General features: G+C 54.2%; 213 protein-coding genes, 3 tRNA genes, 1 other RNA gene and 1 riboswitch (1 of these 218 cut by a window edge). Of the genes, 110 read left to right on the forward strand and 107 right to left on the reverse strand.

Annotation, left to right across the window (positions count from 1 at the left end; all coding sequences use genetic code 11):
- Window positions 1-122: 122 nt before the first annotated feature.
- Genes parE through nudF form a run of 5 tightly spaced genes read right to left on the reverse strand, consistent with a single transcriptional unit; the run spans window position 123 to window position 4531 of the window.
- Window positions 123-2015 carry a DNA topoisomerase IV subunit B gene (parE, locus tag ACOTX3_RS02185; RefSeq protein WP_013098740.1) on the reverse strand — a complete coding sequence of 631 codons (1893 nt, stop codon included), beginning with the start codon at window positions 2013-2015 and terminating at the stop codon, window positions 123-125.
- A 28-nt stretch (window positions 2016-2043) separates the two neighbouring features.
- Window positions 2044-2625: an esterase YqiA gene (gene yqiA, locus ACOTX3_RS02190; protein ID WP_014833291.1), complete on the reverse strand. Its 582-nt coding sequence runs from the start codon at window positions 2623-2625 to the stop codon at window positions 2044-2046.
- Window positions 2625-3452 carry a 3',5'-cyclic-AMP phosphodiesterase gene (cpdA, locus tag ACOTX3_RS02195; RefSeq protein ID WP_013098742.1) on the reverse strand — a complete coding sequence of 276 codons (828 nt, stop codon included), beginning with the start codon at window positions 3450-3452 and terminating at the stop codon, window positions 2625-2627. The genes yqiA and cpdA overlap by 1 nt, the downstream gene beginning before the upstream one ends.
- Before the next feature lie 27 nt (window positions 3453-3479).
- Complete coding sequence (locus tag ACOTX3_RS02200; RefSeq protein ID WP_003862516.1) at window positions 3480-3902, reverse strand: DUF1249 family protein; 423 nt, start codon at window positions 3900-3902, stop codon at window positions 3480-3482.
- Window positions 3899-4531 (reverse strand): ADP-ribose diphosphatase, encoded by a 633-nt coding sequence (nudF, locus tag ACOTX3_RS02205; RefSeq protein WP_058678710.1) that lies wholly within the window; start codon window positions 4529-4531, stop codon window positions 3899-3901. The genes ACOTX3_RS02200 and nudF overlap by 4 nt, the downstream gene beginning before the upstream one ends.
- Before the next feature lie 203 nt (window positions 4532-4734).
- Here nudF and tolC point away from each other — a divergent pair, with 203 nt between their 5' ends.
- From tolC to ACOTX3_RS02220, 3 genes are all read left to right on the forward strand, one after another.
- The gene (tolC, locus tag ACOTX3_RS02210; protein WP_020689478.1) at window positions 4735-6201 is read left to right on the forward strand and encodes an outer membrane channel protein TolC; all 1467 of its coding nucleotides are present in this window, start codon (window positions 4735-4737) and stop codon (window positions 6199-6201) included.
- Between the two features lie 190 nt (window positions 6202-6391).
- On the forward strand, window positions 6392-7057 hold the full coding sequence (locus tag ACOTX3_RS02215) for a DUF1190 family protein (protein ID WP_013098745.1): 666 nt from the start codon (window positions 6392-6394) through the stop codon (window positions 7055-7057).
- A gap of 2 nt (window positions 7058-7059) precedes the next feature.
- Window positions 7060-8220, forward strand: coding sequence for a glutathionylspermidine synthase family protein (locus tag ACOTX3_RS02220; protein ID WP_020689476.1), 1161 nt, complete (start codon window positions 7060-7062; stop codon window positions 8218-8220).
- Between the two features lie 79 nt (window positions 8221-8299).
- Here ACOTX3_RS02220 and ygiD read toward each other — a convergent pair whose 3' ends face one another.
- Complete coding sequence (gene ygiD / locus ACOTX3_RS02225; RefSeq protein WP_023620513.1) at window positions 8300-9088, reverse strand: 4,5-DOPA dioxygenase extradiol; 789 nt, start codon at window positions 9086-9088, stop codon at window positions 8300-8302.
- A 196-nt stretch (window positions 9089-9284) separates the two neighbouring features.
- On the opposite strand from ygiD, the gene zupT reads away from it, so the two are divergent.
- The 9 genes from zupT to ACOTX3_RS02270 all read left to right on the forward strand — a co-directional run bounded on the left by zupT (window position 9285) and on the right by ACOTX3_RS02270 (window position 20564).
- Window positions 9285-10058, forward strand: a complete 774-nt coding sequence (zupT, locus tag ACOTX3_RS02230; RefSeq protein WP_013098748.1) for a zinc transporter ZupT — start codon at window positions 9285-9287, stop codon at window positions 10056-10058.
- Window positions 10059-10482: 424 nt separating this feature from the next.
- Window positions 10483-11058, forward strand: a complete 576-nt coding sequence (locus ACOTX3_RS02235; protein ID WP_013098749.1) for a fimbrial-like protein — start codon at window positions 10483-10485, stop codon at window positions 11056-11058.
- A gap of 78 nt (window positions 11059-11136) precedes the next feature.
- Window positions 11137-13659: a fimbria/pilus outer membrane usher protein gene (locus ACOTX3_RS02240; RefSeq protein WP_127869053.1), complete on the forward strand. Its 2523-nt coding sequence runs from the start codon at window positions 11137-11139 to the stop codon at window positions 13657-13659.
- A gap of 15 nt (window positions 13660-13674) precedes the next feature.
- The gene (locus ACOTX3_RS02245) at window positions 13675-14409 is read left to right on the forward strand and encodes a fimbrial biogenesis chaperone (RefSeq protein WP_020689471.1); all 735 of its coding nucleotides are present in this window, start codon (window positions 13675-13677) and stop codon (window positions 14407-14409) included.
- A 2-nt stretch (window positions 14410-14411) separates the two neighbouring features.
- Window positions 14412-15473: a fimbrial protein gene (locus ACOTX3_RS02250; RefSeq protein WP_127869054.1), complete on the forward strand. Its 1062-nt coding sequence runs from the start codon at window positions 14412-14414 to the stop codon at window positions 15471-15473.
- 214 nt (window positions 15474-15687) lie between these two features.
- Window positions 15688-16245 (forward strand): fimbrial protein, encoded by a 558-nt coding sequence (locus tag ACOTX3_RS02255; protein WP_038983453.1) that lies wholly within the window; start codon window positions 15688-15690, stop codon window positions 16243-16245.
- Between the two features lie 76 nt (window positions 16246-16321).
- Entirely contained in the window at window positions 16322-18757 is a 2436-nt protein-coding gene (locus ACOTX3_RS02260; protein WP_176601163.1) for a fimbria/pilus outer membrane usher protein, read from the forward strand.
- Between the two features lie 9 nt (window positions 18758-18766).
- A complete protein-coding gene (locus ACOTX3_RS02265; protein WP_058678706.1) occupies window positions 18767-19522 on the forward strand; it encodes a fimbrial biogenesis chaperone in 756 nt (251 codons plus the stop codon).
- On the forward strand, window positions 19506-20564 hold the full coding sequence (locus ACOTX3_RS02270; RefSeq protein ID WP_040021803.1) for a type 1 fimbrial protein: 1059 nt from the start codon (window positions 19506-19508) through the stop codon (window positions 20562-20564). The genes ACOTX3_RS02265 and ACOTX3_RS02270 overlap by 17 nt, the downstream gene beginning before the upstream one ends.
- A gap of 45 nt (window positions 20565-20609) precedes the next feature.
- Here the strand turns inward: ACOTX3_RS02270 and ribB are convergent, their stop codons facing one another.
- Complete coding sequence (ribB, locus tag ACOTX3_RS02275; protein WP_008502964.1) at window positions 20610-21263, reverse strand: 3,4-dihydroxy-2-butanone-4-phosphate synthase; 654 nt, start codon at window positions 21261-21263, stop codon at window positions 20610-20612.
- 106 nt (window positions 21264-21369) lie between these two features.
- A riboswitch (FMN riboswitch) is annotated at window positions 21370-21520 on the reverse strand.
- Window positions 21521-21641: 121 nt separating this feature from the next.
- On the opposite strand from ribB, the gene ubiK reads away from it, so the two are divergent.
- Window positions 21642-21938, forward strand: coding sequence for a ubiquinone biosynthesis accessory factor UbiK (gene ubiK, locus ACOTX3_RS02280; protein ID WP_058678705.1), 297 nt, complete (start codon window positions 21642-21644; stop codon window positions 21936-21938).
- A 74-nt stretch (window positions 21939-22012) separates the two neighbouring features.
- On the opposite strand, the gene hldE is transcribed toward ubiK, so the two are convergent.
- Genes hldE through ACOTX3_RS02295 form a run of 3 tightly spaced genes read right to left on the reverse strand, consistent with a single transcriptional unit; the run spans window position 22013 to window position 27662 of the window.
- Complete coding sequence (gene hldE / locus ACOTX3_RS02285; protein ID WP_013098758.1) at window positions 22013-23443, reverse strand: bifunctional D-glycero-beta-D-manno-heptose-7-phosphate kinase/D-glycero-beta-D-manno-heptose 1-phosphate adenylyltransferase HldE; 1431 nt, start codon at window positions 23441-23443, stop codon at window positions 22013-22015.
- 40 nt (window positions 23444-23483) lie between these two features.
- On the reverse strand, window positions 23484-26342 hold the full coding sequence (gene glnE, locus ACOTX3_RS02290) for a bifunctional [glutamate--ammonia ligase]-adenylyl-L-tyrosine phosphorylase/[glutamate--ammonia-ligase] adenylyltransferase (protein WP_029883050.1): 2859 nt from the start codon (window positions 26340-26342) through the stop codon (window positions 23484-23486).
- Between the two features lie 18 nt (window positions 26343-26360).
- Window positions 26361-27662, reverse strand: coding sequence for an inorganic triphosphatase (locus tag ACOTX3_RS02295; RefSeq protein ID WP_029883051.1), 1302 nt, complete (start codon window positions 27660-27662; stop codon window positions 26361-26363).
- A 238-nt stretch (window positions 27663-27900) separates the two neighbouring features.
- On the opposite strand from ACOTX3_RS02295, the gene ACOTX3_RS02300 reads away from it, so the two are divergent.
- Together ACOTX3_RS02300 and ACOTX3_RS02305 are read left to right on the forward strand one after the other, a co-directional pair.
- Window positions 27901-28521: a TIGR04211 family SH3 domain-containing protein gene (locus tag ACOTX3_RS02300; protein ID WP_013098761.1), complete on the forward strand. Its 621-nt coding sequence runs from the start codon at window positions 27901-27903 to the stop codon at window positions 28519-28521.
- Window positions 28522-28582: 61 nt separating this feature from the next.
- Window positions 28583-29824, forward strand: a complete 1242-nt coding sequence (locus ACOTX3_RS02305) for a multifunctional CCA addition/repair protein (RefSeq protein ID WP_023620520.1) — start codon at window positions 28583-28585, stop codon at window positions 29822-29824.
- Window positions 29825-29834: 10 nt separating this feature from the next.
- Here the strand turns inward: ACOTX3_RS02305 and bacA are convergent, their stop codons facing one another.
- On the reverse strand, window positions 29835-30656 hold the full coding sequence (bacA, locus tag ACOTX3_RS02310) for an undecaprenyl-diphosphate phosphatase (RefSeq protein WP_014833310.1): 822 nt from the start codon (window positions 30654-30656) through the stop codon (window positions 29835-29837).
- 106 nt (window positions 30657-30762) lie between these two features.
- Window positions 30763-31131: a bifunctional dihydroneopterin aldolase/7,8-dihydroneopterin epimerase gene (gene folB / locus ACOTX3_RS02315; RefSeq protein ID WP_013098764.1), complete on the reverse strand. Its 369-nt coding sequence runs from the start codon at window positions 31129-31131 to the stop codon at window positions 30763-30765.
- A gap of 107 nt (window positions 31132-31238) precedes the next feature.
- On the opposite strand from folB, the gene plsY reads away from it, so the two are divergent.
- The 9 genes from plsY (at window position 31239) to ureG (ending at window position 37487) form a co-directional block, all read left to right on the forward strand.
- Window positions 31239-31853, forward strand: a complete 615-nt coding sequence (gene plsY / locus ACOTX3_RS02320) for a glycerol-3-phosphate 1-O-acyltransferase PlsY (RefSeq protein ID WP_045293693.1) — start codon at window positions 31239-31241, stop codon at window positions 31851-31853.
- A 148-nt stretch (window positions 31854-32001) separates the two neighbouring features.
- Window positions 32002-32829, forward strand: coding sequence for an urease accessory protein UreD (locus tag ACOTX3_RS02325; protein ID WP_058678704.1), 828 nt, complete (start codon window positions 32002-32004; stop codon window positions 32827-32829).
- Between the two features lie 10 nt (window positions 32830-32839).
- Window positions 32840-33142, forward strand: coding sequence for an urease subunit gamma (locus ACOTX3_RS02330; protein WP_003862556.1), 303 nt, complete (start codon window positions 32840-32842; stop codon window positions 33140-33142).
- A gap of 10 nt (window positions 33143-33152) precedes the next feature.
- Window positions 33153-33467: an urease subunit beta gene (locus tag ACOTX3_RS02335; protein WP_013098767.1), complete on the forward strand. Its 315-nt coding sequence runs from the start codon at window positions 33153-33155 to the stop codon at window positions 33465-33467.
- Window positions 33460-35163, forward strand: a complete 1704-nt coding sequence (ureC, locus tag ACOTX3_RS02340; RefSeq protein ID WP_013098768.1) for an urease subunit alpha — start codon at window positions 33460-33462, stop codon at window positions 35161-35163. Before ACOTX3_RS02335 ends, ureC begins: the two co-directional genes overlap by 8 nt.
- Window positions 35164-35172: 9 nt before the next feature.
- Window positions 35173-35637, forward strand: a complete 465-nt coding sequence (gene ureE / locus ACOTX3_RS02345) for an urease accessory protein UreE (protein WP_020689459.1) — start codon at window positions 35173-35175, stop codon at window positions 35635-35637.
- A 9-nt stretch (window positions 35638-35646) separates the two neighbouring features.
- A complete protein-coding gene (locus ACOTX3_RS02350) occupies window positions 35647-36186 on the forward strand; it encodes a HupE/UreJ family protein (protein ID WP_020689458.1) in 540 nt (179 codons plus the stop codon).
- Window positions 36186-36860, forward strand: coding sequence for an urease accessory protein UreF (locus ACOTX3_RS02355; protein ID WP_058678703.1), 675 nt, complete (start codon window positions 36186-36188; stop codon window positions 36858-36860). The genes ACOTX3_RS02350 and ACOTX3_RS02355 overlap by 1 nt, the downstream gene beginning before the upstream one ends.
- 9 nt (window positions 36861-36869) lie before the next feature.
- Entirely contained in the window at window positions 36870-37487 is a 618-nt protein-coding gene (ureG, locus tag ACOTX3_RS02360; RefSeq protein WP_013098772.1) for an urease accessory protein UreG, read from the forward strand.
- 33 nt (window positions 37488-37520) lie between these two features.
- Here the strand turns inward: ureG and ACOTX3_RS02365 are convergent, their stop codons facing one another.
- Window positions 37521-39518, reverse strand: coding sequence for a S8 family peptidase (locus tag ACOTX3_RS02365; RefSeq protein ID WP_234355636.1), 1998 nt, complete (start codon window positions 39516-39518; stop codon window positions 37521-37523).
- Window positions 39519-39863: 345 nt separating this feature from the next.
- Between ACOTX3_RS02365 and ACOTX3_RS02370 the strand changes: the two genes are divergently transcribed.
- Entirely contained in the window at window positions 39864-40544 is a 681-nt protein-coding gene (locus ACOTX3_RS02370) for a LuxR C-terminal-related transcriptional regulator (protein ID WP_029883055.1), read from the forward strand.
- A 31-nt stretch (window positions 40545-40575) separates the two neighbouring features.
- On the opposite strand, the gene tsaD is transcribed toward ACOTX3_RS02370, so the two are convergent.
- Window positions 40576-41589: a tRNA (adenosine(37)-N6)-threonylcarbamoyltransferase complex transferase subunit TsaD gene (tsaD, locus tag ACOTX3_RS02375; protein WP_040021821.1), complete on the reverse strand. Its 1014-nt coding sequence runs from the start codon at window positions 41587-41589 to the stop codon at window positions 40576-40578.
- Window positions 41590-41825: 236 nt separating this feature from the next.
- Here tsaD and rpsU point away from each other — a divergent pair, with 236 nt between their 5' ends.
- From rpsU to rpoD, 3 genes are all read left to right on the forward strand, one after another.
- Complete coding sequence (rpsU, locus tag ACOTX3_RS02380) at window positions 41826-42041, forward strand: 30S ribosomal protein S21 (protein WP_001144069.1); 216 nt, start codon at window positions 41826-41828, stop codon at window positions 42039-42041.
- A gap of 116 nt (window positions 42042-42157) precedes the next feature.
- Window positions 42158-43903 carry a DNA primase gene (gene dnaG / locus ACOTX3_RS02385; protein ID WP_014833324.1) on the forward strand — a complete coding sequence of 582 codons (1746 nt, stop codon included), beginning with the start codon at window positions 42158-42160 and terminating at the stop codon, window positions 43901-43903.
- A gap of 165 nt (window positions 43904-44068) precedes the next feature.
- On the forward strand, window positions 44069-45916 hold the full coding sequence (rpoD, locus tag ACOTX3_RS02390) for an RNA polymerase sigma factor RpoD (RefSeq protein ID WP_013098777.1): 1848 nt from the start codon (window positions 44069-44071) through the stop codon (window positions 45914-45916).
- 103 nt (window positions 45917-46019) lie between these two features.
- On the opposite strand, the gene mug is transcribed toward rpoD, so the two are convergent.
- Window positions 46020-46526: a G/U mismatch-specific DNA glycosylase gene (gene mug / locus ACOTX3_RS02395; RefSeq protein WP_020689452.1), complete on the reverse strand. Its 507-nt coding sequence runs from the start codon at window positions 46524-46526 to the stop codon at window positions 46020-46022.
- Between the two features lie 125 nt (window positions 46527-46651).
- On the opposite strand from mug, the gene ACOTX3_RS02400 reads away from it, so the two are divergent.
- Window positions 46652-46727 (forward strand) — tRNA-Ile (locus ACOTX3_RS02400).
- Window positions 46728-46829: 102 nt separating this feature from the next.
- Here the strand turns inward: ACOTX3_RS02400 and ACOTX3_RS02405 are convergent.
- The 8 genes from ACOTX3_RS02405 to ACOTX3_RS02440 form a co-directional block, all read right to left on the reverse strand.
- Window positions 46830-47672: a DUF4942 domain-containing protein gene (locus ACOTX3_RS02405; RefSeq protein ID WP_127869056.1), complete on the reverse strand. Its 843-nt coding sequence runs from the start codon at window positions 47670-47672 to the stop codon at window positions 46830-46832.
- A 71-nt stretch (window positions 47673-47743) separates the two neighbouring features.
- On the reverse strand, window positions 47744-48388 hold the full coding sequence (locus tag ACOTX3_RS02410) for an antitoxin of toxin-antitoxin stability system (RefSeq protein ID WP_127869057.1): 645 nt from the start codon (window positions 48386-48388) through the stop codon (window positions 47744-47746).
- A gap of 14 nt (window positions 48389-48402) precedes the next feature.
- A complete protein-coding gene (gene radC, locus ACOTX3_RS02415) occupies window positions 48403-48924 on the reverse strand; it encodes a RadC family protein (RefSeq protein ID WP_127869058.1) in 522 nt (173 codons plus the stop codon).
- Between the two features lie 78 nt (window positions 48925-49002).
- On the reverse strand, window positions 49003-49392 hold the full coding sequence (locus ACOTX3_RS02420; protein ID WP_127869059.1) for a TA system toxin CbtA family protein: 390 nt from the start codon (window positions 49390-49392) through the stop codon (window positions 49003-49005).
- A gap of 88 nt (window positions 49393-49480) precedes the next feature.
- Window positions 49481-52771, reverse strand: a complete 3291-nt coding sequence (locus ACOTX3_RS02425; protein ID WP_127869060.1) for an AIDA repeat-containing protein — start codon at window positions 52769-52771, stop codon at window positions 49481-49483.
- Window positions 52772-52798: 27 nt separating this feature from the next.
- Window positions 52799-53482, reverse strand: a complete 684-nt coding sequence (locus tag ACOTX3_RS02430) for a WYL domain-containing protein (protein ID WP_105590290.1) — start codon at window positions 53480-53482, stop codon at window positions 52799-52801.
- A gap of 211 nt (window positions 53483-53693) precedes the next feature.
- Complete coding sequence (locus ACOTX3_RS02435) at window positions 53694-54530, reverse strand: DUF932 domain-containing protein (RefSeq protein WP_127869061.1); 837 nt, start codon at window positions 54528-54530, stop codon at window positions 53694-53696.
- 79 nt (window positions 54531-54609) lie between these two features.
- Entirely contained in the window at window positions 54610-55476 is an 867-nt protein-coding gene (locus ACOTX3_RS02440) for a YfjP family GTPase (protein WP_127869062.1), read from the reverse strand.
- Between the two features lie 166 nt (window positions 55477-55642).
- Between ACOTX3_RS02440 and ACOTX3_RS02445 the strand changes: the two genes are divergently transcribed.
- The 7 genes from ACOTX3_RS02445 (at window position 55643) to ACOTX3_RS02475 (ending at window position 67114) form a co-directional block, all read left to right on the forward strand.
- Window positions 55643-55861 carry a hypothetical protein gene (locus tag ACOTX3_RS02445; RefSeq protein ID WP_157902704.1) on the forward strand — a complete coding sequence of 73 codons (219 nt, stop codon included), beginning with the start codon at window positions 55643-55645 and terminating at the stop codon, window positions 55859-55861.
- A 90-nt stretch (window positions 55862-55951) separates the two neighbouring features.
- On the forward strand, window positions 55952-58924 hold the full coding sequence (locus tag ACOTX3_RS02450; RefSeq protein WP_127869063.1) for a type I restriction endonuclease subunit R: 2973 nt from the start codon (window positions 55952-55954) through the stop codon (window positions 58922-58924).
- Between the two features lie 181 nt (window positions 58925-59105).
- Window positions 59106-60392, forward strand: a complete 1287-nt coding sequence (locus ACOTX3_RS02455) for a restriction endonuclease subunit S (protein WP_127869064.1) — start codon at window positions 59106-59108, stop codon at window positions 60390-60392.
- Window positions 60389-61174, forward strand: coding sequence for a hypothetical protein (locus tag ACOTX3_RS02460; RefSeq protein WP_127869065.1), 786 nt, complete (start codon window positions 60389-60391; stop codon window positions 61172-61174). Before ACOTX3_RS02455 ends, ACOTX3_RS02460 begins: the two co-directional genes overlap by 4 nt.
- Window positions 61171-64332: a DEAD/DEAH box helicase gene (locus tag ACOTX3_RS02465; protein ID WP_127869066.1), complete on the forward strand. Its 3162-nt coding sequence runs from the start codon at window positions 61171-61173 to the stop codon at window positions 64330-64332. Before ACOTX3_RS02460 ends, ACOTX3_RS02465 begins: the two co-directional genes overlap by 4 nt.
- Window positions 64332-65510 (forward strand): AAA family ATPase, encoded by a 1179-nt coding sequence (locus ACOTX3_RS02470; RefSeq protein ID WP_127869067.1) that lies wholly within the window; start codon window positions 64332-64334, stop codon window positions 65508-65510. Before ACOTX3_RS02465 ends, ACOTX3_RS02470 begins: the two co-directional genes overlap by 1 nt.
- The gene (locus ACOTX3_RS02475; RefSeq protein ID WP_127869068.1) at window positions 65507-67114 is read left to right on the forward strand and encodes a type I restriction-modification system subunit M; all 1608 of its coding nucleotides are present in this window, start codon (window positions 65507-65509) and stop codon (window positions 67112-67114) included. The genes ACOTX3_RS02470 and ACOTX3_RS02475 overlap by 4 nt, the downstream gene beginning before the upstream one ends.
- Before the next feature lie 72 nt (window positions 67115-67186).
- Here ACOTX3_RS02475 and ACOTX3_RS02480 read toward each other — a convergent pair whose 3' ends face one another.
- The 3 genes from ACOTX3_RS02480 to ACOTX3_RS02490 form a co-directional block, all read right to left on the reverse strand.
- The gene (locus ACOTX3_RS02480) at window positions 67187-67810 is read right to left on the reverse strand and encodes an inovirus Gp2 family protein (protein ID WP_127869069.1); all 624 of its coding nucleotides are present in this window, start codon (window positions 67808-67810) and stop codon (window positions 67187-67189) included.
- 224 nt (window positions 67811-68034) lie between these two features.
- Complete coding sequence (locus ACOTX3_RS02485; RefSeq protein ID WP_127869070.1) at window positions 68035-69447, reverse strand: YfjI family protein; 1413 nt, start codon at window positions 69445-69447, stop codon at window positions 68035-68037.
- A gap of 133 nt (window positions 69448-69580) precedes the next feature.
- Complete coding sequence (locus ACOTX3_RS02490) at window positions 69581-69817, reverse strand: helix-turn-helix transcriptional regulator (RefSeq protein ID WP_089591850.1); 237 nt, start codon at window positions 69815-69817, stop codon at window positions 69581-69583.
- 230 nt (window positions 69818-70047) lie between these two features.
- Here ACOTX3_RS02490 and ACOTX3_RS02495 point away from each other — a divergent pair, with 230 nt between their 5' ends.
- Entirely contained in the window at window positions 70048-70326 is a 279-nt protein-coding gene (locus tag ACOTX3_RS02495; protein ID WP_127869071.1) for a CopG family ribbon-helix-helix protein, read from the forward strand.
- A complete protein-coding gene (locus ACOTX3_RS02500; RefSeq protein ID WP_127869072.1) occupies window positions 70314-70604 on the forward strand; it encodes a type II toxin-antitoxin system RelE/ParE family toxin in 291 nt (96 codons plus the stop codon). The genes ACOTX3_RS02495 and ACOTX3_RS02500 overlap by 13 nt, the downstream gene beginning before the upstream one ends.
- Here ACOTX3_RS02500 and ACOTX3_RS02505 read toward each other — a convergent pair.
- From ACOTX3_RS02505 to ACOTX3_RS02575, 15 genes are all read right to left on the reverse strand, one after another.
- Window positions 70601-71392: a hypothetical protein gene (locus ACOTX3_RS02505; protein ID WP_127869073.1), complete on the reverse strand. Its 792-nt coding sequence runs from the start codon at window positions 71390-71392 to the stop codon at window positions 70601-70603. The two genes, ACOTX3_RS02500 and ACOTX3_RS02505, sit on opposite strands and share 4 nt — an antisense overlap.
- Before the next feature lie 47 nt (window positions 71393-71439).
- The gene (locus ACOTX3_RS02510) at window positions 71440-71754 is read right to left on the reverse strand and encodes a type II toxin-antitoxin system RelE/ParE family toxin (protein WP_267498773.1); all 315 of its coding nucleotides are present in this window, start codon (window positions 71752-71754) and stop codon (window positions 71440-71442) included.
- On the reverse strand, window positions 71751-72005 hold the full coding sequence (locus ACOTX3_RS02515; protein WP_127869075.1) for an antitoxin: 255 nt from the start codon (window positions 72003-72005) through the stop codon (window positions 71751-71753). The genes ACOTX3_RS02510 and ACOTX3_RS02515 overlap by 4 nt, the downstream gene beginning before the upstream one ends.
- A 275-nt stretch (window positions 72006-72280) precedes the next feature.
- Window positions 72281-73597 carry a tyrosine-type recombinase/integrase gene (locus tag ACOTX3_RS02520; RefSeq protein WP_127869076.1) on the reverse strand — a complete coding sequence of 439 codons (1317 nt, stop codon included), beginning with the start codon at window positions 73595-73597 and terminating at the stop codon, window positions 72281-72283.
- Window positions 73598-74272: 675 nt separating this feature from the next.
- Window positions 74273-74806 carry a serine O-acetyltransferase gene (locus ACOTX3_RS02525; RefSeq protein ID WP_127869077.1) on the reverse strand — a complete coding sequence of 178 codons (534 nt, stop codon included), beginning with the start codon at window positions 74804-74806 and terminating at the stop codon, window positions 74273-74275.
- Window positions 74807-75066: 260 nt separating this feature from the next.
- A complete protein-coding gene (locus tag ACOTX3_RS02530; protein ID WP_058678739.1) occupies window positions 75067-75750 on the reverse strand; it encodes an outer membrane protein in 684 nt (227 codons plus the stop codon).
- A gap of 137 nt (window positions 75751-75887) precedes the next feature.
- A complete protein-coding gene (locus ACOTX3_RS02535; protein WP_234355648.1) occupies window positions 75888-77960 on the reverse strand; it encodes a fimbria/pilus outer membrane usher protein in 2073 nt (690 codons plus the stop codon).
- A 105-nt stretch (window positions 77961-78065) separates the two neighbouring features.
- A complete protein-coding gene (locus ACOTX3_RS02540) occupies window positions 78066-78494 on the reverse strand; it encodes a DUF1090 domain-containing protein (protein WP_058678737.1) in 429 nt (142 codons plus the stop codon).
- Between the two features lie 62 nt (window positions 78495-78556).
- Window positions 78557-81745, reverse strand: a complete 3189-nt coding sequence (locus ACOTX3_RS02545) for an ATP-binding protein (RefSeq protein WP_058678736.1) — start codon at window positions 81743-81745, stop codon at window positions 78557-78559.
- A complete protein-coding gene (locus ACOTX3_RS02550) occupies window positions 81742-82371 on the reverse strand; it encodes a response regulator transcription factor (RefSeq protein ID WP_058678735.1) in 630 nt (209 codons plus the stop codon). The genes ACOTX3_RS02545 and ACOTX3_RS02550 overlap by 4 nt, the downstream gene beginning before the upstream one ends.
- Before the next feature lie 223 nt (window positions 82372-82594).
- The gene (locus ACOTX3_RS02555; protein ID WP_230794078.1) at window positions 82595-82954 is read right to left on the reverse strand and encodes a DUF6911 family protein; all 360 of its coding nucleotides are present in this window, start codon (window positions 82952-82954) and stop codon (window positions 82595-82597) included.
- Window positions 82955-83310: 356 nt separating this feature from the next.
- Window positions 83311-83988: a hypothetical protein gene (locus ACOTX3_RS02560; RefSeq protein WP_058678734.1), complete on the reverse strand. Its 678-nt coding sequence runs from the start codon at window positions 83986-83988 to the stop codon at window positions 83311-83313.
- Window positions 83989-84203: 215 nt separating this feature from the next.
- Window positions 84204-84641, reverse strand: a complete 438-nt coding sequence (gene cdiI, locus ACOTX3_RS02565) for a toxin-immunity protein system imunity protein CdiI (protein WP_048971909.1) — start codon at window positions 84639-84641, stop codon at window positions 84204-84206.
- A gap of 4 nt (window positions 84642-84645) precedes the next feature.
- On the reverse strand, window positions 84646-94611 hold the full coding sequence (cdiA, locus tag ACOTX3_RS02570) for a contact-dependent inhibition effector 16S rRNA endonuclease (RefSeq protein WP_127869078.1): 9966 nt from the start codon (window positions 94609-94611) through the stop codon (window positions 84646-84648).
- Window positions 94612-94620: 9 nt separating this feature from the next.
- On the reverse strand, window positions 94621-96294 hold the full coding sequence (locus ACOTX3_RS02575; protein WP_058678732.1) for a ShlB/FhaC/HecB family hemolysin secretion/activation protein: 1674 nt from the start codon (window positions 96292-96294) through the stop codon (window positions 94621-94623).
- Between the two features lie 260 nt (window positions 96295-96554).
- Here ACOTX3_RS02575 and ACOTX3_RS02580 point away from each other — a divergent pair, with 260 nt between their 5' ends.
- The gene (locus ACOTX3_RS02580; RefSeq protein ID WP_013098822.1) at window positions 96555-97724 is read left to right on the forward strand and encodes a DNA repair ATPase; all 1170 of its coding nucleotides are present in this window, start codon (window positions 96555-96557) and stop codon (window positions 97722-97724) included.
- Here ACOTX3_RS02580 and ACOTX3_RS02585 read toward each other — a convergent pair whose 3' ends face one another.
- Window positions 97725-98489, reverse strand: a complete 765-nt coding sequence (locus ACOTX3_RS02585) for a siderophore-interacting protein (protein WP_045293636.1) — start codon at window positions 98487-98489, stop codon at window positions 97725-97727.
- Window positions 98490-98635: 146 nt separating this feature from the next.
- Between ACOTX3_RS02585 and ACOTX3_RS02590 the strand changes: the two genes are divergently transcribed.
- Window positions 98636-99130, forward strand: coding sequence for a PadR family transcriptional regulator (locus tag ACOTX3_RS02590; RefSeq protein ID WP_058678731.1), 495 nt, complete (start codon window positions 98636-98638; stop codon window positions 99128-99130).
- On the opposite strand, the gene ACOTX3_RS02595 is transcribed toward ACOTX3_RS02590, so the two are convergent.
- Both ACOTX3_RS02595 and ACOTX3_RS02600 read right to left on the reverse strand, forming a co-directional pair.
- A complete protein-coding gene (locus tag ACOTX3_RS02595) occupies window positions 99127-100686 on the reverse strand; it encodes a methyl-accepting chemotaxis protein (protein WP_058678730.1) in 1560 nt (519 codons plus the stop codon). The two genes, ACOTX3_RS02590 and ACOTX3_RS02595, sit on opposite strands and share 4 nt — an antisense overlap.
- A 336-nt stretch (window positions 100687-101022) precedes the next feature.
- Window positions 101023-102543: a methyl-accepting chemotaxis protein gene (locus ACOTX3_RS02600; RefSeq protein WP_058678729.1), complete on the reverse strand. Its 1521-nt coding sequence runs from the start codon at window positions 102541-102543 to the stop codon at window positions 101023-101025.
- A gap of 434 nt (window positions 102544-102977) precedes the next feature.
- Between ACOTX3_RS02600 and ygjG the strand changes: the two genes are divergently transcribed.
- Window positions 102978-104357, forward strand: coding sequence for a putrescine aminotransferase (ygjG, locus tag ACOTX3_RS02605; protein WP_058678728.1), 1380 nt, complete (start codon window positions 102978-102980; stop codon window positions 104355-104357).
- Window positions 104358-104432: 75 nt separating this feature from the next.
- On the opposite strand, the gene ACOTX3_RS02610 is transcribed toward ygjG, so the two are convergent.
- On the reverse strand, window positions 104433-105035 hold the full coding sequence (locus ACOTX3_RS02610; protein ID WP_058678727.1) for a helix-turn-helix domain-containing protein: 603 nt from the start codon (window positions 105033-105035) through the stop codon (window positions 104433-104435).
- Window positions 105036-105077: 42 nt separating this feature from the next.
- On the opposite strand from ACOTX3_RS02610, the gene ACOTX3_RS02615 reads away from it, so the two are divergent.
- The 10 genes from ACOTX3_RS02615 to pagP all read left to right on the forward strand — a co-directional run bounded on the left by ACOTX3_RS02615 (window position 105078) and on the right by pagP (window position 113788).
- On the forward strand, window positions 105078-105764 hold the full coding sequence (locus tag ACOTX3_RS02615; protein ID WP_013098829.1) for a B3/4 domain-containing protein: 687 nt from the start codon (window positions 105078-105080) through the stop codon (window positions 105762-105764).
- 11 nt (window positions 105765-105775) lie between these two features.
- Window positions 105776-106624: a dihydrodipicolinate synthase family protein gene (locus ACOTX3_RS02620; RefSeq protein ID WP_058678726.1), complete on the forward strand. Its 849-nt coding sequence runs from the start codon at window positions 105776-105778 to the stop codon at window positions 106622-106624.
- 232 nt (window positions 106625-106856) lie between these two features.
- Window positions 106857-107582: a winged helix-turn-helix domain-containing protein gene (locus ACOTX3_RS02625; RefSeq protein WP_040022010.1), complete on the forward strand. Its 726-nt coding sequence runs from the start codon at window positions 106857-106859 to the stop codon at window positions 107580-107582.
- The gene (locus ACOTX3_RS02630; protein ID WP_058678725.1) at window positions 107545-108045 is read left to right on the forward strand and encodes a hypothetical protein; all 501 of its coding nucleotides are present in this window, start codon (window positions 107545-107547) and stop codon (window positions 108043-108045) included. Before ACOTX3_RS02625 ends, ACOTX3_RS02630 begins: the two co-directional genes overlap by 38 nt.
- Before the next feature lie 440 nt (window positions 108046-108485).
- Window positions 108486-109163, forward strand: coding sequence for a winged helix-turn-helix domain-containing protein (locus ACOTX3_RS02635; protein WP_013098832.1), 678 nt, complete (start codon window positions 108486-108488; stop codon window positions 109161-109163).
- Window positions 109164-109283: 120 nt separating this feature from the next.
- Complete coding sequence (locus ACOTX3_RS02640; protein WP_058661856.1) at window positions 109284-110723, forward strand: basic amino acid/polyamine antiporter; 1440 nt, start codon at window positions 109284-109286, stop codon at window positions 110721-110723.
- A gap of 21 nt (window positions 110724-110744) precedes the next feature.
- Complete coding sequence (locus ACOTX3_RS02645) at window positions 110745-112007, forward strand: arginine deiminase (protein ID WP_127869079.1); 1263 nt, start codon at window positions 110745-110747, stop codon at window positions 112005-112007.
- A 9-nt stretch (window positions 112008-112016) separates the two neighbouring features.
- Complete coding sequence (locus ACOTX3_RS02650) at window positions 112017-112487, forward strand: glycine zipper 2TM domain-containing protein (RefSeq protein WP_038420668.1); 471 nt, start codon at window positions 112017-112019, stop codon at window positions 112485-112487.
- 126 nt (window positions 112488-112613) lie between these two features.
- On the forward strand, window positions 112614-112991 hold the full coding sequence (locus ACOTX3_RS02655) for a zinc metalloprotease HtpX family protein (RefSeq protein WP_029883828.1): 378 nt from the start codon (window positions 112614-112616) through the stop codon (window positions 112989-112991).
- Window positions 112992-113146: 155 nt separating this feature from the next.
- Window positions 113147-113788 (forward strand): lipid IV(A) palmitoyltransferase PagP, encoded by a 642-nt coding sequence (gene pagP, locus ACOTX3_RS02660; RefSeq protein WP_072205120.1) that lies wholly within the window; start codon window positions 113147-113149, stop codon window positions 113786-113788.
- Between the two features lie 171 nt (window positions 113789-113959).
- Here the strand turns inward: pagP and ACOTX3_RS02665 are convergent, their stop codons facing one another.
- A complete protein-coding gene (locus ACOTX3_RS02665; protein ID WP_013098838.1) occupies window positions 113960-114505 on the reverse strand; it encodes a YfaZ family outer membrane protein in 546 nt (181 codons plus the stop codon).
- A gap of 247 nt (window positions 114506-114752) precedes the next feature.
- On the opposite strand from ACOTX3_RS02665, the gene ACOTX3_RS02670 reads away from it, so the two are divergent.
- From ACOTX3_RS02670 to ACOTX3_RS02680, 3 genes are all read left to right on the forward strand, one after another.
- Window positions 114753-115010: a hypothetical protein gene (locus ACOTX3_RS02670; protein ID WP_045902634.1), complete on the forward strand. Its 258-nt coding sequence runs from the start codon at window positions 114753-114755 to the stop codon at window positions 115008-115010.
- Window positions 115011-115022: 12 nt separating this feature from the next.
- Window positions 115023-115316: a hypothetical protein gene (locus tag ACOTX3_RS02675; protein WP_020689402.1), complete on the forward strand. Its 294-nt coding sequence runs from the start codon at window positions 115023-115025 to the stop codon at window positions 115314-115316.
- A gap of 108 nt (window positions 115317-115424) precedes the next feature.
- Window positions 115425-116873, forward strand: a complete 1449-nt coding sequence (locus ACOTX3_RS02680) for an alpha/beta hydrolase (protein WP_038985790.1) — start codon at window positions 115425-115427, stop codon at window positions 116871-116873.
- 139 nt (window positions 116874-117012) lie between these two features.
- Here ACOTX3_RS02680 and lsrG read toward each other — a convergent pair whose 3' ends face one another.
- From lsrG to lsrA, 6 genes are read right to left on the reverse strand one after another with little or no spacing between them, the layout of a single operon-like run.
- Window positions 117013-117306, reverse strand: a complete 294-nt coding sequence (gene lsrG, locus ACOTX3_RS02685) for a (4S)-4-hydroxy-5-phosphonooxypentane-2,3-dione isomerase (RefSeq protein ID WP_058678724.1) — start codon at window positions 117304-117306, stop codon at window positions 117013-117015.
- Window positions 117303-118190 (reverse strand): 3-hydroxy-5-phosphonooxypentane-2,4-dione thiolase, encoded by an 888-nt coding sequence (gene lsrF / locus ACOTX3_RS02690; protein ID WP_029883832.1) that lies wholly within the window; start codon window positions 118188-118190, stop codon window positions 117303-117305. The genes lsrG and lsrF overlap by 4 nt, the downstream gene beginning before the upstream one ends.
- Before the next feature lie 11 nt (window positions 118191-118201).
- Entirely contained in the window at window positions 118202-119203 is a 1002-nt protein-coding gene (gene lsrB / locus ACOTX3_RS02695; RefSeq protein ID WP_020689399.1) for an autoinducer 2 ABC transporter substrate-binding protein LsrB, read from the reverse strand.
- A gap of 1 nt (window position 119204) precedes the next feature.
- A complete protein-coding gene (lsrD, locus tag ACOTX3_RS02700) occupies window positions 119205-120182 on the reverse strand; it encodes an autoinducer 2 ABC transporter permease LsrD (protein WP_014833377.1) in 978 nt (325 codons plus the stop codon).
- Window positions 120183-121214 (reverse strand): autoinducer 2 ABC transporter permease LsrC, encoded by a 1032-nt coding sequence (lsrC, locus tag ACOTX3_RS02705; RefSeq protein WP_013098849.1) that lies wholly within the window; start codon window positions 121212-121214, stop codon window positions 120183-120185.
- On the reverse strand, window positions 121211-122698 hold the full coding sequence (gene lsrA, locus ACOTX3_RS02710) for an autoinducer 2 ABC transporter ATP-binding protein LsrA (protein WP_013098850.1): 1488 nt from the start codon (window positions 122696-122698) through the stop codon (window positions 121211-121213). Before lsrA ends, lsrC begins: the two co-directional genes overlap by 4 nt.
- A gap of 215 nt (window positions 122699-122913) precedes the next feature.
- Here lsrA and lsrR point away from each other — a divergent pair, with 215 nt between their 5' ends.
- From lsrR to ACOTX3_RS02725, 3 genes are all read left to right on the forward strand, one after another.
- Entirely contained in the window at window positions 122914-123882 is a 969-nt protein-coding gene (lsrR, locus tag ACOTX3_RS02715) for a transcriptional regulator LsrR (protein ID WP_058661860.1), read from the forward strand.
- A gap of 35 nt (window positions 123883-123917) precedes the next feature.
- The gene (gene lsrK / locus ACOTX3_RS02720) at window positions 123918-125513 is read left to right on the forward strand and encodes an autoinducer-2 kinase (RefSeq protein WP_058651399.1); all 1596 of its coding nucleotides are present in this window, start codon (window positions 123918-123920) and stop codon (window positions 125511-125513) included.
- A 178-nt stretch (window positions 125514-125691) separates the two neighbouring features.
- Window positions 125692-127713, forward strand: coding sequence for an FAD-dependent oxidoreductase (locus ACOTX3_RS02725; protein ID WP_421631599.1), 2022 nt, complete (start codon window positions 125692-125694; stop codon window positions 127711-127713).
- On the opposite strand, the gene rlmG is transcribed toward ACOTX3_RS02725, so the two are convergent.
- Window positions 127710-128846, reverse strand: a complete 1137-nt coding sequence (gene rlmG, locus ACOTX3_RS02730) for a 23S rRNA (guanine(1835)-N(2))-methyltransferase RlmG (RefSeq protein WP_013098854.1) — start codon at window positions 128844-128846, stop codon at window positions 127710-127712. The two genes, ACOTX3_RS02725 and rlmG, sit on opposite strands and share 4 nt — an antisense overlap.
- 84 nt (window positions 128847-128930) lie before the next feature.
- On the opposite strand from rlmG, the gene ACOTX3_RS02735 reads away from it, so the two are divergent.
- The 4 genes from ACOTX3_RS02735 (at window position 128931) to sstT (ending at window position 133186) form a co-directional block, all read left to right on the forward strand.
- Complete coding sequence (locus ACOTX3_RS02735; RefSeq protein ID WP_038985775.1) at window positions 128931-129434, forward strand: YgjP-like metallopeptidase domain-containing protein; 504 nt, start codon at window positions 128931-128933, stop codon at window positions 129432-129434.
- Window positions 129435-129504: 70 nt separating this feature from the next.
- On the forward strand, window positions 129505-130503 hold the full coding sequence (locus ACOTX3_RS02740; protein WP_013098856.1) for a Gfo/Idh/MocA family protein: 999 nt from the start codon (window positions 129505-129507) through the stop codon (window positions 130501-130503).
- Between the two features lie 251 nt (window positions 130504-130754).
- A complete protein-coding gene (locus ACOTX3_RS02745; protein ID WP_038985777.1) occupies window positions 130755-131723 on the forward strand; it encodes a TerC family protein in 969 nt (322 codons plus the stop codon).
- 221 nt (window positions 131724-131944) lie between these two features.
- Window positions 131945-133186 (forward strand): serine/threonine transporter SstT, encoded by a 1242-nt coding sequence (gene sstT / locus ACOTX3_RS02750; protein ID WP_013098858.1) that lies wholly within the window; start codon window positions 131945-131947, stop codon window positions 133184-133186.
- 91 nt (window positions 133187-133277) lie between these two features.
- Here sstT and ACOTX3_RS02755 read toward each other — a convergent pair whose 3' ends face one another.
- Both ACOTX3_RS02755 and uxaC read right to left on the reverse strand, forming a co-directional pair.
- A complete protein-coding gene (locus ACOTX3_RS02755; RefSeq protein WP_058678722.1) occupies window positions 133278-134765 on the reverse strand; it encodes a UxaA family hydrolase in 1488 nt (495 codons plus the stop codon).
- Between the two features lie 17 nt (window positions 134766-134782).
- Complete coding sequence (uxaC, locus tag ACOTX3_RS02760; protein ID WP_038420676.1) at window positions 134783-136195, reverse strand: glucuronate isomerase; 1413 nt, start codon at window positions 136193-136195, stop codon at window positions 134783-134785.
- Between the two features lie 473 nt (window positions 136196-136668).
- On the opposite strand from uxaC, the gene ACOTX3_RS02765 reads away from it, so the two are divergent.
- The 11 genes from ACOTX3_RS02765 to ACOTX3_RS02815 all read left to right on the forward strand — a co-directional run bounded on the left by ACOTX3_RS02765 (window position 136669) and on the right by ACOTX3_RS02815 (window position 144427).
- Entirely contained in the window at window positions 136669-137967 is a 1299-nt protein-coding gene (locus ACOTX3_RS02765; protein WP_013098861.1) for an MFS transporter, read from the forward strand.
- Window positions 137968-138108: 141 nt separating this feature from the next.
- Window positions 138109-138885, forward strand: coding sequence for a transcriptional regulator ExuR (gene exuR, locus ACOTX3_RS02770; RefSeq protein ID WP_013098862.1), 777 nt, complete (start codon window positions 138109-138111; stop codon window positions 138883-138885).
- A 343-nt stretch (window positions 138886-139228) separates the two neighbouring features.
- The gene (yqjA, locus tag ACOTX3_RS02775; RefSeq protein ID WP_013098863.1) at window positions 139229-139891 is read left to right on the forward strand and encodes a DedA family general envelope maintenance protein YqjA; all 663 of its coding nucleotides are present in this window, start codon (window positions 139229-139231) and stop codon (window positions 139889-139891) included.
- Window positions 139892-139893: 2 nt separating this feature from the next.
- Entirely contained in the window at window positions 139894-140277 is a 384-nt protein-coding gene (gene mzrA, locus ACOTX3_RS02780; protein WP_020689389.1) for an EnvZ/OmpR regulon moderator MzrA, read from the forward strand.
- A gap of 142 nt (window positions 140278-140419) precedes the next feature.
- Window positions 140420-140788 (forward strand): DUF1090 domain-containing protein, encoded by a 369-nt coding sequence (locus tag ACOTX3_RS02785; protein ID WP_013098865.1) that lies wholly within the window; start codon window positions 140420-140422, stop codon window positions 140786-140788.
- Window positions 140789-140817: 29 nt separating this feature from the next.
- Entirely contained in the window at window positions 140818-141123 is a 306-nt protein-coding gene (locus ACOTX3_RS02790) for a DUF883 family protein (RefSeq protein WP_013098866.1), read from the forward strand.
- 1 nt (window position 141124) lies between these two features.
- The gene (locus ACOTX3_RS02795) at window positions 141125-141523 is read left to right on the forward strand and encodes a phage holin family protein (RefSeq protein WP_013098867.1); all 399 of its coding nucleotides are present in this window, start codon (window positions 141125-141127) and stop codon (window positions 141521-141523) included.
- Entirely contained in the window at window positions 141520-141816 is a 297-nt protein-coding gene (locus ACOTX3_RS02800; protein WP_013098868.1) for a YqjK-like family protein, read from the forward strand. Before ACOTX3_RS02795 ends, ACOTX3_RS02800 begins: the two co-directional genes overlap by 4 nt.
- Window positions 141817-142504: 688 nt before the next feature.
- Window positions 142505-142897, forward strand: coding sequence for a DoxX family protein (locus ACOTX3_RS02805; protein WP_013098869.1), 393 nt, complete (start codon window positions 142505-142507; stop codon window positions 142895-142897).
- 72 nt (window positions 142898-142969) lie between these two features.
- A complete protein-coding gene (locus tag ACOTX3_RS02810) occupies window positions 142970-143956 on the forward strand; it encodes a glutathione S-transferase family protein (protein WP_013098870.1) in 987 nt (328 codons plus the stop codon).
- A gap of 105 nt (window positions 143957-144061) precedes the next feature.
- Window positions 144062-144427 carry a DUF805 domain-containing protein gene (locus ACOTX3_RS02815; protein ID WP_013098871.1) on the forward strand — a complete coding sequence of 122 codons (366 nt, stop codon included), beginning with the start codon at window positions 144062-144064 and terminating at the stop codon, window positions 144425-144427.
- Window positions 144428-144468: 41 nt separating this feature from the next.
- Here the strand turns inward: ACOTX3_RS02815 and ACOTX3_RS02820 are convergent, their stop codons facing one another.
- The gene (locus ACOTX3_RS02820; protein ID WP_127869080.1) at window positions 144469-145371 is read right to left on the reverse strand and encodes a LysR family transcriptional regulator; all 903 of its coding nucleotides are present in this window, start codon (window positions 145369-145371) and stop codon (window positions 144469-144471) included.
- Between the two features lie 104 nt (window positions 145372-145475).
- Here ACOTX3_RS02820 and ACOTX3_RS02825 point away from each other — a divergent pair, with 104 nt between their 5' ends.
- Window positions 145476-146177 (forward strand): pirin family protein, encoded by a 702-nt coding sequence (locus ACOTX3_RS02825; protein ID WP_013098873.1) that lies wholly within the window; start codon window positions 145476-145478, stop codon window positions 146175-146177.
- 62 nt (window positions 146178-146239) lie between these two features.
- Here the strand turns inward: ACOTX3_RS02825 and ACOTX3_RS02830 are convergent, their stop codons facing one another.
- The 10 genes from ACOTX3_RS02830 to garL all read right to left on the reverse strand — a co-directional run bounded on the left by ACOTX3_RS02830 (window position 146240) and on the right by garL (window position 158880).
- A complete protein-coding gene (locus ACOTX3_RS02830) occupies window positions 146240-147541 on the reverse strand; it encodes a serine dehydratase subunit alpha family protein (RefSeq protein WP_058678720.1) in 1302 nt (433 codons plus the stop codon).
- A gap of 21 nt (window positions 147542-147562) precedes the next feature.
- On the reverse strand, window positions 147563-148894 hold the full coding sequence (locus ACOTX3_RS02835; protein WP_058678719.1) for an amino acid permease: 1332 nt from the start codon (window positions 148892-148894) through the stop codon (window positions 147563-147565).
- Window positions 148895-149164: 270 nt separating this feature from the next.
- Window positions 149165-151459, reverse strand: a complete 2295-nt coding sequence (pflB, locus tag ACOTX3_RS02840) for a formate C-acetyltransferase (protein WP_013098876.1) — start codon at window positions 151457-151459, stop codon at window positions 149165-149167.
- A gap of 15 nt (window positions 151460-151474) precedes the next feature.
- Complete coding sequence (gene tdcD, locus ACOTX3_RS02845; protein ID WP_058678718.1) at window positions 151475-152683, reverse strand: propionate kinase; 1209 nt, start codon at window positions 152681-152683, stop codon at window positions 151475-151477.
- 30 nt (window positions 152684-152713) lie between these two features.
- Window positions 152714-154045, reverse strand: coding sequence for a threonine/serine transporter TdcC (tdcC, locus tag ACOTX3_RS02850; RefSeq protein WP_013098878.1), 1332 nt, complete (start codon window positions 154043-154045; stop codon window positions 152714-152716).
- Between the two features lie 9 nt (window positions 154046-154054).
- The gene (gene tdcB, locus ACOTX3_RS02855; RefSeq protein WP_038983796.1) at window positions 154055-155044 is read right to left on the reverse strand and encodes a bifunctional threonine ammonia-lyase/L-serine ammonia-lyase TdcB; all 990 of its coding nucleotides are present in this window, start codon (window positions 155042-155044) and stop codon (window positions 154055-154057) included.
- A gap of 119 nt (window positions 155045-155163) precedes the next feature.
- Window positions 155164-156084, reverse strand: a complete 921-nt coding sequence (gene tdcA, locus ACOTX3_RS02860) for a transcriptional regulator TdcA (RefSeq protein ID WP_038420683.1) — start codon at window positions 156082-156084, stop codon at window positions 155164-155166.
- 675 nt (window positions 156085-156759) lie between these two features.
- Window positions 156760-157138: RNase P RNA component class A (gene rnpB / locus ACOTX3_RS02865), an RNA gene on the reverse strand.
- Window positions 157139-157197: 59 nt separating this feature from the next.
- Window positions 157198-158088, reverse strand: a complete 891-nt coding sequence (gene garR, locus ACOTX3_RS02870; RefSeq protein WP_013098882.1) for a 2-hydroxy-3-oxopropionate reductase — start codon at window positions 158086-158088, stop codon at window positions 157198-157200.
- 21 nt (window positions 158089-158109) lie between these two features.
- Complete coding sequence (gene garL / locus ACOTX3_RS02875; RefSeq protein ID WP_013098883.1) at window positions 158110-158880, reverse strand: 2-dehydro-3-deoxyglucarate aldolase; 771 nt, start codon at window positions 158878-158880, stop codon at window positions 158110-158112.
- 352 nt (window positions 158881-159232) lie between these two features.
- Here garL and garD point away from each other — a divergent pair, with 352 nt between their 5' ends.
- A complete protein-coding gene (gene garD / locus ACOTX3_RS02880; protein WP_013098885.1) occupies window positions 159233-160804 on the forward strand; it encodes a galactarate dehydratase in 1572 nt (523 codons plus the stop codon).
- Between the two features lie 60 nt (window positions 160805-160864).
- Here garD and ACOTX3_RS02885 read toward each other — a convergent pair whose 3' ends face one another.
- A complete protein-coding gene (locus tag ACOTX3_RS02885; protein WP_013098886.1) occupies window positions 160865-161674 on the reverse strand; it encodes a DeoR family transcriptional regulator in 810 nt (269 codons plus the stop codon).
- A 239-nt stretch (window positions 161675-161913) separates the two neighbouring features.
- On the opposite strand from ACOTX3_RS02885, the gene kbaZ reads away from it, so the two are divergent.
- The 9 genes from kbaZ to ACOTX3_RS02930 all read left to right on the forward strand — a co-directional run bounded on the left by kbaZ (window position 161914) and on the right by ACOTX3_RS02930 (window position 171143).
- Window positions 161914-163221 carry a tagatose-bisphosphate aldolase subunit KbaZ gene (gene kbaZ, locus ACOTX3_RS02890; RefSeq protein WP_013098887.1) on the forward strand — a complete coding sequence of 436 codons (1308 nt, stop codon included), beginning with the start codon at window positions 161914-161916 and terminating at the stop codon, window positions 163219-163221.
- A gap of 19 nt (window positions 163222-163240) precedes the next feature.
- The gene (gene agaV / locus ACOTX3_RS02895; protein WP_013098888.1) at window positions 163241-163714 is read left to right on the forward strand and encodes a PTS N-acetylgalactosamine transporter subunit IIB; all 474 of its coding nucleotides are present in this window, start codon (window positions 163241-163243) and stop codon (window positions 163712-163714) included.
- 10 nt (window positions 163715-163724) lie between these two features.
- On the forward strand, window positions 163725-164504 hold the full coding sequence (gene agaW / locus ACOTX3_RS02900) for a PTS N-acetylgalactosamine transporter subunit IIC (protein WP_013098889.1): 780 nt from the start codon (window positions 163725-163727) through the stop codon (window positions 164502-164504).
- Window positions 164494-165372: a PTS N-acetylgalactosamine transporter subunit IID gene (gene agaE / locus ACOTX3_RS02905; protein WP_013098890.1), complete on the forward strand. Its 879-nt coding sequence runs from the start codon at window positions 164494-164496 to the stop codon at window positions 165370-165372. The genes agaW and agaE overlap by 11 nt, the downstream gene beginning before the upstream one ends.
- A 16-nt stretch (window positions 165373-165388) precedes the next feature.
- Window positions 165389-165823 carry a PTS galactosamine/N-acetylgalactosamine transporter subunit IIA gene (agaF, locus tag ACOTX3_RS02910; RefSeq protein WP_029883376.1) on the forward strand — a complete coding sequence of 145 codons (435 nt, stop codon included), beginning with the start codon at window positions 165389-165391 and terminating at the stop codon, window positions 165821-165823.
- The gene (gene nagA, locus ACOTX3_RS02915; RefSeq protein WP_127869081.1) at window positions 165820-166953 is read left to right on the forward strand and encodes an N-acetylglucosamine-6-phosphate deacetylase; all 1134 of its coding nucleotides are present in this window, start codon (window positions 165820-165822) and stop codon (window positions 166951-166953) included. The genes agaF and nagA overlap by 4 nt, the downstream gene beginning before the upstream one ends.
- A gap of 246 nt (window positions 166954-167199) precedes the next feature.
- Window positions 167200-168348: an SIS domain-containing protein gene (locus ACOTX3_RS02920; RefSeq protein ID WP_045293584.1), complete on the forward strand. Its 1149-nt coding sequence runs from the start codon at window positions 167200-167202 to the stop codon at window positions 168346-168348.
- 12 nt (window positions 168349-168360) lie between these two features.
- Window positions 168361-169233 carry a tagatose-bisphosphate aldolase subunit KbaY gene (gene kbaY / locus ACOTX3_RS02925; protein ID WP_013098894.1) on the forward strand — a complete coding sequence of 291 codons (873 nt, stop codon included), beginning with the start codon at window positions 168361-168363 and terminating at the stop codon, window positions 169231-169233.
- Between the two features lie 20 nt (window positions 169234-169253).
- On the forward strand, window positions 169254-171143 hold the full coding sequence (locus ACOTX3_RS02930) for a hypothetical protein (protein ID WP_058679453.1): 1890 nt from the start codon (window positions 169254-169256) through the stop codon (window positions 171141-171143).
- Between the two features lie 53 nt (window positions 171144-171196).
- Here the strand turns inward: ACOTX3_RS02930 and rsmI are convergent, their stop codons facing one another.
- Complete coding sequence (gene rsmI, locus ACOTX3_RS02935; RefSeq protein ID WP_127869082.1) at window positions 171197-172060, reverse strand: 16S rRNA (cytidine(1402)-2'-O)-methyltransferase; 864 nt, start codon at window positions 172058-172060, stop codon at window positions 171197-171199.
- Window positions 172061-172122: 62 nt separating this feature from the next.
- Here rsmI and ACOTX3_RS02940 point away from each other — a divergent pair, with 62 nt between their 5' ends.
- From ACOTX3_RS02940 to dolP, 4 genes are read left to right on the forward strand one after another with little or no spacing between them, the layout of a single operon-like run.
- Window positions 172123-174282, forward strand: a complete 2160-nt coding sequence (locus ACOTX3_RS02940; protein WP_058679440.1) for a penicillin-binding protein activator — start codon at window positions 172123-172125, stop codon at window positions 174280-174282.
- Window positions 174240-174635 (forward strand): YraN family protein, encoded by a 396-nt coding sequence (locus ACOTX3_RS02945; protein WP_058679441.1) that lies wholly within the window; start codon window positions 174240-174242, stop codon window positions 174633-174635. The genes ACOTX3_RS02940 and ACOTX3_RS02945 overlap by 43 nt, the downstream gene beginning before the upstream one ends.
- A gap of 21 nt (window positions 174636-174656) precedes the next feature.
- Complete coding sequence (gene diaA / locus ACOTX3_RS02950) at window positions 174657-175247, forward strand: DnaA initiator-associating protein DiaA (protein ID WP_003861754.1); 591 nt, start codon at window positions 174657-174659, stop codon at window positions 175245-175247.
- Between the two features lie 9 nt (window positions 175248-175256).
- Window positions 175257-175832 (forward strand): division/outer membrane stress-associated lipid-binding lipoprotein, encoded by a 576-nt coding sequence (gene dolP, locus ACOTX3_RS02955; RefSeq protein ID WP_013098899.1) that lies wholly within the window; start codon window positions 175257-175259, stop codon window positions 175830-175832.
- A 49-nt stretch (window positions 175833-175881) separates the two neighbouring features.
- Here the strand turns inward: dolP and ACOTX3_RS02960 are convergent, their stop codons facing one another.
- Both ACOTX3_RS02960 and ACOTX3_RS02965 read right to left on the reverse strand, forming a co-directional pair.
- Window positions 175882-176919, reverse strand: a complete 1038-nt coding sequence (locus ACOTX3_RS02960; RefSeq protein WP_058679442.1) for a permease — start codon at window positions 176917-176919, stop codon at window positions 175882-175884.
- Between the two features lie 40 nt (window positions 176920-176959).
- A complete protein-coding gene (locus ACOTX3_RS02965; RefSeq protein WP_013098901.1) occupies window positions 176960-177604 on the reverse strand; it encodes an NAD(P)H-binding protein in 645 nt (214 codons plus the stop codon).
- 128 nt (window positions 177605-177732) lie between these two features.
- Here ACOTX3_RS02965 and ACOTX3_RS02970 point away from each other — a divergent pair, with 128 nt between their 5' ends.
- Window positions 177733-178251: a type 1 glutamine amidotransferase domain-containing protein gene (locus tag ACOTX3_RS02970; RefSeq protein WP_013098902.1), complete on the forward strand. Its 519-nt coding sequence runs from the start codon at window positions 177733-177735 to the stop codon at window positions 178249-178251.
- On the opposite strand, the gene ACOTX3_RS02975 is transcribed toward ACOTX3_RS02970, so the two are convergent.
- Window positions 178231-178665, reverse strand: a complete 435-nt coding sequence (locus tag ACOTX3_RS02975; protein ID WP_038420693.1) for a YhbP family protein — start codon at window positions 178663-178665, stop codon at window positions 178231-178233. The genes ACOTX3_RS02970 and ACOTX3_RS02975 overlap by 21 nt on opposite strands.
- Window positions 178666-178679: 14 nt before the next feature.
- On the opposite strand from ACOTX3_RS02975, the gene ACOTX3_RS02980 reads away from it, so the two are divergent.
- The gene (locus tag ACOTX3_RS02980; protein WP_020687335.1) at window positions 178680-179009 is read left to right on the forward strand and encodes a GIY-YIG nuclease family protein; all 330 of its coding nucleotides are present in this window, start codon (window positions 178680-178682) and stop codon (window positions 179007-179009) included.
- Here the strand turns inward: ACOTX3_RS02980 and ACOTX3_RS02985 are convergent.
- Window positions 178996-179499, reverse strand: a complete 504-nt coding sequence (locus tag ACOTX3_RS02985) for a GNAT family N-acetyltransferase (protein WP_020687336.1) — start codon at window positions 179497-179499, stop codon at window positions 178996-178998. The genes ACOTX3_RS02980 and ACOTX3_RS02985 overlap by 14 nt on opposite strands.
- Entirely contained in the window at window positions 179493-180017 is a 525-nt protein-coding gene (gene ubiT, locus ACOTX3_RS02990; RefSeq protein ID WP_045293762.1) for a ubiquinone anaerobic biosynthesis accessory factor UbiT, read from the reverse strand. Before ubiT ends, ACOTX3_RS02985 begins: the two co-directional genes overlap by 7 nt.
- Window positions 180018-180228: 211 nt before the next feature.
- Here ubiT and ubiU point away from each other — a divergent pair, with 211 nt between their 5' ends.
- The 3 genes from ubiU (at window position 180229) to ACOTX3_RS03005 (ending at window position 183196) form a co-directional block, all read left to right on the forward strand.
- Window positions 180229-181224, forward strand: a complete 996-nt coding sequence (gene ubiU, locus ACOTX3_RS02995; RefSeq protein WP_058679443.1) for a ubiquinone anaerobic biosynthesis protein UbiU — start codon at window positions 180229-180231, stop codon at window positions 181222-181224.
- A gap of 7 nt (window positions 181225-181231) precedes the next feature.
- On the forward strand, window positions 181232-182110 hold the full coding sequence (locus tag ACOTX3_RS03000; protein WP_038420694.1) for a U32 family peptidase: 879 nt from the start codon (window positions 181232-181234) through the stop codon (window positions 182108-182110).
- Window positions 182111-182188: 78 nt separating this feature from the next.
- Complete coding sequence (locus ACOTX3_RS03005; RefSeq protein WP_058679444.1) at window positions 182189-183196, forward strand: luciferase-like monooxygenase; 1008 nt, start codon at window positions 182189-182191, stop codon at window positions 183194-183196.
- An 85-nt stretch (window positions 183197-183281) separates the two neighbouring features.
- On the opposite strand, the gene mtr is transcribed toward ACOTX3_RS03005, so the two are convergent.
- The 12 genes from mtr to ACOTX3_RS03065 form a co-directional block, all read right to left on the reverse strand.
- Entirely contained in the window at window positions 183282-184526 is a 1245-nt protein-coding gene (gene mtr, locus ACOTX3_RS03010) for a tryptophan permease (protein WP_058679445.1), read from the reverse strand.
- Between the two features lie 141 nt (window positions 184527-184667).
- On the reverse strand, window positions 184668-186563 hold the full coding sequence (locus ACOTX3_RS03015; RefSeq protein ID WP_013098911.1) for a DEAD/DEAH family ATP-dependent RNA helicase: 1896 nt from the start codon (window positions 186561-186563) through the stop codon (window positions 184668-184670).
- On the reverse strand, window positions 186556-186636 hold the full coding sequence (yrbN, locus tag ACOTX3_RS03020; protein WP_097533792.1) for a protein YrbN: 81 nt from the start codon (window positions 186634-186636) through the stop codon (window positions 186556-186558). The genes ACOTX3_RS03015 and yrbN overlap by 8 nt, the downstream gene beginning before the upstream one ends.
- A gap of 108 nt (window positions 186637-186744) precedes the next feature.
- Window positions 186745-187629, reverse strand: a complete 885-nt coding sequence (gene nlpI / locus ACOTX3_RS03025) for a lipoprotein NlpI (RefSeq protein ID WP_013098912.1) — start codon at window positions 187627-187629, stop codon at window positions 186745-186747.
- A gap of 108 nt (window positions 187630-187737) precedes the next feature.
- On the reverse strand, window positions 187738-189876 hold the full coding sequence (pnp, locus tag ACOTX3_RS03030) for a polyribonucleotide nucleotidyltransferase (RefSeq protein ID WP_058679446.1): 2139 nt from the start codon (window positions 189874-189876) through the stop codon (window positions 187738-187740).
- 242 nt (window positions 189877-190118) lie between these two features.
- Entirely contained in the window at window positions 190119-190388 is a 270-nt protein-coding gene (rpsO, locus tag ACOTX3_RS03035) for a 30S ribosomal protein S15 (protein ID WP_013098914.1), read from the reverse strand.
- A gap of 156 nt (window positions 190389-190544) precedes the next feature.
- On the reverse strand, window positions 190545-191495 hold the full coding sequence (gene truB, locus ACOTX3_RS03040; protein ID WP_013098915.1) for a tRNA pseudouridine(55) synthase TruB: 951 nt from the start codon (window positions 191493-191495) through the stop codon (window positions 190545-190547).
- Window positions 191495-191899 (reverse strand): 30S ribosome-binding factor RbfA, encoded by a 405-nt coding sequence (gene rbfA / locus ACOTX3_RS03045; RefSeq protein ID WP_003024988.1) that lies wholly within the window; start codon window positions 191897-191899, stop codon window positions 191495-191497. The genes truB and rbfA overlap by 1 nt, the downstream gene beginning before the upstream one ends.
- 102 nt (window positions 191900-192001) lie before the next feature.
- Window positions 192002-194692 (reverse strand): translation initiation factor IF-2, encoded by a 2691-nt coding sequence (infB, locus tag ACOTX3_RS03050; protein WP_013098916.1) that lies wholly within the window; start codon window positions 194690-194692, stop codon window positions 192002-192004.
- Window positions 194693-194716: 24 nt separating this feature from the next.
- Window positions 194717-196219, reverse strand: a complete 1503-nt coding sequence (gene nusA / locus ACOTX3_RS03055) for a transcription termination factor NusA (RefSeq protein WP_013098917.1) — start codon at window positions 196217-196219, stop codon at window positions 194717-194719.
- A gap of 28 nt (window positions 196220-196247) precedes the next feature.
- Window positions 196248-196700, reverse strand: coding sequence for a ribosome maturation factor RimP (gene rimP, locus ACOTX3_RS03060; RefSeq protein ID WP_014833432.1), 453 nt, complete (start codon window positions 196698-196700; stop codon window positions 196248-196250).
- 207 nt (window positions 196701-196907) lie between these two features.
- Window positions 196908-196984: transfer RNA gene (locus ACOTX3_RS03065), tRNA-Met, on the reverse strand.
- 286 nt (window positions 196985-197270) lie between these two features.
- On the opposite strand from ACOTX3_RS03065, the gene argG reads away from it, so the two are divergent.
- Entirely contained in the window at window positions 197271-198617 is a 1347-nt protein-coding gene (gene argG / locus ACOTX3_RS03070) for an argininosuccinate synthase (RefSeq protein WP_029883387.1), read from the forward strand.
- 182 nt (window positions 198618-198799) lie between these two features.
- Here the strand turns inward: argG and ACOTX3_RS03075 are convergent.
- From ACOTX3_RS03075 to rlmE, 6 genes are all read right to left on the reverse strand, one after another.
- A tRNA-Leu gene (locus ACOTX3_RS03075) sits at window positions 198800-198886 on the reverse strand.
- 9 nt (window positions 198887-198895) lie between these two features.
- Window positions 198896-199228 carry a preprotein translocase subunit SecG gene (gene secG, locus ACOTX3_RS03080; protein WP_003861803.1) on the reverse strand — a complete coding sequence of 111 codons (333 nt, stop codon included), beginning with the start codon at window positions 199226-199228 and terminating at the stop codon, window positions 198896-198898.
- Between the two features lie 223 nt (window positions 199229-199451).
- Window positions 199452-200789 (reverse strand): phosphoglucosamine mutase, encoded by a 1338-nt coding sequence (gene glmM, locus ACOTX3_RS03085; RefSeq protein WP_013098919.1) that lies wholly within the window; start codon window positions 200787-200789, stop codon window positions 199452-199454.
- Window positions 200782-201630 (reverse strand): dihydropteroate synthase, encoded by an 849-nt coding sequence (gene folP, locus ACOTX3_RS03090; protein ID WP_020687345.1) that lies wholly within the window; start codon window positions 201628-201630, stop codon window positions 200782-200784. The genes glmM and folP overlap by 8 nt, the downstream gene beginning before the upstream one ends.
- Window positions 201631-201728: 98 nt before the next feature.
- A complete protein-coding gene (gene ftsH / locus ACOTX3_RS03095) occupies window positions 201729-203663 on the reverse strand; it encodes an ATP-dependent zinc metalloprotease FtsH (protein WP_013098921.1) in 1935 nt (644 codons plus the stop codon).
- Between the two features lie 102 nt (window positions 203664-203765).
- Complete coding sequence (gene rlmE / locus ACOTX3_RS03100) at window positions 203766-204392, reverse strand: 23S rRNA (uridine(2552)-2'-O)-methyltransferase RlmE (RefSeq protein ID WP_003861812.1); 627 nt, start codon at window positions 204390-204392, stop codon at window positions 203766-203768.
- Between the two features lie 127 nt (window positions 204393-204519).
- On the opposite strand from rlmE, the gene yhbY reads away from it, so the two are divergent.
- Complete coding sequence (gene yhbY, locus ACOTX3_RS03105) at window positions 204520-204813, forward strand: ribosome assembly RNA-binding protein YhbY (RefSeq protein ID WP_014833438.1); 294 nt, start codon at window positions 204520-204522, stop codon at window positions 204811-204813.
- A gap of 151 nt (window positions 204814-204964) precedes the next feature.
- Here the strand turns inward: yhbY and greA are convergent, their stop codons facing one another.
- Window positions 204965-205441 carry a transcription elongation factor GreA gene (greA, locus tag ACOTX3_RS03110; RefSeq protein WP_013098923.1) on the reverse strand — a complete coding sequence of 159 codons (477 nt, stop codon included), beginning with the start codon at window positions 205439-205441 and terminating at the stop codon, window positions 204965-204967.
- 227 nt (window positions 205442-205668) lie between these two features.
- Between greA and dacB the strand changes: the two genes are divergently transcribed.
- Genes dacB through pmrB form a run of 3 tightly spaced genes read left to right on the forward strand, consistent with a single transcriptional unit; the run spans window position 205669 to window position 208807 of the window.
- Window positions 205669-207102 (forward strand): serine-type D-Ala-D-Ala carboxypeptidase, encoded by a 1434-nt coding sequence (gene dacB / locus ACOTX3_RS03115; protein WP_047351805.1) that lies wholly within the window; start codon window positions 205669-205671, stop codon window positions 207100-207102.
- Between the two features lie 2 nt (window positions 207103-207104).
- Entirely contained in the window at window positions 207105-207767 is a 663-nt protein-coding gene (gene pmrA / locus ACOTX3_RS03120) for a two-component system response regulator PmrA (RefSeq protein ID WP_013098925.1), read from the forward strand.
- On the forward strand, window positions 207764-208807 hold the full coding sequence (pmrB, locus tag ACOTX3_RS03125) for a two-component system sensor histidine kinase PmrB (RefSeq protein ID WP_023622309.1): 1044 nt from the start codon (window positions 207764-207766) through the stop codon (window positions 208805-208807). Before pmrA ends, pmrB begins: the two co-directional genes overlap by 4 nt.
- A 38-nt stretch (window positions 208808-208845) precedes the next feature.
- Here the strand turns inward: pmrB and cgtA are convergent, their stop codons facing one another.
- The 4 genes from cgtA to rplU form a co-directional block, all read right to left on the reverse strand.
- Window positions 208846-210018: an Obg family GTPase CgtA gene (gene cgtA, locus ACOTX3_RS03130; protein WP_014833442.1), complete on the reverse strand. Its 1173-nt coding sequence runs from the start codon at window positions 210016-210018 to the stop codon at window positions 208846-208848.
- Window positions 210015-210989 carry a DMT family transporter gene (locus tag ACOTX3_RS03135; protein WP_013098928.1) on the reverse strand — a complete coding sequence of 325 codons (975 nt, stop codon included), beginning with the start codon at window positions 210987-210989 and terminating at the stop codon, window positions 210015-210017. The genes cgtA and ACOTX3_RS03135 overlap by 4 nt, the downstream gene beginning before the upstream one ends.
- Before the next feature lie 96 nt (window positions 210990-211085).
- Window positions 211086-211343 carry a 50S ribosomal protein L27 gene (gene rpmA / locus ACOTX3_RS03140; RefSeq protein WP_004385076.1) on the reverse strand — a complete coding sequence of 86 codons (258 nt, stop codon included), beginning with the start codon at window positions 211341-211343 and terminating at the stop codon, window positions 211086-211088.
- A gap of 19 nt (window positions 211344-211362) precedes the next feature.
- The gene (rplU, locus tag ACOTX3_RS03145) at window positions 211363-211674 is read right to left on the reverse strand and encodes a 50S ribosomal protein L21 (protein WP_003025032.1); all 312 of its coding nucleotides are present in this window, start codon (window positions 211672-211674) and stop codon (window positions 211363-211365) included.
- Window positions 211675-211931: 257 nt separating this feature from the next.
- Between rplU and ispB the strand changes: the two genes are divergently transcribed.
- Both ispB and sfsB read left to right on the forward strand, forming a co-directional pair.
- Window positions 211932-212903: an octaprenyl diphosphate synthase gene (gene ispB / locus ACOTX3_RS03150; RefSeq protein WP_013098929.1), complete on the forward strand. Its 972-nt coding sequence runs from the start codon at window positions 211932-211934 to the stop codon at window positions 212901-212903.
- Between the two features lie 228 nt (window positions 212904-213131).
- On the forward strand, window positions 213132-213419 hold the full coding sequence (gene sfsB, locus ACOTX3_RS03155; RefSeq protein ID WP_013098930.1) for a DNA-binding transcriptional regulator SfsB: 288 nt from the start codon (window positions 213132-213134) through the stop codon (window positions 213417-213419).
- 63 nt (window positions 213420-213482) lie between these two features.
- On the opposite strand, the gene murA is transcribed toward sfsB, so the two are convergent.
- From murA to mlaF, 7 genes are all read right to left on the reverse strand, one after another.
- Window positions 213483-214742, reverse strand: coding sequence for a UDP-N-acetylglucosamine 1-carboxyvinyltransferase (gene murA / locus ACOTX3_RS03160; RefSeq protein ID WP_013098931.1), 1260 nt, complete (start codon window positions 214740-214742; stop codon window positions 213483-213485).
- Between the two features lie 50 nt (window positions 214743-214792).
- On the reverse strand, window positions 214793-215047 hold the full coding sequence (ibaG, locus tag ACOTX3_RS03165) for a BolA family iron metabolism protein IbaG (RefSeq protein ID WP_008501458.1): 255 nt from the start codon (window positions 215045-215047) through the stop codon (window positions 214793-214795).
- 126 nt (window positions 215048-215173) lie between these two features.
- A complete protein-coding gene (gene mlaB, locus ACOTX3_RS03170; protein WP_023622313.1) occupies window positions 215174-215467 on the reverse strand; it encodes a lipid asymmetry maintenance protein MlaB in 294 nt (97 codons plus the stop codon).
- Window positions 215467-216102 carry a phospholipid-binding protein MlaC gene (mlaC, locus tag ACOTX3_RS03175; RefSeq protein ID WP_013098933.1) on the reverse strand — a complete coding sequence of 212 codons (636 nt, stop codon included), beginning with the start codon at window positions 216100-216102 and terminating at the stop codon, window positions 215467-215469. The genes mlaB and mlaC overlap by 1 nt, the downstream gene beginning before the upstream one ends.
- Window positions 216103-216120: 18 nt before the next feature.
- The gene (gene mlaD / locus ACOTX3_RS03180) at window positions 216121-216669 is read right to left on the reverse strand and encodes an outer membrane lipid asymmetry maintenance protein MlaD (protein WP_013098934.1); all 549 of its coding nucleotides are present in this window, start codon (window positions 216667-216669) and stop codon (window positions 216121-216123) included.
- Between the two features lie 4 nt (window positions 216670-216673).
- The gene (gene mlaE, locus ACOTX3_RS03185; protein ID WP_010436044.1) at window positions 216674-217456 is read right to left on the reverse strand and encodes a lipid asymmetry maintenance ABC transporter permease subunit MlaE; all 783 of its coding nucleotides are present in this window, start codon (window positions 217454-217456) and stop codon (window positions 216674-216676) included.
- 7 nt (window positions 217457-217463) lie between these two features.
- A complete protein-coding gene (gene mlaF / locus ACOTX3_RS03190; RefSeq protein ID WP_020687352.1) occupies window positions 217464-218276 on the reverse strand; it encodes a phospholipid ABC transporter ATP-binding protein MlaF in 813 nt (270 codons plus the stop codon).
- A 228-nt stretch (window positions 218277-218504) separates the two neighbouring features.
- Here mlaF and ACOTX3_RS03195 point away from each other — a divergent pair, with 228 nt between their 5' ends.
- The 11 genes from ACOTX3_RS03195 (at window position 218505) to npr (ending at window position 226424) form a co-directional block, all read left to right on the forward strand.
- Window positions 218505-219482 carry a calcium/sodium antiporter gene (locus tag ACOTX3_RS03195; RefSeq protein ID WP_058679447.1) on the forward strand — a complete coding sequence of 326 codons (978 nt, stop codon included), beginning with the start codon at window positions 218505-218507 and terminating at the stop codon, window positions 219480-219482.
- 13 nt (window positions 219483-219495) lie between these two features.
- Window positions 219496-220482: an arabinose-5-phosphate isomerase KdsD gene (gene kdsD, locus ACOTX3_RS03200; RefSeq protein WP_014833452.1), complete on the forward strand. Its 987-nt coding sequence runs from the start codon at window positions 219496-219498 to the stop codon at window positions 220480-220482.
- A 14-nt stretch (window positions 220483-220496) separates the two neighbouring features.
- Window positions 220497-221063: a 3-deoxy-manno-octulosonate-8-phosphatase KdsC gene (gene kdsC, locus ACOTX3_RS03205; protein WP_029883391.1), complete on the forward strand. Its 567-nt coding sequence runs from the start codon at window positions 220497-220499 to the stop codon at window positions 221061-221063.
- Window positions 221060-221635: an LPS export ABC transporter periplasmic protein LptC gene (lptC, locus tag ACOTX3_RS03210; RefSeq protein WP_013098939.1), complete on the forward strand. Its 576-nt coding sequence runs from the start codon at window positions 221060-221062 to the stop codon at window positions 221633-221635. Before kdsC ends, lptC begins: the two co-directional genes overlap by 4 nt.
- Window positions 221604-222158: a lipopolysaccharide ABC transporter substrate-binding protein LptA gene (lptA, locus tag ACOTX3_RS03215; protein ID WP_013098940.1), complete on the forward strand. Its 555-nt coding sequence runs from the start codon at window positions 221604-221606 to the stop codon at window positions 222156-222158. Before lptC ends, lptA begins: the two co-directional genes overlap by 32 nt.
- A gap of 6 nt (window positions 222159-222164) precedes the next feature.
- Window positions 222165-222890 (forward strand): LPS export ABC transporter ATP-binding protein, encoded by a 726-nt coding sequence (lptB, locus tag ACOTX3_RS03220; RefSeq protein WP_013098941.1) that lies wholly within the window; start codon window positions 222165-222167, stop codon window positions 222888-222890.
- 47 nt (window positions 222891-222937) lie between these two features.
- Window positions 222938-224371 carry an RNA polymerase factor sigma-54 gene (gene rpoN, locus ACOTX3_RS03225; protein WP_013098942.1) on the forward strand — a complete coding sequence of 478 codons (1434 nt, stop codon included), beginning with the start codon at window positions 222938-222940 and terminating at the stop codon, window positions 224369-224371.
- A gap of 22 nt (window positions 224372-224393) precedes the next feature.
- Entirely contained in the window at window positions 224394-224681 is a 288-nt protein-coding gene (gene hpf, locus ACOTX3_RS03230) for a ribosome hibernation promoting factor (RefSeq protein ID WP_013098943.1), read from the forward strand.
- An 82-nt stretch (window positions 224682-224763) separates the two neighbouring features.
- Window positions 224764-225255, forward strand: a complete 492-nt coding sequence (gene ptsN / locus ACOTX3_RS03235; RefSeq protein WP_013098944.1) for a PTS IIA-like nitrogen regulatory protein PtsN — start codon at window positions 224764-224766, stop codon at window positions 225253-225255.
- Between the two features lie 45 nt (window positions 225256-225300).
- The gene (gene rapZ, locus ACOTX3_RS03240) at window positions 225301-226155 is read left to right on the forward strand and encodes an RNase adapter RapZ (protein WP_013098945.1); all 855 of its coding nucleotides are present in this window, start codon (window positions 225301-225303) and stop codon (window positions 226153-226155) included.
- The gene (gene npr / locus ACOTX3_RS03245) at window positions 226152-226424 is read left to right on the forward strand and encodes a PTS phosphocarrier protein NPr (RefSeq protein WP_003861872.1); all 273 of its coding nucleotides are present in this window, start codon (window positions 226152-226154) and stop codon (window positions 226422-226424) included. The genes rapZ and npr overlap by 4 nt, the downstream gene beginning before the upstream one ends.
- Window positions 226425-226461: 37 nt before the next feature.
- Here the strand turns inward: npr and mtgA are convergent, their stop codons facing one another.
- The 4 genes from mtgA to lptG form a co-directional block, all read right to left on the reverse strand.
- Window positions 226462-227187 (reverse strand): monofunctional biosynthetic peptidoglycan transglycosylase, encoded by a 726-nt coding sequence (mtgA, locus tag ACOTX3_RS03250; protein ID WP_020687356.1) that lies wholly within the window; start codon window positions 227185-227187, stop codon window positions 226462-226464.
- The gene (gene elbB, locus ACOTX3_RS03255; RefSeq protein ID WP_013098947.1) at window positions 227184-227837 is read right to left on the reverse strand and encodes an isoprenoid biosynthesis glyoxalase ElbB; all 654 of its coding nucleotides are present in this window, start codon (window positions 227835-227837) and stop codon (window positions 227184-227186) included. Before elbB ends, mtgA begins: the two co-directional genes overlap by 4 nt.
- A 231-nt stretch (window positions 227838-228068) precedes the next feature.
- Window positions 228069-230402, reverse strand: a complete 2334-nt coding sequence (gene arcB / locus ACOTX3_RS03260; RefSeq protein WP_013098948.1) for an aerobic respiration two-component sensor histidine kinase ArcB — start codon at window positions 230400-230402, stop codon at window positions 228069-228071.
- Between the two features lie 135 nt (window positions 230403-230537).
- A protein-coding gene (gene lptG / locus ACOTX3_RS03265; RefSeq protein WP_013098949.1) for an LPS export ABC transporter permease LptG crosses the window boundary here: on the reverse strand, window positions 230538-230686 show its end. Its footprint extends 934 nt past the window's final position; 149 of the gene's 1083 nt are visible here — the last part of the coding sequence; its start codon lies beyond the right edge, outside the window; it ends in the stop codon at window positions 230538-230540.

The raw sequence follows: 230686 nt of genomic DNA on the forward strand, positions 1-230686 counted from the left end.
GGGCATAAGCGACTCCATAAACGGGTTCTTATGCCTTAGTTGTAAGTGTCTACCATGTCCCCGAACAAGTGTTCACTATGTCCCCGGACCGTACATGGGGAGAGGGCTGGGGTGAGGGGACATCAGGCCTCAATATCCGCCATATCGCCTTTCTCCTGCAGCCAGTTGCGTCGGTCTTCCGAGCGTTTTTTGGCCAGCAGCATATCCATCATGGCGTTGGTTTGCTGTTCATCTTCATCGCTGATGGTCAGTTGAACCAGACGACGGGTGTTAGGATCCAGCGTGGTTTCGCGCAGCTGCATTGGGTTCATCTCGCCCAGCCCTTTAAAGCGCTGAACGTTTGGTTTGCCCTTCTTGCGCTTGAGCTGCTCCAGCACGCCCGCTTTCTCTTCTTCCGTCAGCGCGTAGTACACCTCTTTGCCGAGATCGATACGGTAGAGCGGCGGCAGCGCGACGTAGACGTGACCGTTTTTCACCAGCGTGCGGAAGTGCTTCACGAAGAGTGCGCACAACAGCGTGGCGATGTGCAGACCATCGGAGTCCGCATCCGCGAGGATACAGATCTTGCCGTAGCGCAGCTGGCTAAGATCTTCGCTGTCCGGATCGATACCGATCGCAACAGAGATATCATGCACTTCCTGCGAGGCCAGCACTTCATCGGACGAGACTTCCCAGGTATTCAGGATCTTACCTTTAAGCGGCATGATCGCCTGGTATTCACGGTCGCGCGCCTGCTTGGCCGATCCCCCTGCCGAGTCCCCTTCCACCAGGAACAGCTCGGTACGGTTAAGATCCTGCGCGGTACAGTCCGCCAGCTTGCCCGGCAACGCAGGACCGCTGGTGAGCTTTTTACGCACCACTTTCTTCGCCGCACGCAGACGACGCTGCGCGCTGGAGATCGCCATTTCCGCCAGCATCTCTGCGGCCTGAACGTTCTGGTTCAGCCACAGGGTGAAGGCATCTTTGACCACGCCGGAAACAAAGGCCGCGCACTGACGCGAGGAGAGACGCTCTTTGGTTTGCCCGGCAAACTGCGGATCCTGCATCTTCACGGAAAGCACGTAGGCGCAGCGATCCCAGATATCTTCCGCCGACAGCTTCACGCCGCGCGGCAGAATGTTGCGGTATTCGCAGAATTCACGCATCGCATCCAGCAGACCCTGACGCAGCCCGTTAACGTGCGTACCGCCGAGCATAGTTGGGATCAGGTTGACGTAACTTTCGGTCAGCAGCTCACCGCCTTCCGGCAGCCACAGCAGCGCCCAGTCCACTGCTTCGGTGTCACCGGTGAAATTACCGACGAACGGTTTTTCCGGCAGCGTCGGCAGGCCGTTTACCGCTTCGCACAGGTAGTCGTTCAGACCGTCGGCATAGCACCAGCTCTGCTCGGTATTGTTGACGTTATCTTTAAACGTGATTTCCACGCCAGGGCACAGCACCGCTTTAGCTTTCAGCAGGTGCGTCAGGCGAGAAACGGAGAAACGTGGGCTGTCGAAGAAGCTTTCGTCAGGCCAGAAGTGGACGCTGGTGCCGGTGTTGCGTTTACCGCACGTGCCGACAACCTGCAGATCCTGCACTTTCTCGCCGTTTTCAAACGCGATGTTATACACCTGGCCGTCGCGGCGAACGTTTACTTCCACGCGCTTAGACAGGGCGTTAACCACGGAGATCCCCACGCCGTGCAAACCACCGGAGAACTGGTAGTTCTTGTTGGAGAACTTACCGCCCGCATGCAGTCGGCAGAGGATCAGCTCAACGGCCGGTACGCCCTCTTCCGGGTGGATATCCACCGGCATGCCGCGACCGTCGTCGATAACTTCCAGCGACTGATCGGCATGCAGGATAACGTCGACGCGTTTGGCATGGCCTGCCAGCGCTTCGTCGACACTGTTATCAATAACTTCCTGGCCCAGATGGTTTGGGCGCGTCGTATCGGTGTACATCCCCGGGCGGCGGCGAACCGGCTCAAGCCCGGTGAGTACCTCAATGGCATCAGCGTTATAGGTTTGCGTCATGATTTAAACTAGCAATTCGCATTGATTGTCAGAGGCTGTGCAGTCCAAGAAAATCGACAATCTGGGTGAAATGATCTTCAAAGCCCGTGAAAGCATGGTTTCCGCCCTCTTCTATAGTCTGGCGGCAGGAGGCGTAATACGCCACTGCCTGGCGGTAATCCAGCACTTCATCACCCGTTTGTTGCAGCAGCCAGATCAGGTCCGGTGCTTCAAGCGGGTCGACCTGCATAACTTTGAGATCGTAAATATGGCGTGACTCTAGCACATATTGTTGGCCGGTGTAGGGGTTCTCGTTTTCGCCAAGAAAGTCCCGCAGCAGCTCAAACGGTCGAACCGCCGGGTTAACCACAACGGCGGGCAGCATAAAGCATTGCGAGAGCCATGTGGCGTAATACCCTCCCAGCGAGGAACCCACCACGCCGAAAGATTCGCCGCCGTGTTCCAGAACAATGGATTCCAGCATCTCCGCCGCCTCTGCCGGATAAGGCGGCAGCTGCGGGATAATCATCTCAACGTGCGGATGATGCTCGCTCAGCCACTGGCGTAACTGTGTCGCTTTGGCAGATCGCGGCGAGCTGTTGAACCCATGCAGGTAGAGGAGCGTAGACATCAATAGCCTTCTGAAGCAGTATCGGGGCGGAATTGCGCGCCTGCCAGACGGCAGACTTCCGTGGTCAGTGAACCATCCGCATGCAGTTCCAGCCAACGCCAGCCCGGCGCGATGGTATCCAGGGTAAAGTTCGCGCAGTGCGGCTTAAACTGAACGCAGGTCGACGGCGTCGCCAGCAGACGACGGCCATTCCAGTCGAGATCCTGTTCCTGATGAATGTGTCCGCACAGCAGATTCTTCACGCGCGGGAATTTCGCCAGCACGCTATCCAGGGCGGCAGAATTGCGCAGACTGTGTTGATCGAGCCAGCTACAGCCCGCCGGAAGCGGATGATGATGAAGCAAAAGCAGCGTATGTCGCGCCGGTTCGGCGGCCAGCTTGGTCTCCAGCCAGTCGAGCTGAAACTCGCTTAACTCACCGTGCGGGACGCCAAACACCTGGCTGTCGAGCAGCAGGATCTGCCACTGCTCACCGGCAAACACACACTTCGCCGGAGAGATCCCCGCCTCCTGAAGAGAGCTGTACATCGCAGGCTGAAAGTCGTGGTTACCCGGAAGCCAGACGCACGGCACGCTAAAGCTCGCTATGCCTTCAGCAAAATGCTGGTAGGCCGCGGAGGATTGATCCTGCGCCAGATCGCCCGTTGCAACGATCAGATCGCAGGCACGATTTTCAGCGTGAATAGCGCTAAGTACAGCCTGATAACTCTCCCAGGTGTTCACCCCCAGCAGCGTTTCATGCTTTTCGGCAAAAAGGTGAGTATCGGTGATTTGTAATATCCTGACTGGTGCCCCACCAGCAACAGTCAGGTTCAACAGGCTTTCCAAATGGTGTCCTTAGGTAGGTTTATGACGCTAACAAACCGGAATCGCCATTGCTCCATGTGCTAAACAATATCTTAGCCAGTCGGCTAAAAACTGGTTAATTTGATGCTTTTCGTCGCGTTGATGCAACTTTTTATTCGGGTAATCATACCGCGCTTTAAAACGAAAGATCTGCTGACTTGAACACACTTCAGCGACCATCGCGTCGTGGTAGAGCCGCACCGTCATTGACGGCAGGCTCCAGTAGCTAATGCTGGGTGCCGTTTGTTCGATTTCCACCAGCGTAGTGTAGCGCGTTGATTCTGTTATCGTTAATCGATACTGCGCGTTGCTCACCTGATAGCTTACCGTTTCGCCGGGTGCGTCGTTTCTCGGCAGCAGGCGGCGCAATTGTGCGAAATTGGTTTCGCACAGGCGCATCATTTCTGGGAAGTCAGGTGTATAACGCTTCATTTTTTCCACTCGTTTTGTAATGTCTGATAATGCAGTTGCAGCCATTGCAGGGCGATGACAGACGCTGCGTTGTCGATTTTCCCCTCTTCTACCCACTGGTAAGCCTGCTCCCGACTCACCACATGAACCCGAATATCTTCGTTTTCATCTGCCAGACCGTGGATCCCATCCGCGGTCGTGGCGTCCACTTCGCCCACCATGATGGACAAGCGCTCGCTGGTGCCTCCCGGACTGGCCAGATAGCTGAGCACCGGTTTTGTGCGGCCAACGATCAGCCCCGCCTCTTCCAGCGCCTCGCGGCGGGCAACGTCTTCAACCGACTCGCCCTCTTCGATCATGCCGGCGACCATCTCCAGCAACCACGGGCTTTCACTGACGTCATACGCCGCGATGCGAATCTGCTCAACCAGTACGACTTCATCACGCACTGGGTCAAAGGGTAGCAAGACTGCTGCATGCCCGCGCTCAAAAATTTCGCGCCTGATTTCGCCGCTCATCTCACCGTTAAACAGGCGATGCCTGAAACGGTAAAGTTCCATTGAAAAAAAACCGCTATAAAGCGTTTCTCGTGCAATAATTTCTACATCGTTTTTGGCGAATGTCACGGGCAACTTATCTGGTTTTTGCATGAGTCGAGTCCTGGTAGCAATGGTGATGAAATTATGAATTTCAAGGCTGTTTGGCTGCCGTTTGTAAGGCTATATGGTAGATTGGTGCAAATTAACGCCACATGGCACATTACGCCAACCTTTTGGTGTGGATGATTCTGTTAGAATCGGCAATTATTTTTAATTAGATCAGCGCTAATACTGCTTCACAACAAGGAATGCAAATGAAGAAATTGCTCCCCATCCTTATCGGCCTGAGCCTGACGGGCTTCAGTGCAATGAGCCAGGCGGAAAACCTGTTACAGGTCTACCAGCAGGCACGTCTGGGCAACCCTGATTTACGTAAATCAGCGGCCGATCGTGATGCTGCGTTTGAAAAGATTAACGAAGCGCGTAGCCCACTGCTGCCGCAGTTAGGTTTAGGTGCAGATTATACCTACAGCAACGGTTTCCGCGACGCTAACGGCGTTAACTCCAATGCTACCAGCGCCTCACTGCAATTAACACAGACGCTGTTTGATATGTCCAAATGGCGCGCACTGACCCTGCAGGAAAAGAGCGCGGGTATCCAGGATGTGACCTATCAGACTGACCAGCAAACGCTGATCCTGAACACGGCGACTGCGTACTTCAACGTGCTGAGCGCGATTGACTCGCTCTCCTATACTGAAGCGCAGAAACAGGCAATTTACCGTCAGTTAGATCAAACCACCCAGCGTTTCAACGTGGGCCTGGTCGCCATCACTGACGTGCAGAACGCCCGTTCACAGTACGACAGCGTACTGGCCAACGAAGTGACCGCGCGTAACAACCTCGACAACGCGCTGGAATCTCTGCGTCAGGTCACCGGTAATTACTATCCAGAACTGGCCTCCCTGAACGTAGATAACTTCAAGACCGATAAGCCGCAGGCGGTGAATGCCCTGCTGAAAGAAGCGGAAAACCGCAACCTGACCTTACTGCAGGCGCGTCTGAGCCAGGACCTGGCCCGCGAGCAGATTCGACAGGCGCAGGATGGCCACCTGCCAACCCTGAGCCTGAGCGCCTCCACCGGCGTGTCTGATACCAGCTACAGCGGTTCTAAAACCAACACCGCCCAGTATGACGACAGCAACCAGGGCCAGAACAAAGTCGGCCTGAGCTTCTCACTGCCGCTGTATCAGGGCGGTTTGGTGAATTCTCAGGTGAAACAGGCGCAGTACAACTTTGTTGGCGCAAGCGAGCAGCTGGAAAGCGCCCACCGCAACGTGGTGCAGACCGTGCGTTCGTCGTTCAACAACGTGAACGCTTCTATCAGCAGCATCAACGCGTATAAACAAGCCGTTGTGTCTGCCCAAAGCTCCCTGGATGCAATGGAAGCCGGTTACTCCGTCGGTACCCGTACGATTGTTGACGTGCTGGACGCGACCACCACGCTGTATAACGCGAAACAGCAACTCTCCAGCGCACGTTACCAGTACCTGATTAACCAGCTGAACATCAAGCAGGCGCTGGGTACGCTGAACGAGCAGGACCTGCTGGCGCTGAACAATGCGCTGGGTAAACCGGTCTCAACCTCGCCGGACAGCGTGGCACCGGAGAACCCGGAGCAGGTTGCTGCGGTTGATAACTTCAACGCTAACAGCAGCGCGCCTGCTGCACAGCCAGCGGCTGCGCGTACCAACACCGGCAGCAATCCGTTCCGTCACTAAGAGTGTCATCAGGCCCACTGCGGCCTGATGCTCTCACCCCAGCCCTCTCCCCGTGGGAGAGGGAGCATCTGAATCACATCCGAACGTAAGCCAACGTAAAGATCCCCCTGATTCCGACCCTCTTCGCTTCATTTTCAACCACTCATCCTCTATCCTGAGCGTTATAACCACTGGGTCCTGGAAGACAAATATGAAACGGACAAAATCCATAAATCACGCTTCGTTCCGCAAAAGCTGGAACGCGCGTCACCTTACCCCTGTTGCGCTGGCGGTCACCGCTGTCTTTATGCTGGCAGGCTGTGAGAAAAGCGATGAAACGGTCTCTCTGTATCAAAATGCGGAAGACTGTTCAGCCGCAACCGGTAACGCGGCAGAATGTAAGACCGCCTATAACAACGCCCTGAAAGAAGCGGAACGTACCGCACCGAAATATGCCACACGCGAAGACTGCGTGGCAGAGTTCGGTGAAGGCCAGTGTCAACAGACACCGGCTCAGGCGGGAACGGCGCCAGAAAATCAGGCGCAGGCTCAGTCCAGCGGTAGCTTCTGGATGCCACTGATGGCCGGCTATATGATGGGCCGCCTGATGGGCGGCGGGGCGGGTTACCAGCAGCAGCCGCTGTTTAGCTCGAAAAACCCGGCCAGCCCGGCCTACGGCCAATACACCGATGCCAGCGGCAAAGGCTATGGCGCAGCAACGCCTGGCCGCACCGTGACCGTACCGAAAACGGCGATGGCTCCGAAACCGGCTACCACCAGCACCATCACCCGCGGCGGGTTCGGTGAATCTGTGGCGAAACAGACCAGCATGCAGCGCAGCGCGACGGGTACGTCAACTCGCTCAATGGGCGGCTGATCATGGAACGAGTCAGTATCACCGAGCGCCCGGACTGGCGCGAAAAAGCGACCGAATACGGTTTTAACTTCCACACCATGTATGGCGAGCCGTACTGGTGTGAAGACGCTTACTACAAACTGACGCTCGCCCAGGTGGAAAAACTGGAGGCGGTGACGGCAGAGCTCCATCAGATGTGCCTGAAGGTTGTCGAGAAAGTGATCGACAGCGACGAGCTGATGGCTAAATTCCGCATTCCGAAGCACACCTGGGGCTTTGTGCGCCAGTCGTGGAAAACCAGCCAGCCCTCGCTCTATTCTCGCCTTGATCTGGCGTGGGATGGCGTGGGTGAACCTAAGCTTCTTGAAAATAACGCCGATACACCAACCTCTCTGTATGAAGCGGCCTTCTTCCAGTGGATCTGGCTGGAAGACCAGATGAACGCCGGAAACCTGCCGGAAGAGAGCGACCAGTTCAATAGCCTGCAGGAAAAGTTGATTGAGCGTTTCGCCGAGCTGCGTGAACAGCACGGTTTCAACCTGCTGCATCTCGCCTGCTGCCGTGACACGGAAGAAGATCGTGGAACGGTTCAGTATCTGCAGGATTGTGCTGCCGAAGCGGAAGTCGCCACCGAGTTTCTCTATATAGAAGATATCGGTCTGGGCGAGAAAGGTCAGTTTACTGACCTGCAGGATCAAGTGATCAGCAACCTGTTCAAGCTCTACCCGTGGGAATATATGTTGCGTGAGATGTTCTCCACCAAGCTGGAAGACGCTGGCGTGCGCTGGCTGGAACCGGCGTGGAAGAGCATCATCTCCAACAAAGCCCTGCTGCCGTTGCTGTGGGAAATGTTCCCGAACCACCCGAACCTGCTGCCAGCATACTTTGCGGAAGATGATTATCCGCAGATGGAAAAATATGTCGTGAAGCCAATTTTCTCCCGCGAGGGGGCAAACGTCTCCATTATCGAAAACGGTAAAACGCTGGAAGCGGTTGAAGGGCCTTACGGCGAAGAAGGGATGATCGTCCAGGCGTTTTATCAGCTGCCAAAATTTGGCGACAGCTATACGCTGATTGGCAGCTGGCTCATCAACGATCAGCCTGCCGGGATTGGCATCCGCGAAGATCGCGCGCTGATCACGCAGGATCTGTCACGGTTCTATCCGCATATTTTTGTTGAGTAGAGTGCGGCCTGATGCCCTCTCCCACGGGAGAGGGTGTAAACACTAAAAACGGCAACCGCAGGTTGCCGCTTTGCTTTTATTACCCCACCTGCACCGACAGCATACTCAAACTCCCCATCTCAATACCGTCGACCGGGATTGTCACCGGTTCCTGACCATCCCACGCGCCAAGAACGTACAGCAGCGGCAGGAAGTGTTCCGGCGTTGGGTTAGAGAGCGAACCGCCTTCGTGATCCAGATAGTTCACCAGCGGATGCTGCTCAACCGGGCCTTGCCAGGTCAGATTGTCTTTAACGTAATCGTTAAAGGACGTTGCCCATGGGTAAGGTGTATTTTCACCGTGCCAGCGCGCCGTGCGCAGGTTGTGTACCACGTTACCGCTTGCCACCAGCATAATGCCTTCATCACGAAGCGTAGCCAGCTTGCGGCCCATCTCCATGTGCCAGGCTGCCGGTTTAGTGCTGTCGATACTCAACTGCACCATCGGGATGTCGGCGTCCGGGTACATTTTTATCAGCACGCCCCATGAGCCGTGGTCAAAGCCCCAGGCCTCTTTATCCAGCGCGACCGGGACAGGGGCCAGCAAATCCACCAGCTTCTGTGCCAGCTCGGGCGAGCCGGGGGCTGGATAGTGCGTGTCGTACAACGCCTGCGGGAAACCGCCAAAATCATGGATTGTTTTTGGCGCCTCCATGGCGGTTACGCCAGTGCCACGGGTGAACCAGTGTGCAGATACCACCACAATCGCCTTCGGACGCGGCAACGTCTCGCCCAGATGACGCCACGTGCGGGTGTAGACGTTGTCTTCCAGAACGTTCATTGGGCTACCGTGGCCTAAAAACAGTGCTGGCATACGTGAAGAAGTCATGGTGATATCCTTACAGAAGGTGTCAATTTGATGGTGCTACATTACGCTTAACACGACAAAGATGAACGCAGATAAGCGTGAAGATCATCATCAGGAAATTTGAATGTAAGTAATATGTAAAACAGAGGTTCCCCTCTCGCTTTGGCCAACGTGAATTATTAGTATTAATGAGAATCATTATCAAAAGGAGCATTGCATGTCCGTCCCCTTGATCCTGACCATCCTGGCGGGTGCCGCCACCTTTATCGGTGCGATCCTCGGCGTGCTTGGTCAAAAGCCGTCTAACCGCGTGCTGGCCTTTTCACTGGGATTTGCTGCCGGCATTATGCTGCTCATCTCTCTGATGGAGATGCTGCCTGCCGCACTGGGCACAGAAGGCATGTCTCCGGTACTGGGTTACGGCATGTTTGTTTTTGGTCTGCTGGGCTATTTTGCCCTTGATCGCATGCTGCCCCATGCACATCCGCAGGATTTGATGCAAAAAAGCGTCGCGCCGGTGCCGCAAAAGATTAAACGTACTGCCATCCTCCTGACGCTCGGCATCAGCCTGCACAACTTCCCGGAGGGTGTCGCGACCTATGTCACCGCCAGCAGCAACCTGGAGATGGGTCTGGGTATCGCCCTGGCGGTGGCCTTACACAATATTCCTGAAGGGCTGGCCGTTGCCGGGCCGGTTTATGCCGCCACGGGGTCAAAACGCACCGCCGTGTTCTGGGCCGGGATATCGGGAATGGCAGAAATTCTCGGGGGCGTACTGGCGTGGCTGATACTGGGAAGCCTGGTTTCACCGGTGGTGATGGCCGCCATTATGGCCGCAGTTGCGGGGATTATGGTGGCGCTGTCGGTTGATGAACTGATGCCGTTGGCGAAAGAGATCGATCCTAACAATAATCCGAGTTATGGGGTGTTGTGCGGAATGTCTGTAATGGGATTAAGCTTGGTGTTGTTACAAACGGCAGGTATTGGCTGAACGGTTGCGCTTCCTTATTTGAGGGAGCGCAATTTCTTTTAATGTCAGTGAATGCCAACTATCAGTATTAATGATATAAAGTCCGGCACCATACTTTCTAATCGCCATAGAATTCACTTAAGAAATATTATTTATAACTATTCCCCGTAAAATAATTACCGCTTCGTGTATTTAAAAAAACTCAAAAGATTGATGTCAATCACTATTTAAACCGAGCATTCTGGCTGTTGAGCAACAGCATTTTTCCCATTTATAATTTCAAATGATTTATTAATAGCCTCTAAATTCCCCATTTAGAAATACTCACGAGATGAACCATATTGCGACTGGTATATTTCGACCGCTTTAATGAAATAAAAGTGTTGCAATATTAATTCATTAAAATTATTGCGCCATCCACTCTTAGATAAAGGATTATATCTTCATGTTTAACAAGACTATTCTGGCAGTTGCGACAACTGCATTGCTTTCTGGTCTGTCATTTACTGCTATGGCAGCAGATAACCAGGGCTCGGGGAAGATCACGTTCACCGGTGAAGTTATCAGTGCGCCTTGCTCTATCACCCCGGGAGATGAAAATCAGACGATTGAATTAGGAGAAGTCGCGGATAGCGTGCTGAACAGCGGTAAAAACTCGCTGCCGGTTGACGTGAATATCCACCTGCAGGATTGCATCCTCTCTTCTACCACCGGACAAACCACCACCACGATCGACAAAGTGAAGGTCACCTTTGCCTCCGCCAGTACCGATTCGACCGACACCAGCCTGATGAAAAACACGCTTGACGGCAACATCGGCGGTGCAACAGGTGTGGGCGTTCGCTTGCTGGATAGCGGCAGCAATAAAGTCACGCTGGGTACGCCGATTGAAGTGTCATTCCCTACCACAAATGCCTATCAGGAACTGAACTTCAAAGCCCGCATGGAACCGGTAGCTGGCAGCCAGGCTACCCCGGGTAACGTTCAGGCCCAGGCGAACTATATCCTTGAATATAAGTAATTTGATTGCCGTCTGAAAACGTAGCCGATGAAGGACTCATCGGCTTTTATGCCTTCTTTTTAAAAGCGAAACGGATTTATGCTAAAACACTCAGCGCATCAACTCTCCCGCCTCTCTGCTTTTATAAAGTATTCGCTGAGTGTCACACTTTACTCAGCTTTATTCGTGTTGCCTGTCTCCGCGGTTGAATTCAACACAGATATGATTGACGTTGAAGACCGAAGTAATATTGATATTTCCCAGTTTGAGAAAAAAGGCCACATCGCGCCGGGTAGCTATCTCGTCCGCATTCAGGTCAATAAAAACACGTTGCCTCAATCCGCAACAATGGAGTGGATCGCAACGGAAAACGAAAGCGGTTCGCAAATTTGTGTGAATGCCGGGCAGTTATCCGCTTTCGGACTGAGCACCGATTTTATTTCGCGGCTCCATTATTCTCAGGGCGGACGTTGCCATGATCTTTCGGCTGTTCCTGAGCTGGGCTTTTCCCTTAATAAAGGGACGATGGTGCTTTCCGTCACCGTTCCCCAGGCATGGATGAAATATCAGGCGAAGAACTGGACGCCGCCGGAATATTGGGATGAAGGCATTGCGGGTGTTTTACTTGATTATAATCTCTATGCCAGCCAGTACGATCCGCACGGGGGCGACGACAGCCAGAATTTCAGCGCCTACGGCACGCTCGGGTTTAACCTCGGCGCGTGGCGTCTGCGTTCAGATTATCAATATAACCAAAACTTTCGTCACGGTGAGTCTACAGGCAGCGACAGCAGTCTGGCACGAACCTATCTCTACCGCCCTCTCCCTTCGCTGTCATCAAAAGTGACGCTGGGGCAATATGATTTAAGCTCAGATATTTTTGATACCTTCCACTTTACCGGTGCCTCACTGGAAAGTGATGAAAGTATGCTGCCGCCTGATTTACAAGGTTATGCACCACAAATTAACGGCATCGCGCAGACCAATGCCAAAGTGACCGTCTCCCAGTCTGGCCGCGTTCTTTATCAAACAACCGTCGCGCCGGGCCCGTTCACCATTTCAGACCTGGGTGAAACCTACCAGGGACAGCTGGATGTGGTGGTCGAAGAGGAAGATGGGCGCAAAACCACCTTCCAGGTGGGTTCATCCTCAATCCCCTTCCTGACCCGAAAAGGCCAGGTGCGCTATAAAACATCCATCGGTAAGCCCACCGCTACGGGCCATAACGACATCAATAACCCGCTTTTCTGGACAGGTGAACTCTCGTGGGGCTGGCTGAGTAATGTGTCACTGTATGGCGGCACCCTGCTGACGGCGGATGATTATCAGGCCATGACCACCGGTATCGGCTTCAACCTGGATTCGTTCGGCTCGATCTCTTTTGATGTGACGGGCGCCGAGGCCACGCTCCATCAGGGAAAAAATGAGACACAGCGTGGGTACAGCTATCGCGCCAACTACGCAAAACGTTTTGAGGCGACCGGCAGCCAAATCACCTTCGCAGGTTATCGATTCTCGGATAAAGAATATGTCTCAATGAGTGAATATCTCGCCTCCCGGGACGGAGATACCTCAACGACAAACGAAAAAGAGAGTTACGTTATCTCCTTCAACCAGTACCTTGATTCGCTGGCATTAAATACCTATCTCAACGTCACCCGTAACACCTACTGGGACAACAGCAGCAACACAAACTACTCCTTTTCGCTGAGCCGCAATTTTGATATCGGCAACTTAAGAGGTTTATCCGCATCGCTGGCGCTAAGCCGCGTGAGCTGGGATGACAGCGACGAAAACCAGGTCTATTTCGCCTTCACCCTCCCGCTGGAGCAAAATCGTAGCATTATGTACAGCTACCAGCGTTCAGGCGGCGACAGCGCGTCTCATATGGCTTCTTACTATGACGCCTCCGATCGCAACAATACGTGGAATCTCTCGGCCTCTACGACGGAAGACGATTTGCGCGAAGGCGAACCGTCATTGCGCGGCGGATACCAGCACTATTCTCCTTATGGACGCCTGAATCTTTCAGGAAGCGTTCAGCCCAATCAATACCGTTCGATCAGCGCGGGCTGGAACGGCTCGATCACCGCCACGCGGTATGGCGTAGCCCTGCATGATTACAGCCCGGCCAATAACGCCCGCATGATGATCGATGCCGATGGCGTTGACGGAATTGAGGTCAACAGTTCGCGCACGCGCACTAACGCATTCGGTATTGCTGTCGTCCCCTCACTCAGCAACTACACCACCTCCACGGTGCGCGTTAACAGCAACACGCTGCCTGATGGCGTGGATATAGCAACCTCCGTTATTCGCACCACGCTGACGGAAGGTGCCATTGGTTACAGCAAGCTGAACGCCACCACGGGCTACCAGATTGTCGGCATTATTCGACAAGAAAACGGTCAGTTCCCTCCTTTGGGCGTCAGTATCGTCGACAGCGCTACGGGTAAAGAGGTCGGTCTGGTTGCCGAAGAAGGGTTCGTTTATCTCAGCGGGATTCAGGAAAACAGTACGTTACGTCTCACCTGGTCTGACAAAGCGTGTGAAATCACGCCGCCGAACCAAAGTAACCTTAACGGTGACGCTATATTTTTACCTTGTAAAACAGTGCATTAATTCAGGATGAATAAAATGAACATCACGATGATTTCAAAAGGACTTATCTGTTTCCTTGGCACGTGCAGCTTTGCCTGGGCCACCGTATCGCCCGACAGAACACGCATCATTTTCAACGCCTCCGCAAAAAGCGTGTCGGTCAGACTGATAAACCAGAGTAAAACCGATCCTTATCTGGCTCAGTCGTGGATTGAGGATAAAGAGGGTAAAAAAACGCGCGAGTTTATCTCTCCTGTTCCGCCACTGTTGCGTATCGAGCCGGAGGAACAGGCGCAGGTTCGCCTGATGGCGCAGCAAAACCTCAGCCGGCTTCCAGCCGATCGAGAGTCGCTGTTTTATTACAACATGCGGGAGATCCCACCCAAAGCCGAGCAGAAGAACGTGATGCAAATTGCCATGCAAAGCCGCCTTAAGCTGTTCTGGCGGCCAAAAGCCATTGAGCTGAAGGAGGGCCAGTTTGTTCCGCTGGATAAGGTGGTTATATCCCGCGCCTCGGGTACGCTGCAGTTTAAAAACAGCAGCCCCTATTACATCACCGTGGGCTATATCGGCCTGAACGGTAAAACCTTATTGCCGGGCGCAGAGAGCGTAATGATTGAGCCGTTTGGTCAGGCCAGCCAGTCACTGGCTAAGTTGCCCGCTGAATTTCAAGTCGGCTATATCAGCGATTATGGCGGTCTGGAAATGTTTAAGGTGAGTTGTAACGCGGTGCAGCCTGCCTGCCAGAGCAAACCGGTGAATAAGGGATAATGATGAAAAAAATATATCTCGCGGTGATTGCCCTTTTATGTTTGTTCTCATCCTCCGCATGGGCGATGGACTGTTACAAAGATTCATTAGGCGGCCAAAGTCTGGTCACAACAACGCTCCCGACGTTCACGGTCCCAGCCAACGCCCCAGCCGGACAAAAAATTTGGGAAAGCGGCGATTTGCTGGTGACGGTATATTGCGATCACGCCACCCGCGACAGTACAAAACCTGTCTCGCAGGATCCCTGGAGTGAACACGTTTATGCCTATATCCTGGACAGTTTTCATAACACCGATAGCCTGATGACCAACAATCCCTATCTGGCGTTTGGCGTAACCTATAACGGTATTGACTATGACATCCCCGATATCAAAATTGATACGGGAGCCTGCCTTGATAAGCAGGATGATAAGTGGGGTGACTACAAGGAAGCAGCCTGCAATGGCGTCACAATTCAGAAAAACATCACGTTTAGCGTGCGCTTTCGTCTCTACGTGAAGCTAAAAGCGATACCAAAAGAGCAGTTTGACTATACCTTTCCCTCCGTCACCGTACTGACGTTTGACGGTTCAGGCGGAATCAACACGCTTTCGAATGCAAAAAACCTGCATTACGACATTACCGGACTTTCAAATATTCACTTCCTGGACTGCGGTGTGGATATCCGGATCTACCCTGAAAATCAGATTGTGAATTTTGGCCAGTTTACGGAGAGCGCAGTCAACGCCAACGCCGTCACCTCACCGTTTAGCATTTCGACAATCCGGGATGCCACTGCTGGCTGTTCAGAACAATTTGACGTAACGACCAGCTTTTACACCACCGATACGCTCTACGATAATACGCATCTGGACATGGGAAATGGTTTACTCATGCGTCTCATTGATAAAACCAATGGCGATGTGACGTACAACCAGTATCTTCCTTTTGCAACCTATCACCCTGATGATACGGAGACGACGCTGACGCATGACTATACGGCGGAGCTAACCCGTAAACCTGGTGAAGCCGTTATTCCTGGACCATTCAGTAAAGACATTATTGTCAAAATCAATTATCAATAATTGATCAAAAAGCAGACCAGCATCTCCTGTTGGTCTGCTTATTTAGCCCCTCGCCCTCTTTTTTCTATGTAAGCCATTCACTTCAATAATTAATAAACGCATACTTAAAGAGTCTTTAATTATTTTTTAATCACTCATTGTTACAATTAGTTTTAGAATACAACCGCCTCAAACATCAATATCTCTTAAATATTATTCATAACAAGGATATTTCATGCGAAATATTTCAAAAACACTTTTGGCGGTTGCTTTAGGCTCTTTTATCTCTGGCAATGCACTGGCAAGCGATCAGGGCTCCGGTAAAATCACCTTTAAGGGCGTTATTATTGACGCACCATGCAATATTGCACCAGACAGTATTGATAAAGAGATTGAACTTGGCCAGTTCACCACGGCGGTGATGAACGTGAATAAAAAATCCACGGCGGTACCGGTTGATATCAACCTGGAAAACTGCCAGCTTGACGCAGCGGATGAAACCGCAACGCCCGTCACCAAAGTGGACGTAACCTTCAGCAGCACCGCTACCGACGCAACCGATACCAGCCTGATGAGCAACACCTATGCGGGCGGCGCGCAGAACGTGGGCGTTCGTTTGCTGGATAATGCAGAGACCCCTATCACGCTTGGTACAGCTCAAACTGTCGATCTTTCTGCGGGTTCAGCGACCCAGACGCTGCACTTCAAAGCGCAGATGGAAGTGGTCGATGGTAAAACAGCAACGGCTGGCCAGGTCGAATCTACCGCGAATTACGTCCTGTTGTATAAATAAGTCCATACCGTTAATTATATTTCGGCTGGCAATATATTTGCCAGCCATTGCCGTAATTTTATTTGAGAGCTGAATGATGAAATACAGTGCATTCTCGATCATCATTGCTGGCTTTCTTACGCCTCTTCCACTGGCCGCCGTTGAATTTAATATTAACGCTATTGATAAAGATCAGCGCGGCAATGTTGATTTATCCCAGTTCAAAGATAAGAACCACGTTGCGCCGGGTCATTATTTCGTTACCGTTGCAATTAATAATACGCCACTCGCTAGCGGCTGGCAGTTAGCCTGGTATAAAAAAGACGATACAACGGAAGTCTGCATTCCGTCCGATCTGGCGGACACTTTTGGTCTGGACGATAAATACCGCAGCATGCTGACGGTTAACGCGGGCTGTGTCGACTTTTCCCCGCTGCCGCAGGTTCGTTTCGAGTTTATTCAGGCAACGCAAACGCTGGAAGTCACCCTACCTCAGGCCTGGCTACAGTACCGTTCCACCAACTGGATGCCGCCCGCGACCTGGGACAACGGTGTCTCAGGCGTGCTGCTGGATTACAATTTGTTTGCCAGCCGCTATCAGCCAGATGAGGGGGCAAGCAGCGATAACGTCAATACCTACGGGACCGCTGGCGCCAACCTGGGTGCCTGGCGACTGCGGGGAGATTATCAGTACGCCCTTAACCGTACGGAAGGGAGGTCGCAGAGCGACGGCCGCCTTTCTCGCGCCTACCTTTTTCGCCCTCTGCCTGCATTCGGCTCAAAGTTCACGCTGGGTGAGTCAGATTTTCAGTCGGATATTTTCGACGGATTTTCCTACACCGGAGCCTCACTTATCAGCGACGAGCGCATGCTCCCCTGGTCTCTGCGCGGCTACGCGCCACAAATTTCTGGTATTGCTCAGACGAATGCCACCGTGACCGTCAGCCAGGCGGACAGGATTATCTATCAAACCAAAGTCCCCCCGGGCCCTTTCGTCATACAGGATATCAACCAGTCCGTACAGGGAACGTTGGACGTCACCGTCGCCGAAGAAGACGGTCATACCAGCACCTTTCAGGTTTCTGCTGCCTCTGTGCCTTTCCTGACGCGACAAGGCCAGGTTCGCTATAAGCTGGCGGGCGGTAAACCCCGTCAGGACAGCTCGCATCAGGTCGAAAACGAGGCCTTTTTAAGCAGCGAATTCTCCTGGGGCGTACTCTCCCGGACCTCCCTGTACGGTGGGATCCTGAACAGCGGTAATGATTACCGCGCGCTGGCGGCAGGTATCGGGCAGAACATGGATATGCTGGGCGCGTTGTCATTTGATGTCACCCAGGCCAGCAGCCAGCACGAGGGGGAAGCAAAGCAGACGGGATACAGTTACCGCATCAACTACAGCAAGCGTTTCGACACCACCGGGAGTCAGCTCACGCTTGCCAGCTACCGCTACTCCGACAGCCGCTTTCTCAGCTATGCCCGCTTTCTTGAAAAAGACCGGGATCACGCGGAAACGGAAAAACAGACGCTAAGCATCACTGCCAGCCAGTACATCCCCGCCCTGTCGCTAAACCTTTACCTTGGTCTGCTGCGCCAGACCTGGTGGGACAGAGCCCCCTCCACCACTGGCACACTCACGGCAGGATACAACTTCGACCTTGGTCGCTGGAAAAACCTTGGCGTGACGGCCTCATGGAGCAAAACACATTATCAGGATCAAGGCGATGACACGCAGGTTTACTTCTCTTTAAGCATTCCCCTCGATCCGGATCATCGCCTCAATTACGATCTGAGAAACAGCGACACGACGCGTCAAACGCTCTCCTGGTATGACTCTTCAGACAGTAACAATACCTGGGGGATATCCGCTGGTACCGAGAGCGAAAAAACTGATGCCGGGGCGCAAGTCAGCGCCAATTATCAGCACTATGCCGGGACGGGAGATCTGAACCTGTCCGGAAGCTACAAGGCCCATGACTACCGTTCCGTCAGCGCGAGCTGGAACGGCTCGTTTACCGCAACCGCCCACGGGGCGTCGCTTCATCGCCGGAGCTACGGCAACGAACCGCGCGTGATGGTCAGCACGGAAGGGATCGACAATATACCGCTGAATATGTCCCGCGATACCACCAACATGTTTGGTATTGGCGTCCTGCCCGCCTTTTCGAGCTATATGCCCGCCAGCGTACAGGTCAATCTGAATAACCTGCCAGAGGGTGTCGATGTCGATAACCACGTCATTCGCTCCACCTGGACCGAGGGTGCAATCGGTTATCGGCTGATTGCGTCCCGTCAGGGTCAGGATGTTGCCGGGATCGTGCGTACCGCCAGCGGCACGCCGCCTCTCGGCGCCCAGGTGCGTGAGCAGGATTCAGGCAAAGAGGTGGGCATTATCGCCCAGGACGGACACATCTGGCTGGGGGCGGTAAAAGCTGAACAGCACTTTATCGTCACCTGGGGAGACGATCAGCAGTGTCATTTCTCCCTGCCAGCTTCTCTCGACAACACTACGCAGCTGATGCTGCCCTGCCAGTAACTTATCACTATGAAATCATACGTTTATTTAGCAGCACTCCTGTTTTGTGGCTCCGGTGTCTCGCAGGCGGCAATTAACCTGGACAGGACGCGCATCGTCTTTGCCGAAAGCGATAAAGCCAGCAGCCTGACCATTGAAAACCAGAGCAAATCGCTTCCCTACCTTGCCCTCGCCTGGGTGGAGGATCGGGACGGGCGCAAAGAGGACACCCATTTTATGGTCCTGCCGCCTATTCAGCGCATTGAACCCGGCGCCTCGTCACAGGTGCGGATCGTGAAACAGGCCGCGACGCAACAGCTGCCTGAGGATCGGGAAACGCTGTTTTATTTCAATCTGCGTGAAGTGCCGCCCAAAAGCGGGAGCCTGAAAGAGGAGCGCAGCGTCATGCAGGTGGCTATGCAGAGCCGCATAAAGTTGTTCTGGCGGCCGGACAGCATTCATAAAAAATCAGGTGAAGAGACGGAAATGCAGCTGTCGGTGACGCTGTCGGGCAAAACCATGCGCCTGAAAAACCCAACGCCCTATTTCATTACTCTGGCGTGGCTGAGCAATAACGGAAAAACCATGATGCCAGGCTTCGACAGTCTGATGATTAGCCCGTTTGCGACCAGTACGCTGACGCTGAGTGAAACAAAAGGAACGGGCTACAGCATAGGTTATATTGATGATTATGGTGCGCTACGCAAGGTCAATTTAACCTGTACCGGGTCAGCACCATGCACGCTAACGCCGCGCAAGGCAGGGCAAAATGCGACATCTCGCTAAGCTTTTCCTTTTAATGCTGGTGATATGTCCCCTTAAGCAGGCGCTGGCGCTGAACTGCTACCTTGGCACACAAAATGGCCCGGTGGAGCAAACCAAAACGGTGTCAGAATTCTCAATTCCCAGCACAGCCAGGGTTGGGCAAAAGATTTGGGAATCCAGCGATATCAAAATCCCCGTGTATTGCGACAGAAATACCGCGTCAAATCATGAGAACGAAGACGTCTTCGCCTGGGTGAACCCTTATCCGTCGGTGTCGGATCCTTACTACGAACTCGGTGTAACCTACGAGGGTGCAGATTACGATGCCATCGGGCAAACCTACGGCGTGGATACCCGTCAGTGTCTGGACAACAACAGCCTGAGCAAATACACGGCCGAACAGTTAAAAGCGATGGGCTGGGAGAAATACATCTGTTCGGGGAATGCGTGGGATGTACATACCTCACGAACCTTTGCGGCACGCTTCAGGCTGTACGTTAAGCTCAAAGCGATACCGCCTCAGGGTTACGTCAGCACGCTTGGTGATTACATCGTCGTGCAGTTTGACGGCAAAGGCGGCGTAAATGCGCTTCCTGATGCCAAAAACCTCAAATATCACATTAACGGGCTGGAAAACATCAGGGTACTGGACTGCGGAGCGACGTTCAGTATTTACCCTGAAAATCAGGAGATCGACTTTGGCACCTTCAGCGCACGTGACATCGTCAATCAGGGCACGCGTACGCGAACGTTCTCGGTTAAAACCAGTAAAGTACAGGATGCGCAGTGTTCAGACGGATTTAAGATTGACTCGTCGTTCTATACCGATAGCGAGCTGACGGCCAGTGATACGGCGTTGCTGATTGGAAATGGCCTGAAGCTGCGCATTCTTAACGGCACACAGCCCTACACCTTCAATCAGTATGATGAGTACGCTGATTTTACCGGTTCGGTGCTGCATTTCGAGACCACGTACACCGCTGAGCTTTCACGTGCAGAGGGAAAGGGTATCGATTCTGGTCCTTTTGAAACGGTCGTGCTGTTTAAAATTAACTACCACTAGAGACAAAAAAGCCGGGTTTCCCCGGCTTTTTCATTCATGCACCGTTCAGCTGGCTTTACGCTCGTGCGCCTGACGGTACTCGATCAGATCTTCAATTGTCACCACCGGCATGTTGTGCAGGCGTGCAAAGGTGATGCACTCTGGTGCACGCGCCATGGTGCCGTCATCGTTGGTCAGTTCACACAGTACGCCTGCAGGTTTGAAGCCTGCCAGCGTCACCAGATCGATGGTCGCTTCAGTGTGGCCACCACGGGTCAGCACACCGCCCGCCTGCGCACGCAGCGGGAAGACGTGGCCAGGACGGTGCAGGTCGGATGGCTTGGCGTCATCGGCAATTGCTGCACGGACGGTAGTCAGACGGTCAGCCGCGGAGACACCGGTAGTCACGCCATGCGCGGCTTCGATGGTCACGGTAAAGCCGGTACCAAAGGCGCTGGTGTTGTTTTCGACCATCATCGGCAGCTCGAGCTGCTTACGGCGGTCTTCGGTAATACACAGGCATACGATGCCGCTGCCGTGACGGATGGTCAGTGCCATCTGCTCAACGGTCATGTTTTCGGCGGCGAAAATCATGTCGCCTTCGTTTTCACGGTTTTCATCGTCAAGCACCATCACGCCGCGGCCTTCGCGCAGGGCATCCAGTGCATGTTCAACACGTTGAGTTGAAGTGCCAAAAGAGGAAAGTAGCGTCTGATTCATGGTAAAAAAACCTCATTAACATTATGGTTACCAGAATCAGGGCAGTCTTAGGAGCGCCGTATAAGCGGCAAAAAGATAACGTGAGCGGGCCCATGCCCGACTGGATCGTTACTCTCTCCCATCCGGACTTTAACCGTCGGCCCCGGAATTACACCGGATCTGCTGACCTTTGAGAGTTCACCCAAAGCGCTCGCGGGCTTTCAGCATGACGCTGATTTACCGCCGGTGGGGAATTTCGCCCCGCCCTGAGAATAAGCGAGATAACTATAACGCTATTGATTAACCTGGGCAATGCATAAGCTTCAAACAAATCTGCTTTATCCTGGAGCATGACGCGCTACAATGTTCATCAACACCGTCTTATCAAGGGAAGCCACTATGATTGACCCGAAGAAAATTGAGCAAATTGCGCGTCAGGTTCATGAGTCCATGCCAAAAGGTATTCGTGAATTTGGTGATGACGTTGAGAAGAAAATCCGCCAGACGCTGCAGGCGCAGTTGGTTCGCCTTGATTTAGTGAGCCGCGAAGAGTTTGACGTGCAGACACAGGTTCTGCTGCGCACCCGTGAAAAGCTGGCGCTGCTGGAACAGCGTCTTACCGAGCTGGAAAACCGCAATACCCCGGAAGAAGTGAAGCCGGCACCAGCGATACCGCCGATGGATGACCAGGCCTAAGTGCGGCCTGATGCCCTCACCCCAGCCCTCTCCCACGGGGAGAGGGTGAAATAACGGGCCAACTGGCCCGTTTTTTACTGACTGTCTTTCTGGATCTTTTTGATGATGTTGGTGGTTGAACACCCGTCCTCAAAGTTGAGCACCATCACTTCACCGCCGTTGGCCCAGACCTCTTCGCTGCCCGCAATTTGCTCCGGTTTGTAATCGCCGCCTTTTACCAGCAGGTCAGGCAGAATGCCTGCAATCAGACGCTGAGGCGTATCTTCTTCAAACGGCACAACCCAGTCCACCGCTTCCAGCGCGCCGAGCACAATCATACGCTGCTCCAGCGGATTCACCGGACGCGTTTCGCCCTTCAGACGTTTGGTCGAGGCATCGCTGTTCACCGCCACAATCAGACGATCGCCCAGCTTGCGCGCATTCGCCAGATAAGAGACATGGCCCGCGTGCAGAATGTCGAATACGCCGTTGGTCATCACCACTTTCTCACCGCGTTTACGCGCGGCAGCAACGGCCACTTTCAGCTCTTCTTCCGTCATGACGCCAAAACCGGTATCGGCGCGGCCGCGCACGGCGTTTTCCAGTTCGATTGGCGAAACGGTAGAGGTCCCGAGTTTACCGACAACCACGCCCGCCGCGGCGTTCGCAAAGTAGCACGCTTCTTCGAGGGAATTACCCGCTGCCAGCGTTGCCGCCAGTACGCCAATCACCGTATCACCGGCACCGGTTACGTCGTACACTTCCTGCGCCTGGGTTGGCATATGCAGCGGCGCCTTGCCCGGCTGCAGCAGCGTCATTCCCTGCTCGGAGCGGGTCACCAGCAGTGCAGACAGCTCGAAGTCAGCGATGATCTTCATGCCGCGCTCGACGATCTCCGCCTCCGACTTGCACTTGCCCGCCACCGCTTCAAACTCAGAGAGATTAGGCGTCAGCAGCGTTGCGCCGCGATAGCGCTCAAAGTCAGTACCTTTCGGATCGATCAGTACCGGCACATTGGCTTTACGCGCCAGCTGGATCATCTGTTGTACGCTTGCCAGTGCCCCTTTGGCGTAATCAGACAGTACCAGCGCGCCGATATTGCCCAGCGCCTGATTAATGCGCTCGTGCAGCGGCTCAGGATCCACACCCTCAAACCCTTCTTCAAAGTCGAGGCGGATCAGCTGCTGGTTACGCGACAACACGCGCAGCTTGGTAATGGTCGGGTGCGTCGGAACAGAAACGAAATCGCACTTCACGTTCACGTCCGCCAGCGACTTGCTCAGCGCGCGCGCCGCATCGTCGATACCGGTGAGGCCCACCAGACGCGAATGCGCGCCCAGAGAAGCAATGTTCATCGCCACGTTTGCCGCGCCGCCAGGACGCTCTTCAATGGTATCGACCTTAACGACCGGTACCGGTGCTTCCGGGGAGATACGGCTGGTCGGCCCATACCAGTAGCGATCCAGCATCACATCGCCGACAACCATAACTCCAGCACGTTCAAACTCTGGCAGTGTTACTTTCATTCCTGACTCCAGAAAGATTCACAATTTGCGCGCGATGATATCACACTTGTTTTGTTACGCACGGTTCCACCAGCCACTTCTGCCAGCTCGCTTTCACCTGGTCGCGTTCACGGGTAAAGCAGTCGAGCGCCACATGGCCCGGCTGTTCCTGCAAGGCGAGGTGGTGCAACTCATCGCGCAGCGTGGTGTAGGCGCGGGTTAAGGCCTGCGCCTCCTGCTCATCCATTATGTCGTTTTGCGCAAGCAGCTCCAGAATGCGCACATTATCCGACCAGCGGGTCAGCTTCGGCTTGTCATGCGCGTGCAGGAGCACCAGATACTGGGTGATAAACTCAATGTCGGTAATGCCACCCTCATCGGCTTTAATATCAAACCGATCGCGGTGTTTATTGCCCAGATGCGCACGCATCTTTTCACGCATTTCGCGCACTTCGGTCTGCAACTTACTGCCTTCACGCGGGGTGGTCATCACCGCTTTACGAATGGCATCAAACTGCGTTTTTAACTGCGGATCGCCATACACCACGCGGGCGCGCACCAGCGCCTGATGCTCCCACGTCCAGGCTTCGTTTTTCTGATAATCGGCGAAGGATTCCGTTGAGGTCACCAGCATACCAGCCGCGCCGGACGGGCGCAGACGGGCATCCACTTCGTACAGAATCCCCGATGACGTGCGGGTGCTGAACAGGTGCATAATGCGCTGGGCCAGACGCAGATAGAACTGGCGCCCGTCAATTTCACGCTCGCCGTCGGTCATCACGTCTGCCGGGCAGTCGTGCAGGAAGATTAAATCCAGATCGGAGCTGTATCCCAGCTCCCACCCGCCGAGCTTGCCGTAGCCCACCACGGCAAAACCGCGGCCTTCTCGTTCAGCAAGATGTTTTGGCTGGCCGTAACGCGCCACCATCTGGATCCACGCCTGATGCACCACCGCATCGATGATCGCTTCCGCCAGCCAGGTTAAGTGATCGCTCACTTTCATCACCGGCAGCGTTTCGGCAATATCTGCCGCCGCGACGCGCAGCATCTGGGCCTGTTTGAACTGGCGCAGCGCCTCCAGCTGCTGCTCTTCATCTTCTTCCGGCACGCGCAGCAGATACTGGCGCAGCTCATCGCGGTAGGCATCGGTCGCCGTCGGCTGATAGAGGGTATTGGGATCGAGCAGTTCATCCAGCAGCAGCGGATAACGCGCCAGCTTGTTGGCCACCATCGGTGACGCCGCGCAGAGCGTAATCAGGTGTTTCAGCGCCCCCGGGAATTCGCTCAGCAGTTCAAGATAGGTGGTACGCGTAATGATGCCGCTCAGCAGCGGCATCATGCGGGAAAGCGGCACCGGGGCGTCGGCACGGGAACAGACATCGCTCAGCAGGTGCGGCATCAGGTGATCCAGCACCTGGCGACCACGCGGACCAATGGCACGCTTGTTGAGTTCGAGGCGGAAATCGGCGATCAGCGCCACCACCCGATGGCGATCGTCGTCGCTCAGGTGCGCCAGCACGGGCGTAGTGTCATCTTCCTGCAGGGCATCCTGCCACAGTTCACGCCAGTGTTCAGAGAGCGTATCGTCCTGCGATTCGCTTTCATCATCGCCAATCAGCTCGTTAAAGATACGGCGCACGCCTGCCATATGCGCCTCCAGCCGTTCGGTCAATGCGGCCCAGTCGTCCACGCGCATGCCCCACGCCAGACGCGCCCGGTTCAGGTCATCCCCCGGCAGGGTCTGGGTTTGCTCGTCATTGATGCTTTGCAGCAGGTTTTCCAGACGACGCAGGAACAGGTATGCCTCACGCAGGGTTTGCGCGTCCCCCTCTGGCAGGAGATGGAGTTGCTCAATCGCCGACAGCGTCGGGAGCAACGAGCGGGATTGCAGCGACGGCTCGCGACCACCGCGGATAAGCTGGAAGACCTGGACAATAAATTCGATTTCACGAATGCCACCCGCGCCGAGCTTAATGTTATCTTTCAGCCCACGACGGCGTACCTCACGGGCGATCATCCCTTTCATGTTACGCAGGGACTGGATCACGCTGAAGTCGATATAGCGACGGAACACAAACGGGCGCAGCATGGCGCGTAGTTCGTTGGCGTAAGCGTCGTCGCTGTCACCCATGATCCGCGCTTTGACCATCGCGTAACGCTCCCAGTCGCGCCCCTGCTCCTGGTAGTAATCTTCCAGCGCCGCAAAGCTCAGCACCAGCGGGCCGCTGTCGCCAAACGGACGCAGACGCATATCCACGCGATAGACAAAACCGTCCTGCGTCGGCTGATCCAGCGCCTTGATCAGACGCTGGCCAAGACGGGTGAAGAACTGGGCATTGTCCAGTTCACGACGGCCTCCGCGCGTGGAGCCGTTCTCCGGCCAGGCAAAAATCAGGTCGATATCGGAGGAGAAGTTCAGCTCGCAGCCACCCAGCTTGCCCATCCCCAGAATCAACAGCGGCTGAGGAACCCCTTCCTCGCTGCACGGCGTGCCCCACTCTTTACAGCAGGCGGCGTAAAGCCAGTCTCGCGCAGCGACAATCAGCGTCTGCGCCAGCTCGCTCAACTGCTGCAGCGTGCTCTCTTCGCTGACCAGCTCAAGCGCCTGCGCCCAGGCAATGCGCACCATCACCCGGCGGCGAAACTGGCGCAAAACGCGCATCAGCGTGGCTTCATCCGCCACCTCAGCCAGCGCGCTTTGCAGCCAGCCTGCATAATGCCGCCACTCGTCAGCCTGCGGCGGGGCGTTTTCAAGCTCCACCAGCCAGTCCGGGTTAGCAGTAATACTTTCCTGCACAAAATCACTGAACGTGAGCACGCACTTTGCCTGCTCGCTGAACGATGACGCCGGTAATGACTCAGGCAGACGTTCGCAAACGGTCTGCCACTGCTGCTGTAACTGCGAAGAAAGCGGCATTATAGGGGTTCCTTGCCAGAGTTAACGTTTTCCGCTGTGCAGCCAGAATGGCTCCTGCGAAATGGCCTCGTTGCGGAAATGCTCAATCTCAATATGCTGACGGGTTTCGATGGCATGTTTCAGCCCCTGCCAGTTTTCCAGCCATGCCTGCGTTTTGACGTCATCATAGGCACCCGACAGCAGTAGCATGCAGTCGATGTTGCGCGTCAGACGGATCAGCTGGTCGCCGTACTGGTCACCCAGCGGATAAGCAAAGGTGGTTTTCAGCTCTGCGGCATGGCGGGAGAGGTGGATATCCGCGAAACGTTTGAAGTTTTCTGCGATTTTGGTCTGGGCTTTCGCGTCCAGGAAGGTGCGCCAGCCGCGCGTCACCAGAAACTCGGTCAACGCCAGTTTGGCGGCCGCGGTTTGCGGGCTGTAGATCGCCGTTTGCGCAGACACATCAGAGAGCATCAGCGCTTCAGTTTGCGTCAGCAGATCGCGTAAGTGAGCACTTGCTTTGCGAGGCACGATGCCGCCAAACAGCATCAGGGTATGACGAACCAGACCGATGGCGGCCAGGACGTGGGCTTTTGCGTTTTTCACATTACGCACCCAGAGCTCTTCGTGGTACTGCCACTGCGAAAGCGCCAGCTCCAGAGCCGCCTCCATGCCCTGCTCAACGCTGGCTTTTGGGGCTACGCGTAACACAGGGGTCTCTTTCAGCGCCCGTGGCGCATTCCCGGCGGCCAGATGATAGCCGCGGGCGGCTTTGCTGAGGCTGCCCTGACGCAAGCCTGACTGACTCACTAGCTTACGCGCCAGCTTCAGCACATCGTTCGTCTCGCCTTCCAGCAGTTCAAGCTCCAGTTCGCAAATTGGCTCCTGGTATTCCCCCGCTTTCACCTCGCCCAAATCAAGGGCGATTTCAATGCGGCTTTTGCCTTCCGTTACCAGCCATTTCTCGCGCCAGAAATCGGTGCTGAACAGCGGCTGCACCTCTGCTGCCAGGGTGGATGGCAGTTCGCCGTTTGGCCACACTTCTGCCGGAAAACGTTCCAGCTCAAGTTCTGGCTGATTGATGTCGATATTGTATTCGGGGCGCTGATGCAAACCGCCCACAACGCGACCGGCGATTTTCATCGTCATCTCGTAGCGCCCGTTCGCGCCGCGGATGCGCAAGCCCATATCATGACGACGCAGCCAGTTGTCCGGCGTTTCGTAATAGATATTGAGCAGCTGTACGGGTTCATGGTGTTCGCCGGACAGCGTTTGCAGATGCTGGCGGAGCGCGTCAACGCTGTCTTTTTCGACGATAAATTTTAATTCGATCTCTTGTGCCATAGCCTTGTACTTTTGCGTGCGTCACAGACGCGTCGATGAAGGCGAACTTCCTCGCCATTTGTTTGTCAGTACATAGTATTTTGCGCCAAATTGCCACGCAATGAGCAATTTGACGGGCGTAAAAAGTTTGCAGCGGCGGCGATCGGGACACAGATGATTCTGATTGATGACGAATCCTTTGCGTAGAGACACTGATGCCACTACTATCGTTCCACTATTTATGAAAATAACGACTGATATGCTTAAATTACGCCTGATTGGACTTACTTTACTCGCTTTTAGCGCCGCGACTGCGGTCCACGCTGAAGAAAAGCGTTACGTTTCTGACGAACTGAACACCTGGGTACGTAGCGGCCCCGGAGATAATTATCGCCTCGTGGGTACGGTAAATGCCGGCGAGGAAGTCACCCTGTTACAGACCAACACCGAGACCAATTATGGTCAGGTTCGCGACAGTTCCGGCCGTACCTCCTGGATCCCCCTGAAAGAGCTGAGTACCGTGCCAAGCCTGCGCACCCGCGTGCCGGATCTGGAAAACCAGGTGAAAACCCTCACCGACAAGCTGAACAACATTGACGGTACCTGGAACCAGCGCACCGCTGAAATGCAGCAGAAAGTCGCGCAGAGCGACAGCGTGATTAACGGTCTGAAAGAAGAGAACCAGAAACTGAAAAATGAGCTGATTGTGGCGCAGAAGAAGGTGAATGCCGCTAATCTGCAGCTCGATGACAAACAGCGCACCATCATCATGCAGTGGTTTATGTATGGCGGTGGCGTGTTGGGCGTCGGCCTGGTGCTGGGTCTTGTTCTGCCACACCTGATCCCAAGCCGTAAACGTAAAGACCGCTGGATGAACTAATTCGTCTTCTCTGCCAGACTTACGTATTATCTTGCCAAAAGAGAAAACGGGAGTGTAGGGCGTGAAGAGTTATCTGGTCGGTGGTGCGGTACGTGATGCGTTGTTAGGTCTGCCGGTCAAAGATAAAGACTGGGTGGTGGTAGGCGCCACCCCCGAAGAGATGCTTAACGCGGGCTACCAGCAGGTAGGCCGCGATTTTCCCGTGTTCCTCCATCCGCAAAGCCGGGAAGAGTACGCCCTGGCGCGTACGGAGCGTAAATCCGGTTCCGGCTATACTGGCTTCACTTGCTATGCCGCGCCCGACGTCACGCTGGAGCAGGATCTCCTGCGTCGCGATCTCACCATCAACGCGCTGGCGCAGGACGAGAACGGCCAGATCGTTGATGCTTATGGCGGCCAGGACGATCTGCGCAACCGTCTTTTACGTCACATCTCCCCGGCGTTTTCGGAAGATCCGCTCCGGGTGCTGCGCGTGGCGCGCTTTGCCGCACGTTACGCCCATCTCAGTTTCCGTATTGCCGATGAGACGATGGCGCTGATGACCGCCATGACCGAGGCGGGTGAGCTTGAACACCTGACGCCAGAACGCGTCTGGAAAGAGACGGAGAACGCCCTCACCACCCGCAATCCACAGGTCTTTTTCCAGGTGCTGCGCGACTGCGGCGCCCTGAAGGTGCTGTTCCCGGAGATAGACGCGTTGTTTGGTGTACCCGCCCCGGCGAAATGGCACCCGGAAATCGACACTGGTGTGCACACCCTGATGACGCTCAGTATGGCGGCCATGCTCAGCCCGGAGGTGGACGTGCGCTTCTCGACGCTGTGCCACGATCTCGGTAAAGGCTTAACGCCAAAAGAGTTCTGGCCTCGTCACCACGGGCACGGCCCGGCTGGGGTGAAGCTGGTCGAGGGGCTGTGCCAGCGCCTGCGGGTGCCGAACGAGATCCGCGATCTGGCGAAACTGGTGGCTGAATTCCACGACCTTATCCACACCTTCCCGATCCTGAAACCGGCCACCATCGTTAAGCTGTTCGATAACATCGACGCCTGGCGTAAACCCCAGCGCGTCGAGCAGATCGCGCTCACCAGCGAGGCTGACGTGCGCGGGCGCACCGGGTTCGAAGCGTGCGACTATCCGCAGGGGCGTTTGCTGCGCGCCGCGTGGGAGGTGGCCAAAGCCGTGCCAACCAAAGAGGTCGTCGAAGCAGGATTTAAAGGCCCGGAAATTCGCGAAGAGCTGACGAAACGGCGGATTCAGGCGGTATCAGAGTGGAAGGAAAAGCATTGCCCTCAGCCAAAAGACTGAGGGCAGTCGGTCAGAAGAAGACCACGTAAACCGCAGCCGCGACGATAAAGCGGTAGATCGCGAACGGGATAAACGAGATACGCTTAATCAGTTGCAGGAAGGTTTTAATGGCAATCAGCGCCACGATAAAGGCGGTGATAAAGCCCACGGCGAACATCGGAATATCGCCCGTGGTGAGAAAACCAATGCTTTTGTAGAGGTCCAGCGCGGTGGCGCCCATCATCATCGGCACCGCCAGCAGGAACGAGAACTCAGATGCCGCGTAACGGCTTACACCCATCAGCATCCCGCCGGAAATCGTTGCTCCTGAACGGGAGAAGCCCGGCCACAGCGCCAGACACTGGAAGCAGCCAATGATAAAGGCCTGGCGATACGTCATATCGTCCAGACCTTCTGCGCGCGGCGTTTTTGGCTTCAGCACTTCCGCCGCAATCAGCAGGAAACCACCGACCACCAGCGCGTACATCACGTTAATCGGGTTAAACAGCGATTTGATGGTGTCGTGGAAAACCAGCCCCAGCACCACAGCCGGGATCATCCCGAGCAGGATATGAATCAGCGTCAGGCGGCCCTTGCTCTCTCCTTCACGCTGTGGCAAACGCCCGAAGTGGATGCCGATCAGCCCAAACAGACGACGCCAGAACATCACGACCACAGCCAGAATGGACCCCAACTGAATGACCACCTCGAACGTCTTTGCGGTATCGCCTTCAAAACCCAGCAGGTGGCCAACAATAATCATATGGCCCGTACTGGAAACCGGCAAAAACTCCGTCAATCCTTCGACCACACCCAGAATTGCCGCCACCAGCAGCGAGTGCATATCGCTCATCTATAAACCCCTAAAAAAATATAAAAAAAACGGTCGCCCCAACAGCTACCGTGAAAGATACAGCTTTAAGACCGATATAACCTAAAATGGTTTAGCTATTATGACGTTAAATCTTTCCTTTCAGATTTGTGCCACGCTCAATGATGACCCCCACATTGGCGGCACGCGCCACCGCACCCGGCTTACTCAGCTTAATGCGCACCCACGGCGAGTTGAATTTGGTCAGCAGTAACTCTGCCACCTCTTCCGCCACGCGCTCCACCAGCGCAAAACGCTGCCCTTCAACGTGGGCGATGACCGTTTCACTGATGTCGGCATAGCTCAGACAGTCATTCACGTCATCACTTTTTGCCGACTTGCGGTTATCCCAGCCCATTTCGATATCGAACACCAGCTTCTGCTCGATGGTCTGTTCCCAGTCGTAAACACCAATAGTGGTGATTACCGAAAGTTGCTCTATAAATACAATATCCATCACGACCTGCCTGCTTTTTGGCTAAACCGGATACCACTTCCGGTGAATTATGCGTATTATCCACAGATGCTGAGAATACAGATACATTTTCAAAACGGAACAGCGTTATGAGTGCAATCGCGCCTGGAATGATTCTCCTCGCCTACCTTTGCGGCTCAATCTCCAGCGCCATTCTGGTCTGCCGCATTGCCGGGTTACCTGACCCGCGCGAAAGTGGCTCCGGGAATCCGGGAGCGACCAATGTACTACGAATTGGCGGCAAGGGAGCAGCCGTAGCGGTTTTGATTTTTGACGTTCTGAAAGGGATGTTACCCGTCTGGGGCGCGTATGCGCTGGGCGTGACCCCGTTCTGGCTGGGGCTTATTGCCATTGCCGCCTGTGTCGGTCACATCTGGCCCGTATTCTTCGGTTTTAAAGGTGGCAAAGGCGTCGCGACGGCCTTTGGTGCCATCGCGCCCATCGGCTGGGATCTCACCGGCGTAATGGCAGGCACCTGGCTGCTGACTATTCTTCTGAGCGGCTATTCGTCGCTGGGCGCCATCGTCAGCGCGCTGATCGCCCCATTCTATGTCTGGTGGTTTAAACCCCAGTTCACCTTCCCGGTGTCGATGCTCTCCTGCCTTATCCTGCTGCGTCATCACGATAATATTCAGCGTCTGTGGCGACGTCAGGAGACCAAAATCTGGGCGAAGCTCAAGCGAAAGAAAAAAGATCCTGAATAAAGCGCAGCGCCCCTCATTTATCCCGGCAGCGCCGCGCCTGCGCGCGCCGGGAACGACGAAGTCTTATTCATAAGCGACTCATATGACAGCCTTCATTTCCGCCAGGGCATACTGAAACGTATCTCCCGGGCGCGCGAATGGAAGCACCATGTTAGCAACTCAGGTCACTGATAGTTCGTACAAAGGCTGGCAGGCCTCGCTTGACCTGCGGTTTTGCCACACGCCTGAGAAAACCCTCCTCCATGCCGCGCACCACGTCGGGCCGCTCACGGTACAGCGTCCGTTCTACCCCGAAGGGGAAACCTGCCACCTTTATCTGCTGCACCCGCCGGGTGGCGTGGTGGGCGGTGACAGGCTGGATATTACCGTACGTCTGGACGCCAATAGCCACGCGCTTATCACCATGCCCGGCGCCAGTAAGTTCTATCGCAGCAGCGGCCCACAGGCCCGCCTTAACCAGCACTTTTATCTCGATGAGGCGTCCACGCTGGAGTGGCTGCCGCAGGACACCATTATCTTTCCCGGTGCCAGTGCCGCGCTGCGCTCCGTCTTCCACCTGAAGGCCTCCAGCACGCTGCTGGCGTGGGAGCTGTACTGTCTGGGTCGCCCGGTGATCGGCGAGACCTTCAGCCACGGCACGCTGGAGAGCCGCCTTGAGGTCTGGGTGGATGACGAGCCACGTCTGATTGAGCGTCAGCATCTCAGCGACGGCGATCTTACCCCTGTTGCCGGGCAGCCGTGGCTCGGCACGCTGCTGTTCTATCCGGCCGGAGACACGCACCTCGACACGGCGCGTGAGCTGCTCGCACCACTGAATACCTTTGCCGGGGCGACGCTCACTGACGATCTGCTGTCGGTGCGTTTTCTCTCCCACGACAACCTGATTTGCCAGCGGGTGATGCGCGATATCTGGCAGTCGCTTCGCCCGCTTCTCACTACCAAAACCGCCTGTTCGCCGCGTATCTGGCAGACATAAGAGAAACGTTATGGAACTGACCCCCAGAGAAAAAGACAAGCTGTTGCTGTTCACCGCCGCGCTGGTTGCCGAACGCCGCCTTGCGCGCGGGGTAAAGCTCAATTACCCGGAATCGGTCGCGCTGATCAGCGCCTTCATTATGGAAGGCGCGCGCGATGGCGAAACCGTCGCCTCGCTGATGGAAGCGGGCCGTCACGTCCTGACGCGTGACCAGGTGATGGAAGGCGTACCGGAGATGATCCCGGATATTCAGGTGGAAGCCACCTTCCCGGACGGGTCAAAACTCGTCACCGTGCATAACCCGATCGTGTAAGGAGCGCGTGATGATCCCAGGCGAATACCAGATCCAGTCCGGCAATATAGCCCTCAACGTCGGGCGAGAAACCCGGCTTATCATCGTCGAAAACCACGGCGACCGACCTATCCAGGTAGGGTCGCACTATCACTTTTACGAGGTGAACCCGGCGCTGAAATTTGACCGGGAAGCCACCCGGGGCTTTCGACTGAATATCCCGGCAGGCACCGCGGTGCGGTTCGAACCCGGCCAGAAGCGCGAAGTAACGCTGGTGAAGGTCACCGGGGCGCAACGCATTTTCGGTTTCCGGGGGGACGTGATGGGAGAAGTGAAAAATGGCTGAGATTTCGCGCCAGGCTTATGCCGATATGTTCGGCCCCACCACCGGCGATAAAGTGCGTTTAGCCGACAGCGAGCTGTGGATCGAAGTCGAAAACGATCTCACCGTCTACGGCGAAGAGGTCAAATTCGGCGGCGGGAAAGTGATCCGCGACGGTATGGGCCAGGGGCAGATGACCGCGGATGACTGCGTGGATCTGGTGCTGACTAACGCGTTGATTGTCGATCACTGGGGGATCGTGAAAGCGGATATCGGCGTGAAGAACGGGCGGATCTTTGCCGTTGGCAAAGCCGGTAACCCGGACATTCAGCCCGGGGTGACGATCCCGATTGGTGCCGCCACAGAAGCGATCGCCGCCGAAGGAAAGATCGTCACCGCTGGCGGGATCGACACTCACATCCACTGGATCTGCCCGCAGCAGGCCGAAGAGGCGCTGGTTTCCGGCGTCACGACGATGATCGGCGGCGGCACTGGTCCCGCGGCAGGGACCAACGCCACCACCTGCACGCCGGGGCCGTGGTATATCGCCCGCATGCTGCAGGCTGCCGATACCCTGCCAGTGAATATCGGCCTGCTGGGTAAAGGCAACGGTTCTAACCCGGATGCCCTGCGCGAGCAGATAGCCGCCGGGGCCATCGGGCTTAAGATCCACGAAGACTGGGGCGCGACGCCTGCGGCCATCAACTGCTCGCTGGAAGTGGCGGAAGAGATGGATATTCAGGTGGCGCTGCACAGCGACACACTGAACGAATCCGGTTTCGTCGAAGACACGCTGGCAGCCATCGGCGGGCGCACCATCCATACCTTCCACACGGAAGGGGCCGGTGGCGGCCACGCGCCGGATATTATTACCGCCTGTGCGCACCCGAATATTCTGCCCTCCTCCACCAACCCGACCCTGCCCTATACGGTTAATACCATCGATGAACATCTCGATATGCTGATGGTCTGCCACCACCTCGACCCGGATATCGCCGAGGATGTGGCTTTTGCCGAATCGCGTATTCGCCGGGAAACCATCGCTGCGGAAGATGTGCTGCACGATATCGGCGCATTCTCGCTGACCTCCTCTGATTCCCAGGCGATGGGCCGCGTGGGCGAAGTGATTCTCCGCACCTGGCAGGTGGCGCACCGCATGAAGGTGCAGCGCGGCGCACTGCCGGAAGAGACTGGCGATAACGACAACTTTCGCGTGAAGCGCTACATCGCCAAATACACCATTAACCCGGCGCTGACGCACGGTATCGCCCATGAAGTGGGCTCCATCGAAGCGGGTAAGCTGGCGGATTTAGTGGTCTGGTCCCCGGCATTCTTTGGCGTGAAACCCGCCACCATCGTTAAGGGTGGGATGATTGCCTGCGCTCCGATGGGGGATATCAACGCCTCGATTCCCACGCCGCAACCGGTCCATTATCGTCCGATGTTTGGCGCACTGGGTGCTGCGCGTCACGCCACCCGGCTGACGTTTGTCTCGCAGGCTGCGGACGCGCAGGGGATAACGCAACAGCTCAACCTGCAGAGCGCCACGGCGGTGGTCAAAGGCTGCCGCACGGTGAAAAAGGCCGACATGATCCACAACGGCCTGCAGCCAAATATCACCGTCGATTCGCAAACCTATGAAGTGCGCGTCGACGGCGAACTGATAACCAGCGAACCGGCTGACGTTCTGCCGATGGCGCAACGCTATTTCCTGTTTTGAGGAGTGATGATGATCTATTTAACCCAACGCCTGGACCATGCGCATCCGATTACCGCCAGCGTCACGCTGCCGATTGACGTGCGGGTGAAAAGCCGTGCCCGCGTGGCGCTGAATGACGGGCGCGAAGCCGGGCTCATGCTGCCGCGCGGTTTACTGTTGCGCGGCGGCGACCTGCTCTGTAACGAAGACGGCAGCGAAGTCATCGAAGTGATTGCCGCCCCGGAGTCCGTCTCCGTGGTGCGCTGCGACGATCCGTTCCTCCTCGCCCGCGCCTGCTATCACCTGGGCAACCGCCACGTGCCGCTGCAAATCATGCCCGGCGAGTTGCGCTATCACCACGATCACGTCCTCGACGACATGCTGCGCCAGTTTGGGCTGGCGGTCACCTTCGCCAGCCTGCCGTTTGAACCTGAAGCGGGGGCCTACACCAGCGAGGCCCACAGCCATAGCCACTCTCACGCTCATTCACATTAAGGATTAATCATGCGTAAGTATTTACCCCTGTTACTGCTGGCCTTTTCCCTGCCTGCGCTGGCACATCCGGGACACGGTGCCGACAGCTTCCATGCTGGTTTTTTCCACCCGCTGACCGGACTTGATCATCTGCTGATGCTTGCCGGTGCGGGCGTGCTCTCCGCGCTGAGCGGCCGCAAGCTGCTGCTGCCTTTTGCCACTCTCGGGATGATGCTTGTCGGTGCCATTGCGGGCAGCCTGCTCGGCGGCTTTAGCGGCATGGAGATGCTGATTATCGCCTCGCTGGGCGTCTGCGGCGTGATGATGTTTAAAACTGAAAATCGTCTGCTGCTGGCGGTGCCTGCCCTGGCGATGTTCCACGGCTGGGCGCACGGGGTGGAGATGTCCGGCCACAGCTTCTGGCTCTTCACCAGCGGCTTTATGCTGGCCAGCGCCACGGTGCTGTGCGCCAGCTTCGCCGCCGGATTACTGCTGCGCCGCCACGACGGACTGCGTAAAACCTTTGGCGGTGGGCTTATCGTCTCTGCCCTGCTGGCGCTGATGAGCTGATGGAACTCGCCCGCCAGCGGCTGCGTCTGATGCAGCTCTCCAGTAGCAGCCTGCCGGTCGGGTCGTTTACCTGGTCGCAGGGGCTGGAGTGGGCCGTCGAGACAGGCTGGGTTACCGACGCAGAGGCGTTCAAAAACTGGCAAACCCTGCAGATGGAGCAGAGCTTTTTCTGCGTCGACCTGCCGCTTTTTGCCCGGCTCTACCGGGCCTGTGAAGAGGGCGATCTGGCGGCAGCAAAACGCTGGACGTCATACCTGCTTGCCTGTCGGGAAACCCGTGAACTGTGGGAAGAAGAACGCAATCGCGGCGCCGCCTTTACGCGGCTCATCAAAAGCTGGGAGCCGGACTGCCCGCCCCTCTGGCAGCCGCTGTTTATGCAAAGCCAGCTCAGCGGCATGGCGTGGCTCGGCGTGCGTTGGGGTATTAGCGCGCACGAGCTGGCGCTGAGTCTGGGCTACAGCTGGATTGAGAGCGCGGTAATGGCCGGCGTCAAGCTGGTACCGTTTGGGCAACAGGCCGCACAACAGCTGATTATCGAACTCAGCGACCATTTTGCCGCCGGGTTTGAACAGGCATTTTTACGTGACGATGAGGCACTGGGCGCGGCGACGCCGCTTTCCGCCATCGCCTCTGCCCGCCACGAAACACAATATTCACGGTTATTCCGTTCCTGAGGATGCAACATGGCTGATTACAAACATCCACTGCGCGTTGGCGTGGGCGGCCCGGTCGGTTCGGGCAAAACCGCGCTGCTGGAAGCGCTCTGCAAGGCGATGCGCGACACGTATCATCTGGCGGTGGTGACGAACGATATCTACACCAAAGAGGATCAACGCATTCTGACCGAAGCGGGCGCGCTTGAGCCGGAGCGCATTGTGGGCGTAGAGACGGGCGGCTGCCCGCACACCGCCATTCGCGAAGATGCCTCGATGAACCTGGCCGCGGTGGAAGCGCTCAGCGAGAAGTTCGGCAATCTGGATCTGATCTTCGTCGAAAGCGGCGGCGATAACCTGAGCGCGACCTTCAGCCCGGAGCTGGCGGATCTGACGATCTACGTGATCGACGTCGCCGAAGGGGAGAAGATCCCGCGCAAGGGCGGGCCGGGGATCACCAAATCCGATTTTCTGGTGATCAACAAAACCGATCTCGCGCCGTACGTGGGTGCCTCTCTGGAGGTGATGGCGCGCGACACCAACCGCATGCGCGGCGAGCGTCCGTGGACCTTTACCAACCTGAAGGCGGGTGACGGTCTGGCAACGATTATTGCGTTTCTGGAAGAGAAAGGGATGCTGCGGATCTGAAAAAAGGCCTGGCGCAATGCCAGGCCGTGAGGGTTATTTACAGCTGTTACTGGAAGAACCCTGCTCGCGCCACGCGCCCCACTGGCCGCCGGTGCCCGGGGTTTCCTGACCCGGGTTGACATACCACTGGTTGAACCAAATTTTACCGTTGTAAGAGACTTTGGTGCATTTGGTCGGGTAAGCGATTTTGGCGTTATAGGCCGGTGCGGCAGGTTTTACCGGCGTATCGTCTTTTTCCGGGGTGTCGTCTTTCGCGGGTACCGCAGGCTTAGTGACCTTAATGGTCATGCTGTCCGTCGCGGTCCGGCCATCCGCGCCGGTTGTGGTCAGCGTGAAGACCGCTTCTCCCTCGCTGTTGGCAGGAATAACGGCATAAGCATGCGCGCTATCCACGCTCTTCACCAGCGTGCCGTTCAGGTTCGCCTCCAGCGAGAAGGTTTCCGCCCCTTTTGTCACGCTCCAGTTATAGGATTTGGCATTCAGGCTCTTGCTGCCATCCAGCGGGTAGGTGCTCACGCCCGTGGTCGGGGAGACCATGGTGTAATCCGCGCCTGCCGCAGCGGTTGGGGCCGGAGCGACAGGGGTGTTACCGTCTTTCAGCGCCATAATACGGGCTACCGCGCGCTCCATGTCAGGCTGTGTCCCCACTTTTGCCGAATCCCCGTTCGCCAGCGGCGTACCGGTCTCCGCCAGAATCTGACGCATCTGACGCGGTGTCACGGTAATACCGTTGGCTTTGGCGATGCCTGACAGGCTTGCTACCACACCCGCAATAATCGGGTTCGCGGAAGAGGTTCCGGCAAAAGTCGCGGTATAGGAATCGTTAACGCCAGCGTTTTTATACAGATCGCCATAACCGGTGGTCACCACATCCCAGCAGCCCCAGGCAGAACTGGTAATGCGCGAGCCATAGGAGCTGAACGACGCTTTTTTACCGTCTTTCGCACAAAACGCACCCGCCAGAATAGCCCCGGAGTCCCGGACATTCACGTCATACTCCCCCCGGAACCCTGGACTGTCCATGTTGATATTCCCGTTACCTGCTGCCTCAATAACGTGAACACCTTTGTCGGTCAGCGCCTTAATAATATCGTAATAGGCGGTCTGGGATTCCATTGCGACCCAGCAATCCTTCTGACAACCCGATGGATAACCACCCGCAACTTGTATCCCGATCTGCACCACATCACCCGCTTTTAGCTGGGGGATTAAATTATAGAGGTTATTACTCGCGGAGGCCGCATACCCCATCCGGCTTTTCCAGGCTAAACCGCGAATACCGGTGCCCATATCTTTCGCCGCCATAATCCCCACTGAAGCGGTGTCGTGATCATTGTTTGCAACATACGTCGTCTTGCCTGAGCTGAGGCTCATCGGCGGTAAGTTGGCATGGCTGGTATTCCAGGCATCAATCTCCGCCGAAATAATCGTTACCCCTTCACCTGCACTGCCTGCATAGCGATCAACACTGTCGCGGTTGACGCCCCCCATATAATAACCGGTGCGCTTAACATCCGGCGCTTTGAGATAATCCTGCTTATTGCGGAAATCCGGAACGGCAGCAGACGTTAAATTATCATTCAGTGAGGACTTTAACTGTGGCGTAAGGGCCGTGTCATCCAGCCATACCGGCTCGGCTTCCGGGTACACAAACTCTACGTTCTGATTTTGCTCAAGCTCGGTGATAATATGGTTAATATATGTTTTATCCTGACTTTTATCTTTCGGTAACTCGATGCGCAGATAACGGTCAAAACCATAGCGTTTATTAAGCTCCGTCAATTCAGAGGATTGAGTAGAACTACGCAAGTTGGTCGGACGGAACATATTTGTTGTTGTCAGGGAAGCGTCGCTCAAGGTAATTTTATTGTTTGTGGCTTTTAACAGACCTGTCGTCGGTTTTAGCTTGAGCACAATTGCGGTGTAGGTGGCATTATCCTGTGCAAATTCATTTTGCACCAGAGTTTCAGCCGCAGCAGAGAATGAAATTGCTGCACAAATAAAAAGAGATAAAGCGCTTTTTTTCATCATAATCACGGTTCCTGTGTGAATTGAAATTTTTCCTTTTTCAGTATCACTGACACACGGACCGCGAAGAATAAGAGTGGCCTACTCTAATGAACAGAGTTTTCTCTAAATAATTAAGAAAATTCCATACTGCGTTAATTTATATTTCGCAATGCAACGATACACTTAGATACAAAAAACGTAAAGCTTAATCATTATGAAATAATCAAGAGCCGTCGGCGTTAAAAATATTCTCGTTGCTGCTGCGACTTTACCGCAAAATGAATTTTAATAACATTATATCTTGCGAGGTGCTCCAACCGCCGTTGGCCCCGCCATTTCATGAAAGGGTTAATACGACGCATCATTATGGACATTAAAATCGTTATCGCTGAAGAATCCTCGTTAATTCGACGCGGCTTATCCTCCATGATGCAGTCCCTCTCGTTACCCGCCGTTGGCATGGATCAGAGGTGCGTTCTGATCGGTGAGGCAGCGGCCTCCGCTGAACTTCAGTCGCTTCTTGGCCAGCATAATCCGGATATCGCTATACTTGGCTATTCGCTGACAACCAGCCTCAGCCGCCCTCCGCTCGGGGGAATGGACGGGCTGAAGCTCTTGAGATGGCTTAAACAGACCTATCCTGCGCTTAATATTATCCTGCTCTCGCCCTATGCAAACGCCACGCTTATCCGTCAGGCGCTAAAGGAAGGAGTCAGAGCGTACTTATCACGTGATATCAACGAGAAAACCTTAAGCCAGGCGATTACCACGGTCCTGAAAGGCGAGATTTATATCGAAAACCAGCTGGTGAATATGCTTTTCCGTCATGAAAAGACGGACGTGGAGAAACTCTCTCCGCGGGAAATTGACGTGCTGCGCCTGATATGTAAGGGGTTAAATTTGAAGGAGATTGCACAGTTTATGCATTTAAGCATCAAAACGGTCAGCGCACATAAGGTCCGGGCGATGGAAAAGCTGGACGTACAAAACGATTGCCAGCTTTACTCTTTGATCATCAAGAACCAGATGTTTGAGATCGGAATGTAAACGTCTCCCGCCGCTAAGACGGGAGCGTCGGTCAAGCTTCCGGCAGCTCCGCCAGCGGCCAGCGTGGACGTACGGAGACGCTCAGATCCGCCGTTGCGCCAGCGTTCAGGCGCACCATCCCGGCGTAGGCGATCATCGCCCCGTTATCGGTACAGAATTCCGGGCGCGCATAAAACACTTCCCCGCGACGCTTTTGCATCATCTCCGCCAGCTTCGCACGCAGCGTACGGTTAGCGCTGACGCCACCCGCCATCACCAGGCGCTTAAAGCCGGTCTGATCCAGCGCGCGTTTACACTTGATCATCAGCGTATCGACCACCGCATCTTCAAATGCGCGAGCGATGTCCGCACGGGTCTGCTCGCTGTCATCGTTATTGCGGATGGTATTGGCGGCGAAGGTTTTCAGGCCGGAGAAGCTGAAATCCAGCCCCGGACGGTCGGTCATTGGACGCGGGAAGACAAAACGCCCCTCCGTGCCCTGCGACGCCATTTTCGAGAGCATCGGGCCGCCCGGGTAATCCAGACCCAGCAGCTTAGCGGTTTTGTCGAAGGCTTCTCCGGCAGCGTCATCAATCGACTCGCCCAGCAGCTCATACTTGCCAATACCCGTCACGCTAATCAGCTGGGTATGGCCGCCAGAGACCAGCAGCGCCACAAACGGGAATTCGGGCGGATTCTCTTCCAGCATCGGTGCCAGAAGATGCCCTTCCATATGGTGAACCGGAATGGCAGGAACATCCCACGCGAAGGCCAGGGAACGGCCCACCGTCGCACCGACCAGCAGCGCGCCGACCAGACCCGGGCCTGCCGTGTAGGCGACGGCATCAATATCAGTTGAGCTCAATCCGGCCTCTTTCAGCGCCGCCTGAATCAGGGGAACCGTTTTACGCACGTGGTCACGAGAGGCCAGTTCAGGCACGACGCCGCCGTAGTCAGCATGCAATTTCACCTGACTATACAGTTGGTTGGCCAGAAGCCCTTTTTCGTCGTCGTAAATGGCGATGCCGGTTTCATCGCAGGATGTTTCAATACCCAGTACACGCATGACTTGTTTTACCTCGTTTCAGTACCGCGCAGTGTAGAGCCTGGGCGGGTTGATGTAAAACTTTGTTCGCCCCAGGACATCCGCTCGTGTATACTCTTCCCCCTTATAAAAGTCCCTTTCAAAAACGCGTCGGTGCTTTACAAAGCAGCAGCATTTGCAGTAAAATTCCGCACCATTTTGAAATAAGCTGGCGTTGATGCCAGCGGCAAACCGAATTTATCAAAGGTGAGAGTTACATGCCGGTAATTAAAGTACGTGAAAACGAGCCGTTCGACGTAGCACTGCGTCGCTTCAAACGTTCATGCGAGAAAGCAGGTGTTCTGGCTGAAGTTCGTCGTCGTGAGTTCTATGAAAAACCAACGACTGAACGTAAGCGCGCTAAAGCTTCTGCAGTGAAACGTCACGCGAAGAAACTGGCTCGCGAAAACGCACGCCGTACTCGTCTGTACTAATCCGTTGAGGGCGACAGTCCTCAATTGACAGACAGAGTAATAGTCGTAAGGCCGTGCTTCCGGAAGGAATGCGCGGCTTGTTTTCGTTTATGAGTTGCTAAAAACTTTTGGGGCATATGGCCGGACGAATCCCACGCGTTTTCATCAATGACCTGCTGGCAAGAACCGACATCGTCGATCTTATCGACGCGCGGGTAAAGCTGAAAAAGCAGGGCAAGAACTACCATGCGTGCTGTCCTTTCCATAACGAAAAAACCCCCTCCTTCACCGTCAACGGTGAAAAGCAGTTTTACCATTGCTTCGGCTGTGGCGCACACGGTAATGCCGTCGATTTTTTAATGAACTATGACAAGCTCGAGTTCGTTGAAACCGTCGAAGAGCTGGCGGCGATGCACAACCTTGAAGTGCCGTATGAAGCGGGCAGTGGACCAAGCCAGATAGAGCGCCATCAGCGTCAAACGCTGTATCAATTGATGGATGGCCTGAATTCGTTTTACCAACAGTCTCTTAAGCACTCTGCGGCTGAGCCTGCGCGTCAGTATCTGAACAAGCGCGGACTGAGCGACGATGTCATTGCGCGTTTCGCTATTGGTTACGCCCCGCCCGGCTGGGACAACGTGTTAAAGCGTTTTGGCGGCAATAGCGAAGATCGTAAATCGTTGATCGACGCAGGTATGCTGGTCACCAACGACCAGGGACGAAGCTACGACCGCTTCCGCGAACGGGTGATGTTCCCGATCCGCGACAAGCGTGGCCGGGTGATTGGTTTTGGTGGTCGCGTGCTGGGTGATGCCCTGCCCAAGTACCTCAACTCCCCGGAAACTGACATTTTCCATAAGGGCCGTCAGCTTTACGGCCTTTATGAGGCGCAGCAGGCAAATGCGGAACCTCCGCGCCTTCTCGTCGTCGAAGGGTATATGGATGTCGTTGCGCTGGCGCAGTATGACATCAATTACGCAGTAGCCTCGTTGGGCACGTCCACCACGGCCGATCATATTCAGCTGCTGTTTCGGGTGACCAACAACGTCATCTGCTGCTACGACGGTGACCGCGCAGGGCGCGATGCCGCCTGGCGTGCGCTGGAAACTGCGCTACCTTATATGACCGACGGGCGGCAGTTACGCTTTATGTTCCTGCCCGACGGTGAAGACCCGGATACGCTGGTGCGTAAAGAGGGCAAAGCGGCGTTTGAAGCGCGGATGGAGCAGGCTCAGCCGCTCTCCACGTTCTTGTTTAACAGCCTGATGCCGCAGGTTGATTTAAGTACCCCTGACGGGCGCGCGCAGCTCAGCACGCTGGCGCTGCCGTTAATCAGCCAGGTGCCCGGCGAAACGCTGCGCATCTATCTGCGTCAGGAGTTAGGCAACAAGCTCGGCATTCTGGATGACAGCCAGCTTGAACGTTTAATGCCAAAACAGGCTGAAAACGGCACGGTTCGCCCCGCGCCTCAGCTAAAACGCACAACCATGCGTATACTGATAGGGTTACTGGTCCAAAACCCCGAACTTGCACCGCAAGTGCCATCGCTGGCGGGTTTGAACCACGAAAAATTGCCCGGGCTTGGCTTATTTTCAGAACTGGTCAACACATGTTTGTCTCAGCCAGGTCTGACCACCGGACAACTTTTAGAACATTATCGCGGCACAAAAGAGGCCGCTACCCTTGAAAAATTGTCGATGTGGGACGATATAGCAGATAAGGACATTGCAGAAAAAACGTTCACCGACTCACTCAACCATATGTTTGATTCGATGCTCGAGCTGCGCCAGGAAGAGTTGATTGCTCGCGAGCGCACACACGGTTTGAGCAGCGAAGAACGCCGGGAGCTCTGGATGATAAACCAGGAACTGGCGAAGAAATAAGCAAAAAGACTAAAGTATTTAACGGCTTAAGTGCCGAATATCGATCGGGAAGCCCCCGGCAGCCGCACTGAGAGGCAGCGGCAAAAATATAAGTACGCCCTCGCTTTAAAGGTTGGCAAACCATCGCCGACACCAATCAAACGAATTAAGTGTGGATACCGTCTTATGGAGCAAAACCCGCAGTCACAGCTGAAACTTCTTGTCCAACGTGGTAAGGAGCAAGGCTATCTGACCTATGCCGAGGTCAATGACCATCTGCCGGAAGATATCGTCGATTCAGATCAAATCGAAGACATCATCCAAATGATCAATGACATGGGCATTCAGGTGATGGAAGAAGCACCGGATGCCGATGATCTGTTGCTGGCTGAAACCTCCAACAACACTGACGAAGATGCGGAAGAAGCTGCTGCACAGGTACTGTCCAGCGTGGAATCTGAAATCGGGCGTACCACTGACCCGGTCCGCATGTACATGCGCGAAATGGGTACCGTTGAACTGTTGACCCGCGAAGGCGAAATTGACATCGCAAAACGCATCGAAGACGGGATCAACCAGGTTCAGTGCTCTGTTGCTGAGTACCCGGAAGCGATCACCTATCTGCTGGAGCAGTACGATCGTGTTGAAGCGGAAGAAGCGCGTCTGTCCGATCTGATCACCGGTTTTGTCGACCCGAACGCTGAAGAAGATATGGCGCCAACCGCCACTCACGTCGGTTCTGAACTGTCTCAGGAAGAGATGGATGACGACGAAGATGAAGATGAAGAAGAGAGCGACGACGACAGCGCCGATGATGACAACAGCATCGACCCGGAACTGGCACGTGAGAAGTTCGCCGAGCTGCGTACCCAGTACGAAGTGACGCGTGACACCATCAAAGCCAAAGGTCGCAGTCACGCTGCTGCCCAGGAAGAGATCCTGAAACTGTCTGAAGTCTTCAAACAGTTCCGCCTGGTGCCAAAACAGTTCGACTACCTGGTGAACAGCATGCGCGTGATGATGGATCGCGTACGTACCCAGGAACGCATCATCATGAAGCTGTGCGTTGAGCAGTGCAAAATGCCGAAGAAGAACTTCATCACCCTCTTCACCGGCAACGAAACCAGCGAAACCTGGTTCAACGCGGCTATCGCGATGAACAAACCGTGGTCTGAAAAACTGCACGACGTGAAAGAAGACGTGCATCGCGGTCTGCAGAAGCTGCAGCAAATTGAAGAAGAGACCGGCCTGACCATCGAGCAGGTGAAAGACATCAACCGTCGTATGTCCATCGGTGAAGCGAAAGCCCGTCGTGCGAAGAAAGAGATGGTTGAAGCAAACTTACGTCTGGTTATCTCTATCGCCAAGAAATACACCAACCGCGGTCTGCAGTTCCTGGATCTGATTCAGGAAGGCAACATCGGTCTGATGAAAGCGGTAGATAAGTTTGAATACCGTCGTGGTTACAAGTTCTCCACCTATGCGACCTGGTGGATCCGTCAGGCAATTACCCGCTCTATCGCGGATCAGGCGCGCACCATCCGTATTCCGGTGCATATGATTGAGACCATCAACAAGCTCAACCGTATTTCCCGCCAGATGCTGCAGGAGATGGGTCGCGAGCCGACGCCGGAAGAGCTGGCTGAACGCATGCTGATGCCAGAAGACAAAATCCGTAAAGTGCTGAAGATCGCCAAAGAGCCAATCTCCATGGAAACACCAATCGGTGATGATGAAGATTCGCATCTGGGTGATTTCATCGAGGATACCACCCTCGAGCTGCCGCTGGACTCTGCCACCACCGAGAGCCTGCGTGCTGCCACGCACGACGTTCTGGCTGGCCTGACCGCCCGTGAAGCGAAAGTACTGCGTATGCGTTTCGGTATCGATATGAACACCGACCACACGCTGGAAGAAGTGGGTAAACAGTTTGACGTTACCCGCGAACGTATCCGTCAGATCGAAGCGAAGGCGCTGCGTAAACTGCGCCATCCGAGCCGCTCTGAAGTACTGCGTAGCTTCCTGGACGATTAATCCAGGTAAACAGCAAAAAGCTCCCAATCGGGAGCTTTTTTTTTGTTTATGCCCTCTCCCTGTGGGAGAGGGCCAGGGTGAGGGAATCAGGCCGCAGAGCCCCCTAAAGCCCCCGCACCACCAGCGCCTCGTCGAGCTCCCTGTAAGCTTCCACCAGTTTATCCAGCGTTGCCCTGTTAAGTCCGCTCGGGTTTGGCAGCACCCATACCTGCGTCACGCCGATGGTGATGGCCTGTTTACCCCATTTCACCCCCCGCTGGCTGAACGCCTGCTCATAGGCCTGTTTCCCCAGAATCGCCAGCGCGGCAGGCTGGTAGTCTTCGATCTTCTTAATCAGTTCCCGCCCGCCAGTGCGCAGCTCATGCAGGTTGACTTCGCTCGCCTGCACGGTTGGTCGCTCCACCAGCATGGTGATCCCGCAGCGCGTATCCAGCAGATGCTGCTCCTCTTCAGGCTTGAGTAACCGGTCGGTAAATCCGGCCTGGTAGATCACTTTCCAGAAGCGGTTCCCCGGATGAGCAAAGTGAAAACCGGTATGCGCCGAGGATTTACCGGGGTTGATCCCGCAGAACACCACCCGTAATCCCGGGGCCAGAATATCGTTGATCATATTTACTCCCGATTGATACATCATCATGGAAGTATAAAGGATTGATTATGCGTTGTTTATAAAAACAGCAGGCGGGTGTGAATGGCTGGATTGCTGCGGGGAGTTACATTATAATCCACCGCCACGGCCCCTTAGCTCAGTGGTTAGAGCAGGCGACTCATAATCGCTTGGTCGTTGGTTCAAACCCAACAGGGGCCACCAAATAAAACAAGGAGTTAGATGAGAAATCGTCTGACTCCTTTTTCTTTGGATGCGATTTGGGTCAGGTAATGGGTCAGGTAAGGAATTGCCTCCCTGCCCTCTTCATCTCGCTGCCAGCATCCCCGGATAATGTCTTGCCACGATGACGTTCATCTTTTCCACCAGTTCCATGCACCTGAAAATGATATGGCAGGTGCCTTTCTGGAAGTAACGGATGGACATCATCTCATCATCAAACTGCCGGTCATGGGGATGTTGCCGGATATGCTCTGACAACCGTGAGGCAATATCGGTACGGTTATCGGGAATGGGTTTGCCGTTCAGCACATGCAGCATTCTTTCCAGATCCACCAGTTGATCCCGCTGTCTGCCCCAGTTCAGCCCAAAACCCCAGGGCTGATGTCTGACAAGACCGGTAACGATGATTTTCTTACCAAACTGACAAGGGCTGTTGGTTTTGTAATCCCACGATAGCCCCCGAAACACATTGATAACGCCACGCTCAAAAACGGCCTGTTTATCACAGTGCAGAAGTTCAAAGGTAGTAAGAATATTGTCGGTGCTGATGGTAGGAATATCCTCCTGTTCCAGGCTGTTGTACCACTGTTCGCGTGCCTGGGCATCCATCAGCGCCAGCATTCCCGATTTTTGCATCAGGTCACGCCAGATACTGCGGTCAAGATGCCGGGTAATGGCCTTCATCGCTTTCTCTGGCGTTTCCGTCAGCCAACAGTCATACGCATATCCCTGGCGCATCATCCAGTCACGGGCGATACCACCCCCGATGCTGTCAGTGAGTTGAGAAATCGCGTTCAGTTGCGCGATAAGCTGCCGGATTTGCTCCAGTGCCGCATCGCGGCCAGTCACTATTCGCTCGATGCTGGTTGAGGGGATCAGTTCGCTATGGCCGGTCAAGACCTGCGGGTCGGGTGAAGTGGTTTGCATAAGGTAAACTCCATAAATGCCAACGCCAGCCGGAAATGGCTGGCGCTGACGGTGAGGGGACAGATTGAAACTCAACCAAACCGGTCGCCCGATTCGGTGAAGGTGTATTCGTTGGCGGCGATGGCTTCGTCTACGGCGTCATCTGAAGTTAAGCAGGCGTACTCGTCTTCAAGCCGCCGGTAGAGCCAGCAGGCCAGCTCGCGCAGCGCTTCGCTGACCGATGTTTCTGCGTCAACGGTCATCGCCTGCCCGGTTGCGCAGTCGCGCCCGACGGCGATCACCATGCAATACTCATGATAATAGTTGCCACGATGGCGGATTTCGGCGTGCAACTGCCAGAAATTACGACGCTGGATAGCCTGCAATGCATCGGCAATGCGGTGAAGCCCGGCGTCCTGCGGCGCGTAGTCCCGGATCTGGCGTGATGCCTGCGGCTGGTAAGCATAATCGGCCTCGAAACAGGCACCGTCACCCTGACTCCAGAAACCACGGAACCAGATGCACGGCTCCTGACGGGTATGACCGCCATAGAGCCGGACAGCACGGGTTTTGAGGCGCACACCAAGGATGTCGCAAATATGCTGAAAATCCTCATATACCGTATCAAACCAGTCGTAGTCGAAACTGCCCTCACGATACCAGGCGCGGGCTTTTTCTCTGGCAGCATCGGACAGTTCATCAAGCTGATAGACGGTGGTTACTATCACTTTGCTCATCAGAACGCCCTCCGCTATATCCAGCCACGTTCGGCGAATGACACCACATCCGCGCCGCCCACCACCAGGTGATCCAGCAAACGAATATCCAGCAGCTCCAGCGCGGTTTTCAGCGTTTCCGTTATATGCCGATCAGCTACGCTGGGCTCGGCGTAGCCTGAAGGGTGATTGTGCGCAACAATCACTGCCGCCGCGTTATGACGCAACGCGCCCCTGACGACCTCGCGCGGATGCACCTCAACGCTGTTAATCGTGCCGAGGGCGATGACTTCTTTCCCCAGCAACCGGTGCTGATTGTCGAGGTAAATCACCATAAACACCTCTCGTTCCAGGTGGCTCATTTGCAGGCGCAACCAGTCGCTAACCGCATGGGAAGAGGTAAACGATATGCCCGGCTCCCTCAGGCATTTATCCAGCAGGGACAGCGCCTGACGGATAATCCGCTGTTCTCCGGGGGCGATGCCGCCGGACAGTTCAGTGCGGGATGAGCAAAGTCCGGTTAACACGTCGGGGTCGGTCAGTGCCAGTTCTGTCATTTCTGGTTTTCCTTTAATAAAAGCAAAGCGCCAGCCGGTGAGGGCTGGCGCGGATGCGAGTGTGAAGGTTTGATGGGATTATTGTTTCGGGCCACTTAATGCGCCACGCGTGATGTCGGTGACAGTTTTATAGCTGCGACGGGTCATCAGTCCGGTGGCTCGCCTGGCACGCAGCATGTCGATATGGCTGATGAACGGCGATGGAGTCTGCGCACTGAAACCCTGACGGTCAGTGCGCACCAGGTCGTATTTTTCCACCATAAAGTTCAGTGCGTCGATCAATGCAATTCCGGCGTCAATATGCGCCTGAATGACGGAATCGTTACTGAATGGTGTATCACTGAGCGTCAGGCCGTAATGCTGCGCCAGCAGCCGGGTTAGTAATGTTTTCCAGATGCCGACCGGTGATGCCGTCTGCGATACTGCCAATGGCAGGCCAGATGATGCCGCCAGTAAAGAATGTGACATGTTTATACTCCTTAAAATACAAAAAGCCCCTGCTGCCGGAGCAACAGGGGCTGAGTGGATAATCGCCCTGACTAGGGCGAAGGGATTATCAGAAGGCGACTTTCAGGCTGGCCTGACCGTTATAACCACCAGCGCTGTTACCGCTCACGCTGCGGGTATAACCGCCCTGCACGCCGAGCGTGACATTCTGGCGGATTTGCGCTTCCACGCCCGCCTGAACATCCAGCGCGGTGCCATTCTGTGACGGACTGAACGTGACGTTGCTGCCTGCGGTGGTAGTTCCCATGTTCAGGTCGCCATCATTGCCAAAGGTGCGGATAACCGATGGCGTGATCCACCAGTTAACCGGAAGCTCTGCCGCGCTGTGCTTCATGGTGGATTCATAACCTGCCAGTGTGGACGTTCCCTGATCAAACGCCATCTCCGACTGGTTGCCTAAACGCAGCCCGGCGCGGACATGCTGGGCACTGCCAATGCCGAAGTTCACGTACCCCCCATTATCATGACCATTATCCAGTGACGTGGACTGGTACACGTACTGCACCTGCGGTTCCAGCACCAGGCTGTGCCCGATATTCAGCGGCAGACCACTTTCCAGTGAACCCAGCCAACTCCAGCCACGGGTATCAAAACGGTTATCTGCGGATGTTGCTTCCAGGCTGTGACGGGAACCCTGTGCCACCATATCGGCCCATAAACCGGTGCCACGATCCACCGCCGTCAGGTAGCCGCCCAGGCTGTACGCATGGTCACGCACAGAACCCGCACGGGAACGATCATCGTTTTTCACTTCGTTGTTGGATTCACCCAGCGCACCGTAAACACCCGCCGTCAGGACATCGGTACGCAACAGATCGCCACCCAGTTGCATAAAACCGTAACTGCCGCTGCTTTCCGGCGTGGTTCCCTGCGCCAACCCTTTACGATCGCCATGCCCCAGATGACCGCCCTGAATACGGCCCCAGACCGCGTTATCGCTGCCACGCTGTGCATTATTACTGCGCTGGCTGTAGCTGCCTGCCAGTACACGGTCATAATCCAGCGTCTGCGCGAACAAAGAAGCATAAAGCGCGGTTTCCGCGCGGTAAGCCGCTTCGCTGGTCAGATACCAGTTTTCATCTGCCGTGCCGTGTTGCAGGGTATAGTTATACGCCCCGGCCTGGAGTTTTCTTCCCAGCGCAAACGCCCCCGCTTCGGTTGTGGCACCGTTGATGGCATCCACCACCTTGATACCGTTACCGGTCGTGGCAAGCCCCAGCCCGGCATTCCCCACATTCGTGAAGTTCAGCCAGGTTTTGCCGGTTGCGGTGCCACCATCAATAATCAGCATATCGGTGGGGAAAGTCGGATCGTCCAGGCGCACGGACATATTGATGCTGCCGCCATGCCCAATCAGGTTTTTCACGGTCAGCGTGTTGGGCGTAAAGCTGCCCGATACAGACGTGAAATTGATGGTGCCTGAGGCACTGAGGTCATCCAGTACCGATTTTACCGTAGCGTTATCGGGAATATTCCAGATCGCGCCGGAATCCAGCGTCACATCGGTCGGGTCAATGGCACCGTTCAGCACGGTGTTTCCGGTCAGCAACAGGCTGGTGCCGGACTGCGCAATCACATCACTGTTAACCACGCTGTTTTCCAGCGCCAGCGTGCCGCCATTCAGCGTTAACTGCGACTGAGTCACGGTACTGTCACTGACCGTCAGTGTGCCCTCACCTTCTTTCAGCAACGAACCTTCACCACTTAATGTCCCTGTGAAACGGGCTTCAGCACCTGAACCCGTACTGAACAGCAGGGTATCATTATTGGTGACATCCCCGGCCAGCACTGCATTATCTTTCAGGGTGGTGTTACCGAGGATGTTTGCGCCCGAGTCCGCAATCAGCGTGCCGCCATCGTTCATCACAATGTCTGAGGCAGTGCCTCCGGCGGCCACCGCCAGTACCCCGCCGTTGTTTACGGTGGTGGACTCTGCAATACCGTTGCTCAGAACCGACAGTTTCCCGCCATTTTCCAGCAGGACATTGGTGGCGGTATGCGTGGTGCCATCAATGGAGAAATCCCCCAGACTGTTCGTCCCGGTAACCGTGGAATCGGTGGTCGCCCATAATGCACCGCCCTGTTTGATGACCACATCCGTCGCGGAAGTGCCCGCATCCACCGACAACACGCCATCCGCTTCCACCGTGACGTTATTCGCCGACCCGGCCATCGCCGTTTTCCCGGCAACAGGTTCATCCTGCCAGATGGACACTTCCAGCCGACCACCACGATTCACGACCGAGCCGATAGCTGCACCACCAGCAAAAACCGACTGTACCCCGCCATTATTGATGGTGGTGTTTTCCGCACGTCCACCATTCACCATCTGATACGACAGGTCGGTCAGCAATTCGCCGGAGGGCGAATCATCACCGATGGTGGTGTTCAGGGCGGAGCCACCAGCCTGCACATTCTGCGAGGATGCACTGTTGCCGTTTGCCGCCTCGGTGCCAGTACCATTAAGGATAGTGGTATCCGTTGCTGTCGCCCCGTTCTTCACCACCTGCCAGCCGTTCTGGCTAATCACTGTACCTTCGGCGCTGGCACCTTCATGAACGTACTGGAAACCGCCTTCCAGCAGGGTATTTTTTGCCACTCCATGCACACTCTGGTCGCCCCCCATTTTCACGGTAGTGGTGTCAGCGGAACCGCCCTCGAAAATGACCTGACGACCATTGGCATTAATCAGGGTGTCGGTGACATCACCGGACACAAACTGACCATCACTGTTTTCGGCATCCGGCCCGCCCTGAGAGCCAGTGTTAACCACCGTACCGGAAGCTGTCGCGCCTGCTTTAACTAACTGATAACCCGATTCATTAATGACCGTGCCATTTGCCACACCGCCATCATGCACCCATTGCGAGCCACCATTCAGCACAGTGTCTGTCGCCTCGCCATGCACGCTTTGCCCACCACCGCTATTAACAATGGTATCGGTGGCGCTACCGCCTTTCAGTACCGCCTCAAGGCCACTGGCATTGACGACGGATGACGTTGCCACACCGCCGGACTGGATAAACTGCCCACCCTGATTGTTTTCATCATCATCGCCGTATTCCTGACCGGTGTTGATAATGGAGCCTGCTGCCTGACCGTACACCAGATGAGAGTCGTGATTACTGACCACCACACCAGTGACGGACTCCCCTTCAGACACGGTAATACTGCTGCCGTCCGCCAGTGCCGCCGCAGAGCCAGCCAGCCCGATGACCGTCACCGCCAGCACCGCACCGGTTCGTTTACCTTTCGCTTTCGCCAGCTCAGAAACGGCGACAAATGCGCCGAGGACATCATTCCAGACCAGCCTGTAACTGGTATTGAGGTTTCGTTTCATTAAACAATCCTTATTACTGTGTGCAGATTAAAGAGACAGCGCATCAAGAGAGCGCTGGATGAAATGAAAATGAGGTAATGCATTGAGAAAACGCTCGTTTTCCGGCAGGCGGAAAATGGCGTCATTACGGATAAAGGTTTCAGTGGAGGGAACGACCTGATGAATCTCATCCAGCGAGAACACCGCCATGCGTTGTCCATATTCCGCCAGCAGATACCAGGTGCCATCCCGCGCCACCAGCCGACAGGGAGCCAGCCTTTCGCAGCGTTGCCCCTCTGCCAGCAGCGTCACTCGCTGACGCGCCGTAATGGCCTGAATCAGCCGAAAGAAGGAAAGAGAGCCTGCCGCCGTGCTGGTACAGGGGGATGACCAGACCAGGCAGGGCGATTCATCACACGCCAGCAGCGTGTTGACCATCTTCCTGTCCAGCCCCGGAAATACATCTCCCATCCCGGAGCGCCAGGCAAAGGTCAGAATATCCAGCTCCCGTTGCGATACGCTGCCACCGGAGCGCAGGCGGCACATTCCCCGGTGATATTCCAGATCCAGATACATCAGTCGTTCACGAAAATCCCGCCGCAGGGTACGTACCGACACGCCAAATTCAGCCGCCAGTTTTCCCACATGCAGGGTTTCTCCGGCCAGCAGTCGGCTGATGATCAGCGAAAGCCTGACCGCCAGCCGGTCGTGTCGGCGTTCCGCCAGTGTCATAATGTTGTCTCCGTGGGTAATAACTCACTGAAAAATGGTGTAATTACTTTAAAGAGGGGGGCGGTAAGGGTATGGACACAGCAGAAACTATTTTTTATTTCTGCTTATCCCAGCGATGGCGGGGGCTGCGAAGACAAGTGTGCGATATTTGCACAGTTGAACAATGTTAAAACAAACAGGGAGCGTCCTTAATTAACATTAAATTAACCATTTAAATGACCGCTCTACCCTGCACATGACCCAGCATGGTTTCTGCCATGACCCACAGCGCACGGTTGAGTTTTACGTCGCCGTCGATGCCACTCACGGCACGGGTACGGGCGCGTTTGCCGGTGGCATTACGACCCGTCAGCCCGCCCTTCACCAGGTTTTCCTGAATCCGCTGGTACGTGGTCCACAGGTCATTGCTCTGATCCTGTGCGCGGCGCGGGGCCAGTAACTGAATTTCGCTGACAGGCTGAAATTCCTCGCCAAAACGGTACGTCAGTGCCGCTTTCGCCATCGCCTGCTGTGCCGGTGGAGGCAGCATCAGCGCCTGCATTTCCTCGCGCTTTTCATCAACACGGTCAAACACATCCAGCACCTCATACGCGCCTTCAATCACCCGCTCCACCACATCGCCCTTATGGGGAACTCGCACCTCGCCGAAGGACTCTCCGCAAATAAGCCCGTTCTGGCACACCATACGGAACAGCCCCGGCAGCATCTGGTATGAGCTGGAACCATCGTGTGAGTTAAGCAGAATGATTTCCGGCACCTGATGCCCCGTGATTTGCCCCCCACGGCGCAGGCGCAGCATGTGTTTGGTATGCTCACGTTTGCCCTGGTCGCGTACGCGCGTCTGGCAGGCAAAGAACGGCTGAAAACCTTCACGTTGCAGGTTTTCCAGCAAAGTGATAGTGGGAATGCAAGTGTAACGCTCACTGCGGGATGCGTGCTTGTCTTCGCTGAACACGCTGGGAACCACGCGCAACAGTTCATCACGGGTTAACGGACGGTCACGGCGGATAACATTCGCCCGACCGAAACGGGAAGCTAAACGGGTCATGGTTAATTCCTTAAGCAATAAATAAAGAAAAGCCCTCGTCGCACAGGGCGACGGGACGGGTTATTGGATGTGAAAATCTTTAGAAGAAAAAATCCCAGACAGAACGGGCGACCGATACAACAGCATTACGCACATAGCGAATAACGGTACGCGCTATCTGAGGAACAAAAGGCATGGAAGCGACGGAATCCAGCACGTCACCTACCGCCTCGCCGAAGTCAGTACGTGCGGTTTCCTTTACCCGTGTAGTACGCAAAGGTTGCTGTAACCGGGCGACGACCGGGCTGCTGGCCTCACGAGGCAGGCAACGGATCATCCGTTCCGCCATCTGGGCTATCCCCCATTGCATTCGTACCGACACGGCACAGATCGGATGTGCAGGCGTAAAAAGTGAGTTCAGTATCTGGATTTTACAGCTGATACTAAGTTGTTGTGGCATGGACAGACTTTCAGCATTGCCGCTGACCGGTTCAATTTTGTCGGCCTGGCTGATAACAAACATCACCTTATGCTGGTGATCCTCGCCAATCACCTGACGGTAAAACCGCTCGTCTACCGCCAACGCCCTGTCATCGGCCTTGACCATCCACAACACCAGATCGAGGCGCGGCAGTTGCTGGCGATACATCGCGGCATATTCCGCATCACGGCTTTCGCTTTCTCCGACACCGGGCAGATCCACGATGGTCATAAAGCGTTCGCCAGCCTGTAAACGAAAGCGCAGCGGTTCACGGGTACAGGCTGCAACATCACTGACTGGCGAGACTTCCCCTGCAAACAGGGCATTACACAGGCTGGATTTCCCGACTCCGGTTTTCCCCATAATGCCGATCACCGGCTCATAGTCGGTAAGCGAGTGAATGTGTTTTAGGATGGTGCCAGACAGTTGTGTGGGCAGCGCGGCCATTGCCTTGCTAATAGCGTTGATACCTTCTTGTTTACTCATTATTTTTCCCGAACAGAAAATAAAACGACAACGGCTAACTTGTCGGTTAGCCGTTATGGGTGGAGGTGTTCGGGAGGATGATATATATCTGAAATTATTTGGAATTATGTCAGTAGCAGTAGTTATTTTCAGTCAATAAGAACCCATTGAGTTTTGTAGAGTTGCAATGCAAAATGCATTACATTTACAGGCTCTGGGATTGAGGGCTCCGCCGATGACACGCCTTAAAGATGAAACACTTTCTATACGCACATCTGCCGACATTAAACAACTTCTTCGCCAGGCCGCTGATCGTGAGCGTCGCTCTGTCGCCTCAATGATTGAGGTTTTGGTTATAAATTATGCGAAGGCACACGGACTAACACCGGATCACTCTAAAAAATAACACTGCCGAGTAGCTCACTTTTAGTGCCTCATTCCACGAAAATAGAAGCATGGTCAAGTAAAGAGTGATACTGAGGCGAGGAATTCACCAATGAGTACGACCGAAAACCAAATTGAGCTGGATCTTATTGCCCGGCTGGCTGAACTAAAATACACACTGCGGCCCGACATTCGCGATCGGGCATCACTCGAAAAAAACTTCAGGGAGAAGTTTGAAGCTCTCAATAAGGTGCATCTGACCGATAGCGAGTTTCAGCGTCTGCTCGATACTATTATTACGCCTGATGTGTACAATGCAGCTCAGACGCTACGCAATATCAATAGCTTCGAGCGTGATGATGGAACACCACTGAACTACAGCTTGGTTAACATTCGCGACTGGTGCAAGAACGACTTTGAGGTAGTGAACCAATTACGCATCAACACCGATAACAGTCATCACCGCTATGATGTGATACTTCTCATAAACGGTGTACCGGTTGTGCAGATCGAGCTTAAAACACTGTCCGTTAGCCCACGCCGTGCTATGCAGCAAATCGTGGATTACAAAACCGAGCCTGGCAATGGCTACGGTAAGACGCTGCTGTGTTTCATCCAGCTCTTCATCGTCAGCAATCGTACTGATACCTGGTACTTCGCTAACAATAATGCGCGACATTTCAGTTTTAATGCCGATGAGCGCTTCCTGCCGGTCTACCAGTTCGCTAGTGAAGATAACAAAAAGATTACCCAGCTAGAGATCTTCGCCGACAAGTTCTTAGCCAAGTGTACTTTAGGGCAAATGATCAGTCGTTATATGGTCCTGGTTGCCAGCGAACAGAAACTATTGATGATGCGCCCATACCAAATTTATGCGGTCAAGGCTATCGTCGAGTGCATTCATCAGAATTGCGGAAACGGCTACATCTGGCATACCACTGGTTCGGGCAAGACGCTGACTTCGTTCAAAGCGTCCACTTTGCTCAAGGATAATCCTGACATCGAAAAATGCCTTTTTGTGGTGGATCGTAAAGATCTGGATCGCCAGACCCGCGAAGAATTTAACCGTTTTCAGGAAGGCTGTGTAGAAGAGAACACTAACACTGAAACACTGGTTCGCCGACTTTTGTCTGACGACTATGCCGATAAGGTTATTGTCACGACTATCCAGAAGCTGGGCCTTGCCTTAGACGGCACAAATAAACGTAAGTACAAAGAACGTCTGGAGCCGTTACGAGACGCCCGTATCGTTTTCATCTTCGATGAATGCCACCGCTCGCAATTTGGTGAGAACCATAAGGCTATAAAAGAATTTTTCCCCAATGCCCAGCTTTTTGGCTTCACGGGGACGCCTATCTTCGAGCAGAATGCCAGCTACCAGCAAATCGAAGGTCAGCAAGCCAGCCTGCGTACCACCGACGACTTATTCGAACGGTGTTTGCACCAGTACACCATCACTCATGCTATCGAAGATCGCAACGTCTTACGCTTTCACATAGACTATTTCAAACCCGAAGGAAAGAACCCACCTAAGCCCGGTGAAGGCATCGCTAAATCCAAGGTTATCGAAACCATTCTTTCCAAGCACGATTCTGCGACCAACGGACGCAAATTTAACGCTGTCCTGGCGACAGCCAGCATTAACGATGCCATCGAATATTTTGAGTTATTTGCCAGTATTCAGACAAAAAATGCAGAAAAAGACGCTGAATTCCGGCCATTAAACGTAGCATGTGTTTTTTCCCCACCTTCTGAAGGTAACAAAGACGTTCAGCAGATACAGGAAGATCTGCCTCAGGAGAAAGAAGATAACCAGCAGGACCCAGAGGGCAAGAAAGCGGCACTCACCCGTATCATTGCTGATTACAATGCCCGTTTCGGGACCAATCACCGCATAAGCGAATTTGACTCTTACTATCAGGACGTACAAAAGCGCATCAAGGATCAGCAGTACCCCAATACAGACTTATCTGCCGCGCAAAAAATTGACATCACCATCGTAGTGGACATGCTGCTTACGGGATTTGACTCCAAGTATCTCAATACGCTGTACGTGGACAAAAATCTCAAACACCATGGCTTAATTCAGGCATTCTCACGGACTAATCGTGTTCTCAACGATACGAAGCCCTACGGCAATATTCTCGATTTTCGTCAGCAACAAAAGTCGGTAGAAGGAGCCATCGCGCTATTTTCCGGTGAGAAAATCGATAACCCGCGTGAAATCTGGCTGGTAGACCCTGCACCTAAAGTCATTGAGAATCTGCAAACAGCCACGCAAAAACTGGCCGACTTTATGCAATCACAGGGACTGACTAATGCACCGGAAGAAGTCGTCAATCTTAAAGGCGATGTTGCAAGAGCACAATTCGTTAACCTGTTCAAAGATGTTCAGAGACTCAAAACTCAGCTCGATCAGTATACCGATCTGTCTAAAGCGCAGAAGCAACAGATCGAGAGGATCGTGCCGACAGATCAATTGCAGGGATTTAAGGGCGTGTATCTGGAAACGGCCAAGCGCCTGAAGGAACAACAGGACAAGGACCAGACACCACCAGAAGTACAACAACTTGATTTTGAATTTGTGCTTTTTGCCTCTGCAGTTATTGATTACGACTTTATCATGGGTCTTATTGCTAATCTGACTCAGCAGAAACCAGGCAAGCTCACCCTGAATCGCGAAGAACTCATTGGCCTGATCCAGTCCGATGCCAAGTTTATCGACGAGCGTGAAGATATTGCTGAGTACATCCGTGGCCTGCCGGTAAATGAAGCATTAAACGAAAAACAGATTCGAACGGGTTTTGAACACTTCAAGGCAGAGAAGAAGGCGAAAGAACTCAATGTTATCGCCGCCCGACACGAACTCGCACCTGATGCCCTACAAATTTTTGTGGATGAAATTCTGCGTCGCCGTATCTTCGACGGCGAACGCCTTTCCGAATTAATGGCTCCGCTGAATCTGGGCTGGAAAGCACGCACGCAGAAAGAGCTGGCGCTTATGGATGAGCTGACACCGTTGCTACACAAACTGGCACAAGGGCGTGAGATCACGGGACTATCAGCCTATGAGGAAGGGAAATAATGGCAGCCATTTTTACTAATAACATGCAGTGGAGTAGTGAAAATTTGAATTCGCATACCATCGCGAACAGCAAATTCATGTTCGTGGAAGTTAATACTCATGCGAGACCAAAATACCAGCAAGCACAGATATGGGCACCGATGCTCTCAACTAGTGACGTAATGCCTCAGGAGCAAGCGGTATGAGTGGAAGCAATAAACATATGCTGGTACCACAATTGCGTTTCCCAGAGTTTAGAAATGCAGAAGAATGGACCACCTATAATTTAGGCCAACTTTCAAAAATTGTAACAGAGAGAGTGGGAAATGATGATTGTATTCCATATACAATCACATCTGGGGTTGGCCTTATTAGCCAACAGGAAAAACTAGGTAGAACTATTGCAGGTAATTCTTTAAAAAATTACATACTCCTACAGCATAACGATTTTGCTTACAATAAGAGTGCCACAAAAGCATACCCGCAAGGATATATTGCATGTTACCAGGGACACGAACGAGCTGCTGTTCCCAACAGTATTTTCACTTGTTTTCGCCCCACCACAAACTTAGTCATACCAGCTTTTTTGGATAATCTTTTTATTGCCAACTTACATGGGAAATGGCTAAAGAATCGCGTTGCTGTGGGTGCACGTGCTAATGGTGCATTGCAAGTCAATAATGATGACTTAATGAAAGTCCCCGTACCATTACCAATTGGTTCGCAGTCGCTTTCCGAACAAAAAAAAATCGCCGACTGCCTGTCTTCGCTGGATGACCTGCTCACAGCAGAAGTCCAGAAACTGGATGCGTTAAAAAAATATAAAAAAGGCCTGTTGCAACAGCTTTTTCCTCGTGAAGGTGAGACGGTTCCCCGGCTGCGTTTCCGTGAATTCCAAAATGCAACAGAGTGGGAGAGGAAAACACTTGAACAGTTAGGAGAGCTTGTCTCTGGGTTGACATACAGCCCTAATGACGTCCGTGAAAACGGCCTGTTGGTTTTACGCTCATCGAATGTTCAGGATGGCAGAATTGTTTTGGGCGACAACGTTTATGTAAGAATAGACATAGATGGCGCTAAACCATCTCTACCAAACGACATTTTGATTTGCGTCCGAAATGGCTCAAAATCACTAATTGGGAAAAATGCACTTATACCTGAAGGAATGCCGCCATGTACGCATGGTGCATTTATGACCATATTTAGGTCAAATTCAGCAAAGTTCATGATACAACTATTTCAAACGACGGCGTACGAGAACCAGGTTGCTGCTGATTTGGGGGCAACCATTAACTCAATAAATGGGAATCAATTAAAGAAATATACATTCCTCATTCCGAAACAAGCGGAGCAAAAGGCAGTCGCCGATTTTCTTACATCTCTCGACGAACTCACCGCCGCTCAAGCTCAAAGAATCGAGGTGCTGAAAACCCACAAAAGGGGCCTGGTGCAGCAGTTATTCCCAGTACTGAATGAGGTTCCCGCATGACCTGGCGGATAACTTACCAGTCTGAGCAAGACTGCGTTTCTTGGCAGGGGCACTGTGCGCAGGAAGACAGTGCGTTTAATGATTTCCTGCAAGGGCCAGTGGCTGCTCGTCTGAATGATACGACAGGCCATGATGCGCTGACTGAGCATCTGCGTGGGCTTAGCTTGACCGGCATGGGACATGATTCACTGGAAGAAGTCCTGGCGGCTGAGGTGCCTGAAACTCGTGATTGGGCCGTCGGTGAAGCGTTGGCAGAAGCCGTGCTGGAGGCACAGCACGACGTGGTGCTTCCGTGGAATACCGAGCGCGACAAGCGCAATCCTTTTGCCTCATTGCCCGGCGCGGATATTGTGGGTTTCCAGCGTGATGGCGAATCCCACCGGCTGGCTCTGGGGGAAGTCAAATGTTCATCCGAAGCCCAGTCACCGCCACAGGTCATGAGCGGGCGCAGTGGCATGACACACCAGCTGGATACTCTCGCCAGCAACCTTGCCACTCTCTGCCAGTTACTCAAATGGCTGCTACCACGGGTCAAAGGCACTGAGCATGAGACAGCGTTCAATAACGCCTGCACGCGCTATTTCAATAGCGGGAATCGTGATCTGGTATTGTTCGGCGTACTGATTCGCGATCAGGCCGTAAATGAGACGGATTTACGGGCGCGAGGCCGTAGTCTGGCTGGTCGCCTGCAAGCGCCCAGTTGCTGCCGACTTCTGGCGTTTTATCTCCCCTGGCCGATTGCCCAACTGCCCGAATTTGTCAGGCGGGGAGGTGACGCATGAACCATTGGTTGCTGGATGCCATAGCAGATAAACGTAGCCTGGCATTACGCAAGGCTGATCGGGTGCAGTTCTATAGTGAAATGACACAAGCCGCCCCAACCTTTGATATTCAAACCATTCAAGAAGTGGCCGCTGCACTAGAATTGGCGGTGCTGGATATGGAGCTGGATCGTTTTGCCGATGATGAGGCTTCCCGAAAAGTGATGCGACGTACGGCTGAGGATGCCTTCCGACTGCTGCGTATCCAACCTTTGCCAGAAGCGCCGATGGAAGCAGCCACACAGCTTTTACGGGCTTCAGCCCTGGCTGTGATCGGTGATCGTGGTGCAGACGCTGCTCGCTGGCTGCGTGCGCTGGAGGATGATCAAACCTCACCCACCTTACCGCTGGATTCTGCGGATTGGGGCGAGCGTTGCTGGGCGGTACTAACTGACATCTGGCTGCGTCTGGTGCGTAAGAAAGGCTGGTCTGACCGCGATACCGTGCTGGAGAGAGTCGCGGCATTGCGTGATGCCCAACAGACATTCGAGCGTAACTATCTGGGAAGCTTCGCGCCACTTGCGGCCAAGCGCTCGGCGCTGGAACTGATTGCCATCTACCACCTGACCAAGGCAGCAGATGTGCTGGCCCACTACATCACCGATGGTGTGGTAGAAGACAGCTATCAGATTCAGCCTGTGCTGGATTCGCATTTCGACCGAGCCGTGGCCGCCTGTGATACAGGTCAGTTACTGGAGTTGGGGCCGTTGACGCGTCTGCTGGCACGAGCTGCTGCGCAGATGGTGGAGAACTCGCTGTGGACGGTGACCCGAGCCGTGAACTCGCGCGTAACCAGATTCGTGCGCGAACTGGTAAGCCGGGGTCGTGGTGACCGTGCGCTGTTTGACGTATTGCCCCCCCAGCGTCGTACATTGGCTGAGTGCGGACTGTTGGGGTCCAGTCGTCGTGCTGTGGTGGTCAGCTTGCCGACATCCAGCGGCAAGACGCTGATAGCCCAGTTCCGCATGTTGCAGGCACTGAATCAGTTTGATGACCAGAAGGGCTGGGTGGCCTATCTTGCGCCCAGCCGGGCACTGGTGAATCAAATAACAAGACAGTTACGGCGTGACTTTCAGCCTCTAGGGGTCGTTGTTGAGCGAGTCAGCCCGGCACTGGAAGTCAATGGTATCGAGGCTGGGTTGCTGGCAGATTCTCAGGACGATACTCAGTTCCGTGTTCTGGTAGCAACACCGGAAAAATTCGACCTGATGATGCGTCAGAGCTGGGAGGAAAAAATCGGTCGCCCCCTGACCCTGGTGGTGGTGGATGAGGCTCATACTATTCAGGACAAGGAACGTGGGTTGCGGTTAGAACTGTTGCTTGCCACCATCAACCGGGAATGCCGTGAAGCGCAGTTTTTGTTACTGACTCCCTTTATTGAAAATGCCCGAGAAGTTGCACGCTGGTTGGGCGGACAAAACTCGGATGACATCAGTCTAGGGGTGGATTGGCAGCCAAACGATAGAGCCATTGGTATTGTCAGCCCATTGGATGCCGGAGCCTTGAAGGGGAAAAGTAGGGATTACCACCTAAGCTTCCAGGCTGTGCATACCTCACGGCCGAGTATTCGCCTAGATGAGGATTTTTCTCTGGGAAAAGAAGAAGCATTGGCTGTTTCTCTATCAAAAGCCAAAGATATTGGCACCTTGGCTGCGATGACTGCACGCAAGCTGTCGCGGCGTGGCCCTGTGATCGTTATGCATAGCCGCCCGGATTATGTCTGGAAACTGGCCGAGAAGCTGAAAGGTAACTGTAGCGAGACTTTGCCAGATGATGTGCGCTTTGTTCAGAGCTACGTGGCTGCCGAGTTGGGTGCAGAGTTTCCGCTGGTCGCTCTACTTGCTCACCGGATTGGAGTGCATCACGGTGGCCTGCCTGAAGAGGTTCGAATGTTGATGGAGTGGCTGTTCGAGAAAGGACATCTTAATGCTTTGGCAGCAACGACTACTCTTGCTCAGGGCGTGAACTTTCCGGTCAGCGGTGTGGTGATGGCGGCTACCCAGTACCCCTTTGGTCAGGACATGCCTCCTGAGGATTTCTGGAATATTGCGGGTCGTGCTGGTCGAGTTTCTCAAGGCCAACTCGGTGTGGTTGCTCTCGTCGCCAAAGATGAAAGTGAAGTGGCACAAAAAAGGGAGTTTATTAACCGAAACACAGGCGACTTGAATTCTGCGTTGATTCAGATTGCGCAAGCTGCGGCTGATGGACTGGAAGACCTGGGTCTCATCGTATACCGCCACCCGGAATGGTCGAGCTTCTTACAATATCTGGCTCATACTTATCGCCAGATGGGGCAGCCATCGAATTTTGCGGATCAGATCGAGCAGGTACTGCGTGGCACTTTTGGCTTCGAGAAATTGCGTACATCGGATAGCCAGATAGCTCGTCGTTTACTGAATGGTATCCATCGCTATGTCGATTATCTTGCCAGTCCTTCCCAACCGCTGAAACTGGTTGATAGTACTGGATTTTCACTGCAAAGCATCAGGACGGTGTTGACGCATAAAGGTGATCTGGGACCGGACTCCTGGAATCGAGAACGGCTATTCAGCTCCGGTGACAATACCCTGAAGAACATGATGGGCGTGCTGCTGCGAGTACCCGAATTGCGCGACAATCTGAATTCGGTACTGGGTGGCAGATCACCTGATGGTGACAAGCTTGCATGCATTCTGAAGGATTGGGTGAACGGAGAAGATATTGCTCATATCGCGAAGCAATATTTCAGCGAGGATGGTGCAGATGCTGTTACTGCCTTGACTAAATGCGGACAGAACCTGTTTGGCAAGCTGACCCATACTACGTCATGGGGCCTGAATGCTTTGTTGGCAATTACCACGGCAGAACTGGATGATGATGAGCGTAGTCGGTTATCTAATCTTCCATCGCAGGTTTACTACGGAGTTGCCACGGATGAGGCGGTTTCACTGCGTCTTTTGGGAGTTCCTCGCCGTGCTGCGCCACGTTTGGCTGAAGCCTTACGATTAACGCGGGAGGATTCGCTTCCTGCCATTCGTCAACGTCTTGAGAATCTACCGGAGCAAGTTTGGAGCGAGGCTTTAGGTAAAGAAGGTACTGTCTACCGCAAGGCCTGGATGATTTTGGATGGGGAACAGTGATGAGGCAGAATACTCCACCTGTTTTTCCTGATCTTTCCATGCTGGCGGCTCATCTGCGCAGCGAACTGGAAAACAAAAAGGCCATCTTGCTCTATGCCTATAACGGTACAGGGAAGACACGACTGTCGATGGCGTTTAAAGATGCAGGTAAAAAAACAATTCACCGCCCTTTTTCGGTTGGTGATCATGTGGGCCAGCCGCTTACAATTACCGAAACGACCGGCGATACCTTATATTTCAACGCCTTCACCGAAGATCTGTTCCATTGGAACAACGATCTGGAAGGTGATGAGGATCGCCGCTTGCTGCTCAACAGGGATTCGCGATTTTTTCAGGGACTGTCTGAGCTGGAAATGGACAACCGCATACGCCCGTTGTTGCAGCGTTATACAGACTTTGACTTTCGAATTGATACAGAAGAATGGGCGATACGCTTCTCACGGACTGTGGATGGTCAAATCATTGATAACATCAAGGTTTCGCGAGGAGAGGAAAATATCTTCATTTGGTGCTTCTTCTTAGCTATCGTACAATTAGCGCTTGATGGTGCTGATGCTTACCAGTGGGTAAAATATGTCTACATCGATGACCCTATATCTTCACTGGATGAGCATAACGCCATCACAGTTGGTAGCCATCTGGCGCAACTATTGAACAAGGCTGATAACCCGTTGAAAGTGATGATCTCGTCTCATCATCCATTATTCTTCAATGTCATGCACAATGAACTTGATGTTCGTAAATCCAAAAAGGTCGCAGCCTACTTTTTATCAAGATCCAAGGTTGATGGTAGTTATTCTGTGGCTTATACAGGCGCGACACCATTCTTTCATCATGTTGCGATACTGACCGAGTTGTATAAGGCGGAGCAATCAGGCGAGTTATATACCTATCATTTCAATATGTTGCGTTCGGTTCTGGAAAAATCAGCCAGCTTCCATGGTTTCTCAAACTTCTCAGCCTGCATTGCGCAGGATGCTGATGACCCTGAAAGAATTTTGCATTCGAGGCTCATTAATATTCTGAGCCATGGAAACTATTCGCTTTTCGAGCCTCAGCCTATGCTCGACGAAAATAAAACTTATTTCAGAAAGATTTTGCATGATTTCCTGAAGCGCTATCCATTTAATCCTGATTTATTTCCTCAACAGATTGAGGAAGGTGAAGAAAAACTATGACTGAGTTTGAAAAACAAAAACTGGGCAAAACGCTCTGGAATATAGCCGATCAATTACGCGGCGCTATGAATGCGGATGATTTTCGCGATTATATGCTGGCATTTTTATTCCTGCGATATCTATCGGATAATTACGAAGCCGCAGCTCAAAAAGAGCTAGGGATAGACTACCCCAAACAGAAAGAGGGGGAACGTCAACCACCGCTGACTCTGTGGTATGAACAAAATGAGCAGGATGTTCCTGAGTTTGAAAAACTAATGCGCCGTAAAGTGCATTACGTAATCGAACCTCAGTATCTTTGGACGAGCATTGCTGAGATGGCACGAACCCAGCATGTGAAACTGCTTAATACATTACAGGCAGGTTTTAAGTACATTGAGGAAGAATCGTTCGCCAGTGTCTTCCGGGGTTTGTTCTCGGAAATCAATCTTGCCTCAGAAAAACTTGGCAAAACATATGGTGAGCGAAATGACCGTCTTTGTAAGATAATCAAAGAGATTGCTGATGGGTTGAAGCAGTTCTCCACCGACAGCGACACGTTGGGGGATGCTTACGAATATCTGATCGGCCAATTTGCAGCGGGCTCAGGTAAAAAAGCCGGGGAGTTCTACACACCTCAGCATATTTCAGACATCTTATCTGCCATCGTTACGTTGGATAGCCAGGAACCTGCCACTGGACAACGGTCACACCTAGACAGCGTGTTTGATTTTGCCTGCGGGTCAGGATCATTGCTCCTGAATATTCGCAAGCGCATGGGGCAGCACGGTATTGGGAAAATATACGGGCAAGAGAAAAATATCACTACCTACAACCTGGCACGTATGAACATGCTTCTGCATGGAGTGAAAGATTCAGAGTTTGATATTTTCCACGGTGATACCCTACTCAACGATTGGGATATGCTACGCGAGACCAATCCGTCCCGAATGCCTAAATTCGATGCGGTGGTTGCCAACCCTCCATTCAGCTATCGCTGGGAACCTACAGAAACATTAGCTGATGATGTGCGCTTTAAAAACCACGGTCTAGCACCTAAATCTGCTGCTGACTTCGCCTTCCTTTTGCATGGATTCCATTTTTTAAAAGAAGATGGCGTAATGGCAATTATCCTGCCTCATGGTGTACTTTTCCGAAGCGGTGCCGAAGCACGCATACGCACGAAGCTGCTGAAGGATGGTCATATTGATACGGTAATTGGACTGCCTGCAAATCTGTTCTTCTCTACTGGTATTCCGGTGTGTATTCTGGTGCTGAAAAAATGTAAAAAACCTGACGACGTATTATTCATCAATGCTGCCGAACACTTCGATAAGGGTAAAAGGCAGAATCAGATTTCGTCTGATCATATTAAAGAAATTATTGATACTTATAAGTTCCGTAAAGAAAAACCACGCTACGCGCGTCGCGTTAGCATGGAAGAGATCGAAAAAAATGATTTTAATTTAAACATCTCACGCTATGTAAGTACGGCTGAGGCTGAAGAAGAAATCAAACTTTCTTCAGTACATGCTGAGTTGGTTTCTCTGGATAACCAGATAAAATCAGCAACTCAAAAACATAACGAATTTCTAAAAGAGTTAGGCTTACCTCTTTTACCGTAATTCGCGCCGTTTTATTTTTATGTTAATAAAATGCCCTTTTCATTGCGACAAGGGCATTAAAACTCATTGGTATTAATTATTACTACACCCAAACGATCTGTTCCCGTCATCAAAGATCTTACTTTTCACTTTGGTGAGATAATCAATCCTGTTTAGTAAATCACCGGGATAAATGTCATTCAGAACATCATCACGGTTCAGGGTATATTTACCATTAGCAGGGTACTGCACCAAGTGCTGCCCCTCTTCGGGAGTCAGGTTTAATGCGCTACACCATGCCGAGCTAATCATGGTTCTTAGCGTATCTTCATCCAGATTGAAATCCCCTAAGTGGTAGTAAGCATCCTTGTTCAGAAACAGAAATACGTGAAAATGACGCTTACCATTCTGGGTAAATTCCCGCACCCACGCATAGCGGAGCGTATTCGGGTGTACCCGTTTACCTTCTTTACGCTTGCGCTGTTCATCTGCTGCCAGTTTGGCTTTCAGTGAATTGGTAAATCTTGATATAGACCCTGAATCAGTATTCGCAATACAGGAAATGGTATCACCATTATCCAGAATAACCGGGTCATGCAGATCCACTCGTATTGCCAGTGTACGTCCGTGTTCTTTAACGGCTTTATTAATAACTTCGATAATTCTTTCTTTGTATGATTTAACATGACTTCCATACTCGCTATCGTAGAGATTCATAATGATTTATTCCTTGATAGATAGCAGTCATCGCATTACTGGTATGGATATTAGTGTGGTGGATATACAGATATTGTTAGTGACAATATATTAACTATCCGACACTTAATTTCAGGCAAAGAATAGCCACAGCCTGCGATGACTGATTAAAAGTTACTCTGTAATTAGTTACAATGATGGCTCTTTAATAAAGAAATTATTCCAACTTGTCTTTGCTCTGTTCGTTATATAAAACCATCGACAGGTTGTATAAAAATGGTTTTCCCTCTTTTCTCTGCCCGTATTTTGTTTTGCGAATAAAGTGTACTGAGCAGTTCATTCACTTTACTCCGGTTCCTGAACCGGTTCGGACCATATTGCAGGATGGTTGTCTTCCTGATATACGGCACCACACACCTGTAGCAATAATCTTTTATCCACGAGTAAAGTTCGTCTGCATCTGAACTTACCAGCAGCAACGTCTGGGGTTTAGAGAAAATTCTCACATACTCATCCACATACCAGGCGATTATATCTACTGCGGCTTCCACGGCAGTAAGGGATATATCTCCTTCATCGCCGTTGAAGTAATGCAACAGTGCGGCGATCCTCGCCATATTCTCCGCCATTTTAGAAGCATAATCCTTAAAATCAGACAGGAAGCCAATCAGCCCCATTTCTGACTCGACTTTGTTATAAAATTCGAGCCAGCGTTTTTCTGCTTCGGGAGAGAAACGCAGACACTGACGCTCATTTTCCTCATTTCTGGCAATGCTCTCATTAACAATGTCTATCAGTCGTTGATGAAATACCGGCAGATGCTCACTTGAGACAACCGGACTGGTAATTTGCCTGTAGCCCTGTGTTGAACCTGGTTGACATATCAGACATCGGGCGAAGAATCCGATCCCTTTCGCGGCATCGCCTTTTCGTTCCAGATACCCTTTTTTAAACACATCAGGCTGAATCATCAGTCCCAGCGTCATTCTGGCATCTTTGATTAATTTATCTGGCTCGCTTTTTCTTTCCACGGGAAACATTGCGCCATCCCACATTTTATTGATGAAAGGCAGTTCATTCAGCGCGTAGCCGTTAAAAATAGTGCCAGCTTCATCAGACATAAGCCCGATGGATCGCCAGCGTCCACAGAGAGAGTCTTTCATCGCCGCAGGTGTGGCATCGTTGAGTATCTGCCTTAACCTGACCGGAGCTTTTGGAGACACCGCCAGTAGCGCTTTCAGCCGTTCATTCGTTGCGGAGTGATCTTTATTACGGCGAATATCGGTTTTCAATTTTGACATCAGGGCTTTCTTTTCAATATTAAAAACCGTTTCCGCATTCCTCCAGACAATCAGGTCCTGGGTATATTTTTCAAACCATTCTTCTTCCAGTTGATATAATGGCTTCATCAGTAGTTTGTCTACAGTGCTTTTGCGTTCACCAGATTCCGCCAGCGTTAGTAAGAAAAGCGATACCGGACTGCGCAGATTATTCAGTCGGCACACATCAATACGGTTCTGGCAGGCAAGCGAAATAGCCCCCAGTACCGATGCAGCAATCAAAGCCTGAGGAGCCTGCGTGTGCTGTTCCACTTCATATACCGCATTTCTGATGATCTGCGGGAACACATGCACAGGGAAAGGACGACCACACAGCATAGATACCTCTTATTCAGTTAACGTTTAAAACGATTCCCCTCACATTGCTATTCCGCTATTAATGGAAGAAATAGCAGGATGAACACGGGGCATTTAAGAAAAAAACAAAAAAATAAATAAAAAAAACCTAAGGTTAACGATCATTGATCCAACAAAGCAGGTCACTTAACAGCCATCCACAGGATTTCAGGCCGATAGACTTACGCTGTGGAAACTTTCCAACCTGTTCCAGTTTCCACGCGGTAGAGCGGGAAATGGACGTGATACGCTGGCGTTCCCGTTCACGCACCAGACGATCACCATGCTCGCCGTAATCACGCAGGATTTTCAGGCGTTCTTCCGGGGTGGGGGTGATAAATGTTGTACTCATACTGCCTCCTTTGTTTCAGTGGGGTCAGCATGTCGCAGATGGGTAACTGAATGACAGCAGCGGACACCTTATTAAGGTGTTAGCGCTTATTGCGGGGCTTAATGCTGTGTTTGGCGTGAAAATTTGGCGGGTTTGATATCGATATTGATTATTTTTTCATCTTTAGAGTGGACGCAAATGGGTATCTGGGGTAGTTTAAGGTAATACCTTGCACTACGGAGTAATGTGATATGGCAACACCAACTTCTATTAAACTGGACGATCAACTGAAAGGGCGAGTTCAGCATCTGGCAGATGCACGCCGTCGTAGCTCACACTGGATCATGCGGGAAGCCATTGAACAGTATGTTGAACGTGAAGAAAAACGTGAAGCCTTCCGGCAGGATGCGCTTCGGGCCTGGGCTGATTACCAGCAAACTGGCTTGCATCTAACCCATGCAGAAGCAGACAACTGGCTGGAGAGCCTTGAAGCAGGCAATGATACGGAGTTGCCTGAATGCCACAACTGATCTGGACACGTTCAGCACTGGCAGATGTGCAACGGCTTTACCGTTTTCTGGCGGCAAAAGATATTGATGCCGCAAAGAGAGCCGCCAGAGCGATCCGTTCCGACGTTAAAATCCTTGCTCATCAACCTTATTCCGGGCGACCAGCCGAAGAAATGGAATCTGAGTACCGGGAATGGCTGATCGAGTTCGGCGATAGTGGTTATGTTGCACTCTACAGGGCAGATACCGAAATTGTCGCCATTCTGGCGGTTCGCCACCAGCGGGAAGCCGGATATTAATTTTTTTTCTTATCCTCAAAACGTTTAATCCATTCAGCGATAGTGTCGTCGCTGAATTGCTGGCTGAATCCGTATTGGCTGGCATCTGCCGTGAGCATTTCCGCCATTTTTGAGTAATTAATATTACCATTACTGTCACGGTAATGTTCATTCAGCATGACATACAAAGCGACCCTTTCCGGTCTGGAAATTCGTTCCTGTTTTTCTTTTTTCTCTGCCATTATGGCCTCTTCGCTTTGGGATAACAATGTATTAGCATCAAAGAAAAAATCAGCTTTTTCTTTGCAAACCTCATTAGAAAAAACGAGATAATCCCAGTCACTTTTACCATATACAGCAATAGCACCTGCAATATTATTATATTCTTTCACTGTATCTATGTCTGAAAGGACATAATGACCATCAGAAAAACGCGTTACTGGCGTGGCTTTTATACGCCAGTAACCATGTGCATGTCCATTATAGGTATAACGGCACAATCCCAAGTCACCCTCCAGAAGTCGGGCCTCTATTTCTGCATCTTTCTCAGGGTAAAACTGCCTGATTTTAAACTCCGGCATTGCCTCGTGTTGATAATAATCTACTCCAGTTTTTATTTTCCGTTTCCAGTGTTCCAGAAGAAAATTGTCACCACCAATATATCTGACGATTCGGCACGGCAACGCATCCAGCTTAATATAAAGTGGAATTTTATGATCAAGCCAGTCATTAATCAGACCGTCAGGATCTTTTTGAAATTTTTCAGATGCCAGAGTCAGAGGATAAAAATCAGGCTCGTTTTCCATCATGCACATTCATCATTTTTTGTAAGACTTACTGCGAGAATAACCTATTTTCAGGTATTCAACCTTTCCGCCAGGCGGACCATCAGATCCATACGTTCGTGGAAAATCTCTACTACCAGCGCAAGCTCCCTTTCTCGCAGCAGACAGAAGACATAATGATGTTCACAATGCGCCATGCGCAGTTTCGGCCAGATTTCGCCCATATCCTTAAAGGCTCCATCACCAGCAGCAAGACCGGTAATGCCCGTTTCCAGTTTTTTGATGTAATTGCGTACCTGCGCATCGCCCCACTGTTTACGCGTATAACGGATAATACTGCGCATATCGGCTTCCGCCGCATCCGTCAGAACATAATTCCGGCTCAAGAACGGTTGCCCCCGGACAGCTCATCATCAAGGATTTCGCTGATGCTTTTGGCTGAAACCTTACCAGACAAGCCTTCACGGATACGTTCATTCAGCAGGTCTTTAAGCTCCTCCCATGCCTGGTCGGAATTTGTATCACTGGGAAACAGCCGTTCAATAGCGTATTGCTTGATGGTCTTACCCTGCAACGCCGCCAGGGCTTTCAGACTCTGGTGTTGATGCTCGGTTATATCAATAGTCAGACGGCTCATAATCTCATTCTCCGCAAAATCCCCACAAACCCACATTAGCACAAATGCGATTACCCAGCCACGATAAGGTTAAAATCTGCCCATGTCCAGGCGATCAAAACTGGCAACTCGCGTGGCGTGTCCACGCTGATATTGAACGACTGGTGACGAAGACAACCAGGATTATTGCCGCGTTTGCAGCGCTGTGACCTGATTCGGCCTTGAGGTGGCAGGAGCCTTGCGAGCATATCCGATACCGGTCTTCTGCTGAATTAAGCTCATATTTTGACAAGCCCTTACCTCCGCCCAAACAGGTTCACAACGTTGTTTTCCTGCTGCCGCTGATAGTTGTTAACCCGGTCTTCCCAGATCTCAAGCGCCCTACGCTTTTCAGGCAGGTAATCATAACGGTCATAATGTTTCGAGCTGACGTCATTCAAAGCATGGTTCTGAATACGGTCCCGGATCTCTTTGCTGATCCCCGCCTCCCCCATCAGCGTCTTACAGGTGCGGCGTAAATCTCGCGCGGTGAAAACTTTAAACTCAGGTTTAAAGGCCCGAAAATACATGATGGAACGCGCCAGGCTATCAGTACGCACCGGGCGCTCACCGTTGGTTGATAGCGGGAAAATATAGGGACTGTTACTTTCCTTAGTCAGCTCTTTCACTAAGGCTAATTCTTGTAGCGCCGATTCAGTTAGCGGGATCAGGTGTTCGCGCTTGTTTTTCGATACATCGGCTATGACCAGTAACGTCTTTTGCTGCCAGTCAATCGCGCTCCACTGGCTGGCAATCATTTCAAACGGTCGCTGCCCACCAGCATAAACACAGAAGCGGATAAGATGCTGCATCAACGGTCCTACGTTGGTGGCCTCTGCAAACCGCTCCATGACGAAACGAAGCTCTTCCAGCGTTAACCATGTATCACCCACTTTTTCCGCCGAAGACTGCTTCGGTATAGCCGAGACCGGGTTAACTTCAAGACCGAACGTGATACCCACACTGGTATTCATCGGATCGTTATCGGCTTTCAGACCGTAGTTAAATGCCGCCATCAGGTAGGAACGAATTCGGTTCGCATGGACCACAGCATCGCGCTGGATAATGCCAGACAAGATTGTTTTGATCTGTAACGGCGTGACATCCTTCGCTTTAGTTTCGCGAGGAATGACCGAATAACACTCTTTTTCAAGACGCTTCAGCACATCGGCCCAGGTCCGCTTGTTGTCGAGTTTCATCTTGTTAACGTAGCCATGCACCAGTTCTTCAAACGATCCCTGCGAACGATGTAGCTGCATTATGTGCTGTTCGGCCAGGCGCTGTTGTTCAAGCTCTTGCTGGGGATCTTTTCCTTCAATAAGCCAGGCACCATACTTTTTCGCCAGCTCATTGGCAGTCACCAGTTTCATCTCAGGCCAGATGCCCAACTGGATGAATTTCTCTTTCTTCCCTTTCTCAACGTAGTAACGGAAATAAAAAACCTTGCTGCCTGAAGGCTGAACTTTGACACCAAGCCTGCCGGTACCGCGCTGAGCGCTGTTGCTCCACACGTAGTACGACGTGCTTTTTGTCTTCAATCCGCGTATAGCAGTCTCGGTAAGATTAGCGGCCATGAGGTTACCTTTCAGAGGATAAGCGTTACCTGACCCAATGCCCATTTTGGGTCAGGTAATGGGTCAGGTAAGGATAGTACAATGGGGAAACGAGAGAACCAATCAGAAACAAAAATAACTTCATAACCGATTGATTATAGGCAATTAAAAATACAATAAGCGTCAATGACGAACGATTAGAAACATACTTATTTTATGACTCATAATCGCCTGGGCGCTGGTTCAAGTCCAGATGCGAATACCAAATTGAAATTATTGCCGTTTAATCCCTACTATTTGCTATCAACGTTAAGCAAAGTCATCGCATTTTGTGCAGGGTTTAGCCCCAAAGATGCATTTCGCGCTTTTTTGACTTTTAACTCCCCGAAAACTTAAAGAGAAAAAGAAGTTTTCTTATGTCAACAAGGATAAACCAGACAATGTTACTCACTACCATGAAAATACTTAAAATATGATTCCGAACAAGTTGCGCGCAGACTGACTTGAAAACATAGATATGCGTTCCAGTTTTGATTTTATATAATCCAGCATGCGCTTACGCGGGTTGGTGATAAAAATGAGATGGAGAAAGGAATGGGTTATAGGTCAACGAGACAAAAACCCGCTCCTGCGGGTTTAATGTAATTCAACCGAGCAAGCTAGTGAAACAATCATTCCTCCCACTCTGCTTTACTCTTATACCGACACGCTTACAATCTCTGTTACTTTTTTTGTATAAACACGGCAGTTATCCGGGAGATCTTTATTGATGAATGTCATTGCGCCAATAGTAACATTATCGCCAATTTTCAGATCGTCGCCGATTATGCAGCTATTCGATCCCAGATAAAAGTTATTCCCAATGACGATCTTACCCTGTGTACCTTTTCCACTGCTTCCAATAACAGAATTTTGGGTAAGTTTCATATTTTTTCCTGCATGCACTCGCTTTGTCACTACTATACCAATATGATGAGCGATAGTTAGCCCTTCACCGATAGTTGCACCGAGCATAATATCGCAAGCAAATTTACTTTTGATGCGTGAGTGGACACGATAAGCCATGCGGCGGTGGCCGTTCTCATACAAATAACTTGCCAGTCGCCACCAAAAAACATATTTCAAACCCGGTTTGTTCCTTAGGCGTGTCATTAGGCGCAGAAAAGAAAATTTTTTTTCAAGACCAATAACCTCTACATGCCAGAATCGTTTTAGCTGTGAAAATTTCATCAAATAAAAATCTCTTTTTTTAGACTTGCTAATCAAGTTCGCCGGACGTCAAGTCAAGCGATTATATCAATATTTACTGCAGGTCTGCAAAATGAGTGAGTTATACTGAAAAAAGCCAGGCGGTCTTCACCGACCTCATCATCCGCAACGGTTACTGATCTGGCTCGGGCAATCAGCATGCCACACCTGCGCAATAAAAAAGCCAACCCCGCACTCCCACGGTGTTGGCCCTGTTTTAAAGCAGTGACGGTCACAACAGGTTAAAACACGTAACGCATGCCCAGCGTAAATTCGTTAGAGACAATATGCGCTTTCATCTGCTCGTCTTTTAAGCCGCGCGCGTTAGTGAAATTGTTATATCCGCTTTCGATCTTGCCCATATCGATATAGCGATAGCCCAGATCGACATACAGACGTTCAACCGGCGTGTAGCTTACGCCCGCTCCTAACGCGTAGGTCAGGTTGCTTTGGGTGGTCGAGGCGTATTCACGTCTGGCGTTACCCTGCCAGCCGCCCGCTTTGATCTTGCTCACGCCAAGCCCTGCGGTTCCGTAAACAGAGACACCGTAGCCGAGTTCATAATCGCGGTAGACATTCAGCATCAGACGTTCAGTTTCGGTCTGCAGGTGGTTAAAGCTGTTCGCGAATGTGCTGGAGCCGCTGGTGTACTCCGTTTTTTGTTTAAAGGTGTATTCACCTTCGGTACGCCAGCCGTTGCCGAACTGGTAGCCTGCGGCAATCGCCGCGCCGCCAAAATGCTCTTTCTCTTTACCGCCCACAAACTGTCCGACACCCGGACGCGCGCTGGTATCCATCTCTTTCGCACGCTGTTCAATCTGCAGGTATTTTGCCGAACCGTAATACCCTTCTTCCGTATTTGCTGCCAGAACGGTAGCCGGGATCATCGCGACAGGCAGGGCGATTAAAATTGCTTTCATCTTCATCTACACTCCATTGAAAAACAGTCAGTGAGACGAATCATAAGCAGTCCCGAAAGGGCAAACTATTAGGATGAATACGCGTTTTACCTGGTAATTTTACGTAGGGATTTGTCTTGTTTTTAGTACCGTTCCTTTTTATTTCAATACGTTACCGGTTGAGGAAAACGCAGCAGAACAATCGCGCCATCGGTCGGCACCGATTCCAGTTCCGTCACATCCAGCGCGGTGTTTTCCGGCAAGCTCAGGCTATCGGCCGTAATGCGGTTCACGCGCCATGGCGTTAAGTAACTCACCAGCAGCTCGCCTCTGGCATTGGTTGTGGAGCCAAACTGGTTATAGAAGCCAATGCCCGGGGAGTCCGGCACGTCCACCAGCGCAGCGGTGCTGCCGAGCTGTTGGCCAAGCGTCACGCCGCCTGCGTGTACCAGAATGCTGCCGCTGGTGTCGGCGTGATAATCACGGCGCGTTCCCCCGCGTACCATACTGAGGTTCAGCTCGCCCGCGTTGTACTGATAGCCCAGGCTCGCAGACAACTCATCATTGCGGTGTAGGGTATGCGTCGCCTGCAGATCGTAACGCAGGCTGTAATCACTCAACGCCGAACCGTACACATTCACTCCATGACTATCTTCCCCCCGGCTGGCGAGCTCGGTGATATAGCCGACATTACTCGTCGTCCCCCAAAGGGATAAAGGCACACTGAGATTGATACCCACGGTGGTTTCATCCGGGTTTTTACCGTAGCGTTCATAACCGCCGTACAGGCTGACATCCACGTTCTGTAAGGTCGCATCCAGGCTCAGCGTCATCCCCATGCTGCCTGCGTCAGGTTCACGTGACTTCAACCCGTGCCACGACAGGCTCAGGCTGGCGTCCTCGCCAAGATTCTGGTTAAGCTCCAGCTGCCCACGCAGCGCCCGCCGGGTGACGTCATCGTCCCAGCCGTATCTCAGCAGCTCCGCCCGCGTGATTTTTTCTTCCAGCGACCGGTAACGTTCATTACGTGGATACCACTGGAGCTGAGCGGTGAGGCTGGTTTCGGTCGTAAAGAACGCTTTGGCATAGCGCAGACGCCACACCTTGCCCCGTTGCGTCTCCGCCTCTTGCGTATAACGAGCCGCGCTGACATCTGCGGAAAACGCCCCCCACCGCCCGAGGTTAGCGCCAAAACCCGCGACCTGGCTGAAATAGTGCTCCCCTTGCTGCAGCCCGGCAAACACGGTGACTTGCGGGGCAACTCCCCACGAGAACGTACTCTGCCAGAAGCGATCCTTGTCCCTGTCGATACCGTGAAAAGGCTTATACCGACCGGCGGCCAGTTCGTAGCTAAAGAGCCCGTGATGCACCAGATTGGGCATGCTGGAATAAGGCAGCAGGCGGGTACGCTCCGTACCGTCGCTCTCCTGCACCGTCAGTTCCAGGTTGCCGTCCGGGTCCGGCGGATAAAAATCGCGAATGGTAAACGGCCCGGGCGGGACGTGAATACGGTAAACACGTACCCCGTTCTGGTGAATGGTGACTTCCGCCTCTGTGCGGGCATAGCCGTTGATCCACGGGGAATAGGGTCGCCAGCTATCAGGGTACATCGCCTCGTCACTGGCGAGCGATGCACCGCGAAACGACAGGCTGTCGAACATATTTGAAGAGGTATTGCCGTCGCCCAGGGTCACGCGCGAACGCAGCGGCGTGATGCTGCGCCAGAGCGACATCGCATTGGTGTACGAACCGTGTTGTCCCTCTTTTTCACGCCAGAAGGTGTTTTGATAACGCAGACGCCAGGGGCCCACATTAAGGCCGTTGTCCAGGCTCAGCGTGGCGTCAGTACCGGAACGCTCCCAGTCATACTGCGCCTGGCTGTTATCCGCATCCAGACGATAGTTAATAAACAGCGCGTTGATGCCATCATCCCAGCGGCTGGTGCTGACGCCATTCTGCTGCGGGCTAATGGCGTCTGTCGGGAACAGAAGCGTCAGCAGTTGCGCCTGCGGGCGGTACCAGTACTTGAGGTTAAACTGCTCCGCAGACTGTGGTGTCAGGCACCCTTTGGCATCCCAGACCAGACGCGCAAGCACCGCGTCACGTACACCCCACTCCTCCATCAAGGGCTGGCTAAGGCAAGGCCCTGAGGCTGACACCTCAAACGAAATCGCCCCTTTATAGAGGTTATTGAGGATCACCCACGTCTTTTGGCTTACCGCACGACTTTCTGCCATGGCGAACAGCAGCATTAAAAAGAGAAGATGGAGTCGCATCATGATGGCAGGCAGCGCAAAAAGGTGAGGAGGCTCACGCCCCCTCACCTGTTTTACAAAAAAGCGTTATTTCTGCAGGGAGGCAAGCGCGGCGCGTGCGCGGCTCAGCTCTTGCTGAATGCTGCTCAGATCGCTCTGTTTTTCAGCCAGTTTGCGCTGGTATTTCGCCACTTTCTTGCTGTCGCCTTTGGCTTTCGCTTCACGCAGATCGGCCTGAACCTCGGCAATGTCTTCACGCTTCTCGGCCAGTTTCTTCTCCAGCTTCTTCACCTCTTTTTGCGCGTCAGCCTGTACGCTTGCCGGGGTGCAGTGCGCTTTCACTTCAGCCAGCGCTTTTTTCAGGCCGTTGACCTTGTAGGTATTACCGTACTGCTGGGCGATACGGATCTCTTTTTCCAGTGCCGCGGCTTTGGCAGAGCAGCTTTCTGCCGCCTGGGCGGAGGTGAACATACCAACAGAGGCAATAACGGCCAGCGCGGATACGATTTTTTTCATCGGGATATCTCCTTTATATGTGAACGTCCTCGAATAAAAGAGTACCCCGGCGGACGGGAAGCTTACGCTGTACGCCCGTCCTCATTCTGCTGTAGGACGGTCTCGCCCGGTTGTAGTCCCGTCTCGCGCCAGCGCTGTAATACGCTCCTCAATGCCAGAATGTCCTCCTCAAGCTGACGGATGCCGCCGCTGTCGGCAGCCTGCTCCTGCTCCAGACAGCGCGCTTCCAGCGCTGGCATACCGAGCAGTTGAATACCGCCCCGCAGTCGGTGCAGCGCGTCCTTCAAGGGTGTACCGGGGTCCTTTCGCCACAGCGCAATATCGCCCAGCGTCTCCTCCAGCACGGTCATCTGCAAATCCAGAAACGTTGCCAGATGCTCACCGTCCAGCAGTGCTGGGGGGAGCATGATGGAATATGGCGAAGCAACCGGCGATTTACCGGAGGGGGCCAGAGGGGCAAGCAGATTTTCCAGCGCAACCAGCGTGACCGGCTTGAAGATACAGTCGCGCATGCCTGCTTCCCGCGCCTCATCCCGCACGGATTCACGCGCGTCCGCCGTCATGCCAAACACCGTGACATCCGGGTAATATTCATTGATGATGCGCGACAGGGCATAGCCACTCATCTCGGGCATGTTGCAGTCGGTGATCACCGCGTCCGGCTGTCGGATTGCCAGGCTCTCAAGCAGCTTTGCTGGGCTGTCGTGCTGGGTGACCGCATGCCCCAGCCACTCAAGCTGCTGGGTAAGCAGCATCCGCCCGACCGGATTATCGTCTACCACCATGATGGTCAACGCTGCGCGTTTGCCGGGTGGCACACAAGCTTTAGTTTCTTTCTCTGGCAGTGCGGCCATAACGGGCAGCCTGAGCGTCACCGTGACCGTTGTCCCCTCACCCGGCACGCTGTTCAGCGTGAGATCCCCTTCCATCATGTCCGCGAGCTGGCGGCAGATATAGAGCCCCAGCCCGCTGCCCTGCGCCCGGGTACGGCTCTCCCCCTGACTAAAAGGCTGGAACAGACGCTGTTGCGTCGCGATATCAATCCCCTCGCCGGTGTCTGCTATTGTCAGCTCCAGCAGCATAAACTCGCCGTTCTGCCATTGCGGCTGCGCCCGCAGCATCACCTGACCGTGGTCGGTGAATTTAATGGCGTTGCCCAGCAGGTTGGTAACGATCTGACGAAAACGCATCACATCGATCAATACGTCCCCTTTCAGGGCGGTATCCATTTCCAGCTGCAGCTTCAATGATTTCTGCGCCGCCAGCCCCTCAAACTGCGACACCGTTCCTTCAATCAGGTTTCGAAGCGAGGCGCGCTCCGGGCGGAGCACCAGACGGCCGGACGCAATACGCTCCACATCCAGGATATTCCCGATAAGCAGCAACAGCGACTGCGCCGCGTCCCAGGCGACCCGTATCGACTGCGGGTTTTGCGGGGCATGGTCAGGACGTTTCATCACCAGCTCCAGCATGCCGATAATGGCGCTGACGGGCGTGCGAATTTCATGGCTCATGGTCGCCAGAAAGGCGCTTTTTCCCCGACGGGCTCGCTCTGCGCGCTGTTTCGCCGCACGCAGCGTCTGAATGAGCTTGCGGATGCGCGCCTGCCGGATGCGCCGTCGACGGTAGATCCACCCTGCCACCAGCGCCAGCAAGGCCAGACCGGCGGCGGTGAACGTCACCAACCACGTAATCGACAGCGCCGACGTCGACACAGAGGCAAACGCATTGCCCGTATTACTGCCGCGCGTCAGGGCGTGGAGATCTTCCGGCGGGATGTTGATCAGCGCTTTATTTAGAATGGTGATCAGCGGCCAGGCCTGCCGCGATGCGCCAAAGGCAAAGCGCAACGGTTCGGCATCGATGCTCGCAAGAATTTTCAGTGAGGCAAATTCTTTGCGGGTGAGCTGGGCGTTGGCAATGATCAGCGGCACCACCATCATGTCGTTTTGATCCTTCACCACGCTGTTAAAACCCTGCCACCAGGTATCGACCTTCGCCGTCTGGCCGCTGTTTTGTCGGCCAAGCCAGCCATCAGGCGCTTCACCGCGCAGGCTCACCACACGGGGCTGAAGCGCCTCCTTCCCCGGGAGCGCACGTCCAACCATAACCCAGGAGTTATACAACCAGGTTCGGGTGGTGAGGAGATCCGCCTGCCAGATCCCCTCCTGTGTGACGCCTGCAATCAGCTCGGCCTCTCCGCGATTAATGGCCCTGAAGGCGGCGGCCTGGCTGGGATAACGGCGGATCTCAAAGGTAAACCCGGTACGCAGGCGGAGCGCGGTCAGCAGATCCGCCAGGATGCCGCGCAGCTGCCCGCGCTCATTGAAAAAGGCAATGGGGGCGTTATCCTGCGCCACCGCGACGCGGATCCGGGAATGTTCTTTGATCCATTTATGTTCGAGCGAGGTGTAACGCGGTGGCTCTTCGCTCAGGGAAAGCGGGATCCCCCCGCTCCAGCGACGGTGGATCTCCACCCCCGCGTTCTCCGGCAGCGCCATCAGCATCTTGTTGAGGATCGCGATCCAGACCGCCATCTTTGGCATCGCGGCGAACGAGAATCCCGACGCCTCGTACGTGTCCGCCACCGGACGAATACTGAGATTGCTTAAATTGGACTGACTCGCCAGATAGCGCGCGGTGATCGCATCGCTGAAGAACAGATCGATTTTACGAAACGCCAGCGCCTCCAGCGCATGTCGCGTGGAGGAGAAATTCACAATGTCAGCCCCCGGATAACGGGCCAGCACGTCGCTGCTGCTGTAGACAGGCGAAACGGCGATCCTTTTCACCGGCTCATCGGGCGAGGCATCGGTATTCACCACTTCAACCGGGATGTTGTCGCTGTAGGGCACACTCAGCATCAGTCCCTGTTTTTGCTGGCTATCCCCTGCCTGAGGCATAAAATCCGCCTTGCCTGCCCGCAATGCTGACAAGGCATCTTCATAGGTGGGATAACGCACCACCTCGATCTCCACGCCGAGGTTTTCCGCCACCAGCCCGGTGAAATCCGCATTGATACCACCGTAATCATTCAGCCCGGTGGTGATGTCGTAAGGGGGCATCATCGGCTCCCAGACCGCCAGACGGATTTTGCGGTGTGCGCGCACCCAGCGCCATTCGCTACCGCTGAGTCCCGGCTCGATCACCTTTTCATGGCTACGCGCCAGAAGGCGAAGGGATTCCCCCGGTTGCGCGGCGCACACGGTAAAGGCAATACAAAAAAACAGGATAAAAGTAACGGCTCTCACGTCTCTGGCTCTGAAGCATCAATAAGTTCGAAAAGTTGTTCAAAATGCGCAAAGCCGCTTTTTTTCATCATTCGCGCCTTATAGGTGCTGATGGTTTTGTTGCTGAGCGCCAGCCGGTCGGCAATCTCCTTGTTGCTTTTGCCCTGCTTCAGATAGTTCAGCACCGCGATTTCACGATCGGAGAAACTCGCCAGCAGCGCCCGGGTATCATGTTGTATTTCAGTAGCCTCGACGATTTTCGTGAACGTCTCTTCCGGGAAACAGTGATAGCCGTCCAGCAGCAGTTGGCAAACCGGCTCGACGCGCTCCAGCGCCAGGCTTTTATTGATAAACCCGCTCGCCCCGGCCTTCAGCGTACGCAGTGCGTAGATCCCTGCAGGCTGGTTGGTATAAACCAGCACCCTGAGCGCAGGGAAGTGGTGCTTGATACGCGGAAGAAGATCCAGCCCGTCAGCGTTTTTGAGTTCCAGATCGAGGATCAGCAGCGACGGCTGTTCCCGATGCAGCAGCGCCAGCAGGTTCTCGCCGGAGGATGTCGTCACGGTAAAATCCGGATTTTTTTCCAGCAGCACCTTGAGCGCAAAGCAGATTGCCGGATGGTCATCCACAAGCAGTATTTTTGTCATTGGTGTTTATTCTTTCCTGAGGCATTAACGGCTCCATTACACGCTATACACCATAGCCTACCACGTGTTGAATCAGGACAAGGTTTGTCTGGTTTGAGAATAATTCAGAAAAAATACGAAATACACGATCACAACCTACTTTTCATTAGGCATAATGATTTAAATAAATGGGTTTGGAATTTAAATGCCGGATATAACAGGGTTGGTTTAATGCAGCAAAACGCTAAACCTGTCCTGTGATGAAAAAGGTTCTGGAAACCTCAGTCACAAACTCGAAATCACTTGTCAGGCCATGAGAATGACTCAGAAAAACAGGCGGAACAGAACTTTCTTTCCTTTCAAAACAAGCAGTTTGGATGCTTTGTATTTTTGTTTTATCATCCTTACCCTCAATTAATGAGAGCAGGAAATGCATACCATCCGAATGGATGCTGAGCGTTTTTTGATTATCAACATCTACAATATTAACGCTTCCCGTATTCGTCCTGAGCTGATGAAGCGCATCGTAAACATCTGACCATAAGGGGAAGTCCTTTTTACTTAAACCTGTATTTGCACAAAACAGGGAAAGCTTCATTTTCATCGTTTGTCCTTTAACAATGTTGTTTGCTACGTATTTTAACATGGAAGATGTACAATCCAGAGCAGGATAAAGTGATGTCGCTGGCAAATTACACATTTTAGGAATTTTATGGTAAACCGGGCATAGGGGGCGGGGTAATCAGAATGACAACTACTAACAAGCCCGGCAACGTGTAATGAGAGTAAATGTAACAATTGATATAGGATTTCCAGCACGGAGGCAGGGATCATTCAATGATATTGTTCAAAAATATTTTCCGAAGTTACTTCGCCATTCCCATAATTATTTTTATCAAAAGCTAATTTTCATACAGATAACATCCCGGTTTTAAAACCGGGACTGTTTTTATACAAATGCTATTTCTTCAGCAAGCGCGGGAGTTGATTATTTAATTCCATGATACACGCATCCATATATTTTTGGGTTTCAATCGTCACCTTCTTATAATTATCACGTTCCCATTCTGACAGATTCGCTTCCACAGGAACGGGGGAACATTCAGCTACAGTATACGCGGAAAACATATTCCCACCCTCAGGTTTCTTATAGAAAAGCACCTTATATTTCAACTGATAAACGGGAGTTGTTGCTGTAGCATCTTTAAAAATCAATGCCCAGGTAGCATGGCCAATATTGAGTTGTTCTTTATAAACATAACCGCTGGATTGGGAGTCCATCCACTTACTGATACTTTTCTTTGCACCTTGAACAAGATAGGTATCAGTAGGATTTTTGATCGACTCGATGATTTCCCCTTTATAATTTTCTTTATCAAAACTGCTGGGTTTTATATTTCCGGTCAACACAGACAAAACGGCCAACCCTTTTCCTACAGCGTTATGAGTCGGAGTAACTACGCGTAGTGAATTATCTGCGATACGATTATTGTTAAGATCTGCCTGTGCTGACACAGCCATAATCTCAATTGAACTACCATTGGAAGAGGTTACTGTTTCAGGCTTTATTTTGCTGGCACAACCCGTTAGCGCTACAACGAATAGTAAAGTAGTTACTGTGAATGTTGTTACTTTCATTTTCTTTCCTTGAGATAAAATAATGAAGGAGAATATCCTTCTGCTTGCTTACGCTTACCGCTCTTTCGTACTTAATTCAGGGCTAATTCGGCGTTTACCCCTTCCTGAAATATCCATGGCCGTTGAGGTCAACAATCTGTCAGTGATCCAGCGCAGATACGGGAACTTCGAGTAAAGTCTGACAGAAAGCTCCCGGCTCGGTAGTGAGCTCTGTTTCAGTTGTTAAGACTATGATAAAAATCTAAAACACTATTTAGATCTGTATGCCATTCAGATATTTTCATGCCATCTCCGTCATGCGTAGTACGGCTCTCTATAAACTTATTTATATTTTCCGGGGAAAAACCATGGCATTCCTCTAAAAAAATGACGTTATTTTGCACGTAAACTTTCTCATCTTCAAAATATAAAACCCATGTAAATATAAAGTTAGTTTTTTCAGGCTCATACATTGAAACAGCTAATGCTGAGTGAGTCTTATTGGATAGCCCTTCGCCGAGAGACTTTAACCAAGAATTTTTGTAATCTTTAATATCCCAATAGGATAAGGGCAAATGCAATTCTTCCTCATAATTATTGATAACAATGGATGATGGTTGTACCAACTCACCTTCCATACTCACTGGTTCACCTTTAGAGAATATTCCAAACATACCACTAGTCCTTAATCCTGTTTAGTCCGCTATCGTAAGTACCGATACGCTTACCTTTACTATTGAACATCTTCCAGCCATTAGTAACATTATGACTATCAATATCGGGGGTAATGTAGTTCTTGCCATCATAAAATACAGGCTGACCGTGTGAATTAAATGGCGCTTTCTGAGGTGGAATTCTGCGATCGAAACCTAAATTGCTTGCAGCCTCCTGAGCTTCTTTCCCTTTTAATGCCAGATAAGCAATATCATCTTTACTCGGCCCGTTAGGGATCGGCGTTATCGTCGTGTTCCCACCTGTATTCGGTGCACCTTCTGTATTGCCGGTGTTATTCGAACCGGAATCATTCTGACGATTCGTATTCCCTGTGTGATTTGGCCCCGTATCCACAGACCCTGTGTTATTACCCGTATGACCAGGCAATGTTTCAGGTAGCAGGTTACCACCAGTATGGGAAGGCGCATATTTATCGTGGAGTAAACTGACGTACTTAGCAATAATCTCATCATTACCCATCATTTCTAGGGTAACCAAATGCTCCAGTTCATCGGAGGTCATCTTATCAGCCATATCCTTGACCGCCGCTCCGGCAAGTCCCGCGATACCCGCTTTCGCACCGATCTCCAACAACTGCTCTGCGACCTTCGTCCGGCAGGGTGCAGCAACCGCGCAACCTCTGGCAACCAGTGCCAGCGAGTTATTCTCAGCCGCATTCTTCCCTGCCTGCCCCCCGGCCACCGCCGAACCCGTACTGTCTCCAGCAAGCCCGCCAGCCATCCCGGCCGATATCGTTGCCAGCGCACTGACCGTCTGCTTCTGCTCTTCACTCAGCGTCGATAAATCTTTGACGTCAGGGTACAGCATACCCGCTATCGCCTTCGCCGCAAGCTCACCGGTCGCCGCTCCGGCCGCACCCGCTGCGGCACTGTTTCCCTGCAGCGCCGCAACCGCACCGCCCAGGATGGCATGCGCAATGGTTTTCGCTGCCGTATTGTTATCGATTCCCATGTCGTGACCAATACGATACGCCAGCTCCGGTGCCGATGCCCCCGCCAGTGCTGCCTTCAGGTCGCTGCCCGCCAGCCCCTGAAGCGCGGCCGTCGCCGCCTTGATACCCCGCTGCAGGTCGCTACCCGTCCCGTATTTTGCCGTCGTGGTCTTATACGCACCGGTCTCGCGCAGGGCATTCTGATATGCTGCTTTAACCTCGTCGCTGGCATCCGCCCCCGGCTCGGTTATCCCTTTATCTGCAAGCTCTTTTCTGCCTGCGTTCAGCCCGTTTATTTCCCCCTGCGTGTTCGCAATATCCACCACCTGCGAGCCAATCTCACCAATCAGCTGCACTTCCTGCAGGCGCTGCTGCTCCTTCTCCTTGTCAAATATCGGGCTGATGCTGCCGTTCGCATGCTCCGCATCGCGGCTCAGGTCAGCCACATCCTGCTTCTGGTTCTCCTTATCGCGGATGATGAGCGTCCCTTCGCTCACCGCCGCCTGTGTTGTCCCTTCCGCGTGACCGCTGTTACCGCCTCCGGCCAGCAGAGCGTTCGCCATATTCCCGGCAAACTGCTTGCCGATGCTGCCGCCCGAACTGATACCCGCGCCCTGATGCTCCGTCTTAAAATCCGCCTGGTTGTGGATATCGCTAAAGCCCAGCGTGCCCGTATCTAGACGGTTTTTATCCGCCGTCGCCGTGGAGGCAATCACCCCGCCGTCGAGCTGCGTATGGTTGCCCACCGTCACGTCAAACCCGCCGCTGCCTGCAAACAGCCCGCTCTGCTCCTGCACCGAGTCGTAGTCGCTGGTCATTTTGTCGCGGCTGACATTGATGCTGCCGGAGAAACCGCCTGCACCAAAGGTGTAACCCGCACCGCCGCTGACGCTGTTCTGCTTGCTGTTGTAGTGATCGCTGTCCTGGGTGCTGGCAATCGTCAGGTCGCGCCCGATATCCGCCACCACGGTTTCGCCGCTCACCTGCGCCCCGGCGATCGTCGCGTCGCGCCCGGTGTTGATGGTCACGCGGTTACCCGCATCCACCGTGGTCTCGTTCTGCCAGACACCGTTGCCCTTCTCGTGCCCCTTGCTGCTGTTTGCGTTCGCCGAGATGCTGATGCCCGCCCCACCGGAACCGACACCCACTCCAACACCCAGGCTGCCACCGCTGCTGCTGTTTTTACCCGTTGTCTGCTGCGTATCCTGCGAGGCAATCAGGTTGACGTCCCGTGCTGCATCAAGCGTCACGTCCTTCCCGGCCTTAATCTGGCTTCCCGCCACGGTGATGTCGCTTCCGGTGGCTTTTATCGTGACGTTATTGCCTGCACTCAGGGAGCTGCCCGTGGTCGTTTCGCTTTCCATGTGCGATGAGGATTTGGACGACTGTGACCCAATCGACGCGCTGACGCCGATGGTGTTGTTATTGCGTTTGTCAGAGTCGCCCTTCACCTGGTCCAGCGCCACGGCCTGTCCGGCCTGTACGCCTGACAGCGCCGCCTGCGTACCCTGCAGTGCCGCCAGACGTGAGTCGCTGCTCTGCTTCGCGCTCTGGGCCGTGGTGACCGCGTTATTCACCGCACTCCCCGCCGCCCCGGACAGCGCCACCGTCAGCCCGCTGCTCTTCTGCTCAAATTTCTCATCGCGGGTGCGTTTGTCATGCCCCGGCTCAATCACCACGCTGTCACCGGTCAGGCTGATATCCTTCTGTGCGATGATATCTGCCCCACCGATATGCGCCTGTTTGCCCGCTGTAATGCTGACGTTGCCGCCCGTCGAGCCGACGGTGCTGAAGCTCTCGCTCTGGGTGGTACCCTGCTCGCGAAGATCATGGGTGGACTTGCTGCTGCCGATGGTGAAGCCAATGCCACCCGTGCCCATCAGACCGGACTTTTTGGTCTCCTTAAAGCGCCAGGCCGTGTCGGTGTTGGTCGCCGCCACGATGTCCACATTGTTGCCCGCGGAAAGGGCCACGTCGCCATCGCCAGCGACCGCAGAACCTTTCACCTGCAGGTTGTTACCCGCCGACACCGTCACGTTGTCGCCGCTCAGCAGCGAGCCTTTCTCCCGCGTCGCGCTGTCTTCCTCGATGGTGTGGGTGGTCTTTTTGCTCAGGAAGCCGCTACTGGTTTTAGTTTGTTCCCGATAGCGGTAATCGCTCTCCGTCGCCGTCGTCAGATTTATGTCGCGGCCTGCCGCCACGCCAATATCGCCCTGCGCTGTCACGCCAGCCGCCTGCGTGGTTACGTCGCGCCCTGCGAGGATCACCGTATTCCCCCCGCTGGCAATCTCCGTACCCTGCTGACGAACAGATTCGTCAATGGCGGTTTTTTTCTTCGCATGGCTGCTGGAGCGTTCCATCGACGCTTCCGCCAGCAGGTTCATATCCCGACCGGCCTGAATGCCCACATCCCCTTCCGCCGCTATTGCTGCCGCACGGGCATTCACATCGTTACCTGCCTGCAGGGTGAGGTCACCGCCCGCGCTCAGGGTGCTGCCCTGATGCGCGACGGACGCCGTCTCCGTGGTTGCGCGGTTGCGCCCGGCGCGTCCTTCGCTGGTCGCGATCTCGTTGGCGGTGATGTTGATATCATTCCCCGCCGCCATACCCAGGCTGCCACCCGCCGACACGTTTGCGCCGGTCACGTTGATATCCTGTCCGGCGCGCATTGTCAGCCCGTCGGTGGCGGTGATGGAGGCCGTCTTGCCGACATCGGTGCCACTGAAATGCACATTTCCCGCATCGACATTCCACTGCTGTGCGCGGGTGATGTTGTTAATGCTGCCCGCGACGCTCTCCAGCCCTACCGTTTTGCCGCTGATGGTGGATCCGATGTTATTGATATCCCCCAGCGCGCTCAGGTTCAGCCCGCCGCCTGCGCTCAGCAGTCCGGCGTTGAGGTTGCTCAGGCTGTTGCTGCTGTCGATTGAGAGCCCATTCTGCGCCGCAATTGTGCTGCCGCTGTTAATGACGTTCCCGCCCGCCAGCTGGACGTTATTGCCGCTAATCACGCTGCCGCTGTGCACGGTGACATCCTTCGGCGACAGATAGACTTTCGGGATCATCACCGTCTGACCGTTGAGGGTCGCTGACTCCCACCAGAGCATGCTTTTATCGAGTGCAGCAACCTGCTCAGCCGTGAGCGCCACGCCGAATTTCAGCCCCAGCGTTTTTTGTTGCTCTGCGGCGCTGTCCATCAGGTAGCGCATCTGATCGAGATCGGAGCCAATGCCGTTGATATAGCGGCTGCCGGTCTGGTTCAGAATCGCGTTGCTGACGTAACGGGTATCAAACGCCGCGTCGCCGAGGAACCGGTAGTCGCGATCCGGGTTCAGGCCGAGCCTGTCCAGGAAATAGGACGAGCCAAGGAACTGGTTCCGATCGGTATACGCGCTGTTGGTTTCACGCGGTGTGGCACCGGGTGTTATGCCAAGCAGGTCATACAGTCCATTAAACAGGCTGTCGTCCATGTTGCCGAGTTCATCGAGCTTCGGGTTCACCGTAATCAGATACGGGCTATCGGGATCGGTGGATGGAACAAAATAGCCGTTGTTGCCGGACGGCAGTGGATAGTTACCGCTGCTGCCGTTTTGGTCGGAGAGCGATGAACCGCCGGAGATATCTTTCAGGGCGTCAGTGATATTGCCCAGTTGTTCAGGGAAACGAATGTCCGCACTGCCACCTTGTGCCAGTGATTCACTGTTAAGGCCCTTACCAATAGCTTCAGGCGAGAGCGTATTCAGCGTTGGGGCATCAATCGTATTACTGAACTCACCCGAATTTGCGGTGACGTTAGTATTGCTGATATCACTCGTAAAGTTTGCGCTAACGTTACCGCCAGCACTGATGACTGAGCGGTATACACCGCCATCAGCCACAAATTCGGTTGTGCGTTCACCGAGGATATAAGGCACCCAGCCATACCAGCCGTAGTCCTCATCAAACCAGCCCCAACTTCCGTCCGGATATTGTGTCAGAGGCTCCCATTTGCTATCGCTGCAGTCCCGGTAAAACCACTCGCAACGGTATTCAGCCTGAACGTACGTAACGCGGCGTCCACCTTCCGCAGAAAGGTTATTCAGTGTTCCCCCAGCAAGAACGGCATTACGGCCAGCAAGAATATGGCTGGCACGGTTATCCAGCGTTCCGGCATTAATCGTAATATCGCGTCCGGCAGCAATTCGGGCTGAACTGCCAGTGGCGGATACGGAAACCACAGACTCACTCAGCAGGAACTGCCGGATGTCCTCCCCTGTGAGGCGATAATCAACCCTGTCCCTGCACTGACCACTGCCATTAGCACCACTCCCAAGGCACTGCTCATACCAGTCATACACAACCTTACTGCCATCGTTTTTCCAGTCTTCAAGAAGGAGGACAAAATCCGAACGTCTGCCGTTGAGATCATAACTAAAGTAGTGTTCATCTGCGGCAGGAATGGCATCCGGGTATTCCCGTTCAGACTGGCTGACAGTCAGGCCATCGGCTTCATTGAGTAAATGGCCGGTATTAACGGTGATATCACCGCGTGTGGTCTCAATCGTACCGGAGCGGTTAACAACTTCAGCGTTTGCCTCCCCGACTGCATTCTTCTGCATCCAGAGGCTGTTATCCGCAAGAATATCGCCGTATATGTTGTGGATACGTGCAGCAAACAGAGAGATATTATTGCCCGCATAAATCAGCGCCGTGTTCAGCAGCGTACCGGCGGCCGTCATCGTCAGACTGCCCGCTGTACCGGTGAAACCGTTGACGGTGATATTTTCACGTGAGGTAAGCTGCACATCTCCGCCTGCCTGAAGCGAGCCGGACGCATTGAGCAACAGGCTCTGCGCGTTGAAGGTACTGCTACCGTTCCCGGTGGTGAGCGTACCGTTGTTCGTGAACGCTCCGCCAGCACTGAGGGCAATGGCATTGCCCTGCATTACGCCGCTGTTCGTCATGGCATTCTGCGATGAGACAGACAGCGTTTTACCTGCCGCCAGGGTGCCGGTGTTAACGAGCGCGTTAACCAGTTTCAGCGTGGTGTCGCCCAGAGAAACCACATCACCACGGCCGCTGTAATTACGCACGTCGAGCAGCAGCTTATCCCCGCTGTAGAGCTTACCGCTCTCGGTATTATCAAGAGCGTCACCGTTTATCGTAAGCGAAGTGGTGCCTAATACCGTTCCGCTGTTGGTAACGCTCTGGTAATTTGCCTGCAAATCAGCGCCCTGGAGTGTGCCGCTGTTATCAAGCGAGCTGCCGCGCAGTTCTGCGCGTGTCGTTGCGAGGACATTTCCGCCATTCACGGCTTTCACCACATCCAGCAGCAACCTCACCGCCTGAACCAGACCACTGCTGCTGTTCGCCAGCTCCGGTGCGGTCAGCGTGAGCTTGCCACCGGAAAGCATTTTGCCGTCATTCTGTACGCGGGTGGTGGCCTTCACCGAAGATTCCCCACCGCCCTGCAGCGTGCCCTGATTGTTCAGCGTGGCTGTCGATACCGTCAGCGCATTCTCGCTCAGCAGCACACCGCTGGCGGTATTGTTCAGCGCGCCCGAGGCATTCAGCGTCAGCGCTTCTCCCTGAAGCCGTCCGCTGTTAATGAGTTGCCCGGCGGTAACCGTGGTCGCTTTCCCCTGGGTTTGCCCGGCATTCGTTGCATTGTCCGCATCAAGCGTCAACACGCCTGCGCTGAGCAGTTTTCCTCCGGCCTGGTTATTCAGCTGCGTTAGGGCAACCGAAAGCGCATCAACGCCGGTGATCTCACCGCTGTTGTTCAGGGTACTGGCCCCCAGCGTGAGGCGTTTTGCAATCCACTGCCCGCTGTTTGCCAGCGTCAGTGCTGAGAGCGCCAGTTCTCCATTAGAGGTGATTTTGCTGCCCGTTGTCCCGGTAAGGGTGCTGTCGATTTGCGCTTCCAGTAAATTTTCTGCCTGGATCGCACCGCCGTTCGTAAGCGCCTGCGCATGAATAAGTACCCGTTTCCCCTGCCATTGCCCTGCGTTACGCAGATCGCCGCCTGTCACAGACAACTCGCCCGCAGTCAGCAACGATCCCGACGCGTCATTTACCAGCGTCAGTAATGGCGCCGCCATCTCCAGGCGGGCGGCCAGCGTCAGGGCGGCAATCCCGGTCAGCGTTCCGCTGTTCGTGATGGTGTCCTCATGCGCGGTGACGCGATTCCCCTGAAGCGTACCGCTGTTGCGCAGCGTCTTTCCGTTAAGCGAAAGGTCACCGGCCGACAACATATTGCCGCTGTTAACGGTATTGACCGCATTCAGCGTCCCGTTGCCCTGGCTCATCAGTTCGCCGGTATTACTGAGTGTTCCGGCGGTCGTAACATCAAGTGAGCCGGTCGCGAGGGAACTTCCGCGGTTAGTCCAGTCGTGGGAGCGGATACTGACATCCTGTCCCTGGATCTGCCCTGCGGTAGTCAGCGTGGTACCTGAAAGGCCGAGCGCTCCCCCCGTCAGCGTGCGGGAGCCTGTCAGTAAATTCAGGATTCCGGCGGTCAGTGATAATGCGCTATCGCCCTGTAACAGACCGGCACTTTCCAGACGATCGGCATTCAGCGTCAGGGTGTTGCCCACCATGCTGCCCGCACTGGACACCGACTGTGCCGTGATGCGGTTTGCCCCTTGAGCCAGCAGCATCCCCTCCGCACTGTTCTTCAGCGTCTTGTAATCAATTGCCAGTGAAGTCCCGCTCAGCTCGCCGCTGTTGGTCAGATTTGAACCAGAGAGGGAAAGCGCCGCGTCGCTGGTGATAATACCGGCGTTGTTCAGTTCAGAGAGGGAAAGTGACAGTGCCGACGGGCTGTACAGCACGCCGCTGCTGCGGTTATCCAGCAGACGGGTAACCAGCGACAGCGTTTGTCCGGCGTGGATCAGACCACCGTTAATGACCTCAGGGCTGTCGATTGCAAGCGAGGAGGCCGTCAGGGTTCCACCGTTGCTGAGATGGCCGGTTTCAACCTTAAGTCCTGAAGCTGATGATTTCCCCGTATGGTTGAGACTGCTGTCAGCCTTCAACGTCATGTTGCCTTTGGCAGCCTGAGTTCCTTCAAGTTTTGCGTTTTGCACGGCCACGCCGACGCTGTTGCCCTGTGTCTGTGCCGTGGCCGTGGTGTTGAGGCTGCGGCCCTGCACGGTAACGGCGCCACCGGCACTGGTTTCACCCGCAAGCGTGGTATCGGTGTTGTTCAGCGCCACATCCCCGCCGCTGTGGGTCACTGACGTTGCGCTGGCGGTGAACGTCTTCCCTGAGGTGGTGAGCCCCCGGACACCGGAAAGCGTACCGCTGTTGACGATCTGCGCCGCGTTCAGCGTGAGCGTGTCATCGCTGATAAGCGTGCCGCTGTTGTTCAGATTGCCGCTCGCGGTTACGGTGGTTTTCCCTTTCGCACCGGTCTCACCGGAAAGCGTGGCATTGTCTGCGCGGATATCCAGCGTGGAGGCGCTCTTCAGCGCGCCGGAGCTGGTGATATCCGTCCCGGAGACGGTCAGGCTGTTGCCCTGAACGGTGCCGGTATTGCTGAATATACCGGTGTTAATCCGGGTATCCGCCACGGCGGCTAATGCGCCATGGTTCGCGAGGCTACCCGCGCTGACGGCGAGAGATTGCCCGGCGGTTGTGCTGCCTTTCAGTTGGCTGTGGCCAGACGTGGTGAGCGTGATGTTCCCGCTGGCATTTGTTGTGCTGCGGCTCTCTTGGGTCAACGTCTGCGCGTTGAGGGCAATCTCGGAAGCACTGAGATTTCCCTGCTGCACCAGTTCGCCTCCTTTGACCAACAGCTGCTGACCCGCCACAACAGAACCGTTAAGCGCCGCGTTTTTCTCAGCATTTACGGCAAGATGACGACCCGCGCTTGCCTGGGCATCTGCACTCTGGATCAGGGTGGTCGCGGCAAGCGTAGCGTCATTTGCTGCCGTGAACGCACCGCCGTTTTGCGTCAGCGTGCCGCGGGTTGTTAACTGAAGGTTGTTATCGGCGGCAACGTGAGCCTGGTCAAGCGTCAGCGCCGTCTGGCCGGAGACCGTGACGTTGCCACCCGCTTTATGGTCCCCGCGTAACGTTACGTCCGCCGCGCTGACCGTGGTGCTGCCGCTGGCAAGGGTGTTTTTCAGCACCACTTTTCCCGCGCTGCTGAGCGCAATATCCCCCTGTCGCGCGTTAAGATTGCCCAGGTTTACGCCCACCCCCGTTTCACTGGAGACCAGACGGATCCGGTTTGCGTACATGCCGCCCAGCGCACCGGTGTCTACCGCGACCTTCGGGGCTGTACCTTCACCTTTTAACGCACTGACGCTGCCATCCGCCGCTACGCGGTTCGCCCCTGCAACGACACGTAAATCTTTCGCATGCAGTTGCGCGTTGATCTCCGTCGCACGGGAGATGATCGACACCGCATCGCTCTGCGAGCCATTGAGGCCCGCGCCCTCGATGGTGACCGCCCCCTGGGTTACATCAAGAGATTGCAGCTTACCGCTGGCATCAAGCACCGGTTTACCTGTGGTGAGGGTCACATTCGGCGTGTTGATAAATCCGCAGCCGTTACAGGTGATACCGTAGGGATTCGCCACGATGACGTTCGCCGCCTTGCCGGCCACTTCGGTATAGCCCTGCAAATTTGAGCGGTTAGCGCCGGTGACTTCGTTGATGATGCCTTTGGCTTCCTGCCCGGCCTTCAGGTTGGGGTTATTCTGGATAAGCCCGCCAAGCTGGGTCTGGTTAAGCTGCCCGGTCGCGTTATTGAGGATCAGCCCCTCTTTCCCGACGTTGTAGTCGTTGTATTTGTTATGGGAAATACCGGACTGGTTCGGCGTGGCGATGTTCACCACCGGCACGCCGTTGGCCGCCTTATCCATCTGCGTATTGCCGGACGGGGTGATGGATGCCGCCACCGCAGGTAACAGCGGCTGCGTTGCCAGCAGCACGCTCAGTAACGCGCTCAGCGCGCGCTGTGAAAAACGAACCTGATCCTGTTTCATCATCCCTGTCCCTTAGAAAGCCACTGATACGCGGTAGTAAATCGTGAGGTGATCCGGTGCCAGCCAGTCCGGATACGCCATCGGTGTGCCAACGGTAAACTGGCTTGAATAGCCGCGATGAGCCGTCGTCAGACCAAACGCGGCGCCCCACAGCGTGCCGGAGGCGTAACGGTCAAATCCGTCCTTCTTCAGCCAGCCACCGTCAACTGCTGCCAACAGGCCAACATCCCCCACCCACGGCAGCGTAAAGAGCGAATAATTGAGTTCATTTCGCCAGTAACCGCCGTTATCACCGGAGAGGTACTGCTCTTTGAAGCCGCGCACGGAGGTCTCTCCCCCCAGCGTCAGGCGCTCGCTGCCGTACAGCCGGTCCGGCGACCACTGAAAATAGACGCTGGTCAACCACCACAGCCCGTCAGCAACCGGGCGCTGAAAACTGCCGTTGACGCTCCATTTGCGGAACTCGGCTTTCGGCACATCGCCATGTTTGTCGTTATCATCTTCGGCGCCAAACCATGGCACACCCTGAGTGAAGGTCGGGTTCAGGGTCGCCACGCCGGAGGCAATTTTTTGCGTGTGGTTAAGGCCCAGGGAGAAACTTGAAAGTTTGCGGCTGCTGGTAGCCAGCAGAACATCGTCGAGATAGTTATGGTTGATGCGGTGGGTGATGCCCGCCGACAAGCCGGTTTTGATATCGCCATTGCGGAACAGCACCCAGGAGCCATTCAGACGGTGGGTTTCGGTGTCGCCCGTCGAACGCCAGAGCCAGCCGTTATTATCGATGGTGCTGAGGTAGTTGCTCCAGCTGTAGCTGTAGTCCAGCAAGCCGTAGCCGTAAGGCACGCTGACCCCGGCGGCAAAATTCTGAGCATCATGGCTGTTCGAAAAATCACTGCTGCGCCCGCCGCTGATAAACCACTTATCCGCCAGCCCCAGCAGGTTATTGCCGTACAGCGCGCCATTGAGTTGTCCGGTACCGGTACTCTTTTGCCCGCTGTTATCGAAACTCACTGAACCGCTGAGCGGGAATTCAGGCGAAGCCGTCAGATTGACGATTGAATAGCCCTGCCTGTCGCCAGGCAAAATTTCTATTTCAACCGGCGTCTGGCGCACGCGATTAAGCTGCTCCATGCCCTGTTCGATATCGCGCAGGTTAAGAATTTTCCCTTCGAGGCCGGGGAAGGTCATGCTCAGCGTGCGGGCGGGGACCCCTTCAAGCCGGATTTGCTGGAGTTTGCCTTCCAGCACCGCGAGATGCAGTACGCCACCAGAGAGATCCTGCTCGGTTAAAAATGCGCGGCTGGTGATATACCCCCGGCTGATATACCAGTCAGAGATGGCGTTGGTCAGGGCGTTGAGACGCGCCATATCAAGACACTGGTTCACCCACGGCGCAACCAGGCGATCTTTGGCTAACGGAGAAAGAAGGGTGGTACCCGTCAGCTCAATGCGCGAGATAACAAAACAGGGACCTTGCGGAGTCGCAGCACTGTCGGGCTGAACAGGACGCGGTAATACCACGCTGCGCTCCAGCTCTTCACGCTGGCGCTGGTTTTCATCCAGCAGCTGCTGCTGTTGCTGCTGAATAGTATTACGGTCGGCCGGAGACAGGGGGGCCGCCTGCGCAGCACCTGCCAGCAAGGCCATGGCAGCCAGCACCTGTAGTATCGACGTTTTCCCTGTCATCACTGCCACTCCTTGCTAAAAGTCCGTTTTCAGACTTGCCTGTCAAAAAACGCGCAACTTATGTCAAAAAGTAAACAGTGTAAATACACACATTTAATTTAAGGTCTATTTTGCTGCATTTTCAGAATTTAGCGGGTGACACTGCGTAAATCTAAAGAAATCCCCCATCGCGCCGATCATCATCCGTGTGTATTATTTCCTGTAGCGTTTCCAACAACTAACCTTAACTCAAATACTTAAGCGCCAAAGCGAAAGGCATCATGAGCACACCGATCAAACGGCTAGAAATCATTAAAAATGCCATTGAACTGGAAGATGACGACATCATTCAGAGCCAGCTAACCCGGCTGAAAAATGAAGCGTTTGACGATGAGCTACAGGCAATCGTCGTGGCGCTTGAGCAGAAAAACTACACTGCGGCCATCGCCGCGATCGTCGCGTGGCTACAGAGCCAGCGTGCCGTGACGCCATGGCGCGATCCGCAGGTCGCCGCGAGCAAACTGGAACTGAAAGCGCTGGAAGAGCGACTGCGCGATCTGATTGACCGCCGTAACGCGCGCGTGCAGCAGCTTGATGAGTTCAACGATCTCTATTTCTCCCGCCTGGGCCCGCTGATGCAGCAGATCCTCGCCCTGCGTAAAACGCTGGCCGAGCTGAACCTGCGCCGCCAGCAGGCTGAGGCGCGTCGTCGCGAGGAAGACTACCGCCGCTGTCAGCGCTACATGGCCCAGGCCGTGGAGGTGCTGGCAACACTCACCCAGCGCTGGCGCGAACTTCCTGCCGATTCCGTACAGGCAGCCGAGGCGCGTAAGCATCTGCAGCAGCAAAGTAACCTGATTGCCAACCTGCTTGCCGAGGCGCTGGAGCTGGAGAGCGGCTTAACGCGTGAGGAAGAGCCTGCGCGTCAGGCGCGTGACGAGGCCAACGAAGAGTACGAGAAATACCGCGAGCAGCATCAGGATGCCGAAGTGCGTCTGCGTAAAGGGAAAGATCTTTCACAAGAGGATCGGGACGAGTTGAAACGGCTCTGGCGGCAGGCGAGCAAGCTGTGCCACCCGGATCTGGTGGCGGACGATTTGAAAGAAGAAGCCAACGCGATGATGGTGCAGCTCAACCAGGCTAAACAGCGTGGAGACGTCAAAGCCATTCGTTCTCTGGTGGCGCGCCTGCAGCAGGGCTTCGAGCCGCTGATGGCCAGCGACAGGCTGAACGATCTGGAGCGCATCCGCAAAAAAATGGCTCAGGTTCGCGAGCAGATCGACACCTTAGTGAACGAGCTGGCAGAACTGGAGAAAGAAGAATCCTGGCTGCTGGTGTCGTCGCTCAGCAATATGGAAGCGTACTTCGCGCAGCAGGAAAAGGCGCTGAACGAGGTCCGCGCCTCGCTCGAACATCAGGTGAGCGAAGCGCAGCTCGATTCAGCAGCGTAATTATTTCGCGTGCCAGTACGCGCTGGCACGCACCAGCTGCTGATCGATAGCCTCAGTCTCAAACAGTCGGCTCAGGTTTTTAACCACCTTCCCTTCCCCGGTCAGCCAGATAAAGTAATCTTCCGCCGGAACGTTCAGCGACGCCAGCTGCTCAACCACCGCCTGCTCGCTGTGGCCGATCGCCCAGGTGATGTTGAACGCGCTCAGGTGCGCCAGATAATCCTTGTATGATTCATCCCCGACGGTGACCACCGCGTGAATTTCCGGGCGTTTCGGCAAGCTGGCGATGCCTTCCAGGCGGCGACGCAACGCCGGCATCCCGGACTCATCGCACACGTACAGCTGCCAGGCGTAATCCTCCGGTACCACCAGCGAACCGCGCGGGCCACCAATCGTCAGCCTGTCGCCCACTTTCGCCTCTAGCGCCCACTGGCTGGCAACCCCGCCGTCATGCACGAAGAAATCAAGCGCCAGCTCGTGCTTCGCGGCGTCGTACAGCGGTGTGTAATCCCGGCTTTGCGGGCGCACGCCGTCGCCCCAGTCAATGCCCTCGTCGGTGACCACCGGTGGCACAAACGTCGTTCCCGGGGCCGGGAAAAACACTTTGGTGTGATCGTCGAAACCGCGGGAGCTAAAGCCCTCCAGCGCCTCGCCGCCTAAAACTATGCGCTGAAAACCAGCGCTTACGCGCTCAACACGGAGCACGGTCAGTTCACGAAAACGCAGTTCGTTACGCACGCGTTGTGGATAGCGGGTGGTTGCCATGTTAAGACCCTTCTCAGGTGAATACGATATATCTAAATTGATTTTAAATGATAATGATTGCTAATCAGCAAGAATGCAAGATCTTTTAGATTGCATCTGAATATATCTTAGATATAGTTTAGATATATCAATTTACGAGGCACACTATGCGACACGAACATGATGGCGGCGGACGTCGACCGCGCTTTTTTGGTCACGGCGATCTGCGGCTGGTGATTCTGGATATTCTGACCCGCAACGCGAGCCACGGTTATGAGCTGATCAAAGAGATTGAGAACCTGACCCAGGGGAACTACACCCCGAGTCCTGGCGTGATTTACCCGACGCTGGATTATCTTCAGGATCAGGCGTTTATCACCATTACGGAAGAAGAGAATGGGCGTAAGCGCATTGCCATCAATGCGGCAGGACAGCAGTGGCTGGAGGAAAACCAGGAACAGCTTGAGCAGATTCAGGCGAGTATCAAAGCCCGCGCGGTCGGTTTCCAGCTACGCAAAAACCCGCAGATGAAGCGGGCACTGGATAACTTCAAAGCGGTGTTAGATCTGAAGGTGAATCAGGGAGCGCTCAGCGACGCGCAGCTTAAGCAGATCGTTGGCGTGATCGACCGCGCGGCGCTGGAGATCTCCCAGCTGGATTAAGCCGGTGCGTGCGCGCTCACGCGGAAGACGCGTACCAGCTCTTTCAGGTGCATCGCCTGCTCGTTGAGGGAGGCCGCCGCGGCAACAGACTCCTCCACCAGCGCGGAGTTTTGCTGGGTGGTGGCATCAATCAGGCCAATCGCGCTGTTAATCTGCGAGATCCCCTCCGTCTGCTCGTGGCTGGCCTGGCGGATCTCACGCAGGATCACATCCATCTCTTCCACGTTGCCCACCATGCCATTGATAAGCTCGCTCGCCTTCTCGACCAGATTCATCCCGTCCTGCGTCTGACTGGTGGAGCTTTCAATCAGCTCACGGATCTCACTGGCTGACGAAGCACTCTTCTGCGCGAGCTGGCGCACTTCACCAGCCACCACCGCAAAGCCACGACCGTGCTCGCCCGCCCGGGCCGCTTCCACCGCCGCGTTCAGCGCCAGAATATTGGTCTGGAAGGCAATGGCATCGATCAGGTCGATGATGTCGGACATCCGGTTCGAGGTCTCGTTAATCAGGCGCATTTTGCTGGTCACCTGCTTCATCATCTCACCGTTGTTTTTGACCACCTTCGCGGCATCCGCCGACAGGTTGGTCGCTTCTCCGGTATGCGAAGCGGTGTTTTTCACCGTCGCGGTGATCTGCTCCATCGAGGCGGCGGTCTGCTCCACAGAGCTGGCCTGCTCTTCCGTGCGCGCAGCCAGATCCTGGTTCCCGGCGACAATCTGCGCGGCGGCGCTGGAGATATTCTCCGAGCCGGTCTGCACCTGCTGCACAATGTCCAGCAGACGCGTTTTCATCTCCATCAGGGCATGCAGCAACAGGCCGGTTTCGTCTTTACCGTGCGAGGTGATACTGCCGGTGAGATCGCCATCCGCAATCGCCGCCGCAAAGACCACGGCCTGGCCCAGCGGACGGGTAATGGAACGCACGATAAACCAGCCAATCAGGCTGCCTGCCGCCACGCTGAAGAGGGTGATGAGGATGAGCAGCAGACGGTTGCTCCTGAAATCACTTTCCACCTGCACCCCGGCGTTCTGCATCTCAGTGTTCTGAATCGCAATCAGCTGCTGCACTTTGGCTTTATAGGCCTGCTGCAGTTTGAGGGTGTTGGTCATCATCTCCTGAAGCGCCCCGGCGCGATCGTGATTCTGCACCGCCTGCAAAATACGATAGCGCGAGTCCAGATACTGCTGGCGCACGCCGCGTATCTCGGCGAGCACCTGCTGCGATTGCTGATCCTGCAGCACATTGTTCAGCTCACCGAGGAGCACCGTGATGTGCTCACTAATCTCTTTAAGATGCTGCTGCGACTGCGCCGTGTACGTTCCCTGTTCATCCAGCAGCATGAGCTGCTGAGTGCTAATAAATTCCTGGAAGTTATCGATTAACTGGTTCGCTTTTACCGTGGTTGGATAATCACTGGTAATAATGGATTGCATCCCGTTGTTTGCCCGGTTCAGACTCATTAAAGACAAACTCGCGCTCACCACCATCAGGACAATAAAGAATCCAAACGCCAGAAATAATTTCGTGCCGATTTTTACGTCATGTAAGAACATATTTACTCCATCGATGTGATTATTTCTCAGACGATCACCGTTATCGTTAACGAAACCGCTAACTTTATGACTTTGATCGTTTTTTTATTTCATAACCATCACAATGGATAGGCAGAGGCTATTAATATGGCCGTATCGATCGTTACTCAACCACCAGACGGGGCATTTATGAAATAGCATCGGGGAAAAATGACTTAGGCAGGGATAAATAACTGAGGCACTTTCTTTAGTTACTTAATATAAAATTAACAATAAATCGCAGGAATAATTACAAATGAAGCAACGAAAGCCGTTTACGCCTGGCAGAATAAACGGCTTTTCTGGAACATTACAGACTCAATGGAGAACCGTCACTGCATCCTGAAGACGTCCGGCCCGGTGTTTTACCATCGCGGAGATCTGCGCACTCTCTTCAACCAGATCGGCGTTTTTCTGCGTGATGCTGTCCAGTTCAGCCACCGCGCGGGTTAACTCCGAAAGCCCGGTAGCCTGTTCAGAAGTGGCATGGCTAATCTGCGCGATCAGCTGAGTGACGTTTTTCACCTGCTCAACGATATCATCCATGGTGCGCCCTGCGGCGTGTACCTGCTCGGAGCCGGACTGTACCTTACTGGCGCTGGCATCAATCAGCTTACGGATATCGTTGGCGGCATTAGCGCTGCGGCTGGCAAGATGGCGAACTTCCCCTGCCACCACCGCAAAACCTTTGCCCTGCTCACCGGCCCGTGCCGCTTCTACCGCCGCATTCAGGGCGAGGATATTGGTCTGGAAGGCAATATCGTTGATCAGGGTGGTAATGGAGCCGATACGCTGGGTACTGTCGGCGATATCGTCCATGGTTTTGACCACCGTCTGCATCGCGTTCCCGCCTTTGGTCGCCGCACTGCTGGCGGCTACGGAGAGCTTATCGACCTCGGTGGCGGTTTCAGAGTTACTCTGAACGGAGGCCGCCATCTGGTTCATTGTCGCCACGGTCTGCTGCACGTTTGCAACGGTCTGACGCGTGCGGTCATTCAGATCCTCATTACCCTGCGCCAGCTTGTCGCTGCCGTCGCGCACGCTCACCACCTGGCTTGATACGTCATTAATTAGCCAGCGACACATCAGCCCCAGTTGCCCCACCGCGCGAAGGGTCAGGCCCAGTTCGTCGCTGCGGTTCAGGTGCTGCACGCTATTGCGCTCGCCGGTTGCCACCTTCAGCGCCTGTCGCGCCACGTTCTCTACCGGGCGGACAATCTGCTGTTCAAACAACAACGTGCCCAGCAGCATCATTATCGCTGCTGCGACCAACGACACCCAGCCTGCTGAGGTTGCCACAAGCGTAGCGGCGAGCGCGCCAAAGAGCACCGCCATCACGCCGCGTACCCGCCAGCGCAGCGGCATTGCCGGCAGCTTTCCGAACCAGCCCTGACGCACCACCAGCCCTTTATGGATCCGTTTGGTACAGCGTCCGGCATTCAGGGCCTTATAGAGTGGCTCCACGGTGGCGATCTCTTCTGCCGTCGCTTTGGTGCGAATCGACATATAGCCGGTGACCTTCCCGTGGCGCACCATCGGCACCGCGTTGGCGCGCACCCAGTAGTGATCGCCATTTTTACGGCGGTTTTTGACAATTCCGCTCCACGGCTCGCCCTGTTGCAGGGTGTACCACATATCGGCAAAAGCGGCTTTAGGCATATCAGGATGGCGCACCAGATTATGCGGCTGACCCATCAGCTCATTAAGCTGATAGCCACTCACCTGAACAAAGGTGTCGTTAGCATGAGTTAGATAGCTGTGGACGTCTGTGGTAGACATTAAGGTGGTGTCATCGTCCAGAAGATATTCATTCTGGGTGACATAGGTTGGAGAGCACATCGTGAGCATCCCTTGCAGGTTATTTGAATGTTAATTTTGTGGTTTATTGTTTTTTCGGCGGTAAACAATTTATCTTTAGTTGTTAAACTTGATGGAGATCGCAGATTTCACTTAAACCGCACTTTTTGTGAGATTTTATAATTGATTGATTTTAAATACTTTCACAATGAAATTACCTGCAAAGGATGATCTGTTAACGCCCACTTAAGTCGCACCGCCTGCACCCCCCTGGTGCAATTGACCCCATCCACGTCTTCCTGCCCCCGTTTTCCGTACCGCTAAATCCCGTCTGGAAAACATCGGCATGATTAAATATTGCGCAACATTATTTTAACCTGGTGTTTATCCCGATTTTCGTTAAGTCCGCTGAAGTGGCGTAATCCCTGCAATACTTAACGCAGTATCATGTGATACGCGATCCCCGGGAGCATATTTTGAACAGGTTACCTTCCAGCGCCTCGGCTCTTGCCTGTACCGCGCACGCACTGAATCTCATTGAGAAGCGAACGCTTGATCATGAGGAGATGAAACAACTTAACCGAGAGGTCATCGATTACTTTAAAGAGCACGTCAATCCAGGTTTTCTGGAGTATCGCAAATCTGTTACCGCCGGCGGGGATTACGGAGCCGTAGAGTGGCAAGCGGGAAGTCTGAATACGCTTGTCGACACCCAGGGACAGGAGTTTATTGATTGCCTGGGTGGTTTTGGCATTTTCAACGTGGGGCACCGTAATCCAGTAGTGGTTTCCGCCGTACAGAATCAACTCGCGAAACAACCTCTCCATAGCCAGGAACTGCTCGACCCGCTTCGCGCCATGCTCGCGAAAACGCTGGCAGCCTTAACACCCGGCAAACTGAAATACAGCTTCTTCAGCAACAGCGGCACGGAATCGGTCGAAGCGGCGCTTAAGCTCGCCAAAGCGTACCAGTCGCCGCGCGGGAAATTCACTTTTGTCGCCACCAGCGGCGCGTTCCATGGTAAATCCCTGGGCGCCCTGTCTGCGACCGCCAAATCCACCTTCCGCAAACCGTTTATGCCGCTGCTGCCGGGCTTCCGCCACGTGCCGTTCGGCGACATTAATGCCATGCGCACCGTGCTCAGCGAATGCCGTAAAACCGGCGATGACGTAGCCGCGGTGATCCTGGAGCCAATTCAGGGCGAAGGCGGCGTGATCCTGCCTCCACAGGGCTATCTGCCTGCCGTACGTCAGCTGTGCGATGAGTTTGGCGCGCTGCTGATCTTCGACGAAGTGCAGACCGGCATGGGACGTACCGGCAAGATGTTCGCCTGCGAGCATGAGAACGTTCAGCCGGACATTTTGTGTCTGGCGAAAGCGCTCGGCGGCGGCGTAATGCCGATTGGTGCGACGGTTGCTACCGAAGAGGTCTTCTCGGTGCTGTTCAACAACCCGTTCCTGCATACCACCACCTTTGGCGGTAACCCGCTGGCCTGTGCGGCCGCGCTGGCCACCATCAACGTGCTGCTGGAGCAAAACCTGCCTGCGCAGGCAGAGCAGAAAGGCGACATGCTGCTGGACGGTTTCCGTCAGCTGGGACGTGAATACCCGGATCTGATCCAGGAGGCACGAGGTAAAGGGATGCTGATGGCCATTGAGTTTGTTGATAACGAAATCGGCTATAGCTTCGCGAGCGAGATGTTCCGCCAGCGGGTGCTGGTGGCCGGCACGCTCAACAATTCCAAAACCATCCGCATTGAGCCACCGCTGACGCTGACCATTGAGCAGTGTGAGCAGGTACTGAAGGCGGCACGTAAAGCGCTGGCGGCACTGCGCGTGAGTGTGGAAGAGGCGTAAAAAAACGCCGGGTGGCGCTGCGCTTACCCGGCCTACAACACCAGCCCGGTAAGCGTTGCGCCACCGGGCTGCTTTTTATCGGTGAAACTCCGCCACCGTCATGGTAAAGCGCAGCACCTTTTTTCCCTCATTGGCATAGCCGTGCGCGGCTTCCGTTTTCGCCACCGCCGATGCCCCGGCAGCAACCTGCGTAACCGTCTCGTCCACCGTCAGGGTTAATATGCCTTCGTTCACGTGCAGCAGCTCAAAGGTGCCCGCCGGATGCCCCGAAGAGGTAAAACGCTCTCCCGGCTGCATCTCCCACTGCCATAGCTCAATCATATCCGGGCCCGCGGTTCCTGCCAGCAGTCTGGCGCGTCCGCCCTTTTCCCCCTGCCACAGCACCGGGATCGCGGCTTCTTCGATAACGTGCACCAGCGGCTCGCTGGAGACGTTAACGATATCCGCCACTGAGATACCGAGCGCGGCAGCCAGCTTGCACAAAATGGCGATGCTGGGGTTGGCTGCGCCCTTTTCGATCTCCACCAGCATGCCTTTGCTGACGCTGGCACGCCGCGAGAGCTCATCCAGCGACAGTTTTTTCTCTTTACGCCAGTTGCGTATGCGGTTCGCTACGGCCAGGCTTACCTGGGTGATATCGGCACCCTGCTCAGTCATTATATTGACTTTTTCAGTCATTGGTCACTACCATGGTATAAAACAGTCAATACAGGATTATTTATGTCTCTCGTTACGCCGTCAATAGACCCGCGCCTTGCCGCAATTGCCCCGGGCTTTCGGGCGCTGAGCATTCTGGTGGAAGCTGCGCCGGTTACCCACCCGGAAGTCGCTCCGGCCGTGCTCACGCAAGCCTGCCAGCAGATGCTTAATGATGATGTGCCGTGGGCTGACGCGCACCTTTCCGGCTGGGATGAGGTATTTAAGGCCTTCGGCGCAAAACCGAAACGTACGCCCTGCTCGGCATCCGCCTTACGTAAGCGGGTCTTAAAAGACGGCTCGCTGCCACCGCTCGATCCGGTGGTGGATATCTACAACGCGGTGAGCATTCGCTACGCCATCCCGGTTGGTGGAGAAAATCTTGCGACTTATTCAGGCGCGCCGCGCCTGACGCTGGCGGACGGCAGCGAGCCGTTTGATACCTTCAAAGAGGGGCAGCCGGTGGTGGAATACCCGGAGCCGGGCGAGGTTATCTGGCGCGACGACCTCGGTGTTACCTGCCGTCGCTGGAACTGGCGCCAGGGTATACGGACGCGTCTTGACAGTCAGGCGCAAACCATGTGGTTTATTCTGGAAAGTCTGCCGTCAATGCCGCTTACGGCACTGGAAGAAGCCGGAGCGGATCTGATTGATAACCTGCAACGTCTGATGCCGGGTGCAGTGGTGCACAGGCAGTTACTGACCCTGTAAGAGGATAAAAAATGTTTCGTGGAGTCAGCGCATTTCCGTTAACGCCCCTGAAAAACGGCACGTTTGATGAGCAGGCCTTTACGCATCTGCTCTCTCCCGTGGTTGAGGCAGGCGTCGATTCACTGGGCATTCTTGGCTCGACCGGGAGCTATGCCTATCTGACCGTTGAAGAGCGTGCCCGGGTGACACGCTGTGCGGTGGAACATGCCGGTAACATACCGGTTATCGTCAGCATCGGCGCAATGCGGCTGGACGATATTCAGCGTCTGGCTGACGACGCGCAAACGGCCGGAGTCTCCGGCGTGCTGATGGCACCCGTGTCGTACCAGCGATTAACGGATGAGGAAGTATTCAAGCTCTATGAAACGGTGACCCGCCAGCTCTCCGTACCGCTGTGCATTTACGATAACCCTGCCACGACCGGTTTTGTGTTTAGCAATGAATTGCTGTTTGCCGTCGCGTCTCTGCCAAATGTGGGCTCCATCAAGCTTGGCCGCTTGCCGGAGAACCTGTCGCAGGTACGTGCCCGGCTTCCTGATACGGTCACACTGGGTATCGCCGGTGACTGGCGGGCAGCCTCAGCCCTGCAGGCCGGGTTTGACGTCTGGTATTCGGTTCTCGCGGGGTTGTTCCCAAAAGCGGCGCTGGCGATAGCGCGTTCGGGGAAAAGTACAGAGTCAGAACGGTTAGAGCCGCTATGGGATCTGTTCCGTCGTTACGGTAGCGTAAGGGTCATCGCGGCAGCGGCGGAAATGAGGGGAAAAGTGGCAACACCCGGCTTGCCGTTCCCGTTGCAGGCAATTCAGGGAGAGCCGCGCGAGGCGCTTTCAGCGATCCTTGCGGAATTGGAACTGGCCTGAAAAACGCCGGGTGGCGCTGCGCTTACCCGGCCACACCGCATCATTCATAAAGTAATCATTCTCAGGAATGGTTGAGAAAGCAACGTCCCCGCCCTCGCAGTTTGTCCCTCTGTCTACGTGTAATTATCCCGGTAAAAATACGTCTTATCGACTCTTAATAGAAATCAGAACATTGAATAATAGTAGCGCTAAAATTATAATGCGTAGATTCATTTGCGAGGACGTTTAAGCTATGCAGTACCTACTTGACGGGATAGTGCATTATAATGATGAATCGCGCATTTTAACCGATAATAAACGCGAAGTTGAGCTTTCACTGGCGACGTCGCGATTATTAAATGCACTTATTGACGCCAATAATTCTCAGGTCAGCCGTACTGAACTCCTTGAAAAAGTCTGGGAAGAACATGGTCTGGTTGCTTCTGATAACAACCTGAACCGAAACATATCTCTGTTGCGAAAAGCATTTCTTGAATTCTCGCTTGAAGACAAAATCGAAACAATACCAAAGCAAGGATTTGTACTGCACTGTCAGTGTACTCGTGTTAGTACTACACGTAGTAGCACGTACGAAAAATTTAAAAAAATCTGTTCCTCCCACAAAGGTTTTTACATTAGCACAATAGCATTAACCGTTTTAATGGTGAGCACCATCACTGCCTTTTATTTGTACCATTTAAACGATAGCACTATGCATAAATATAAGTCAGTCGGATTATGCGATGTCTATACTGACGAAAATGGCGTCAAACAAGAGAATATTGACTCATTTTTTAATACAAATTTAGGGCAAAGAATCGCATTAAAATGCCAGCAACATCCCAAAAATATCTATTTTGATGACAACAGAGCGCCTTTAAAAAGCAAGGTGTACTCAACTCACATTGCCCTGTGTGGCAAACAAAATACAGGGAAAGGACATGAATGCGAAAACTTCGTCAATATTAACAACAATTAATATTGTTTTATGCCTGTTGATGCTTCCCTTGCTTGCAATGGGAATATACAAGCTTGTTGGTGTTTATGATTACCTACCGATGAACTGTATGTCGACGGTACATATCAACTATGAAGATTCAAAAAATGTCCAGCAAGGGATTAATGGAAATATCAAAATTGTTTTCCACATTACCAACGATGGTCTCGTCACGGTCAGCGAATACGGCACGTTGAACTATTATGGTAAAGAGTACCTTGTCGATCGTACAGGAAACATGACCATCGACACAGACGTGCAAAACGGATTCCACAAAGTCACAAAAGGTAAATTTCTTGCTAATCCGCAGGATAATGCACCTTCTGTGCTGATTGAAAAACTCACCACCAGCCAACCTGTCCTGCACTATAAGATCCAGAAGCTTGACCCCAAAACCTGGAGAATAAGCGATTTGCAGCGTGCCATATTTATTTGCCGAAAATGAGTTTATTGACGCAAGCACATGGCTCATTGTGCTAATGTTATGAATGCAAGACAGATGTATGGATTGTTAAATCAAGAAATAAAATTCGCACTTAACTCTTAACAAAAATCCAACCAGAAAGCAATTGGAGCAACCATACGTTCATCTAAACAAACACTCTACACGCCAAAAAAGCAGAACAAAAACCTTATTAAATGTGATTTTTCTTGATTTAATTCTACTCCCTCTGCTTTTCTCATACTCTTCCCTTCACTTCTTTTATTCTGCATTTTTTTATTTTGTATTTCTAATATCCCTCATAAAAGAATTGTTTGAATTTATTTCGAAAGTATTATTTAGCCAACTTTTTGGTGACGATGCTTTTATCTGTAAAGCATAGAAATCCATTTCATAAAATGTCAAAAACCCTAACAGGCGAAGCAACAAAGTGAGAGGAAGATATGCGCGTGTTAATATTAGATCCTAACATTATAAATCAGCATTATTTGAAAACCCAAATTGAAGAGGCAGGTATTTTAACTGATGTATCTTCGAGTATTGAGGAAGTGGAAATGTTTATGTTTTCAAATAAAGCTGAACTCCTGATTATGGCATCTGAAACGCTTTCCACTGCTGAGTTACAGGCGATTCGTAAGTGGCGACGCGAAGGGCGCACTATCCGCATCATGATCCTTAACAGCAGCAACGATATTGAACACAAGGTGAAAGCGTTTGAAAGCGGCGCTGACGATTATGTTGTCAAGTCTAGTCATATTGAAGAGATTATCATCAGAATTTGGGTTTTAGTACGCCGGAATTATCTCACCCCTTCCAGCCGTATTACTGCAGGTAATTTAGAGCTCGATTTAAACAGTAAAGTACTCTTCATCAACAAGCAAAAAATTCGACTGACCCGTTTTGAATTTGAAATTATGAAGCTACTGGTGAAGAACAAAGGCAAGGCGCTGAGCAAACGTAAAATCATGAAACATCTCTACCACGACTGGATGGGTAAAGAAAACAATACCGTCGAGGTGCTTATTGGTCGTCTGAGAAAGAAACTGGCACCCTACAACAGCGGGCAAATCAGAAATCAAAGAGAAGAGGGTTATTATTACGATCTAAACGGTGCGATCTGAGTTACACCCAGCCCCTGTGCTGCCTTGATGGCATAAAAATTAACTTCATTTAAGTACGGTATATTTAACGCTTTTAAACTCACACTTCATCAATCACAGCTTCATTGTTAAGAAAATTATATGAACAAATCTACGACCAATACGCTATCGCTTTGGTCTTTAACGACGCTTGTCGTCGGAGCGATGATCGGAGCGGGTATATTTTCATTACCTGCTGCATTCGGACGAGCAACCGGTGGGCTTGGTGCAATTATTGCCTGGGTGATTGCCGGTGGCGGTATGCTGATGCTGGCATTTGTATTCCAGAACCTTGCGCAAAGAAAGCCTGAACTCAATGCGGGCGTCTTTAGCTACGCTAAAGCCGGTTTCGGCGAATATCCGGGCTTCATTTCGGCACTCGGTTTCTGGGCGGGTACATGTATCGGCAACGTATCCTATTTTATTTTAATTAAATCAACATTAGGCGCTTTTTTCCCTGCATTTGGCGAAGGTAATACGCTGCTGGCAATCGCTGTCTCATCAGTTGTTTTATGGTCTTTTCATCTCCTGGTATTGCGGGGTATTAAAGAAGCGGCCTTTATCAATACCCTGGCCACCTGTGCCAAGATCATCCCTATTTTTGTATTTATCGCCATTCTGATAATGGCATTCAAAAAAGAGATGTTTATGCTTAATTTCTGGGGCGGGGCCGCCGGAGAGCCACCTCTCTTCAGATCAATCTTTTCCCAGGTCAGAAGCACCATGTTGGTGACCGTATTCGTATTCCTTGGAATCGAAGGGGCAAGTATTTACTCGCGTTATGCAACTAACCGGAAAGACGTTGGCCTGGCGACCGTATTCGGCTTCATCGGGGTGCTGTGCTTACTGATGTTAGTCACCATGCTTTCTTATGGCGTTATGCCCCAGGCCGAGCTGGGGGCCTTACGGCAACCCTCAATGGCCGGTGTTCTCGAAAGCATTGTGGGACGCTGGGGTATGATTTTCATCAGCGTGGGGTTAATTATCTCTGTCCTCGGAGCCTATCTTTCCTGGTCATTGCTCGCTGCGGAGGTTATTTATTCCGCGGCGTTGAAAAAGAGCATGCCTGCCGTTTTTGCACGCGAGAATCGCTGGCGCGTTCCCTCTTCAGCCGTATGGTTGACGAATATCTCGATACAGCTGTTCTTAGTTATCACTTTTTTCAGCGATTACGCATTCCTGTTAGCCCTTGAGCTAACCAGCGCGATGACGCTTATCCCCTATCTTCTGGTTGCCGCGTATAGCCTGAAGCTGGTTATTACACGAGAAACCTACGAACAGTGCACAAAGGGATATTATAAAGACCTGGTGATCTCTGTCATTGCCACTGCCTATGCCTTTTTGATGATTTATGCCGGCGGATTAACGTATGTGCTGCTGTCCGCCGTTATTTATGCGCCTGGCACACTGCTTTATTACATTGCTAAGCGTGAGCAAAACAAAAAAATCTTCTCTGGTACGGAACGAATATTATTTACCGCCATCGTGCTCGCGGCTTTGGCCTGTATTTATGGAATTATAAACGGAAATATTACCATTTAATTACTCTCTTAAGGAGACACTATGCAAGATATACCACTGGGTGTTCACTCCGAGGTCGGCCAGTTACGCAAAGTGATGGTGTGCGCCCCTGGGTTAGCACATAGCCGTCTTACGCCGGGCAATTGCGACCGACTGTTATTTGATGATGTCATGTGGGTAGAGCGTGCCCGTCAGGATCATCTCGATTTTATTAACAAAATGCGCGGATGCGGTGTTGACGTTGTTGAGATGCATGATCTGCTCTCCGAAACGTTGGCTAACCGTCAGGCACGCAACTGGCTCATCGAACAGCAGATTACTGCTGATGAAATCCCGTTGGGTTTGCTTAATGAAACACGCTCGTTCCTGGATTCGTTACCCGCAGATCGGCTGGCTGAGTTTATGATCGGCGGGCTTTCAACCTATGATTTGCTGAACAGACACAGGGGCGATAAAGAAGAACTTGAACTCGTCGGAAGAGCGACAGGGCTGCGTGAATATTTGCTCCCGCCGTTGCCGAATACGCTTTATACGCGAGATACCACCAGCTGGATTTATAACGGGGTTACGCTTAATCCCCTTTACTGGCAGGCTCGCCGTGAAGAAAGGTTACTGACCACTGCTATCTATAAGTTCCATCCGGACTTCACCCGTCAGACGATCACTACATGGTGGGGAGATCCAACGCGTTATCACGGATCCGCCACCCTTGAAGGCGGCGATGTTATGCCTATTGGCAACAAGACCGTTTTAATCGGTATGAGCGAACGAACGTCCTATCAGGCCATTGCCCAGCTTGCATCTGCCCTGTTTTCGAACCCGTTTAGCCATGTCGAGCGCGTTATTATTGCCGCGATGCCGAAGCTCAGAGCGGCGATGCACCTGGATACCGTATTCACCTTTTGTGACAGAGATTTAGTGACGCTTTATCCCGCCATTGTTGATCAAATCGAAGTCTTTTCACTGATTAAGGACGACTCCCCTGGCGGAATGCGTCTGGAGCATTATTCAGAGCCGTTAACAGAGGTGGTAGCCAGGGCACTCAATTTACGCTCGCTCAGGGTCGTTGAAACCGAAGGCAATGTTTACGACACCGAGCGTCAGCAATGGGATAGCGGAAATAACGTGGTCGCCATGTCTCCAGGTGTCGTTATCGCCTATGACCGCAATACCAAAACAAACGACCGTTTGCGTAAAGAAGGCGTTGAGGTCATTGAAATTGTTGGGAGTGAATTAGGGCGTGGACGCGGTGGCGGCCACTGTATGACATGTCCATTAATTCGTGATGCCGTTGATTACTCATAAGGAAGAGAGATGTTTACACGTTCTGTTTTAATTTTGGCCGGTTTGCTGGCATTGGCTGGCTGTACTGAAAAACCCGTTGGTTCTGCCCATCATGCAAGTGCTGCGCTTTCCGGTCAGGTGATGGCACTGTCGCACGGCACAATCACAGGGGTGAGATACATAACAATCCAAAACGACACCGGAAGCAGCGCTGCCGGTACAGTCGGGGGCGCGTTGATTGGCGGTGCTGCCGGTAATGCTATTGGTGGCGGAAGCGGCCGTCTGCTGGCGACGGCTGGCGGTACCGTTGCTGGCGCGATGGCAGGACAGTCGATACAACGAGGAATGGCGCGACATAATGCGGCTGAACTCTTTATTCGTCCTGATAACGGGCAAGAGTTCGTTACCGTGCAGCCCGCCCGTGAAGGTGAATTTGTCGTAGGGCAACGTGTAAATATTACCTCGCATCGCGGTCAGGTAACGATCTCTCCAGCTCAATAACACGCTTTATCATATCTGCCACAATAGGATAATTGTCCTTTTCATTAAGGATGAAAATTTTTTGTGGCAGGTTTTTATCTTTTATTCATTCCATGTGACCATTTATATCCTTAAGAAGGCATCATTGTGACGACTCATCTATTACAATTTTGGAATATGGCAGCCACCCTGTTTTCTATATTCTTTTTTATTGCGTATCTGTTTGTTATTTTCCAGATCGTTACTGATTTATTCCGTGACAATACACTCAACGGCTTCTTTAAATCGCTTTGGATAATGCTGTTACTTTTCATCCCGCTGATCACCTCTGTTTTTTATCTCATTCTGAGAGGTAAGGGAATGGCCAAAAGACAACGTGCTTACAGACTGGATGCGAATGCCGCAGCACAATATAGTCTTTGTAAATCCCCAGCGGAACAAATATCAGACGCCAAAAAACTATTAGACCAGGACGTTATTAGCCAGGAGGAGTTCGAACTCCTTAAAAAGAAAGCCATAAATTAAATCACAATGACTAAGGATGGCGTAATATCCAACCTTAGTCATTTCGTTTTAGAAAATCAGTCATCTCTGGCGCTATTAACAATTCGTCTCATATTTTGTTAATGCGCTGGCCTATTTATTATTTTTAACTACTTTTATCCACTGGAGTGTTCGCAATGAAAAGCACTACCCCCTGTCAGCCCTGTAAGGAAAAAATCGACTTTATCGGCGGCTTTTATCATTTATTTTTGTTGATTTGCTCTGTTTTACTCTGGAGCGGGTTACTTCTTTTTGCCACACGTGCCTATGGCCAGACTCATGCTGATGAAAATGCAGCAAGCTGGGGCAGCAGGATTGTTTCCGATATTACGCAAACCTGGACAGATTATGATAGCCACGATATTTATCTTCCTTTTATCAGCTGGCATAACCGGTTCATGTACGATAAAGAAAAGACCGATCGCTATAATGAAATGCCCTGGGGTGCCGGTGTGGGTGTTTCTCGTCATCACAGCAATGGCAACTGGAGTGCACTGTATGGAATGGTGTTTAAAGACTCACATAATGAGTGGCAACCGGTCACCGGCTATGCATGGGAGAAAGGATGGCATCCAGGCCAACAAAAAGATTTCAGGTTGGGATTAGGGGTGACCGCCGGGATAACGGCGCGTAAAGATATGGGCAACTACATTCCCTTACCGATTATATTCCCGCTTTTTTCAGCGAGTTATAAAAATGTGAATGTCCAGTTCACCTATATTCCTGGCACCTATAATAACGGAAACGTACTCTTCGGGTGGTTACGTTACAACCTGTAGCAGGGCTCAGCCCTGCATTACACTCTCGGTCTTTTTACTATCAGCGCAGGAAAGGAAATGTTTTAAGAGAAGAAGGAAGAAGAGTCTCTGGATAAAAAGGAGGGTAAAGAAAAATGACTGGATTATATGCAACGACTCACCGCGAGCGTAGGGCTCGCGGTGAGTGTTTGTTTAGAATTGAAGCGCGGCGCCCAGGTAAGCACCATCAAGCAGCGTATGATTAGGCGTACCGGATTTACCATGAACGCTAATATGACGGTAACCCGCTTTGAGTTTCACCTCATCTCGTACCTGCCAGGCCAACCCAGCATCAACTTCAACATAGTTTTCGACGGCATTGTTCAGGCCACGTGGCGCGGTATAACCTTCACCATAGGCATACACCTCATCGCTGAAATGGACACGAACCCCGCCACCAATCGGTGCCGCAAATCCATTATCACCTTTCTTAGGCGCCATATAGATGGCCTTGGCACCTGCGTAAAGATCGGCTTTACCCAGAGACACCTGATAACCCAGGCCGACACCGCCAGAATTACGGCCATCATTATAATTGTTAGCCCAGTTTGCAGTATAAAAAATACCGGTCGGCTCAGGCGCAATTAGTGCATTTAACTCCGTATGTTGTGTACCTAACTGAGCGCCAATTTCAGCGGCGTTAGCACCAACAGAAAGAGTTGAAAGAATTGCCACTACTGTGAGTGTTTTTTTAAACATTTGTTATCACCTAATCTACATTAAAAAAAAGAAGTCAGAACCTTAAACAAGCTCTGTCTGGTGGCTTATTATAGGGGGCGATGTTATATGAAGTTCAAACAAACAAGAGATCCTCACTCACCATACTCTCATTCATTAATCATCGAGGTGACAGCTGCGTACGCTATAAAATGAAGTGTGTTTAAGTTCCATCTATCTTTTCGCACTAGAATGCCTATTTATTTTCACCGAAACCAGTGAGGAAACCATGTTCCCGGAAGAAAATATCAGACGTCCCAGAAAACCAAACTTTATCCGTTATCTTTTTCTGTTCAACCTTTTATTGCTGCCCCTTTTCATGATTGTGGCACGCCTGGTCTGGGGACAGGATTTCTTTTCTGTTTCTCCCAATGGCGCTTTGTTCTGGCCGGGTGCTGTCTCGCACGTTTTGTTGCTGGGCGGGGTTTGGTTGTTTTTAGATGTTCTGTTTATGATTTGGTTTTACCTTACCAACAAAAAAAACTGAGGAGCAACGCTTATGCTGTTATTTATTTCATGGCTTTTTGCATTAGTTGGCAGTGAATTACTGCTGTTACAGATCAATTCAGTAAGCATTATCATGCCTCTCTTATATTTATCTATGGGGATAATGTATTTATATCAAAAGAATAAAATAAGGAATATGTTATGGCTGGATGCAAACTTAAAAAAAACACGCATCCTCAACCTCAAGGTTCTGTTTGTGGCAGCGCTTAGTATTATGTTATCTATCGTCGCGCATATCAATTTCGCCATTAACTCCTTGCTTATCATGCAATGGTTAAAAGCATAGTTTATGCGATGTCCATATCTTTATTCTGTGCCCCCATCATCAACCACGCTGCGCTTTAAAACCTAAATACAGCAGATATCAGGTTGAATATCTATGTTTAGAGGATTTATGCGCAAGAAAAGTATTAGAGTGTTGAAGCGTTGTATTTTTATCCTTTTGGGCTTCACGCTTTGTGCAATGACAGGCTTGTTTTATTGGGTACAGCGTAGCGGCGAACTCCAGCCCTGGCATACTTTTGTCCCTAATGAATTACGCGAAAACGAGATCGATCGGGCCGACTGGGATGACTATATCAATGCTGAAAACGCCCTCTTCATGGAGGTGCATAACAATGTCGTTATGAAGCAAACCGATCAGGATACAACGAGTTTAAATCGTTATAACCCGTCAAGCCCGGTATTTCCGGACACCCTTCCCACAGACTGGAATCGATCCTATATCATGCGCCCACAGGCGGAACCGAGAGGGGCTGTCGTGTTACTGCACGGACTTACGGACTCCCCTTACAGCCTGCAGCATATTGCCCGGCTCTATCAAAAAGAAGGGTTTGTCGCCATCGGGATCCGTCTACCTGCCCATGGTACCGTACCCGGGGCATTAACGGATGTAAAATGGCAGGACTGGCTGGCAGCAACGCGTCTTGCGGTGCGCGAGGCAACAAAAATGACCCATGCGGATGCGCCGCTGCATATTGTTGGTTTTTCCAATGGTGGGGCGCTGGCCATGAAATATGCCATCGATGCACTTGATGATGAGAGCCTGAAGAAGCCACAACAAATTGTCCTGATTTCTCCCATGATAGGCATAAGCCGCTTTGCTCGGTTTTCGGGAATGGCCGAATGGACAGCCTTTCTCCCGGCCTTTTCTCGTGCGGCCTGGTTAGGTCTGGTACCAGAATTTAATCCTTTTAAATATAACTCTTTTCCCGTGAATGGTGCGCGGCAGGCTTATCTTCTGACTGAGACATTGAAACGGGACCTTACGCGACGCAAGTCATCGGCTGGCTGGAAAGACCTTCCTCATGTGCTTACGTTTCAGTCCGTTCTTGATTCCACAGTCAGTACCCGGGCAGTGCTGGACGTGCTCCATCACAATCTACCGGATAACGGTAGCGAGCTGGTGTTGTTTGATATTAATCGTGCGGTCAATTTTCGTGCACTGTTTCGCCACTCTTCGGATCGCGCGCTATCACACTTACTGGCAACACCACAGCGTACTTACACGACGACTATCGTCAAAAACGCCTCTTCAGAGAGTATGAACATGGTCGCTTCGACGCACTTAGCACACTCAACAACAGCAGACGTGCAGCCCCTTAATGTGCGCTATCCGAGAGATGTTTTTTCTCTATCTCATGTCGCCCTCCCGTTTCCTGTCCATGACTCTTTATATGGAAGTGAACCCTATGAACCGAATCACTATGGTCTGAGTCTGGGTGTTTTACGCGTCAGAGGGGAGCGAGCGGTACTGCTGGCAGATATGGACTCCTTAATGCGTATCACCTCGAATCCGTTCTACCCCTATCTGATTGAAAGGATTGCTGGCGTCATAAGATAAAAGAAGAGGCGTTTTTTAACGTCAGCTCATCGTTGGGGATAGATGAAATAAAAGACAACCGGCGCCAGAGTATAACATCCGTTATTCTTCGCCTCTTTCACCACTATCCCCATTGAATCGCTGGCTGCCGGTTAATTTGTCACTCCGGCAGCAGCCCCACAAAACTGCGTTTTTTGCGCGGCTCCGACATCAGCTCTTCGAGCTTATCCACGCAGGCCAGGTAGTGCGGCGTTTTTTTATGCGCCAGTACCGCCTCTTCGTCTTTATAGGCCTCGTAGATAAAGAACCGGGTTTTCACCCGGGGGTCCTGCAATACGTCAAAACGCAGGTTTCCCGGCTCCTGAATCGCGCCCTTGTGGTTGGCGCGAAACACCTCCAGAAACTCGTCCACCCGCTCGGGTTTGATGTTGATCTCCACTAACGTCACGTTCATTTCGCTTCTCCCTGTTTCTCTTCCTGCCAGAACTGGAACGCCTCCCGGGCGCTCATGTTCTCGTGAACCACTTTCTTCACCGCCTTCAGCATGGCGAGCGGCGCGCTGGACTGGAAGATGTTGCGCCCCATGTCCACGCCGGAGGCTCCCTGGTCAATCGCGCGCCAGCACATCTCCAGTGCCTCGTGCTCCGGCAGCTTTTTCCCCCCGGCGATGACGATCGGCACCGGGCAGCTGGCGGTCACTTTTTCGAATCCTTCATCCACATAGTAGGTTTTGACAAACTGCGCCCCCATTTCGGCGGCAATACGGCTGGCGAGCGAGAAGTAACGCGCATCGCGCGCCATCTCCTTGCCGACGCCCGTCACCGCCAGCACGGGCATCCCGTAGCGTGCCCCCGCATCCACCAGCTTGATGATGTTATTGATCGACTGATGCTCGAATTCACTGCCAATGTACACCTGCGCCGCCACCGCACAGACGTTCAGGCGCAGCGCGTCTTCCATTGCCACTGCCACGCACTCGTTCGACAGCTCGCCCAGAATTGAGTTACCGCCGGAGGCGCGCAGGACCACCGGTTTATTGGTGGCGGCCGGTACGGTGCTACGCAAAATACCGCGGGTACACATCAACACGTCGGTTTCGGCGAACAGCGGCGCGATAGAGAGATCGATACGCTCAAGACCGGTGGTCGGCCCCTGGAAGTAACCGTGGTCAAAGGCCAGCATCACCGTGCGGTTGCTTTTTGGGTTGAAGATGCGCGAAAGCCGGGACTGCATGCCCCAGTCCAGCGAGCCACAGCCCTTCAGGGTGAACGGTACATTTTGCTGCGGTGTACCGATGCCAAAATCCTTACCGTCTTTGATGTCGTCTAAATCAGCCATTTGCTCCCCCGTCAGAAATCGTATTTGTTGATGTTCTCTTTGGTGAACACCACGCGCTCTGGCAGCAGCACGATGCCGTTGCCTTTTGCTTCATACTGGTAGCCCTGGACGCTGTTCGGCTCGACCTTCAGCGTACCGATATCTTTTACCTCCACGCTGTCGCCGACGTTAAGATCGCCTTTTTTCAACAAACGATCGGCGACATTGACCGCAATTTTGCCCTGTTGCACCACATCCCACAGGCCGAAGGCTTTAACCGTGCCGCGCTCGACGTACGGACGCATGACGTTAGGCGTACTGAATCCGACAATAGCCACCCCTTCCCGCTTCAGGTTTTCCGCCGCCTGCGCCGCGGCAGGCAGAGCGTTGGCATCCGGGGCGATGATCGCATCCAGATCCGGGTACGCTTTTAAGATCCCTTCGGCGGTTTGCAGGGATTTGGTGGCGTCGTTATAGCCAAACTGGGTGGTCACAATCTGCCACTGGGGATGATCTTTTTCGATTTTGGCCTTCGCCTCTTTCACCCACTGGTTCTGGTCGGTGACGGTCGGGCTGGAGTAGAAGAACGCCACTTTGGCATTCGGTTTTGTCACCTGCTTCCCGGCCATCTCCACCAGCAGGCCACCGAGCTGCTCCGGGGTACCCTGGTTGATGTAAATGCTGCGGCACTCCGGTTTGGTGTCGGAATCCCAGGTCAGCACTTTGACGCCGCGCTGCATGGCGCGCTTCAGCGCCGGGCAGAGGCCATCCGGCGACACGGCGGAGACGATAATGGCGTTATAGCCCTGGTTGACGAAATTATTGATGAGCTGCACCTGGCCGGAGACGCTCGGCTCGGTGGGGCCGTCGTAGGTGACGTCCACGCCGAGGTCTTTCCCCGCCTCTTTCGCGCCATTGCCGCCGCTGGTGAAGAAGCCCACCCCCACCAGCTTCGGGATAAAGGCGATGCGGTCCGCCGCCTGCGCCGAGGCGAAGCTGAGGGCCATTGCCAGGACTATCAGTTTTGTTTTCATCTTACGCTCCGGATAGTTTTCTAAAGAGAGAACGCACCCATTCACGGTGCAGACTCAGCGAACGTCCCATCACCACCACAACCAACAGCGCCCCTGACAGCGCGCTCGACACCTGGTTGGGGATGCCGACCATCTGTAACCCCTGCTGCAGGTACCCCACCAGCAGCGCTGCCAGTGCCGTACCGATAACCGAACCTGACCCGCCATAAATATTCGCCCCGCCGAGTACGGCAGCGGTGAGGGCTGGCATCAGCAGATCGCGCCCCAGATCCGAGCGCGCGGAACCGAAATAGGAGACCATCACCAGGGCGGCAATGGCCGAGGCGACGCCCACCAGGCCATACAGCGCGTAGGGCATGCCGTTAACCGACAGCGCCGCATAGCGCGCGGCGCGCGGGTTCTGGCCGATTAAGAACAGATGACGCCCAAAGCGCCCGCGGTGGGTAATCAGCCAGAAGAAGAGCGTAATGAGCGCAAACAGCACCAGCGGAATGGGCAGACCTGACACGGTCAGGTTAGCGAACGCGGTAAAGCTGTCCGGGAAGCCGCCGATGCCCTCATAGCCCGTCGCGCCCGCCATGCCGGAGAGCAGCAGCGCCCCGCCGCCGTAGAGGTAGAGCGTGCCGAGAGTGATAACTAAAGGGCTGATACCCGTGTAGTGGATCAGCGCCGCATTCACCAGCCCGCACAGCAGGCCCAGCAGCAGTGTCAGAGGAATGGCGACCGCCATCGGCCAGCCCGATTGCATCATCACCCCCAGCGCAATGGCGCACAGGCCAATGGTTGAACCGAGGGAGATATCGATCCCGCCGCTGATAATCACCAGCGTCAGCGGCAGCGCCACAATGCCGATGCAGATAAAATCGCTGGTGCTGAACAGCAGCATGTTGATGTCGAGCATCCGCGGGTTGATGGCGCCAAAGAGCAGGATCTCCAGCACCAGTAAGATCAGCAGCGCGCTTTCCCAGTTAAGCTTCATTTACGCCACCTCTTTTTTGCGTTTGGGAAATGGGGTGACGTGCTTTCCCCCTCTGTTACCCGGCTGGAAGCGACCGTATTTCAGCGCCCGCTGATGACGCGCCAGCGCCTGGCGCAGACGCCCGTCGAGCACCAGCACGCCCAGTAGCACCAGCCCGGCGATAAAGTCATTCCACCACGCCGGGAGCTTAAACAGCACCAGTACGGTGTCGATTTGCGTCAGGAAAAAGGCCCCAAGCAGTGCGCCAATCAGCGTGCCCGTCCCGCCCAGCAGCGAAATGCCGCCGAGCACACAGGCGGCGATGGCTTTCATCTCCAGCCCGCTCCCGGTCTGGTTTGGCACAAAGCCAATCTGCGCGGCAAAGACAATCCCGGCGCAGGCCGCCAGCATGCCGTTGAGAGTAAAGGCGATCATCCGCGTGCGGTTAACCGCCACGCCCAGCTGGCGCGCGGCGGCAAGGTTATCACCCACAGCATAGAAATCGCGTCCAAACGCGGTACGCGAGAGCGTCCACGCGCCGACGGCGGCCAAAAACAGCACCACCATGCCGAGCGGCGAAATGCCCACGGCTACGGGTTCAGAGAGGGATTTCAGCCCCGGCGGTAACCCTTCAATCCACTTTCCACCGGTCCAGAGCAGCATCGCCCCGCGATACAGCCCCAGCGTGCCGAGGGTGGCGACAATCGCCGGGATGCGCAGCGCCACCACCAGAAACCCGTTGAACGCCCCTGCCAGCGCGCCGACAGACAGCGCGAACAGCATCGATACCGGCAGGCTGTAGCCATTGTTCAGCGCCACGCCGACGGCGATGGCGGAGAGCCCCACGGTGGAGCCCACGGAGACGTCAATATTGCGGGTCAGCATCACCAGCGCGGCGCCAAGCGCCAGCAGGATCAGGATTTGCGCGCTGGCGAAGATCATCCCCAGCGTCTGAAGGCTCAGGTACGCCGGATTAAGCGCCACCAGCACGGCAAACAGCGCCAGAATGGCGAGAAACGCGCTCAGCTCGCGGTTTTTCAGTAACGTCTTCATGATTGTCCTCCGAACGCCAGCGCCATCATCCGATCGAGGCTGACGGCATGGCGCGGCAACTCGCCGCTGAGCACGCCCTGATGCATGACCAGCACGCGATCGGCAAGGCCAGGAAACTCATCGAGATCGCTTGAGATCATCAGCACTGCCACGTTCTGCGCGGCCACGCTTTTGATGAGCTGGTAGATATCGGCACGTGCCGACACGTCCACGCCGCGCGTCGGTTCATCGACGATCAGCAGTAACGGGTTGGCTTCCAGACAGCGGGCCAGCAGCACTTTCTGCTGATTCCCGCCGGAGAGGGTGCGCACGGTTTGATCCGCATGGTTGAGTTTGATCCCCAGCGCGCGGTGGTAACGCTCCACCACCGCGGACTCCCGCTTGCGCTGCTGCCAGAGAGACGGCTCGTTCAGCGCCACGGTGTTCCAGCGGATGGGTGCATCCAGGAACAGGCCGGACACCTGCCTGTCTTCCGGCAGATAAACCAGGCCTTTGTCCAGCCGGGCGCCCACGCTCTCGTGAGTGATCTCCTGATTCTCCAGCCAGACCCGTCCGCCACGCACCGGACGCAGGCCGTAGAGCGTCTCGGCAAATTCGGTGCGCCCGGATCCGACCAGCCCGGCCAGACCGACGATCTCGCCAGCGTAGATCTCAAGCGAGAGATCGATAAACCCCTCCCCGGTAAGATCGTCCACGCGCAATACCGGAAAATCCTGCGGCTGGGTGCGACGGTTTCCCGGCAGCGCCAGCCACAGTTTTTGCGCATCGCTTAAGCCTTTCTCCCGGCTCACCGGCGTCATGGCGGCAATCAGCGCGTTATCGTCGAACTGCGCGGTTTCCCCGCTGAGCACTACGGCACCGTCGCGCATCACCGAGACGTGGCTTGCCAGCTGGCGGATCTCCGGCAATTTATGCGAGATAAAGACGATGCCGACGCCCAGATCCTGCAGGGCGCGGATCTGGCGAAACAGACGTTCGGTTTCACCCGGCGTAAGGGAGGCCGTGGGCTCGTCGAGGATCAGGATCGTTGCGTTACGCATCAGACCGCGCAGGATCTCCACCATCTGCTGATCCGCCACTTCCAGCGTGCTGGCGGTGGCATCGAGATTTAGCTGGCACTGCAGCTGCTGCAGCTTCTCCGTCAGCCGATTCTCTCTTTCCCGTTCACGCGGCAGGCGGAAAAGGATGTTTTCCCGCACCGTCAGATTGGGGAACAGGAGCGGTTCCTGAGGCACCAGATAGATACCTAACTTATGGGCCTGCACGGGCGTGAGCCGCGCATATGAATGACCTGCTACGGAAAGTTCACCGCTGTCCGGCGTCTCCACCCCGGCGATGATCTTCATCAGCGTCGATTTACCCGCGCCGTTCCCGCCCATCAGCGCATGCACCTGGCCCGCAAGCAGCGTGAAATCAATGCCTTTCAAAACCGGCACCCCGGAAAACTGCTTGCAGATGGCTCGTGCTTCGATAAGTGGGGTCATCATCGCTCCGCTATTGAACAAATGATTTTTAGATTTAATAATGTTCAAAAGCGTAGACGGTGAACTATATTTACAACCGTGCAGGGATCACAGTTTTATCGATTAAGATCCATCTAAGAAAGAAACTATCTAAATGATCCGTTTTGCCGCGTGGCTCACACTTTCGACCTGCGCCGTCACGAACATATGATCTAAATTTTTATAAGAGTTCAATTATGAGCGATAAACGCACTGCGGAAGAAGGTCGGTTTGCCGGGCTGGCACTGGCGGAAGAGGAACTGGTTGCCCGCGTGGCCTGGTGTTACTACCACGACGGATTGACGCAAAATGACATTGGCGAACGGCTCGGCCTGCCGCGCCTGAAGATCTCTCGCCTGCTGGAGAAAGGTCGCCAGTCCGGGGTGATCCGCGTGCAGATCAACTCCCGCTATGAGGGCTGTCTGGCACTGGAAACCGAACTGCAGCAGCGCTTTGGGCTAAAGCTGGTGCGCGTGCTGCCAGCACTGAATACCCCACCAATGAACGTGCGGTTAGGCATTGGTGCCGCGCAGTCGTTAATGGGCGTGCTGGAACCCGGCCAGCTGTTAGCGGTGGGATTTGGTGAAACCACCATGAGCAGCCTGCAGCATCTGAGCGGCTTTATCAGCTCGCAGCAGATCCGTCTGGTGACCCTTTCCGGCGGCGTGGGGCCCTATATGACCGGTATCGGCCAGTTGGACGCGGCATGCAGCGTCAGCATGATCCCCGCCCCGCTTCGCGTCTCCTCCGCCGAGGTGGCCGGGATCTTAAAACGTGAAACCAGCGTGCGGGACGTGATCCTCGCCGCAACGGCGGCCGACGTGGCAGTGGTCGGGATTGGGTCCGTGAACCAGCGTCGTGATGCAACGATATTGCGCTCAGGCTACATCAGCGAAGGTGAACAGCTGATGTATGCCCGTAAAGGGGCCGTCGGCGACATTCTCGGTTATTTCCTCACTGCCGAAGGAGAGTGCGTTGAGGAGCTGGAGATCCACAAAGAACTGCTGGGCGTCACGCTTGATGAACTGGCGCAGTTACCTACCATCGTCGGCGTGGCCGGCGGTGTTGAGAAAGCCGATGCGATTTACGCCGCACTGAAAGGTCGCCGTATCAATGGCCTGGTGACGGAAGAGACAACAGCCCGCGCGGTGCTGGCCCTGGCGTAACGGGGTAAGCCCTGCGCTAACAACGAGGCAAACTCATGAGTTACCTTTTAGCGTTAGATGCAGGGACAGGCAGCGTGCGTGCCGTTATTTTCGATCTGCAGGGCAACCAGGTTGCCGTGGGTCAGGCCGAGTGGCAGCACCTGAGCGTGGAAAATGTGCCGGGCTCGATGGAGTTCGACCTCAATACCAACTGGCGGCTTACCTGCCAGTGCATCCACCAGGCGCTGGATCGCGCGCACCTGAGCGCGGCGGATATCCAGTCCGTCGCCTGTTGCTCCATGCGCGAAGGGATCGTGCTGTATGACCGCAACGGTGAGGCCATCTGGGCCTGCGCCAACGTCGACGCCCGCGCCAGCCGCGAGGTGGCCGAACTCAAAGAGATCCACGACAACCAGTTTGAATCCGAAGTGTACGACGTTTCCGGCCAGACCCTGGCCCTGAGCGCCATGCCGCGTCTGCTGTGGCTGGCGCACCATCGCCCGGATATCTATCGCAAGGCTGCCACTATTACCATGATCAGCGACTGGCTGGCGGCGAAGCTCTCCGGCGAGCTGGCGGTCGATCCATCAAATGCGGGCACTACGGGGATGCTGGATCTCTTCTCCCGCGACTGGCGGCCAGCGCTGCTGGATATGGCCGGGCTGCGCGCCGATATCCTCTCTCCGGTGAAAGAGACCGGCACCGTGCTGGGCGCTATCACCCATGATGCCGCACAGCAGAGCGGCCTGCGTGAAGGCACCCCTGTGGTGATGGGCGGAGGCGACGTACAGCTGGGCTGTCTGGGGCTGGGCGTGGTCCGCGCCGGGCAAACGGCGGTGCTGGGTGGTACCTTCTGGCAGCAGGTGGTCAATCTGCCGCAGGTGCGCACCGATCCTGAGATGAATATTCGCGTGAACCCACACGTCATCCCCGGTATGGCGCAGGCGGAGTCGATCAGCTTCTTCACCGGCCTGACCATGCGCTGGTTCCGCGACGCCTTCTGCGCGGAAGAGAAGCTGATCGCCGAACGTATGGGGATGGACACCTATTCCCTGCTCGAAGAGATGGCGAGCCGGGTGCCCGCGGGTTCGCATGGCGTGATGCCCATCTTCTCCGACGCGATGCATTTTAAGCAGTGGTACCACGCCGCCCCGTCGTTTATTAACCTCTCCATCGACCCGGAAAAGTGCAACAAAGCGACGCTGTTCCGCGCGCTGGAAGAGAACGCGGCGATTGTCTCGGCCTGCAACCTGGCGCAGATCTCACGTTTCTCCGGCGTTAACTTCGAGAGCCTGGTGTTTGCCGGAGGCGGTTCGAAGGGGGCGCTATGGAGCCAGATTTTAAGTGACGTCACCGGTTTGCCGGTGCGCGTACCGGAAGTGAAAGAGGCGACGGCGCTGGGCTGCGCCATTGCCGCCGGAGCCGGGGCAGGACTGTTTGCGGATATGGCCACTACCGGCGAGCGGCTGGTGAAATGGAGCCGCGAGTTTACCCCGAACCCGCAGCACCGGGCGCTGTACGATGGCATGATGCAGAAGTGGCAGGCGGTGTACGCCGACCAGCTCGGACTGGTGGACAGCGGGCTGACGACCTCGATGTGGCAGGCACCTGGGCTGGTGCGAGCATCCCCCTCACCCCGCCCCTCTCCCTAAGGGAGAGGGAGATTAAGTCCCCTCTCCCTGTGGGAGAGGGTTAGGGTGAGGGCATCAGGCCACACCAATATTTGAATCCCATCACAATCACTGCATTCCCCTTTTCCCTTTTACTTCGTGCTGGCTAAATTAGTAACTCATCCGACCACATAACAATAATTTTACACTGGAAGAGACTATGAGCCGCTACCCGTCGCTATTCGCCCCCCTCGATCTGGGGTTCACAACGCTCAAAAACCGCGTGTTGATGGGCTCAATGCATACCGGGCTGGAGGAGCATCCGGACGGGGCCGAGCGTCTGGCGGCCTTTTATGCCGAACGCGCGCGCCACGGGGTGGCGCTGATTGTCACCGGGGGGGTGGCTCCCGCGCCATCAGGCGTGGGGATGGAAGGCGGAGCGGTGCTTAACGATGCGTCACAGCTGCCGCACCATCGCATTGTGACCGATGCCGTTCACAAAGAAGGCGGTAAAATCGCCCTGCAGATCCTGCATACCGGGCGTTATAGCTATCAGCCCAATCTGGTGGCACCGTCGGCCATTCAGGCACCGATTAACCGCTTCAAGCCGCATGCCCTCAGCCACGATGAAGTGCTGGCGCTGATTGACGACTTCGCCCGCTGTGCGGCGCTGGCGCGTGAAGCGGGCTATGACGGCGTCGAGGTAATGGGCTCCGAGGGCTATCTGATTAACGAATTCCTCGCCGCCCGCACTAACCAGCGTGACGACGAATGGGGTGGCGATTATGCGCGACGTATGCGCTTTGCCGTCGAAGTGGTACGCGCCGTGCGCGAACGTGCGGGCGCTGACTTTATTATCATCTTCCGCCTGTCGATGCTGGATCTGGTGGAAGGCGGCGGAACGTTTGACGAGACCGTCCAGCTGGCGCAGGCGATTGAAGCCGCCGGTGCCACCCTCATCAATACCGGGATTGGCTGGCACGAGGCGCGCATCCCGACTATCGCCACGCCGGTACCGCACGCGGCATTCACGTGGGTTACGCGCAAGCTGAAAGGCAAAGTGTCTGTTCCGCTGGTGACCACTAACCGTATTAACGATCCGCAGGTGGCGGATGATGTCATCTCACGCGGCGATGCCGATATGGTGTCGATGGCGCGTCCGTTCCTGGCAGATGCAGAACTGCTTTCCAAAGCGCAAAGCGGGCGTGCGGATGAGATCAACACCTGCATCGGCTGTAATCAGGCCTGTCTGGATCAGATCTTCGTCGGGAAAGTGACCTCCTGCCTGGTTAACCCCCGCGCCTGCCATGAAACCAAAATGCCGGTGCTCCCGGTAGACAAATCAAAACGCCTGGCGGTTGTTGGGGCGGGCCCCGCGGGGCTGGCGTTTGCGGTAAATGCGGCGTCGCGCGGGCACAGCGTGACGCTGTTCGATGCCGCAGGCGAAATTGGCGGGCAGTTTAATATTGCCAAACAGATCCCCGGCAAAGAGGAGTTCTATGAAACGCTGCGCTACTACCGCCGGATGATCGAGCTCACGGGTGTGGATCTGCGGCTCAACCAGTGGGTAAGTGCGCCAGATCTGCTGGATTACGACGAGGTGATCCTGGCAAGCGGGATCGCCCCGCGCACGCCTGCGATCGAGGGTATCGATCATCCTAAGGTGCTGAGCTATCTCGATGTGCTGCGCGATAAAGCGCCGGTTGGGGAAAACGTGGCCATTATCGGCTGCGGTGGGATCGGCTTTGATACCGCCATGTATTTAAGCCAGCCGGGCGAGGCCACCAGCCAGAACATTGCCGAATTTTGCGTGGAATGGGGCATCGACACCAGCCTGAGCCAGTCCGGCGGCCTGCGTCCGGAAGGGCCACAGCTGCCGAAAAGCCCACGGCAGATCGTCATGCTGCAGCGCAAAGCAAGTAAGCCGGGTGAAGGACTGGGGAAAACAACCGGCTGGATCCACCGCGCCACCCTGCTTTCGCGCGGCGTGAAGATGATCCCGGCGGTGAGCTATCAGAAGATCGACGACGACGGCCTGCACGTCACGATCGGCGGTGAGCCACAGCTGCTGCGCGTGGATCATGTGATTTTATGTGCCGGGCAGGAGCCAAAGCGCGATCTGGCGGATCCGCTGCGTGAGGCAGGTAAAACGGTGCATTTGATCGGCGGATGCGATGTGGCAATGGAGCTGGATGCGCGGCGGGCCATTGCGCAGGGCACCCAGCTTGCACTGGTTATTTAGCGACGACGTCCCAGCTTCACCGCTTTCAACACCACGAACTTGTTGTTGGTGGCGATGGTGACGCAGTTACCGAAAATCTTCTTCAGCTTGTGGAAGTAGTCCAGGTGACGGTTCGCCACAATATACAGCTCGCCGTTGATTTTCAGGCAGCGGCGCGCATGGTGGAACATCTCCCACGCGACGTTATCCGTCAGGGCGTGCTTCTGGTGGAACGGTGGGTTGCAGAACACGGCGTTGAAGCGGAAAGGCTCTACGCCGGACAGCGCGTTATTAATCATAAACTCACAGCGATCCAGCGCCTCTGGCATGTTGGTTTCCACGTTCAGACGGCTCGAGGCTACCGCCATTGGCGATTCGTCGCTGAAGACCACGCTGGCTTGTGGGTTCTTTGCCAGCAGCGTCAGGCCAATCACGCCGTTACCGCAGCCGAGATCCACAATCTCCCCTTCCAGATTTTCCGGCAGATGTTCAATAAAGAAACGTGCGCCGATATCAAGGCCGGTACGTGAGAAGACGTTCGCGTGATTGTGGATGGTCCAGTCGGTGCCTTCCATCTTCCAGCTCAGCGTCTCTGGCGCGTCAGCCAGTTCCGGCGCGCTGAAGGTACAGTTGATCAGGCGCGCTTTTTTCCAGGCCAGCGTCGTGGTGGTCGGGCCCAGCACTTTCTCGAACAGCTCCAGCGTTGAGGTATGAATATCACGCGCCTTCGCGCCCGCGATGATGCGCGTCTCTGGCGTGACGACTTTCCGTAATGCACGCAGTTGCTGCTCCAGCAACGCCATGGTTTTTGGCACTTTGATCAGCACCACGCCCGGCGCCTGCGGGTAGTCTGCGGTGCTGTCGAGGAACTTCACGCTGGATTCATCGAGATCGTTGTGACGCAGGTTTTCACGCGTCGCCAGCTCGCTTAAGTATGAATCGCCAATGCTATAAGGCGTGTGCGCCGCCAGGGCGCAGCCCAGCGCTCCGAAGGCATCATTCAGGATCAGAACCGGGCCGCGAATTTCAGTGTCATCCAACTGTTGCAGCAGATATTCATCCGCCGCTTCCCACGCCTGAAGCGGGTTAACGTCGTCCGTCTCCGGGAAACGTTTAAGGTTGAGTGAACGGAAACCGTTGTCTAAGTGGCTCATCGGCCCTCCTGAATGGTAAAATTTGGCGTTATCCCTGAAAAGGGTGCGTGAGTATACCCGTTTTCAACTTATTTTGGGGTTTTGATGAACCAGCTGACTTATCTCCAGGGCTACCCGGAGCATTTGCTCTCCCAGGTACGCACGTTAATTGCCGAGCAAAAACTGGGGACGGTGCTGGAAAAACGCTATCCCGGCACGCACGATGTCGCGACCGATAAGGCCCTCTGGCAGTATACGCAGGATCTCAAAAACCGGTATCTGAAGAGTGCACCACCCATCAATAAAGTGATGTACGACAACAAGATCCACGTGCTGAAAAACGCGCTCGGCCTGCATACGGCCATTTCACGCGTCCAGGGCGGTAAGCTAAAAGCAAAAGCCGAGATCCGCGTCGCCACCGTCTTTCGCAACGCACCGGAAGCCTTTCTGCGGATGATCGTGGTGCACGAGCTGGCGCACCTGAAGGAAAAAGAGCATGACAAGGCGTTCTATTCCCTGTGCTGCCATATGGAGCCACAGTACCATCAGCTGGAGTTTGATACCCGTTTGTGGCTTACGCATTTATCGTTAAAGAGTAATGCGCAGTAGCGCACTGGTTTTGCAACAATCACGTGCTACAGTGGCTAAAGGTTCCCCGCTATGGAGTACGTAAACGTTTATGATACGTTTCGCAGTCATTGGTACGAACTGGATCACGCGCCAGTTCGTCGACGCCGCCCACGAAACCGGCAAACTTAAGCTCACCGCCGTCTATTCCCGCAGCCTTGAACAGGCGCAGGCCTTCGCGAACGATTATCTGGTTGAACATCTGTTCACCTCGCTTGATGAGATGGCGCAAAGCGACGCCATTGACGCGGTCTATATCGCCAGCCCTAACGCCCTGCACTTCCCGCAAACCCGGCTCTTCCTCAGCCATAAAAAGCATGTCATTTGCGAGAAGCCGTTGGCCTCGAATATCGAGGAAGTGGAAGCCGCTATTCAGTGCGCCCGCGACAACCAGGTGGTGCTGTTCGAAGCGTTCAAAACCGCCAGCCTGCCGAACTTCCTGCTGCTACAGCAGTCTTTGCCGAAGGTGGGCAAAGTGCGCAAAGCCTTTATTAACTACTGTCAGTACTCGTCGCGCTACCAGCGTTATCTGGACGGCGAGAACCCGAACACCTTTAATCCGGCCTTCTCCAACGGCTCGATTATGGACATCGGTTTCTATTGCCTGGCCTCTGCGGTTGCCCTGTGGGGCGAGCCGCACGGCGTAACGGCCACTGCCAGCCTGCTGGAGAGCGGTGTGGATGCGCACGGTGTCGTGGTGCTGGATTACGGTGATTTCAGCGTCACGCTGCAGCACTCCAAAGTGAGTGACTCCGTCCTGCCAAGTGAAATTCAGGGTGAAAACGGATCGCTGGTTATCGAGAAGATCTCCGAATGCCAGAAGCTGAGCTTTGTGCCACGCGGCGGTAAAGCGCAGGAGCTGACGCAGCCTCAGCATATTAACACTATGCTCTATGAGGCAGAGGTCTTCGCCCGTCTGGTGGAAGACAACGAAGTGAATCACCCTGGGCTTGCGATAAGCCGCACCACGGCGAAGCTGCAAACGGAAATCCGTCGCCAGACCGGCGTGGTTTTCCCGGCTGACGGCGTGAGCACAGAAGCTATCGCGTAAAGCTGTGTAATGAATGACTGAGGACCATTGACGAAACTGATGGTCTGACATATTTTGTTACGAGCAAAGGGGAGTAACTTCCTTGCCGGTGGATCGTCATTACGATGCGTGCAAAACCGCATCCGGTCGCCGGGCAACCTTCGTGGTTGTAAGTGAGACCTTGCCGGAAGGCGAGGTCTATGCATAAAAAGCTAACGGCTATCGTCTTCTGATCATGGCCGTTTTTGTTTTTTATGTGTAAGGAAAATAGTATGCATTCTGTCGGCACTCCAATGTTGTGGGGCGGATTCGCGGTTGTCGTGCTCATCATGCTGGCAATCGACCTCTTTTTGCAGGGCCGTCGCGGCGAGCACGGCATGAGCGTCAAGCAAGCCGCCGTCTGGTCGCTGGTGTGGGTATCCCTCTCACTCCTTTTCTGCGCCGCCTTCTGGTGGTATCTGGCCTCGACCGAAGGCCGTGCGGTGGCTGATCCTCAGGCGCTCGCCTTCCTCACCGGTTATCTGATTGAAAAAGCGCTGGCGGTTGATAACGTCTTCGTCTGGCTGATGCTGTTCAGCTACTTTGCCGTGCCTGCTGCCCTGCAGCGTCGCGTGCTGGTTTACGGCGTGCTGGGGGCGATCGTTCTGCGTACCATCATGATCTTCGCCGGAAGCTGGCTGATAACCCAGTTCGAATGGCTGCTGTACGTCTTTGGCGCGTTCCTGCTGTTCACCGGGGTTAAAATGGCGCTGGCGAAAGAAGACGAAACCGGTATTGGTGATAAGCCGCTGGTGAAGTGGATCCGTGGTCATCTGCGCATGACGGACAAAATCGAGAGCGAGCATTTCTTTGTCCGCAAGAATGGCCTGCTGTTCGCCACCCCGCTGCTGCTGGTGCTGATTCTGGTGGAGCTGAGCGATGTGATCTTCGCCGTGGACAGTATCCCGGCTATCTTCGCCGTCACTACCGACCCGTTCATTGTGCTGACCTCTAACCTGTTCGCTATTCTCGGTTTGCGTGCGATGTATTTCCTGCTGGCAGGCGCGGCTGAGCGCTTCTCAATGCTGAAGTACGGTCTGTCGGTGATCCTGGTGTTTATCGGTATCAAGATGCTGATTGTCGATTTCTACCATATCCCGATTGCCATCTCGCTCGGCGTGGTGTTTGGCATTCTGCTGGTAACGCTGATTATCAATACCTGGGTTAACCGCCAGCACGATAAAAAGCAGCAGGTGGAGTAATCCCCTCACCCTGGCCCTCTCCCCACAGGGGAGAGGGTGAACACACTTTCGTTAAGCAATAGTTAAAAAACATGATGCAACACGTAAAATCCAGCATTTTACTCTTCCGCCTTTCCTCGCTTTCCCTGATACTCAACCAGGCAAACAAATACTTACATCCGGACATAAATGTGCCTTAGAGCACAGCCAGGATGGAACGCAATTTCACTCAGGAATAACGTATGAGCACACAATCACGCGGTCTGTTCGCGCGCCTGGCGCAGGGCAGCCTTGTAAAACAAATTCTGGTCGGGTTGGTACTGGGTATTCTGCTGGCAATGGTGTCAAAACCTGCTGCAGAAGCCACGGGACTGCTTGGAACCCTTTTCGTTGGCGCACTGAAAGCTGTGGCACCGGTACTGGTTCTGATGCTGGTCATGGCGTCGATTGCCAACCACCAACACGGACAAAAAACCAACATTCGGCCGATCCTCTTCCTGTATCTTCTGGGCACCTTCTCCGCTGCCTTAACCGCCGTGGTATTTAGCTTCCTGTTCCCGTCTACGCTGCACCTAACCAGCGCGGCCGGTGATGTCACGCCGCCATCCGGGATTGTGGAAGTGCTGCGTGGCCTGCTGATGAGCATGGTCTCTAACCCAATCACGGCGCTGATGAACGCAAACTACATTGGCATCCTGGTCTGGGCAATTGGGCTGGGCTTCGCGCTGCGTCATGGTAATGAGACCACGAAAAACCTGGTTAACGATGTCTCGAACGCCGTGACCTTCATGGTGAAAATCGTTATTCGCTTCGCCCCAATCGGTATTTTTGGTCTGGTCTCCTCTACGCTGGCAACCACCGGTTTTGACGCGCTGTGGGGCTACGCACAGCTGCTGATCGTCCTGGTTGGCTGCATGCTGCTGGTGGCGCTGGTAGTTAACCCCCTGCTGGTGTTCTGGCAGATCCGCCGCAACCCGTATCCACTGGTAATGACCTGCCTGCGCGAGAGCGGCGTGTACGCCTTCTTTACCCGCAGCTCCGCAGCTAACATTCCGGTTAACATGGCGCTGGCGGAAAAACTGAATCTGGATCGTGATACTTACTCCGTGTCTATCCCGCTGGGTGCAACCGTGAACATGGCGGGCGCGGCGATCACCGTCACCGTGCTGACCCTGGCGGCAGTGCATACGCTGGGTATCGCGGTGGATCTGCCTACGGCGCTGCTGCTGAGCGTGGTGGCCTCGCTGTGTGCCTGTGGCGCATCCGGCGTGGCGGGCGGCTCTCTGCTGTTGATCCCGCTGGCGTGCAATATGTTTGGTATCCCGAACGAAATTGCCATGCAGGTGGTCGCAGTCGGCTTCATTATCGGCGTGCTGCAGGATTCCTGTGAGACGGCGCTGAACTCTTCTACCGACGTGCTGTTCACCGCTGCGGCCTGTCAGGCGGAAGATGCGCGTTTAGCGAAGAACGCATTACGAGGTTAACAGCAAAACGGCAACCCTGAGGTTGCCGTTTTTAGTGTTTGTCCCCTCTCCCGTGGGAGAGGGTCAGGGTGAGGGCATCAGGCCGCACCGATCACAACGTCACACCACTCTTAAAGATCGCCAGCTCACGGAAGTCGTTTTTCTCGTTGCAGGTCTGCTTGCCGTTGGCAAATTCCACAATACTGTCCACAAACTCCGTCAGCAATTCAGGCATTGCTTTACCGTGAATGAGCTGACCGGCATCAAAGTCGATCCAGTGCTTTTTCTTCGCCGCCAGTTCACTGTTGGTGGCAATTTTGACCGTCGGGACAAACCCGCCGTACGGCGTACCGCGGCCGGTGCTGAACAGCACCATGTGGCAGCCGGCACCGGCCAGCGCGCTGGTGGCAACTGCATCGTTCCCCGGGGCGCTCAGCAGGTTCAGTCCGTGGGTTTTCAGGCGTTCGCCGTAGCGCAGGACATCCACCACCTGGCTGGCGCCCGCTTTCTGGGTGCAACCCAGTGACTTCTCTTCAAGCGTGGTGATCCCACCCGCTTTGTTACCCGGCGACGGGTTCTCATAAATCGGCTGGTTATGAGCGATGAAGTACTGTTTGAAATCATTCACCATGGTGACCGTTTTCTCAAACGTCGCTTTATCACGGCAGTGGCTCATCAGGATACGCTCGGCACCAAACATCTCCGGCACTTCCGTCAGCACCGTCGTTCCCCCGTTGGCGATCACATAGTCCGAGAAGCGGCCCAGCATCGGGTTCGCGGTGATGCCGGAAAGACCGTCCGAGCCACCACACTCCAGCCCAAACTTAAGCTCGCTCAGCTTGCCCGGCTCACGTTTATCGTGGCGCATCGCCTCATACAGCTGGTGCAGTTGCTCAACGCCCGCTTCCACTTCATCATCCTGATGCTGACACACCATAAAGTGCACGCGCTCAGGGTCAAACTCGCCCAGCGTCTCCCGGAAGGCATCCACCTGGTTGTTCTCGCAGCCCAGGCCAATCACCAGCACCGCCCCCGCGTTCGGATGACACACCATATTTTGCAGCATGGTACGGGTGTTGATGTGATCGTCACCCAGCTGTGAACAGCCGTAGGTGTGGCTGAACAGGTGCACGCCGTCAATGCCTTCGGCATCGTGAGTCTCTTTCAGGAAACGCGTCTGGATTTGACGCGCGATCCCATTCACGCAACCGACGGTCGGGAGGATCCAGAGTTCGTTGCGGATCCCTACCTCACCGTTGGCGCGGCGGTAGATCTGCACCTCACGATCCGCCGCCTGCTCCTCTTGCGCATGGAAATCAGGTTGATAGCTGTACTCGTCCAGATCGCTCAGATTGGTGCGGGTATTGTGGGAATGAATGTATTCACCCGGCGCAATATCCGCCAGCGCATGGCCAATCGGTAAACCGTACTTCACCACGTTCTCCCCTTTCATAATGGGGATCAGGGCAAACTTATGTCCACGTCCAATGGCCTGGCGCAACGTGACCGATTGATTACCGAAAGTGACCTCTGTTCCTTCGGTCAGATCTGCCAGCGCGACGCCGACGTTATCCAGCGAATGGATTTTGATGTAGTGCATATCAACCTCAAACGGGCTTAGTTCAGTTCAATGGCGAAGTAGTCACGCGCATTGTTAAAGCAGATGTTTCTCACCATCTCGCCAAGCAGCTGGATATCCGCCGGTGCTTCGCCCGCGTGCACCCAGCGGCCAATCATCTGGCACAGAATGCGGCGGAAGTATTCGTGGCGGGTGTAGGAGAGGAAACTGCGGCTGTCGGTCAGCATGCCGACAAAGCGGCTTAACAGACCCAACTGCGCCAGTTGCGTCATCTGACGCTCCATGCCATCTTTCTGGTCATTGAACCACCAGCCGGAGCCGAACTGCATCTTGCCCGGCATCCCTTCCCCCTGGAAGTTGCCGATCATGGTGCCCAGCACTTCGTTATCGCGCGGGTTCAGGCAGTAGAGGATGGTTTTGGGCAGCAGGTTTTGCTCGTTCTGTTTGCTCAGCAGTTTAGAGAGCGCTTCGGCCAGCGGACGGTCGTTGATGGAGTCAAAGCCCACGTCCGCGCCCAGCAGTTTGAACTGACGCTGGTTGTTATTACGCAGCGCGCCAATGTGGTACTGCTGCACCCAGCCGCGACGGGCATATTCAGCGCCAAGGAAGACCAGTACCGCAGTTTTGAACTGGGCGACTTCATGCTCGCTCAGGGCTTCACCGGAGAGACGGCGCGCCAGAATGCTATCCAGCTCGGCTTCGTTAGATTCTGCAAACAGCACCACGTCCAGCGCATGGTCAGAGACTTTACAGCCGTGTGCCGCAAAGTGATCCAGACGTTTGATCAGCGCACTCTGCAGGTCCGCAAAACGACGGATGTCGGTGTCAGAAACCTCGCCCAGCTTCGCCATATAGTCGCTAAAGGTGTCGAGTTCGATGTTAAAGGCTTTATCCGGACGCCAGCTTGGCAGCACTTTGATATCAAACGCGGTGTCTTTTGCAATGACCGCGTGATGTTCAAGCGAGTCGATCGGGTCGTCGGTGGTGCCCACCATCTTCACGTTCATCTGCTTCATGATGCCGCGCGCGGAGAAGTTATCCTGTGCCAGCAAGTCGTTGCACTGCTCCCAGATCTCATCCGCCGTAGCCGGTGAAAGCAGCTTACCGGTAATGCCAAACGGACGGCGCAGTTCGAGGTGCGTCCAGTGATAGAGCGGGTTACCGATGGTCTGCGGCACGGTAGCCGCCCAGGCATCAAATTTCTCGCGGTCGCTTGCGTCGCCGGTACACAGGCGTTCAGCGACGCCGTTGGTGCGCATGGCGCGCCATTTATAGTGATCGCCCTTCAGCCAGATGTCATACAGGTTTTTAAAACGGTAATTGTCGGCAACCTGCTGCGGCGGTAAATGGCAGTGGTAATCAAAAATGGGCTGGTCTTTTGCGTAGTCGTGATACAGGCGGCGGGCAAATTCAGTGTCTAACAGAAAATCGTCGGTCATAAACGGTGTCATTATCGTCTTCCTCGTAACGGGAGCGGCAGAAAGCTTATGTTCAGATGCTGCAAAGTTATCACACCAATTTCCAGAGCCTGAGGTTTTTTTCGTGAGTTGGATCAATAAACCTGGACAAAAAAATTACCCCGAATGAGGTAAACCCTTCTGCAGACCGCGTCAGAACTGGCTTCGCCTGCGCCAGATAATGCCCCTACAAAGAATCATACATTTGTGATGTCACTCACCTTTTAAAGTTGTATGACAAGTTATCTTTTCGCCGTCGCAAACACGCAGCCGACGGAATGCATTACCGGTGTCAGACATCGGATTTAACGGTACGGAAACCGACTTATGCACGCTTATTTATGGCAAGGTTCGGGCCGTTCCGGGACGTTCTCCCGGTTACGCCCCTCCCGTTACACAGCCCTCCCCCAAACCGGTGAGAGGTTGCCGTGCCCTGGCACGGAAATAACATAACGATGAGGTTTTAGATGCGTAAAATTAAAGGGTTACGTTGGTATATGATCGCACTGGTGACGCTCGGCACCGTGCTGGGCTACCTCACGCGTAACACCGTGGCAGCCGCCGCGCCCACGTTGATGGAAGAGCTGCACATCTCCACGCAGCAATACTCCTACATCATTGCCGCCTACTCCGCGGCTTATACCATCATGCAGCCTGTTGCAGGCTATGTGCTGGACATTCTCGGTACCAAAATCGGTTATGCCTTCTTCGCCATCGCCTGGGCGGTGTTCTGCGGTGCAACGGCGCTGGCAGGCAGTTGGGGCGGCCTGGCGCTGGCACGCGGCGCGGTAGGTGCGGCGGAAGCGGCGATGATCCCGGCAGGGCTGAAAGCCAGCTCTGAGTGGTTCCCGGCAAAAGAGCGTTCCATTGCGGTCGGTTACTTCAACGTCGGCTCGTCCATCGGGGCGATGATTGCCCCCCCGCTGGTAGTGTGGGCCATCGTCATGCACAGCTGGCAGATGGCGTTTATTATCTCTGGCGTACTGAGCTTTGCCTGGGCCATGGCGTGGCTGGTGTTCTATAAACACCCGCGTGACCAGAAAAAACTGTCTGAAGAAGAACGCGAGTACATCATTGGCGGTCAGGAAGCGCAGCACCAGACTAACAACGGCAAAAAAATGTCCGTCTGGCAGATCCTGGGGACCCGTCAGTTCTGGGGTATCGCGCTGCCACGCTTCCTGGCTGAACCGGCCTGGGGCACCTTTAACGCCTGGATCCCACTGTTCATGTTTAAGGTCTATGGCTTTAACCTGAAAGAGATCGCCATGTTCGCCTGGATGCCCATGCTGTTCGCTGACCTGGGCTGTATCGTGGGTGGTTACCTGCCGCCGCTGTTCCAGCGCTGGTTTGGGGTGAACCTGATTGTTTCCCGTAAGATGGTCGTGACCATGGGCGCGCTGCTGATGATTGGCCCGGGGATGATCGGCCTGTTCACCAGCCCGTACGTGGCTATCGCCCTGCTGTGCATCGGTGGTTTTGCACACCAGTCGTTGTCCGGTGCGCTGATTACCCTCTCGTCTGACGTGTTTGGCCGTAACGAAGTGGCAACGGCCAACGGCCTGACCGGGATGGCCGCCTGGACCGCAAGTACCCTGTTTGCGCTGGTGGTGGGTGCGCTGGCGGATACCATCGGTTTCAGCCCGCTGTTTGCGGTACTGGCTATCTTCGACCTGATGGGGGCAGTCGTTATCTGGACGGTGCTGAAAAGCAAATCTGCCGACGAACTGGCGAAAGAGTCCCTCGGGGGACCGGCGACGCAGAGTTAGCATTGCTGTGCCGGGTGGCGCTGCGCTTACCCGAGCTATAAAACCAGCCGCCTCCGGGCGGCTTTTTTAATGGCAAAATCTGGAGAGTGGCATGCAAAAGTGGTATAACAAATCATCCGCCGTACCCTGCCTGGAGCGCATATGGAAATCACCGAACCACGTCGTTTATATCAACAACTTGCTGCCGAGCTGAAAGATCGCATCGAGCAAGGGGTCTATCTTGTCGGTGACAAACTCCCCGCTGAGCGCTTCATAGCCGATGAAAAAAACGTGAGCCGCACCGTGGTGCGTGAAGCGATCATCATGCTCGAAGTGGAAGGTTACGTTGAGGTTCGCAAAGGTTCCGGCATTCATGTGATTTCTAATCAGCCTAAACACTCTCCTGTTGCGGACGAAAGCCTGGAATTTGCCAGCTATGGTCCGTTTGAGCTGCTCCAGGCCCGCCAGCTCATTGAAAGCAACATTGCGGAATTTGCGGCAACCCAGGTGACCAAGCAGGACATCATGAAACTGATGGAGATCCAGGAGAACGCCCGCAAGGAAAAATGTTTCCGCGATTCGGAGTGGGATCTGCAGTTCCACGTTCAGGTGGCACTGGCAACGCAAAATACGGCGCTGGCCGCAATTGTAGAAAAAATGTGGACTCAGCGCGTTCACAACCCGTACTGGAAAAAACTGCACGATCATATCGATTCACGTACGGTGGATAACTGGTGTGACGATCACGACCAAATCCTCAAGGCGCTGATTCGTAAAGATCCCCATGCCGCGAAACTGGCCATGTGGCAGCACCTCGAGAACACCAAGCAGATGCTGTTCAATGAGACCAGTGACGACTTCGAATTTAACGCCGACCGTTATCTTTTTGCGGATAATCCTGTCGTTCACCTCGATACCGCGTCAAGTCAGGCAAAATAGTTTGCCTCCGTGCTGGCAGGCGCTTCGCTGCGCCTTCCCACGCTTATGGGTAAGCAAAACATATATAGTGTCAGCCTTTGTAAATCCCCTCGCTCACTTCCAGGGCTTACGCCAAAATCATCACACCCTGCAAATTCTGTGACGCAGAACGTTGGGCTTTGTTACAATTGGATTCAATTCCTTATTTTGTAAGTTAGTGCTTGCTAACCAGCCAATTAACAGGGAAAAGTGTTGGCCACACCGCAATGTGTCCGCGAGCGACCATAATGAAATCACAACAATGTCGCCGTGCTGTTTGTCCCGGATAACAGGCGTGACGTTAACCGATTTCCAGGAACACTGAATGGAACTTTTGACCCAACTACTGAATGCCCTCTGGGCTCAGGATTTCGAAACGCTGGCCAACCCTTCCATGATTGGCATGCTCTATTTTGTCCTGTTTATGATCCTGTTCCTTGAGAACGGTCTGCTGCCTGCGGCCTTTTTGCCTGGCGACAGTTTGCTGGTGCTGGTCGGCGTGCTGTGTGCCAAAGGGGCGATGGCGTTTCCGCAAACCATTTTTTTACTGACCGTCGCCGCCAGCCTCGGCTGCTGGGTGAGCTACATCCAGGGACGATGGCTTGGCAATACGCGGATCGTGCAGAACTGGCTTTCGCACCTTCCGGCTCATTATCACCAGCGGGCGCACCATCTTTTCCATAAGCACGGCCTTTCCGCACTGCTGATTGGCCGCTTTATTGCGTTTGTACGTACTTTGTTGCCGACCATCGCGGGTCTGTCAGGTCTCAGCAGCACTCGCTTCCAGTTCTTTAACTGGATGAGCGGCCTGCTGTGGGTGCTGATCCTTACCACGCTGGGCTATGCGCTGGGTAAAACGCCGGTCTTCATGAAGTATGAAGATCAACTGATGTCATGCCTGATGCTGCTGCCTGTCGTCCTGCTGGTCTTCGGCCTGATCGGTTCGCTGGTTGTCCTGTGGAAGAAAAAATACGGAGCCAGGAGCTAACCATGGTTATCTCAGCGCTCTCCCTGCGTCGTTGTGCGTACGCACTGATCGCCCTGGTGCTTATCAGCGCCATGCTTCTGGTCTGGAGCGCGCTTTCGCATCAGGAATCTACGCTGGCCATTCGCCCGGTTAATCAGGGTGTCAGCGTACCGGATGGGTTTTCTGTCTGGCACCATCTGGATGCCAACGGGATCCGCTTTAAAAGTATCACCCCACAAAACGATGTGTTACTGATCAAGTTTGACTCTCGTGCGCAGAGCGCGGCCGCGAAAGTGGTGCTTGACCGCACGCTGCCGCAGGGATACATCATTGCCCAGCAGGACGATGACAGCCGGCCAGCGGCCTGGCTGTCGCTGATTCGCGATACGTCGCATCGATTTGGATAATTACCAGGATTCCGAATCTTTTCACTCACTTTGGTGAATCCCCCGTTTACTTACTATGCTTAAGTACGCGGAGCACCCCTCAAATGTTCTCCGCTTAGTCTGGATAGCGGCGTATGCCGCAACACAATGGAAGGTTTCGATAATGAAATTCCGCATTACTCTGGCTTTGGCCCTTTTATCTTTAAGCACTGCCTCCTTCGCCACTTCTCTCTGTCAGGAGAAAGAGCAGGATATTCAGCGTGAGATCGGTTATGCCGAAAAGCACAACAATCAGCATCGTGTTGAGGGGCTGAAAAAAGCGCTGAGCGAAGTGAAAGCGAACTGTTCAGACAGCCAACTGCGTGCCGATCACCAGAAAAAAATCGCTGAACAGAAGGACGAGATAACCGAGCGTCGTCACGACCTGCAGGAAGCGAAAGAGAAAGGGGATGCGGAAAAAATTGCCAAGCGCGAGAGAAAGCTGAAAGAAGCGCAGGACGACCTGAAAGCGCTGGAAGCTCGCGATTATTGAGTTAACGGAAATCTCAACAGGAGAAAATCATGTCAAAAGATACGACGTCTGAACATCTGCGCGCTGAACTGAAATCCCTGGCTGACACCCTTGAAGAGGTGCTGAACTCCTCCGCCGATAAATCAAAAGAAGAGGTCAGCAAACTGCGCAGTAAAGCGGAGCAAGCGCTGAAAGAGAGCCGTTATCGCCTGGGTGAAACCGGTGATGCGCTGGCAAAACAGACACGTGAAGCCGCAGCGCGTGCTGACGAATATGTTCGCGATAATCCGTGGACGGGTGTCGGTATTGGTGCCGCAATCGGTGTGGTACTGGGCGTACTGCTGACGCGTCGTTGATATGGAAGATCCTCGTCACGCACAAGGGCCTGCTAACAACGTCCTCGGCATCGGCCAGCGTATCTTAACGACGCTGGTCGGGATTGCCGAAACGCGCGTCCGGCTGGCAGTGGTAGAGCTGGAAGAGGAGAAAGCCAACCTCTTCCAGATGCTGCTGATGCTTGGACTGACCATGCTCTTCGCCGCGTTTGGTCTGATGAGCCTGATGGTACTCATCATCTGGGCCATCGATCCGCAATATCGACTCAACGCGATGATTGCCACCACCGTCGTTTTGCTGGTTGCAGCACTGATTGGCGGTATCTGGACGATGCGCAAAGCGCGTAAGTCCACTTTCCTGCGCCATACGCGCCAGGAGCTGGCGAACGATCGCGCTCTGCTGGAGGATGACAAACCGTGAGCGATAAAGCCGAACGTGAAAAGCGAAAAGCCTTTCTGTTAAGTCAGATCCAGCAGCAACGGCTGGATCTGTCTGCCAGCCGCCGCGACTGGATTGATGCGACGCGTCGGTTTGACCGTGGCTGGAACACCTTCCTGAGCCTGCGTTCCTGGGCTCTGGTTGGCAGCAGTGTGATGGCAATCTGGACGATCCGTCATCCAAATATGCTGATCCGTTGGGCCCGACGCGGCTTTGGTGCCTGGAGCGCCTGGCGCCTGGTGAAAGCGACGATTCGCCAGCAGCAGCTTCGGTGATAAAAGCAAAACGGTAACCCTGGTTACCGTTTTTTGTTTTTACGCCCTCTCCCTGTGGGCTGAGGGTTCCCCACAAAATAATACCTGCACGGAGGACTCCCTCTCCCTTGAGGGAGAGGGCTGGGGTGAGGGGGAACATATGGCTGTAGAGGTAATTCCGTTCACTTTACGTTCCTTGCTGCTCTGTAACAACATGACCCGTGAACGTGCCAGGGTGGCTCAATCGCCACCACCCTGGCAACCCGGGCTCCCGGCGGTAAATCGCCGCTTCGCGGTGCCTTCGGTTTATTCCTTCCGGCTTATCGGGGACGGGCGGATGTAACGTCCCTGTAAAGCCGCCCTCTCGGCGCATCCATGCGCCTCGCCCCGGCCTGCAGGAAACGCCTCAGCGATTTACAGCCGGACCAGGGCGTCGCTGTAAATCATTCATTTTCCTGAAACAACTTTCGTCGCTTTCGGTAAAAAAATTACTGGGGATCCCTCAGCTCTGTGGGAGAGGGTTGGGGTGAGGGCACCAGCGCGCACCTGCCCTTACTCAATATCTTTGAAAAAGATTGACAGTTTTCCTTGCTAACAATCGCCAACCGTCACGTTTATGATGCTCTCCATCGACAGCAAAGACGCGGTATCTACCCGAATTTGCAGAGAAATAATGTTCAGCCGCTGATGTGGTTTCCTGGAGAGTAAAATGAAAAAATTAGAAGATGTTGGTGTACTGGTAGCACGTATTCTGATGCCAATTCTGTTCATCGTTGCAGGTTGGGGCAAAATCACCGGTTATGCGGGTACCCAGCAGTATATGGAAGCCATGGGCGTTCCGGGCTTCATGCTGCCACTGACCATTCTGCTTGAGTTCGGCGGCGGCCTGGCGGTACTGTTCGGCTTCCTGACCCGTACCACGGCGCTGTTTACTGCGGGCTTCACCCTGCTGACGGCGTTCATCTTCCACAGCAACTTTGCTGAAGGCGTGAACTCCCTGATGTTCATGAAAAACCTGACCATTGCGGGTGGCTTCCTGCTGCTGGCTGTCACCGGCCCGGGCGCATACAGCATCGACCGCGTTCTGAATAAGAAATGGTAAGCACGCTATACTGAATAAACACAAAGCGAGGAGACCTCTCCTCGCTTTTGCTATCTGACGGAGGAGAAAAAAATGGGACAACTCGTAGACGGCGTCTGGCAGGATGTCTGGTATGACACCAAATCCACCGGTGGACGCTTCAAGCGCTCTGTTTCGGCCTTCCGTAACTGGCTTACCGCCGATGGTGCTCCCGGCCCGAGTGGCGAAGGTGGCTTTGCGGCCGAGAAAGATCGTTATCACCTCTATGTTTCCCTCGCCTGCCCGTGGGCGCACCGCACGCTGATTGTGCGCAAGCTGAAAGGCCTCGAATCCTTAATTCCGGTGTCGGTGGTGAACCCGCTAATGCTGGAAAACGGCTGGACGTTCGACCATGATTTCCCTGCTGTGACGGGTGATGAACTGTATCATCACGATTTCCTCTACCAGCTTTATCTGCGCGCCGACCCGCACTACACCGGGCGCGTCACCGTACCGGTTCTGTGGGATAAGAAAAACCAGACGATTGTCAGCAATGAGTCTGCGGAGATCATCCGCATGTTCAACACCGCCTTCGACGCCCATGGCGCGCGCGCCGGGGATTACTATCCGGTTGAGCTGCGAGACAAAATCGATGAGCTGAACAGCTGGATTTACGACAACGTTAATAACGGCGTTTACAAGGCCGGTTTTGCCACCAGCCAGGAAGCCTACGACGAAGCGGTTGGAAAAGTCTTTGAATCTCTTGAGCGTCTGGAGCAGATCCTCGGCCAGCACCGCTACCTGACGGGCGATCGTCTGACGGAAGCGGATATCCGCCTTTGGACGACGCTGGTTCGTTTTGATCCGGTCTATGTCACCCACTTTAAGTGTGACAAACACCGCATCAGCGATTATCTGAACCTGTATGGTTTCCTGCGCGACATCTACCAGATGCCGGGAATTGCCGAAACGGTCGATTTTGACCATATCCGCACCCACTATTTCCGCAGCCACAAAACCATTAACCCGACGGGTATTATCTCCATCGGGCCGTGGCAGGATCTGAATGAACCCCACGGGCGCGACGTTCGTTTTGGATAAATATTAAGGGCATCGTGAGATGCCCTTTTTTAATTCACAATCTCCATCTATCCTTACCTCGATCGCTTAGAAAACAAGTGATTGACTGATAAATGAGGCAAGGAAATGGATTGGTATTTAAACGTACTGCGCAACTACATTGGATTTGGTGGCCGCGCGCGCCGCAAAGAGTACTGGATGTTCATTCTGGTGAACTTCATTTTTGCTCTGGTGCTGAGCATCGTGGATAAAATTCTGGGCTGGGAGTGGGCGAGTGGGGAAGGCGTCCTTACATCGATTTATGCCATCTTTATTCTTCTGCCGTCCTGGGCCGTACAGTTCCGCCGGCTTCACGACACGGATCGTTCCGCCTGGTGGTTACTGCTGCTGTTAATCCCGGTAGTGGGATGGATTGTGATTTTAATCTTCAACTGTCAGAGCGGGACGCCGGGTGAAAACCGCTTTGGTCCGGATCCGAAGATCGGCGCGTAAATTTATGCCCGATGGCGCTTAGGCACATCGGGCTTACTCTTTTATTTGTTGTGATGCGCAAAGAGCTTTGGAATTTCTCGCAAACACCACGATTTGGCTTCGCCCATGCTGTCGCGACGCCACGCCATAATGATATCCACTTCGCTGGTGTACTCCGGGCTGACAACGCGCAGACGCCCTTCAGCAATATCTTTTTCAACAAACGGATACGGCATAGTCGCTACGCCCAATCCTGCCAGCAATGCCTGGCGCTTATCTTCCAGCGATGTGACCGTCAGACGCGGCTGTTTATCCAGCAACTGCACCGTTAGCACCGGACGTTCGCGCGCGGTATCCGCAACCGCCACGCCCCTGTACTTCACGCGCGTCACTTCAGAAAGCGGCTCCGGCTCCTGGTGAATCGGGTGATTTGGCGCGGCGACGTAAACGTTCATCACGCTGTAGAGTTTACGGGAGTTGATCTCAGACGATGAACGGAAGTGCATATCCGGCGCAATCACGATATCCGCCCTGCCCGTCTCCAGACGCTCCCACGCGCCTGCCAGCACCTCGGTGATGATTGAAAGGTGCGTATTCGCTTTGTCTGCCAGCCTGTCTACCAGCGGGAATAACGCCTCGGTAGGCACCAGAGCCTCAGTGACCAGCGTCAGGTGGGTTTCCCAGCCGCGTGCCAGCGCCTCGGCGTCCGTCGTCAGTTTATCCGCCGCTTCCAGCAGTACGCGACCACGTTCCAGCAGCATCCGTCCAACGTTCGTGAATTTTGTTCGATGACCGGAACGGTCAAAGAGCACCACGTCCAGCTCTTCCTCCAGCTTTTGCATGGTATAGCTGAGCGCAGACGGAACGCGCCCCAGTTCATCTGCCGCGGCGGCAAAGCTGCCACGCCTGTCAATCGCGTCCATGACGCGAAGCGCCTCAAGCGTCAATGCTCTCTCTTTAGCCATCTCGTTCTCATTCAGGAAATTTGAACATACCGGGCAGAATATCTGGCTAACAATGAAGCGTCCATACCTTTACCATTGTTTTAGTGTAAAGAGAGGTCAAGTTTATGATTACGACAAGAACAGCTAAACAGTGCGGACAAGCCGATTTCGGTTGGCTGCAGGCCCGCTACACCTTTTCCTTTGGACACTACTTTGACCCTAAACTTCTCGGTTACGCTTCACTGCGCGTGTTAAATCAGGAAGTGCTCGCCCCGGGCGCCTCCTTCCAGCCGCGTACGTATCCGAAAGTCGATATCCTGAACCTGATCCTGGAAGGCGAGGCAGAATACCGCGATAGCGAGGGCAATCATGTCCAGGCAAAGGCTGGCGAAGCGCTGTTAATTTCCACGCAGCCGGGCATTAGCTATAGCGAGCATAATCTCAGCAAAGACAAAACGCTGACCCGCATGCAGCTGTGGCTGGATGCCTGCCCTGAGCGGGAAAATCCGCTGGTGCAAAAAATCGATCTGCAGAGCGAAAAGCAACAGCTGATCGCTTCTCCGGACGGGAGCAAAGGCAGCCTGCAACTGCGTCAGCAGGTGTGGCTGCACCATATTGAACTGAAGAAAGGTGAACAGGCGAGCTTCCAGCTTCATGGCCCGCGCGCCTACCTGCAATCGATTCACGGTACGGTGCATGCGGTAACGCACACGGAAGAGAAAGAGGCGCTCACCTGCGGCGACGGGGCGTTTATTCGTGATGAAGCGAATATTACGCTGGTGGCCGATACGCCGCTGCGTGCGCTGCTGATTGATTTGCCGGTGTAGAGAATGCCCTCATCCTAACCCTCTCCCACAGGGAGAGGGAACCGATCGAGCACCTGAACTCGCTACACCTTACTCGCCATAATCTCAATAATCTGCCGGTCCGTTGCCTGCATTGAGCGGCACGCTAACGCGCACAGGTTAGAGATAGACTGCTCCACATCGTGCGCCACAATCCCTTCATTGCCCGTCACGGCAGACTCATCCAGCGCCATCATCACCGCTTTCCAGGCGCTGCTGACGCTGGTTGAGACTTTCATGGCACAACTGTTTGAAGCGCCGTCGCAAATCATCCCACTGACGTCACCGATCATGCTGCTGATGGCCATCGCGATCGTTTGATAGTTTCCCCCCATCAGCCAGGCCATGCCGCCTGCCGCCCCCATCGCTGCGGTTGTCGCAGCGCACAGCGCCGACAGGCGGGGAAGCTGGGCGTGGATATAGATCGCCGAAAGATGGGACAGCATCAGCGCTCTGGCCAGCCGTTCCTCATCAGCCTGAACGTGCTCCGCCACAACCACTACCGGCATGGTGGCGGTGATCCCCTGATTGCCGGACCCTGAATTGCTCATTGCCGGAAGCGTAGCACCGCCCATTCGGGCGTCAGAGGCCGCGCTGGTGCGGATAACAATGTCCGAGCCAACATCCTTCGCCATCCATCCGCGCGTGCGCTGCTTATTCAGCGTCGCGCCAATATGCAGCCCCCATTTTCCGCTCAGCCCTTCACGAGAAAGGGCATCGTTAAGCTGCCCCGCCTGCAGAATAAAGCGGATCGCCTCACACGGAACCTGCTCCACGAACGTGAGGATCGCCGACAGCGTGGTGTGAGAGAACACCTCCAGCGGATCGTCACCCGCCTCTCCCGGCTGTTCATCACGGATGAAGCGTGTTTCACCCTCACAGACCACCTCCACCACGCGAGTATGCCCGCCTGCGATGGTCACCATGGCCGAGGCCTCTCCGGCATAAACACAGGCGCGCGAATAGAGGATTTCCTCGCACGGCACCTGCAGTTTCACCTGGACCTGACCCGCATTGAGCAGGGCTTTGGCACGTTCCAGCGCATCGGCTGACGCCCCTTTTAGCACCTCCAGCCCGGCGCGGGCATTCCCGCCCGTCGCTCCCAGCGCCGCCGCAATGGGTAGCCCGACCATGCCGGTGCCGGGTACCGTTACGCCAAGCCCATTTTTCATCAGATTGGGCGATACCCATGCTTCAATGCGCGTTACCTCACCGGGCAGGTGCTCAGCGGCTATCGCACAGGCCAGCGCCAGAGAGATAGGTTCAGTGCACCCCAACGCAGGTTTAACCTCTTCCTGCACCGCGCGAATAAAATGATTCCATAAAGGGTTAGTTTGCTCAGACATCGTTACGACCTTAATTGCTCCTCAGGAGAATGCGAGGAAAGGAGAAACACAAAGCAGCAGCCCGGTAATGATGATAATCACCAGTGATACGCCTTTATATTTATGCAGGGCGGTTACCTTGTAGACCAGCCATGCAGGGATCAGACAGCCCACCATGCCGAAGATGGGGCTGCAAATAGACGTGAAGCTCAGCACCGGCGCGTTTAACACAATCGCGCTCCAGGCCAGCAGGATGGCGAACAGCATGATCCCACGCTGGACGGTGTTTTCATTGATTTTCTCTGCCGGCATTTTGCGACGCAGGATGTTCATCACGATGCCCTGCGTGGCCTCGCGAAAACCAAGATAGACGCCGAAGAAGGCCGTCATAACAGCAAAGATATTGAGGATCACGCTGACGATTTTGACCCAGCCCGCACCTTCTCCGCTGATAAACTGCGCCGCAATCGCCAGGGCAGAGATGTTCTGCTCATAGGCTTTGACCGCTTCATCGTGCCCCATCGCCAGTGTGAAGGAGACGGCGTAGAAGAATACCGTCACAAACAGCACGCCAAAGGCGATATTCATGGCCCGCAGCGCTTTATGACGCGCCACCTCAACGGACTTTTCCCGTGAACGGTAGGAGATCACCATCGGGCTTAAGGTCTGAATAAACAGAATTGAGGTTAAGGTAAAGGGAAGCGTAATGATGGCATTTTTAATCAGCAGCCCCATCGGCGGCAGCATGCCTACGTTGGCTAAATGCCAGAGGCCAATCATCGACAAGCCCAGCGCGGCAACCACAAATAGCTTGGTCAACACCATCAGGCTGGAGACTTTAAACAGCAGCTTTTCGCCGCGGGAAGAGATGGCCACCAGAATACAGATCAGCACTAACCCGTAGAACGGGTTTTCTGAGAGTAGCCCGTCGGTAACGCCAAAGGTCTGCAAATAAGAGGCGCTGTCGTTGGTAATGGCGGTGGAATAGACAAACATCCAGATGACCAGCATCACAAAATAGAGTGCGCCTAATAAGATGCCCCAGTTTTTCCCGAGATATCCGCTAATGACGCTCGGATAATCTTTGCATTCAGGTGATTCCGCCAGCGTATTAATAAACAGGCGCTGGAATAAATACATCGCCGGATATCCAATCACGGACGAGAGCAAAAAGACCCACAGCCCCATTAATCCGACCTGCACCGGGAGAAAAACAATCCCCGCGCCGATGGCCATCCCGATACTCATGATGACCCAGCCCGTATCGGTACTGTCGAACTTGATCGCCTCGCGCCATTCGCTCTCACGCATTCCCGCCCGCCTTGCCGCGGGGGAATCATTCACAATCACACTGCTGTTTGTAGCCGTATCCATAAGGCACTCGCTTTTTTGTAGGGTAACTGATTAATTTTTATAGGTTTCCGTTCGCCAGCGATGGCGAGTCAGAGAGTGCAGGTGCTTGTTGTTAGTGTGAGAAAATCATAGCCGGAGAGAGGGAGAAAAAAGTCACAAAATAAATAGGGCTTTTCTAATACTGGAGGAAGATTTGCTTTTGAAATACTCAATAAGGTGGATATTTTCTAAACGTGATGGCATTCACGAAATTAAAAGCCTCCCCAAAGGGGAGGCCCGCCTTAGTCTGGATTACATCACCTGCGTAAACGTCCTTGAAATCACATCCTGCTGCTGCTCGCGCGTCAGGGCATTAAACCGCACCGCATACCCCGAAACGCGGATCGTCAGGTTCGGGTAATTTTCCGGGTGTTCAATGGCATCCAGCAGCATTTCCCGGTTCATGACGTTGACGTTCAGATGCTGCCCGCCCTCGATGGCTGTTTCGTGGTGGAAGTACCCGTCCAGCAGCCCCACAAGGTTGGTTTTGCGTACCAGCTCGTCCTTGCCCAGCGCCTGCGGCACGATGGAGAAGGTGTAAGAGATCCCATCCTTGGCGTAGGTGAACGGCAACTTGGCAACCGAGGTTAACGACGCCACTGCCCCTTTTCTGTCACGTCCGTGCATTGGGTTGGCACCCGGCGCAAACGGCGTGCCGCCCCGGCGTCCGTCTGGCGTGTTGCCGGTCTTCTGGCCGTACACCACGTTCGAGGTGATGGTCAGGATCGACTGGGTCGGCACCGCGTTACGATAGGTTGGTAACGCCTGAATTTTCTTCATAAAGCGCTCCACCAGGTCACAGGCGATGCTGTCCACGCGATCGTCGTTGTTACCGTACTGCGGATAATCCCCTTCAATGACAAAATCGACCGCCAGACCGGTATGGTCGCGCACCGGTTTCACCGTCGCATATTTAATGGCCGACAGGGAATCGGCGGCCACCGACAGTCCGGCGATACCGCAGGCCATGGTGCGGTAGACGTCCCGATCGTGCAGCGCCATCAGCGAGGCTTCGTAGCTGTACTTATCATGCATGTAGTGAATGAGATTCAGCGCGCTAATGTACTGCACCGCCAGCCAGTCCATAAAGTGATCCAGGCTCGCCATCACGGTGTCGTAATCCAGCACCTCGTCCAGCAGCGGCGCGGTTTTCGGCCCGACCTGGATCTTCAGCTTCTCATCCACCCCGCCGTTGATCGCATACAGCAACGTTTTCGCCAGGTTGGCGCGGGCACCAAAGAACTGCATCTGCTTGCCGATCACCATCGGGCTGACGCAGCAGGCAATGGCGTAGTCGTCGCTGTTGAAGTCGGCACGCATCAGATCGTCGTTCTCATACTGCAGCGACGAGGTGACAATCGAGACCTGCGCGGCGTATTTCTTGAACGCGATCGGCAGTTGTTCAGACCACAGGATCGTCAGGTTTGGCTCTGGCGCAGGCCCCATGGTGTGCAGCGTGTGCAGGTAGCGGAAGCTGTTTTTGGTCACCAGCGTGCGGCCGTCCAGCCCCATTCCGCCAATAACCTCCGTCGCCCAGATCGGATCGCCAGAGAAGAGCGTGTCGAACTCCGGCGTACGCAGGAAACGCACCATGCGGATCTTCATGATGAAGTGGTCGATCAGCTCCTGTGCCTGAACTTCATTCAGCCGCCCGGCCTGCATGTCGCGCTCAATGTAGATATCGAGGAATGACGCGGTACGCCCCAGCGACATCGCCCCACCGTTCTGGGATTTCACCGCTGCCAGGTAGGCAAAGTACAGCCACTGCACCGCTTCCTGCGCATTCATCGCCGGACGCGAGATATCAAAGCCGTAGTTCGCCGCCATCTGCTGGATCTGCAGCAGCGCACGCTTATGCTCCGCCAGCTCTTCGCGCAGGCGGATCGTCGCCTCCAGATCCTCGCCGCGTTCCAGTCTCGGCTGCAGATCCGCGAACTGCAGTTCACGCTCACGCACCAGATAGCTGATGCCGTACAGCGCCACGCGGCGGTAGTCGCCGATGATGCGCCCGCGTCCGTAGCCGTCCGGCAGCCCGGTCAGTACGCCCGATTTACGGCAACGCATCATCTCCGGTGAGTAGACGTCAAACACGCCCTGGTTATGGGTTTTACGCAGGTCGGTAAACAGGTATTCGAACTGCGGATCCATCTCGCGACCGTAGGCTTCAAACGAGCTGCGGATCATGTTGATCCCACCATACGGATGAAGGGCGCGCTTGAGCGGCTTATCGGTTTGCAGGCCGACGATGGTCTCCAGCTCCCGGTCGATATAGCCCGGTCCGTGAGCGGTAATGGTGGTGGCGATGTTGGTATCGAAATCCACCGGGGCGTGGGTGGCATTTTCCTGGCGAATCCCCACCATCACCTTTTGCCACAGCGCCGTCGTTGCTGGCGTCGCCTGCGCGAGGAAAGTTTCGTCGCCTTCATAAGGGGTGTAGTTATGCTGAATAAAATCGCGCACGTTAACGGCGTCTTTCCATTCTTCACCGCGAAACCCGGCCCATGCGTCGCTGTAGGGCGCAACGCGCGTATCAATCGTTACTTTCATGAGATTCTCGCTCTGTCAGGCGTAAGCCGCAGCCGGGGTAACCTTCCCAAGACGGAGGGCGTCCAGCGCGATCATTTTTTCTTCATTGGTAGGGATCACCGCACACGCCACGCGGGACGTATCGGCGCTGATGATGCGTTCACCCGCGCTGCCAGGCAGGGCGTTGCGGGTCTCGTCGAGGATGAGGCCAAAGACCTTGAGATGTTCTGCTACCAGCCTGCGGATGAGCGTAGAGTTCTCGCCAATCCCTCCGGTAAACACCACCCCGTCCAGGCGATGCAGCGACGCCGCGTGGCCGGCGATATGCCGTGCAATGCGGTGCACAAAGGTGTTTATCGCCAGCTGCGCCCGCGGGTTTGCCTCGCGCCAGGCTTTTTCCAGCGTCCTGAGATCGGCGGAAATCCCGGAGATCCCCAGCAAGCCAGATTCTTTGTTAACCACACGCTCCAGATCCTCGAACGACTGGCCGGTTTGCTGGGCAATCCACGCCATCGCGCCAAAATCCACGTCGCCACAGCGCGTGCCCATCATCAGCCCTTCCAGCGGCGTCATCCCCATCGAGGTATCGACGCTTTTGCCGTTACGAACCGCGCAAATCGACGCGCCATTACCCAGGTGGGCAATCACTAACCCGCTGTCGTCCGGTGAAAGTCCGAGAAGCGCATGCGCCTGCCCGGCAACGTAGCGGTGGGAAGTGCCGTGAAAACCGTAGCGCCGCACGCCCAGCTCCTCAAAATAGCGGTACGGCAACCCGTAAAGATACACCTGCGGCGGCAGCGTCTGATGGAAACTGGTGTCAAACACCGCCACCTGCTGAACGTTAGGGAACAGGCGTTCCGCCGCTTCTACACCGCTTAAGTTGGCGTAGTTGTGCAGTGGTGCCAGAGAAGAAACCTGGCGGATCTCGTTGATAACCTGCTCCGTGATAAGGGTCGACTCGCTGAAGCGTTCACCGCCGTGGGCTATGCGGTGGCCAATTAAGGCCACGCTGCTCATCAGGTCACGCTTCTCCAGCTCCAGGGCGATGGCAGCCAGCGCCCCTTCGTAGTCATGGTGAGCCAGTGTGGCTGGCTCACCCCCGTTCACGGAAATAAAGGCTTTTTCAGTGTTGATACCGTCGGCAATGCCCGTCATCAGGGCATCGCAGCTGCTGGCATCGAGCACTGAAAACTTAACAGAGGACGAACCGCAGTTAATAACCAGTACAACCGGAAACTCAATCATGGTGTGACTCCGCTCTTCCTGAGCATTGATTTAGAACAGTTTGTAAACGATATTCAGGATGGTCAGCAGGCCGACAACGGTGACGAAGATGTTCTCAGGTCTGCCCTTATACTTCGCCATTGCCGGGGCTTTGCGGATGGCATACATCGGCAACAGACACAGCAGAGAAGCGATGATGGGTGCTCCCATGGCCTCAATAAGGTCCAGAATGTTCGGGTTGGCATACGCGACAACCCAGGTGGAGCCCATGATGAAGACCATGCTGATGGTGTTCAGTTTGCCCACCGAGACCTTCTTCTTATCGCCCTTATACCCAAACTTCAGGATCAGGCCGTTCAGCCCTTCCAGCGTGCCCAGATAGTGGCCGAAGAAAGATTTGAAGATTGCGACCAGCGCGATGATAGAGGCGCCGTATTCCAGCACCGTCGCAAACGTCGATTTGGTGCCTGACATCGACGCAAAATGGTTCGCCAGATAAGAGAGCACCGGAATGTTCTGCGCTTTGGCATCAGCCATGTTCTGCGGAGAGAGCGTAAACAGGCAGCTAAAGGCGAAGAACATCACCACGGCGACCATCAGCAGGCTGGCGCGGCCGATGATTCTGGAACATTTCTGCTCGGTGAAGTCTTTACCGAACTCCGGTTCGTACTCTTCGCGCTTGGAGACCACAAACGAGGAGACAATTGGTGAGAAGTTAAAGGAGAAGACCATGATGGAGATCCCCAGCCACACCGTCACCAGTATGCCGTCATGTCCGGTGAAGGCGATATCGCTCAGGTTAACCTGGTCGATCACCGCCGAGTTCCAGTAAGGGATCAGCGACAGGGAAATCAGCACCAGACTGGCGATAAACGGGAACACCAGATAGCTCATGACCTTCACCATCAGGTCTTTACCGAACCAGATCACAAAGGCCATCAGCAGCAGCAGGAACAGCGCCACCACGCCGCGGTTTAGCGCCGGCATCTGGAGCTGGTTTTCCCAGAAGGTCATAAAGGTGTTGGTAATGGTGACGCCGTAAATCCACAGTAGCGGGCAAATGGCGAAGAAGTAGAGGAACGTGATGACCACTCCGCCTGTTTTACCAAAATGCTCCTCCACCGTTTCGGTGATATTGCCGGAAACGTTGCTACCGGACAGGCACAGACGCGCCAGCGCGCGGTGGCAGTAGAACGCAATCGGGAACGCGAGAAGCAGCATCAGCAGGATAGGGATCAAGCCGCCGAAACCTGCACGAATAGGGAAGAACAGCACGCCTGCGCCAATGGCGGTACCAAACAATCCCAGCGTCCAGGTGGTGTCTGACTTACGCCAGGAGGACGTTTTTGTCTGTCCAACGATAATGCTTTCAGTGTTGCTCATAGGTCATCCTTATGCGTCAACGAAGCCGGTAATTTGGGAAACACGAGAGAGATCGATATTGCCGCCGGAAATAATGCAGACGGTTTTGCGCCCCTGAATATAATGGTCGAGCTTGCCGCTTAATAACGCCGCGCAGGCCAGTGCCCCCGCCCCTTCGGTCACCACTTTGTTTCGCTGAATTAACGCAATCATGCTGTTGCGAATATCGTCCTCGCTGACCAGCACAATGTCGTCGACTAATTCACGAACAATTTCGAAGGTTAATTTACCCGGACGAGAAACGTCGCAGCCGTCTGCTAATGTGCCGGTAACCCGATGGTTAATAATTTCACCCGCCTGATACGACGCCGCCATGCCGTGAACGTTTTCAGACTGTACGCCGATAATATTAATGGTCGGGTTAATCGATTTTATTGCCGTTGCGATGCCAGCAATTAACCCGCCACCGCCGATGGGCACAATGACGTTATCCACATCGTATAAATCTTCGAGAATTTCGAGGCCGATCGTGCCCTGGCCGGCGATCACTTTCGGGTCATCGTAAGGCGGGATAAAAATACGCCCTTCCATCTCAACGATTTCGCTCACTTTGGCGATCGTGTCGTTGAAGTTCTCGCCGTGCAGCACCACTTCCGCCGAGTAGTCACGCGTGGCGGCAACTTTGGATTTTGGCGCGCCCATCGGCATCACCACTTTGCCGTCGATGCCGAGCATGGCACAGGAAAGGGAGACGCCCTGCGCATGGTTTCCCGCAGAGCAGGCCACAACCCCTTTACGTCTTTCAGCATCGGTCAGCGAGCTTAATTTATTAAACGCGCCGCGAATTTTGAAGGAGCCGGTACGCTGCATATTTTCAAACTTCAGAAAGATTTCACCCTTACAGCGTTCGCTGAGATAATTCGAGCGCGGCATGCCGGTTTTATATATCTTTCCTGCCAGTCGTTTTCTGGCGTCCTGAATATCTTCAATGGTTACCGGGAGATCGTAGGTAATATGCATAATATCCTCGTTATAATAATTCATTCTTTTCGGGCAAAGTCAGGGTATCAGAGCACAGCTAAAATAAGCTCTGGGGTGTTTTTCAAAAAATAGGCAGTACTTATTTGGAAATTAATTATTCATCGTCGTCGTTCACTGGTCAGTGACGCATATTGTTTCGCCAGCTCAACTAACACTGACGCTGATTTTTTAATTCTGTAATTTTTGGACCACACGGCGGCATAGCGTGCCACCGGTAATTCATCTTCCACTGGCAGCACAATAAACTGGTCTGAACCGAACGGCGCAATCATGTCGCGGGGGATCACCGTCAGGTAGTCGGCATTGAGGACAAGGTTATAAATGGTGACGACGGAATCGGTCTGGACGATGTTTTCAATACTGATGTGGTTGTCTTGCAGGGTGGTCAGAAGTTCTTTGTAGTAGCCCATGTCGGTTTGCGGCATCACCCACTGCTCATAGGTGAGCGATGCCAGTGTCGTCGGGGCGGTGCACGTTCGTGATTTGCTGACCACCAGCACAAATTCAGACTCGAACAGCGGCTCGACATGCAGATCCTGCAGCAGCATTTCATCACTCAGCGTGCCAATGGCAAAGTCCAGCCGCCCGTCACGAATGGCCGGAAGGAAAGAAGAGAGCTGCGCTTCATACATGGAGACCCGCGCTTTCGGGAACACTTCCTTGAATTTTTTGATCATTTCAGAGAGGAACGTGAAGCCAATCAGCGACGGATAACCAAACGAGACGTCCATGACGGTGCTGAAACTGAGGCTGTTAATCTCGCTCACCATGTTTTTCATCTCACGGGTGATCGACTCTGAGTACGAGAGCAGAACCTGGCCCGCCGCCGTCAGTTTTACACCCGTGTTTTTACGTACCATCACTTCCACACCGAAGTAAGATTCGATGTCACTGATAATTTTGCTGACGGCGGGTTGCGTCAGACCCAGTTGTCTTGCTGCAGAACCTATGGAGCCACTTTTAATGACTTCCTGAAATACCACGAGGTGCTGTGTTTTCGGTAGAATAATAGTGTTCATAATATTCTGCGCTTATTTCCCTATGACGGGGTGGATTCTACTCAATATTGTTTCAGGGGGTATGTGCTGTTACTCACAATTTGCCTTTTCGCACCCTTACCAGGAACTACACAACCCCATTAAAAACCTTTTAAATCAATAAAATACAACCAACCAAATATGCTATTACGCTGATATTGATCAACAAAAATGGCGGTAATAAATTTATTTTATGGCGATAACCCGGATAAATTTCGCTGCGTTTAAAAAATCAATAAAGACTATCTTTCAGGCAATTAAAGAACAATAAATAACCATTATTCATGTGAAACATTCTTTCAGTTTTTCGAAATTTACTGGCGTAATTTGGCAAAGGTTCGGGAAAGAGTGGAATACGTCACACATTCTTAGGGTGAATGTTTTTAATTTCAAAATATACATATCAAATAAGAAAACATTCGGGATCATCCAGTTAACATTCATAACAAATTAATCATACTCAGAATTCAGGATTTTTTAGCGGTAAATTTTGTGATAACGATCGGGATTAGACAGCAGAGCGGAAATGTATGGTTAAAACAGTGAAATGCGCTTAATGTCGCAAATATGAGAATTGGTGTCGTTTGGGGGGTTGCCGGGTGGCGCTGCGTACATACCCATTAAGCAAAAACCCCGCCGAAGCGGGGTTTTCTAAGAAGTTGAAGCTGACCGATAAGCCGGGTTCTGTCGTGGACAGTCATTCATCTAGGCCAGCAATCGCTCACTGGCTCAAGCAGCCTACCCGGGTTCAGTACGGGCCGTACCATGTGAACCCCTATTTGGCCTTGCTCCGGGTGGAGTTTACCGTGCCACGGACTGTTACCAGCCGCGCGGTGCGCTCTTACCGCACCCTTTCACCCTTACCTGATCCCACTTGCGTGGGCCATCGGCGGTTTGCTCTCTGTTGCACTGGTCGTGGGTTTCCCCCCCAGGCGTTACCTGGCACCCTGCCCTATGGAGCCCGGACTTTCCTCCCCTCCGCCCGTCTCCACCCGAAGGTGGACGACGACGAAGCGGCGACTGTCTGGTCAGCTTCGGCGCGCAGTATAGTGGGTTTGCACGCCGCTGTCACCCTTGGTTGTAGGGAAGCCGAAATTAGCGGGAGACTTCCACCTTCGCCAGTTTTTCGTAGTAGCACGCAATGGCACTGTGGTCAGCGGTGCCCAGACCATCGGCACGTAGCGCCTGCATCATCTCCATGACGGCGGCGGTCAGCGGCAGTTGGGCCCCTACGCCGTGAGAAGTGTCCAGCGCGTTAGCCAGATCTTTAATGTGCAGGTCGATACGGAAACCGGGTTTGAAGTTACGATCCATCACCATCGGCGCTTTAGCGTCCAACACCGTGCTACCCGCCAGCCCACCGCGGATCGCCTGGTAAACCAGATCCGGATTGACGCCCGCTTTGGTGGCCAGAGTGAGCGCCTCCGACATGGCGGCAATATTCAGCGCCACAATCACCTGGTTTGCCAGCTTGGTTACGTTACCCGCGCCAATCTCCCCGGTGTGCACCACGGAACCGGCCATCGCTTTCATCAGATCGTAGTATTTGTCGAAAATCGCCTTATCGCCGCCGACCATGACCGACAACGTGCCGTCGATGGCTTTCGGTTCACCGCCGCTCACCGGGGCATCGAGCATCTCGACGCCTTTCGCTTTCAACGCCTCGCTGATTTCCCGGCTGGCCAGCGGTGCGATGGAGCTCATGTCGATCAACACAAGGCCCGGCTTCGCGCCGTCGATAATGCCGTTCTCACCCAGCGCGACCTCTTTTACATGGGGAGAGTTTGGCAGCATGGTGATAATGACATCGCACTGCTCGGCAATGGCTTTGGCTGTGGTGGCGGTTTCTGCGCCAGCCGCCATCACTTCGGCCACGGCCTGCGAATTATGGTCTGAAACCACCAGGGAGTATCCTGCTTTGATGAGGTTTTTACTCATTGGTTTGCCCATAATGCCGAGGCCAATAAAACCCACTTTCAGCGTCATAATCTGTTTTCCTCAAGATGGTTATTTTTTAAAAGCGTCCGCTAATTTCTGCGTCGCAGAACGGAATACGCCGAGGTCGCTGCCGACGGCAACGAAGGTCGCGCCCCACTCCAGATAGCGGCGTGCGTCTGCTTCAACCGGCGCCAGAATGCCACACGGTTTGCCGTGCGCTTTGGCGCGGGCAAAGATGTGCTGGATGGCGCGCTGCACATCCGGGTGACCCGCATTGCCCAGGTGCCCAAATGCGGCCGCCAGATCGCTTGGGCCGACGAAAATGCCGTCCACGCCCTCGGTGGCGGCGATGGCATCCACGTTATCGACACCCTGCTGACTCTCAATCTGTACCAGAATGGTGATGTTGCTGTTGGACTGCGCAAAGTAGTCCGGTACGGTGCCAAACATGTTGGCGCGATGCGAAACGGAGACGCCGCGGATCCCTTCCGGCGGATAGCGTGTTGACGCCACGGCCTGTGCCGCCTCCTCCTGCGTTTCGACAAACGGGATCAGGAAGTTGTAGAAGCCGATATCCAGCAGGCGCTTGATGATCACCGGCTCGTTCGTGGGGACGCGGACCACCGGCGCGCTCTGGCTGCCTTTGAGCGCCATCAGCTGCGGAATAAAGGTGCTGATATCGTTCGGCGCATGCTCGCCATCAAGCACCAGCCAGTCGAACCCCGCCAGACCCAGCACTTCGGTGCTGATTGGGTTTGCCAGTGCGGACCAGCATCCAATCTGAATCTGGTGCGCCGCAAGCGCCGCTTTAAATTTATTTGGGAAGATAGCGTTATTCATCGTATTTACCTTTTTAATTCCGCAGCCCTGGTCAGTATATTTATTACCAGCGTTATATTTATTCTCTATTTCGGCGTGATAAAATCGTCATTCAGTATAATCGCCACTTTCCGGCAGCACATTGTTTTAATGCTCAAGTGTTACGCTCTGTTTCAATAATATTTTGAGCATATGCACAAACCACTGGGCGCTGATGCACAGAATCAGCCATTACTGGTTCGGGAGCGATCGCGATCACATTCTCACGCTCTGTCTCCTGACATGCTCTATTTTCGCAAGCTGCGTTTTTATTTTTGCCATAAGAAAATTGGCTGTATTTATTATCAAATTCTTTGCTGGAGAATATTGAACAATGGCCGACATTGAAATTCGACAAGCGTTGCCGACGGCGTTCTATATAAAAGTTCACGACACGGATAATGTGGCAATTATTGTGAACGACAATGGCTTAAAAGCCGGAACCCGCTTCCCGGATGGTCTGGAGCTGATTGAACATATTCCGCAGGGGCATAAAGTGGCGTTGGTGGATATCCCGGCCCAGGGTGAAATCGTGCGTTATGGTGAAGTCATTGGCTATGCCGTCCGTGCCATTCCGCAAGGCAGCTGGATTGATGAGTCTCTGGTTGAGCTGCCAGAAGCCCCACCGTTGAACACCCTGCCGCTGGCGACCCGCGTCCCGGAGCCGCTGCCACCGCTGGAAGGGTACACCTTTGAAGGCTATCGCAACGCAGACGGCAGCGTTGGAACCAAGAATCTGCTCGGCATTACCACCAGCGTTCACTGTGTGGCAGGCGTGGTGGATTACGTGGTGAAACTCATTGAGCGCGATCTGCTGCCTAAGTACCCGAACGTTGATGGCGTGGTGGGGCTGAATCACCTTTACGGCTGCGGCGTGGCGATCAATGCCCCTGCGGCCGTGGTGCCAATCCGAACTATCCACAATATCGCCCTGAACCCGAACTTTGGTGGCGAAGTGATGGTGATAGGCCTGGGGTGTGAAAAGCTACAGCCTGAGCGCCTGCTGCAGGGCACCGAGGATGTAAAAGCCATTCCGGCCGATGAGGCCAGCATTGTACGTCTGCAGGACGAACACCACGTTGGTTTCCGTTCGATGGTTGACGATATCCTTCAGGTTGCAGAGCGTCATCTGGCTAAACTCAATACGCGTCAACGTGAGACCTGCCCGGCTTCCGAGCTGGTGATTGGTACACAATGTGGCGGCAGCGATGCGTTTTCCGGTGTGACCGCCAACCCGGCGGTGGGTTATGCCTCCGACCTGTTTGTTCGCTGCGGGGCCACGGTGATGTTCTCTGAAGTGACAGAAGTGCGAGATGCCATTCATCTGCTCACGCCGCGCGCCATCAACGAAGAGGTGGGCAAACGCCTGCTCGAAGAGATGGCCTGGTACGATAACTACCTCAATATGGGAAAAACCGACCGCAGCGCCAACCCCTCTCCGGGGAACAAAAAAGGGGGGCTGGCGAACGTGGTGGAAAAAGCGCTCGGCTCTATCGCCAAATCCGGTCAAAGTGCCATTGCAGAAGTCCTCTCGCCGGGCCAGCGTCCAACGAAACGCGGTTTGATCTACGCGGCAACCCCGGCCAGTGACTTTGTTTGCGGCACCCAGCAGGTGGCTTCCGGCATTACGGTGCAGGTCTTTACCACCGGACGCGGTACGCCGTACGGCCTGATGGCGGTGCCTGTGATTAAAATGGCCACCCGCACTGAGCTGGCTAACCGCTGGTATGACTTAATGGACATTAACGCAGGCACCATCGCCACCGGGGAAGAGAGCATAGAAGAGGTAGGCTGGAAGCTGTTCCACTTTATTCTGGATGTGGCGAGCGGCAGGAAGAAAACCTTCTCGGACCAGTGGGGGCTGCACAATCAGCTGGCGGTGTTTAACCCGGCACCGGTGACGTGATAGCCCCTCACCCTGCCCTCTCCACAGGGGAGAGGGTTAGGGTTAGGGTGAGGGGAGAAACTACCCTTTCACCAGCACCACATCGATCCCGCTTTTACGCAACCCATCCAGGCTCTCCGCCGGAATGCCTTCGTCGACAATAATCATATCAATCCGTTGTGTATCAATGATTTTATGCAGGCTCGAGCGGTTAAATTTGCTGGAGTCGGTCACGACAATAATACGCTCTGCCACTTCGCACATCCGGCGGTTGAGGCGCGCCTCGTCTTCGTTGTGCGTGCTCACGCCGCGATCGAGATCGATGGCGTCAACGCCCAGGAACAAAAGATCGAAGTGATAATTCTGTAATGACTGCTCCGCCTGGTCGCCATAGAAGGATTGCGACTGACGGCGCAGATGCCCGCCTGTCATCAGCAGTTCCACTCCTTCCGCTTCCAGCAAAGCGTTCGCGACGTTCATGCCATTGGTCATGGCAATCACATCCGTGTGCTGGCGCAGCATTCGGGCAATTTCAAACGTTGTGGTACCCGAATCCAGAATGATGCGATGCCCTGGCTTTACCAGTTCTGCGGCAACTTTCGCGATGCTGCGCTTCACGGCAGTATTCAGCGAGCTTTTATCTTCAACGGAGGGTTCAACGCCCGGCACATTGCCTTCGCAAATCAACGCGCCGCCATAGGCACGAACGGCGATACCTTGCTTCTCCAGAAAAGCCAGATCGTTGCGGATCGTTACCGTCGACACGCCGTATAAATGGGAAAGATCGTTAACCTGTACGCTTCCCTGCGCCCGCAACCGCTGAATGATCTGCTCTCGCCTTTCACTGGTGCCGGTGATGCGCTTTTCCGCGGAGGAATCAGTGCTGCTCATACGCGATCCTTTATAAATAAACTTTCGTTTCATTTCGTTTTGCCTATTAAGGCCTTTCTTTTAGGGGAATGCAAGCCCCATCTACCGTTCTTACCCTCCCCTTCCCGACGCTGAAACCTTTCATTGCGTTTCTTTTGTGAAACAGATCGGAAAACTATTATCTTTCGTTTTATTTTTATACCACCATAATGCAGTATCAAATGAAACAAAACGAAAGATGAATACCATCACCATCCGAAATGGAGAGGAAAGTGAAACATCTGACTGATATGGTGGAACAACATAAACGGGGGAATTCAAACGGGATTTATGCCGTCTGTTCCGCACATCCATTAGTACTTGAAGCTGCAATTCGTTACGCCCATTCGCAACAAACGCCGCTGCTGATTGAAGCAACCTCAAACCAGGTCGATCAGTTTGGCGGTTACACCGGCATGACGCCCGCCGACTTTTACGGGTTCGTCCGCAAGCTGGCGGACTCTCTTGGCTTCCCCGCGTCACAGTTGATCCTCGGCGGCGACCACTTAGGGCCAAACCGCTGGCAACACCTGCCCGCGCAGCAAGCGATGGCCAATGCTGACGATCTTATCAAAAGCTATGTCGCAGCCGGGTTCAAAAAGATCCACCTCGACTGCAGTATGTCCTGCGAGGATGATCCGGTTCCTTTGACCGACGCGATCGTCGCCGAACGCGCGGCACGTCTGGCGAAAGTCGCCGAACAGACCTGCCGTGAACAGTCTGGTGAATCCGATCTGGTCTATGTCATTGGCACTGAAGTCCCTGTGCCGGGTGGCGCACACGAAACGCTTACCGAGCTTGAAGTCACCACGCCGGACGCGGCTCGCGCGACGCTTGAGGCGCATCGTCATGCGTTCGAAAAGGAAGGGTTAGGTGACATCTGGCCACGCATTATTGGCCTGGTGGTTCAGCCTGGCGTGGAGTTCGACCATGCGCACGTCTGTGACTACCAGCCGCAAAAAGCCCATGCCCTGAGCACCATGGTTGAAGCCTACGATACGCTGGTTTTTGAAGCGCACTCTACCGACTACCAGACGCCACAGGCGCTTCGCCAGCTGGTAAAGGATCACTTCGCCATTTTAAAAGTCGGCCCGGCCCTTACCTTCGCTCTGCGTGAGGCACTCTTTGCGCTGGCTGCCATAGAAGAAGAGCTGCTGCCAGCGAAAGCCAGCTCGGGCCTGCGTCACGTGCTGGAAAACGTGATGCTCGATCGGCCGGAATACTGGCAAAGCCACTACCATGGCGACAGCAACGCACGCCGCCTGGCGCGTGGCTACAGCTACTCTGACCGCGTACGCTACTACTGGCCGGACAGCCAGATTGACGATGCCTTTGAACGTTTGGTGCGTAACCTGGCGGACGAACCGCTACCGTTGCCGCTGATTAGCCAGTATTTGCCGTTGCAGTACAGCAAAGTTCGCGAGGGGGCTCTCAAGTCAACGCCGCGAGAACTCATCATCAACCACATTCAGGACATACTTCAGCAGTACCACGCCGCCTGCGAAGGCGTAACGACTCAGCATGCATAATTAAAAAGAGGAAAAAGCTATGCCAAACATTGTCTTATGCCGAATTGATGAACGTCTGATCCACGGTCAGGTGGGCGTGCAATGGGTGGGGTTCGCGGGGGCGAACCTGGTACTGGTCGCGAATGACGAGGTGGCAGAGGATCCGGTTCAACAGAACCTGATGGAAATGGTGCTCGCGGAGGGGATCGCCGTGCGTTTCTGGTCATTGCAAAAAGTGATCGACAACATTCATCGCGCCGCTGATCGCCAGAAAATTCTGCTGGTCTGTAAATCTCCCGCTGATTTTCTGAAGCTGGTTGAGGGGGGCGTGCCCATCACCCGTATCAACGTAGGAAACATGCACTACGCCAGTGGCAAACAACAAATTGCCAAAACGGTATCTGTAGACGCGGACGACATAGCCGCCTTCAACGGCCTGAAAGCGGCCGGGGTGGAATGCTTCGTTCAGGGCGTTCCAACAGAGACTGCTTTGGATCTCTTTAAACTGCTTTGAGGGATTCACAATGGAAATCAGTCTGTTGCAGGCTTTCGCGCTGGGGCTTCTCGCCTTTATCGCGGGTCTGGATATGTTTAATGGCTTAACACACATGCACCGTCCGGTCGTACTCGGGCCGCTGGTTGGCCTGATCCTTGGCGATCTGCACACCGGGATTTTAACCGGCGGGACTTTAGAGCTGGTCTGGATGGGTCTGGCACCGCTCGCGGGCGCACAGCCGCCAAACGTCATTATCGGCACCATCGTCGGGACCACGTTTGCCATCACCACAGGCGTGAAACCGGATGTCGCCGTCGGGGTCGCAGTGCCGTTTGCCGTCGCGGTACAGATGGGAATTACCTTCCTCTTCTCGGTAATGTCCGGCGTGATGTCCCGCTGCGATCGCATGGCGGCTAATGCAGATACCAACGGCATTGAACGGGTTAACTATCTGGCTCTGCTGGCACTTGGCCTCTTCTATTTCTTGTGCGCATTTCTGCCCATTTACTTTGGTGCGGAGCACGCGAAAACCGCCATTGATGTGCTGCCGGAGCGCCTGATTGATGGCCTTGGCGTCGCGGGCGGCATCATGCCTGCCATTGGCTTTGCCGTGCTGCTCAAAATCATGATGAAAAACGTCTACATCCCCTACTTCATTATCGGTTTTGTCGCCGCGGCCTGGCTCAAGCTTCCGGTTCTGGCGATTGCCGCTGCCGCGCTGGCCATGGCTTTGATAGACCTGATGCGCAAATCACCTGAACCGGTAGCACCTGCAGCCCAGAAAGAGGAATTCGAAGATGGCATCTAATCACACAACATTACCGGGCGTGTCTGAAAGCGAAGAGACGCTGCTGACCGGCGTCAATGAAAACGTCTACGAAGACCAGAGCATCGGTGCCGAACTGACCAAAAAGGACATCAACCGCGTCGCCTGGCGTTCTATGCTGCTGCAGGCCTCATTCAACTATGAACGTATGCAGGCCTCCGGCTGGCTTTATGGGTTACTGCCTGCGTTGAAAAAGATCCATACCAACAAGCGCGATCTGGCACGCGCCATGAAAGGTCACATGGGGTTCTTTAATACCCACCCGTTCCTGGTGACCTTTGTTATTGGCATTATTCTGGCGATGGAACGCTCCAAACAGGATGTAAACAGTATTCAGAGCACCAAAATTGCCGTCGGTGCCCCGCTTGGCGGCATTGGTGACGCCATGTTCTGGCTGACCCTGTTGCCTATCTGCGGCGGTATTGGTGCCAGCCTGGCGCTGCAAGGTTCGATTCTGGGTGCGGTGGTGTTTATCGTGCTGTTTAACGTGGTGCATCTCGGCCTGCGTTTTGGCCTGGCGCATTACGCTTACCGGATGGGCGTCGCAGCCATTCCGTTGATCAAAGCCAATACTAAAAAGGTCGGCCATGCGGCTTCCATCGTAGGGATGACGGTAATCGGTGCGCTGGTGGCAACCTATGTTCGTCTCAATACCACACTCGAAATCAAAGCCGGGGATGCGGTCGTTAAACTGCAGGCTGACGTTATCGATAAGCTAATGCCTGCGTTTCTGCCGCTGGTCTACACCCTGACCATGTTCTGGTTAGTGCGTCGTGGCTGGAGCCCGCTGCGGCTGATTGGTATCACCGTGGTGCTGGGTGTTGTCGGTAAATTCTGTCACTTCCTGTAAAAACAAAGAGGTTGCGATGTTAGGCATTATTTTGACGGGTCACGGTGGATTTGCCAGCGGGCTTGAGCAGGCTATGAAGCAAATCCTCGGCGAGCAGCCGCAGTTTATCGCCATCGATTTTCCGGAAACCTCCACCACCGCGCGGCTGACCGCGGAGCTTGAGCAGGCGGTGAGCGAGCTCGATGCCCGGCACGATATTGTGTTCCTTACCGATCTGCTGGGCGGGACGCCGTTTCGCGTTGCTTCTACGCTCGCTATGAAAAGACCGGGCAGCGAAGTGATCACCGGCACCAACCTGCAATTGCTGCTGGAGATGGTGCTCGAACGTGAGGGTCTGAGCAGCGAAGCGTTTCGTCGGCAGGCGCTGGAGTGTGGTCACCGCGGTCTGACGAGCCTGGTAGATGAGCTTGGCCGCTGTCGCGAGGAAGCGCCCGCTGAGGAAGGGATATGAGTCAGCTACTGCGCGCGCGGCGGGTACTGACCGAACAGGGCTGGCTGGATGACCACCAGCTTCGTATCGAGAACGGCGTTATCACGGCGATTGAACCTGTCCCTGCGGGGGTTAACGCTCGCGATGCCGGGCAGCTTTGTCCGGCGTACATCGATATTCACGTTCATGGTGGCATGGGTGTGGATGTGATGGATGACGCCCCCGATGCGCTGGACGTTTTGGCTCTTCATAAAGCACGTGAAGGCGTCGGGGCATTTTTGCCCACGACCGTCACCGCGCCGCTGGAGGCGATTCACGGCGCACTCACGCGGATCGCCCGACGCTGTCAGTCAGGCGGCCCTGGCGCGCAGATTCTGGGCAGCTATCTGGAGGGCCCGTACTTTACGCCGCAGAACAAAGGGGCGCATCCGCCTGCACTGTTTCGTGAACTGGATATCGCCGAGCTGGACGCGTTGATTGCGGTATCGCAAAACACGCTGAAGGTGGTGGCACTGGCACCGGAAAAGCCCGGCGCGCTACAGGCCATTCGCCACCTGAAGCAGCGGGGTATCCGTGTGATGCTGGGCCACAGTGGCGCCACGTACGAGCAAACCCTCGCCGCCTTTGACGCCGGTGCAGACGGACTGGTGCACTGCTTTAACGGTATGACGGGGCTGCATCACAGAGTGCCGGGTATGGTCGGTGCCGGGCTGACGGACAAACGGGCGTGGCTGGAGCTTATTGCCGACGGTCATCATGTTCATCCGGGCGCCATGCGTATATGCAGCTGCTGTGCGAAGGACCGCGTGGTGCTGATTACCGATGCCATGCAGGCGGCAGGTATGCCGGACGGGCGGTATATGCTCTGTGGCGAAGAGGTCACAATGCACCACGGCGTAGTGAAAACCGCCTCCGGCGGGCTGGCGGGAAGCACGCTGTCGCTGGATGCCGCCGTCAGGCATATGGTGGAACATGCGGGTGTGACAGCAGAAGAGGCTATTCATATGGCTTCGCTGCATCCTGCCCGCCTGCTGGGCATTGATCATCAGCTTGGCTCCTTAGCGCCAGGGAAACGCGCCAATATTATTGCGCTGGATGACGGTTTACACCTTCAGCAGATCTGGATTCAGGGCCAGGCTCTCCCCCTTTAGCCCTTTTATTGTGTCTCCTTTTGGCTTTACGGCGCCAAACCGTAAGGCCTTTCTTTTCCTTTCCTTAATATTATCCTTTCCTTTCGCGATCACACTTTTCGTTTTATTTCTTTTCTTTCATTGAACTTTCGATTTCTTTTCTATAGATTTTATTTAACTGCTTAAGTGAAAAAGTGAAACGAAACGAAAGATAGCGACACATTTGCCAGCGTCTGATGTGGAATTCACACGACTAAGGACTGAGTTATGCCACAGATCACTCCCACCGCCACAACCGGCACCTGGACCGAAGAAGAGATCCGCCAGCAGCCTGCCAGCTGGATCCGCTCGCTCCACAACATCGATAATTTGCGCTCCTCGATTGACAGTTTCCTGACGCCACTGCTGCGTAAGCACGATCTGCGGATCGTACTGACCGGCGCGGGCACGTCCGCGTTTATAGGCGATATCATTGCGCCATGGCTTGCGAGCCACACCGGGAAAAACATCTGCGCCGTTCCGACAACCGATCTGGTCACAAACCCGATGGATTACTTCAGCCCTGCACATCCGCTGCTGCTGATCTCATTTGCCCGTTCCGGTAACAGCCCTGAGAGCGTCGCCGCCGTTGAGCTGGCCAATCAGTTCGTGCCGGAGTGCTACCACCTGTCGATCACCTGTAACGAGGCGGGAAACCTGTATCAGAGCGCTATCGACAGTGATAACGCCTGTGCCCTGCTGATGCCTGCCGAAACGCACGATCGCGGTTTCGCGATGACCAGCAGTATCACCACCATGATGGCAAGCTGCCTGGCCGTATTCGCGCCAGAGACGATCAACAGCAACACCTTCCGCGACGTGGCCGATCGCTGTCAGGCGATCCTCACCTCACTTGGTGATTTCCGCCATGGCGTATTTGGTAACGAGCCCTGGAAACGGATCGTCTACCTGGGAAGCGGTGGCCTGCAGGGGGCGGCGCGCGAATCGGCGCTGAAGGTACTGGAACTGACCGCGGGCAAGCTGGCGGCATTCTACGATTCCCCAACGGGGTTCCGTCACGGGCCTAAGTCGCTGGTAGATAACGAAACGCTGGTGGTGGTGTTTATCTCCAGCCATCCGTATACGCGTCAGTACGATCTGGATCTTCTGGCCGAATTGCGTCGCGATCGCCAGGCCCTGCGCGTTGTCGCCATCGCCGCTGAAAACGATCCGGTGATTGAAGCGGGCCCGCACATCCTGCTGCCGCCTTCACGCCCGTTTATTGATATGGAACAGGCGTTCTGCTTCCTGATGTACGCCCAGGTCTTTGCGCTGTCCCAGTCCCTCAGCGTGGGCAATACACCCGATACGCCATCCGCCAGCGGCACGGTCAACCGCGTGGTACAGGGCGTTGTTATTCACCCGTGGCAGGCTTAAGAGGATCGCATCATGAGCATTATCTCAACGAAATATCTTCTGCAGGACGCACAGGCAAAAGGCTACGCCGTACCGGCGTTTAACATCCACAACGCAGAGACGATTCAGGCGATCCTCGAAGTGTGTAGCGAGATGCGATCGCCGGTGATCCTCGCAGGCACGCCGGGCACGTTCAAACATATTGCCCTGGAAGAGATCTACGCCCTGTGCAGCGCATATTCATTAACTTACGACATGCCGCTGGCGCTGCATCTCGATCATCACGAATCCCTCGACGATATTCGTCGCAAGGTTAACGCTGGCGTGCGTAGCGCGATGATCGACGGCAGCCACTATCCGTTTGAACAAAACGTGAAGCTGGTGAAATCGGTAGTCGATTTCTGCCACCTCAACGACTGTAGCGTCGAGGCTGAGCTGGGGCGTCTGGGCGGCGTGGAAGATGACATGAGCGTCGACGCGGAGAGTGCATTTCTCACCGACCCGCAGGAAGCGAAACGCTTTGTCGAACTGACCGGCGTGGATAGCCTCGCCGTCGCCATCGGCACCGCACATGGCCTGTATACCAAACGCCCTAAAATTGACTTTCAGCGCCTGGCCGAGATCCGCGAAGTGGTCACCGTGCCGCTGGTGCTGCATGGCGCGAGCGATGTGCCGGATGAGGATGTACGTCGCACCATCGCGCTGGGTGTGTGCAAAGTTAACGTGGCGACCGAGCTGAAAATCGCCTTCTCTGACGCAGTGAAAGCCTGGTTTGCTGAAAACCCGCAGGGTAACGATCCGCGTTTTTATATGCGGGTCGGAATGGATGCCATGAAAGAGGTGGTCAGGAGCAAAATTACCGTGTGTGGCTCGGCAAACCGCTTGCTGCTTCCGGCAGAAGCCTGATGAAAAAGGATCTTACCCTGATGAAAAAAATCCTCACCCTATCCATGCTTGCCCTGTGTGTTTCCCATGGCGCGATAGCAGCGAATTACACCCTTAATAACGACAACATTGCCCTGTCATTTGATGACGCGAACTCGACGGTCGTGGTGAAGGACACCAGGGCTAATCATCCGCTGACGCCGCAGGAGCTGTTCTTTCTGACGCTGCCGGACGAGACTAAAATTCACACGGCGGATTTTAAGGTCAAACATGTCGAAAAACAGGACAGTGGAATTGTCGTCGACTTCACCCATCCTGACTATAACGTGACGGTGAAGCTGAACCTGGTGAAGGGCAAATACGCCAGCATCGACTACACCATCGCCGCCGTCGGGCAGCCACGGGATGTGGCGAAAATCACCTTCTTCCCGACCAAAAAGCAGGCTCAGGCACCTTACGTAGATGGGGCAATTAACAGCTCGCCGATTATCGCAGACTCGTTCTTTATCCTGCCGGATAAACCCATCGTTAACACGTACGCCTATGAAGCGACGACTAACCTCAATGTGGAGCTGAAAACCCCCATTCAGCCGGCAACACCGGTCAGCTACACCACCTACTTCGGTACCTTCCCGGAGACCAGCCAACTGCGCCGTAGCGTAAACCAGTTTATCGATGCCGTGCGTCCGCGTCCGTATAAACCTTACTTACACTACAACAGCTGGATGGATATCGGCTTCTTTACACCTTACTCCGAGCAGGATGTGCTGGGGCGGATGGACGAATGGAACAAGGAGTTTATTGCCGGGCGGGGTGTCGCGCTGGATGCTTTCCTGCTTGACGATGGCTGGGATGACCTGACCGGGCGATGGCTGTTCGGCCCGGCTTTCAGCAAAGGTTTTGGCAAGGTACGGGAGAAAGCAGACAGCCTGCACAGCTCTGTTGGCCTGTGGCTCTCGCCATGGGGCGGATATAACAAACCGCGCGATACGCGCGTCTCGCATGCAAAAGAGTACGGTTTCGAAACGGTGGACGGGAAGCTGGCGCTGTCAGGCCCGAACTATTTTAAGAACTTTAATGAGCAGATCGTTAAGCTTATCAAAAACGAGCATATTACCTCGTTTAAACTGGACGGCATGGGCAACGCCAACTCGCACATCAAAGGCAGCCCGTTTGCCTCGGATTTTGACGCCTCTATTGCACTGCTGCATAACATGCGCAGCGCCAATCCGAATCTGTTTATTAACCTGACGACCGGTACCAATGCCAGCCCATCCTGGCTGTTCTACGCCGATTCCATCTGGCGTCAGGGAGACGACATCAACCTGTACGGCCCCGGCACACCGGTGCAGCAGTGGATGACCTATCGCGATGCGGAGACGTATCGCTCTATTGTGCGTAAAGGTCCGCTATTCCCGCTGAACTCCCTGATGTATCACGGGATCGTCAGCGCGGAGAATGCGTATTACGGTCTGGAGAAGGTGCAAACGGACAGCGATTTTGCTGACCAGGTCTGGAGCTACTTCGCCACCGGCACCCAGTTGCAGGAGCTGTATATCACCCCTTCAATGCTCAACAAGGCGAAGTGGGATACCCTGGCGCAGGCTGCCAAATGGTCCCGGGATAACGCCAGTGTGCTGGTGGATACCCACTGGATTGGCGGAGACCCAACGGCGCTTGAGATCTACGGCTGGGCGTCGTGGAATAAAGATAAAGCCATTTTTGGATTACGAAACCCGTCGGATAAACCGCAAAGCTATTATCTGGATTTGACGAAAGATTTCGAAATCCCGACCGGAGACGCGACGCCGTTTAGCCTGAAAGCGGTCTATGGCAGTAACGCCACGATACCGGCAGAGTATAAAAACGCAGTGGTGATTACCCTCAAACCGCTGGAAACGCTGGTGTTTGAGGCGATGCCTGTTCACTAATCGTAGGCCGGGTAAGGCGCAGCCGTCACCCGGCAAAATAAGCACGCAGGGGCTTACTCCCCCTGCTGCTCCAGCGCATATTTATAGAGCGCATTCCTCTTCACGCCGTGGATTTCTGCCGCCAGTGCTGCTGCTTTCTTAAGCGGCAATTCAGCCTGTAGCAGTGCCAGAGTACGCAGCGCATCGGCAGGCAGTGCGTCCTCCTCCGCTTTATGCCCTTCGACAATCAGCACCATCTCACCCTTGCGACGGTTTTCGTCCTCTTTCACCCACGCCAGCAGTTCGCCGACCGGCGCGCCGTGAATGGTTTCCCAGGTTTTGGTCAGCTCGCGCGCCAGCACCACGTAGCGGCTCTCTCCCCAGACGGTCAACATATCTTCCAGGCTTTCCAGCAGGCGATGCGTGGATTCGTAGAAAATCAGCGTACGCGGTTCAGCTTCCAACTCTTTTAACACGTCACGGCGGCCTTTGGATTTGGCGGGCAGGAAACCTTCATAGCAGAAACGATCGGACGGCAGGCCCGCTGCGCTCAACGCAGCAATCGCAGCACACGGTCCTGGCAGAGGGACCACCCGGATCCCGGCTTCACGGCAGGTACGCACCAGATGGTAGCCCGGGTCGTTAATCAGCGGCGTACCGGCGTCAGAGACGAGCGCAATGTTCTGCCCCTCTTTGAGCTTCGCCACCAGCGTTTCTGCTTTTTGCTGCTCATTATGATCGTGCAGGGCGAAGAGACGAGCGTTAATCGCAAAGTGTTGCAGCAATAAACCGGTATGCCGGGTATCTTCAGCGGCAATTAAATCAACAGCTTGCAATACGGTCAGCGCACGTTGGGTAATATCAGACAAATTCCCGATAGGAGTAGGTACAATATAAAGCTGGCCTTGAGAATTCTCTGCCGTTTCGTGTTGTTTCATTGTTTCGTCCGTATTGCCGATTTAATATTGAGCATTGCGTAAAAAAAATCACTGGATACAGTATGGTACCGTTAACGTTTCTTCGAAAAAAAGCCACGCGCAGCGTGCCGCTTCTGCTGGCAGCCCTGATCTTTGCAGGCTGTGGCACTCAGGCACCTGACCAGAGCACGGCCCATCTGCAGGGATCCGCTCAGGCTGATTCTGGCTTTTATCTGCAACAAATGTCGCAAAGCTCAAATGATACCAGGATCAACTGGCAATTACTCGCCATTCGTGCACTGCTGAAAGAGGGCAAAACCCAGCAGGCCGCCGAACTGTTCAACCAGCTTCCGCACGAGCTTAACGATGCCCAGCGTCTTGAGCAGAGCCTGCTCTCTGCCGAGCTGAAAGTCGCGCTGAAAGATTATGCCGCCGCGAAAAAGATCCTTGGCGACATCGACGTAAGCGCACTGGATAAAAATCAGCAGGCCCGTTTCTGGCAGGCGGGTATTACCGCTGAGCAGGGACGTCCTTCCCTGACGCTGCTGCGGGCGCTGATCGCCCAGGAGCCGCTGCTCGGCGGTGCGGACAAGCAGAAAAATATCGATGCCACCTGGCAGGCGCTCGCCTCAATGACCCAGGAACAGGCGCAGGCACTGGTCATCAATGCTGATGAAAACGTGTTGCAGGGGTGGCTGGATCTGCAACAGATGTGGTTTAACAACCGCAGCGATCCAAACATGCTGAAAGCCGGTATTACCGACTGGCAAACGCGCTACCCACAAAACCCGGGCGCGAAAATGCTGCCGACACAGCTGGTGAACGTGCAGAACTTTAAGCCTGCCTCCACCAGCAAAATCGCCCTGCTTCTGCCGTTGAACGGCCAGGCGGCGGTATTTGGCCGCACCATTCAACAAGGTTTTGAAGCGGCGAAGAACGGTACCACGCCAGTGACCGGCAGTGCAGTTCCGGCGCAGGCAGCTCAGGCGGCAAACGTGAACGACGTTGTCAGCCCTTCCGCCGCGGAAACCAGCGACCTGACCACAGCACAAACGCCGCCGCAGGGGACGATGCAGAACCCGGTGACGGCACCGACCACACCAGCGGCCGCAGCACCCGCGACTGCGACTCCGGTAGAGACACAATCCGCACCGGCGACGGAGCCTGCAACAGCGGAGCAACCTCAACCGCAGACCACTGAGCCCGCAGCACAACCTGCCGCTCAGCCTGCTCCCCTGCCACAGGCCGCAGCCACCACCAGCGCTAACCCGGGCGCTGAGCTGAAAATCTACGACACCAGTTCTCAACCGCTCGATCAGGTTCTGGCGCAGGTGCAACAGGACGGTGCCAGCATCGTTGTGGGTCCGCTGCTGAAAAACAACGTCGAAGAGTTGATGAAGAGCAACACTGCGCTGAACGTGCTGGCGCTCAACCAGCCTGAACAGGTTCAGAACCGCGCCAATATCTGCTATTTCGCCCTCTCTCCGGAAGATGAAGCCCGCGATGCGGCGCGTCATATTCACGAGCAGGGGAAACAGTCTCCGCTGCTGCTGATCCCTCGCAGTACGCTGGGCGATCGCGTCGCCAACGCCTTTGCCGAGGAGTGGCAGAAGCTGGGCGGCGGCATCGTGCTGCAGCAGAAATTCGGCTCCGTCTCTGAACTGCGCGCGGGCGTTAACGGCGGCGCGGGTATTGCGCTTAACGGCAGCCCGGTGAGTGCAAGCCTGCCACAGCAGCAGAGCGTGACGATTGGCGGTCTGACCATCCCTGCCCCACCTACCGACGCGCAGATTAGCGGTGGCGGTAAAGTGGATGCGGCCTATATTGTCGCTACGCCGCAAGAGATTGCCTTTATCAAGCCGATGATCGCCATGCGTAACGGCAGCCAGAGCGGCGCCACGCTCTACGCCAGCTCTCGCAGCGCACAAGGCACCGCAGGCCCGGATTTCCGCCTGGAGATGGACGGCCTGCAGTACAGCGAAATTCCGATGCTGGCGGGCAGCAATCCAGCCCTGATGCAGCAGGCGCTGAGCGCAGTCCGTAACGACTACTCGCTGGCGCGTCTGTACGCGATGGGCGTCGATGCCTGGACGCTGGCGAACCACTTTACCCAAATGCGTCAGGTGCCGGGCTTTGAGCTAAACGGCAATACCGGCGATCTGACGGCCACTCAGGATTGCGTGATTAACAGGAAGTTATCATGGCTCAAATACCAGCAGGGACAAATCGTCCCGGCCAGTTAAGCCGTAAAGAGACCGGCGACGCCTGGGAATTAAAAGCGCGTCGCTGGCTTGAGTGCAAGGGACTGCGCTTTATCGCCGCTAACGTTCGCGGACGTGGCGGCGAAATCGATCTGATCATGAAAGAGGGTCAGGTCATTGTGTTTGTGGAAGTACGCTACCGACAGTCTTCCCGTTTTGGCGGTGCTGCCGCCAGCGTGACGCCCGCCAAACAACATAAATTATTACAGACTGCCCACTTGTGGCTTGCCCGCCATAATGGGAGTTTTGATACTGTGGATTGCCGGTTCGATGTGTTAGCCTTCACCGGAAACGAGATCGAATGGCTGAAAAACGCTTTTGGCGAAGACGCATAATTAAGATTTAAAAGGGATAACGTGCTCGAAAGAATTAAAGTGTGCTTCACAGAAAGCATTCAGACTCAGATTGCCGCGGCAGAAGCCCTCCCTGACGCAATCTCTCGCGCCGCCATGACGCTGGTGCAGTCCCTGCTCAATGGCAACAAAATCCTCTGTTGTGGCAATGGCACGTCCGCTGCCAACGCACAGCATTTTGCTGCCAGTATGATCAATCGTTTTGAAACAGAACGCCCCAGTTTACCTGCCATTGCACTTAATACCGATAATGTGGTCTTAACAGCGATTGCTAACGATCGTCTGCATGACGAGATTTACGCTAAGCAGGTGCGTGCCCTGGGCCATGCGGGCGATGTGCTGCTGGCCATCTCCACGCGCGGCAATAGCCGTGACATTGTCAAAGCCGTCGAAGCCGCCGTTACCCGCGATATGACTATCGTTGCCTTAACTGGCTATGACGGGGGCGAGCTGGCGGGCCTGCTGGGGCCGCAGGATGTGGAAATCCGCATTCCGTCTCACCGTAGCGCACGCATTCAGGAGATGCATATGCTCACGGTGAACTGCTTATGTGATTTGATCGATAACACGCTTTTCCCTCACCAGGATGATTAAGGAGTTCTCATGAAGGCTTTATCGACCCTCGCAGTCCTTATGTCTGCATTACTGCTGCAGGGATGTATCGCTGCGGCTGTCGTGGGTACCGCTGCCGTCGGCACCAAAGCAGCGACCGATCCGCGCACCGTTGGCACCCAGGTAGATGACGGCACGCTGGAGCTGCGCGTCAACAGTGCGCTGTCGAAAGACGAGCAAATTAAGAAAGAAGCGCGCATCAACGTGACGGCTTACCAGGGCAAAGTGCTGCTGACAGGCCAGGCGCCAAATAGCGAACTCTCCAGCCGCGCGAAACAGATCGCGATGGGCGTAGAGGGCACTGCGGAAGTCTTCAACGAAGTCCGTCAGGGGCAGCCAATCAGCCTTGGTACCGCCTCCAATGACACGTGGATCACCACGAAAGTCCGTTCCCAGCTGCTGGGTTCAGACCAGGTGAAATCATCCAACGTGAAAGTGACGACCGAAAACGGCGAAGTGTTCCTGCTGGGCCTGGTTACCGATCGTGAAGGGAAAGCGGCGGCCGATATCGCCAGCCGGGTGAGCGGCGTGAAACACGTCACCACCGCATTTACTTACATTAAGTAATTCCCACCTGACTGTAAGCCCGGTGCGTGCTCGCGCCACCGGGCTTTTTTCACAGAAGCGCAATACCCCCCACAATCACCCCACTCAACGCCACCAGTCCTGCAGTGAGCCACAGCGCTTTAGCGGGGAATGACTTACGCAGCATGATAAGCGACGGCAGGCTGATGGCAGGCAAGGTAATGAGCAACGCCAGTGCCGGTGCGGTGCCCATGCCGGCCAACATCATGGTCTGAACAATCGGAATTTCAGCCGCCGTTGGGATCACAAACAGACAACCGGCAACGGCCATCGCAATGACCCACATCAGGGTATTGTCGATGGCGCCGTCGGCATGCGGGAATAGCCAGACGCGTGCGGCCCCGAGCACCAGCACCGCCAGGATATACACAGGAATGGTGCTCCAGAAAAGCTGCCACAGAGCATTCCCCCAGCGCGCAAAGAAGCTTCCCTGTGGCTCGCTGACATCAAGCTCAATGGCGGCCGGTTCAACGGCGTTATCTTTCACCCATTTCTGCACCAGCGTTGCCACCACCAGCACCGTCAGCAGACCGGCCACCAGGCGGATAAAGGCGAAATACCAGCCAAGGACAAAGCCCATAAACACCAGCGTTGCCGGGTTTAACAGCGGGTTGCCCATCCAGAACGCCAGCGCACCGCCCATAGAGACTCGCTGACGGCGCATACCGGCAGCAACAGGCGCGGCACAGCACGAACACATCATGCCCGGCAGGGAGAAAATGGTCCCCAGCAGGGTGCCCTGAAAACGTGGCTGCCCCAGGGTTTTCACCAGCCAGTGACGCGGGATAAGCACCTGAATCAACGAGCCCAGAATGACGCCTAATACGGCGGCTTTCCAGACGGCAAGGAAATAGACCATGGCATAATCCCACGCCGCGCGAAGCGGGCTGGAATCAGCGTGAGCGAGAATAGATTTACCGATGCTGTGCGTTTCGGCGGCAGTGAAGGCTTTACCGTAGTACGGCTGCCATTTCACATACCAGAGGCCGATAATGACCACGAGAAAGAAGAGCGCGGGCTTCCACCATTGGACAGGTGTTGCCGCCTGAGATGAAGACTGACCAGTCATAGCATTCCCCGGAGAGTGTTATTTAATTAGCCGGGGGAGTTTACGCCTCGCCCTGCGCGATTTCACGCAGTTTCGCCGAAGGGATGATATTCACTCCCTCCTGCGATGGTGACAGCCCCTCTTTTAACATCGCACGCGCCACATCGCGCGCCTCGATGGATTTCCAGTTACCGGGGAGAATGCGGAACAACGGGGCAAACATCGACTCGTTAAAACGACGCTCGTCGCGATGCCCCAGCAGCATGGAGGGACGGACTATTGTCAACCGCTCCCACTTCTGGGCAATCAGGGCCTCTTCCATCTCGCCCTTCACCTTGCTGTAAAAGAACGGCGAACGGGCGCTGGCGCCCAGCGAGCTGACCACCACAAAATGGGTGGCACCCAGCTTTTTCGCCGTTAGCGCCGTATCGACCACCAGCGTATAGTCAGCATGAACAAACGCCTCTTTACTGCCCGCCTCACGCCGCGTTGTCCCGAGGCAGCAAAAGGCGATATCGATGGGATCCTGCACCTGCGCCAGTGCGTCGGTCAGCTGTGGATCGTGAGGATTAAAGACGCCAGAAATGTCCGCCAGCGGTCGACGTGTCGGGGCCGCAATGTAGTTCACCCTGCGATCCTGGATCAGTAGCCGCAGCAGATGATCGCCCACCAGCCCGGTTGCTCCCGTAATCAGTACCTGACTCATTTCATCCCCTTTACAGAATAGTCCGTTTGCGAACTCAGCATGGTCAACCACACTTAGAAGTCTGTTACCGGTAAGTATTTACCACAAACGGGAAAAAAACAGTCTGAAGCGAAAACAACGGAGGAAGCATGGGTAAAAAAATCGCAGTCCTGATTACCGACGAGTTTGAAGATTCAGAATTCACCTCACCTGCTGAGGCGTTCCGCAAGGCGGGACATGAGGTCATCACCATTGAGAAAGAGGCGGGAAAAACGGTGAAAGGCCATAAGGGCGAGGCCAGCGTGACCATCGATGAGACCATCGATAACGTCAGCCCGTCTGATTTTGATGCCCTGCTGTTACCCGGCGGTCATTCACCGGACTCCCTGCGCGGCGACGAGCGCTTCGTAACGTTCACCCGCGATTTTGTCTCCACCGGAAAACCGGTCTTTGCTATCTGCCACGGTCCGCAACTGCTTATCAGCGCGGATGTGGTGCGCGGGCGTAAACTCACTGCCGTGAAACCGATCGTTGTCGATCTGAAAAACGCGGGGGCCGAGTTTTACGATCAGGAGGTGGTCAACGACAAAGACCAGCTGATCACCAGCCGAACCCCGGACGATCTGCCGGCGTTCAACCGCGAAGCGCTACGCCTGCTCGGCGCGTAGCCAGTGCAGCTTTTTGCCAAAGCCCAGCGTGTTGTCGGTAAATTTCAGCTCATCAAGGCGGATTTCCCACACCGGGGCTTTTAAGGCGGCGGCTACCGGAAAGCGGCGCGTGTAGTGCTTACGGCGCGCGTCGCTCTCTTCACCATCCAGACGACGGATCTCCCCTTTAAACTGCACCCCACGGATCAGTGCCACCGTTTTAGGCTGACCGTTAACTGTCCCTGCCACCTTCGCCTGCTGACCGGTCATCTGCGCATGGCGCGTTTTATCTTCGCTCATCACATAAAACGCAACGCGCTCAGGGTCATAATAGTAAAACGCATTCGCGCACCACATTTCACCGTCGTTATACACGCACCAGGTGACAACATGCTGTTTCGCCAGCCAGCGGTTAATGGCAGCCAGAGTTTCCATTTTCGTTCTCTCTCATGCTATGGTGCGTTCACCTTAACATACTGAATCTGTTTACCGTGTGCTGGTTTCTCTATCTTGTCCGTACCGCCGATAACGCTCTCTACACCGGGATCACGACCGATGTGGCGCGGCGTTTTCTTCAGCATCAAACGGGAAAAGGGGCAAAAGCGCTGCGGGGGAAAGGAGAATTGACGCTCGCCTTTTCTGCCCCCGTGGGAGACAGATCGCTGGCGTTAAGAGTGGAATACCGCATTAAGCAGTTGACGAAGCGCCAGAAAGAGCGCCTCGTCACCGGAGACGGATCGTTTGAGGCGCTGTGTGAAAGCCTGATTAGAAGCGATTAAAATGGTCGTGATACTCCACCAGGCCATTTACGCCGTTGAGCGCGTCATCCGCCAGACGGTGCACCTGGAAGGCAGTTTCGGTTCCCGGCCAGCGACAGCGGAGATCGTACTGCGCCGCCGGCTCGAAGCCCAGGCGACCATAGAAAGCAGGATCGCCCAGCGTCACCACCGCGGCATAGCCAAACTCATTGAGCGAGTCCAGCCCTTCATACACCAGCTGACGTGCCAGCCCTTGTCCACGATAGTGTTCATCTACCGCCAGCGGCGCCATTCCTACCCACTGTAATTCTTCACCCTGAACGGTTACCGGGCTGAAGGCAACGTAGCCCACCACCTGACCTTCGTCATCGGTGGCAACCAGCCCCAGCGTGATCAGGCCGTCTTCGCGGAGATCGTGGACCAGTTGGGCTTCTGCGTCACTCGCAAAAGAGCGGCGTAACAACGCATCGATACCCGGTGCATCAATCCCAATTTCGACTCGAATCAGCATGGCTCACCTACTGAAGTGTGTTTACTGTCAGGCGGGGTTTTCAGCCCGGCCTCAACGAAATCTGCCATTTGCATTAACATCACGCGCAGCGCTTTTGGCATCTGCTCCAGCTCAATGGCATCCATTAAATTTTTGACGTACAGACCCAGTTCCGTATCGCCTTCAATGACCAGACGGCGCTGGAAAAAGAGGGTATCCGGATCCTGCTTACGCGCGGCGATCATCAGCAGATCGCAGGCGTCGGCGCTAAAGCTCACATCCGCGTCGGCGGACTGGCGCACAATCAGCTGGTCATTCTCGACGGAGGTAAACCAGCGCAGACCGATATCACGCACTTCAATGCTTAACCAGCGGCCTTCCAGAAACGTCAGTTCGCCTTCCTGCAGCGCCTGGCGGAACTGCCAGCTCAGGAGCTGCTCCAGCACCTGACGTTTAAGCGCGAACGGCGCCAGTTTTACCGGCACGCTCAGCATTGATGGACCAAATTGTACGAGACGTGAACGCAGTTTATCCAGCACGAGCTTTACTCCCTGATAGCGATAGTCCGGGTATTTTGCCATATCCGGAGGAGAACATAGCGGCGTAAATCAACAAACCGTCGTCCGGTGTACCTCATTATTGGTGCCATCAATACGCCATTAGCTGCCTTAAATCAAAAATTGTCGCGTATGGGTTAATTAAAATCCCAGCTCGTTAACATTTTTGCTCTCGACGACATCAGGATAAATTATGGAGCTGCTCTGCCCTGCCGGAAACCTTCCGGCGCTTAAGGCGGCCATCGAAAATGGGGCCGATGCGGTCTATATCGGGCTGAAAGATGATACTAACGCCCGCCATTTTGCTGGCCTCAACTTTACGGAGAAAAAGCTTCAGGAAGCCGTTAACTTCGTACATCAGCACCGCCGCAAATTGCATATTGCCATCAATACCTTTGCCCATCCTGATGGCTATGCCCGCTGGCAGCGCGCGGTGGATATGGCAGCACAGCTGGGTGCCGATGCGCTGATTCTGGCCGACCTCGCCATGCTAGAGTATGCGGCAGAACGCTATCCTCATATTGAGCGCCATGTCTCTGTTCAGGCCTCTGCCACCAACGAAGAGGCGATACGTTTTTATCATCAAAACTTTGACGTGGCCCGGGTGGTTTTACCGCGCGTGCTCTCTATTCATCAGGTTAAGCAACTCGCGCGCGTCACGCCAGTGCCGCTGGAAGTTTTTGCCTTTGGTAGCCTGTGCATCATGGCTGAAGGCCGCTGCTATCTCTCCTCGTATTTAACCGGTGAATCCCCTAATACCGTTGGTGCCTGCTCGCCTGCCCGCTTTGTTCGCTGGCAGCAAACCCCACAGGGGCTGGAATCTCGCCTGAATGAGGTACTGATTGACCGCTATCAGGACGGTGAAAACGCTGGCTACCCGACGCTGTGCAAAGGCCGCTATCTGGTTGACGGCGAGCGTTATCACGCGCTGGAAGAACCCACCAGCCTCAACACGCTGGAACTGCTGCCGGAACTGCTGGCCGCTAATATTGCCTCGGTGAAGATTGAAGGTCGCCAGCGCAGCCCGGCCTACGTCAGTCAGGTGGCGAAAGTCTGGCGTCAGGCCATTGACTGCTGCATGGCAGATCCGCAGAACTACGCCCCGCAATCGGCCTGGATGGAGACGCTCGGCGCAATGTCTGAAGGCACCCAAACCACGCTTGGCGCGTATCACCGTAAATGGCAGTGAGATAACCATGAAATATTCATTAGGACCGGTGCTCTACTACTGGCCAAAAGAGACGCTGGAAGATTTTTATCAACAGGCCGCGACGAGCAGCGCCGATGTGATTTACCTTGGCGAAGCGGTATGCAGCAAGCGCCGTGCCACCAAAGTGGGCGACTGGCTGGAGATGGCGAAAAGCCTGGCCGGTAGCGGCAAACAGGTGGTGCTCTCTACGCTGGCGCTGGTGCAGGCCTCATCTGAACTGGGTGAGCTGAAGCGCTACGTGGAGAACGGCGAGTTTCTGCTGGAGGCCAGCGATCTGGGCGTGGTGAATATGTGCGCCGAACGCAAGCTGCCGTTTGTCGCGGGCCATGCATTGAACTGCTATAACGCCGTGACCCTGCGCCTGCTGCTCAAGCAGGGGATGACGCGCTGGTGCATGCCGGTAGAGCTGTCGCGTGACTGGCTGGTAAACCTCCTGAACCAGTGTGACGAGCTTGGCATTCGCAATCAGTTTGAAGTGGAAGTGCTGAGCTATGGCCATCTCCCGCTGGCCTATTCTGCCCGCTGCTTCACCGCGCGTTCTGAAGATCGCCCGAAAGACGAGTGCGAAACCTGTTGCATCAAATACCCGAACGGGCGCAGCATGCTGTCGCAGGAGAATCAGCAGGTGTTTGTCCTGAACGGCATTCAAACCATGAGTGGCTATGTGTATAACCTTGGTAACGAGCTGGCGTCGATGGACGGACTGGTGGACATGGTGCGTCTGTCCCCGCTGGACACCAGCGTGTTTGCCATGCTGGATGCTTTTCGCGCCAACGAAAACGGCGCATCGCCACTGCCGCTGACGGCAAACAGTGACTGTAACGGTTACTGGAAGCGGCTGGCCGGACTGGAGTTGCAGGCCTGAAAAAGGCTCACTTTGTTAACAACGGTTATCATTATTTAATGCAGTATTAAAGATTGACCGTCGACAAAGTGAGCTGTTATGACTGACAAAACCCTTCCGTTTTCGGTGCTGGATCTGGCGCCGATCCCACAAGGCTCCTCGGCAAGAGAAGCCTTTTCGCACTCTCTCGATCTGGCTCAACTGGCCGAAAAGCGTGGCTATCACCGTTACTGGCTGGCGGAACATCACAACATGATCGGCATCGCCAGCGCTGCCACCTCGGTGCTGATTGGCTATCTGGCCGCGAACACCACTACCCTGCACCTGGGATCCGGTGGCGTGATGCTGCCAAACCATGCTCCGCTGGTGATCGCCGAACAGTTTGGTACGCTGAATACCCTCTACCCGGGCCGTATTGATTTAGGCCTTGGCCGTGCGCCGGGCAGCGACCAGCCCACCATGCGCGCCCTGCGTCGCCATATGAGCGGTGACATCGACAATTTCCCGCGTGATGTGGCTGAACTGGTGGACTGGTTCGATGCGCGTGACCCGAACCCGCACGTGCGCCCGGTGCCGGGCTATGGCGAGAAGATCCCGGTATGGCTGTTAGGCTCAAGTCTTTATAGCGCGCAGCTTGCTGCACAGCTGGGGCTGCCCTTCGCGTTCGCCTCCCACTTCGCACCGGATATGCTGCATCAGGCGCTGCATCTCTACCGCACGAACTTCAAACCTTCTGAAAGGCTGGAGAAACCGTACGCGATGGTGTGTATCAACATCATTGCCGCCGACAGCAATCGCGATGCGGAATTCCTGTTTACCTCCATGCAGCAGGCGTTTGTGAAGCTGCGTCGCGGTGAGACCGGCCAGCTTCCACCGCCGGTGGAGAATATGCATCAGCTGTGGTCAGCTTCCGAGCAGTATGGTGTTCAACAGGCGCTGAGCATGTCGCTGGTGGGAGATAAAGCGAAGGTGCGTCACGGGCTTGAGGCGGTGCTGCGCGAAACGCAGGCTGATGAGATTATGGTTAACGGCCAGATTTTCGATCATCAGGCGCGTTTGCACTCGTTTGAGCTGGCGATGCAGGTGAAAGAGGAGTTGGTGGGGTAGTTTTTTTGCCCGGTGGCGCTTCGCTTACCGGGCCTATGGGATCGCGTAGGCCGGATAAGGCGTAGCCGCCATCCGGCACAAAAACTTACTGATATACCGGCAACAGATTAAAGCTCGACAGCACGTGGACCAGCGCGTTACCAACACCAAACACCAGGATCAGTGCAATCATCGGTTTACCGCCCCAGACGCGGAATTTCGGGCTACCGAAGCGCTGACGGGATTTACGCGCCAGCAGCGCCGGCACAATTGCCGCCCAGATGGTAGCCGCCAGACCGGCATAGCCAATGGCGTACAGGAAGCCGTTCGGCCACAGCAGACCGCCCACCATCGGTGGCAGGAAGGTCAGCAGTGCGGTTTTGAAGCGCCCCATCGCGGAGTCATCAAAGCCAAACAGGTCCGCCAGATAGTCAAACAGGCCGAGCGTCACGCCGAGGAAAGAGCTCGCAACCGCAAAGTTGGAGAATACCACCAGCAGCAGATCCAGACTGCGGCTGTTCAGTACACCGCTCAGCGCCTGCACCAGCACATCTATATTCCCGCCCTTCTGCGCAATGCCGATAAACTCAGGACGCGGGATGTTGCCCATCGTCCCCAGCAGCCAAATCACATACAGCCCCAGCGCCAGCAGCGTACCGTAAACCAGGCACTTGACGATTGTCCGCGGGTCTTTGCCGTAGTATTTCATCAGGCTCGGTACGTTGCCGTGGTAGCCAAACGACGCCAGACAGAACGGCAGGGTCATCAGCAGATACGGCGTATACGACGTATTGGTTTCAGCCACGTTAAACAGTGTTGACGGGGTAACGTGCCCCAGCAGGCTACCGAAGGTCAGGAAGAAAGTGATGACCTTTGCGCCCAGAACGATGGCCGTCATCCGGCTCACCGCTTTGGTACTCATCCAGACGATAAACGCGACACCCATCGCAAAGCACAGCCCGGCCAGACGCGCCGGAACGTTCAGCGACATCTCCGAAAAGGTGTGATGCAGAATCGAGCCGCTTGCTGAGATGTACGCGTAGGTCAGAATGTAGAGCACAAACGCGATGGAAAGGCCGTTCACCAGGTTCCAGCCTTTACCCAGCAGATCTTTCGTGATGGTGTCGAAGCTGGAGCCAATGCGGTAGTTCAGGTTGGCTTCAAGGATCATCAGCCCTGAATGGAGCATACAGAACCAGGTGAAGACCAGCGCAGCCAGCGACCAGAAGAACCACGCACCGGACATGACCACTGGCAGGGAGAACATCCCGGCACCAATAATGGTTCCGCCGATGATCACCACGCCGCCAAGCAGCGAAGGTGACGTTTGGGTGGTGGTTAGTGTCGCCATACAGCCATATCTCCAGTCAAAAATGTGGTTTGCATTTTAATGTGCTGCACTGTACCAGTACAAGAGTACAAAGGGAATAAAAAAAGCCCCGATAGTCTTTATCGGGGCTGTATATATTACTTTACGTCAGAAACGAAAGGCTTACGCGTCACCAAAACGACGACGGCTGGTGCCTTCTTCACGACGTGGGCCACGGCTATCACGGCGTTCACCGGAGAAACGACGTCCTTCACCACCGCGACCTTCGCTACGACCGCCTTCACGACGCTCGCCACCGAAACCGCGACCACCGCCACGACGTTCACCGCCACGGTCAGGACGTGGCTGTGCATCGCCCAGCAGCTGCATGTTCATCGGCTTGTTCAGGATGCGGGTGCGAGTAAAGTGCTGCAGTACTTCGCCCGGCATGCCTTTTGGCAGCTCGATGGTGGAGTGAGATGCGAACAGCTTGATGTTACCGATGTAACGGCTGCTGATGTCGCCTTCGTTCGCGATCGCGCCAACGATATGACGAACTTCAACACCATCATCACGGCCCACTTCAATGCGGTACAGTTCCATTTCGCCAGCGTCACGACGTTCACGACGTGGACGGTCTTCGCCACCACGCTCTGAACGGTCACCACGTGGGCCACGATCGTTACGGTCACCACGGCGTTCGAAGCGATCGTCACGATCGCGGAACTCACGACGAGGACGCATCGGTGCATCTGGTGGCACGATCAGGGTACGTTCGCCCTGTGCCATCTTCAGCAGTGCTGCAGCCAGCGTTTCGATATCCAGCTCTTCGCCTTCAGCGGTTGGCTGAATCTGCGCCAGCAGCGCACGGTACTGATCCAGGTCGCTGCTTTCCAGCTGCTGCTGGACTTTCGCGGCGAATTTTTCCAGACGGCGTTTGCCCAGCAGTTCTGCGTTTGGCAGCTCCGCTTCCGGAATGGTCAGCTTCATGGTGCGTTCAATGTTACGCAGCAGACGACGCTCGCGGTTCTCAACGAACAGCAGGGCACGACCCGCACGACCTGCACGACCGGTACGGCCGATACGGTGAACGTAAGACTCAGAGTCCATTGGGATGTCGTAGTTTACAACCAGGCTGATACGCTCAACGTCCAGACCACGTGCTGCCACGTCGGTTGCAATCAGGATATCCAGACGACCGTCTTTCAGACGCTCCAGCGTCTGCTCACGCAGAGCCTGGTTCATGTCGCCATTCAGCGCTGCGCTGTTGTAGCCGTTACGCTCCAGGGCTTCAGCCACTTCCAGGGTCGCGTTTTTGGTACGAACGAAGATAATCGCCGCATCAAAATCTTCCGCTTCCAGGAAACGCACCAGCGCTTCGTTTTTGCGCATGCCGTACACAGACCAGTAGCTCTGGCTGATGTCCGGGCGAGTGGTAACGCTGGACTGAATGCGCACTTCCTGCGGCTCTTTCATGAAGCGGCGGGTAATGCGACGGATTGCTTCTGGCATGGTGGCAGAGAACAGAGCGGTCTGGTGACCTTCCGGGATCTGCGCCATGATGGTTTCTACGTCTTCGATGAAGCCCATACGCAGCATTTCGTCTGCTTCATCCAGTACCAGACCGCTCAGTTTAGAGAGATCCAGTGTACCGCGCTTCAGGTGATCCAGCAGACGGCCCGGCGTACCGACAACAATCTGTGGGCCCTGGCGCAGGGCGCGTAACTGCACGTCATAACGCTGGCCGCCGTACAGGGCTACCACGTTTACGCCGCGCATGTGTTTAGAGAATTCCGTCATCGCTTCCGCAACCTGAACCGCCAGTTCACGGGTTGGAGCCAGGACGAGGATCTGCGGTGCACGCAGGTCCGGATCAATGTTGTTCAGCAGCGGCAGCGAGAATGCTGCGGTTTTGCCGCTACCAGTCTGGGCCATGCCCAGCACGTCACGACCAGAGAGCAGATGTGGGATACATTCTGCCTGGATCGGAGATGGTTTTTCGTAACCGAGATCGTTAAGAGCTTCAAGGATAGGAGCCTTCAGGCCCAGATCTGCAAAAGTGGTTTCGAATTCAGCCATGTAGTACGAGTGCCTCAATGTCAATGGCGGCCAGTCTACTTAGCTCATCGTGAAAATGATCTGCAATTTTCATTGAAAAGTGTGAACCGGCTCAAATTAGGTGTATTGACGAACAACAACGCCCTCACCAGTGAAGGTGATGGCAATCAAAAAGATTACGGGCTGATGTTTATGTCGTCAGCTATTGCTGGTCCGATTCTGCCAGGTCATCTTGCTCCTGGCCCAAGAGCGATAATTCCAACAATGCATAACGGTGCTCAACGAAGTTGTGTACGTTGTTAGCAACCGCTAATTTGAACAGTGCCGTAGCGCTGTCCTTATCCCCCAGACTTAGGTAGTACTTACCTAAATAGAAGTTGGTTTCACTGAGATGCTCAGCGAGCGAGGTGTTATCCGTTGCGTCCGCCTTGAGGCGTTCCATCAGCGTTGCTTCGCTAATGTTGCCCAGGTAGAACTCGACAATGTTCCATCCCCACTGTTCCTTGTCCGATTTGTCGAAGCGCTGTTTCAGTGCCTCTTTTGCCTGCTTCTCATCGAGCTTCTGCTCAACAATGTAAAGCCACAGGCTACGGAAAGGATCATTAGGATCGTCTTGATAAAACGCCAGCAGATCATCTTGCGCTAACTTATCACGACCGCCGTAATACAATGCGATACCGCGATTCAAGTGCGCGTAGTTGTAAGTTGGATCAAGCTCAAGTACAGAATCAAACGCTTCATAGGCAGCATCAAAATTGCCTGCCTGCGTTAAATAAATGCCTAAGTAATTGAATACTTCAGGCATATCAGGTCGGATAGCCAGCGCTTGTGAGAAATCATTTCGCGCTAATGCCCTCAGACCGAGACTATCATACAACACTCCGCGCTCATATAAAAGCTGTGCGCGTTCGTCATCGGTTAAAGCCCGACTGGCAAGAATTTGTTCCATGCGTGCCAGAATCACTTCCTGCTGCAAAGTCGGTTGCAATGGCACTGCGAGGACTTCGCTCTTACGCCAGGCAGAGTTGCTGCATCCTGCCAGCGTTAAAGCTGTCGCAACGAAACACCAGCGCAAAAAAGGCTTCATTTCCCACTCCCGAAGACAACTATTGGATGAACGTCCTGTCCCCCGGCGGCTTAACAAGGCGTCCTGCCTGATAATGGCCCTCCGCGATGCGGAGGGCAAATGGCAACCTTACTCGCCTTGCTGTTCTGCTGCCGGTGCTCCTGGCGCAGCAGCTGGCTGAGACTGCTCGGTTGCTTCTTTAATGCTCAGACGGATACGGCCCTGGCGGTCAACTTCCAGAACTTTAACCGGTACTTCCTGACCCATCTGCAGGTAATCGGTCACTTTCTCAACGCGCTTGTCAGCGATTTGAGAGATGTGTACCAGACCTTCTTTACCGCCACCGATGGCAACGAACGCGCCAAAGTCAACGATACGGGTCACTTTACCATTGTAGATACGGCCCACTTCGATTTCTGCAGTGATTTCTTCGATGCGACGAATCGCGAATTTCGCTTTTTCGCCGTCGGTCGCTGCGATCTTCACCGTACCGTCATCTTCGATTTCAATGGTGGTGCCGGTCTCTTCGGTCAGCGCACGGATCACGGAACCGCCCTTACCGATAACATCTTTGATCTTGTCTGGATTGATCTTGATGGTGTGAATACGCGGAGCGAACTCGGAGATATCACCGCGCGGCGCGTTGATAGCCTGTTCCATCACGCCCAGGATGTGCAGACGCGCACCTTTAGCCTGGTTCAGAGCAACCTGCATGATCTCTTTGGTGATACCTTCAATTTTGATATCCATCTGCAGTGCAGAGATACCGTCGCGGGAACCCGCCACTTTGAAGTCCATATCGCCCAGGTGGTCTTCGTCGCCCAGAATGTCAGACAGAACAACAAAGTTGTCGCCCTCTTTCACCAGACCCATTGCGATACCCGCAACGGCGGCTTTGATTGGCACGCCTGCATCCATCAGCGCCAGAGAGGCACCACACACGGAAGCCATGGAAGAAGAACCGTTGGATTCGGTGATTTCAGAAACCACACGAACGGTGTACGGGAATTTGTCTGCGTCTGGCATCACTGCCAGCACGCCGCGCTTCGCCAGACGACCGTGACCAATTTCACGACGCTTAGGCGAACCCACCATACCGGTTTCCCCTACGGAGTACGGAGGGAAGTTATAGTGGAACAGGAAGCTGTCAGTGCGCTCGCCCATCAGCTCGTCGATGATCTGTGCGTCACGTGCAGTACCCAGGGTCGCGGTAACCAGCGCCTGCGTTTCGCCACGGGTGAACAGCGCAGAACCGTGAGTACGTGGCAGTACGCCAGTACGCACGTCCAGACCACGGATCATGTCTTTTTCACGGCCATCGATACGCGGCTCGCCAGCCAGTACGCGGCTACGAACAACGTTTTTCTCGATTGCGTGCAGAATTTCGCTCAGCTCGTTAGCGTCCAGCGTTTCGTCTTCAGCAACCAGCGTGGCGATGGTTTCGTCTTTGATCACGTCAACCTGAGCATAACGCTCCTGCTTGTCGGTGATACGATATGCATCGCTCAGACGCGCTTCAGCCAGTGCAGCAACGCGTGCGTTCAGCGCGTCGTTAGCGGCTTCAGGCTGCCAGTCCCAACGTGGTTTACCGGCTTCTTTCACCAGCTCGTTGATGTTCTGGATAACAACCTGCTGTTGGTCGTGGCCGAAGACCACAGCGCCCAGCATCTGGTCTTCGCTCAGCAGCTCTGCTTCAGACTCAACCATCAGAACGGCGGCTTCCGTACCGGCAACAACCAGGTCCAGCTTACTTTCTTTCAGCTCTTCCTGAGTCGGGTTCAGCACGTACTGGTCGTTGATGTAACCAACGCGCGCGGCACCGATAGGACCATTGAATGGAATACCGGACAGAGACAGCGCAGCGGAAGCACCGATCATCGCAACGATATCCGGGTTAACCTGTGGGTTAACGGAAACCACGGTCGCGATAACCTGCACTTCGTTTACGAAGCCTTCCGGGAACAGCGGACGAACCGGGCGGTCAATCAGACGCGCGATCAGGGTTTCGCCTTCGCTTGGACGGCCTTCACGACGGAAGAAGCCACCCGGGATTTTACCGGCAGCGTAAGTACGCTCCTGGTAGTTAACGGTCAGTGGGAAGAAGTCCTGACCTGGTTTAGCTTTTTTCTGGCCAACAACGGTCACGAATACCGCGGTGTCATCCATGCTTACCATAACGGCAGCAGTAGCCTGACGTGCCATCATGCCGGTTTCCAGCGTGACGGTATGCTGACCATACTGGAATTTACGAACGATCGGATTCAGCAAAATTCTGTCCTTTCTTAAATGTTTGACAGCACACCACCGGTGTGCTGACGATTTAACCCGACCTTCTTCGCATCCTCGCGACTAATGACAACCAACACCCCCATGGGTGAAGCCTCTCATTAGCCGCGCGAACCTCTGCAAGGAAGATCATTTATAGCAACAATACAATAGTTTCCAGTGAATTGCTGCGGTCCGGTTGAAAAAAGGGGCCATCAGGCCCCCTTTTCTGAAACTCGCAAGACTTAGCGACGCAGACCCAGACGCTCGATCAGCGCGGAGTAACGTGCAACATCTTTACGTTTCAGGTAGTCGAGCAGTTTACGACGCTGAGAAACCATACGCAGCAGACCACGACGGCTGTGGTGATCTTTTTTGTGCTCTGCAAAGTGACCCTGCAGGTGGTTAATCTGTGCAGTCAGCAGTGCAACCTGAACTTCGGTAGAACCGCTGTCGTTAGTACCACGACCAAACTCAGAAACGATTTTAGCTTTAGCTTCAACGCTTAGAGACATTTTCAAACTCCAAAGTATAAAGAATGTAAGGATGCCGATCTCTAATTCAGCGATCCCCGTATACGCCCCGCAAAATTGTTAAACAATTTGCCGGACGTTAAGCCGCGATATTCTACTCGCCTCACCGGTTTACCGCAAGGTGAGCTGATATCGCCGTCAGCCTTCGACCGGGTATTCCACCACCAGACGGCGGGGCGCAACGCGTCCTTCACCGTCCATTTCACCCATGCCGATAAACTTACCGTCATCCCCTTCGGTCACGCGTACCAGGCCTTCCAGCGGTGCATTCGTGGTCCGAACCGGGTTTCCGTTCTTAAAGTAAACGGACGATGTTAAAGGAAGATTAACAACCGGGAAGTCGGCCGCCGGGCTATCCATCGGCATCAGCAACGGGTCAAGCAAATCTGCCGCGGCAACACCCTGCGCTTGCGCCTGTTCAACCAGCGCGTGCAGATGCTCAAGAGTCACCATCCGCTCAACCGGATATTTACTGACTGCCAGGCGACGCAGGTAGATAACATGCGCACCGCAGCCCAGCTTCTCGCCCAGGTCATCGATAATGGTGCGAATATAGGTGCCTTTCGAACAGTGCACTTCCAGCTCCAGTTCGTCACCCTCGTGGCGAATAAAGAGCAGTTCATACACGGTGATCGGGCGGGCTTCACGCGGCACTTCAATACCCTGGCGCGCATATTCGTAGAGCTTTTTACCCTGATATTTCAGTGCAGAATACATCGACGGCACCTGCAGCGTATCGCCACGGAAGCTCTCCAGCGCCGCATCCAGTTGCTCTGCGCTAAACGTCACAGGACGCTCTTCCACCACCTGACCATCGGCATCGGAGGTGTCCGTGCGCTGGCCCAGCCTGGCGATAACGCGATAACGCTTATCGGAATCCAGCAGGTACTGAGAAAACTTTGTTGCCTCCCCCAGGCAGATGGGCAGCATGCCCGTCGCCAGGGGGTCCAGCGCGCCTGTATGGCCAGCACGGTTGGCATTATAAATACGCTTCACTTTTTGCAGCACGTCGTTGCTGGATGCGCCCTGGGGTTTATCCAGCAGCAGCACACCATGCACGTCGCGGCCACGACGACGAGGACGACTCATCAGTCCTCCTTGCTGTCGTCCGCCGGGTTAACACGACGTTCGTCGTCATGTTTCACCACGCTGGTCACCAGGTTGGACATACGCATACCTTCGACCAGGGAGTTGTCGTAGAAGAAGGTCAGCTCAGGCACGATACGCAGGCGCATCGCTTTGCCGAGCAGAGAGCGGATGAAACCAGAGGCTTCCTGCAGCGCTTTAATGCCATTTTTCACTGCTGCTTCGTCCTGATCGTTCAGGAACGTCACGAACACTTTGGCATACGCGAGGTCACGGGACATCTCCACGCCGGACACGGTGGTCATCATGCCCACACGCGGATCTTTAATTTCGCGTTGCAGAATGAGCGCGATCTCTTTCTGCATTTCCTGCGCTACGCGCTGCGGGCGACCAAATTCTTTCGCCATAATAAATTCTCCAGACAAAAAAGGGGCTAAAGCCCCTTTTTAAAATTATTGCCGGGTGGCACGAGGCGATCCCGGCCGACATATGGACCTATCCCAACAGGATTAGTCGATGCTGCGTTGGATCTCGATGATTTCGAACACTTCGATCATATCGCCAACGCGAACGTCGTTGTAGTTCTTCACGCCGATACCACATTCCATGCCGTTACGGACTTCGTTAACGTCATCTTTGAAGCGGCGCAGGGATTCCAGCTCGCCTTCGTAGATAACCACGTTGTCACGCAGTACGCGGATTGGGTTGTGACGCTTGATGGTACCTTCGGTAACCATACAGCCCGCGATCGCACCGAATTTCGGCGATTTGAACACATCGCGCACTTCAGCCAGACCGATGATCTGCTGTTTCAGCTCTGGAGACAGCATACCGCTCATCGCTGCTTTCACTTCGTCGATCAGGTTATAGATGACGGAGTAGTAACGCAGATCCAGGCTTTCTGCTTCGATCACGCGGCGAGCAGACGCATCAGCACGCACGTTGAAGCCAACCAGAATGGCGTTAGAGGCAGCCGCCAGGGTTGCGTCGGTTTCGGTGATACCACCTACGCCAGAACCGATGATCTTCACTTTAACTTCGTCAGTAGACAGTTTCAGCAAGGAGTCGGAAATCGCTTCCACAGAACCCTGAACGTCAGCTTTCAGTACGACGTTCACTTCGTGAACTTCGCCTTCAGCCATGTTCGCGAACATGTTCTCGAGTTTAGATTTCTGCTGACGAGCCAGTTTAACTTCACGGAATTTGCCCTGACGGTACAGTGCAACTTCACGCGCTTTCTTCTCGTCACGCACAACGGTCACTTCGTCACCGGCAGCCGGCACACCGGACAGACCGAGGATTTCCACTGGAATGGACGGACCTGCTTCCAGCACTTCCTGTCCCAGTTCGTTACGCATCGCACGAACACGACCGTATTCGAAACCACACAGGACGATATCGCCTTTATGCAGTGTACCTTCGCGAACCAGAACGGTAGCCACCGGGCCACGGCCTTTATCCAGGAAGGATTCGATGACCGCGCCGCTCGCCATACCGTTACGGATCGCTTTCAGCTCCAGAACTTCAGCCTGCAGCAGGATCGCGTCCAGCAGCTCGTCGATACCAGTACCTGCTTTCGCAGACACGTGTACGAACTGGCTTTCACCGCCCCACTCTTCTGGCAGGATGCCGTACTGGGACAGTTCGTTTTTAACACGATCTGGATCCGCTTCTGGCTTATCGATCTTGTTCACTGCAACCACAACCGGCACACCCGCCGCTTTCGCGTGCTGGATAGCTTCGATGGTCTGTGGCATCACGCCATCGTCTGCAGCAACAACCAGAACAACGATATCTGTCGCCTGAGCACCACGAGCACGCATTGAGGTAAACGCGGCGTGGCCTGGGGTATCCAGGAAGGTGATCATACCGTTGTCGGTTTCTACGTGATATGCACCGATGTGCTGGGTAATACCACCCGCTTCACCGGAGGCTACTTTCGTAGAACGAATGTAGTCGAGCAGAGAGGTTTTACCGTGGTCAACGTGACCCATGATGGTCACAACTGGCGCACGCGGTTCTGCCGCAGCACCGGTATCACGGTCGCTCATTACTGCTTCTTCCAGCTCGTTTTCACGACGCAGGATAACTTTGTGGCCCATCTCTTCGGCAACCAGCTGTGCGGTTTCCTGGTCGATCACCTGGTTGATGGTCGCCATTGCGCCCAGTTTCATCATCGCTTTGATGACCTGAGAGCCTTTAACCGCCATTTTGTTCGCCAGATCGCCAACGGTGATGGTTTCGCCGATCACAACGTCACGGTTAACGGCCTGAGCTGGCTTCTGGAAGCCCTGCTGCAGGGAAGAACCTTTACGCTGTTTGCCGCCTTTACCGCCACGCACGGCTGCACGCGCTTCTTCACGGTCAGCTTTAGACTCGGCGTGTTTGTTGCCTTTTTTCGCCGGACGCGCTGCTTTCGCATTGCGACCACGGCCACGGCCGCCTTCTACTTCACGGTCGTTATCATCTTCAGCCTGACGCGCGTGCTGAGAAGTGGTCACGTGATAGTCGCTGGTATCTTCAGACTGCTCAGCGGTATCAATACCGTTCTTCTCGTTTTCTTCTGCCATACGGCGCGCTTCTTCAGCCACACGACGCGCTTCTTCTTCAAGCTTGCGGCGTGCTTCTTCTTCGGCTTTACGCTTCAGTTCGGCAGCTTCATTTTCACGACGGGCTTTTTCAGCCTGGGCGGTTTTGGTCATTTCGTCTGTCTGTTGATTGCTCACTTTGTCTTTTTCCGCAGCTTCACGCTTCACTTTTTCACTTGCGTCGCGTTTCGCTTTTTCTGCGGCCTCACGTTCAGCTTTTAATTCTGCCTCACGTTTGGCAGTTGCTTCTGCCTCACGCTGAGCTTGTTCTTCCGCTTCACGCTGTGCCTGCTCTTCCGCGGCAAGGCGCTCTGCCTCTTGCGGATCACGTTTTACAAAGGTGCGCGTCTTGCGGACTTCAATTTGTACCGATTTACTTTTGCCACCGGTACCTGGAATATTCAACGTGCTGCGCGTTTTGCGCTGCAGCGTCAGCTTGTCAGGCGCAGAGCCGTGTTCACGGTTGAGGTGCGCTAACAAGGTTTGTTTTTCGTTTGCCGTCACTGAGTCATCAGCGGTCTTCGGGATCCCTGCATCAGCAAATTGCTGTACCAGGCGGTCCACGGAGGTCTGAATCTCAGCAGCCAGCGATTTTACAGTTACATCAGTCATGCTGTTCCTTCCTGCTACAGTTTATTACGCTTCGTCGCCGAACCAGCAAATATTACGTGCGGCCATGATGAGTTCGCCGGCTTTCTCGTCGGTTAAACCTTCGATATCAGCCAGGTCATCAACGCCTTGCTCAGCGAGATCTTCCAGCGTACAAACACCACGGGCAGCCAGCTTGAACGCAATCGCACGATCAAGACCTTCCAGATTCAGCAGGTCATCAGCCGGCTTTTTATCGCCAAGGCTTTCTTCCTGAGCCAGTGCCAGGGTGGTCAGTGCGTTTTTAGCGCGTTCACGCAGGGCTTCAACGGTTGGTTCATCCAGACCGTCAATTTCCAGCAGCTCTTTCATTGGCACATAGGCCAGTTCTTCCAGCGTAGAGAAACCTTCTTCTACCAGAACCGTGGCGAACTCTTCGTCAATGTCCAGGTATTTCGTGAAGGTATCGATCGCCGCATGGGCTTCAGCCTGATGCTTGGCCTGCAGGTCATCAACGGTCATCACGTTGAGTTCCCAGCCGCTCAGCTGTGACGCCAAGCGTACGTTCTGACCGTTACGGCCGATTGCCTGCGCCAGGTTACCCGCTTCAACAGCGATATCCATGGTGTGTTTGTCTTCGTCAACAACGATAGACGCCACATCCGCCGGAGCCATTGCGTTGATCACGAACTGCGCCGGGTTGTCATCCCACAGAACGATATCGATACGTTCGCCGCCCAGCTCGGTAGAGACCGCCTGAACACGCGCACCACGCATACCGACGCAAGCACCGACCGGGTCGATACGCTTGTCGTTGGTTTTCACCGCAATTTTCGCACGGGAGCCCGGATCGCGAGCCGCCGCTTTAATTTCGATAACTTCTTCGCCGATTTCCGGCACTTCGATACGGAACAGTTCAACCAGCATTTCTGGTTTAGAACGGGTCACGAACAGCTGTGCACCACGCGCTTCAGGGCGAACGGCATACAGCACACCACGGATACGGTCGCCAGGGCGGAAGTTTTCACGCGGCAGCATGTCTTCACGGAGAATCACAGCTTCAGCGTTGCCCGGCATCCCTTCGGATTTGATCTCCAGAGAGATGTTGTCGCGGTTCACTTTCTTCACCACGCCAGTGATGATTTCGCCTTCCTGATCGCGGAACTGATCGACAACCAGCGCACGCTCGGCTTCGCGAACTTTCTGCACGATAACCTGTTTTGCGGTCTGGGTGGTGATACGGTCGAAGGTCACAGATTCAATCTGATCTTCAACATAGTCACCAACGTTCAGGCTTTCGTCTTCAAAACGCGCCGCTTCCAGGGTGATCTCTTTGGTTGGCTGGGTCACTTCTTCAACGATTACCCAACGACGGAATGTATCGAAGTCACCGCTTTTACGATCGATTTCTACGCGAACATCGATCTCTTGTTCGTATTTTTTCTTGGTTGCTGTAGCCAGTGCACTTTCCAGCGCTTCGAAAATCTTTTCACGCGGCAGTGATTTCTCGTTGGAGACGGCTTCAACAACAGCCAAAATTTCTTTGTTCATCGCGGGCTTTTCACCTCAATCCAGACTGTTAAAAGTGGGGAACCAGGTTCGCCTTCTGGATATTACTCAGCGCGAACACTTCATCTTTGCCTTCGACTGTTACCGTGATCATTTCACCATCAACGGCTTTGATAATTCCCTGCCATTTACGGCGGTTCTGTACGGCCATACGCAGAACGAGAGCCACTTCTTCACCGGTAAAGCGCACATAGTGCTCGGCCGTGAACATCGGGCGATCGAGGCCAGGTGAGGAAACTTCCAGGTTGTACGCAACGGTAATTGGGTCTTCAACATCAAGAACCGCACTCACCTGGTGGCTAACATCAGCACAATCATCAACATTGATGCCATCTTCACTATCAATATAGATGCGCAGCGTCGATGTGCGGCCGCGAACGAATTCGATGCCGACCAGTTCGTAGCCCAGTGCTTCGACCGGTGCAGTAATCATCTCTGTTAATTTTTGCTCTAATGTGGACAAGCCCACCCCCAAGACATAAAAAAAGGGCGTAAAGCCCAGTTATTCTGTAGTCAGATAACAAAAAACCCCGATAAATCGGGGCTTTAGATAACTGAACCCTATAGCCACAACTGTGGCCTGGAGCACTCTCCGAAAGAATTTTTTCAAATCCAGCTACGAAGGCTCTGAGTCTTCACAGTATATTTGAAAAATGACTTTATGGGAAAGTGGTTGCGGGGGCCGGATTTGAACCGACGACCTTCGGGTTATGAGCCCGACGAGCTACCAGGCTGCTCCACCCCGCGCCTGAAACGTGGCAAATTCTACGCGTTTTGGACAGAATTTGCAAATAATGCTGGGATTTGGTACCGAAGACGGGACGTAAAACCGGCGTTTAGTATATTGATAGTGAGCCCCATCTGTCAACTCAGTTTCCGCCAGGGCATACGGAGGGAAATTTTTACAAAAAACGCACGAGTCTCTTCCGGTCATCGACAAAAGATGATTAAATGAATACTCACTTATTTTGCATAAACATGCATCGAGAGCGAAAGCGGTCTCTAATCAGTCAATCACGCAGGGTTTTATTTTATGACGACGATTCTCAAGCATCTTCCGGTAGGACAACGTATTGGCATCGCTTTTTCAGGCGGCCTGGATACCAGCGCTGCACTGCTGTGGATGCGCCAAAAGGGAGCGGTTCCGTATGCATATACTGCGAACCTGGGTCAGCCGGATGAGGACGACTATGATGCCATTCCTCGTCGTGCTAAAGAGTATGGCGCAGAGAACGCACGTCTGATTGATTGTCGTAAGCAGCTGGTCGCCGAAGGTATTGCCGCTATCCAGTGTGGCGCGTTCCATAATACCACTGGCGGTCTGACCTATTTCAACACCACCCCACTGGGCCGTGCCGTGACCGGCACCATGCTGGTTGCCGCCATGAAAGAAGATGGCGTGAACATCTGGGGTGACGGCAGTACCTATAAAGGCAACGACATTGAACGTTTCTATCGTTATGGCCTGCTGACCAACGCCGAGCTGCAGATTTACAAACCGTGGCTGGACACCGATTTTATCGATGAGCTGGGCGGCCGTCATGAAATGTCTGAATTTATGATCGCCTGCGGCTTCGACTATAAAATGTCCGTCGAAAAAGCCTACTCCACTGACTCCAACATGCTGGGCGCAACGCACGAAGCAAAAGATCTGGAGTTCCTGAACTCCAGCGTGAAAATCGTTAACCCAATCATGGGCGTGAAATTCTGGGATGAAAGCGTCAAAATCCCGGCAGAAGAAGTGACCGTGCGTTTCGAGCGTGGCCACCCGGTTGCCCTGAACGGCAAGACCTTCTCTGATGATGTGGAACTGATGCTGGAAGCGAACCGCATCGGCGGTCGTCACGGCCTGGGTATGAGCGATCAGATCGAAAACCGTATCATCGAAGCGAAAAGCCGTGGCATCTATGAAGCCCCGGGGATGGCGCTGCTGCACATTGCCTATGAGCGTCTGCTGACCGGCATTCACAACGAAGATACCATCGAGCAATATCACTCCCATGGCCGTCAGTTGGGTAAACTGCTGTATCAGGGCCGCTGGTTCGATCCACAGGCACTGATGCTGCGTGATGCCCTGCAGCGTTGGGTGGCAAGCGCTATCACTGGCGAAGTCACTCTGGAACTGCGTCGCGGGAATGACTACTCCATTCTGAACACTGTGTCTGACAACCTGACCTACAAAGCAGAACGTCTGACCATGGAAAAAGGTGAATCCGTGTTCTCACCTGATGACCGTATCGGCCAGCTGACCATGCGTAATCTGGATATCACTGATACCCGTGAGAAGCTGTTCAACTACGTTGAGAATGGCCTGCTGTCAGCCAGTTCCGGCAACGGCCTGCCGCAGGTTGAAAACCTGGAGCACAGCGATAAGAAGTAATCGAGAGAAGACATCCAAAAGGCGCCCAACAGGCGCCTTTTTTGTAGCCTTCGTAGGCCCGGTAAGCGCAGCGCCACCGGGCAATGGCGGGTGGCGCTGCGCTTACCCGCCCTACAAAAGATCAAATCCACAGAAGACAGACGAAAAAAAAGACGTCTTTCGACGTCTTTTTTCTGGAATATTGGTACCGAGGATGGGACTCGAACCCACAAGCCCGTTAGGGCACTACCACCTCAAGGTAGCGTGTCTACCAATTCCACCACCTCGGTACGGAATACTTACTGCGGGATATCGCTGGTTGGCTTAGCCGGTGCAGCTGGCTGAGTCTGCTCAGTTTTCGCTGGCGCGCTCAGGTTTTCCCACTCGCTTCCTTTGCTGGTCTTGTTGCTGTTGATATTGCCAAGCACAAGGCTGATGATGAAGAACAGCGTAGCCAGAATCGCTGTGGTACGGGTCATGAAGTTCGCAGAACCACTTGAACCGAACAGCGTACCGGAAGCGCCTGCTCCGAAGGAGGCTCCCATATCAGCACCTTTACCTTGCTGCAGCATAATCAGCGCTACGAGAGCGATGGCTACAATAAGGAAAATAACTAAAAGAGCTTCGTACATAATCAACCTGTTCCTTGCGGATTTGCCGCATACCAATGCTTCGACCAATTAGCAGGATTTTTGTTTCCCACTGAAGCGGGTGTGAATACTAACCAAAGCGAATGACCTTCGCAAGGGCAATTTTGACGCATTGTATCAACTGCAGAAAAAAACAGCAAAAAGCCACAAAATGCTTAAAACTAAGGCGGCAAGCGCCGCCTTTTTAAACACTTATTGTGAAAAGTTATGCAGCTTTTACAGCATCTGCAATACGGTGCGCAAATTCAGTCACCTGCGCTTCGTCTTCGCCTTCCACCATCACGCGGATCAGCGGTTCAGTACCTGACTTACGCAGCAGGACACGCCCACGGTTGCCAAGCGCAGCTTCAACGTCTGCCATCACCGCTTTGACGTTATCATTTTCCAGCGGATCGCCTTTGCCTGCGGTGAAGCGCACGTTCACAAGGATCTGCGGGAACATTTTCATGCCGCTGCACAGATCGTGCAGGCTCATATGGTTACGTGCCATCGCGGCAACAACCTGAAGCGCTGCCACAATGCCGTCACCGGTGGTGGTTTTGTCGAGCAGGATCACATGGCCGGAGTTTTCAGCGCCAATGCGCCAGCCTTTCTCCTGCAGTTTTTCCAGCACGTAGCGGTCACCCACCTTCGCTCGAACAAACGGGATCCCCAGCTGTTTCAATGCCAGCTCCAGACCCATGTTGCTCATCAGCGTGCCAACCGCACCGCCGCGCAGCTGTCCCTGACGCAGACCTTCACGCGCAATAATGTAGAGGATCTGGTCGCCATCGACCTTGTTCCCTTCGTGGTCAACCATGATCACACGGTCGCCGTCACCGTCCAGGGCAATACCCAGGTCCGCTTTTTCTGCCAGCACGCGTGCCTGCAGGGCACGAACGTCCGTCGCACCAACCTGTTCGTTAATGTTCAGACCATCAGGCTCACAGCCAATGGTGATCACCTTCGCCCCCAGCTCGCGGAAAACATTCGGCGCAATGTGATACGTCGCACCGTTTGCACAGTCCACCACAATTTTGAGGTGAGCCAGGCTTAGCTCGTTCGGGAAGGTGCCTTTGCAGAATTCAATGTAACGGCCAGCCGCATCGACAATACGGTTTGCTTTGCCCAGCTCAGCGGAATCAACACAGGTGATCTCTTTTTCCATTTCGGCTTCGATCGCCTCTTCCACATCATCCGGCAGCTTGGTGCCATCAATGGAGAAGAACTTGATACCGTTATCATAGAACGGGTTATGTGAGGCTGAAATCACGATGCCGGCTTCCGCGCGGAAGGTACGCGTCAGATAGGCGACAGCAGGTGTTGGCATTGGGCCAGTAAAGGATGCTGAAAGCCCGGCAGCGGCGAGACCGGCTTCCAGTGCGGACTCCAGCATATAGCCGGAAATGCGGGTGTCTTTGCCAATGATGATCTTACGCGAGCCATGACGCGCCAGAACCTTGCCAGCAGCCCAACCAAGCTTAAGCACAAAATCAGGGGTGATTGGAGCATCGCCTACGCGCCCACGGATACCATCGGTACCAAAATATTTACGATTACTCATAGCGTTTCTTTTCCTTCGCTGCCAGTGTGGCTTCCACCACACGCATGGCTTCTACTGTTTCTTTAACATCATGGACACGGATAATATGCGCGCCTTGCATTGCTGCAATCACCGCGCAGGCCAGACTGCCGCTCAGGCGCTCACTCGGCCCGACATTCAGCAACTGCCCAATCATCGACTTTCTCGACATGCCAACCAGCAACGGCAGGCCGAAATGATGAAACTCTGACAGGCGCGCAAGCAACGCATAATTGTGGGAGAGATTTTTACCGAAACCGAACCCCGGGTCGAGCAGCAATTTCTCTTTTGCGATACCTGCACGCTCACAGCGTGCAATATGCTCAATAAAGAAGCGATTCACATCTGCAAAGACATCCTCATACTTAGGCGCATCCTGCATCGTTTTCGGTTTTCCCTGCATATGCATCAGACAAACCGGCAGCCCGGTTTCCGCAGCCGCTTCAATCGCCCCCGGCTCGGTCAGAGAGCGGATATCATTGATGATGTGAGCACCCACTCGCGCCACTTCACGAATCACCTCTGGCTTAGACGTGTCCACGGATATCCACACCTCAAAACGTTGTGCGATGGCTTCAACCACCGGGACCACACGCGCCAGCTCTTCCTCCACTGAAACCTCTGCCGCCCCCGGACGCGTCGACTCACCGCCAACGTCAATGATGGTTGCCCCCGCGTTGATCATCAGATTGGCGTGCTTAACCGCCTCAATAAGCGTGTTATGCGTACCGCCATCTGAGAAGGAGTCAGGGGTAACATTCAGGATACCCATCACATGCGGATGTGAGAGATCGAGATGCGAGTCCTGGGCGAAAAGTTTCATGGCTAAATCCCTGGTATTAATGTGGTTAAACAGAAAAGAAAAACCCCGGAGCAAGCTCCAGGGTTTGAGGTACAGACACACTCGCCAACAGCAGTGACTTACTTGTCGCCCAACTGTTCTGACATGGTGTTACCCGGGTTCGGCGTACGCGGTTCATCAACCGGACGCGGCGCACGCGGGGTGCCATTGTTGTCAGAATTGTTGGAAGCGCCTGGGTCTTCCCAGCCTGCTGGCGGACGCACTTCGCGGCGAGCCATCAGGTCGTCAATCTGCGGAGCATCGATAGTCTCATATTTCATGAGCGCATCTTTCATCGAATGCAGGATGTCCATATTGTCGTTCAGGATCTGACGTGCGCGACCGTAGTTACGTTCAATCAGCGCTTTCACTTCCTGGTCGATGATACGAGCCGTTTCATCAGACATATGTTTCGCTTTCGCCACAGAACGGCCCAGGAATACTTCGCCCTCTTCCTCTGCATAGAGCAGTGGACCGAGTTTGTCGGAGAAGCCCCACTGAGTCACCATGTTACGCGCCAGGTTTGTCGCCACTTTAATATCGTTGGACGCACCGGTAGAAACATGTTCCGGACCGTAGATAATCTCTTCCGCCAGACGACCGCCGTACAGGGTTGAAATCTGGCTTTCCAGCTTCTGACGGCTGGCGCTGATCGCGTCGCCTTCAGGCAGGAAGAAAGTCACACCCAGCGCACGACCGCGCGGAATGATCGTCACTTTATGCACCGGATCGTGTTCCGGCACCAGTCGACCGATAATCGCGTGGCCCGCTTCGTGGTATGCTGTGGACTCTTTTTGCGCTTCCGTCATCACCATGGAGCGACGTTCCGCACCCATCATGATTTTGTCTTTCGCTTTTTCGAATTCCACCATCGACACTACACGTTTGTTACCGCGAGCGGCAAACAGTGCAGCTTCGTTGACCAGGTTAGCCAGGTCCGCACCGGAGAAGCCCGGAGTACCGCGCGCAATGATTGCCGCGTCGATATCTGGCGCCAGCGGTACGCGACGCATGTGCACTTTCAGAATCTGTTCACGACCACGAACATCCGGCAGACCGACCACAACCTGACGGTCGAAACGGCCTGGACGCAGCAGCGCAGGGTCAAGAACGTCCGGACGGTTAGTTGCCGCGATAACGATAATACCCTCGTTACCTTCGAAGCCGTCCATCTCAACCAGCATCTGGTTCAGGGTCTGCTCACGTTCATCGTGACCACCGCCCAGACCAGCGCCACGCTGGCGGCCCACGGCGTCGATTTCATCGATGAAGATAATGCACGGTGCTGCCTTTTTAGCCTGCTCGAACATGTCACGCACACGAGATGCACCGACACCCACGAACATTTCTACGAAGTCAGAACCTGAAATAGTAAAGAACGGTACCTTCGCTTCACCCGCGATGGCTTTCGCCAGCAGGGTCTTACCGGTACCCGGAGGGCCGACCATCAGGACGCCTTTCGGGATCTTACCGCCCAGCTTCTGGAAACGGCTCGGCTCGCGCAGGTATTCAACCAGTTCACCTACCTCTTCTTTTGCTTCGTCACAACCGGCGACGTCTGCAAACGTGGTTTTGATCTGATCTTCCGTCAACATACGCGCCTTGCTCTTACCGAACGACATGGCACCTTTGCCACCGCCGCCCTGCATCTGGCGCATAAAGAAGATCCAGACGCCGATAAGAAGCAGCATCGGGAACCAGGAGATGAAGATAGAAGCCAGCAGGCTCGGTTCTTCTGGCGGCTCACCTACCACCTTGACGTTTTTAGTCAGAAGGTTATCAAGCAGCTTAGGATCGTTCACCGGGATGTAAGTCGTGTAACGGTTACTATCTTTCTTGGTAACGTTGATCTCACGTCCGTTGATACGCGCTTCGCGAACCTGGTCCTGATTGACCTCCTGCAGGAAGGTAGAATAATCCACCTTGCGGCCATTCGACTCGCTGGGCCCAAAGCTCTGGAATACTGACATCAGCACAACGGCAATGACCAGCCAGAGTATTAGGTTTTTCGCCATGTCACTCAAGGGATTAACCTCATATTACAACTGTGTTAAAAACAGCGTCAGGATACTCTATATCCAGTGTCATTCAAACTTTCGTCTGAAATCTACCGGTTATCATTTTCGCCCGGTCGCTACAATATACACTTCACGGGAACGGGCCCGGGAAGAGTCCGGCTTACGAACTTTAACCTTCGCAAACAGGGAGCGAATTTCCTTAAGATACTCCTCGAAACCTTCGCCCTGAAACACCTTCACAACAAAACTACCACCAGGCGCTAGTACATCACGACACATTTCTAACGCTAGCTCCACCAGATACATGGCGCGGGGGATATCCACCGCCGGTGTTCCACACATATTTGGTGCCATATCCGACATGACAACCTGGACCTTACTGTCACCAACACGATCAAGTAACGCTTTCAGCACTAATTCATCACGAAAGTCGCCCTGAAGGAAGTCGACACCAACGATGGGATCCATTGGTAAAAGATCGCATGCGATGATGCGGCCCGTGCCGCCAATCTGCGTTACCGCATACTGCGACCATCCGCCAGGTGCCGCACCGAGGTCAACCACCGTCATCCCCGGCTTAAAAAGTTTGTCACTTTGCTGTATTTCATCAAGTTTAAACCAGGCACGGGAACGCAACCCCTTTTTCTGTGCCTGTTGAACATATTTATCGCTAAAGTGTTCCTGAAGCCAGCGGCTGGAGCTGGCAGAACGCTTTTTACCTGTCATTTAACATTTCCGTCCTGGTTCATCGTTGCTTGCCTGTGACGTAAATTTCTACGCAGCTATTTGGCGATATAAGGGAGATGGCGGTAGAATGAACCGTTTTCAATCCCAACGTAAGCAAAAATATACGATGAATCTGAGTACTAAACAAAAACAGCACCTTAAAGGTCTGGCACATCCGCTCAAGCCTGTAGTCATGCTTGGCAACAATGGTTTGACCGAAGGGGTGCTTGCCGAGATTGAACAAGCGCTGGAACACCACGAGCTGATCAAGGTGAAAATTGCCTCTGAAGACAGAGACACGAAGAACTTGATCGTGGAAGCCATCGTGCGCGAAACCGGTGCCTGTAACGTGCAGGTCATCGGTAAAACGCTGGTGCTCTATCGCCCAACTAAAGAGCGTAAAATCTCGCTGCCACGCTAAGGATATCCTGAATTAAACACATTTTCTGTGTAAAACGAGGGATTTCTGTCAGCAGGTGAGCAAAATGCCATGCTCCTTGAGTTGATAAAAGGCCGCTATGCGGCCTTTTTCCTTTCTTTACAATGTATCAACATCTTCGTGGAGAGGCGAATTACAGGTACTCAACCTTAATAATTTCGTATTCCACTTCGCCACCCGGGGTACGGATGGTCACGACATCGTCCTGCTCTTTGCCAATCAGGCCGCGAGCAATCGGTGAGTTCACTGAAATCAGGTTCTGTTTGAAGTCTGCTTCATCGTCACCCACGATGCGGTAAGTCTGCTCTTCGTCAGTGTCCAGGTTCAGCACGCTAACGGTTGAACCAAAGATCACACGCCCATTGTTTGGCATTTTGGTGATATCGATAACCTGCGCATTGGACAGCTTAGCTTCGATATCTTTAATACGCCCTTCACAGAAACCCTGCTGCTCACGGGCCGCGTGGTATTCAGCGTTCTCTTTCAGGTCGCCATGCTCACGCGCTTCCGCGATAGCGGCGATGATTTCAGGGCGACGAACAGATTTCAGGAAATCCAGCTCTTCGCGCAGTTTTTCGGCACCACGTAAGGTCATCGGAATAGCTTGCATTTGTTATACCTCTTAAACATTCCTGTTGGGAGCAGTGTTCCCTGCCCCGGCCCTCATGAGCGGGCCAGAAGCAAAAAGAAAACCGACCCGGGAGCAACGCCCCAGGTCAGCAGCAATTTTCAATTTGATACGTATTTTACCGCGAAGTTCACTATGGGTCATCGTTTACTTTGCAGTGCCATGCACCGTAGTATGACGGTTTGTTTTCGGGTTGTTAGCGCGAGATTATGCGATTTTCCAGATTTATCATCGGATTGACTACCAGTATAACGTTCAGCGTTCAGGCCGCGAATGTTGATGAATATATTAATCAGCTCCCTGCCGGGGCCAACCTTGCTCTGATGGTGCAGAAGGTCGGCGCGCAGGCACCTGAGATTGACTATCACAGTCAACAAATGGCGCTGCCTGCCAGTACTCAGAAGGTGATCACTGCGCTCGCTGCCCTGCTTCAGCTTGGTCCTGACTTCCGTTTTACCACGACTCTTGAGACTAAAGGAGAGGTTAAAGACGGTGAGCTGAAAGGCGATCTTATTGCCCGTTTTGGCGGTGACCCCACCTTCAAACGTCAGGATATCCGCAACATGGTGGCGGTGCTGAAAAAATCTGGCGTGCAGAAGATCGATGGCAACGTGTTGATCGACACCTCCATCTTTGCCAGCCACGATAAAGCGCCGGGCTGGCCGTGGAACGACATGACGCAGTGCTTTAGCGCACCGCCATCGGCAGCGATTGTTGATCGTAACTGCTTCTCGATTTCGCTTTACAGCGCGCCAAAACCGGACGATTTAGCGTTTATTCGCGTGGCGTCTTACTACCCGGTCACCATGTTTAGCCAGGTCCGAACGCTGGCAAAAGGCTCCCCGGATGCGCAATATTGCGAACTCGATGTGGTGCCCGGCGACCTTAACCGCTTCACGCTTACCGGTTGCCTGACGCAACGCGCCGATCCCCTCCCGCTGGCCTTCGCCATCCAGGATGGCGCAAGCTACGCGGGCGCAATTCTCAAGGACGAACTGAAACAGGCTGGGATCACCTATACCGGTACCCTGCTCCGCCAGACGCAGGTTAATCAACCCGGCACGGTTATCGCCAGCAAACAGTCTGCACCGTTGCACGATTTGCTAAGGATCATGCTGAAGAAGTCTGACAATATGATTGCCGACACCGTGTTCCGCATGATTGGTCACGCGCGTTTTGGCGTTCCGGGAACCTGGCGTGCGGGTTCCGACGCTGTGCGTCAGATCCTTCGTCAGCAGGCGGGGATCGATCTGGGCAACACCATCGCTGTCGATGGTTCCGGGTTATCACGTCACAATTTGATCTCCCCGGCAACCATGATGCAAGTGCTTCAGTACATTGCACAACATGACACTGAGCTAAACTTTATTTCGATGCTGCCACTTGCCGGGCATGACGGTTCACTTCAGTACCGGGCCGGTCTTCACGCTGCCGGTGTGGACGGTAAGGTATCAGCCAAAACAGGTTCACTGCAGGGTGTTTATAACCTTGCAGGCTTCATCACCACCGCCAGCGGGCAGCGTCTGGCATTCGTGCAGTATCTTTCCGGCTATGCCGTCGAACCGGCCGACCAGCGCAATCGCCGTATCCCGCTGGTGCGCTTCGAAAGCAGGCTTTATAAGGACATCTACCAGAATAACTAGCGATGAAACTACTTATAGTTGAAGACGATCTGTTATTACAGGAAGGGCTGGCGCTGGCGCTGTCCAATGAAGGCTATGCCCTTGACTGCGCCGCCACGGCGGCAGAGGCGGATGCCCTGATCCAGAGCGGTGAATACAGTCTGGTGATCCTCGATCTGGGCCTCCCGGATAAAGACGGGGCCACGTTGTTAAGCCAGTGGCGGCGTCGCGGTGTTGACAACCCGGTGTTGATCCTGACGGCGCGCGATGCCATCGAAGATCGTATCAACGGCCTGGATTCCGGCGCGGATGATTATCTGGTGAAGCCGTTTGCCCTTGCAGAGCTACAGGCGCGCGTGCGGGCGTTAATTCGCCGCTATCAGGGGCACAGTGATAACTTACTGACCGACGGTGATATTACCCTGAATCTGCAAACTCAGCAGGTGCTGTGCCAGTCTCTGCCTGTTGAGGTCACACCGAAAGAGTTCGCCCTGCTTACGCGTCTGATCATGCGTAGCGGGCAGACGGTACACCGTGAAACCCTCCAGCAGGATATCTACTCCTGGCAGGACGATCCGGGGTCAAATACCCTTGAAGTCCACATTCACAATTTGCGACGCAAACTTGGCAAAGACCGGATAAAAACCGTTCGTGGCGTGGGTTATCGTCTGGAGAGACAGAAATGAACAGTATGCGTCGGCGATTAATGGTTTTGCTGGCGGTGATCCTATTATTTTTCCAGTTGATAAGCGTGATTTGGCTGTGGCATGAAAGCCGCGAACAGATTGGCTTTCTGGTCAATGAAACGCTGTCTGCAAAGGCACGTAACAACCATGTCGAAAAAGAGATCCGCGAAGCGATTGCCTCGCTGCTGGTCCCTTCCCTGGTGATGGTCGGTTTTACCCTGCTCTTCTCCTTCTGGGCAGTCACCTGGATAACTCGTCCGCTGAATCAGCTGCGGGCCAGTCTGGCGAATCGTTCGGCGGACAACCTCACTCCGCTGCCCATGTATTCAGATATGGAAGAGATTGGCGCCGTCACAACCTCTCTTAACCAATTGCTCGCCAGGCTTGATCACACCATACAACAGGAAAGGCTCTTTACCGCCGATGCCGCGCATGAACTGCGAACCCCACTCGCCGGGATCAGGTTGCATCTGGAACTGATGGCACAGTCAGGTTCGCCACAGGCTTCAGCATTAATCAGCCGTATCGATCAACTCATGCATACCATTGAACAGCTGCTGATGCTGGCGCGGGCCGGGCAGGCAATGGCGAGCGGCCACTACGAGACGGTAAACTGGACAGACAATATCATCACCCCGCTTGGCCTTGAGCATGAAGCCAAAGAACATACGGTGATATGGCCAGCCAAAAGTCCGCTAACGGTGCAGGGGGACGCGGTGCTTCTGCGACTCATGCTGCGTAACCTGCTGGAGAATGCCGGGCGCTACAGCCCCGCAGGGACCACCATCACAGTGACATTGACCGCACAGGACGACGGTACACGGGTCAGTGTTATCGATCAGGGTCCCGGTATTGATGAAGCACACCGGCAGTCAATTACCGAGCCGTTCCGTCGTCTCGATCAGCGCTACGGAGGCAGTGGTCTGGGCCTGAGCATCGTGCAACGCATTGTGCAGCTTCACCACGGAAAGCTGACACTGGAGAATGCCGCAGAAGGCGGTCTCATTGCCAGTTGCTGGCTGCCTTCAACGTTAGAATAAAAAAAAGCCCCTGTATCAACAGGGGCCTTATCGGGTCATTAGTGCTTGTAGATGAACTCGACGCCTTCTTCGTCGTCTTCATCCCAGTCGTCGTCCCAGTCGTCTTCCTCTTCCGCTTCCAGCTCTTCAAGCTGTTGACGGTGGTAGTCATCCCACATGAATTCGACTTTTTCAGGCTGCTTCGCTTCTTCCGCCTGAACAACCGGGTTCTCGATGATAAAGGTCATCACATCCCAGCAGAGATCTTTCACGCCAACCTGGCTTGCCGCAGAGATCAGGTAGTATTTCTCTTCCCACCCCATCGCTTCAGCAATGGCTTTCGCTTTTGCTTCCGCTTCGGCTTTATCCATCAGGTCAATCTTGTTAAAGACCAGCCAGCGCGGTTTGTTCGCCAGTTTCTCGCTGTATTTCTCCAGCTCGCCGACGATGATACGGGCATTTTCTACCGGATCGGACCCGTCGATCGGATCGATATCGATGAGGTGCAGCAGTACACGGCAGCGCTCAAGGTGTTTCAGGAAGCGGATACCCAGACCGGCACCTTCCGCTGCGCCTTCAATCAGACCCGGGATATCGGCAACCACAAAGCTCTTCTCGTTATCCATACGGACAACGCCCAGGCTTGGCACCAGCGTGGTAAACGGATAGTCCGCCACTTTTGGCTTAGCGGCAGAGACGGCGCGAATAAACGTGGATTTACCAGCGTTTGGCATTCCCAGCATCCCCACATCGGCCAGCAGCATCAGCTCAAGCTGCAGGTCGCGCTTATCGCCCGGCGTACCCATTGTTTTCTGACGCGGCGTACGGTTGACGGAAGATTTGAAACGGCTGTTGCCCAGACCGTGCCAACCCCCTTTTGCAACCATCAGACGCTGACCGTGTTTGGTCATGTCGCCCATGGTCTCACCTGTACCCTGATCGATCACACGCGTACCCACCGGTACTTTGATGGTGACGTCTTTACCACGTTTACCGGTACAGTCACGGCTCTGGCCGTTCTGGCCACGCTCAGCGCGGAAAGATTTTTCGAAACGGTAGTCGATCAGCGTGTTGAGGTTCTCATCCGCCTCCAGCCATACGTCACCGCCGTCGCCGCCGTCGCCGCCGTCAGGGCCACCACGAGGAATATATTTTTCACGGCGGAAGCTTACGCAACCGTTGCCGCCATCACCTGCCACGACCAGGATCGTCGCTTCATCAACAAACTTCATTTTACTCTCCGTAAATCATTCGCCTGAGCGGGGACCGCTTCATTTTTGCGCCAACGCCCCCAGAGACGATGACCAATGGCGGAATACATCGCGCCCGCAACCACGACAAACGCACCGAGATAACCCAACAGGTTGAGCATCGGTCTGACGAAGACATCGGGCCAGGCCATTGATAACAAATCTGAAAATAACAGCGTAAACAGCGGAGTGAGCGTAATCAATGCGCTCACCTGTGCTGCCTGCCAGCGCGCCATTGCTTCGGCCAGCGCGCCATAACCGACCAGCGTATTCAGCCCACAAAATATGAGGCACGCCAGTTGCCAGTCGCTAAGCTGGGTGATCACCCCCGGCTTCGCTAACGGCAATAATGCTATTGTACACAAAGTGTACAGCAAAAAGAGGATCTGCTGTGAGGCAAGACGACGCAATAACACCTTTTGCGCGACGCCATAGCTCACCCAAACCGTTGCTGCCCCCACACCGAAGATTACACCCCAGGTGTAATCGGTCAGGCGGGTAAAAATCTCTATCAGGCTGGTATTGAAGAACATTACCAGGCCACATAGCAGCATGCTCGCCCCGACGATCTGCGTACCGCGCATCTTCTCCTTGAGGATAACGACGCTGGCAACCATCATGCCGACCGGTGAAAGTTGACCAATCACTTGCGACGCCGTCGGGCTGAGATATTGCAGGGAAGAACTGAACAGAATGAAGTTGCCAAACAGTCCCCCCGTCGCGATAGCCAGTAATACCAGCCAGCGCGGTTTACGGAAGAGACGCAGGGGCGGAAGCTTGCCTTTAACAGCAAGGATGGCACCCAGGCCGATACTTGCCATCAGAAAGCGATAAAACACCACCGTAGGCGGTTCCATCACTTCCAGTACCTGCTTCATTGCAATTGGCAGCGCACCCCAGCACATTGCGGTTGTGAGCGCCAAAAGAATTCCAATGCCGGCCTGCTGCTTCATGCCCGTTTTCCCTACAGAAAAAATTACCGGGTTTCCAATGTAAAAAGCCCCGCAACAGGTTGCGGGGCTTTAATCCGTTACCGGACCGAGAAAACCTTACTCAGCAACGATGCTGATGTATTTACGGTTGTTCGGGCCTTTAACTTCAAATTTCACTTTACCGTCTGCTTTAGCAAACAGAGTGTGGTCACGACCGCAACCTACGTTGTTGCCAGCGTGGAATTTGGTACCACGTTGACGAACGATGATGCTACCCGCCAGAACGGATTCGCCACCGAAACGCTTAACGCCCAGGCGTTTAGCTTCTGAATCGCGACCGTTACGTGTGGAGCCGCCAGCCTTTTTATGTGCCATTTAAATCTCTCCTCAGGTCTTAGGCGCTGATGCCAGTAATTTTCACATCAGTGAACCACTGACGGTGGCCCTGCTGCTTACGGTAGTGTTTACGACGACGAAACTTAACGATTTTAACTTTCTCGCCACGACCGTGAGCAACAACTTCAGCTTTGATAACGCCGCCATCAACGAAAGGAACGCCGATTTTGACTTCTTCACCGTTTGCGATCATCAGAACTTCTGCGAACTCAACAGATTCGCCAGTTGCGATGTCCAGCTTTTCCAGGCGAACGGTCTGACCTTCGCTTACTCGGTGTTGTTTACCACCACTTTGGAAAACCGCGTACATATAAACTCCGCTTCCGCGCACATCCTCGTATGAATCAGAGTGCGCTATAAATATTCACAATAGGGCGCGAATATTACGCAAAACGCGAGCCTTTGACAAGTGCTACCATCAATACATGAAGAAAAAAAACACAACACGTACGGTAGCGTTTATCTGAGCCGTTTTTTCAGTACAATCAGCAATACTATTGATAAACCGAAACCCTTCGTTACCCCATTAAAGATGGGATAAACAGGATAAAAAGCCCGGCTTTTGCGATGAATTTAGAAAAAATCAACGAGTTAACCGCGCAAGATATGGCGGGTGTGAATGCAGCAATCCTGGAACAACTCAACTCTGATGTTCAGCTAATCAATCAGTTGGGCTATTACATCGTCAGCGGCGGCGGTAAACGTATTCGCCCGATGATTGCCATACTGGCCGCCAGAGCCGTGGGTTATCAGGGAAAGGCTCATGTCACTATCGCAGCACTGATCGAATTTATTCACACTGCGACGCTTCTGCATGATGATGTTGTGGATGAATCAGACATGCGTCGTGGCAAAGCCACGGCAAACGCCGCCTTCGGCAACGCAGCCAGCGTTCTGGTCGGTGATTTTATCTATACCCGTGCCTTCCAGATGATGACCAGCCTCGGCTCTCTGAAAGTGCTGGAAGTGATGTCTGAAGCCGTTAACGTGATCGCGGAAGGCGAAGTGCTGCAGCTGATGAACGTCAACGATCCTGACATCACCGAAGAAAATTACATGCGCGTAATCTACAGCAAAACCGCGCGCCTGTTTGAAGCCGCGGCGCAATGTTCCGGCATTCTGGCTGGCTGTACCGCTGCGCAGGAAAAAGGGCTGCAGGACTACGGCCGTTATCTGGGGACCGCATTCCAGTTGATTGACGATTTGCTGGACTACAGTGCTGATGGCGAAACGCTCGGCAAAAACGTCGGCGATGACCTCAACGAAGGTAAACCGACCCTGCCGCTGCTCCATGCCATGCACAACGGATCCGCTGACCAGGCGAAAATGATCCGTGAAGCGATTGAGCAGGGAAATGGTCGCCATCTACTGGAACCGGTACTGGAAACAATGGCCATCTGCGGCTCGCTGGAGTGGACGCGTCAGCGCGCTGAAGAAGAGGCGGATAAAGCCATCGCGGCACTGCAGGTCATTCCAGACAGCCCATGGCGCGATGCGTTAATCGGCCTTGCCCACATCGCCGTACAGCGCGATCGTTAACCTCTCGCTTCTCCCCGCGGCCTTCGCGGGGAGATTTCAATAAGTTCTTATAAATTCCATATTCACGTAAAATCATCGGCTTACAGACCGCATGAATAAAGCCATGTCTTATTCTGAATATTCCTTCAAGTAACGCGAACTTTTTAGAGCCTGTGTTCAAAATGAGTATAGTAACCCCGTCGTTTCGGTAGAAATGACGTGGGTGATTACGAACACAAGGACAGCTTTATGGATATGAAATTTATCGACTGGCACTCAGCAGATATTATTGCTGCGCTGCGCAAAAAAGGAACATCGCTCGCCGCTGAATCACGTCGCAATGGATTGAGCTCATCAACGCTGGCAAATGCCCTGACTCGCCCCTGGCCAAAGGGTGAATTGATTATTGCATCGGCGCTGGAGACGCACCCGTGGGTCATTTGGCCCTCGCGTTACCACGATCCCATTACCCATGAGTTTATTGACAGAACACGCATGATTCGCCAGAAAAAAACCAGGAAAGAGCAACCGGCCTGACGCGCTTTTTTTGACAGGAACAGCACCCCCCCGGCCATCTCTGGCAGGGGGCTGCCGGAACGATTACTCGCCCTTCACACGCTCGATATTGGCACCCAGCGCGCGCAGTTTGTCTTCAATACGCTCGTAACCACGATCGATGTGGTAGATACGATCCACAACCGTCGTTCCTTCCGCGATACAACCCGCTAATACCAGGCTCGCAGACGCACGCAGATCGGTTGCCATAACCTGCGCACCGGAGAGCTTCTCAACACCGTGGCAAATCACCGTGTTACTTTCGATCTCTGCATGTGCGCCCATACGGATCAGCTCCGGTACGTGCATGAAGCGGTTCTCGAAGATAGTCTCGGTGATCACACCGGTACCTTCTGCCACCAGGTTCAGCAGCGTGAACTGAGCCTGCATATCGGTCGGGAATGCCGGATGCGGCGCCGTGCGAACGGTTACCGCTTTTGGACGTTTACCGTGCATATCAAGGCTGATCCAGTCTTCACCGGTTTCGATATCCGCACCCGCTTCACGCAGCTTCGCCAGCACCGCATCCAGGGTGTCAGGCTGCGCATTACGGCAAACAATCTTGCCGCCAGAAATGGCCGCAGCCACCAGGAAAGTCCCGGTTTCAATACGGTCTGGCAGAACGCGATACACACCGCCCCCCAGACGCTCAACGCCTTCAATGGTGATGCGATCGGTACCCTGGCCAGAGATTTTTGCACCCAGCGCCACGAGGAAGTTGGCAGTATCCACAATTTCCGGCTCGCGCGCGGCGTTTTCGATAATGGTGGTACCTTCTGCCAGCGTTGCCGCGGACATAATGGTGACGGTTGCGCCAACGCTCACTTTATCCATGACAATGTGTGCGCCTTTCAGGCGGCCATTAACGGACGCTTTAACGTAACCTTCTTCCAGTTTGATCTCCGCGCCCAGCTTCTCCAGACCGAAGATATGCAGGTCAACAGGACGCGCGCCAATGGCGCAACCACCAGGCAGTGACACCTGTCCCTGACCAAAACGCGCTACCAGCGGGCCAAGCGCCCAGATGGATGCACGCATGGTTTTCACCAGGTCGTACGGTGCTGAGAAGTTGTTCACGTTGCTGGCATCGATCCAGACGGAGCCATTACGCTCGACTTTCGTCCCCAACTGGGTGAGCAGCTTCATGGTGGTGTCGATATCTTTCAGCTTCGGTACGTTCTGAATTTCTACCGGCTCTTCCGCGAGCAGCGCAGCAAAGAGGATCGGCAGCGCGGCGTTTTTCGCGCCAGAAATTGTGACTTCGCCCTGGAGGCGCGTCGGCCCCTGTACACGAAATTTATCCATGGTGTGCTCTCTTATAAATTCAACCGTGCTGCGGGCGCATCGCCCTCAGCTCAAAAACCGTTTAGTTTGCGATCGCGTGCCCACTCTTGCGGGGTGAACGCTTTAATCGACAGGGCGTGGATGCGGTTATCCGCAATATATTCCATCAGCGGCGCGTACACAGCCTGCTGTTTCTTCACACGGCTCATACCGTCGAACATCTCACCCACAGCAATAACCTGGAAGTGACTGCCATCGCCTGTGACGTGGGCTTCCTGAAGGGAGAGTGCATTCATCAGCACTGTCTGGATTTCATGATTTTCCATGGGTTCTTAATCATCTGATAGTGAAAACAAGCCCAACATCTTAGAGCAAAGTGGCGTCGTCTTAAACAAGCAAAAAGCCCCGACGATGAAACTGTCAGGGCTTTCAGAAGTAACGCACTGAAAATATTAATGCGGCAGTACGTCCTGAGGAAGATTGTAGAGCTGCGCCAGGGTGACGACATTATCGCTGGCCCCGTGAAGCATTACGGTTGCCCCCTGCTTTTTCCCCACGGCAATGAGGTGGGCAAGTAGCGCCACCCCAGCCGTATCCACCCGCGTGACGCCGCTCAAATCGATCAGCGTAACGCCCTGCATGGCGTCATGGCGTTTATCCCATAACGGGTTGAGCAGATCCTGATCGAGTTCACCGGACAGCTTTAATGTTTCGCCCTCACGCGACCAGCTCAGTTGCTGCGACATTACTTCTTCTCATCCAGGGTGATTTTCTGGCGAGAGATAGACTGCAGCTGGGCGGTCAGACCATCAATGCCTTTGGTACGCAGCAGGTCGCTCCACTCATTCTGTTTAGTCGTGATCATGCTCACCCCTTCGGCGATCATGTCATACGCCTGCCAGTTACCGGTCTGGCTGTTTTTACGCCACTGGAAATCCAGGCGAACCGGTGGACGACCGTTAGGATCGATGATCGTGACGCGAATAGGCACTATGGTGGCATCACCCAGCGGCTGTTCCGGTGCAATCTGGTAGGTCTGGCCGTGGTACATCGCCAGCGCCTGGCCGTAAGCCTGTTTCAGGTATTCACGGAAGGCAGCAAAGTAGGCTTCACGCTGCGCAGGGGTAGCGTCTTTGTAATAACGCCCCAGCACCAGCGCACCGGCATATTTGATCTGCACATACGGCAGCAGCTCCTGATCGACCACGTCACGCAGATAATCAGGATTAGAACGAATTTTAGGCTGTTCGTTTTTAAGACGATCGAAGGTTTTCTTCGCGGCTTCGTCCATCAGTTTGTACGGGTTGCTCTGATCCGCGGCGTGTGCTGCCGTGAGAGGGGCAATAACCAGCATGGCAACCATTAACAGTCGTTTAAACATGAATGACTTCTCCTGATATTAATTCGTCGTGCCAGGTGTCGGTGCGACGTTGGTATGATCTTCAGTCTGCGCAGGGGCAGCATCGGACTTTTTATCATCTCCCTTACTGTTGTAAAGGAACTGACCAATCATGTCCTCCAGCACCATCGCGGACTTGGTATCCTGGATGACGCTACCGTCTTTAAGGATAGTCGTTCCAAGCTCAGGATCTTCAAAGCCCACGTTCAGTGCCAGATATTGTTCGCCCAGCAGGCCGGAGGTGCGGATAGAAAGCGAGCTGGTATCCGGGATATGGTTGTAACGCTCTTCAATATCCATCGCCACGCGCGGCAGATAGGTTTTTTCATCAAGCGTAATGTCAGCCACACGGCCAATAACCACACCGCCGATACGCACAGGAGAGCGCGCCTTCAGCCCTCCGATATTGTCGAAAGTGGCATAGATGCGATAAGTCGGTTCGGTACGCACTGAGGTGATATCCGCCGCTCTCAGGCAGATAAACAGTGCGGCAAGCAGTGCCAGCAACAGGAACACGCCGACCCAAATTTCATTTTTTCTCGTTTGCATGAACTCAATTCCCAAACATCAGTGCGGTGAGCACAAAATCCAGACCCAGTACGGCCAGCGACGAATGTACGACAGTACGTGTAGTTGCACGGCTAATGCCCGCCGACGTCGGGATGGCATCGTAACCATTAAATAACGCAATCCAGGTGACCGTAATGGCAAATACCACGCTTTTAATCAAACAGTTAACCAGATCCATTCGCAGATCGATAGCGTCCTGCATGGCAGACCAGAAGAAACCGGCATCAATCCCTTTCCAGTGAACGCCCACCAGCGAACCGCCCCAGATACCGACGGCCACAAACAGGATAGTCAGCAACGGTAAGGAGATAACCCCTGCCCAGAAACGGGGTGAGATAACACGCCGCAACGGATCGACCGCCATCATTTCCATACTGGAAAGCTGCTCGGTGGCACGCATCAGACCAATCTCTGCGGTGAGTGCCGACCCCGCGCGTCCGGCAAACAGCAGTGCCGCCACCACCGGCCCCAGTTCACGCAGCAGCGAAAGCGCCACCAGCATGCCGAGGCTGGTTTCCGCGCTGTAGGTCGTCAGCACAAGGTAGCCCTGCAGCCCCAGCACCATGCCGATAAACAGACCGGACACAATGATGATGAGCATCGACAGCACGCCGACGTTATAGAGTTGCCGTACCAGTAAAGGCGCGTGCTTGCGGAACTCCGGCTTGCCGACCAGCGCGTTGAACAACATCAATCCGGCGCGCCCGAACGTCCTGATGGTTTTTATGCCACGGTGTCCAAGAGCGGCCAACGCATTTAACAGCATGAGTGGCTTAACTCCCTATTCCCAATAAATCGTCACGATAGTCGCCCGCAGGGTAGCGGAACGGCACAGGCCCATCCGCAATACCGTCGAGGAACTGCCGTACTCGCGGATCGCAGTTTTCCTGCAACGCCTGGGCGCTGCCGTGCGCGACGATCCTTTTGTCTGCCACAATGTAGGCATAGTCGGCAATACTCAACACTTCCGGCACATCGTGAGACACCACAATGCAGGTGACGCCGAGCGCGCTGTTCAATTCAGAGATGAGCTTCACCAGCACGCCCATCGTAATTGGATCCTGTCCGACAAACGGTTCGTCGAACATGATTAAATCGGGTTCCAGCGCAATGGCTCTCGCCAGCGCGGCACGGCGCGCCATGCCACCAGACAGCTCGGACGGCATCAGCTTTGCGGCGCCACGCAGCCCTACCGCCTCCAGCTTCATCATTACCGTGCTTTTCAGCAGCTCTGGCGGAAGCTGCGTATGCTCGCGCAGCGGATAGGCAACATTATCAAAGACGTTCATGTCGGTGAACAAGGCCCCCGACTGAAAGAGCATGCTCATCCGCTTGCGCACAGTATACAGGCGCGACCGCGACATCTCCGGTACGTTTTCGCCGTCGAAGAGGATTTCACCGCTATCGGGTGGGATCTGCCCACCGATAAGTCGCAGCAGGGTCGTTTTACCGATCCCGGACGGTCCCATGATGGCTGTGATTTTGCCACGCGGCACGGTCAACGAAATATCATCAAATATCAATCTGTTGCCGCGAGAAAAGCTCACCCCACGGACATCGACTAAATTCGCCATCGTTTGGCTCATTTACGGTTCCTTTCTTACCCTGCTTCATGCGAAGCGTGAAGCTTAAATCAGCCCTAAACCCCACATTTTTACAGAATATTAGCCGTAGAGGTTAGCGAAAGCTGGCATTTGTTTTACTTTTCCGGCGCATAAAGTCAAAATTAGGAATTCGTTACGTCTTAGGCTGTATGCAGCGCTAACAATTCCCGCGCGGTGGACCGGCGAGTATACCTGAAGAAAGGACTTTTGATGCTTTTAGCAACAGCACTGTTAATAATTGGTTTACTTTTGGTGGTCTACAGTGCTGACCGTTTGGTGTTTGCTGCATCGATCCTGTGCCGCCTCACTGGCGTCCCCCCTGTTGTCATCGGGATGACCGTGGTCAGTGTTGGAACCTCCCTGCCTGAAATCATCGTCTCTGTGACGGCATCGCTGCATGGTCAGATAGACCTTGCTGTTGGCACCGCGATTGGCTCTAACATCGTCAATATTCTGCTTATTCTGGGCCTGGCCGCGCTGCTCCATCCATTTCGCGTGCATTCTGATGTTCTGCGCCGGGAATTGCCGCTAATGTTGATCGTAAGCCTGTTGGCAGGATGCGTATTTTACGATGGCGTTCTGAGCTACAGTGACGGCATTTTCTTGCTGGCGCTGGCGGTCATCTGGCTGCTCTATAGTGTTAACATTGCCCGCCTGGCGGAAAAACAGGGTCAGGACAGCCTGACGCGTGAGCAGGTCGCCGAGCTACCGCGTGAAGGTACGCTGCCTGTGGCACTGCTCTGGCTGGGTGTCGCGTTGATCATTATGCCCATGGCAACACGGATGGTCGTGGATAACGCGACGGTACTGGCGAATTATTTCGCCATGAGCGAACTGACCATTGGCCTGACCGTGATCGCCATCGGCACCAGCCTGCCGGAGCTGGCCACGGCCATTGCCGGGGCACGTAAAGGTGAAGATGACATCGCCATCGGCAATATTATCGGCTCGAACATCTTCAATATTGCCATCGTCTTGGGCCTGCCAGCCCTGATAACGCCCGGGCCGTTTAACCCGCTGGCCTTCTCACGTGATTACGGGGTGATGTTGCTGGTGAGCGTTATCTTTGCCCTGCTCTGCTGGCGGCGGCAACGACAGATCGGCAAAGGCGCAGGCGCGCTGCTGACGGGTGGATTTATCGTATGGATGGCGATGCTGTACTGGCTTTCGCCTCTTCTCTCTGGGTAAACGGAAACGCATTATGTCGCAAATAGAATTGCAGCCGGGTTTTGACTTTCAGAAAGCAGGCAAAGACGTTCTGGAGATTGAACGTGAAGGTCTGGCGCAGTTAGATCAGTACATTAATCAGGATTTTAGTCTGGCCTGTGAGAAGATGTTCTACTGTGCCGGTAAAGTCGTGGTAATGGGGATGGGCAAGTCCGGCCACATTGGCCGCAAAATGGCCGCCACTTTCGCCAGCACCGGCACCTCCTCCTTCTTTGTACATCCAGGAGAAGCGGCACACGGCGATCTGGGCATGGTGACGCCGCAGGATGTCGTCATTGCGCTGTCAAACTCCGGGGAGTCCAACGAGATCCTGGCGCTGATACCGGTTCTGAAGCGGCTGCAGGTCCCGCTCATTTGCATGACAAGCCGCCCGGAAAGCAGCATGGCACGTGCGGCGGATATTCACCTGTGCGTGAAAGTGCCGAAAGAGGCCTGCCCACTGGGTCTTGCGCCAACATCCAGCACCACCGCGGCGCTGGTGATGGGCGACGCGCTTGCCGTTGCGCTCCTTGAAGCCCGCGGTTTTACCCCTGAAGATTTCGCGCTTTCCCATCCTGGCGGTGCGCTGGGTCGGAAACTGCTGCTGCGGGTTAACGATATTATGCATACTGGCGATGAGATCCCTCACGTCAGTAAAGAGGCCTCTCTGCGTGATGCGCTGCTGGAAATCACCCGTAAAAACCTGGGCATGACGGTGGTGTGTGACGATCTGATGAAGATCGAAGGGATTTTCACCGACGGTGACCTGCGTCGCGTGTTCGACATGGGCGTGGATGTTCGCACGCTGGGTATTGCCGATGTGATGACGCCCGGCGGGATTCGCGTTCGCCCGGGCACGCTGGCGGTGGATGTACTGAACCTGATGCAGTCCCGACATATCACCTCAGTGATGGTTGCCGATGGCGACCAATTGCTGGGTGTGGTACATATGCATGATCTGCTGCGCGCAGGCGTAGTGTAATGAAGGATAAGACAATGAGTAATGCGGGTGCATCCCTTGCAACCTGTTATGGTCCGGTCAGTGCCCACGTGATGGCAAAGGCAGAAAATATTCGCCTGCTGATTCTGGATGTGGACGGCGTACTGTCCGATGGCCTGATTTACATGGGCAATAATGGTGAAGAGCTGAAAGCGTTCAACGTTCGCGATGGCTACGGTATTCGTTGTGCGCTCACATCGGGTATCGAGGTTGCCATCATCACCGGGCGAAAAGCTAAACTGGTAGAAGATCGCTGTGAAACGTTGGGCATTACCCATCTGTATCAGGGACAGTCCGATAAGATGGCTGCTTTCAATGATTTACTGGGTAAACTGTCTATCGCTCCAGAACATGTGGCCTATGTCGGGGACGACCTGATCGACTGGCCGGTAATGGCCGAGATTGGCCTGAGTGTCGCGGTTGCGGATGCGCATCCGCTGCTGATCCCGCGGGCTGATTATGTTACCCACATCAACGGTGGCCGTGGTGCCGTACGTGAAGTCTGCGATCTGCTTCTGCTGGCGCAGGGCAAGCTTGATGAGGCCAAAGGGCAATCGATATGAGTAAAACCAGACGTTGGGTTATCATTCTGCTTTCGCTTGTCGCACTGATACTGATTGGCGTGAACCTTGCCGATCGTGACGATACGCAAACGGAAGTGATCAACAATAACGATCCAACCTATAAAAGCGATCACAGTGATACCGTAGTCTATAGCCCGGAAGGCGCGCTGAACTATCGCCTGATTGCCCAGCACGTTGAATATTTTTCAGATGACGGTATTTCGTGGTTTACCCAGCCGGTCATGACGACGTTTGATAAGGACAAAGTGCCGACGTGGTCGATTAAGTCCGACCGGGCAAAACTGACGAATGACCGTATGCTTTATCTTTATGGCCATGTTGAAGTCAACGCCCTGACCGCTGACTCACAACTGCGCAAAATTACGACAGATAATGCCCAGATCAACCTGGTTACTCAGGATGTGACGTCGCAGGATCTGGTCACTCTGTACGGCACAACATTTAATTCCAGCGGTTTAAGAATGCGCGGGAACTTACGCAGCAAAAACGCCGAGCTGATTGAAAAGGTTAGAACCTCCTATGAAATTCAAAACAAACAAACTCAGCCTTAAAGTAATTATCGCCAGCGCGATGCTGGCGGCCAGTCTTCCCGCGCTTGCTGTTACTGGCGATACCGAACAGCCGATCCATATCGAGTCCGATACGCAGTCTCTTGATATGCAGGGTAATGTCGTTACCTTTACCGGCAACGTGGTCATGACCCAGGGCACCATCAAGATTAATGCCGATAAGGTGGTCGTTACCCGTCCAGGTGGCGAACAGGGCAAAGAGATCATTGATGGCTACGGCAACCCGGCCACGTTCTACCAGATGCAGGACAACGGCAAGCCAGTGAAGGGCCATGCCAGCCACATGCATTATGAACTGGCGAAAGATCTGGTCATCCTTACCGGTAACGCCTATCTGGAACAGCTCGACAGCAATATCACCGGCGATAAGATCACCTATCTGGTGAAAGAGCAAAAAATGCAGGCCTCCAGCGAGAAAGGCAAACGCGTCACCACCGTGTTAGTGCCGTCTCAGCTGCAGGACAAAGGCAAGGGCCAGGCCCCGGCACAGAAGAAGAGTAACTAATTCGTTATGGCAACATTAACTGCAAAAAATCTCGCGAAGGCCTATAAGGGCCGCCGTGTCGTGGAAGATGTCAGTCTGACCGTCAACTCCGGCGAAATTGTAGGCCTGCTTGGTCCAAACGGTGCAGGTAAAACCACGACCTTCTACATGGTCGTGGGTATTGTCCCACGCGATGCCGGTAACATCATCATTGATGATGAAGACATCAGCCTTCTGCCACTGCACGCGCGCGCGCGCCGGGGTATTGGCTACCTGCCGCAGGAAGCCTCCATTTTCCGTCGCCTGAGCGTCTTCGATAACCTGATGGCCGTTCTGCAAATTCGTGACGACCTGACCAGCGAACAGCGTCAGGATCGCGCCAACGAGCTGATGGAAGAGTTTCACATTGAGCACCTGCGCGATAGCCTCGGTCAGGCGCTGTCCGGAGGGGAACGCCGCCGTGTTGAAATTGCACGTGCGTTGGCAGCAAACCCGAAGTTCATCCTGCTGGATGAACCGTTTGCAGGCGTTGACCCCATCTCCGTTATCGACATTAAACGTATTATTGAGCATCTGCGCGACAGCGGTCTTGGCGTGTTGATTACTGACCACAACGTCCGTGAAACACTGGCCGTATGTGAACGTGCGTATATCGTGAGCCAGGGCAACCTGATCGCCCACGGCACGCCACAGCAGATCCTCGAAGATGATCATGTTAAGCGCGTCTATCTTGGGGAAGACTTCAGACTCTGATAGGGTAGAGGTAACGTAACGCCGAACCGGAGAAAAATGCTCTGAACATGAAGCAAGGTTTGCAATTAAGGCTCAGCCAACAACTGGCGATGACGCCGCAGTTACAGCAGGCGATTCGCCTGTTGCAACTGTCCACATTAGAACTCCAGCAGGAGCTCCAGCAAGCGCTGGACAGCAATCCGCTGCTGGAGCAAGCCGATCTTCATGACGAGGTAGACACGCAGCAATCACAGGACACGGAAGCCCTCGATACCGCCGATGCACTCGAACAAAAAGAGATGCCGGACGAGCTTCCGCTGGATGCCAGCTGGGATGAAATCTACACCGCCGGAACCCCTTCCGGCACGCGTGCAGACTACCAGGACGATGAGCTACCGGTCTATCAGGGTGAAACCACCCAGTCACTACAGGATTACCTGATGTGGCAGGTGGAGCTAACCCCTTTCTCCGATACCGATCGCGCGATTGCCACCTCCATCGTCGATGCCGTTGACGACACCGGCTATCTGACCGTCACGCTGGACGATATTCTGGAAAGCATGGGCGATGACGAGATTGAACTTGAAGAGATAGAAGCCGTTCTGAAGCGCATTCAGCGTTTCGACCCGGTGGGCGTAGCAGCGAAAGACCTGCGCGACTGTCTGCTGATCCAGCTTTCGCAGTTCAGCAAAGAGACGCCCTGGATCGATGAAGCCCGCTTAATCATCAGCGATCATCTGGATCTGCTGGCAAACCATGATTTCCGTACCCTGATGCGCGTTACGCGTCTGAAAGAAGAGGTGCTGAAAGAGGCGGTTAACCTGATCCAGTCGCTCGATCCTCGCCCCGGCCAGTCGATCCAGACCAGTGAGCCTGAATACGTCATACCTGACGTGCTGGTCAGAAAACACAACGGCCGCTGGGTCGTTGAACTCAATTCAGACAGCATTCCTCGCCTGCAAATCAATCAGCAATATGCCTCCATGTGCACCAGCGCGCGTAACGACGCCGACAACCAGTATATTCGTAGCAATCTGCAGGAAGCGCGTTGGTTAATCAAAAGCCTGGAGAGCCGCAATGATACGCTGTTGCGGGTGAGCCGCTGTATCGTCGAACAACAGCAGGCTTTCTTTGAGCAGGGCGAAGAGTATATGAAACCGATGGTGCTGGCGGATATCGCCCAGGCCGTCGAGATGCATGAATCAACGATTTCCCGCGTGACCACGCAGAAGTATCTGCACAGTCCTCGCGGTATATTTGAGCTTAAGTATTTCTTCTCCAGCCATGTGAATACCGAAGGCGGTGGCGAAGCCTCGTCAACGGCGATTCGTGCACTGGTGAAGAAGTTGATCGCCGCGGAGAACCCCGCGAAGCCACTGAGCGACAGTAAGTTAACCACCATGCTGTCCGACCAGGGTATTATGGTGGCACGTCGTACTGTTGCGAAGTATCGAGAGTCTTTATCCATTCCGCCGTCTAACCAGCGTAAACAGCTGGTCTGACACAACCGATAAGGAAGACACTATGCAGCTCAACATCACTGGACAAAACGTCGAAATTACTGAAGCTTTACGCGACTTTGTGAACACGAAATTCGCAAAACTCGAGCAGTATTTCGAAAGGATCAATCAGGTCTATATTGTGTTGAAAGTGGAGAAAGTGACTCATATCTCGGATGCAACCCTGCATGTCAATGGGGGCGAACTCCACGCCAGTGCGGAAGGGCAAGACATGTACGCTGCTATCGACGGCTTGATTGATAAGCTTGCAAGACAGCTCAATAAACATAAAGATAAACTGAAACAACACTAATTGTCCGGGCAGTTAACGGGTGCAGGAAGGCCTGTTGTGGAGCACAACAGGCCATTTGTACAGTTAGCGCTTAGGTGAAATTATGATGAACAACGATTCCGCTCTTCAATTGAGCAATGTCCTTAACCAGGAATGTACCCGCAGTGGCGTTCACTGCCAGAGCAAAAAACGTGCGCTGGAGATTATCAGTGAACTGGCCGCAAAACAGCTGGGCCTGCCACCGCAGGTCGTATTCGAAGCCATCCTGACCCGTGAAAAAATGGGCAGTACCGGTATCGGCAACGGCATTGCGATCCCGCATGGCAAACTGGAAGAGGACACCCTGCGTGCCGTCGGTGTGTTTGTGCAACTGGAAACGCCTATTGCCTTTGATGCCATCGATAACCAGCCCGTTGATCTCCTCTTCGCGCTGCTGGTTCCTGCCGATCAGACGAAAACCCATCTGCATACGCTTTCACTGGTCGCTAAACGCCTGGCCGATAAAACCATCTGCCGTCGACTGCGCTCAGCGCAAAGTGATGAAGAGCTTTATGAAATTATCACTGAAGCAGAAGGCAGTCAGGATGAGGCATAACCAGGAGATGGCCTTCACATCTGTTATCCTGAGGAGAAACGGAACATGGTGCTGATGATTGTCAGTGGCCGTTCAGGGTCGGGGAAATCCGTCGCCCTGCGCGCGCTGGAAGACATGGGTTTTTACTGCGTAGATAACCTGCCGGTGGTACTGCTGCCCGAGCTGGCACGCACCCTTGCAGACAGACAAATCTCTGCCGCCGTCAGCATCGACGTCCGTAACATGCCTGAATCGCCAGAAATCTTTGAACAGGCGATGAGCAACCTGCCGGACACCTTTTCACCTCAGCTGTTGTTCCTTGATGCGGACCGCAACACGCTGATCCGTCGCTACAGCGATACCCGTCGTTTGCACCCGCTTTCCAGCAAGAACCTCTCTCTGGAGAGCGCAATCGACGAAGAGAGCGACCTGCTGGAGCCCCTGCGCTCACGTGCCGATTTGATTGTCGACACCTCCGAAATGTCCGTTCACGAACTGGCAGAAATGCTACGTACCCGTTTACTGGGCAAACGCGAGCGTGAACTGACAATGGTGTTTGAGTCATTCGGCTTTAAGCACGGCATTCCTATCGATGCGGATTATGTTTTCGACGTGCGCTTCCTGCCAAACCCGCACTGGGATCCGAAACTGCGTCCAATGACCGGTCTGGATAAACCCGTCGCGGCGTTCCTCGACAGGCACACAGAAGTTCACAATTTTATCTACCAGACGCGAAGCTACCTTGAGCTATGGTTACCTATGCTGGAGACAAACAATCGTAGCTATCTGACGGTGGCGATTGGCTGTACCGGCGGTAAACATCGTTCGGTCTATATCGCCGAACAGCTGGCCGACTATTTCCGTTCACGCGGAAAGAACGTTCAGTCCCGTCATCGCACGCTGGAAAAACGTAAAACATGACCGTAAAACAAACCGTTGAGATCACCAATAAGCTGGGCATGCACGCACGCCCGGCGATGAAGCTGTTTGAACTGATGCAGGGTTTCGATGCGGAAGTTCTGCTGCGAAATGATGAAGGGACCGAAGCGGAAGCAAACAGCGTCATTGCGCTGCTGATGCTGGACTCCGCCAAAGGTCGCCAGATTGAAGTCGAAGCCACCGGCCCACAGGAAGAGGAAGCGCTGGCGGCGGTGATTGCGCTGTTTAACGCCGGGTTTGACGAGGATTAATTTCAGCCCCGCTGGCGGGTGGCGTTGTGCTTACCCGCTACATCAGCTTATTACGTTGCATAAACCCTTCCCCGCCTAACTGACGCATCTGGCGCATGATCCACGCCTGACGGCTTCGCACGTACCCTGAAGGGGCACTGGCCTTAAAGCGGATGGGATTAGGCAAGACGGCAGCCAGGAGCGCCGCTTCGGACATACTCAGTCGGCTGGCCGGTTTATTGAAATAGCGCTGCGCGGCGGCCTCCACACCAAACACGCCATCGCCAAACTCAGCAATATTGAGATAGACGGTCAGAATGCGTTTTTTGCTCCAGACCGTTTCCATCCCCAGCGTCAACCCCGCTTCCAGCCCTTTTCGTACCCAGCTGCGACCGTCCCACAGGAACAGATTCTTTGCGGTTTGCTGCGATAATGTCGATGCCCCACGGACGCGGTTTTCGTGGCGTTCATTGTGCGCCAGCGCTTTCTCGATTGCCGCCACGTCAAACCCCCAGTGTTCCGGGAATTTCTGATCCTCTGCCGCAATGACCGCCAGCCCCATAAAAGGTGAGATCTCATCCATACTCACCCAGTCCGAGTGGGCCACATAGCTGAAATCACCGCTGAGCCATGCCCCAAGCTGACGCTCGACCATCACGGCCGAAAACGGGACCGGCATAATGCTGAATAAGGCGAGTCCGCCGCCCCAGAATACCGCGAGCACGAGAACGATGCGCAACAGGGCGCGTTTCACCCACGCGCCTGCGCCGAATTTACGACTCATTCAGTCAACACCAGCACTCTGGCCACCAGTTTTTCGATGCCTGCAGCGGCCTCGGCAATATTCTGCGCCAGCATCCAGGCAGGTGTGGTAACGACCTTGTTGTCTTCATCCACCACAATGTCATCCACCGGACAAGGTACGTGCTCGCCGCCCATCTCCTCGATGATTTCTGCGGTATCAATATCGGTGCCGATTGTCAGCCGCAGCGGGAAATCAAAAATTTTAGGCAGCATTGCCGGCGCGATACAGATAAAGCCCTGCGGTTTACCTGCCGCATGCATTGCTTGCGACAGCACTTTTAAATGGGGATCGATCTGACACGCCGCCCCTTCTGAAGCAAAGGTACTGAGATTTTTGGCCGCCCCAAACCCGCCCGGCACGATTAACGCATCGAGCTCAGCGGCGTCCGCCTGAATAAGGGGGTGGACATCGCCACGCGCAATACGCGCCGCTTCAATCAGTACGTTACGGGTTTCCGCCATGGCCTCTCCGGTCAGATGATTAATCACATCTGCCTGCTTTTTGTCTGGCGCGAAACAGATCGCTTCCGCCCCCTGCCTTGCCAGGGCCAGCAGCGTGATGACGGCTTCATGAATTTCTGAACCATCGTAAACACCGCATCCGCTCAGTACGACACCAACCTTTTTCATCCTGACGTTCCTTCTTTGCAACTTGCTGAAGCACATAATTAATTTTGATTAAAACGCTATGCTTCACACATTTCACTGATTCATGTAACAAACCATTTAAGATTTGCTATCTTATCTGCGTGCGGCCTAAATTTTCAGGCGGCGCCCATGCGAAAACAACACGAAAAATCAGGCGCAGCCACGATTTCCCTGGTGTTGGCGCAGTATTCGCGCACCCCGGTTAAGCCGGGGTCATTTTTTTCTGGCATCCACCCAGGCTTTTAGCACCGCCACATCGTTCTGCCACTCTTGTTTCATCTCCTCGACCCAATCACCCACGTTATCTTCCCATGCCGGTAAATCAGGTGACTGAATCTGTTGTCCCAACTGCTGTAAGTGGCGTAACCCGACAGAGCCAGCAGCGCCTTTGATCTTATGCCCTTCTTCCACAATGCCTTTCTGATCGCGTGCGGTCAGGTTGGACTCCAGCACGCTCAGGTAGCCTGGCATCATTTTTTCGAACACGGCCAGACCATCGGTAATCAGTTTTGGGCCAACCAGGTCGATGTACTGCTCCAGCATCGCAGTATCCAGAATCGTTTGGGCCTTCGCGCTATCAACAGACGTCATGGTGCTCTCCTCTTCATCATGGGTATCCCAGAACTTCTTGATCATGGCGGTCAGAGCAGGCACCGCCAGCGGCTTGCTGAGCACATCATCCATACCGGCATCGAGGTACTCTTTTTTATCTTTCAGGACGTTGGCCGTCAGCGCGACCAGCGGCGGCAGTTCATCAGCGGCATACTGCGTTGTCAGCGCACGGGAGATATCCAGCCCGGTCATGTCCGGCAGTTGAATATCCAGCAGGACGAGGTCATATTCGCCCGGTTTAAACATCTCCAGCGCGGCTTTACCGGTCATCGCCACGTCCACGCTGTTACCCAGTTTTTCCAGCACCGAGCGCGCCACAATCACGTTCAGCTCGATGTCTTCGACCAGCAGAACATGCAGCGCCGGGAGCGGCATATCGTCTTGTTCAAAGGTATCCTCAACCTCTTCTGCCACCGCCGGGGCATGCACCGTCAGCGTAAAGGTAGAGCCTTTGCCCGCCTGGCTGGCCACGGTGATATCACCGCCCATGCTCTTCGCGAGCCGTTTCGATACCGCAAGGCCAATGCCCGTGCCGGTAGCAGGCTTACCACCGTTGCTGTCCTTCACCTGATAATACATGGCAAAGATTTTGTCCTGCTCTTCCTGCGGAATGCCAATGCCTGAGTCTTCCACCTCAAAGTGCAGCATGTCTCCTTCGTCATAGCGGATACGCACCGCCACCTGCCCCTGCTGGGTAAATTTCACCGCGTTACTGATCAGGTTCCAGAGGATTTGGCGCAGACGCGTGCCGTCCGTGACCACTTTGTGCGGCAGCGGCAGGGTTGGCTCCATGACAAAGCTCAGCCCCTTCTGCTGCGCCTGCAGGCCGGACAGGTTTTCCAGATCGGCAAGGAAGCTGGTGAAATCAACCGGCTGGTTATCAAGCTGGACTTTACGGCGCTCCATCTTATCCATGTCAATAATATCGTTGAAGATATTCCCCAGCGTGACCGCCGAGACATGGATCGTTTTGAGGTATTTTTCCTGTTCCGCCGTCAGGTCGGTGTCCAGCAGAATACGACTTAAGCCGACGATGCCGTTCAACGGGGTACGCAGTTCATGGCTTATGGTGGAGATGAAGGTCGTCTTATCGCGGCTGGCGCGCTCAAGGGCATCCTGATAACGCTTACGCTCGGTGATATCGCGGCCAAAGCCCATCAGGCCGTGGCGTTTCCCGACGCGGTCGTAGTACGGCACTTTACGGATCTCAAAGCAGGCTTTACGCCCGTCCGGGTAATCCAGCCACTGTTCATAGGTCAGCGAGACATTGTGGCGGAAGACTTTTTCGTCCGTCTCCATGACCTTGGCGGCCGCCTCTTCTGAGTACACATCCTGGGGTTTCAGGTGGATCAGCTGCTTTTCGCTTTTGCCGGTCAGCAGCTCCATCGCCCGGTTACAGCCGGAGAACTCTTTGTCTTCGTTGCGGTAGAAAACCAGATCCGGAGAAGCATCAAGGAATGAACGCAGGAAAGAGGATTGCTGCTCAAGCTGGATCTGCGTCACCTCACGCTCTTTCATTTCGATTTTCAGCTGCTCAAGCGTCGCCTGACGCTCGGCTTCCGCCTTCTCACGATCTGAAATCTCCTGGTTAAGCTGGGCAATGTTGTCTTTCAGCTGGACGTTGAGCTTTAAATCGCGCTCGCGCATCTCTTCCAGCTTATCAACCAGTTTTGACAGGCGCTGACGGGACTCCTCCAGCTGTTCCACGACGACGGAAAGAAAATAGACCGCCCAGGGGGTGATCAGCAAACCGAAGAAGATAGAGCGGATGACGTCGATACTCTCGACCTGACCATGCAACACCATGGTCACGGCCATTTGCACGACAATGGCCAGAACAACCAGCGCCAGCGCCAGCAGCATGGAGAAACGCACCAGCCCGAGCTTCATCATCAGGTCGACGTAGTACTGGGCAAGCATTCGAATTTGCTTCATAGAGGATCCCTTCACGACTTTATCGCTCAATAATACTCAAATTCGCGGCGGGACGTTGAAGGTTGTGAGAAAAAGTGCGGGGTGAAACAGGAGATTAGCCTCGCTTCCGGCTAACCGGAAGCGAGGAGAGGAGAATCAGGAGCGTTTCAGCAGCAGCCAGAGGCTGATCAGCAGGAAGCTGGCGCTCGGCAGCAGCGCACCAATAATTGGCGGAATGCCGTAAACCAGCGTCAGCGGGCCAAAGATCTGATCGAGGACGTAGAATACAAAGCCGAAGCTGATCC

It is taken from the genome of Enterobacter cloacae complex sp. IR5384 (genome assembly GCF_049237265.1).
In the GTDB taxonomy this organism is placed as follows: domain Bacteria; phylum Pseudomonadota; class Gammaproteobacteria; order Enterobacterales; family Enterobacteriaceae; genus Enterobacter; species Enterobacter cloacae.

Excerpts from the sequence above, each read along its gene's own strand:
- parE (WP_013098740.1), bottom strand. The coding sequence starts at position 2,015 with ATGACGCAAACCTATAACGCTGATGCCATTGAGGTACTCACCGGGCTT.
- yqiA (WP_014833291.1), bottom strand. The coding sequence starts at position 2,625 with ATGTCTACGCTCCTCTACCTGCATGGGTTCAACAGCTCGCCGCGATCT.
- ACOTX3_RS02200 (WP_003862516.1), bottom strand. The coding sequence starts at position 3,902 with ATGAAGCGTTATACACCTGACTTCCCAGAAATGATGCGCCTGTGCGAA.
- nudF (WP_058678710.1), bottom strand. The coding sequence starts at position 4,531 with ATGCAAAAACCAGATAAGTTGCCCGTGACATTCGCCAAAAACGATGTA.
- tolC (WP_020689478.1), top strand. The coding sequence starts at position 4,735 with ATGAAGAAATTGCTCCCCATCCTTATCGGCCTGAGCCTGACGGGCTTC.
- ACOTX3_RS02215 (WP_013098745.1), top strand. The coding sequence starts at position 6,392 with ATGAAACGGACAAAATCCATAAATCACGCTTCGTTCCGCAAAAGCTGG.
- ACOTX3_RS02220 (WP_020689476.1), top strand. The coding sequence starts at position 7,060 with ATGGAACGAGTCAGTATCACCGAGCGCCCGGACTGGCGCGAAAAAGCG.
- ygiD (WP_023620513.1), bottom strand. The coding sequence starts at position 9,088 with ATGACTTCTTCACGTATGCCAGCACTGTTTTTAGGCCACGGTAGCCCA.
- zupT (WP_013098748.1), top strand. The coding sequence starts at position 9,285 with ATGTCCGTCCCCTTGATCCTGACCATCCTGGCGGGTGCCGCCACCTTT.
- ACOTX3_RS02235 (WP_013098749.1), top strand. The coding sequence starts at position 10,483 with ATGTTTAACAAGACTATTCTGGCAGTTGCGACAACTGCATTGCTTTCT.
- ACOTX3_RS02240 (WP_127869053.1), top strand. The coding sequence starts at position 11,137 with ATGCTAAAACACTCAGCGCATCAACTCTCCCGCCTCTCTGCTTTTATA.
- ACOTX3_RS02245 (WP_020689471.1), top strand. The coding sequence starts at position 13,675 with ATGAACATCACGATGATTTCAAAAGGACTTATCTGTTTCCTTGGCACG.
- ACOTX3_RS02250 (WP_127869054.1), top strand. The coding sequence starts at position 14,412 with ATGAAAAAAATATATCTCGCGGTGATTGCCCTTTTATGTTTGTTCTCA.
- ACOTX3_RS02255 (WP_038983453.1), top strand. The coding sequence starts at position 15,688 with ATGCGAAATATTTCAAAAACACTTTTGGCGGTTGCTTTAGGCTCTTTT.
- ACOTX3_RS02260 (WP_176601163.1), top strand. The coding sequence starts at position 16,322 with ATGAAATACAGTGCATTCTCGATCATCATTGCTGGCTTTCTTACGCCT.
- ACOTX3_RS02265 (WP_058678706.1), top strand. The coding sequence starts at position 18,767 with ATGAAATCATACGTTTATTTAGCAGCACTCCTGTTTTGTGGCTCCGGT.
- ACOTX3_RS02270 (WP_040021803.1), top strand. The coding sequence starts at position 19,506 with ATGCGACATCTCGCTAAGCTTTTCCTTTTAATGCTGGTGATATGTCCC.
- ribB (WP_008502964.1), bottom strand. The coding sequence starts at position 21,263 with ATGAATCAGACGCTACTTTCCTCTTTTGGCACTTCAACTCAACGTGTT.
- ubiK (WP_058678705.1), top strand. The coding sequence starts at position 21,642 with ATGATTGACCCGAAGAAAATTGAGCAAATTGCGCGTCAGGTTCATGAG.
- hldE (WP_013098758.1), bottom strand. The coding sequence starts at position 23,443 with ATGAAAGTAACACTGCCAGAGTTTGAACGTGCTGGAGTTATGGTTGTC.
- ACOTX3_RS02295 (WP_029883051.1), bottom strand. The coding sequence starts at position 27,662 with ATGGCACAAGAGATCGAATTAAAATTTATCGTCGAAAAAGACAGCGTT.
- ACOTX3_RS02300 (WP_013098761.1), top strand. The coding sequence starts at position 27,901 with ATGCTTAAATTACGCCTGATTGGACTTACTTTACTCGCTTTTAGCGCC.
- bacA (WP_014833310.1), bottom strand. The coding sequence starts at position 30,656 with ATGAGCGATATGCACTCGCTGCTGGTGGCGGCAATTCTGGGTGTGGTC.
- folB (WP_013098764.1), bottom strand. The coding sequence starts at position 31,131 with ATGGATATTGTATTTATAGAGCAACTTTCGGTAATCACCACTATTGGT.
- plsY (WP_045293693.1), top strand. The coding sequence starts at position 31,239 with ATGAGTGCAATCGCGCCTGGAATGATTCTCCTCGCCTACCTTTGCGGC.
- ACOTX3_RS02325 (WP_058678704.1), top strand. The coding sequence starts at position 32,002 with ATGTTAGCAACTCAGGTCACTGATAGTTCGTACAAAGGCTGGCAGGCC.
- ACOTX3_RS02330 (WP_003862556.1), top strand. The coding sequence starts at position 32,840 with ATGGAACTGACCCCCAGAGAAAAAGACAAGCTGTTGCTGTTCACCGCC.
- ACOTX3_RS02335 (WP_013098767.1), top strand. The coding sequence starts at position 33,153 with ATGATCCCAGGCGAATACCAGATCCAGTCCGGCAATATAGCCCTCAAC.
- ureC (WP_013098768.1), top strand. The coding sequence starts at position 33,460 with ATGGCTGAGATTTCGCGCCAGGCTTATGCCGATATGTTCGGCCCCACC.
- ureE (WP_020689459.1), top strand. The coding sequence starts at position 35,173 with ATGATCTATTTAACCCAACGCCTGGACCATGCGCATCCGATTACCGCC.
- ACOTX3_RS02350 (WP_020689458.1), top strand. The coding sequence starts at position 35,647 with ATGCGTAAGTATTTACCCCTGTTACTGCTGGCCTTTTCCCTGCCTGCG.
- ACOTX3_RS02355 (WP_058678703.1), top strand. The coding sequence starts at position 36,186 with ATGGAACTCGCCCGCCAGCGGCTGCGTCTGATGCAGCTCTCCAGTAGC.
- ureG (WP_013098772.1), top strand. The coding sequence starts at position 36,870 with ATGGCTGATTACAAACATCCACTGCGCGTTGGCGTGGGCGGCCCGGTC.
- ACOTX3_RS02365 (WP_234355636.1), bottom strand. The coding sequence starts at position 39,518 with ATGATGAAAAAAAGCGCTTTATCTCTTTTTATTTGTGCAGCAATTTCA.
- ACOTX3_RS02370 (WP_029883055.1), top strand. The coding sequence starts at position 39,864 with ATGGACATTAAAATCGTTATCGCTGAAGAATCCTCGTTAATTCGACGC.
- tsaD (WP_040021821.1), bottom strand. The coding sequence starts at position 41,589 with ATGCGTGTACTGGGTATTGAAACATCCTGCGATGAAACCGGCATCGCC.
- rpsU (WP_001144069.1), top strand. The coding sequence starts at position 41,826 with ATGCCGGTAATTAAAGTACGTGAAAACGAGCCGTTCGACGTAGCACTG.
- dnaG (WP_014833324.1), top strand. The coding sequence starts at position 42,158 with ATGGCCGGACGAATCCCACGCGTTTTCATCAATGACCTGCTGGCAAGA.
- rpoD (WP_013098777.1), top strand. The coding sequence starts at position 44,069 with ATGGAGCAAAACCCGCAGTCACAGCTGAAACTTCTTGTCCAACGTGGT.
- mug (WP_020689452.1), bottom strand. The coding sequence starts at position 46,526 with ATGATCAACGATATTCTGGCCCCGGGATTACGGGTGGTGTTCTGCGGG.
- ACOTX3_RS02405 (WP_127869056.1), bottom strand. The coding sequence starts at position 47,672 with ATGCAAACCACTTCACCCGACCCGCAGGTCTTGACCGGCCATAGCGAA.
- ACOTX3_RS02410 (WP_127869057.1), bottom strand. The coding sequence starts at position 48,388 with ATGAGCAAAGTGATAGTAACCACCGTCTATCAGCTTGATGAACTGTCC.
- radC (WP_127869058.1), bottom strand. The coding sequence starts at position 48,924 with ATGACAGAACTGGCACTGACCGACCCCGACGTGTTAACCGGACTTTGC.
- ACOTX3_RS02420 (WP_127869059.1), bottom strand. The coding sequence starts at position 49,392 with ATGTCACATTCTTTACTGGCGGCATCATCTGGCCTGCCATTGGCAGTA.
- ACOTX3_RS02425 (WP_127869060.1), bottom strand. The coding sequence starts at position 52,771 with ATGAAACGAAACCTCAATACCAGTTACAGGCTGGTCTGGAATGATGTC.
- ACOTX3_RS02430 (WP_105590290.1), bottom strand. The coding sequence starts at position 53,482 with ATGACACTGGCGGAACGCCGACACGACCGGCTGGCGGTCAGGCTTTCG.
- ACOTX3_RS02435 (WP_127869061.1), bottom strand. The coding sequence starts at position 54,530 with ATGACCCGTTTAGCTTCCCGTTTCGGTCGGGCGAATGTTATCCGCCGT.
- ACOTX3_RS02440 (WP_127869062.1), bottom strand. The coding sequence starts at position 55,476 with ATGAGTAAACAAGAAGGTATCAACGCTATTAGCAAGGCAATGGCCGCG.
- ACOTX3_RS02445 (WP_157902704.1), top strand. The coding sequence starts at position 55,643 with ATGCAAAATGCATTACATTTACAGGCTCTGGGATTGAGGGCTCCGCCG.
- ACOTX3_RS02450 (WP_127869063.1), top strand. The coding sequence starts at position 55,952 with ATGAGTACGACCGAAAACCAAATTGAGCTGGATCTTATTGCCCGGCTG.
- ACOTX3_RS02455 (WP_127869064.1), top strand. The coding sequence starts at position 59,106 with ATGAGTGGAAGCAATAAACATATGCTGGTACCACAATTGCGTTTCCCA.
- ACOTX3_RS02460 (WP_127869065.1), top strand. The coding sequence starts at position 60,389 with ATGACCTGGCGGATAACTTACCAGTCTGAGCAAGACTGCGTTTCTTGG.
- ACOTX3_RS02465 (WP_127869066.1), top strand. The coding sequence starts at position 61,171 with ATGAACCATTGGTTGCTGGATGCCATAGCAGATAAACGTAGCCTGGCA.
- ACOTX3_RS02470 (WP_127869067.1), top strand. The coding sequence starts at position 64,332 with ATGAGGCAGAATACTCCACCTGTTTTTCCTGATCTTTCCATGCTGGCG.
- ACOTX3_RS02475 (WP_127869068.1), top strand. The coding sequence starts at position 65,507 with ATGACTGAGTTTGAAAAACAAAAACTGGGCAAAACGCTCTGGAATATA.
- ACOTX3_RS02480 (WP_127869069.1), bottom strand. The coding sequence starts at position 67,810 with ATGAATCTCTACGATAGCGAGTATGGAAGTCATGTTAAATCATACAAA.
- ACOTX3_RS02485 (WP_127869070.1), bottom strand. The coding sequence starts at position 69,447 with ATGCTGTGTGGTCGTCCTTTCCCTGTGCATGTGTTCCCGCAGATCATC.
- ACOTX3_RS02490 (WP_089591850.1), bottom strand. The coding sequence starts at position 69,817 with ATGAGTACAACATTTATCACCCCCACCCCGGAAGAACGCCTGAAAATC.
- ACOTX3_RS02495 (WP_127869071.1), top strand. The coding sequence starts at position 70,048 with ATGGCAACACCAACTTCTATTAAACTGGACGATCAACTGAAAGGGCGA.
- ACOTX3_RS02500 (WP_127869072.1), top strand. The coding sequence starts at position 70,314 with ATGCCACAACTGATCTGGACACGTTCAGCACTGGCAGATGTGCAACGG.
- ACOTX3_RS02505 (WP_127869073.1), bottom strand. The coding sequence starts at position 71,392 with ATGATGGAAAACGAGCCTGATTTTTATCCTCTGACTCTGGCATCTGAA.
- ACOTX3_RS02515 (WP_127869075.1), bottom strand. The coding sequence starts at position 72,005 with ATGAGCCGTCTGACTATTGATATAACCGAGCATCAACACCAGAGTCTG.
- ACOTX3_RS02520 (WP_127869076.1), bottom strand. The coding sequence starts at position 73,597 with ATGGCCGCTAATCTTACCGAGACTGCTATACGCGGATTGAAGACAAAA.
- ACOTX3_RS02525 (WP_127869077.1), bottom strand. The coding sequence starts at position 74,806 with ATGAAATTTTCACAGCTAAAACGATTCTGGCATGTAGAGGTTATTGGT.
- ACOTX3_RS02530 (WP_058678739.1), bottom strand. The coding sequence starts at position 75,750 with ATGAAGATGAAAGCAATTTTAATCGCCCTGCCTGTCGCGATGATCCCG.
- ACOTX3_RS02535 (WP_234355648.1), bottom strand. The coding sequence starts at position 77,960 with ATGGCAGAAAGTCGTGCGGTAAGCCAAAAGACGTGGGTGATCCTCAAT.
- ACOTX3_RS02540 (WP_058678737.1), bottom strand. The coding sequence starts at position 78,494 with ATGAAAAAAATCGTATCCGCGCTGGCCGTTATTGCCTCTGTTGGTATG.
- ACOTX3_RS02550 (WP_058678735.1), bottom strand. The coding sequence starts at position 82,371 with ATGACAAAAATACTGCTTGTGGATGACCATCCGGCAATCTGCTTTGCG.
- ACOTX3_RS02555 (WP_230794078.1), bottom strand. The coding sequence starts at position 82,954 with ATGAAAATGAAGCTTTCCCTGTTTTGTGCAAATACAGGTTTAAGTAAA.
- ACOTX3_RS02560 (WP_058678734.1), bottom strand. The coding sequence starts at position 83,988 with ATGAAAGTAACAACATTCACAGTAACTACTTTACTATTCGTTGTAGCG.
- cdiI (WP_048971909.1), bottom strand. The coding sequence starts at position 84,641 with ATGTTTGGAATATTCTCTAAAGGTGAACCAGTGAGTATGGAAGGTGAG.
- cdiA (WP_127869078.1), bottom strand. The coding sequence starts at position 94,611 with ATGATGAAACAGGATCAGGTTCGTTTTTCACAGCGCGCGCTGAGCGCG.
- ACOTX3_RS02575 (WP_058678732.1), bottom strand. The coding sequence starts at position 96,294 with ATGACAGGGAAAACGTCGATACTACAGGTGCTGGCTGCCATGGCCTTG.
- ACOTX3_RS02580 (WP_013098822.1), top strand. The coding sequence starts at position 96,555 with ATGAGCACACCGATCAAACGGCTAGAAATCATTAAAAATGCCATTGAA.
- ACOTX3_RS02585 (WP_045293636.1), bottom strand. The coding sequence starts at position 98,489 with ATGGCAACCACCCGCTATCCACAACGCGTGCGTAACGAACTGCGTTTT.
- ACOTX3_RS02590 (WP_058678731.1), top strand. The coding sequence starts at position 98,636 with ATGCGACACGAACATGATGGCGGCGGACGTCGACCGCGCTTTTTTGGT.
- ACOTX3_RS02595 (WP_058678730.1), bottom strand. The coding sequence starts at position 100,686 with ATGTTCTTACATGACGTAAAAATCGGCACGAAATTATTTCTGGCGTTT.
- ACOTX3_RS02600 (WP_058678729.1), bottom strand. The coding sequence starts at position 102,543 with ATGTGCTCTCCAACCTATGTCACCCAGAATGAATATCTTCTGGACGAT.
- ACOTX3_RS02610 (WP_058678727.1), bottom strand. The coding sequence starts at position 105,035 with ATGACTGAAAAAGTCAATATAATGACTGAGCAGGGTGCCGATATCACC.
- ACOTX3_RS02615 (WP_013098829.1), top strand. The coding sequence starts at position 105,078 with ATGTCTCTCGTTACGCCGTCAATAGACCCGCGCCTTGCCGCAATTGCC.
- ACOTX3_RS02620 (WP_058678726.1), top strand. The coding sequence starts at position 105,776 with ATGTTTCGTGGAGTCAGCGCATTTCCGTTAACGCCCCTGAAAAACGGC.
- ACOTX3_RS02625 (WP_040022010.1), top strand. The coding sequence starts at position 106,857 with ATGCAGTACCTACTTGACGGGATAGTGCATTATAATGATGAATCGCGC.
- ACOTX3_RS02630 (WP_058678725.1), top strand. The coding sequence starts at position 107,545 with ATGAATGCGAAAACTTCGTCAATATTAACAACAATTAATATTGTTTTA.
- ACOTX3_RS02635 (WP_013098832.1), top strand. The coding sequence starts at position 108,486 with ATGCGCGTGTTAATATTAGATCCTAACATTATAAATCAGCATTATTTG.
- ACOTX3_RS02640 (WP_058661856.1), top strand. The coding sequence starts at position 109,284 with ATGAACAAATCTACGACCAATACGCTATCGCTTTGGTCTTTAACGACG.
- ACOTX3_RS02645 (WP_127869079.1), top strand. The coding sequence starts at position 110,745 with ATGCAAGATATACCACTGGGTGTTCACTCCGAGGTCGGCCAGTTACGC.
- ACOTX3_RS02650 (WP_038420668.1), top strand. The coding sequence starts at position 112,017 with ATGTTTACACGTTCTGTTTTAATTTTGGCCGGTTTGCTGGCATTGGCT.
- pagP (WP_072205120.1), top strand. The coding sequence starts at position 113,147 with ATGAAAAGCACTACCCCCTGTCAGCCCTGTAAGGAAAAAATCGACTTT.
- ACOTX3_RS02665 (WP_013098838.1), bottom strand. The coding sequence starts at position 114,505 with ATGTTTAAAAAAACACTCACAGTAGTGGCAATTCTTTCAACTCTTTCT.
- ACOTX3_RS02670 (WP_045902634.1), top strand. The coding sequence starts at position 114,753 with ATGTTCCCGGAAGAAAATATCAGACGTCCCAGAAAACCAAACTTTATC.
- ACOTX3_RS02675 (WP_020689402.1), top strand. The coding sequence starts at position 115,023 with ATGCTGTTATTTATTTCATGGCTTTTTGCATTAGTTGGCAGTGAATTA.
- ACOTX3_RS02680 (WP_038985790.1), top strand. The coding sequence starts at position 115,425 with ATGCGCAAGAAAAGTATTAGAGTGTTGAAGCGTTGTATTTTTATCCTT.
- lsrG (WP_058678724.1), bottom strand. The coding sequence starts at position 117,306 with ATGAACGTGACGTTAGTGGAGATCAACATCAAACCCGAGCGGGTGGAC.
- lsrF (WP_029883832.1), bottom strand. The coding sequence starts at position 118,190 with ATGGCTGATTTAGACGACATCAAAGACGGTAAGGATTTTGGCATCGGT.
- lsrB (WP_020689399.1), bottom strand. The coding sequence starts at position 119,203 with ATGAAAACAAAACTGATAGTCCTGGCAATGGCCCTCAGCTTCGCCTCG.
- lsrD (WP_014833377.1), bottom strand. The coding sequence starts at position 120,182 with ATGAAGCTTAACTGGGAAAGCGCGCTGCTGATCTTACTGGTGCTGGAG.
- lsrC (WP_013098849.1), bottom strand. The coding sequence starts at position 121,214 with ATGAAGACGTTACTGAAAAACCGCGAGCTGAGCGCGTTTCTCGCCATT.
- lsrA (WP_013098850.1), bottom strand. The coding sequence starts at position 122,698 with ATGACCCCACTTATCGAAGCACGAGCCATCTGCAAGCAGTTTTCCGGG.
- lsrR (WP_058661860.1), top strand. The coding sequence starts at position 122,914 with ATGAGCGATAAACGCACTGCGGAAGAAGGTCGGTTTGCCGGGCTGGCA.
- lsrK (WP_058651399.1), top strand. The coding sequence starts at position 123,918 with ATGAGTTACCTTTTAGCGTTAGATGCAGGGACAGGCAGCGTGCGTGCC.
- ACOTX3_RS02725 (WP_421631599.1), top strand. The coding sequence starts at position 125,692 with ATGAGCCGCTACCCGTCGCTATTCGCCCCCCTCGATCTGGGGTTCACA.
- rlmG (WP_013098854.1), bottom strand. The coding sequence starts at position 128,846 with ATGAGCCACTTAGACAACGGTTTCCGTTCACTCAACCTTAAACGTTTC.
- ACOTX3_RS02735 (WP_038985775.1), top strand. The coding sequence starts at position 128,931 with ATGAACCAGCTGACTTATCTCCAGGGCTACCCGGAGCATTTGCTCTCC.
- ACOTX3_RS02740 (WP_013098856.1), top strand. The coding sequence starts at position 129,505 with ATGATACGTTTCGCAGTCATTGGTACGAACTGGATCACGCGCCAGTTC.
- ACOTX3_RS02745 (WP_038985777.1), top strand. The coding sequence starts at position 130,755 with ATGCATTCTGTCGGCACTCCAATGTTGTGGGGCGGATTCGCGGTTGTC.
- sstT (WP_013098858.1), top strand. The coding sequence starts at position 131,945 with ATGAGCACACAATCACGCGGTCTGTTCGCGCGCCTGGCGCAGGGCAGC.
- ACOTX3_RS02755 (WP_058678722.1), bottom strand. The coding sequence starts at position 134,765 with ATGCACTACATCAAAATCCATTCGCTGGATAACGTCGGCGTCGCGCTG.
- uxaC (WP_038420676.1), bottom strand. The coding sequence starts at position 136,195 with ATGACACCGTTTATGACCGACGATTTTCTGTTAGACACTGAATTTGCC.
- ACOTX3_RS02765 (WP_013098861.1), top strand. The coding sequence starts at position 136,669 with ATGCGTAAAATTAAAGGGTTACGTTGGTATATGATCGCACTGGTGACG.
- exuR (WP_013098862.1), top strand. The coding sequence starts at position 138,109 with ATGGAAATCACCGAACCACGTCGTTTATATCAACAACTTGCTGCCGAG.
- yqjA (WP_013098863.1), top strand. The coding sequence starts at position 139,229 with ATGGAACTTTTGACCCAACTACTGAATGCCCTCTGGGCTCAGGATTTC.
- mzrA (WP_020689389.1), top strand. The coding sequence starts at position 139,894 with ATGGTTATCTCAGCGCTCTCCCTGCGTCGTTGTGCGTACGCACTGATC.
- ACOTX3_RS02785 (WP_013098865.1), top strand. The coding sequence starts at position 140,420 with ATGAAATTCCGCATTACTCTGGCTTTGGCCCTTTTATCTTTAAGCACT.
- ACOTX3_RS02790 (WP_013098866.1), top strand. The coding sequence starts at position 140,818 with ATGTCAAAAGATACGACGTCTGAACATCTGCGCGCTGAACTGAAATCC.
- ACOTX3_RS02795 (WP_013098867.1), top strand. The coding sequence starts at position 141,125 with ATGGAAGATCCTCGTCACGCACAAGGGCCTGCTAACAACGTCCTCGGC.
- ACOTX3_RS02805 (WP_013098869.1), top strand. The coding sequence starts at position 142,505 with ATGAAAAAATTAGAAGATGTTGGTGTACTGGTAGCACGTATTCTGATG.
- ACOTX3_RS02810 (WP_013098870.1), top strand. The coding sequence starts at position 142,970 with ATGGGACAACTCGTAGACGGCGTCTGGCAGGATGTCTGGTATGACACC.
- ACOTX3_RS02815 (WP_013098871.1), top strand. The coding sequence starts at position 144,062 with ATGGATTGGTATTTAAACGTACTGCGCAACTACATTGGATTTGGTGGC.
- ACOTX3_RS02820 (WP_127869080.1), bottom strand. The coding sequence starts at position 145,371 with ATGGCTAAAGAGAGAGCATTGACGCTTGAGGCGCTTCGCGTCATGGAC.
- ACOTX3_RS02825 (WP_013098873.1), top strand. The coding sequence starts at position 145,476 with ATGATTACGACAAGAACAGCTAAACAGTGCGGACAAGCCGATTTCGGT.
- ACOTX3_RS02830 (WP_058678720.1), bottom strand. The coding sequence starts at position 147,541 with ATGTCTGAGCAAACTAACCCTTTATGGAATCATTTTATTCGCGCGGTG.
- ACOTX3_RS02835 (WP_058678719.1), bottom strand. The coding sequence starts at position 148,894 with ATGGATACGGCTACAAACAGCAGTGTGATTGTGAATGATTCCCCCGCG.
- pflB (WP_013098876.1), bottom strand. The coding sequence starts at position 151,459 with ATGAAAGTAACGATTGATACGCGCGTTGCGCCCTACAGCGACGCATGG.
- tdcD (WP_058678718.1), bottom strand. The coding sequence starts at position 152,683 with ATGATTGAGTTTCCGGTTGTACTGGTTATTAACTGCGGTTCGTCCTCT.
- tdcC (WP_013098878.1), bottom strand. The coding sequence starts at position 154,045 with ATGAGCAACACTGAAAGCATTATCGTTGGACAGACAAAAACGTCCTCC.
- tdcB (WP_038983796.1), bottom strand. The coding sequence starts at position 155,044 with ATGCATATTACCTACGATCTCCCGGTAACCATTGAAGATATTCAGGAC.
- tdcA (WP_038420683.1), bottom strand. The coding sequence starts at position 156,084 with ATGAACACTATTATTCTACCGAAAACACAGCACCTCGTGGTATTTCAG.
- garR (WP_013098882.1), bottom strand. The coding sequence starts at position 158,088 with ATGACGCTGAAAGTGGGTTTTATTGGCCTCGGCATTATGGGCAAACCA.
- garL (WP_013098883.1), bottom strand. The coding sequence starts at position 158,880 with ATGAATAACGCTATCTTCCCAAATAAATTTAAAGCGGCGCTTGCGGCG.
- garD (WP_013098885.1), top strand. The coding sequence starts at position 159,233 with ATGGCCGACATTGAAATTCGACAAGCGTTGCCGACGGCGTTCTATATA.
- ACOTX3_RS02885 (WP_013098886.1), bottom strand. The coding sequence starts at position 161,674 with ATGAGCAGCACTGATTCCTCCGCGGAAAAGCGCATCACCGGCACCAGT.
- kbaZ (WP_013098887.1), top strand. The coding sequence starts at position 161,914 with ATGGAGAGGAAAGTGAAACATCTGACTGATATGGTGGAACAACATAAA.
- agaV (WP_013098888.1), top strand. The coding sequence starts at position 163,241 with ATGCCAAACATTGTCTTATGCCGAATTGATGAACGTCTGATCCACGGT.
- agaW (WP_013098889.1), top strand. The coding sequence starts at position 163,725 with ATGGAAATCAGTCTGTTGCAGGCTTTCGCGCTGGGGCTTCTCGCCTTT.
- agaE (WP_013098890.1), top strand. The coding sequence starts at position 164,494 with ATGGCATCTAATCACACAACATTACCGGGCGTGTCTGAAAGCGAAGAG.
- agaF (WP_029883376.1), top strand. The coding sequence starts at position 165,389 with ATGTTAGGCATTATTTTGACGGGTCACGGTGGATTTGCCAGCGGGCTT.
- nagA (WP_127869081.1), top strand. The coding sequence starts at position 165,820 with ATGAGTCAGCTACTGCGCGCGCGGCGGGTACTGACCGAACAGGGCTGG.
- ACOTX3_RS02920 (WP_045293584.1), top strand. The coding sequence starts at position 167,200 with ATGCCACAGATCACTCCCACCGCCACAACCGGCACCTGGACCGAAGAA.
- kbaY (WP_013098894.1), top strand. The coding sequence starts at position 168,361 with ATGAGCATTATCTCAACGAAATATCTTCTGCAGGACGCACAGGCAAAA.
- ACOTX3_RS02930 (WP_058679453.1), top strand. The coding sequence starts at position 169,254 with ATGAAAAAAATCCTCACCCTATCCATGCTTGCCCTGTGTGTTTCCCAT.
- rsmI (WP_127869082.1), bottom strand. The coding sequence starts at position 172,060 with ATGAAACAACACGAAACGGCAGAGAATTCTCAAGGCCAGCTTTATATT.
- ACOTX3_RS02940 (WP_058679440.1), top strand. The coding sequence starts at position 172,123 with ATGGTACCGTTAACGTTTCTTCGAAAAAAAGCCACGCGCAGCGTGCCG.
- ACOTX3_RS02945 (WP_058679441.1), top strand. The coding sequence starts at position 174,240 with ATGGCTCAAATACCAGCAGGGACAAATCGTCCCGGCCAGTTAAGCCGT.
- dolP (WP_013098899.1), top strand. The coding sequence starts at position 175,257 with ATGAAGGCTTTATCGACCCTCGCAGTCCTTATGTCTGCATTACTGCTG.
- ACOTX3_RS02960 (WP_058679442.1), bottom strand. The coding sequence starts at position 176,919 with ATGACTGGTCAGTCTTCATCTCAGGCGGCAACACCTGTCCAATGGTGG.
- ACOTX3_RS02965 (WP_013098901.1), bottom strand. The coding sequence starts at position 177,604 with ATGAGTCAGGTACTGATTACGGGAGCAACCGGGCTGGTGGGCGATCAT.
- ACOTX3_RS02970 (WP_013098902.1), top strand. The coding sequence starts at position 177,733 with ATGGGTAAAAAAATCGCAGTCCTGATTACCGACGAGTTTGAAGATTCA.
- ACOTX3_RS02975 (WP_038420693.1), bottom strand. The coding sequence starts at position 178,665 with ATGGAAACTCTGGCTGCCATTAACCGCTGGCTGGCGAAACAGCATGTT.
- ACOTX3_RS02980 (WP_020687335.1), top strand. The coding sequence starts at position 178,680 with ATGCTATGGTGCGTTCACCTTAACATACTGAATCTGTTTACCGTGTGC.
- ACOTX3_RS02985 (WP_020687336.1), bottom strand. The coding sequence starts at position 179,499 with ATGCTGATTCGAGTCGAAATTGGGATTGATGCACCGGGTATCGATGCG.
- ubiU (WP_058679443.1), top strand. The coding sequence starts at position 180,229 with ATGGAGCTGCTCTGCCCTGCCGGAAACCTTCCGGCGCTTAAGGCGGCC.
- ACOTX3_RS03000 (WP_038420694.1), top strand. The coding sequence starts at position 181,232 with ATGAAATATTCATTAGGACCGGTGCTCTACTACTGGCCAAAAGAGACG.
- ACOTX3_RS03005 (WP_058679444.1), top strand. The coding sequence starts at position 182,189 with ATGACTGACAAAACCCTTCCGTTTTCGGTGCTGGATCTGGCGCCGATC.
- mtr (WP_058679445.1), bottom strand. The coding sequence starts at position 184,526 with ATGGCGACACTAACCACCACCCAAACGTCACCTTCGCTGCTTGGCGGC.
- ACOTX3_RS03015 (WP_013098911.1), bottom strand. The coding sequence starts at position 186,563 with ATGGCTGAATTCGAAACCACTTTTGCAGATCTGGGCCTGAAGGCTCCT.
- yrbN (WP_097533792.1), bottom strand. The coding sequence starts at position 186,636 with ATGAAAATTGCAGATCATTTTCACGATGAGCTAAGTAGACTGGCCGCC.
- nlpI (WP_013098912.1), bottom strand. The coding sequence starts at position 187,629 with ATGAAGCCTTTTTTGCGCTGGTGTTTCGTTGCGACAGCTTTAACGCTG.
- rpsO (WP_013098914.1), bottom strand. The coding sequence starts at position 190,388 with ATGTCTCTAAGCGTTGAAGCTAAAGCTAAAATCGTTTCTGAGTTTGGT.
- truB (WP_013098915.1), bottom strand. The coding sequence starts at position 191,495 with ATGAGTCGTCCTCGTCGTCGTGGCCGCGACGTGCATGGTGTGCTGCTG.
- rbfA (WP_003024988.1), bottom strand. The coding sequence starts at position 191,899 with ATGGCGAAAGAATTTGGTCGCCCGCAGCGCGTAGCGCAGGAAATGCAG.
- infB (WP_013098916.1), bottom strand. The coding sequence starts at position 194,692 with ATGACTGATGTAACTGTAAAATCGCTGGCTGCTGAGATTCAGACCTCC.
- nusA (WP_013098917.1), bottom strand. The coding sequence starts at position 196,219 with ATGAACAAAGAAATTTTGGCTGTTGTTGAAGCCGTCTCCAACGAGAAA.
- argG (WP_029883387.1), top strand. The coding sequence starts at position 197,271 with ATGACGACGATTCTCAAGCATCTTCCGGTAGGACAACGTATTGGCATC.
- secG (WP_003861803.1), bottom strand. The coding sequence starts at position 199,228 with ATGTACGAAGCTCTTTTAGTTATTTTCCTTATTGTAGCCATCGCTCTC.
- glmM (WP_013098919.1), bottom strand. The coding sequence starts at position 200,789 with ATGAGTAATCGTAAATATTTTGGTACCGATGGTATCCGTGGGCGCGTA.
- folP (WP_020687345.1), bottom strand. The coding sequence starts at position 201,630 with ATGAAACTTTTCGCCCAGGACTCGCATCTCGATCTCTCACATCCGCAT.
- ftsH (WP_013098921.1), bottom strand. The coding sequence starts at position 203,663 with ATGGCGAAAAACCTAATACTCTGGCTGGTCATTGCCGTTGTGCTGATG.
- rlmE (WP_003861812.1), bottom strand. The coding sequence starts at position 204,392 with ATGACAGGTAAAAAGCGTTCTGCCAGCTCCAGCCGCTGGCTTCAGGAA.
- yhbY (WP_014833438.1), top strand. The coding sequence starts at position 204,520 with ATGAATCTGAGTACTAAACAAAAACAGCACCTTAAAGGTCTGGCACAT.
- greA (WP_013098923.1), bottom strand. The coding sequence starts at position 205,441 with ATGCAAGCTATTCCGATGACCTTACGTGGTGCCGAAAAACTGCGCGAA.
- dacB (WP_047351805.1), top strand. The coding sequence starts at position 205,669 with ATGCGATTTTCCAGATTTATCATCGGATTGACTACCAGTATAACGTTC.
- pmrA (WP_013098925.1), top strand. The coding sequence starts at position 207,105 with ATGAAACTACTTATAGTTGAAGACGATCTGTTATTACAGGAAGGGCTG.
- pmrB (WP_023622309.1), top strand. The coding sequence starts at position 207,764 with ATGAACAGTATGCGTCGGCGATTAATGGTTTTGCTGGCGGTGATCCTA.
- cgtA (WP_014833442.1), bottom strand. The coding sequence starts at position 210,018 with ATGAAGTTTGTTGATGAAGCGACGATCCTGGTCGTGGCAGGTGATGGC.
- ACOTX3_RS03135 (WP_013098928.1), bottom strand. The coding sequence starts at position 210,989 with ATGAAGCAGCAGGCCGGCATTGGAATTCTTTTGGCGCTCACAACCGCA.
- rpmA (WP_004385076.1), bottom strand. The coding sequence starts at position 211,343 with ATGGCACATAAAAAGGCTGGCGGCTCCACACGTAACGGTCGCGATTCA.
- rplU (WP_003025032.1), bottom strand. The coding sequence starts at position 211,674 with ATGTACGCGGTTTTCCAAAGTGGTGGTAAACAACACCGAGTAAGCGAA.
- ispB (WP_013098929.1), top strand. The coding sequence starts at position 211,932 with ATGAATTTAGAAAAAATCAACGAGTTAACCGCGCAAGATATGGCGGGT.
- sfsB (WP_013098930.1), top strand. The coding sequence starts at position 213,132 with ATGGATATGAAATTTATCGACTGGCACTCAGCAGATATTATTGCTGCG.
- murA (WP_013098931.1), bottom strand. The coding sequence starts at position 214,742 with ATGGATAAATTTCGTGTACAGGGGCCGACGCGCCTCCAGGGCGAAGTC.
- ibaG (WP_008501458.1), bottom strand. The coding sequence starts at position 215,047 with ATGGAAAATCATGAAATCCAGACAGTGCTGATGAATGCACTCTCCCTT.
- mlaB (WP_023622313.1), bottom strand. The coding sequence starts at position 215,467 with ATGTCGCAGCAACTGAGCTGGTCGCGTGAGGGCGAAACATTAAAGCTG.
- mlaC (WP_013098933.1), bottom strand. The coding sequence starts at position 216,102 with ATGTTTAAACGACTGTTAATGGTTGCCATGCTGGTTATTGCCCCTCTC.
- mlaD (WP_013098934.1), bottom strand. The coding sequence starts at position 216,669 with ATGCAAACGAGAAAAAATGAAATTTGGGTCGGCGTGTTCCTGTTGCTG.
- mlaE (WP_010436044.1), bottom strand. The coding sequence starts at position 217,456 with ATGCTGTTAAATGCGTTGGCCGCTCTTGGACACCGTGGCATAAAAACC.
- mlaF (WP_020687352.1), bottom strand. The coding sequence starts at position 218,276 with ATGAGCCAAACGATGGCGAATTTAGTCGATGTCCGTGGGGTGAGCTTT.
- ACOTX3_RS03195 (WP_058679447.1), top strand. The coding sequence starts at position 218,505 with ATGCTTTTAGCAACAGCACTGTTAATAATTGGTTTACTTTTGGTGGTC.
- kdsD (WP_014833452.1), top strand. The coding sequence starts at position 219,496 with ATGTCGCAAATAGAATTGCAGCCGGGTTTTGACTTTCAGAAAGCAGGC.
- kdsC (WP_029883391.1), top strand. The coding sequence starts at position 220,497 with ATGAGTAATGCGGGTGCATCCCTTGCAACCTGTTATGGTCCGGTCAGT.
- lptC (WP_013098939.1), top strand. The coding sequence starts at position 221,060 with ATGAGTAAAACCAGACGTTGGGTTATCATTCTGCTTTCGCTTGTCGCA.
- lptA (WP_013098940.1), top strand. The coding sequence starts at position 221,604 with ATGAAATTCAAAACAAACAAACTCAGCCTTAAAGTAATTATCGCCAGC.
- lptB (WP_013098941.1), top strand. The coding sequence starts at position 222,165 with ATGGCAACATTAACTGCAAAAAATCTCGCGAAGGCCTATAAGGGCCGC.
- rpoN (WP_013098942.1), top strand. The coding sequence starts at position 222,938 with ATGAAGCAAGGTTTGCAATTAAGGCTCAGCCAACAACTGGCGATGACG.
- hpf (WP_013098943.1), top strand. The coding sequence starts at position 224,394 with ATGCAGCTCAACATCACTGGACAAAACGTCGAAATTACTGAAGCTTTA.
- ptsN (WP_013098944.1), top strand. The coding sequence starts at position 224,764 with ATGATGAACAACGATTCCGCTCTTCAATTGAGCAATGTCCTTAACCAG.
- rapZ (WP_013098945.1), top strand. The coding sequence starts at position 225,301 with ATGGTGCTGATGATTGTCAGTGGCCGTTCAGGGTCGGGGAAATCCGTC.
- npr (WP_003861872.1), top strand. The coding sequence starts at position 226,152 with ATGACCGTAAAACAAACCGTTGAGATCACCAATAAGCTGGGCATGCAC.
- mtgA (WP_020687356.1), bottom strand. The coding sequence starts at position 227,187 with ATGAGTCGTAAATTCGGCGCAGGCGCGTGGGTGAAACGCGCCCTGTTG.
- elbB (WP_013098947.1), bottom strand. The coding sequence starts at position 227,837 with ATGAAAAAGGTTGGTGTCGTACTGAGCGGATGCGGTGTTTACGATGGT.
- arcB (WP_013098948.1), bottom strand. The coding sequence starts at position 230,402 with ATGAAGCAAATTCGAATGCTTGCCCAGTACTACGTCGACCTGATGATG.